Raw genomic sequence first — 230,686 nt, forward strand, 5'->3', positions numbered from 1 at the left:
GTGGGGCGTACGGGGAGTGCTTCGGCGGGTCACGCCTTCATGGATGCACCCGGAGGCGGAAAAACTCGGCGGCGCGCCGGAGCGGCCGGGGGTGGGGTGCCGAACGGGCTCGGCGATGCGCGGGAGGTGCCGGGGCGGGGTGCCGAACGGGCTCGGTGGCGTGCGGGACAGGCCCGGGCGAGGTGCCGAACCGGACTCAGCGGCGCGCCGGAGGGGCCTCGGACAGCTCCTCGTTGATCGCGGCGAGGAAGCGCAGGACGGTCGTGAGCTCCGCCTCGCTGAAACGTGCCCTCGCCCGGTCGGTGGCCTCGGCGAGCGGCATGAAGTAGTCGCGGGCGGCCATCCGGGCGCTCGCCTCGTAGTACACGTGTACCACCCGGCGGTCGGCGCTCTCCCGGGCCCGCCGGATGTGGCCGGCCCGCTCCAGGCGGTCCAGGCAGGCGGTCACCGCGCCCGAGGTCAGTCCCAGGTGCTCGCGCAGCGCGCCCGGGGTGAGGGGGGCGGGGGCGTCGAGGATCGCCGCGAGCGCGGTCACGTCCGTGGGGTGCAGCTGCTGGTTCGCCGCGAAGCCGTGGGTCATCCGGTTGATCTCGCCGTTCATCCGGCGCAGCTCCACCGCGAACGCCTGGAGACCGGCGGCGGACGCGGGGTCCGGGGCCGCCGCGGGGTCCGGGGCGCCGCCCCCGGTCTGTCGGCTGTCAGCGCTGGTCACGTACTCAGCGTATAGAACCGGCACCCGTGGCTCGTGCCCGGACCGAGCGGCGGTCCGGGCACGAGCCACGGGCGTGGGTGGCGTCACGAGGTAAGCGTGAACGCTGTCACGATGTCGGCATGAGCACCGTGTCGACCAGGTTCACCGTGGCGTTGGCCGTCGGCACATTGCCACAGACGATCTTCGAGGAGTCGTTCACGGTGAAGTCCGTACCGGACCCCTTCACCGTCAGGTCGCTGCCCTCCAGGGTCTTGTAGCTGCCGTCCTCGAGCTGCTGCGTGGTCAGCTTCTCGCCCACCACGTGGTACGTCAGCACCTTGGTGAGCTCGTCCTTGTCGTTGAGGAGCGCGTTCAGGTCCGCCTGCGGGATCTTCTCGAAGGCGTCGTTGGTCGGCGCGAACACCGTGATGTTCTCGGCGTTGTTGAGCGTGTCCACCAGGTCGGCCTTCTCTATGGCGCTGACCAGGGTGGAGAGCTCGGGGTTGTTGGAGGCCGCGGTGGCGACCGGGTCCTTCGCCATGCCCTCGAGGCTGCCCGCGCCCTCCTTCGGAACGGAGGCACAGGCCGGACCGAACGGTTCCGCCGGGGCCTGCGCCTGTGCCTGCGGGGCGAAGAACGCCAGCGAGGCGGGGAAGGCGAGAGCGGCGGCGGCCGCGGCGGTGCGCTGGAAGCGGGTGATGGTCATGATGACTCCTCCGGCGGGTGGGGTGAGATATTCACGCCGTACGGCCATGGGGTGCCGTAAAACCAGTAGCACACAGAGAGCGTTCCGGGTCAAATGCGGAGCCTCCGTAAAAGTAATTCGGCGGGTGATTCGGGGAGGTGGGAAGGTGAGGAGGAAAGTTTTTCCCGGGGCACTCGCGGCGGTCGCCCGGTGTCCGTCGGCAGCCTCCACGTGCAGGTGGGGCCCGTTTCGACGCAGAAACGACGCGGCAGGACCGGCGGAGCGGCATGCCGCACGGTGGGACTGCGGGGAGCCCCTGCCGTAAGGAGAAGGAATTCACCGACCGCTGTCGAAAGTTATTGGTCGATCGACGGGAAGTCGGCCGTCGGGAAATGGTCCGCGCATTTATGGAAAACCCGCGCGGGATATTTTCCCCTGCCCGGGTCGCATTCCATGAATTCGCCCGCAGGCACTGCCCGCGGGCCACGCTCCGTTGCCACGGTCCCACCACACCCCGCCGCCCCGTCCCCGTCGCGCCGCCCCGGACCGGCAGGAGTTGATCCGCCGGACCGGGGCAACCGGCATGTCATGAATACCCGTTCAGTAGCAGCTCAGGGGCGCGGCCAGGCCAGGCGGGCCGCCAACAGCACCGCGGTGGAGGCCGGGGCCCGTGCCGGGTTCGGGGCCCGTGGGGTGATCTACGTCCTCGTGGGCGCCCTCGCCCTTCAGATCGCGTTCTCCGGAGGCGGCGGACAGCAGGCGGACCGGGGCGGCGCGATCGCCGAGATAGCCGAGAAGCCGTTCGGCAGGATACTGCTGTGGCTGCTGGGCATCGGCCTGGTGGGCATGGCGCTGTGGCGGCTGTCCGAGGCCCTCTTCGGCCAGGCGGGGCCCGACGGCGGCAAGCCCACCAAGCGGGCCATGGCCGCGGGGCGCTTCGTCTTCTACGGCTTCGCCGCGTTCTCCGTCCTCTCCTTCGCCGCGGGCGACTCGGGCAGCGGCAGCGGTTCGTCCGACCAGCAGTCCCAGGACATCACCGCCAAGGCGCTGGGCTGGCCCGGGGGCCAGTGGATCGTTGCCATCGGGGGTGTCGCGGTCGCCGGGGCCGGCCTCTGGATCGCGGGCCGGGCCATCCTGCGGAAGTACCACAAGCACCTCAAGATGGCCGAGATGTCGCAGAAGGTGCGCCGCGCGGTCGACATCACCGGGGTGTTCGGCGGCTCGGCCCGCGGAGCCGTCTTCGCCACGGCGGGCGGGTTCGCCGTCGCCGCCGCCGTCAAGCACGAGCCCGACCGGTCCAAGGGGATGGACGACACCCTCCGCTCCTTCACGGAGACCCCCGTCGGCCCCTGGCTTCTGGTGGTCATCGCCCTGGGCCTGGTCGCCTTCGGGGTGTTCTCCTGGTTCAACGCCCGCTACCGCAAGGTCTGACCGACCCCGCCCCCGGTCACCCGGGGCGGCCCGCCGACCGCCGCGCCCCGGCGGGCCGCGTCCTCACGGGCGGCCTGTTCGGGGTGGCGGCGGCGCCAGTACGGGTTGTCGTGCGGCAGCCCGCCGGTGACCCGCCCGTACATCCCGAAGGTCAGGATCAGCAGCCCCATCACAAAGCTGAAGATCACGTTCGGCATGCCGAAGTCCAGGATGTTCGCGCCCTTGTCCAGGATGAAGATATGGACGAAGCCGCTGAGCAGGAAGAGCGAGCCGACCGTCATGTTCACCATCGACGCGACGTTCCCGCCGACCGCCGCCCCGGCGATCAGCACCAGACCGACGACGACGGAGATCAGGCTCAGGAGGCCGTTCGTCGACAGCCCGGCCACCTGCGAGCCGCTCGTGTCGAAGAAGGCCAGCCGGTTGGCGAAGCCGAGGATGCCGAAGACCAGCAGGATGGCTCCGCAGAGCCCCGCCCCGATCCGGTACACGGTCGCCAGCCGGTGGTCCACGGGGAGTTCGTCGCTCAGTTTCATGGCCGTCTCCTGTTCGGTGCCTGATCCGGTCGGTGTCGATCTGGCCGGTGTCTGATCCGCTCGATGTCCGATCGGTTCGGTTCGGTTCCGATCCGGTCGATGCCCGATCCGTTCGGTTCGATCCGTTCGGTTCCGATCGGTTCGGCGTCGAGGTCAAGGTCACTCCGCCGGGGCCGCGCTCTCCGCGACGGAGCGCCGGATGCGCAATATCGCGCGCCGGGCGTGACTTTTGACCGTGCCGAGCGGCAGTCCCGTCCGCTCGGCGATCTGGACGTGGGTGAGGTCGTCGAAGAACGCCAGGCAGAGGATGCGCCGCTGCACCGGGGGCAGCTTGCGCAGCTCCTGCGCCACCAGCACCCGGTCCAGCGCCGCCTCCGTCCGCTCGGCCGTCCCGGGAACGCCGGAACCCTCGCGCGCCGCATGGGCCAGAGCCAGCTCCGTACGCCGGGAACGGGCCGCGTGGGCGTCCGCGATCTTGCGGCGGGCGATGCCGACCAGCCAGCCGGGCAGCGGCCCACGTACCGCGTGGTAGCCCTGGCGGCCCCGCCACGCGGCGAGGAACGTCTGCTGCGCCACGTCCTCGGCCTCCCGGGCGTCCCCCAGGGACCGTGCCGCCAGCGAGTACACCAGCGTGCCCCACCGGCGGTACACCAGGGCGAAGCTGTCCTCGTCGCCGCGCACGAACCCCGCGGCCAGCCGTTCCGACTCGGCCCGGTCCTCGGCCCGGGCGGGCGGCACGGCCACCGGGCCTGCCTGGCTGACGAGCGCCGTCATGTCTGTCCGTCCTCTCCGTTCCGCCCCGGGCCGGTCCGCCCGGACCCGCGGCGGCCGATGGGGTCCTCCGCACGGGACGGGCCGCCCTCCGGGCAGGCCCGTCGCCCCGCTGATCTCCAGGCAACCGGGCGGCGGAGCACCGGGCAACATGCATCGTTTCTGCGTCGTATGGTGGAGGTATGGACGATGCGGTCTCCACGCTCACCAGAGGGGCGGACGTCGGTGGTCTGACCACCGGAGCGGTCGCCCGGCTGCTGGGTGTGGCGCCGACGACCCTGCGCTCGTGGGACCGCCGCTACGGGATCGGCCCGGCCTCCCGCGAGGGCGGCCGGCACCGCCGCTGGACGGCGGCCGACCTCCGGCTGCTGGAGCGCATGTGCGGCCTGACGAACGCGGGCATGCCCCCGGCCGAGGCCGCTCGCGCGGCCCTGGCGACCGTCTCCCCGGACACCCCTCCCCGGCCGGACGAGCGGGGGAGCCGTGGCGGGGAGCCGTCCTCCCACGCGCCCGGGGCGCTCCCGGTGGGCCGGGCGCGCCGTGAGTGCCGGGGGCTGGCCCGGGCGGCCGTCCGGCTGGACGCGCAGGCCATGGACGAGCTGCTTGCCGCGTCGATCGACCGGTACGGGCTGCTCGCCGCCTGGGAGTCGGTCATCATGCCGACGCTGCACGCCGTCGGCCGCAAGTGGGAGACGGCGGGGGAGCGGTACATCGAGGTCGAGCACCTGCTGTCCTGGCACGTCTCCAGCGCGCTGCGCCGGGCCGCCGCCCAGCGCCGCCCGGCGGCCGGTTCCGGTGTCTCCCTGCTGGCCTGCACCCCGGGCGAGAGCCATACGCTGGCCCTGGAGGCGCTCGCCGCCGGACTCGCCCAACAGGGCCTGCCCGTCAGGATGTTCGGCGCCGCCCTGCCGGTGGAGGCGATGGAGGAGGCGGTACGGCGCACGGGGCCCGCCGCCGTCGTGCTCTGGGCCCAGTCCCGGTCCACCGCGAGCCGTGCGCTGGTGGCGCGCGTGGAGTCCATCGAGTGGGGAGTACGGGGCGCCCGCCGACGCCCTGCTGTCCTCGTCGCCGGGCCGGGCTGGGCCGGGCAGTTGCCGCCCGGGGCCCGCCATCCGTCCGGCCTGGCCGAGGCGTTGGACGCGCTCGCGGCCATCAGCCAACGGTGACCCCTTGTTTGAGGGGGAGTTGACGCACACCGCGGCGTGCGTCACCCGTTCATGCCGTCGGCCGGGGCTCGATGAGCGGCTCGCAGGGCTGGCCCTCCGGCGTGAGGACGAGCACGAACTCCCTGCCCGCCCCGCTACCGGCGCAGGAACTCCGCGAGCCCGGTCAGGAGGCGCTCGACGTCGTCGGTGTCGTTGTACGGGGACAGCCCCACGCGCAGGCCGCCGTCGTCGCCCAGGCCCAGGTGGCGGGAGGCTTCGAGGGCGTAGAAGGAACCGGCCGGGGCGTGGACGCCGGAGCGGGCGAGGAAGCGGTACGCGTCCGAGGCGGCCCGGTTCTCGAAGCTGAGCAGCAGCGTGGGCGTCCGCTCGGCCGCCCGGGAGCGCACCGTCACCCCGTCCAGCCCGGCCAGCCCCTTCTCGATCGTCTCCCGCAGGGCGCCCTCGTGCTCGCCGATCGCCGCGAACGCGGACCGCAGCCGCTCCCGCCGCCCGGCCGCCGCGCCGCCGGTGCCCAGCTCCGCGATGAAGTCGACGGCGGCGCGGGTGGCCGCCAGCATCTCGTAGGGGAGGGTGCCGAGTTCGAAGCGCTCGGGTACGGAGTCGCCGGAGGGCACCAGCTTGTCGGGCCGGAGGGTTTCGAGCAGCTCCGGACGGGCGCTGAGCACCCCGTGGTGGGGGCCGAAGAACTTGTACGGCGAGCAGACGAAGAAGTCCGCGCCGAGCCGCTCCACATCCACGAACTCGTGTGCCGTCAGGTGCACCCCGTCCACGTGGAGCAGCGCACCGGCCCGGTGGACCAGCTCCGCGATCGCGGGGAGGTCGGGCCGGGTGCCGATCAGGTTGGACGCCCCGGTCACCGCGACCAGCCGGGTCCGCTCCGTCAGCAGCGCGCCGACGGCCTCCGGGGGCAGCTCCCCGGTGGCCGGGTCGAACTCCGCCCACCGCACCACCGCCCCGGCCCGCCCGGCCGCCTGCACCCAGGGGCGGATGTTCGCGTCATGGTCCAGCCTGCTGACGATCACCTCGTCCCCGGGCGCCCAACTCCCGGACAGGACACGTGAGATGTCGTACGTGAGCTGGGTCGCGCTGCGTCCGAGGACGATCCCGGCCGGGTCCGCGCCCAGCAGGTCCGCCATCGCCCGCCGGAACTCGGCGACGAGGGTCTCCGCGTGGATCTCCCCGGGCAGCGTGGTGCCCCGGTTCGACAGCGGCCGGCTCAGGGCCTCGGTGAAGGCGGCGATGACGGGCGCCGGGGTCTGGGTGCCGCCGGGCCCGTCGAAGTGCGCCGTACCGGCCCGGAGGGCGGGAAACCGCGCGCGCAGTGTGCCGACGTCGTAGGTCAAGAGGAGACTCCTCGCTTCTGGGCGCCCGGCCGGTCCACGGTTGTGGCGACCGGCAGTCCGCCCAGGGGTTGTGCCCCGGGGCGGATGCGCGGTTCGGCGCCGATCATCGCAGGGCGCCCCCGCCTGGGGAAGGGGCGTCCCGCGCCGTCCGGTACGCGGGCGCACCTCCCCGGCCGGCCGTGCGCCGCGGCGTACGTACACACGTCACAGCGCATTCGTATACGCCGTCACACAACACCAGGATGATCCTACGAGGAAATTATTCCTACAAATTTACCCGACCGGTCGCGGTGAAAGATTTCCTGTATTCCCTCGCGCCGGAAATTCCCTTCCTGGGGGCGTGCGGCGGGCGCCCGTGAAGCGCCCCTGATTTCGGTGGCGGGCGGTGGTTAAAAGCCGTGGGAATCGGAAATGAATGATCTGGGCCGATGGAGCTGGGGGGCATCGGTTCACGCCACGGCCCGTTCTCATCGGAGCCGGGTGTCCGGAATTGATCGGTGCATGGGCAACTGCTCACGCCCCGGGGTGCCCATCGCCCCCTCGGGCGCCCTTGAACTGCTCCGATGCGATGTTCTCTCCTGGATCACAGCTGCTGCGGAGGGTCACGGATGGACGAGTGCGAGCGGTCCGCCGATGGCGAGAACGACAGGAATGGCGAGATCGATTCGGTTACCTATTCGGATGGCGGGAAGAGGGCGGGCGGAATCTCTCCGGCCTCCCTCCTCCGTGCGGCCGCCTATCCGGTTCTTTTGCTGGCTGTCGTCCTCGTGGGCGCCGCCGCATTGGTTCTGCGTTGGGACCCGGCCGTCGTGAGCCCGCTTTTTCTCGTCGGGACCCTGGTGTATCTGGCCGTTCTCGAACAACTGATTCCCTATGACCGGAGCTGGCACCCGGGAAAGGACGAGTGGCGCTGGTACGGCGTCTACTTCCTGCTCACCATGGCGGGGAGCGGGCTCGCGCAGCTTCTGGTCACGGCCGCCGTGGGGCGGATCGCGCCCGGCGAACCGGCCCACTCCCTGTGGGCCGAGATCCCGGGCGCCCTGCTGGCCGGATCGCTCGTCAGCTATCTGGTGCACCGGCTGGGCCACACCAGCGCCCTGCTGTGGCGGCTGCACGGGGTCCACCACGTACCGCAGAAGGTCAACGTCGCCAACAACGGGGTCAACCACGTCCTGGACATCGTCCTGGCCCAGAGCCTCGTCCAGCTGACCCTGGCCCTGCTCGGGTTCTCCCGCCCCGCCGTCCTGGTCACCGGGCTCTTCGTCGTCGCCCAGGGCTATTTCGTCCACGCCAACATCGACGTCCGCATCGGGCGGCTCAACCATGTGCTGGCCAGCCCCGAACAGCACCGCCTCCACCACAGCACCGACCTGTCCGAAGCAGGCCACTACGGCTCCGACCTCTCCTGCTGGGACCACCTCTTCGGCAGCTTCACCTGGCGGCCCGGCCGCGAACCCGCCGCCGTCGGCCTCCACGACCCGGCCTCCTTCCCCGGCACCGGGGAGATCCTCGCCAGCCTTCTGCACCCCTGGCGGCGGCGGCCGGAACCGGAGCCTCCGGCCGGAACCGGGACCCCGGCCGGACCGGACGCCACCCCCTGATCCATCACCACGACCTGAGGAGTTCGACATGGCCGACGCTGACAACCGGGCGTTACGGAACAAGGTGGCGATCATCGGCATGGGCTGCCGCCTGCCCGGCGGGGCCTCGGACCACCGGACGTTCTGGCGCAACCTGATGGCGGGCAAGGACTGCATCACGCCCACCCCGCCCGACCGGTACGACGTCACCACGCTCGGCAGCCGGTTCCGGGAGAAACCCGGGCGCCTGGTGGGCGGTCGCGGTGGATACATCGACGGCTTCGACGAGTTCGACCCCGCCTTCTTCGGTATCAGCCCCCGCGAGGCCGACCACATGGACCCGCAGCAGCGCAAGCTGCTGGAGGTCGCCTGGGAGACCCTGGAGGACGGTGGGCAGCGCCCCGCCGACCTGGCCGGGCGGAACGTCGCCGTCTATGTCGGCGCGTTCACCCTCGACTACAAGATCCTCCAGTTCGCGGACCTGGGCTTCACCTCACTGGCCGCGCACACCGCGACCGGGACCATGATGACGATGGTGTCGAACCGGATCTCGTACTGCTTCGACTTCCGGGGCCCCAGCCTCTCCGTCGACACCGCGTGCAGCTCCTCCCTGGTCGCCGTCCACCTCGCCTGCCGGGCCCTGGACAGCGGCGAGTCCGATCTCGCACTCGCCGGGGGCACCCTGCTGAACCTTGCCCCGCAGTACACCATCGCCGAGACGAAGGGCGGCTTCCTGTCGCCCGGGGGCCGCTCCCGTACGTTCGACGCCGACGCCGACGGCTACGTACGGGCCGAGGGCGTCGGCCTGGTCGCGCTGAAGCGGCTGGAGGACGCCGTACGGGACGGGGACCGCGTCCACGCGGTGATCCTCGGCAGCGGGGTCAACCAGGACGGCCACACCAACGGCATCACCGTGCCCAACCCCGACGCGCAGGTCGCCCTCATCCGCCGGGTCTGCGCCGAGGCCGGGATCACGCCCGGCGAGCTCCAGTACATGGAGGCGCACGGCACCTCCACCCCGGTCGGCGACCCGATCGAGGCGGGAGCCCTGGCCCGCGCCCTCGCCGTCGGCCGCAGGCCGGGCGCCCGCGCGTACGTCGGCTCCGTGAAGACCAACATCGGGCACACCGAGTCCGCCGCCGGGATCGCCGGGCTGATCAAGACCGTCCTGTGCCTCAAGCACCGGCACATCCCGCCCCACATCAACCTGGAACGCCTCAACCCCGCCATCGACCAGGCCACCCTGCCGTACGAGATCCCCACCCGGCCCACCCCCTGGCCCGAACACGACGGGCCCGCCCGGGCGGGCGTCAACTCCTTCGGATTCGGCGGCACCAACGCCCATGTCGTCCTGGAGGAGGCCCCGGCACCCGCCCGGGAAGCCGAGGCTTCCGAGGAACGGGCCTGGAGCATCCTGCCGCTGAGCGCCCGCCACCCGGACGCCCTCCCGGAGCTGGCGGCCGGCATCCGCGGCGAGCTGGCCGGGGAGAACGGCCCGGCCGTGGCCCTGCCCGACCTCGGCCACACCCTCGCCCACCGCCGCCAGCACCTCCCGCACCGGCTCTCCGTCGTCTACTCCTCACGCGCCTCCCTCGACGAGGCACTCGCCGCCCACCAGCGGGGCGAACCCCACCCCCGGGTCGTCCAGGAGCGCAGCCGGGACGCCGAAGCCCGGCGCCTGGTCTGGGTCTTCACCGGCATGGGCCCCCAGTGGTGGGGCATGGGCCGCCAACTCCTGGACAGCGAACCGGTATTTCGCGAGGCCGTCACCCAGTGCGACCGCGCGCTGCGGGAGTTCGCCGACTGGTCCCTGATCGAGGAGCTGTCCGCCGGGGAAGCCACCTCGCGCATGGGCGAGACCTGGCTCGCACAGCCCGCCAACTTCGCGCTCCAGGTCGGTCTCGCGGCCCTCTGGCGGGCGTACGGCGTGCGCCCGGACGCCGTCGTCGGACACAGCACCGGGGAGATCGCCGCCTTCTACGAGGCGGGCGTCTACTCCCTGAGGGACGCGGCCCGGATCGCGGTGCACCGCAGCCGCCTCCAGCAGACCCTGGCGGGCACCGGCACCATGCTGGCGGTGGCGCTCACGGAGGACGAGGCGGAGCGGCGCGTACGCCCCTACCGCGACCGGGTATCGGTCGCCGCCGTCAACAGCCCGACCTCCATCACGCTGGCCGGGGACGCGGACGCGCTCGCCCTGCTGGCCGAGGAGCTGCGGGCCGAGCGGCTGTTCGCCAAGTTCCTCACCGTACAAGTGCCGTACCACAGCGTCGGCATGGAGCGGATCAAGGACCAACTGCTCACCTCACTGGCCCCCTTGGCGCCGCGCCCGGCCAGGCTCCCGCTCTACCTGACCGGGGCCGAGGGCAGGGCCCGGGGGCCCGAACTGGACGCCGCCTACTGGTGGAAGAACGTACGCGACCGGGTACGGTTCCGGGCCGCCGTCGACCGCCTCGCCCACGACGGCCACCAGCTGTTCCTGGAGATCGGCCCGCACCCGGTCCTCGGCCACGCCGTCCGCGAGTGTCTGGAGACCACCGGGGCGCCCGGGCTGACCCTGCCCTCGATCCGCCGCCAGGAGCCCGAGAGCGAACGGTTCGCGCTCTCCCTCGCCTCCCTCCACAACCTGGGCGCCGACATCGCCTGGGACGCCCTCCAGCCCACCGGCCGGCCGGTCACCCTGCCCCGTCACCCCTTCCGCCGCGACCGGCACTGGACCGAACCCCGGGCGGTCGCCCAGGTCCGCCTGGGCCACCTCGACCATCCCCTCCTCGGCCGCCGCACCGACCGGGCGGAACCGGCCTGGCAGGCCCGCCTGGACACCGAATCCCTGCCCTACCTGGCCGACCACCGCATCCAGGACACCGTGGTGTTCCCCGCCGCCGGGTACATCGAGATGGCGACCCAGGCCGCCCTGCGGCTCACCGGCGCCACCACCGCCGTCCTCGCCGGTATCGACCTGCGCAGGGCGCTCTTCCTCCCCGACGGCGAGGACCGGACCGTCGAGGTGTCGCTCTCTCTGGAGGACGCGGCCTTCACCATCGCCTCGCCCGCCACCGGGGACGACGGCGAACCGACCGTCCACGCGAGCGGGATCGTCCGCACTGGGCAGCGCCGCAGGACCGCCGCCCCGCTCGACGCCGCCGCGATCCGCGCCCGTACCGTCCGCCGCCTCGACGGCCCCGCGTGCTACACCGCGCTGGCCGCGCTCGGCTACCACTACGGGCCCGCCTTCCGGGCCATCGAGGAGGCGTGGATCGGCACCGGGGAGGTCCTCGCCCGCATCCGCCCGCCCGGGACCGTCGACGCCTCCGGCCACCACCTCCACCCCGTCCTGCTCGACGCCTGCTTCCAGGCGCTGCTGACCCCTCAGCTCCTCCAGGACCCGGCACCGGGCACCGGGATCAGGCTGCCGCTCTCCCTGGACGAGGTCGCCCTCGAACCCATCGGCGACCGGCCGCTCTGGGTCCACGCCACGGTCCGCACTGCCGACGCCGACACCACGCTCGGGGACATCGCCCTGTACGGGGACGACGGTGCGCCGCTCGGCCGCATCGAGGGGTTCCGGGCCGCCGACGTGGAGAAGGCGGCCACCGCCGTCGCCCGGACCACGATCGACTCCTGGCTCGCCGAGACCGTCTGGACGGAGTGCCCGGAGCCGGGGGAGGAGGACCCGCTCGCGCCCGGCCCCATAGCAGCCCGGGACCACGGCTGGCTGGTCCTCGCCGACACCCAGGGCGTCGCCGACGCCTTCGCCGCGCTCGCCGCCGCCCGGGGCGAACGCTGCCACCTGGTGCGCCGGGGGCAGGCGTACGCCGGAGCGGGACCCGACGGCTCGTTCACCGTGGACCCCGGCTCCACCGCCGACCTCGAGCGCCTCCTCACCGACCTGGACCGGGACGGTGAGCCGTTCCGCGGAGCCGTCCTGCACCTGTGGAACCTCGACCGGCCCTCCCTCGCCGCCTGCGGCCGGCAGGCCGTCCTGGACCACACGGGCCCGGGGGCGTACTCCCTGATCGCCCTCGCCCGGACCCTGCTCGCCCGGGGCGGAGACGGACGGCTGCACATCGTCACCCGGGGCGCCCAGCCCGTCCTGCCCGGCGAGCCCGTCGAACCCCTCGGCGCCCCCGCCTGGGGCGTCGGCCGGGTCCTGCGCCACCAGGAACTCAGCGGCCACCCCGGCAAGCTGATCGACCTCGACCCCGAACGGCGGCCGGGCCCCGAAGGCGCGCGGGCCGAGGCCGAGGCGCTCCTGCGCGAGGCGCTGACCGACGACGAGGAGGAGATCGCCCTGCGCGCGGGAGTCCGCCGCACCAGCCGCCTCCGCCCGGCCGAGGGGCTCACCCGGCCGCTGCCGCTGCGGCTGCGGGCCGACGGGAGCTACCTGGTGACCGGCGCCTTCGGCGCACTCGGCCGGCTGCTGTGCCGCACGCTCGTCCGACGCGGGGCCCGCAGGCTCGTCCTGGTGGGGCGCACGCCGGTGCCCGCCCGGGAGAAGTGGGGCTCCACCGACCCCGCCACCGCCGAGGGCCGGGCCGTCGCCCTCCTCCGCGAGCTGGAGGCGCTCGGCGCCCAGGCCCACTTGGCCCCCCTCGACATCACCGACGAGGACGCCCTGACCGGCTGGCTCGACGCCTACCGGCGCGGCGGCCACCCGCCCGTGCGCGGGGTGTTCCACCTCGCCGGACAGGTCCGCGACACCCTCGTCACCGACCTGGACCGGCCCGCCTTCGACGCCGTCCACGACCCCAAGACCGTCGGCGCCCACCTCCTCCACCGGCATCTGCGGGACGAACCCCTCGAGCACTTCGTCCTCTTCGCCTCGATCGCCTCCCTCCTGACCACCGCGGGACAGACCAACTACGCGGCCGGGAACGCCTTCCTGGACGCGCTCGCCCACCACCGCCGCGCCCAGGGCCTGCCCGCGCTCAGCCTGGACTGGGGCCCCTGGGCCACCGGGATGATCGAGGAACTCGGCCTGGTCGACCACTATCTGCACAGCCGGGGCATGAGCTCCCTGGCCCCCGACGCGGGCATGGCCGTCCTGGAACGCGTCATCGGCCAGGAGCACGCCCAGCTGGTCGTCGCCACCGTCACCGACTGGACCGCCTTCCTGGCCTGGTACCCGTCCCCGCCCCCGCTCGTCACCGACCTGGCAGCGGCCGCCGCCCCGCCCCCGGCCGCACAGGGCAACGGCTTCCTCGACACCTTCCGCACCGCCGACGAGGAGACCCGCCGCACCCTGGTCGCGACGCGTTTCGCCGCGCTCGCCGCCACCGTCCTGCGCACCGGAACGGACCGCATCGACCCCGCCGAGGGCCTCGGCGGGCTCGGCCTGGACTCCCTGCTGGCGATGGAGCTGCGCGCCCGCGTCCACGCCGAACTGGGCGTCGCCCTGCCCGTGGTCGCCCTGCTCAGCGGTACCCCGGCCGGAGAGCTGGCCGCCCAGCTCCACGACGGACTGGCCGAACTCGCCTCGGCCGGGGAGGCGGGCTCCGCCGAGGGGGCCGTCGAACTCCACGACGACCCCGCGCGCTACCCGCTGACCCAGAACCAGAAGGCGCTCTGGTTCCTCAAGCACCTCAACCCCGACGGTTACGCGTACAACATCGGCGGAGCCGTCGAGGTGAACGTCGCCCTCGAACCGGACCTGATGTTCGAGGCCGTCCGCCGCCTCATCGCCCGCCACCCCGCCCTGCGCACCAACTTCCTGCTGGAGGACGGCCGGGCCGTCCAGCGGGTCTCCGAGGACACCGAGCCCGACCTCGCCCTCTTCGACGTCCAGGGCGAGGAGTGGGAGACCATCCACGCCACCATCGTCGCCGAGTACCGCAAGCCCTACGACCTCGCCCACGACCCCCTGGTCCGCTTCCGCCTCTTCAAGCGCGGACACGACCGCTGGATCATCATGAAGGCCGTCCACCACATCGTCTCGGACGCCATCTCCACGTTCACCTTCATCGAGGAACTCTTCCAGGTGTACGAGGCCCTGCGGCAGGGCCGGGAGCCCCAACTGCCGCCCGTGGAAGCCCGCTACCTCGACTTCCTCAACCAGCAGAACACCTTCCTCGCCGGACGCGAGGCCGCCGGGATGCTCGACTACTGGCGCTCCCACCTCCCCGCCGAGGTCCCGCTCCTCGACCTCCCCACCGACAGACCCCGCCCGGCCGTCCAGACCCACAACGGGGCCTCCGAATTCTTCGTGCTCGACGCCGCACTCAGCGCCCGCGTCCACGCCCTGGCCCGCACCCATCACGTCACCCCGTTCATGGTGCTGCTCAGCGCCTACTACCTGCTGCTCCACCGCTACTCCGGGCAGGACCACATCGTCGTCGGCTCCCCGGTGACCGGCCGCACCCGGCAGGACTTCGCCTCCGTCTACGGCTACTTCGTCAACCCGCTCCCGCTCCACGCCGACCTCACCGGCGACCCGAGCGTCGCGGAACTCCTGGAGCAGGTCCGCCGGACCGTCCTCGGCGGCCTGGACAACCAGGAGTACCCGTTCGTCCTCCTCGTCGACGAACTCGGCCTCCAGCACGACCCCAGCCGCTCGGCCGTCTTCCAGGCGATGTTCATCCTCCTCACCCACAAGGTCGCCACCGAGCAGTACGGCTACCGGCTGGAGTACATCGAACTGCCCGAGGAGGAAGGCCAGTTCGACATCACACTCTCCGCGTACGAGGACGAGGCGGAGCACCGCTTCCACTGCGTCCTCAAGTACAACACCGACCTCTTCCTCCCACAGACCATGCGCCGCATGGCCGCCCACTACACGCACCTGCTCGACCACATGACCCGGGCGCCCGGCGAACACCCCGTCTCCCGGCTGGAGATGCTCGAGGAACGCGAGCGCGAACAGCTGGTGGGGGAGTGGAGCCGACCGGCCCTGCCCCCGGCCGCCGCGGACGCGCCGTTCATCCCGGTCCATGAACTGATCGGCCGGGCCGCCACCGCCCACCCCGCGTCCGTCGCCGTGACCGTGCCGCTCCCCGGCGGCGGCGCACGGACACTGACCTACGGGGAGCTGGAGCGCCGGGCCACCGAAACCGCCGCCCGGCTGCGCGCCCTGGGCGTCGGATGCGGCTCGGTGGTCGTCGTCCGCCTGGACAAGTCGCCGGAGCTCATCACCACCCTGCTCGCCGTGCTCAAGGCAGGCGGCGCCTATCTGCCGCTCCGCCCCGACCAGCCCGCCGACCGCGTCGCCCACCTCGTCCGGGCCACCGGAGCGGCCCTGGTCGTCGTCGCCGACGAGGCCGGGCGCGAGGGCACCGCGGCGCTGCCCGTCATCACCCTGACCCTGGACGCCCTGCACGCCACCGAGCCGCACCCGGACGGCCCCCGGCCGGACACGGACCCGGACTCGACGGCGTACGTCATCACCACCTCCGGCTCCACCGGCCGCCCCAAGGCCGTCCGGGTCAGCCACCGCAACCTCGCCTCCGCGTACGGGGCGTGGCGCCACGCGTACCGGCTGGAGACGGACGTCCGGACGCACCTCCAGATGGCCGAGCCGTCGTTCGACGTGTTCACCGGCGACCTGGTCCGGGCGCTCTGCTCGGGCGGCACCCTCGTCCTGGCCGACCGGGATCTGCTCTTCGACACCACCCGCCTGTACCGGACGATGCGTCAGGAACGGGTCGAATGCGCAGAGTTCGTACCCGCCGTCGTGCGCGGGCTGATGGACCACTGCACCCGGGAAGGGCTCCGGCTGGACTTCCTGCGGCTGCTGGTGGTGGGCTCGGATGCCTGGAAGGTGGCAGAGTACCGGCGGCTGGGCGAGCTGTGCGGCCCCGCCACCCGGCTCGTCAACTCCTACGGCCTCACCGAGGCGACCATCGACAGCGCCTACTTCGAAGGCCCCGTCGACGACCTGGAACCGGGCCTGATGGTCCCGATCGGCCGCCCCCTGCCCAACAGCACCCTCCACATCCTCGACACCCACGGCGAACCCGTCCCGCCGGGAGTCCCCGGCGAACTCTGGATCGGCGGCGACGGCGTCGCGCTCGGCTACGCCGGAGACCCCGGGCAGACGGCGGACCGCTTCGTCACCCGTACGCTCGGCAGAGGACCGGACGCCCGGCCCGAACGGCTGTACCGCACCGGCGACTTCGCCCGCTGGGACGCCCACGGCCGGGTCCACCTGCTGGGCCGCGCCGACGGCCAGGTCAAACTGCGCGGCCACCGCATCGAGCTCGGCGAGATCGAGGCCCGGCTCGCCCAGTGGCCCCCGCTCGCCCGCGCCGTCGTCACCGTCACCGAGGGCGCCGGGGGAGAGGCCGCGCTCTGCGCCTACTGCGTACCGGCACCCGGCGCCGCGCTCGACCGGCGGGCCCTGCGCCGCCATCTGGCCGCCGCGCTGCCCTCGTACATGATCCCCTCGTACGTCGTCGAACTGCCCGCCCTGCCGCTCACCGCCAACGGCAAGGTCGACACCGCCGCCCTCCCCGCACCCCGGGCCGAGACCGGCGAACGCCCCCACGAGGAGCCGGTGACGCTCTACGAGATCAGCGTGGCCCGGCACTGGAAAACGCTGCTCGGCCTCGAACAGGTCGGCCTGGCGGACGACTTCTTCGAGATCGGCGGCTCCTCCATCAAGCTCATCGAGCTCCTCCACCACCTGCGGACCGAGTTCGGCGTCAGCGTTCCCGTCAGCCGCCTCTACCAGGTCACCACCCTCCATGGCATGGCCGCCACCGTGGCGGACGTCCTGCACAGCACCGGCACCGACGAACTGCCCTACCTGACCTTCAACTCCGGCCAGACCCCGCCCCTCTTCTGCTTCCCGCCCGCGGGCGGTCACGGGCTCGTCTACCGGGGCCTCGCCGCCCAGCTCCCGGAGTACACCGTCATCGGCTTCAACTACCTGCCGGGCGACGACAAGGTGACCCGGTACGCCGACCTCGTCGAGGCCGCCCGGCCCGAAGGGGCATGCCTGCTCCTCGGCTACTCCCTCGGCGGCAACCTCGCCTTCGAGACGGCGAAGGAGCTGGAGCGGCGCGGACGGCGGGTGGGCCACATCGTCGTCCTCGACTCCCGCCGCATCATGGAGCGTTACGAGCCCGGGGACGAGGGAATCCGCGCCTTCGAGGCCGAACTCGCCGACCACCTGCGCAAACACACCGGGTCCGAGGCCGTCACCCGCGAAACCCTCGCCCACGCCGCCGAGTACCTCACCTTCTGCGGCCGCACCCCCAACACCGGAACGGTCGCCGCACCGGTCACGGTCATCACCGACGAGGAGAAGACCGCCCTGTACGCCGTCGGCGAGCACGGCGCCTGGCACGGCGCCTCCACCGGCACCACCGTCGTCCTGCGCGGCTCCGGAATCCACGCCGACATGCTCGACCCCAAGCATCTGGCCCGCAACGCTGCCCTGGTCCGCACCGCGCTGACAGGAGGCACGGCCCATGGCGGCTGACACCACCCTCCAGAAGGACACGGCCGACGACTGGGGCAGCCGCGAGCGCACCCCCGGCACCCCGCCCCGCGTCATCGTCATCGGCGCGGGCGTGGCCGGCCTCTCCACCGGCTGCTACGCGCAGATGAGCGGAGCCAGGACCCGCGTCTTCGAGAAGCACGTGCTGCCCGGCGGCTGCTGCACCGCCTGGTCCCGCGACGGCTACCTCTTCGACTACTGCATCGAATGGCTCATCGGCACCGCGCCCGGCAACAACGCCCACCAGGTCTGGCGCGAACTGGGCGCGCTCGACGGCAAGACCGTCACCAACTTCGAGCTGTTCAACAAGGTCGAGGACGAGAGCGGCCGTTCGGTCACCTTCTACAACGACCCCGACCGGCTGGAGGCGCACCTGCTGGCCCTCTCACCCGCCGACGCCCCCCTGATCCGGGCCTTCACCCGCGATCTGCGGCGGTTCATCGCCATCGAGCTGTACCCGTTCCTGACCGCGCCCGCCCTGCGGACCGTACGGGAACGGGCGGCGACCCTGCGCACGGTGCTGCCGGCCTTCCGGCTGTTCTGGCGGACGGCCGCCACCCCGATGGCGGCCTTCGCCGACAGGTTCCAGGACCCGCTGCTGCGCCGGGCCTTCCGCAACATCTTCTTCCAGGACCCGGAGGGCTTCCCGCTCCTGCCCTACCTCTTCAACATGGCGGCGGCCCACCACCTCAACGCCGGTTTCCCGCAAGGCGGTTCGCTCGGTCTCTCGCGCTCGATCGAGGACCGCTACCTCGGCCTGGGCGGGACCGTCACCTACCGGGCCCGCACCGAGCAGATCCTGGTGGAGAACGACCGCGCGATCGGTATCGAACTCCGCAACGGCAGAAGGTACTTCGCCGAGCACATCGTCTCCGCCTGCGACGGCCGCACCACCGTGTACGGGCTGCTCGGCGGCCGGTACACCGGACCCCGGATCGACAAGCTCTACACCGACCTCCTCCAGCGCCCCGGCACCCTCTTCCCGGCCGTCGTCTCCGCCTTCGTCGGCCTGCGCGGCGACTTCGACCCGGCGGAAGCCCACAGCACCACCCACCTCCTGACCGACGAGGACGGGAAACGGCTCCCCGGCGCCCTCCAGAACAGCCTGGTCGTCCAGGACCGCTCCCGCTACTCCGAGGGCTTCGCACCCCCGGGCCGCTCCGTCCTGCACTGCACCTACTTCAGCGACTACGCCTCCTGGAAGGAGCTGCGCACCAGGAACCGCAAGGAGTACCGGGCGCGCAAGCAGGAGGTCGCCGACTTCGTCCGCACCTTCCTGGAACGCCGGTTCCCGGGCATCACCGACCGCATCGACCTCGTCGACGTGGCCACGCCCGCCACCACGCACCGCTACACCGGCAACCACAACGGCTCCATCCTCGCCTGGAAGGCGTTCTCCGACGCCGACGACATCTCCGCCCGACTGGTCGGCAAGGACCGGATGCGGCTGCCAGGACTGAGCGGCTTCTCCATGGCCGGGCAGTGGGCCGGCATGGGGGGACTGATCCGCGCCGCCTCCACCGGCCGCTTCGCGACCCAGTACCTCTGCCGTGAACTCGGCCTGGAATTCCGGGCGTGGGAGAGCCCGGGCAGCGATCCCTGGCACCCCGGAAAGCTGGGCGAGCTGCCCCGGCTCGACCGGTGGTCGGCACGGGAGGACACCCGTTGATGAACGGCAGGACCCGTAACGCCCCCCGCGGGCCCAGGGAATCGATGATCATCATCGGCGCCGGTCTCGGCGGCCTCTCCACCGGCTGCTACGCGCGGATGAACGGCTACCGCACCCACATCCTGGAGATGCACGAACTGCCCGGCGGCTGCTGCACCGCCTGGGACCGCGGCGGCTTCACCCTGGACGCCTGCGTCAGCTGGCTCCTCGGCAGCGGCCCCGGCAACGAGATGCACCAGATCTGGCTGGAGCTGGGCGCGTTGCAGGGCAAGGAGATCCGCCACTTCGACGTGTTCAACATCGTGCGCGGACAGGACGGGCGGGCCGTCCACTTCTACTCCGACCCGGACCGGCTGGAGGCCCACCTCATCGGGATCTCGCCCGCCGACGCCCGTACCGTACGCAGGTTCTGCGCCCAACTCCGCAGCTTCCGCAGGGCCCTTGCCGTCTACCCCTTCCTCAAGCCCGTGGGTCTGATGGGCCGGGTGGAGCGCTGGCGGATGCTCGCCTCGTTCCTCCCGTACGTCAACGCCGTACGCACCACGATCACGGTCCTGATGACCGAGTACTCCGCGAAGTTCAAGGACCCGCTCCTGCGGGAGGCGTTCAACTTCATCCTGTACGAGAAGCACCCCAACTTCCCCGTCCTCCCCTTCCACTTCCAGCTCGCCTCGCACGCCAACCTCTCCGCGGGCGTCCCCGAGGGCGGCTCCCTCGGCCTCGCCCGGTCGATCGAGGCCCGCTACCGCAGGCTCGGCGGAGAGGTCTCGTACAACACGAAGGTCGAGACGGTGATCGTCGAGGACGACCACGCGGTGGGCGTCCGGCTCAGCGACGGACGGGAACTGCGCGCCGACATCGTCGTGTCGGCCTGCGACGGTTACACCACGGCCATGAAGTTCCTCGGGGGGAAATACCTCGGCGAGGAGTACCGCAAGCTCTACACCGAGACCATCCACGAACCCGGCATGGTCTTCCCCGGCTACTTCACCCTCTTCCTCGGCCTCTCCCGCCCCTTCCCCGAAGGGGACCCCTGCACGACGTACCTGCTCGACGACGCGACGGCCGCCGAGCTCACCGGCATCCGCCACGCCAGCGTCAACGTCCAGTTCCGCAGCCGCCATTACCCCGAACTCTCCCCGGACGGCACCACCGTCGTCTACGCCACCTACTTCTGCGACATCGCCCCCTGGCGGGCCCTGGACGAAGGCCCCGAACAGATCACCCGCACCCGGGGCGGCCAGGAGCTGCACACCCTGCCCGTCCGGCACGGGCGCGGCTACTACGCGGCCAAACGGCGGGCCCGCGAGGCGCTTGTCGGCTTCCTGGAGCAGCGCTTCCCGGGCCTGCGCGACGCCATCGTCGTACGGGACGTCTCCAGCCCCCTCACCCAGGTCCGCTACACCGGCAACCACGACGGTACGGTGCTGGGCTGGCAGCCGTTCGTGGAGAGCGGCGAGACCCTCGAAGAGCTGGTCAAGAAGCACGGCCCCGGGCTGCCCGGTCTCGCCGACTTCTACCAGTCCGGTGTCTGGGCCACCACCGGCGGGCTGATCCGGGCCGCCGCCGCCGGACGCCACGTCATGCAGTTCATCTGCCGTGACGACGGCAGGGAGTTCACCGCGTCGGTCGACCGCACCGCGCCCCCGCCGACCCACCGCGTCATCCCCGTACCGGCCGGGCGCGGGGCCACCCCCGCAACGACGACAGGGAAGAGTTCATGAAGATCGAGAAGTGGGTGGTCCGCGAGCATGTCGAGGGCGTGCCCGACGTGGACCGCGTCTACGAGAAGGTCGTCGAGAACGTCGATGTGGCCCTGGCCCCCGACGAGATGCTCCTGCGCACGCTGTACGTCTCCGTCGACCCCTACCTCCAGGGCATCGCCCTCGACACCCCGATCGGCTCCCACATGGGCGCCGACTCGATCATGGAAGTGGTGGCGGCGGGACCGCACGCCGCCCACCGCGTCGGCGACCTCGTGCAGGGCTTCGGCGGCTGGCGCTCCCATGTCGTCTCCACCGGAGCCGCCGAACTCTGGCAGACCGGCACCTTCCCCATGGTCTTCCCGGCCTACCGCAGGCTCGACCCCGACTGGTACGACGACGTGCTGCCGCTGCCGACCGCGCTGAGCGTGATGGGCGGCCCCGGGATGACCGCCTGGGGCACCCTCGCCAAGTACATGACGGTCACCCCCGGGGACACCTTCGTCATCAGCGGCGCCTCCGGCGCGGTCGGCGCGCTCGTCGGCCAGCTCGCCGCGCTCGCGGGCGCCCGGGTCATCGGGACCACCTCCTCCCCGCAGAAGGCGGAGTACCTCCTCGGCCTCGGCTTCGACACGGTCCTCGTCTACCGGCACACCGACAGCGCGGGCACCGTGCGCGAGGCGCTGAGCCGGGCAGCCCCCGACGGCGTCGACCGCTACTTCGACAACCTCGGCGGCACCGTCACCGACGTGGTGTTCTCCATGCTCAACGTCGACAGCCAGGTGGCGGTGTGCTGGCAGTGGGCGACCCAGGTCGGCAACGAGGACACCGGCCCGCGGCTGCTGCCCTACCTGATGTTCCCGCGCGCCACGGTCCGGGGGATCTTCTCGCTGGAGTGGTTCACCGAACAGAACTGGAAGGACCTCCACGCCGACCTCGGCAGCCGGGTCCGGCGCGGCGAGGTCGTCTGCGACCACACCCTCCACCACGGCTTCGACGCCATCCCCGCCGCATACGGAAGCCTCTACCGCGACCGGGCGGAGAACCGGGGCAAGGTGCTGGTCGCGCTGTGAGGGCGGCGGCCCCTCTCCTCCGTACGCACCCCTCACCCCGGGAGACACGATGACCACCACCGAACCCGCGCCCCTGGTCCCCCTGCACCGGCTGCACTTCGACGAACCGGGCCCGCCCCGCCCCGGGGAGCTGCCCGGTGGTGCCCCCGCCTGGCTGGTCAGCCGGTACGCCGACGTCCGCCAGGTGCTCTCCGACCCCCGGTTCGGCAGGGCCCAGCTGTACGCCGACGACGCACCCGCCCTCTCCGACGTACCGGACCTCGTGAACAACCCCGACCTGATGTTCAACCAGGACGGCCCCGGCCATCTGCGGCTGCGCCGGACCCTGCGCCGCGCCTTCACCCCGAGGGCCGTCGCCCGCTGGCAGCCGTGGATCGCCGCGATCGTGGAAGAGCTCCTGGACCGGCTGGCGGAACGGCCCCGGCCCGTGGACGTGGTCGAGGAGTTCACCCTCCCCCTCCCCGTGGCGGTGATCAGCCGGCTGATGGGGCTGGACGGGTCCGCCCGCGACCGGATGCGCCACTGGAGCGAGCACGCCTTCTCCGACGGCTCCCATGCGGGGGAGGAGGTGGCGGCCGTACTGGAGGAGTTCGGCGCGTTCGGGGCGGAGCTCCTCGCGGAGCGGCGGCGCGCCCCCGGCGACGACCTGATCAGCGGTCTGGTGCGCGGAGCCGACGAGGAGGGCGGGCTCCCCGAGGCGCAGTTGGTGAGCCTGGTGTGCGGGCTCGTCGTCGGCGGCCACGACAGCACGATGACCATGCTGGGCAACGCGCTGCTCTACCTCCTCGGCGAACGCCCGGAGAGCTGGCCCCGCATCGGCGCCGACGAGGAGGCGGCCGGCCGGGTGGCGGACCGGCTCATCCACCTCGTCCCGCTGGGCGACGACCGGGGAACGACCCGCCGCGCCTCCGTGGCCGTCGAGGTCGGCGGGGTGACGATCCCGGCCGGTGCGGTCGTGCTGGCAGACTGCGGCGCCGCCAACCGGGACCCGGACGTCTTCCCCCGCCGTACGCTCGACGACCTGTTCGCCCCGCTGGAGGCCCCCACCCTCTCCCTCGGGGCGGGCGCCCACTACTGCCTGGGCGCCTGGCTGGCCCGTACGGAACTCCAGGTCGCCCTGCACCGCCTGGCCGCCCGCTTCCCCGGCCTGCGCCTGGCGGAGCCGGTGGAGCGGGTCACCTGGCGGACCGGGACGACGTCCCGCAGCCCGCGGAGGCTGGAGGTGAGCTGGTAGCCCCTTTACGGGACTCGGCCGACGGCTCCGTTACGGGACCGGCGTCAGCGGACCTGCTCGAAGCTCGGCCCGTAGGTGCCGGCCTTCACGCGCAGCGTCTCGTAGCCGCCGTCGCCCTTGTTGCCGTACTTGCTCCAGTACTGGCAGGTCAGACCGGAGTCGCCGTCGAGGTCGACGGCCTTGGCGGCGGGGAACTCCTCGCAGGCCAGCTTGGTGGCGTCGGAGCGGCTGCCGTACTGCTCGAACAGCTGGTTGTAGACGACCTTCGCGACCACCAGGCCCTTGAGGGGCTTGGCGTTGTAGAAGGTCATGAAGCCGCCCTCCTTGTACGAGTCGCTGATCTTGACCTCGTAAGGAACGACGGCACCTTCGTAGGTGACGTTGCAGGTGCTGACGGCACCGGCCTTCTGCGTCACGCCGCCGGGGCACTCGGCGCTGGTCTTGCCGGGCACCTTGATCCGGCCGAGCAGCTGCTCCTGGAGCCGGTGCTCCACCTGCTCCGTGAAGGGGGCGCCGCTCTCCGGCTTGGGCAGGACCTTGAGCTGTCCGTCGGTGGAACGGTCCAGCACGTCCTTCTGCGGGCCGTCCACGACGACGGGCAGCGTCGGCTCCTGCGGGGCGGCGGTCGTCTCCTGGACGGCGTCGGGCTTGGAGTCGGCGGTGGGCTTGGACTCGGCGGCGGGGGCGGAGATCGGAGCGGCGGAATCGCCGGAGCCGCAGCCGACCGCGAGGATGCCGACGGCGGCCAGTCCGATGAGCTTCTTGGTGTAGTGCATAAGCGCAGCCTAAAAGTCGCCGCGGAGTGCTCCGGGGCTCATCGGAGCGGGCGGGGAGGGCTCGGAGGCGTACAGAAAGAGGACAATACGGAGGGAACCATGCCGCTTCGCTCCGCCTCACCCCCCTCAGGGGCATCTGACGGTGGCCCAGACGAGAAGGGGTCGTAGCGCGACTGTGACGCCGGACGGTGCCGTTCCGGCTCCCCGCCCCGGTCCTTCGCCCGCTCGGCCGTGCTGCCGCCGAGCAGGCGGAGCGCGGCTTCGGAGGGGGTCCGGGGCTCGGCGCTGTAGGCGATGACGCGTCGGCCGGAGCCGCCGGGGATGAGGAGGTTCTCGAAGGAGAGCTCCATCGCGCCCACGCGCGGATGCCGGAAGTGCTTGACGCCCGAGGTGCAGGTGCTGACAGGGTGCCGGGCCCACAGCGAGGCGAACTCCCGGCTCTGGATGACCAGCTGCCCGACGAGTTCGGCGAGCCGGCGGTCGTGGGGGTGGCGTCCGGCGGTCAGACGGAGGGAGGCGACGGCACGCCGCGCCTCCTCGCTCCAGTCCGCGTAGAGCGTGCGGAAGCGGTCGTCCAGGAAGAGCAGACGGGTCAGATTGGGCCTGACGTCCGGCCGGTCGGGGCCGTGCCGGTCCAGATGCCCGGCGAGGAGCGCGTGGCCCAGCCGGTTCCAGGCCAGGACGTCGTTGCGGCGGTCCAGGACGAGGGCCGGGACCTCCGTCATCGCGGCCAGCAGCTGTCTGACCGACCGGTCGGCGTACTCGGGGCGCTCCGCGGGCGGCTGCCGGACCGGACCGGGCCTGGCCAGGTCCTTGAGGTGGGCGGTCTCGTCGTCGGTGAGCCGCAGCGCGCGGGCGATGGCGTCCAGGACGGAGTCGGAGGCGCTGGATGCCCGGCCCTGTTCGAGCCGCGTGTAGTAGGTCACGCTGACCCCGGCGAGCAGGGCCAGCTCCTCGCGGCGCAGACCGGTGACACGGCGGCGCGGTGAGTGGGCCGTGAGGCCGGCGTCCTGGGGGCGCACCTCACCGCGACGGTTACGGAGGAAGTCACCGAGCTCGGACGTGGTCCCCATCATGGCTCCCCGGATCGACGGCTGCGCCCTCCATGATGGCCCCCTCACCGGGCGGACGGGCTCCGCGAGAGGGGCCCTGCGAGTACCACCCTCCGCGGTGCTGGTGCCGGGCGGGCGATGGCTACGCCCGCCGCTCCGGACGAGGCTCTCTTCCGTCACAACGCGTGCACGAGAGAGGGACTTCACCCATGACGGCCACCGACACCGCACAGACCGCCCCCGGCGGGGACGCTCCTGGTGGGGCCACCCCCGGCGGAGACGCCTCTGGCGGGACCACCTCTGGCGGGACCACCTCCGGCGGGGACGCCCCGCCCGCCCGTCTGACGCCGCGCCTGAAACTGGTGCTGGTGATCCTGCTGGCGGCGCAGTTCATGCTCGCCGTGGACTTCTCCATCCTCAACGTGGCCCTGCCGGTCATCGGTGAGGGGCTCGGCTTCGACCTGGCGAACCTCCAGTGGATCGCGACGTCCTTCGCGCTGTGCGCGGCGGGCTTCACGCTGCTGTTCGGCCGCATCGCCGACCTCTTCGGCCGCCGCCGCCTCTTCCTGGGCGGCCTGGTCGTCCTGGGCGCCGCCTCCCTGCTGGGCGGAGTGGCGACCTCTCCCGAACTCCTCATCGTGGCCCGGGTGTTCCAGGGTCTCGCGACGGCCGCCGTCACCCCGGCGGGCCTCTCCCTGCTGACGACGTCGTTCCCCGAGGGCCCGCTCCGGGAGAAGGCCCTCGGCCTGAACGGGGCGCTGATGTCGGCGGGGTTCACCACCGGCGCCGTCCTGGGCGGAGTGCTCACCGACCTGCTCTCCTGGCGCTGGGCCTTCTTCATCAACGTACCCGTCGCGCTGCTCGTGCTCGTGGCGGCGGTCGTGGTGATCAAGGAGTCGCGGCCCGACGAGCGCCCGAAGCCGGACCTGCCGGGCGCGGTGAGCGTGACCCTGGGCCTGCTGGCCGTCGTCTTCGGCCTCACCCAGGCCGGTGAGCACGGCTGGGGCTCGCCGACGGCCCTGATCTCCCTCGCCGCGGGCGTACTGCTGCTGCTCGTCTTCTACGCCGTCGAGCGCAGGGCCGAGGCCCCGCTCGTACCGCTCGGGGTGCTGGGACGGCGGACGGTGGCCTGGGGCAACATCGCCGGTCTGATCGCCTTCCTGACCGAGACGTCACTCGTCTTCCTCATGACGCTCTACCTTCAGAAGGTCCTGGGCTTCTCCCCGCTGGCCGCGGGGCTGTCCTTCGGCGTCCTCGGCATCGGCACCGTCGTCGGCGGCACCCTCGCACCCCGGGTGATCGGGAGGATCGGCACCCGCTCCACGCTGATCGTCGGCGGCACCGTACAGACCGTGGCGACGGCCGCGCTGATCGGACTGGGCGACGACCGCTCCTGGATGTGGCTGCTGCTCACGGGAACGTTCGTGGGCGGTGTCGGCAACATGCTGGTCATCGTCGGCTTCATGGTCACCGCGACCACGGGGCTCCCGGACCGGGAGCAGGGCCTCGCCACCGGCCTCGCGACGATGACGCAGCAGATCGGCATCACGATGGGTACGCCGGTCATGAGCGCCGTCGCCACGGCGGCGGTCACCGGAGCCGGTGCGGCGGGCATCCTGGGCGGGCTGAAGGTGGCCATCGCGGTGAACGCGGCCATCGTCCTGGCGGGCACCCTCGCCGCCGCGCTGTTCCTCCGCAGGGCCGCGCCCGCTTCGAGGTGACGGCCCGGGCTCTCCTCCCGGCCTGGCCCCGCCCCGGCACCGGTCCCGCAGGGCGTGTCACCCCTCGCCGGTACGGTCTTCCGCGGCGGGCAGGCCACCCCTGAAGGCGCTGACCCTTTGGCCCGAGGAGACGAACAACTCGTCGTCCGCGGTGATGTCCAGGGCGCGGACGGGGCCGTCCAGGAGCACGACGCGTTCACCGCGGTCCCTTCCCGGCCGCCACGACCACACGCTCCCGTCCTCCCCGCCCGAGAGCACGCTCAGGCCCGAGGCGTCGTACCGGGCGACCAGCGCGGTCACCGGACCGTCATGGGCCCCTTCCCGGCCGACGATCCGGTGGCCGTCGAGGGCGTCCTCGACGATCACGGAGCCGTCCCTCGTACCGACGCAGACGACCAGCCGGCCGTCGAACAGAGCACGGGCCGAGGGACCGGCCGGACCCGCGCCGGAAAGGCGGGAGGAGGCGGAGGGCCAGCCCGCATCGATCAGCCGGGGCGTACCGGGCTGATGAATCCACTGATGCCCCGCCCCGTCCGTCACCAGCGCGACCGCCCGCCCCGCCAGCGAGATCCGCTCCGCGTCCACGAGGTCCGGGAGATCCGGACCCTCCGTCTCGGCCATCCGCCCTGTGTGCCCTTCCAGCGCCCCGTAGCGGCCGCTGCCGGTGTCCAGGACGAACAGCTCCGTCCGGTGGCCCGACGGCAACGCGACGATCCGGTCGGGCGGAGGACTGAAGGGGGTCGTCCACCACGGAATCCAGGGCAGGGGCGCGCCGTGGACGGGCGAGGCCAAGCGGTGGGCCAGCTCCGGGTCCCCGGCCCTCAGCGCCGCGAGGCTCGCGGCCATGCGCCGCTCGTGCAGGGGGGCCCGGCGGTCCAGCAGCCGTTCCAGCACCGGGGGCGGCAGGCCGGGGGAGCCGGAGCGGGCGGACCGGAGACCGTCCAGCGACCCGGGATCGGCCCGGATGAGGAACTCGGGGTCGTCGAACAGCTCCTGTTCGCGTCCGGCCTCCCGCGCGAGGGCCATCACGTGCCGGAGGACGTAGGGTTCGGCCGCGTCCCAGTTCCGGGTGGGCGGGGAGCCCAGCGGAGCGAACAGCCGGTCCAGCAGGACCTGTCGCCAGCTCGGGAATCTCCCCGACTGTTCGAAGTCGTCGACGAGATGGTTGGCGATCGACTGGTGGAAGAGACGGTAGAGCAGGGTCCCGTTGGTGTCGGTGACGGTCCGCAGATAGAACCGTGCCGCCCCGAGCGTCTCCTTGACGGTGGCGGACGACGGAGCGGACGGCAGGGGGCCGCCGTCGCCCGCGAAGAGCGGGGCGATACGCCGGAGCACGGAGGTCGGCATGCCCTGGCCGTGCGCGGTGCCCAGGGCTGTAAGGACGGGCCGGAGCCAGAACAGCTCCGGCTGGGACCGCAGTTCCAGTTCGAGGAGCTCGGTCAGGCTCCGCGGTACGCGGTGGGCGGCCTCCGCCGCCTCATCCGCGGTCATCGCCGTGTCGAAGCCGGAGTTGACCAGGGTGCGCGCCCACAGCCCGGCGACGAGGAACGCCCCCCAGACCGACTGCGGAGAACCCCGGTCGACCAGGGTGGCGGCCAGCACCCGGGCGAAGGTGTGGACGACGGACCCGCGGTGACGGAACCCGCGGGTCGTCCGCAGGATCTCGGTGACGTACTCCGCCACGTCGTCGGCCAGTTCATCCGGCGGTATGCGATCGAGGTCGACGAGAAGGCCGCCCCCGGCCGCGGCGTCGATCAGAGGACCGAACTCCGGGTAGTGCCGGGTGGCGACCAGGACCCGTGCCAGAGGACGGCCGTCGTCCCGGCCCTCGAGGGAGAGCGGCAGCAGCAGCCGGTTCATCACGTCGGTGCCCTTGGCCATCTCGTCCAGGGCATCGACCACGATAACCGGCGGCACCCTCATGCCCTTGGCGGCCTTGAGGAACTGGCGGGGGTCCTGCGCGGTGACGCCCAGCTGGCGGGCCAGGGAGGCGCAGATCTCGGAGAGGCCGCGCTGACGGGCGTGGACGGCGGCGAAGCCCGTACGGACGGGGCGGGGCGTTCGGTACGCCCTCTGCCAGAGATCTCTGCTCGCCTCGCGCAGTTCGGGGTGGGCCGCGCAGACGAGCACGCCGAGCAGGGCCGACTTCCCGGCGCCCGGCGCACCCGTGACGACGGCCGGGCCCCGGGCACCCGGATCGTCCAGCCAGTCGGACAGGGCTGCCAGCTCCCGTCGGCGGCCGGTGAAGCGCCCGAGTACGCCCCGCCCGTGCTCGGCCACCGCCGAGGTGCCTGAGGCCCGCTCCATGAAGTGCTGGTGGTCCAGGCCGCCGTCGGCGTCCTCCAGGAAGGGCAGCACACCGGGGGCGGTGGTCCGGGAGAGGCGGCTGTGTCTGCGCCCGCCCAGGTAGGCGGGGTTGGGGAAGAAGGGCGGGGTGTCGTCCTCCGGGCTCCCTCTGTCGGAGGGGCCCAGGACGATCACCTTCTCCCCGGTGTCGTACACCGTTTCCCGCCGGACCTCCGAGGCGAGCATGTGCAGCGGAACGGCGGGCAGAGCCGGGTCGACGTCGAGGGCTCCGTCGCCCAGTCGCCGCAGGGTGGAGGCGATCCTGCGGCTCAACGTCCCGACGGGGCCGGGATCGTGCCGTCCGCCGGTTCCGAGGATCAGCCAGGTGTGCGGCGGGAGATGGTGCGGGTGCCACCGGGAGGTGCTTCCAGGGGCGTGGCAGGTGTCGATGACGAGGAGGACCGGGGGCCGGAACGCGTCGGGGGAGTCGAGGGGAGCGGCGCTCAGGACGTGGTCCAGCCAGCCGCCCTCCGGGGCGTCGTGGGCATCCGGCCGCAGGCTGCCGGGGCCGGGGGTCCCGTGGCCGGTCACATAGATGACGCAGAGGTCGTCGGACCGGCGGCGCTCCAGGAAGTCGAGCACCTCGTCGGCCACCCACCGGCCCGGTACATCGAGCCTGGTGGCGCATCCGTACCCCGCTCCGGTGAGCGCGTCGGCGAGGTCCCTGACACGTTCGGCCGTGAGGTGCCGGGAGACGCCGCGCGGGTCCGGAGAGCCGGACTCGTGGTCGTTCGTTTCGAGCCCGATGCACAGAGCCCTGCGCCCGCGTGCCGGCGAGTCCAACGGATGACCTCCTGCTTGCCCTTGGGCCCCAGCCTAGGGCACATTCCGTGACGGGCACTCCGCTCCCGGGCGGTCTCCAGTAACGTGAGCCCGCAGCGTGACCGTCGGACGAATGACGAATACCGAGGATGACCGGATGCCCGAGGCTTCCGACGAAGCCGGGGGCTTCCAGGGCGTGGCCATGAGTCTGGCCGTCCATGATTTCGCAGGGGGCTACCGCACCCTTCCGTTCACGCGGGAGGCCCTGGCCCTGCGTGAGGCGCTGACCGCCTCCGGGTACGCGGTGGAGAGCCACGACGGGCTGACGGCCGAGGCGCTGGGGGCGAAGGCCCGCGCGTTCCTGAAGGCGCCGGGGACCGCGCCTCGGCTGCTGCACGTCCTCAGCCACGGTGTCTGCCCGCTGCCAGCCGGGCGGCTCCATGTCGTGGGCTCTTGCGGGCAGTTCGACGAGGCCACCGACGTACAGGCATGGCTCGACCTCGTCGACCTCTACCACAGGGACCGGCCGTACACGCTGCTGGTGCTCGACCTGTGCAACGCCGGTCAGGCCGCCTGGCCGGACTGGACGCAGAACGCCGTCGGCTTCGAGCGCCGGGCCTGGGTGATCGGAGCCTGCGACGAGCTCGACAACGCCTACAACGCCCGTCTCACCCAGGGCCTCGCCGGGTTCCTGACCCACCTGGGCACCGACCCGGCGTCGCTGGGGCTCGACACCGTATCGCCCCACCTCCCCTTCGCCACGCTGGTCGAGGAGGCCCGGGCGCGGGTCGACGAACTGGCCTCGGCACCCGGTGCCCACGGGCAGCGCGTCACGGCCACCCCCTACGACGGGGCCTACCCCGACCTCCCCTTCTTCCGTAACCCCCTGGCGGTCTCCACCGCCGTCCAGCTGGACGAGATACTCGACTTCGGCCACTGGCAGCGGGCCTCGACCGGGAAGATGACCGCCCGGCCGCACCGGCCGGGCGTCGGCTTCGTCGGACGGTCGGCACAACTGGGCCGGATCGCGAGATGGCTGGACTCCACCGTGGACGGCGACGCGGACCTCGCCCGGCTCTGCCTGGTCACCGGACGGCGCGGTTCCGGCAAATCGGCACTGCTCGGAGTGCTCGTCTGCGCGACGCACGACGACTTCGACAAAGTCGACGACCGCGTCTGGCTCACCGCGTTCGGTGGGAACGCCCCCTCGCGGCACGGCCCCGGACACATGGCCGCCGTGCACGCGCGCCGACGCGGTCTCGGCGCGATCCTCGGCTCGGTCACACGGCAGTTACGGGTGGGGGACCGGGTACGGGAATGGAGCCACGAGACCTCCCCGGCACGCGCCCTGTGCGAAGCGATCAGGGAACTGCCCTATCCGCCGGTGCTGGTCATGGACGCCGTGGACGAGGCCGAGGTCCCGTCGGAGGTGATGGGGGAGCTGATTCAGCCACTGTCGGAGCGCCGCCCCGACGGGACCCCGCTCGCCTACTGCCTGGTGGGAATCCGCGACGAGGGGACCGCCCACCCGCTGTGCGCGACGGCGCGGGAGTCGGGGCTGTTCATCGACCTCGAGGAGGTCGACCCGCACACACTGCGCGAGGACCTCCACACGTATGTGTCCATGCTGGTGCGTACGGAACCGGCCTATGCCGACGTACGGTTCAGCGCCGCCCGGCCACGGCTGGCCGAGGGCATGGCGGTGTCCCTGACCGGCCGGCCGGTCGAGAGCCGGGGCGGCGAGTTCCTGATCTCGGGGCTCTACACCCACCACCTCCTCTCCCGCACCTGGCCGGCGTTCGACGCCGGCTCCGCGGAGGCGCTCGGCCGGGCAGTACCGCTCGACCTGGCCGGTGTGCTGGAGCTGGACCTGAAGTCCGGCGCCGCCGGGCAGCCGTTGCGGCTCCCGCTGCTCACCGCGCTCGCCCACACTCACGGGGCGGGCATGCCCGCTTCCGTCGCGCTCTCCGTGGCGTGGCTGTTCCTGCCCGGTGGGGTGCCCCCGGACCCGTACGAGGCCCAGGAGATCCTGGACGGCGAGAGCCACTACCTCCGCGTCTCCGTGGACACCGACGGAACACCGCTGTACCGGCTCTACAACCAGGCCCTGGACGACCACCTCCGGACAGCGCGGGGCGGTACGGGCGACGGGAGCCCGCCGTCGGCGATCCTGGAAGCCGTCCTGGCCGCGGACACCGTACGGTCCACCCCCGGCCGCACCGCGTGGTCCACGCCGTACGTGCGCCGGCACGCCGCACAGCACGCGGCCGACGAGGGGCGGCTGCTCGAACTCCTGGCCACCCCGGGGTTCCTGATCCACGCGGACGTGGAAGTGCTCGGCCCGCTGCTCGCGCGCCTGCTGCCCCGCCCGACCGAGCCGCACGCCCTCCTGCTGCGCACCCCGGCCGCCCGGCTCCGGGGCCTGCCCTTCGGAACGCGGCGGCAGCTGTTCGCCCTGGAGGCGATGCGCTGGGGCACGCCCGCCCTTTCGCACGAGCTGCTGTCCGCCGCCGCCCACGGGGCCGCGCCCGCGCGCACGGTTCCGCTGTGGTCCACGGGGACCAACCTGGACGCCCGGCAGCTCAACGTGTTCGCCGACCACACGGACGCCGTGGACGCGGTGGTGGTGCTCGACCTCGACGGGCGGCCCGTCACGGTCTCGGCGGGCGCGGACGGCACGATACGTATCGCCGATCTCGGCGACGGCAGCCCGGTGGGCGAGCCCCTCACCGGACTGGCCGCACAGATCACCTCCCTCACGGCCGCCACCCTGGAGGGCCACGACCGCCCCGTCCTGATCACCGGATCGGCCAACGGGCCGGTGCACGTGTGGGACCTGACGACGGGGAAGCAGCTCGGCGGTCCGTTGCTGGGCCATACCGGCCGGGTCATGGCGATGACGACGTGGGGGGCTTCGGGGGAGACGCTTTTGGTGACGGGGTCTGCTGATGCGACGGTTCGGTTGTGGCGGTTGCCTGGTGGGGAGCCGGTCGGGGAGCCGTTGGTGGGGCATACGGATGAGGTGACGGCGCTTTCGACGTGGGGGGCTTCGGGGGAGACGCTTTTGGTGACGGGGTCTGCTGATGCGACGGTTCGGTTGTGGCGGTTGCCTGGTGGGGAGCCGGTCGGGGAGCCGTTGGTGGGGCATACGGATGAGGTGACGGCGCTTTCGACGTGGGGGGCTTCGGGGGAGACGCTTTTGGTGACGGGGTCTGCTGACGCGACGGTTCGGTTGTGGCGACTCCCGGTGAGGCATGACCCCGACGGCCGGGCTTTGGACAGTCAGGCCCCCGATGGTCAAGTCCTGGCCGGCCAGGCCCTGGACGGCCAGGTCCCGGACGGCCAGGTCCCGGACGGCCAGGTCCCGGACGGTCTGGTCCCCGTCGGGGAGCCCAGGGCAGGCCACACGAGTGCCGTCACCGCTCTCACGGTGCTGCCCTCGGACATGGGAGGGACCGTTCTCTCCGGCGACGCGACCGGCCGCATCCGTCAGTGGCCCTTCCGGTGGCCCGCCGGAGGCAGCCCGGCGGAGGGCACCGTCCTGCGCGGTCACACCGGCGCTGTCACCGCTCTGTGCACGAGCGGTGGGCCGGGGGCGCGGGTGCTGGTCTCCGCCGGTGACGATGGCACCGTACGCAGCTGGGATCTGACCGGAGAACCCTCGCTTCCGGCTCCGGCGCCCGGCCACGACGGCGCGATCCGCGGCCTCGGCCGTCTGACGTCGGGCGGGCGGGACATCGCCGTCAGCGCGGGCGCGGACAGCACCGTCCGGTTCTGGCGGGCGGACGGCGGCGGCCCGGCCGAGGACCTGCCGCCGATCGCCCTCCCCGCCGGACCGGCGGCCCTGGACTGTTCTCCCGAAGCACGGCTCCTGGTGACCGGGACGACGACCGGTGCCGTACTGCTGCACAGCGCCGACGACGGCACCCGCCTCGCCCGGGAGGTGGGACATCGATCGGGTGTCACCGCGGTCACCTGCCTCATGATCGGCGGTACGCCGTGCGCGGTCGTCGCCCATCAGGACGGCCTCGCCCAGGTGTGGGACCTCCGGGAGAAGAAACCGGTCGGCACGCTGTCGGGCCACCGGGCAGCCATCGCCTCGGTCTCCTTCTTCGGCTCCGCCCCCGTACCCGCCGCCGTGACCGCGGGCTACGACCGGACCGTACGGCTGTGGGACATGGCCACGTGCAGCGAGTACGGGCAGCTCACCGGACACCCCGAGGCCGTGACGGCGGTGGCGTGCACGGTGCTCGGCACCGTCCCCACCGCCGTGACCGCCTGCGCCGACGGGAGCGTACGGCTGTACGAGCTGGAGAACCACGGCCAGTCCGGCGAACTCGCCGGACACACCGAGTTCGTCACCTCTGTGGCGTGTGCCGGGGTGGACGGGGTGCCCACCGCCGTCACCACGTGCCGGGACGGCACGGTCAGGCTGTGGAACCTCACCAGTGGCCGCCAGGCGGAGGAACTGCTGTTCCCCGACCCCGTCCACCGGGCGCTGTGGCTTCCGGGCGACCGCCTCCTCGTGGGGTACGGCATGGATGTCGCGGTGTTCCAGGCGAGCGGTCTGCACGACACCGATACCGACGCCGACGAGGACTGAGGTCTTCCCCGGTGGGAGGCTCCCGGGGCCTCTCAGCCCAGGTGCCTCCCGAGGACATCGGCCAGCTCACGGCACATCAGGTAGTTCTTCACCCCATGGGGGTTGAGGACGTTGAGCGATACGGTGATGTCCTCGTCCAGCCCCTCGAACCTCTCGCCCAGACGGCCCGGCGGCAGGGCCACGGGATCGCCGACATCGGCGATGTTGACCCATCGCTTCACCCGCGGCGGCCTGATTCCCTTGACGCCCGGCGCCGGATCGAGGCGGTCGAAGACGACACGGGGCACACCGAGCGGACTCCCGAGCGTCACGAGGAGGTCGATCCCCTCTCCCAGGTCCGGGTCCGCGCACAGGGTCTCGTACGTCACGACGCTGCCGAGGGAGTGGGCCAGGACGACCCGGGGCCGGTGCTCCCGGAGCGCGTCGGCCACACGCTGCCGCACCTTCTCCCGCCGGCCTGTGTCCAGCGGATCGAAGTAGCAGGCGAGGGAGTCGGAGGCGCGCGCCAGCAGATCGCGGACCTGCTCCCCGAAGTGCTTCACCAGCGCCTCGGCGGGCTTGCGCACCAGCCACTTGTGGGCTCCGTTCTGACTGATCTGATCGGCCCACTGCTCCCCGAGGCTCGCGCGGCCGAACTCCTCGGCCCAGGTGACGAACAGCTCGCGGCCCAGCGGACCGAGGCTCTCCACATCGGCCGTGCCCATCGGAATGTCCTGGTCGAGGCAGTCGGCGTAGTAGACGACGGGCAGCGCCTCCAGGGGCGGCCGGGTCGGGGCGTACTTCGCCCCGCCCTGCCCGATCCACCGCAGCCAGTCGGCACCGATGGCCCGGTTCGCGAGCGCGAGGTCGTCGCCTGCCCGGGTGAAGTACTTGCGATTACCGATTCCGTGCACCCCGAGAACTGACATCCGGCCCCCGCCTCCGCGCCCGCCGAGCGTCGCCGTGACGCTCCTGAGGACACCCATCGTCGCAGGACGGACCCCGATCGGCAGGGCGATGGGGCAAGTTCACGCGGGGTCGCCTTCCGTGTGCACGCGCGGCTGCCTTCCGCGTGCACACGGGGCCGTCTCCCCCTGGATCATGCCGAGTTCGTGTCCCCTGTCCGATCGCCGCCCTCGGGGCTCGCGGCTTCCCAGCTCATGCGGGTCACCACGTACGTCTCACCGTCCTCGGGAGGCCGACTCCAGGAGCGGGTGGTGAACGTCTGCAACCGCCCGTTCACGAGGGCGTGGCGCGGCAGCCGGACACCGAACTCCTCGGCCACCGCTGCCAGCAGGGACCGTTCCGTGTCGGCACCGTGCTCACCGCCGCCGAAGAACCGGCTCGGGTCCAGGGCCCGGGGTATCTCCCCGCCGCTCCTCCGGATCTCTCCGCCCGCGTAGGTGAAGGCGTACTCCTCGGTACCGTCCCGTGCCACCGAGAGGTGGAAGAACGGCTCCCCGCGCCGCGACCTCAGGCCGCCCCACACGACCACCGCGCGACTGCCCGCGCCGACGGACGCGGCCGGGGCCGGGGAGACGAGCCGGGGCTCATGGAACGGGGCCGGGTCGCCGTCGAAGGCGAAGCTCCAGCCGGTGCCGGCCCGGCCGACCGCCATCAGAGCCCTGTCGTCGTAGGTCGAGGACTCGGTCCGGGCCTCCCACGACCTGTGGCGCGCCTCGTGGAAGGTCATGGGTGCGGAGAGTGCGGCGCCGTTCCCGTTCCCGTCCCCGTCCGTGAGGCGTGTGTGCAGTTCCTCCGGCTCCACCCCCGCCACCAGGACGAACCGGTAGGAGGTGAACTTATGGCCCGGATCGGGGTCGGCGAGCCACACCAGGCCGTCCGGGTCGAGCCCCTCCGTCGGAGCCGGTGCCTCACCCGCCTGTCCGCCCCTGGGAGTGGACAGCAGCTCGTGGCCCCGCTTCGGGGTCAGCAGCGGCCCGAGCACGGGGTCGGCCACCCATCCCAGCGGCGCCAGGTGGTCCGGCCCCAGCGGTTCCCACCGGGGCAGGGCGTCCATCAGCGTCCGCCACGCCCCGTCGGTGTCGCCCCACCACGCCAGCTCCCGCGCCCGTTCGACCGCCTCCCCGAACGGCCCGGCCGCCGTGTACCGGTACGTGCCGTTCCGCACCTGGTCCAGCGTCGCGTACGCCTGCGCCACCAGGCTGTCGTCGGCGCCCCGCAGATGGAAGGTCAGCGTGGAATCGTCCCGGTACGAGTGCGCCGCGTGCTCGGCGACCAGCGGCGGCAGCAGCTCGGATGCGTAGCGCGGGTCCGTCACCAGGCCGTCGAAATAGACCATGGAGGTCTGTCCGAGCAGACGGCGTATCTGGTCACCGAGCCCGGCCGCCCGCGGCCTGCCGTACTCCTTGGCTTCGTCCAGCGCCTTCAGCGCCTGCTCCCAGCCACCGCCCAGCGCCTCCAGCCGGGCCGCCTCCACCAAGGCGTCCAGTGTGCGCGTCGTATCGTTGGCGAACTCCGGCCCCCCGTCGCTCCGGCTCACCCCCAGGCTGTGGAACTCCCGGAACATCTCCCGCATAAACTCGCGGAAGTTCGCATGCCGTTCAGGCGGCGCCGCCCGCCAGCTCGACCAGGTGTAGACGGCCCACTCGCCGTCCTCGTCCACATCCTCGGGGTCCATGAGGACATGGGTGATGTCGGACGCGACAGCGAGCTGAAGCCCGCGCTGCCAGAGGCCCGCCTCCCGCCACTCCTCGGGCTCGGAGTCCTCGTCCAGATACTCCTCGAACATGTCCGCGAGCCCGGACTCGTTGTTGTGCCGGTGCGCGTCCCGGGTCCCCGCCAGCAGCCACACGAACCCGCCCGCATGCCGCCACCCGTCGCTGACCTTCAGGAACTCCCGGTACGACGGGGGCATCCGCCGGCCGAGGCGCTCCTCCATCGCGGCGATCCGCTCCTCGGACGCGGGCGGGAACCCCAGCCACCGGGTCCGCCGCGCGGTCCCGTCGTCCTCGCCGTGTACCTCGCCGTCCGGCAGCGAATCCGCCCACTCCCCGCTCCACTTGAGAAGGAAGGACCGCCAGTCGAAAGCCATGGTCTCCGTCATGGGTCCGATGCTGTCACCCACCACTGACAGTGCTCGCTCCGCCGACGGCGCCCCACCTCTGGGATCATGGTGGGCACCCCGTGGGAAATCCGTGCCGTTGTAAAGTGAAAGGCGCCCTTGACCTGCACGATCAGGCAGGGAGCCAACCCTCTAGGAGTCCGCATGCTGCGCACGATGTTCAAGTCCAAGATCCACCGGGCCACCGTCACCCAGGCCGACCTGCACTACGTCGGTTCCGTGACGATCGACGCCGACCTGATGGACGCCGCCGACCTGCTGCCCGGCGAGCTGGTCCATATCGTCGACATAGACAACGGTGCCCGCCTGGAGACGTACGTCATCGAGGGCGAGCGAGGCTCCGGCGTCATCGGGATCAACGGCGCCGCCGCACACCTCGTGCACCCCGGTGACCTGGTCATCCTGATCAGCTACGCCCAGGTGGAGGACGCGGAGGCCCGCGCGCTCACCCCGAAGGTCGTCCACGTCGACACGGACAACCGGATCGTGGCACTCGGCAGCGACGCGTCGGAGCCGGTGCCCGGAAGTCGTACGGAGCGGAGCCCGCAGGCGGTCGCCGCGCACGGCTGAACCGGCGGGGTCCGGTGATAAGGCTCAACGGAACGAGGAGAGAGCAGAGGCCCATGGCGGAGAACGCGGCAGCAGAGATCAGCGACGACCGGGAACGCGGCACGCTCACGGCGTACGAGGGCGGGAAGGCCGCCGGGACGATCGCGTACTTCGTCATGGAGCCCGCCCAGGGCGCCCTCGTGGCCGTCCACACCGTGGTCCGGCCCGAGCACGAGGGCAAGGGCATCGCCGGGGCGCTCGTCCGGAAGTTCTACGCCCTCGCCGCCGAGGAGGGGGTGCCCGTCGTGCCCCTCTGCCCGTACGCGGCCAGGTGGGCGCAGCGCCATCCGGACGAGGCGCCCGCGGCTCCGGAGGAACTTGTACGGGAGGCGGAACGGCAGCTCAAGGACCACCCCGAGCTGTTCTGAGGCGGGTATGGGGCCGCCCACAGACCCGCCCACAGGCCCGCCCGTCTCAGGCCCTCAGCCTCAGGTCCTCAGCGCGGTGTCCGCCGCGCCCCGGGAGGCCAGCTCCTGGCGGATGTACCACTCGGTGCTCAGCGCCCGGTGCTGGTCGTCCGGTGACAGCGCGGCGATCCGGCCGGGCGCGGCGCCCCGTACCACCTCGCTGCGGTGGGCCAGGATCGCCGCCAGCTTCCGGGGCAGCCAGGGGGCGACGTCGACCGTCGTGGTGATCCACGCGTCATCGGAGACGTAGAGCGCCTCCACGGGCGTGCCCCGTCGGCCCATGCGTCCGCCCACCGCCTCGGCGGCCGAGCGCGGGTGGGTGGCCAGGTAGAGGGCGCTCGGCTGCCAGGGCTCACCGGCCTCGGGGTAGAGCCGGGCGAGGCCCGAGGCGCGGACGGCCAGGGCGGTGACCCGGTGGGCGTGTACGTGGTCGGGGTGGCCCGTCATGCCGCCGTAGGGGTCCGGGGCGATCACCACCTGCGGCCGGACGGCGCGGATGTGGGCCACCACGGCGCCCACGGCCTCGTCCAGCGGCGCGTCGAGGAACCGGGGGCGGCCGGGCGCCGACTCCGGAACCTTGGCGTCCGCGTAGCCGAGCGGCCGGGGCGGACCCGCGCCGAGGATCTCCAGCGCCCGCGCCAGCTCGGCGACCCGGTGGGTCTCTTCCGCCCAGGTCGCGGTGACCACCGCCGTCCGTGCGCCGGCCGCCGCGTGCTGGGCGAGGACGCCGCCCGAGAAGAGGGACTCGTCGTCCGGGTGCGCGTGGACGGCGAGCACGCTCGGGAGGGGAGGCGGCGCCTCCGGGGTCGCCGGGGCCGCTGTGGAGTTTGCCGCCGGGCGGGTGCCGGAGGCGCCCCGTACGTCCGCCGCGTGGCGCAGCATCAGGTCGAGCGTCGAGCGGCTCAGCCGGAGGCGGGGGAGGACCTCCGGGGCGAACCAGTGCAGCATCACCCCCTCCGTCAGCGTGAGCCGCGCGGGGTCCCCGTTCCACCGGCCGGAGTAGACGGCCACCGGAACCGGCGTACCGTCCATGCCGGTCGCGGTCTCGACGGCGTACGGCTCCAGCACGGGCAGGTCGAGGCCCGCCTCCTCCCGTAACTCCCGCCGGACGGTCTCCTCCAGCGACCGGTCCTGCGGTTCCCGGCCGCCGCCCAGGAGCGACCAGGCGCCCGGCTCCCAGATCCGGCCCGGGAGGTGGTCGCGCAGGTGCATCAGGTACTGCCCGGCGTCGTTGCGGATGAGCGCCGAGGCGTTCACCGGCTCGGCCGCCGTGGAGCCGGGGACGGGTACGGGGGCCTCGGTCGGGCGAGGCGGCTGGTCGGTCACGGGGTGACCGTAGCGCCGGGCGGGAGGCGGGGTGGTGGGTTCGGGTGCGGGGTCAGTCCGGCGGGTGACGGGTGGGGTGGGCCGCGGTCCGTACGTGTGGACTCGGCAGGCGCGGGCAGCCGCACCGGGAGACGGTGGAGGAAAGCTCCATCTGTCCGTTTCCTGTCGTTGTGGAGGATCGTAATGACCCACCCGTACCCCGACCCCGTACCGCCGTCGCCGACGCCTCCGCCCGTGCCGGGACCGCCCACCCCCGTGCCGAGCCCGCCGCCCGTGCCGCCGGGCCCCGCCCCGGTGCCTCCCGGCCCGTCCCCGGACCCGGTTCCGCAGCCGCCCGGCCCCGACCCCGTACCGGACCCGGAGCCGCAGCCCGAGCCCGCCGGGTCGTAGAGGAGTCAGGGCAGGTGGAGCGGGGTCTCCATACGTACGGAGACCCCGCTCAGCCCAGCACCGTCAGCGCGTCCGCGTACGCCAGACCGCTCTCCGCGGCGATCGCGTCCAGCGTCTGCGCCTCCCGTACCGTCGCGAACACCATCTCGCCCTCCGGCGCCGACGAGCGGAAGCCGTACACCGCCGGGCGCGGCAGGCTGTTGTACGCCCACGGAGTGGAGAAGTAGTACGCCCCCGTGTCGTACAGCACCACGAAGTCGCCCTCGGCCAGCTCCGGCAGCTTCCGGCCGTGCGCCACCACATCGCCCGCGAAGCAGCACGGGCCCGCGATGTCCTGCGCCAGGGGTGGGCCGTCCTTCGGGGTGCCGTCCGCCGCGAACGCGCCGATCCGCAGCGGCCAGGAGCCGGGCATGAAGACCGTACGGGTGGCGGTCTGCGCCCCCGCGTGGGTGAGCGCGATCCGGCGCCCGCCCGCGTCCTTCGTGTACTCCACCCGCGCCCCGATGAAGCCGTTCTTCGCCAGCAGCGACCGGCCGAACTCGGTGACCAGCGTGTACCGCCCGGAGAACAGCCCGGGGGCGGCGGCCGTGAGCGCGTTCACGTATGCCGCGTACGTGGGGTGCGTGGTGTCGTCCGTGAAGTTGACCGGGAGCCCGCCGCCGATGTCCAGGCTGGTGATCTGCCGGGTGCCGAGGTGTTCGTTGATCTCCTCGGCCAGTTCGTACGTCCGCGCCACGCCTGCCGCGATCAGCTCCAACGGGCAGCCCTGGGAGCCGACATGGGCGTGCAGACGGGTGAGCCAGGGGCGGGCGGCGAAGGCCCGTACGACCGCCTCGCGGGCCCCCGGGTCGCGCAGCGCCACCCCGAACTTCGAGGTGTCCGTCGCCGTGCTCATCGGGCCGATCGCGCCACCGCCCACCTGGGGATTGACCCGCAGCCCGAGGACGGAGGGGGAGTCCCGGTTCCGTAAGGCGTCGATGCGGAGCAGCTCGTCGGTGCTGTCGGCGTTGACCGCCACCCCGAGCGCGAGCGCCAGCCGGATCTCCTCGCGGGTCTTGGCGGGGGAGTCCAGGACGATCGTCCCCGGCGCGAACCCGGCCTCGACCGCGAGCCGCAGCTCACCCGGGCTCGCCACCTCGCATCCCATCCCGCAGTCGGCGAGCAGCCGCAGGACCGGGACGAGCGAGGACGCCTTGGCCGCGAAGGTGTGCAGGACGCCGGGGCTGTGGGCGAACGCCTCCCGCAGCGCGGCGACGGAGGAGCGGACCCCGTCGGTGTCGACGAATCCGGCCACCGGGCGGGACTCGCCCAGCAGCCCCTGCCGGACGGCCGCCCGGACGGCGGCGTCGAAACGGACGGCGGGGCGTCGAGGGGCGATGGAAGTCGACGGTGTCGTACGGCCGGAGTCGGTGATGGCTGCCCCCACAGGTCTTCGGCTCTTCGGCGGATGGCGTTCGAGCGGCCGCCGCTCAGGCGATGAGCCCGACCACCGCCTCCGGTGTCAGCATCCGGAAGGTGAACGCCTGCTGGAAGTAGAGGTGGACGCTGGTGGCGTCGTGGTCCGCGTACCCGATCGACAGATCCTGGCCCAGGCAGAGTTCGAAGTCGCCGCCCCGGGTGGAGAGCAGCACCCCGCCCCTCACGGCGGGCGCCCACAGGATCTCGTCGTCCACGATACGGCTCAGATGCGTCTTCACCGGATACCCGTGGTCGGACGTCTCGGCGGCCTCGGTGAACGCGTCCGCGCCGAGCAGCAGCCGGTACGGTCCGTCGACCCCGGCCAGCCGCAGCCGCGTCACCGCCTGGCTCACCGCCACCGGGTAGTCCCGCGCGTCGGCGGGCAGCGGCAGCGGGTCGTGCGAGGAGCCGTCCCGCAGACCGGTGATCCCGGCCGCCGCGTACCCGTCGATGATCGCCATGTCCTCCGCGAACGCACAGGTGCGCGCCGCGTCCTTGACGGGCTGCCAGTCGCTGTCGGCGGAGCCACGCTCCACGTCGTCCACGGCCTGCCGGGTCACGGTGAACGGCACCCGCCACTCGATGACCGGCATCGACGTACGGGCCCGGGCCAGGACGTCCGGAGCGGGCGGGTCGATGTCGCGCAGATGGCCGTCACCGACCGCTGCCAGCGTCGGGCCGTCCGGATCGGAGACGTCGACGACACGGCGGCCGGCCACATGGCGGCGGAACGTACGCCGGGCCTCCTCCTCGATCTCGTCCCAGGCGGCGGGGGTGACCGGTGCGAGTTCGCGGTGCAGATTGTTCATCACTGGGCGCTTTCTTGCAGGCTGCCGATGCGCAGCGAACCGTGGTCCGATCCGGTCGCGAGGGGCTTCTGCCGGACCGGTACGGGCACCGGTTCCGGCCGGTCACCCGGGCGGGCGCGGGCGGGCGGGGGCGGTGGGGCGTCGAGGAAGTCGGCGCGGGGCGCGAAGAAGAGGCCCCCGGTGACCGCCGTGGAGAAGTCGAGGATGCGGTCGTGCGTGCCGGGCGGATCGCCGAGGAACATATTGCGGAGCATGCGCTCGGTGACGTCGGGGTCGGCCGCGTACCCGATGAAGTACGTGCCGAACTCGCCCTGCCCGAAGTTCCCGAACGGCATGTTCGCCCGCAGGATGTCGCGTTCGGTGCCGTCCGGGTCGGTGATCGTGTTGAGCGCGAGGTGGGAGTCGGCGGGCTTCTCCTCGTCCGGGAACTCCACGTCGTCGAGCTTGGTGCGGCCGATGACCCGCTCCTGCTCCTCCACGGAGAGCGCGTTCCACGAGGTCAGGTCGTGCAGGTACTTCTGTACGACGACATAGCTGCCGCCCTCGAACTCCGGGTCGTCGTCCGCCCCGACGAGCGCGGCCGCACGGGCGTCGTCGCCCACCGGGTTCTCCGTACCGTCCACGAAACCGAGCAGGTCCCGGTGGTCGAGATAGCGGAAGCCGTGTGTCTCGTCCACGATCCGCAGCGCCCCGCCGAGCTTGTCGAGCAGCTGCGCCGCCCACGCGAAGCAGACGTCCATCCGCTCGGCCCGGATGTGCAGCAGCACGTCGCCCGGGGTCGCCGGGGCGTGGTGGAGCGGGCCGCGCAGCTCCGGGAACGGGTGGAGGCGGGCGGGGCGCGGCCCGCCGAACAGCCGGTCCCAGGCGGTGGAGCCGAACCCCGTCACACAGGCCAGACCGGCGTCCGGGTAGCGGAAACCGAGAGAACGGGCCACGGCCGCCAGATCCGGCAGCACCTCCCGTACGGCTTCCTCCCCGCCCGGCTCGATCGTGCCGACGAGGAAGAGCGCCGCGTTCGTCAGCGGAGCCACGACGGGCTGGACCGAGACGGGGTCGGGGACGGCGTCGGGCATGCGCGCACTCCAGGCATCGGGGCGATCGGGTGGACAGGGCCCGCCGTTCATGGTGATGCGGCAGGGCCCGCTGCCCGCATCGGGTGAACAGGGCTCGCCGACCACTAAGCCATGTCCCGTCGGCGGCCGCATCCGGGGTGGACCGGGCGGGGGAGGGGCGGCGGGGGCGGTGCCGTCCGGGTGCGCGTGTGTGCGTACGCCTCAGGTGTCTGCTCCGGCCCCGGGGCCGGAGCCCTCGACTCTGCTCGCGCGCCCTCACCCCAGCCCGAGGTGGTGGGCGATGACCATCTGCTGTACCTCGGTGGTGCCTTCGCCGACCTCGAGCACTTTGGCGTCCCGGTAGAAGCGGGCCACCGGGTAGTCGTTCATCAGCCCGTAGCCGCCGAACACCTGGGTGGCCTCCCGGGCGTTCTCCATGGCGGCCCGCGAGGAGACCAGCTTCGCCATGGCCGCCTCCTTCGAGAACCCCGCGCCACGGTCCAGCGCCGCCGCGGCGGTGTACCAGGCCAGCCGGGCGGTGTGGGCGCGCACCTCCATGTCGGCGATTCCGAACCGTACCGACTGGTGGGCGGCGAGCGGGCGGCCGAACGTCTCCCGCTGCCGGGCGTGGCGTACGCACTCGTCGACACAGCCCTGCGCGAGCCCCGTCCCCACGGCGGCGATGGCGATCCGGCTCTCGTCGAGCACGGCCATCGACTGGGCGAGGCCGAGGCCGCGGGTGCCGAGCAGGTTCTCCGCGGGCACCCGGCAGTCGGCGAAGGACAGCGCGCGGGTGTCGGACGCGCACCACCCCACCTTGGAGTAGGGCGGCGACACCGTGAAACCGGGGGTGCCGGAGGGCACCACGATCGTGGAGATCTCCCTGCCGCCGTCCGGCAGGGTGCCCGTGACGGCGGTGACCGTCACCAGGCTGGTGATGTCGGTGCCCGCGTTGGTGATGAAGCACTTCTCGCCGTTCAGTACCCAGGTGTCGCCGTCGAGGACGGCGGTGGTGCGGAGCGCCCCGGCGTCGGTGCCCCCGCTCGGCTCGGTCAGCCCGAGTGCCGCGAGCGCCCCGCCCGTGGACAGGGGCGGCAGCCAGCGGCGCTTCTGCTCCGGCGAACCGAACCGGTGAAGGGGCAGGGCGCCCAGGGAGACGCCCGCGGAGAGTGCGACGGCGACCGAGGAGTCGACCCGCGCGAGTTCCTCCAGCGCCAGGCACAGGCTCAGGAAGTCGCCTCCCGCGCCACCGTGCTCCTCGTCGAGAATGAGCCCGAACAGGCCCATCCGGCCCAGGGACGCGACGAGCCGGTAGGGGAAGTCGCCCCGCTCGTAGAGTTCACCGATGACGGGTGCCACCTCGTCGCGGGCGAAGGCCCGGACGGTCTTCCGCAGCAGTTCCTGCTCGTCCGTCAGCCGGAGGTCGATCATGGTGCTCCTTTCAGGGAGCCGGTGGCGGCCATGCAGCCGGCCGGGCCACCGGGCCGGTACAGGGCTTCCGCGCAGGCGGTCGCCAGCGCCGCCACACTGGACACCTCGTTGTCGGGGGGCAGTCCGGCCGCCGCGTAGGCGATCGGCAGTTCGGTGCAGGCAGTGACGACCGGAATGCGTTCGCGGCGGCGCAGTTCGAGCACGGCGGAACGGAACGCCTCCGCGGCCTCCGGTACGCGGTTCGCCTTCACCAGCGTCGCCGCCGCGTGGATGCGCCGTTGCAGCGCGTCGTCCGGTACGGCCAGCCGGTAGCCGCCGGCCCGCGCGCAGCGCTGGTAGATGCCGCTGGCCACGGTTCCGGTGGTGGCCGCGAGCCAGGCCCCGCCCGGGCTGGCCGCACCGGTCGCGCGCAGGGTCGCCTCGACGATGTGCACCAGGGGGACGGGCAGCTCCGCACGTATCCGGTCGAGCCATACGTGGGCCGTGTTGCAGGGGACGGCCAGGACTTCGGCGCCCCACCCGGCCAGGGTCAGGAGGCCGTCGTGGAGCAGGGCCAGGGGAGCGTCGTCACCGCTGAGCAGGGCCTCCGTCCGGTCGGGTATCGACGGGTCGGAGAGCAGCAGGATTCTGGGGTGCTCCTGGTCGGTGGCGGCCGGGGCGCGGGCCGCCAGGAGCCGCAGGAACTCCGCCGTCGCGGCGGGCCCCATGCCACCGAGGACGCCGAGTGACAGGGGGCGGCCGGTCATGCCCCGTCGCCCTGGGTCCGCCCCGCCGCCAGCCGCGCGGCGACCCGCTCCGGGACGCCCGCCGCCCGCAGCCCGGTACGCAGCGGCTCCGCGGCCCACCAGTCGAGCACCAGCCGTCCGCCACGGACGCTGCCGGTGACGACGACCCCCTCGGGCAGGCCGCCGAGGGGCCGGGTGAAGGTGTCCTCGGCCCCCGGCGCGAGGGCCCACAGCGTCCCGGGCGCCAGCAACTCGGCGGAGAGGTCACCGAAGTGCTCGTAGCGGTGCGGGGGGTGCGACCGCCGGTCATGGGCTGCGGGCGGCGGTGGCGGTACGGGCTCCGGGGCGGTTGGTGCGGTTTCCGAGCCGGCCGGTGTGGTCTCCGGGGCGGTGGGTGCGGTCTCCCGGTCCGTCGGTACGGGCTCCGGATCGGTCGTTACGGGCCCCGAGCCCGCCGCCCCGGTCTCCCGGTCCGTCGGTACGGGCTCCGGACCGGTCGTTACGGGCTCCGGGCCCGCCGCCCCGGCCCCCGAGCCGCCCCGTACCGTCTCCGGCGCGGTGAGCGGGCCCACCGTCCGGTCCTCGCCGCTTCGGGCGGTGTGGTCCAGCAGTTCCAGCGGCTGCCCCGCCCCGTCGAACAGGCGGGTCAGTTCCCGCTGGATCGCCGTCGCGGCGGCCCGGGCCGGGACCGTGGCGTCGCAGTGCACCCGGAGGGGCTCGCCCAGCGGTTCGCGGCTGGTGCGCGGCTCTCCGGGACTGGTGGCCGCCGCTTCCTGAGAGGCGGAGGCCGGGGCCGGATCGTGCGGGGGGAGCCGGTCCAGGAAGGACCCGGCAGGGGGCAGGGCGACCGCTTCGCCCGCCTGGAGCTGCCGTACCGCCTCGGACAGGTCCTCCAGCAGCACTCTCCAGGACCGGGTGTCGGCGACCAGTCCGTGCACCACGACCAGCAGGCCCGAGGGCCGGGGGCGGCGGTCGAGCACGGCGATCCGCAAGGGGCGTCCGCCGACGGGGTCCGTACCGGCGCGCATCCGGTCCACGGCCTTCCCCAGCAGCCGCGCTTCGTCCGCCGGGTCCCGGCCGGTGAGGTCCAGCACGCCGACCGGGACGGCACCGGCGATTCCGCCCCTGCGCTGGGACCACCGGCCCTCGCTCTCCGCGAAGCGGAGGCGCAGCGCGTCGTGGTGCTGGAGCAGCCGCAGCACCGCTCTGCGGACGGCGGCGGGGTCGAGGACGCCGGGTGCCACCAGCGGCAGGGCGCGGGCGTGGCCCTTCAACTCCTCGGTGTGCTGCCGGAGAAGGCGCTGCTGGACGGCGAGCAGCGGGCCGTCGGCCGGTGGCACCCCACCCGCCTCGGGCGCGCGGGACGCCGACGGCCCGACGGTGCGCAGGGCGAGCAGCGCGCGCCGGTCCACCCGGCCCGCGGTGCGCGGGATACGGGGCACCGGGACCCAGGTCGCGGGCAGCAGGGATTCCGGGAGCACCCCGGCGACGGCCCCGGGCAGCTCCTGTGCGGCCGTGCCGGGTGCGGGGACGTAGTAGGCCGTCATACGGGCGCCGAGCCTGCGCAGGTCGGCCGGGTCCGGGTAGCCGATCCTGGCGAGCATCCGCCTGACCCGCTCGGTGTCCACCGGAACCCGTAACTCCTCGTCCGCCTCGGCCCGGTCGAGATGCCCGAGCCTGACCTCCCACCGCGTGGGCGCCTCGTAGTTGTGGTAGCCCCGCTCGGCGGCGTGCACATAGACGCCCACGTCGTTGATCATGCAGTTGGAGCTGCAGAAACCGGTGTCGGTCGGCTGCGCCCACAGGGACGAGCGCTGCCGCAGATAGGCGCGGATGCCCTCCTTGGTCACCTCCGAGTAGCGGAAGAAGTCCACGACGTCCACGGAGTCCACGGCGGCGCCGAGGTCACCGGACGCCTGGTGGTAGACGCGGCGGCCGACCCGTAACTTCTCCTCGATCTCCGCCACGTCGTAGACGCCGTGCTCATGGAACCAGGACAGCCGCTCGTCCATGATCTGGCCCCGGGAGAGACCGGTGACGATGCTCGGGATGCCGCGCTCGTGCGCCAGCGTCGTGCTCAGGTCGAGCAGGGAGCGGAAGCAGCCGTTGCAGACGCTCTTGTGCTCCTGGAGCGAGCGGAGGAACACCGTGCGCTGGTCGGCCCGGGTGGCGGTGACGTGCTCGATGCCCAGCTCCGACGTGACGTCCTCGACGTTGCGCAGGGCCGTGCGGGAGATGAAGCCGTTGTCGAAGGTGAAGGTCATCACCCGCAGCCCCAGTTCCACCAGCCGGTACAGCACATAGGTGCTGTCCTTGCCGCCGCTGAACAGCAGCAGGCAGTCGATGTCCGACCCGCGGGCCCGGGCCGCCCCGCGCAGCCGGGGAGCCAGCTCCTCCGGCTGCCGGAAGTACACCTGTATCTCCTCCCGGTGGGCGTCGAGACGGGCGCACAGCGAGCAGACGCCCCCGGTGTCGAAGGCCAGCCCGGGGAACGCGTCGCCGATGCCGCAGTTCACGCAGCGGAGCTCCGCCGGGGCCGGGCCGTCCGGGTCCTCGGCGCCGTGGAGCACCACCGCGCAGTCGGTGGCGTGCGGCTGCTGGCGTACGGCTTCCTCCACCTGCCGCGTGACCAGGCGGGCCCGGTCGGCGTCGAGGGCGCTGTCGCGTGTGTCGGAGCCCATGTCAGTCCTTCAGCAGGTCGTCGGATGCGGTGTCGAGCAGTGCTTCCTCGACGACGCCGGCCAGCGCCTCGATGGTCGGGTTGCGCAGGAACGTCAGGAGCGGGAGTGAGACGCCGAACTCCTCCTCGATGCGGGAGAGCACGCTGATGACGGCGAGGGAACCACCGCCCGACTGCTGGAAGGTGCGGCGCACATCGACGGCGGGGGCCGGGAGGACCGCGGACCAGATGTCGGCGACGGCCCGCTCGGTGGCGTTGCGCGGGCCGACGGTGTGCTCGTCCGGTGCCGCCGCCGGGGCGGGCGGCCGGAGCGCCGCCCGGTCGATCTTGCCGCTGATGGTGCGGGGGATGCCGTCCGTGGCCACGATCCCCACCGGGACGGCCGCCGCCGGGAGCCGCTCGGCCAGACGGGCGCGTACGGCGTCGGTGTCGACGCCCACGGCGGGCTCGACGAACGCGTGCAGCAGGGGCGGGCCGTCCCCCGGCTCGCCGAGCACCACCGCGGCCTCGGTGACACCGGGGCACTCGCGCAGGGCGCTCTCCACCTCCTCCAGCTCCACGCGGACCCCGCCGACCTTCACCTGGTGGTCCCTGCGCCCCAGGAACTCCAGGGCCCCGTCGGGCAGGAGCCGCCCGAAGTCCCCGGTGCGGTACAGGAGTCCGTCCGCGCCCTCCCGCAGCCGGTCGGGTACGAAGGCGCGTGCCGTGGCCTCCGGCTGCCGGTGGTACCTGAGGGCGAGGTGCGGGGTCCGCAGGTGGATCTCCCCGACGTGGCCGTCGGGGACCGGGGCGCCGCCCTCGTCGAGGAGCAGCACCTCGGTCTCCGGCAGGGGGCGTCCGACGGGGACCGAGGCACGGTCGGTGTCGGACCGGGTGACGACGTGGAAGGTCTTCGTCATCGTCGCCTCCGTGGGTCCGTACAGGTTGAGCAGGGTGACGCGGTCCCCGAAGCGGTCGAACCAGCGGGCGGCGTCCGCCGGGGGCAGCCGCTCGCCGGAGAGCGCCACGCACCGCAGCGACGCGAAGCCGAGCCCGCCGGTGACGGCGGCCGTGAGCAGCGGCCGGAAGACGGAGGGCACGCAGTGGATCAGCGTGATCCGCTCCCGGTCGATCCACCGTGCCAGCGCGGACGGGTCGGAGCGGATGCCGGCCGGGGGCGCGCACAGGGTGCCGCCCACGCTCAGCGGGAGGAGGACATCGCGCAGTACGGCGTCGAAGCCGGGGGAGACGAGCTGGCCCACGCGCCAGTCGGGACCGGCGCCGAGCAGTCCGGCCTGCCAGCGGATGTAGTGGTCGAGGCTGCTGAGCCGCCCGAGTATGCCCTTGGGGCGGCCGGTGGAGCCGGAGGTGTGGAACAGGTGGCTGGGGTCGTCGGGCGCGGCGGTGCGGGCCGGGTAGCTGTCCCGGGCGGCGCTCTTGGCGGCGCCGAGGCCGACCCGTACGGTGTCCGGCGCGGCGTCGAGCGGCCCGTCAGCCCGGCGGTCGCCGTCGGCACCGACGAGGGCGTGGGTGGGCCGGGCGTCCGCGAGCACCGCCGCCAGCCGCAGGGGCGGCGCGGACAGGTCCAGCGGTGCCAGGACGGCACCGAGACGCAGTACGCCCACCATCGCGGCGGCGAGTTCCGCCCGGTCGTCGGTGAGCACCGCGACGACCGAACCGGCCCCGGCGCCCGCCCGGTGCAGTGCGGCGGCGACACCGTCGGCCAGGCCGTCCAGTTCGGCGTAGCTGAGGCGGGAGTCCGGGGTCTCCACCGCGACGCGGTCGGGGAAGAGCTCGATCGTGCGCCCCACGATCGAGGGGATCGCTTCGAAAGCCATGGCTGGTCCTAGTCTGCGGGGGAGGGGGCGGGGGCGGGGGAGGGGGCCGGGGGTCACACGTGCCCGGGAAGGGAGAACGTGTCGAGGAGGATGCCGAAGGTGAGGACGACGAGCAGGAGGTCGTCGTCGAGGTGCGGGTGGAGGTCGAACCCGTCGCCCAGGTAGCGCGCTCTGAGGTGTTCCACCACGGCCGGGTCGAAGTAGCCCTGCCGGGCGATCCGCGCGGGTGACAGCAGGTCGTTGACCCACTCGGTGTTCTGCCGGAGCAGGCCGGGGCTGCCCGGGGCGCGGAAGCCGTACTTCTCCCGGTGGGCGATCTCCGGCGGTACGAGCCCCTGGGCGGCCTGCCGGACGATCAGCTTCTCGCCCCCGGGACCGACCTTGAGCCGGGTGGGCACGGTGAGGGCGAAGTCGAGCACCCGGCGGTCGAGGAAGGGGTACCGGGCCTCCACCGAGTGCGCGAGGGCCATCCGGTCCCCGTGGTCGGTCAGCAGATGGTCGGAGAGCCGCAGGGTGAAGTCCAGGTAGGAGCGCTGGTGCAGCCGCGGCCTGCCGATGATCCGCGCCCTGTCCACCACCGGGTGCGCCAGACAGTCGAACTCGTGGTGCGCCGACCGGAGTCCGGGCGCGTACAGCTCGCGGACCCGGCCGCGCCAGGCGTGGTGGCGGCGCTCGTAGAACAGGTCGCGGTCGCCCCAGAGCCGGGCGCGCAGATCCTCCTCCAGGGCGTCGAGCAGCGGGTCCCCGGAACGGTCCCGTCCGCGTCCGCCCGCGTCGAACCGGTACCCGAGGTAGCCGCCGAACAGCTCGTCGGCGCCCTCACCGCTCAGGACCGCCTTGACGCCGTGGGCGCGGGCGAGCGCGGACAGCGCCATGGAGCAGGTGTTGTAGGTCTCCTTCACGGGGCACTCGCTGTGCGCGACCATGCGCTCCAGCCCGTCCATGAGGTCGCGTTCGGTGAAGGGCGCCTCGTGGTGCCGGGAGCCGATCTTCGCCGCCGCCAGGCGCTGGTACCGCGACTCGTCCACCGGGCTCCCGGGGAAGGTGACCGAGAAGGAGTGCGGACGCGGCGCCGACCTGGCCGCGAGCGCGCCGATCAGGGACGAGTCGAGCCCGCCGCTGAGGTAGAAGCCCACGTCGACATCGGCCTGCATCCGGCGGTGCACGGCGTCGGCGAGCAACTCCCGCAGGCGTTCGGCGTAGTACTGGTCCGGTTCGTGCTGTTCGTCGGTACGGGGGTAGTCCAGGTCCCAGTAGCGGCTCTCCCGGACGCCGTCCTCGTCCACCACCAGACAGCACCCGTTCCGCAGGCTGCTGACGCCCCGGAACATCGTGCGCGGGCTGACCAGGCCGGGAAAGGTGAGGACCTGGTCGAGCCCGGTCAGATCCACCTCTCTCGGCACCCCGGGGTGGTGGAGCAGGGCCTTGATCTCCGAGCCGAAGACGAGATGCCGGCCGGTGTCCGCGTAGTAGAGCGGGGCGATCCCGGCATGGTCGCGGGCGAGCAGGAGCCGACGCGCCCCCCGGTCGTGGATGGCGAGGGCGAACTGTCCGTTGACCCGGTCCAGCAGCCCCGCCCCCTCGTCCTCGTAGAGGTGGACCAGCACTTCCACATCGCAGGACGTACGGAAACGGTGTCCGCGCGACTCCAGTTCGGCGCGCAGTTCCCGGTGGTTGAAGATCTCCCCGTTGCACACCATGGCGACATCGCCGTCCTCGCTGTACATCGGCTGCGCGCCGCCGTCGAGGTCGACGATGCTCAGCCTGCGGAAACCCAGCGCCGCACCGTCGCGGATCACGCTGCCCGCCGCGTCGGGGCCCCGGTGCACCAGGGCCGCCGTCATACGGTCGAGCACCGCGGCGTCCGTGGCCGGTCCGTTCCCCAGGGCCATCGACCCGGCGATTCCGCACATCGGGGCTTCTCCTCTTCAGACGGCGGGTTCGAGGGGCAGGGAGCGCAGGGCGTCCCGCAGGGCGGGCCCGATCACGGCGAGCGCGTCGGGGCGCATCATGCGCAGATGCTCACCGGCCACCGGGACGGTCCGGATCTCCCCGGTGACGTACGGGCGCCACAGCTCCGCCGCCCCCGCGCCCCGGCCGTCGGGCGAGGACTCGAAGAGCAGCAGCGAACCGTCGAACACCCCTGTCCCCGCGCCGGGTCCGTCGAGCAGACGCATCGTGTTCTCCGTGACGGCCAGCAGCGCGTCGATCAGCTCCCCCGCCAGCCCGGCGGGCGGGTCCCCGCCGTCGAAGGCCACGGCGCGCACGTCCGGCGGCGGTCCGGCGGCGGCCTCCCGGGGCCCGTCGGCGGGCCAGGCGTCGATGGCGGCCAGCAGCGCCACCTCGTGCCCCGCCTCACGCAGCCGTACGGCGACGGCGTGCGCGGCGGTGCCGCCGAAGGACCAGCCGGTCAGCAGGTACGGCCCCTTCGGCTGGCCGTCGGTGATGAGGGCGCAGTAGTCGGACACGAGCGCGTCGAAGCTCTCCGCGAGCCCGCCCCGCCCGTCGAGACCACGGGCCTGGACGGCGTACACCGGATGCTCCGCCGGTACGTGGGGGAGCAGCCCGGTGTAGCTCCACCCCAGCCCGCTGCCGGGGTGGAGGCACCACAGCGGGCTGCCGCCGCCCCCGGCGCGCAGCCGTACCAGCGGGTCGAGCGGTCCGCGCGCACTCGGCTGCTCCCGCAGGAGTCCGGCCACCGTCGGCTCCAGGAAGACCTGCTGCATCGATACGTCGACACCGGCGGCCTGCCGGGCCGCGCCGATCAGCCGGGGCACCAGGAGGGAGTGGCCGCCCAGTTCGAAGAAGTTGTCCTCGACGCCGACCTCCCGCACCCCCAGCACCTCGGCGAAGACCCCGCACAGCGCCGTCTCGGCGGGAGTGCGCGGGGCGCGGCGGTGCCCGGCGGGCGGGGCGCCGGACTCCGGCAGCGGGAGCGCGGCCCGGTCGAGTTTGCCGTTGCCGGTGAGCGGCAGCCGGCCGACCGCCAGGACGGCGGAGGGCACCATGGCCGAGGGCAGGCGCCGGGCCAGGGACGTACGCAGACCGGCGAGGTCCAGTTCCTCGGGCGGGCCCTCCTCGGGGACGACGTACCCGATGATCCGGCGGTCGCCGGGGGCGGCCTCGTGCACCAGCGCCGCACTCCGCGCGACCCGGGGGTGGGCCAGCAACGCGGCCTCGACCTCGCCGAGTTCGATCCGGTGCCCCCTGATCTTGACCTGGCCGTCCGCCCGCCCGGTGAACTCCAGCCCGCCCGTCGGCAGCAGCCGCACCAGATCGCCCGTCCGGTACATACGCGACCCGGCCGGCCCGTACGGGTCCGCCACGAAGCGCTCCGACGTCGGGCCGGGCCGCCCCAGATACCCGCGGGCGACCCCGGTGCCCGCGACGTACAGCTCACCCACCACCCCCCGGGGAACGGGACCGAGCGCGGAGTCCAGCACATACAGCCGGGCACCGGGACACGGCCCGCCGATCGGCACGGGCCCGGCGGGGACCGGCACCCCGAGGGGAAGCCGGGCCTCGGCGCAGTTGACGGTCGCCTCGGTCGGTCCGTAACTGTTGAAGATCACCGCGTCCGGGTGCCGCTCCCGCCAGCGCTCCATGGCCTCGCCCCGCAGGGGCTCCCCGCCGACGAGGAGGCACGCGGTGGGGGAGAGGTCGTACGGCAGTGACTCCAGCAGATCCAGATGGCTGGGGGTGATCTCCAGCAGCGCGGGGCGGGGCGTCCTGCTGTGGTCCGGGGCGGTCAGGTCGGTGAGGTGCAGACAGCCACCGCTGACCAGGGGGAGGTAGACGGCGGAGACGGTCAGGTCGAAGGAGACCGAGGAATGGATCAGGCTGATGCCCGACACCCCCGGGTAGGTGACCCGGCCCCGGCGCAGATAGGCGCCGAGCGCACCGTGCTCCACGACGACCCCCTTGGGGCGGCCGGTGGAGCCGGAGGTGTGGATCACGTAGGCGGGGTGGCCGGGGAGCAGCGGCCGGACACGGTCGGCGTCGGTCAGGTTCGCGGCGTCCGGGTCGGGGTCGGTCATGGCTGTGGCTGTGGCTGTGGGGTCGGTGGCGGTCGGGACGGTGCCGTTCGGGGCGGTCGGGACCGCGCCAGTCGGGTCGGCTTGGGCCGTGTCAGGAGCGGTCGTTCGCGAAGTGGCTGTTCCCGGAGCGGCCGGGTCCGGTACGGCAGCGTCCGGTGAGGCCGGGGCCGTACCCGGGGCGCCGAGCCGGTGGAGGTCGGCCGGGGTGAGCAGGGGGACACCCGTCATGCCGATCCGCCCGGCGAGTCCGGCGTCCCCGATCAGCAGCCGGGGTGCGGCCTCCTCCAGCACCGAGGCGATCCGCGCGGGCGGCAGATCGGTGTCCACCGGGACGTAGGCGGCACCGGCCTTGAGCACCGCGAGCATCGCCGCGAAGGCGTCCACGGACCGTGGCAGCACGACGGCGACCAGATCCTCCGGCCCGACCCCCCGCCCGGCCAGCGCACGGGCCAGCCGGTTCGTCCGCCGGTTCAGCTCCCCGTAGTCCAGGGCCGTACTGCCCTCCACCACGGCGGGCGCGTCCGGCGTGCGGGCGGCCTGCTCCTCGAAGAGGCCGGGCATCATGGCGGCGCCGTCCCCCGGCGGCACCGGGGCGCCGGTACCCCAGGCGAGCAGCTCCGCCCGCTCGTCCGGCGTGAGCAGGGGGAGGCGGCTGATCCGCAGGTCGGGGTCGGCCGCCGCGGCCTCCAGCAGCCGGGTCCACCAGGTGACAAACCCGGCGGCGGCCGGGGCGTCGAACAGGTCGAGGGCGTAGTCCAGGCTGCCGTACAGGCCCGCCGGGGCGGACTCCGTGCCCGGTGCCCGCTCCCGCAGGTGCAGGGACAGGTCGAACTTGGCGCTGCCGCTGTCCACCGGCTCCTCGACGGCGGTCAGACCGGGCAGCCGCAGGGTCTGCTCGGGCCCGTCCTCCAGGACCAGCATCACCTGGAACAGCGGGTTCCAGGCGGCGGACCGCTCGGGGCGGAGCACCTCCACGAGCCGTTCGAACGGCAGGTCCTGGTGGGCGTAGGCGTCCAGGTCCACTTCGCGTACGCGCCCGAGGAGTTCGCGGAAGGTCGGATCGCCGCCCGCGTCGGTACGGAGCACCAGCGTGTTGACGCACATGCCGATGAGGCCGTCCAGCGCCTCGTCGGTCCGTCCGGCGACCGCCGTGCCGACGGGGATGTCACCGCCCGCGCCCAGCCGGGTCAGCAGGGCGACCACCCCGGCCTGGAGGACCATGAACAGGCTCGCCTTCTCCTGCCGGGCCAGCGCCAGCAGGCGGCGGTGGGCGTCCGGAGGGAGCGAGACCGGTGCCGTACCGCCCCGATGGGAGGCCACGGGCGGCCGGGGCCGGTCGGCGGGGAGGGCCAGACAGTCCGGGAGACCGTCCAACTGGCGCTTCCAGTAGGCGAGTTGCTCTCCGGCCAGACTGTTCGGGTCGTCCTCCGCGGCCAGGAGCTCGTTCTGCCACAGCGTGTAGTCGGCGTACTGCACCGGCAGCGGGTCCCAGTGCGGTGCGCGGCCCGCCCGCCGGGCCGTGTAGGCGGCGGCCAGCTCGTCCAGCAACGGAGCGAGCGACCAGCCGTCCGCGGCGATGTGGTGCAGCAGGACGAGCAGCACGTGCTCCCGTTCGCCCAGCCGGAACAGGTGCGCGCGCAACGGGAGTTCCGCGGTGAGATCGAAGACGTGCCCGGCCGCCGCGCGCAGCGCCTCGCGGAGCTCCGCCTCGCCGGTCACGGCCACCGGCAGCGGCGGCCGGGCGGATTCCGCGTCGAGCACCACCTGATGGGGCGTGCCGTCGGCCTCGGGGAAGACGGTACGGAGGCTCTCGTGGCGCTCCACCACATCGGCGACCGCCTCGCGGAGCGCCCGGCCGTCCAGCTCCCCGTGCAGGCGGTACGCCAGCGGAATACGGTAACCGGCGCCGCCGTCCAGCTGGTTGAGGAACCAGATGCGGGACTGCGCGAACGACAAGGGGATCACGGGTTCTCCCTGGGGTGGTCGGGCCGTTGCTCCCCGGGGAGATCAGGCCGTACGGGAGCGGGGGCGCGGTGCGCGGCCCGGCCGCCGGTCACCGGTCACCGCCCGGCCGGGGCATGCGGCGCAGCGCGGGCCGCCGGGGCCGGGGCGCCTTCTCCAGCCGCTCCGCCAGCGCCGCGACCGTCGGAGCCTCGAACAGGGCGCGCACCTCCATCTCCACGGCCAGGGCCGCCCGGACCCGGCCCGCCAGCCGGGTCGCCAGCAGGGAGTGGCCGCCGAGGTCGAAGAAGGAGTCGTCGACGCCGACCCGGTCGAGGCCCAGCACCTCGGCGAAGAGGCCGCAGAGGGCCTTCTCGCGCTCCGTCCGGGGCGCCCGCCCGGAGACCGGCCGGGAGAAGTCCGGCGCCGGGAGCCTGCTGTGGTGCACCTTGCCGCTCACGGTCAGCGGCAGGGCTTCCATCATCACCACGGCGGACGGCACCATGAAGTCCGGCAGCACCCGGGCGGCGTGGGCCCGCAGCGCGGCCCCGTCGGTACGGGCGCCCGGTGCCGGGACGACGTAGGCGGCCAGCCGCTTCCCGCCGGTCGCGTCCTCCCGTACGGCGACGGCCACCTGGGCCACGTCGTCGTGCCGCCCGAGCACCGACTCGATCTCGGCCGGTTCGATCCGGTAGCCGCGCACCTTGACCTGCGCGTCCGTACGGCCCGCGTAGGCGAGCAGGCCGTCGCGGGTCCACTTCACCAGGTCTCCGGTGCGGTACATGCGCCGTCCCGTCCCGTCGAACGGGTCGGCGACGAAACGCTGGGCGGTCAGCCCCGGCCGGGCCCAGTAGCCGCGCGCGAGCACGTCCCCGGCGATGTACAGCTCCCCGGTCACCCCGGGCGGCACCGGCCGCAGCCGCCGGTCCAGGACGTACATCCGGGCGTTGGCGATGGGCGCGCCGACCGGCGCGGTGAAGGACCGCCACCGCTCCAGCGCCGGGGGCAGGGTGAACGTGGTGACGAGGTGGGTCTCGGTGGGGCCGTAGAGGTTGTGCAGCCGGCGCCCGGGCCGGGCCGCGACGAACTCCCGCACCCCCGGCGTCAGCCGCAGCACCTCACCGCCCTGGCTGAGGTCCCGGAGCGCGGGCAGCTCCAGCCCCTGTTCCAGGGCCGCCTCGCAGATCGCCTCCACCATCACGTTGGGCGCGCACACGTCCTCCACCCGGTGCTCGTCGAGCCAGCGGACGAACGCCGCCGCGTCCCGCCGTACCTCGTCGTCCGGCACCACCAGCGTTCTGCCGGAGGTCAGCGTCTCGATGATCTCCCAGGCGGACACGTCGAAGCTGAACGCGGAGAACTGGGCGACGGGACCCCGACGGCCTCCCGTCTCCCCGGCGGCGAGCCACTCGGCGTGGCACAGCACCAGGTTGACCAGCGGCCCGGCCGTCATCACCACGCCCTTGGGTGTGCCGGTGGAGCCCGAGGTGTGGATCACGTACACCGGACTGTCCCGGACCAGCGGCGCGGTGCGCTCCCCGTCGGACAGGTTCTCCGCAGGCTGCGCGGCCAGCGCCGAGGCCACGGCCGGATCGTCCAGGAGGAGGCGCTCGGGTCCGCCCGGCGGCAGCCCCGCGGCCGTCGCGGCGGTGCCCACCACGACGGCCGGGCGTACGTCGTCGAGGAGGAAGGCGATCCGTTCGGCCGGGTACTGCGGGTCCAGCGGCATGTAGGCGGCGCCCGCCTTGAGCGTCGCCCACACCGCGACGGGCAGGTCGACCGAGCGCGGGACCGCCAGGGCCACCACCGACTCCGGGCCGATGCCGCGCGCCGTCAGCAGCCGGGCCAGCCGGTTGGCCCGGCGGTTCAGCCCGGCGTAGGACAGCGTGCCGTCGGGGGCGGTCACGGCGGGGTGCTCCGGTGTCCGGGCCGCCCGTGCCTCGAACAGATCGGGCAGCGACACGTCGGGGACGGGCCTGCGGGTGTCGTTCCAGTGCCGGAGGACCTGCTCCTGTTCGCCCGGAGCCCACAGCCCGTACCGGCTCACCGGCAGGGCCGGGTCGTGCGCCACCCCCTCCAGCAGCCGCAGCAGACGGCCGGCCAGCCGCTCGACGGTGTCGCGGTCGAACAGGTCCGCGTTGTACTGCACCGTCCCGGAGATCCCCCCGGCGGTGCGGCCGTCCCGGTCCCGGTCGTCGAACTCGAAGGCCAGGTCGAACGGGGAGGTGTGCGTCTCCACCGGTTCCGCGCGGACCTCGACGCCCGGCAGGGCCAGTTCGCCTGCGCGGGTGTTCCGCAGCGCCAGCACCACCTGGAAGAGCGGGTGCCAGGCCGGGGAACGGCCGGGGGCGAGCTCCTCCACCAGCAGTTCGAACGGCACGTCCTGGTGCGCGTAGGCACGCAGGCACATCTCCCGCACCCGGCCGAGGAGTTCGGTGAACGGGGGGTCGCCGGAGAGATCGGTACGGAGCACGAGGGTGTTCGCGAAGAAGCCGACCAGATCCTCCAGCGCGTCGTCGGTGCGCCCGGCCACCGGGGCGCCGACGGGCACGTCGTCCCCCGCACCGAGCCGGGAGAGCAGGACGGCCAGCGCCGCCTGGAGGACCATGAAGGTGCTCGCGCCGTGGGCGCGGGCGAGCTTGTCCAGCGCCCCGCGCAGCTCCTCCGGCACGTTCAGGGGCACCGACCCGCCCCGGTGGGAGGGGGTGGCAGGGCGGGGCCGGTCCGTCGGCAGCGGTGTCTCCTGCGGCAGGCCGTCCAGGGCGTTCCGCCAGTGGCCGAGCTGCGCCGCCAGGGCGCTGTCCGGGTCGTCCCGCCTGCCCAGCGCCGCGCGTTGCCACAGGGCGAAGTCGGCGTACTGCAACGGCAGCGGCTCCCACCGGGGAGCCCCGCCCGCATGCCGCGCGGCGTACGCGGTGGACAGATCGCGCAGCAGCAGCCGTTCCGACCAGGCGTCGCCCGCGATGTGGTGGGCCACCAGCAGCAGTACGTGCTCGTCGGCGGCGGACGTGAACAGCCGGGCGCGCAGCGGGATGTCCGACACCAGGTCGAAGGGCTCGCGGGCCGCGCGCTCCAGCACACCGGGCAGCTCCCCGGCCGCTACGGCTTCCGCGGGCAGCGCCGGAGCCACGGAGCCGACGGGCAGCACCTGCTGGTACGGCTGCCCGTCCACGGTGGGGAAGACCGTGCGCAGCGCCTCGTGCCGGTCGAGCACGTCCGTGAGCGCCGCCCGCAGCGCCGGGATGTCCGGACGCCCCGTCAGGCGCAGGGCGACCGGATGGTTGTAGGTGGCGCCCGGTCCCTCCAGCTGCCGCAGGAACCACAGCCGCGTCTGGGCGTACGACAGGGGAATCCGGCCGGGCCGCACCCCCGGGGCCGGTTCGCTCCGGGCCCGCCCCGTCCCGTTAAGCAGCTTCGCCAGTCCGGCGGCCGTCGGCGCCTCGTAGACCGCGCGGATGCCCAGCTCCCGGCCGAGGACGGTCCGGATGCGGTTGAGCAGCCGGGTCGCCGCCAGGGAGTGGCCGCCCAGCGCGAAGAAGCTGTCGTCCACGCCCACTTCGGGCAGTCCGAGCACCTCCGCGAAGACGGCGCACAGGCTCTCCTCGACGGGGGTGGCGGGCGGCCTCCCCCCGTCGGCCGGGACGAACGAGGGCTCCGGCAGCTCCGCCCGTACGTCGACCTTCCCCTCCGCCGTGACGGGCAGCGACTCCAAAGGGACCACGGCGGCGGGCACCAGATGCGCGGGCAGGAACCCGGCCGCCTGCCGCCGCACCGCCGCCGGGTCCACGGCCGCGCCGGGCGAGGCAACGACGTACGCGGCCAGATACCGCTCGCCGCGCCCGTCCTCACACATCCGCACCAGAGCCTGTCCGACACCGTCGCAGCGGGCCAGCGCCGCCTGCACCTCGCCCGGTTCGATGCGCACCCCCCGCACCTTGACCTGGTCGTCCGCCCGTCCGGCGAACAGCAGGTCGCCCTCCGGTGACCAGCGGGCCAGGTCTCCCGTCCGGTACATCCGCGCCCCCGGCGGACCGAAGGGGTCCGCGACGAACCGTGCCGCCGTCTGACCGGGGCGGCCGAGATAGCCGCGCGCCAGCGAGGCGCCGGAGACGTACAGTTCGCCGACCGCTCCGGCGGGCAGCAGCCGCAGCGCACGGTCCAGCACATACGCCCTGCTGCCCGGCACCGGGCGCCCGATCGGCGGTGCTTCCCCCGGCTGCCCGGGCAGGCACACCTTCCGGGTCACCTCGACCGTGGTCTCGGTCGGACCGTACGCGTTGTGCAACGGGATGCCCGCGGCGGCGCAGCGGTCCACGAGATCACCGGCGAGCGCGTCACCGCCGGCCGTCACCAGGCGCAGGTCCGGCAGCTCCTCCGGCCGCAGGGCGCGCAGGGTCGTGGGGGCGAGGTGCGCCACCGTCACCCGGTGCCGAGCCAGGAGGCGCTGGATCGACTCGGTGTCCAGGCGTTCGTCGTCGTCTGCCAGCACCACCGCCGACCCGGCGGCGAGCGAGACGAGCAGCTCCAGGACGGAAGCGTCGAAGGTGAGCGAGGCGGCGGCCAGCACCCGGTCGTGCGGCGTCAGCCCGTAGGCGGGGACGGAGTGCCGTACGAAGGCGGCGACGGCGCGGTGTTCGACGACCACGCCCTTGGGGCGCCCCGTCGAGCCCGATGTGTGCAGGATGTACGCCGGGTGGGCGGGCAGCAGGGGCGACAGCCGGTCCGCGTCGGTCACCTCCGTGTCCGGCCTCCCGGCCGTGTCCGCCACCACCGCGGGGTCGTCCAGGGCGAGCAGGGCCCCCTCGGGCCGGGCGGCCGACAGCCGTCCGGTGAACTCGGCCGTGGTGAGGGTCAGTACGGGCCGGGTGTCGCGCAGCAGGCGGGCGATGCGGTCGTCGGGGTGGGCCGGGTCGACCGGCATGTAGGCGGCACCCGTCCTGAGCACGGCCAGGACGGCCACCACGGTCTGCGGCGACCGGGGGAGCAGCAGCGCCACATGGCTGCCCGGTCCGGCGCCGTGGCTGATCAGGACCCGGGCCAGCCGGTTCACCCGCGCCGCCAGCTCCCCGTAGGACATCTGCCCGTCGCCGGCGATCACCGCGGGGGCGTCCGGAGCGCGCGCCGCGCCGACCGCGGGCAGCGGGGGCAGCGCCGTCTCCGGAACGGGCCGCACGGGCTCGTTCCAGGTACGCAGGACCCGGTCCCCGACGCTGCGGTCCAGCAGACCGGCGCGCCCGACGGGCGTGTCGGGCGACGCGCCGACGACCCATTCCAGCGCCTCGTGCAGCAGCGACACACAGGACGCGTGCCCCTGCTCGTCGTACAGCTCGGGGTCCGCGTCGACCGCGAACTGGATACTGCGGTCGGAAGAGACGTCCCACACCGCGACGGACAGATCCTCGAACGGACCGGTGGACAGATTGCGGGCGGTCACGGGCGCCCCGGCGAAGCCGATACGGTAGTCGAACGGCATGACGTTGACGGAGACCGACCACGGGGACTCGCCGGGCCGCAGCCCGGCGTCGCTCAGCAGGTCCTCGTACCGGTAGCGCTGGTGGCGTACGGCCTCCAGGGCGCGCACCGCGCACTGCTCCACCAGGCTCCGTACCGGCATGCCCGGGTCCACGCGGACGCGCAGCGGCACGACGTTGGCCGTCACCCCGGGTACGTACAGCTCCGCGCCGGGCGCACGCCCCGGTACGGCGAACCCGAGCAGCACGTCCGTCTCCCCGGTGGCGCGGCTCACGCCCAGGGCCGTCGCCGCCACGACGAGCCCCGCCAGCCCGGAGCCGAGGGCGCTCGCGGCGGTGCGGAGCCGGTCCGCCTCACCGGACGGCAGGTTGCGCAGATCGCGGCGGACGTCCCGGGCGGGACCGCGCGGCGGCCGTCCGCTGAGGCTGACCCCCCGGGGGCGGTCGGCGAGCACACTCCGCCAGTGCTCGCGGTCCGCCCGGAACGCCGCCGAACCCCGGTAGGCGGCATCGGCGTCGAGGAGGACCCGGATCGGCTCGAACGGGCGGCCGAGGCCGTCGGCGCCCTCGGCGAGCCTTGTGTAGAGGTCCGCGACCCGGCCCGCTACCAGGGGGAAGCTGAAGCCGTCGCTGACGAGGTGATGGCATCCCTGGTACCAGTGGTAGCGGTCGTCGGCCACCCGGAAGAGGGCGTAGCGGGCGAGCGGGCCGGTCAGCGGGTCGCGCGGGGCGCGGAGGTCGGCCCGCATCCACTCCAGGGCGGCGCCCCGCGGGTCCTTCTCGCCCCGGACGTCGAGGTGGAGCGGGATGTGCCGGACGGCCGGGTCGACGGCCGGGGCCGGCACCCCGTCGTCCTCCGAGAAGCGCAGCCGCAGCGTCTGCGCCTCCTGGACGGTCCGCCGCAGCGCCTCGTCGAACAGCGCGGCATCGAGCGGACCGGCGATGTCCAGGTACTCACCCACGTTGAGGATCGGGCTGCCCGGGTCGAAGCGCTGGGCGAACCACAGGCCCCGCTGGCCCGGCATCAGGCCGACGGGCTCCGGACGGCGTTCTGACATCTCACACCCCAAATCAGGCGGCGTCGGCGGCCGTGGTCGACGGCCGTGACGGTGCGGGGGCCGGTGCGGCTTCCGTGCGGCGGCGGTCACCGGTGCACAGGCCGTGGGCCCGCCGGGGCGGGCGTTCGGCCCGCCCCGGTTCACAAGGGCTCTTCACCCCAGGTAGGAGTCGAGTCCGCCCCGGCGGCGGACGTCCAGCGTGGCGCAGTGGAAGGAGCCCCCGAAGCTGTTGAAGTGGCGGAAGCTGCACAGCACGGGCGTGAAGCCCCAGTTCTTCAGCGCGGTGATCATCGGCTCGTCCTGGCGTTCCACCACCACGCGCTGTTCGTCCAGCATGAGGACGTTCATGTTGATCCACTTGCTGGTCAGATAGAGCGGGTGGGAGTCGGGGATCACCGGCTCCGGTGCGCGCAGCACGTCCCAGCCCCGGAAGAGGTCCGGTACCCGCCGCACCCGGCCGGGGTGGACGAGCAGTTTCCCGGGGGCCAGCGGCATCAGGGTCGCGTCGATGTGCATGGGGTGCGCGTCGTCGAACTCCAGGACGTGGACCCGGTAGCGGTCGCCGAGGTGGCGGCGCAGCCACTCGATGCCGAAGGCGTTGGTGACGTTGCTCCGCTGCGCGATGATGTCCCGGCCGCAGCGGATGAAGTCGGCCGCGTCGAAGGTCGGTTCGAACTCGGTGACGACCAGACGGGCCGGTTCGCCGTCGCCCGGATCGGTCCACTCGTGGTCGTAGAGCTCGTCACGCAGCTCCGGCTTCGGCCCGGAGCTCCACTTCGCGCCGCCGTGGAAGTACTCCTTGAGCAGGGGCCGGTAGGCGAGCGTCTCGTGGTGGCGCGAGCGCCAGGCCATGGGGCACTCGATGATCTCGTCGCCCACCACGAGCAGCGCGTCCCGGGGCATGGCCGCGTACATTCCGGTGCTGGCCCACTCACCGGTGGAGTAGGGGCGGTGCTGCGGTATCGGCTCCGGACGGCGTACGGTCACGCCTTCCGCTTCGAGTATCCGGGTGAACTCCTCCAGTTCCGCCCGGGCGGCCCGGATCAGTTCCGCAGGGAACGGGCGGCCGGCGTTGCGGCGGAACGTCTCGTGCTGTCCGGCGGGAAGAACGGGTTCCATCGAGAAGTGCCAGGCCGGGAAAGCCGCGCCGTCGACGATGCCGACGATGACTTCCTCGAGCGGGTCCCACTCCGTGTAGGAGGAGACCGGGCCCGCATCGCGCTGAACTTCCTGGGTCTGCCGGTGCTGGGTGGCTAATCGGTCTTTCGCCGGTGCAGGATCGTCCCATTCCACTTGATGTCCCTCGTCCAGGAGGTGCACGGAATTCATCGACCTGAAGCGGAAGTCCGGCGGGGAGGCGGGAACGGCAGGCTGAGCCACTGCCGAAAAGGGGCTGGTCAACCCCTGGATGCCCACAGTCTCCCCGTCTGACCACTGCGGATACGTGACAGTTGACGACGATGCCCTGCCCCTGACATCTTCGTCAACCCTGCGACCGTTGTCGTGTACAGCGCTTGCTGTGACGGCCCGGAACGGGGAGCATTGCGCCGTAGCGGGAATCCTGTGCCTCGGGACAATGGGCCCGAGCCCCGCCCGAAAGATCACGCGCCACCGGCCCGGTTCACGATCTTTTCCACCGGCCGGGCGAACCACCGAAAAACGATCAACAACTCTCAAGATCCTATTGGCTCGTGGACCTGCGCGACTCAAAACATGGGGGGAAGTCGGTATGACTACCGGTGACGCCGAAACGTCGGTGGCCCGTATCTTCAATTCGGCGGTGGCCGCCTCGGCGGTGGGCGCGGCGTGGGAGATCGGGGCGTTGGACGAGTTATCCGACCACGGCATTCTCGACGTCAACAAGTTCGCATCCGAAAAACAGCTCGACTTCACGGCGGCTCTCGCTCTGTTCAGGGCGTTGGCCGCCGTCGGCATAGTGGAACGCGATGACGCGAAGGTCGTTCCGGCGGCCCTTTTCGCCGAGACCTACCGCACCCGCTCCTTCTTCCACTGGCTCTCCCGGGGCAGCGCCGACCTGTTCCGGCGCATGCCGGAGGTCCTGGCCACCGAGAACCGGGCGGGGGACTTCCACCGGCGGGACAGCGCGGCCATCGCATACGCCTGCCGGGAGATCAGCACCTTCTGCTACGACCCCTGGTTCCGGGAGGCGGTCGACGGGCTCGACTTCGAGGTCACCGCCGTCGCGGACCTGGGATGCGGCAGCGGAACACGCGTCCTGGAGCTCCTCCGCCGCTTCCCCGGGGCCAGCGGCCTGGGCGTCGACATCGCCCGCCCCGCCCTGGCGGCGGCGGCCGAAGCGGCCACCGAGGCGGAACTGGCCGACCGCGTCCTCTTCGTGGAGGCGGACGTGCTCGCGATGGAGCCCCGCGCGGAGTTCCAGGAGGTGGAGCTCCTCACGTCCTTCATGATGGGACACGACTTCTGGCCCCGGCAGAACTGCGTCACCACCCTGCGGCGGCTGCGCGGACTGTTCCCGGCCACCCGCCGGTTCCTGCTCGGTGACGCCACCCGCACGGTGGGCCTTCCCGACGGCGAACTCCCGGTGTTCACCCTGGGCTTCGAGGTCGCCCACGACCTCATGGGCACCTTCATCCCCACCGTCGCCGACTGGGAATCCGTCTTCGAGGAGGGCGGCTGGCGCCTGCGCCGCAAGCACGCGATCGACCTGGCGGTCGGAGAAGTGATCTTCGAACTGGAACAGCTCTGACCGGAGCGGTGCTCACCACGGCCATCCCCCCTGGAACGGTGCCACCACGGCCACCCCCCCCCGGAACGGTGCCACCACGGCCCCCCCCTGGAACGGTGCTCACCCGGCCACCCGCACCGGACCGCCGAAGGAGAATCATGAAGGCTCAGCCGACTCCGCCCGCTCCCGCTCTCCCGCACACGTACCTGCACCACATCGCGGTGCAGACGACCGACCTCGACAACTGCGCCACCTGGTACCGCGACTTCCTCGGCTGCCGCCGCACCTGGGCGACGGACCGGTTCTCCGCCCTGACGGTGAGCCGCCTCCCGGGCATCGTGCGCATGGCCGAACTGGCCCGCGGGGACACCCGTTTCCACCTCTTCGAACGTACGGCCACCGGCGAGGGCCGGCCCCGCCCGCACGAGACGCAGTTCCAGCATGTCTGCATGGCCGTCGACTCCCCGGACGCCCTGCGCCGCTGGCGCGACCACTGGTGGGAACTGGCCCGGTCCGGCCGGTACGTGTTCGCCCTGCCGGACCCGCCCACCGACGTCGTCATGGACGACGACGGGGTGGAGAGCTTCTACTGCCTCGACGTCAACGGCCTGGAGTTCGAGTTCACCCACGTCCCGGCGGCCACCCCGTGACCCCCGGCGCCGCCGCGGCCCTCGCCCTCCCCACCACCGGGAGCTGGGACTTCAGCGACTACCCCTACGGCCTGGAACCGCTGACCCTCCCGCACCCGGGGGAGCCGTACGCCACCGGCGGATGCGTGGGGCCCGCCGATGTGACCCGGGTGTGCCAGGCCCTCCACACCCGCGCGGACGAGGGGTTCGAGATCACCCGGCCCGCCGTCGGGCATACGCCGGAGCGGCTGTTCTGGTTCCGCTGGATCACCGGCCACCAGATCTCCTTCGTCATCTGGCGGCTGCTCGCCGACGCCCTGGCCCGGCTCTCCGCCGGAGAGGGCGACCGGGAGGAGCTGTCGGCGGAGATCACCCAGCACGTCCGCGGGTACTGCGGCATGCTGCTCTACACCGGTTCCTGCGACCGTGCCGTCTACAACGGCACCATCCGGCCGAGCATGTACCGCCTGCACAGTACCTTCACCGGCACCTGGGCCCCCGACTACCCGCCCGTACGCAGCCTGTTCCGGGGGCGGAAGGTGCCGCCCGTCGCGGCCTCGCAGGCGGACGCGCTGGTGCGGGAGGTGCGGCTCAGCAGCCAGATCCACCTCGGCGTGGCCTCGAAACTCGTCACCGGAGGGCGCTCCCTGCTCCAGCGGACCGTCGCCGAACGGGACACCGCCCAGCCACGCATGTGGGGCGCCGTCTTCGACTGCTACTTCCTGACCCTGCGCGCCCCGGTCTCCTCCTCCGAGGTCGCCTCCCAGCTCCTGCGCCGGCAGAAGGCCGTCGCCATGGACCTGGCCGCCAACGGCCTCTACCCCGCCGCAGGCGCCGACGAGATCCCCGAGGAACTGCGGCAGCCGGACGTCCTCGCCTGCGAGGAGGACCTGACCGACGCCCTCTTCCGGATCGCCCGCCTGGCCGCCGGACTGCCCCTCGACCGCGCCCGGGCGGCGGCCCGGTGAGCGGGCTGCGGCACGGCGTGGTCCTGCTGCCCGAGCACCCATGGGCCCGGGCCCGCGAACTCTGGTCCCGGGCCGAGGAGTTCGGCTTCGACCACGCGTGGACCTACGACCACCTCTCCTGGCGCACCCTGCGCGGCGGACCGTGGTTCGGGACGGTGCCCACCCTCACGGCGGCGGCGACGGCGACCTCCCGCATCCGCCTGGGCACCCTGGTGACCGGCCCGGCCTTCCGGCATCCGGTGACGTTCGCGAAGGAGCTGACGACGCTCGACGACATCTCGCGCGGCCGGATCGTCTGCGGGCTGGGCGCCGGAGCGGGCGGCCACGACGAGGAGGTGCTCGGCGCCAAGCCGCCGTCACCCGTACAACGCGCCGAACGGTTCGAGGAGTTCGTCGAGCTGACCGACCTGCTGCTGCGGTCCCCGGTGACGGACTACCCGGGCAGGTACTTCACCGCCGTCGACGCGCACACCGTTCCCGGGTGCGTGCAGCGGCCCCGCGTCCCGTTCGCCGTCGCCGCCACCGGCCCCCGGGGCCTGCGGCTGGCGGCCCGGTACGCCGACATCTGGGTGACGGCCGGACGGCCCGGCTGGGGCGAACCCGCCCGCTACGACCGTGCCGTCCCCCGCCTGGCCGGGCAGCTGCGTGCCCTGGAGGAGGCGTGCGCCGCCGCCGGACGCGACCCGGCCACGGTGCGCCGCCTGGTGGTGACCGGGGCCATGATCCGCGGCGTCTCCGACTCGGCCTCCGCCTACCAGGACGCCTGCGGACTGTTCGAGGCCGCGGGCTTCACCGACGTCGTCAGCCACTGGCCGAGGGACGGCTTCCCTTACCAGGGCCGGATCGAGGTCCTGGAGGACATCGCCCGCACCGTGCTCACCCCCGGAGGCGCCCCGTGATCCGCTACGAGGTGGTCGACATGTTCACCGACCGCCCCTTCGCAGGCAGCACCCTGGCGGTCGTCCCGGACGCCGACGGCCTGTCCACCGAGGCCATGGGCGCGATCGCCGCCGAGCTCAACGCCGCGGAGACGGCGTTCGTCCTCCCGGCCACGGCACCGGACGCCACCTACCGGGTCCGGGTGTTCACCCCCACCGCGGAATCCCCCGGAGGAGGCCACTCCTGCGTCGGTACGGCGGCGACCCTCGTACGGACCGGTGCCGTACCGGCCGGGCGCGTCGTCCAGGAGTGCGGACCCGCCCGGCACGTCCTGACCGCACAGGCCGACCGCGCGACGCTCACCCTCACCGGACCCGCTCCGGGCTCCGGCCTTGACCCGGCACCGCTGCTCGCGGCGGTCGGACTCGCCGCCGGGGACGCGTACGGCGGAAGCCCCCGCACCGAGGGCTTCGGAACCCCCTTCGCCTTCCTGCCGGTACGGGAGACGGCCCTCGCCCGCGCGGAGCCCGACCCGGCCCGGATGGCCGCCGCCGCACTCCCCGCCCTCTGCCTCCTCACCTGGGACGGCCCCCGGCGCACCGCCCGCACCCGCCTCTTCGCCCCCGGCTTCGGCATCACCGAGGACCCCGCGTGCGCCCCGGTGGCCGCCGCCCTCGGGCTGTGGCTGGCCCGGACCGGCCGGCTGCCCGCCGAACCGGGCAGCCACGCCTACACCCTCCGGCAGGGCGCCGAGGCGGGCAGGCCCGCCCTGCTGACGTGCACGCTCACCGTGCCGGACGGCTCCCCTCCGCACGCCGCCGTGACCGGCCGCGTGACGGCGGTCGCCCACGGCCGGATCACCACCCCGCACCCCGTCCGCTGACTCTCCCGACTCCCCTGACTCCCCCGGGAAGGACCCCCTGTGCTGCTCCGCCCCGAACTGCACGGCACACACGGCGCCGTCTCCTCCACCCACTGGCTCGCCTCGGCGGCGGGAATGGCGATGCTCGACCGGGGCGGCAACGCCTTCGACGCCGCGACGGCCGCCGCCTTCGTCATCCAGGTCGTCGAACCCCACCTCAACGGCCCCGGCGGGGACGCCCCGATCCTCGTCCACGACGCGGCGGACGGCCGGGTGGAGGTCATCTGCGGACAGGGCCCGATGCCCGCCGCCGCCACCCTTGACGCCTTCCGGCAGCGCGGGCTGGACACCGTCCCCGGCTCGGGACTGCTGGCGGCGTGCGTGCCGGGCGCGTTCGGCGCGTGGATGACGCTTCTGCGCGACCGGGGGCGCCTCCGGGTCGAGGACGTACTCCTGCCCGCCATCGGGTACGCCGAGGACGGGTATCCGCTGCTGCCCAGGGCCGCCGAGATGATCGGCGTGATGGCTCCGCTGTTCCGCGACGAGTGGACTGAGTCCGGCCGCACCTATCTGGACCACGGCACCGCACCCGCCGCCGGGTCCCGGATGCGCAACCCCGCCCTGGGGCGGACGTTCCGGCGCATCCTCGCCGAGGCCCGGGCCGCCGGACCCGGCCGCGAGGCCCAGGCCGAGGCCGCGCGGGCGGCCTTCTACCAGGGGTTCGTCGCCGAGGCCGTGGACCGGTACCTGGCCACCGGTGAGGCCGTCGACGCCACGGGCCGCAGGAACGGCGGCCTGCTCACCGGGGAGGACCTGGCCGGGTGGCGGCCGCCCGTGGAGACACCCGCGTCGTTCGACTACCGGGGCCACCTGGTGCACAAGGCCGGACCGTGGTCGCAGGGCCCGGTCTTCCTCCAGCAACTGGCGCTCCTGGAGGGCTTCGACCTGACGGCCATGGGGTACGGCAGCGCCGACCATCTGCACACCGTCGTCGAGGCGGCGAAGCTCGCCTACGCCGACCGGGAAGCCTGGTACGGCGACCCGGCCCACGCCGACGTACCCCTGGCCGCCCTGCTCGACCGGGACTACGCGGCGAAGCGCCGCGAGCTCATCGGGCCCGCCGCGTCCGGGGCGCTGCGTCCGGGATCGCCCGACGGCCGCCGCCCGTACGTCCCCGAATGCCTCGACCGCTCCGGAGCGCCCACCGGCCCGGACTGGCTCTCCCAGCTGCACAACGGCATCCCCACCGTGCTGCTGCGGACCGCGGCCAAGGGGGACACCACCTGTGTCACCGCCACCGACCGGGAGGGCAACATGGTCGTCTCGACGCCCAGCGGCGGCTGGCTGAAAAGCTCCCCCGTGGTGCCGGGTCTCGGCTTCCCGCTCGGCACCCGGGGACAGATGGCCTGGCTGGCCGAGGGGCACCCCAACGTCCTCGCGCCCGGCAAGCGCCCGCGCACCACGCTCAGCCCCACCCTCGTACTGAAGGAGGGCCGCCCCTACCTCGCCTTCGGCACCCCGGGCGGGGACCAGCAGGACCAGTGGACGCTGCACTTCCTCCTCAACCACATCGACTTCGGCATGGCACCGCAGCGGGCCACGGAGGCGACCACGTTCCACACCGACCACGTCCCCACCTCGTTCACGCCACGCCAGTCGCGCCCGCTCACCCTGGTGGCCGAGCAGGGTTTCGACCGGGCCGTGCTGGAGGAGCTGGGCCACCGGGGCCACGAGGTCCGCGAGGTCCCGGCGCAGACCCTCGGCAAGGTGTGCGCGACGGGCGTGGACGGCGACGGAGGCGTGGTCGCCGCGGCCAGTCCGCGCGGGGGCCAGGCGTACGCCGTCGTCCGGTGAGCGGCGGAGGGGGTCGGCCCTCTGCACCCCGCCGCCCGTGCCCCCGTAACTCCGTACGCCGTATCCCCTACGAAGCGACAGACCACCGAAAGCAGGTAGACGATGCGACTGCCCCCGGCACGCGGGCCCGTCAGCGACCGGCTGATCGGCACGCTGCCCACTCCGCCCTCCCGCGCCCACCCCGCCCCCGGCCCCCTGCCGGACCGGGACGCGAGCGGCGCGGCGGCCGACGAGGACCTGCAACTGGCGCTCCACGTCTGCTACGAGCTCCACTACCGGGGCTGGGAGGGCGTGCCCGATGAGTGGGAGTGGGACCCCGGGCTGCTGGCCTTCCGGGCGTCCCTGGAGCGGTGGTTCGAGGCGGACCTGCGTACCGGCGTCGCCGCACCCCTGCTCAACGGCGCGGACACCGGCCCCGGCACCATCGGCATCGCCGAGGCGCTGAAGCGGCTCACCGAGCAGGAGTACGGGCCGCCCCTCGCCGCTCACCTGCAACGCGACGCCGACGCCGAGGAGTTCCGGGAGTTCGTCATCCACCGGTCGGTGTACCAGCTCAAGGAGGGCGACCCGCACGTCTGGGCCGTCCCCCGGATCGCCGGGCCCGCCAAGGCGGCCCTGGTGGAGATCCTGGCCGACGAGTACGGCGGCGGCAGAGCGGAGCGCATGCACGCGGAGCTGTTCCGCCGGACCATGCGCGGACTGGGCCTGGCGGACACCTACGGCCACTACCTCGCCCGCGTGCCCGCCGTCACCCTGGCCACCTCCAACGCCATCTCGCTGTTCGGGCTGCACCGTCGGCTCAGGGGCGCGCTCGTCGGCCACCTGGCGGCCTTCGAGATGACCTCGTCCCTGCCCAACCGCCGCTACGGCAACGGGCTCCGGCGGATCGGCGGCACCCCCGCCGACACCGACTTCTACGACGAGCACGTCACCGCGGACGCGGTGCACGAGCAGATCGCCGCCCACGACGTGTGCGGGGCCCTGGTACGGGCCGAGCCCGCGCTCACCGAGGACGTCCTGTTCGGTGCCGCCTGCGCGCTGGCCCTGGACGCGCGGATGGCCGAGCATCTGCTGGGCCATTGGCGGCAGGGCGTCTCCTCCCTGCTCACCGGGGGCCGGCCCCGTATGTCGGAGGTCTGAGGCCATGACGTGCCGGAGGTCCGAGGCCATGCCCCCGTTCCGCTCCCGCCCTACGACGCCTGCTGACGTCCCCTGCCGCAGTCCGGACCCTGGCCCGGGTCCGGGTCCGGGCCCTGCCCTCGACTCCGGCCCGAGCCTCGACCTGGCCCCTGGCCCCGACTCTGGCCCGAGCCCCGGCCTTGACCCTGGCCCCGACCCCGGCCTTGACCCCGACTCCGGCCTCGACCCTGCTTCCGACCCCGCCCCCGACCCTGGCCCGAGCCCCGCCCCCGGCCCTGGCCCCGGCCCTGGCCCGAGCCTCGGCCCCGCGGAGGCCCTGCCCGCCGCCACCGTGACCGTCTACCCCGACGGGCCTCTGCTGGTGCGCGGTGACGCCGAGATCCGCCTGCCCGGCGGGGAGGTGCTCGCCGCACCGGGGCGTACGGTGGCGCTCTGCCGCTGCGGGCAGTCCGCCCTTCTCCCGTTCTGCGACGGGACACACAAGGCGGGTGGTTTCCGGGCCCCGACGCCGACGCCCCGGTCTCCGGCAGACCCCGCGTGAACCTCCGCCGCTGTGCGAGGATTGCCCGCATGACGTTGCTGCCAGGGCGTCGCGAGACGCGTCAACCAAGCCGTCTGGGACGGAAGTTCACGTTACTGTGGTCGGCGTCGTGGGTGTCCTCCGTCGGTGACGGGATGCGGGAGGCGGCCCTTCCCCTCCTCGCGGTCTCGGTCTCCGCCTCACCCAGCGCCGTCGCGGTGGTCGCAGCCGCCGGAACTCTCCCGTGGCTGCTGGTGTCGCCCTTCAGCGGAGCCCTCGCGGACCGGCTCAACCCCCGGTGGCTGATGATGTCCACCGACACGCTGCGGGCGGTGGTGGTGGCCGGGTTCGCCGCGTGGACGCTCGTCGGAAGCCCCCCGCTCCTCGCCCTCGCACTGGTCGCGTTCGCGCTCGGCTGCGGTGAGACCCTCTTCGACAACGCGGCGATGTCGATGATGCGGGACGTGGTCCCCGCCGACCGGCTCGACCTCGCCAACGGCCGTCTCCAGGGCAGCCAGATCGTGGGCGGCCACTTCGTGGGACCGCTGCTCGGTTCGGCGCTGTTCGCGGTGGCCGCCGGACTGCCCTTTGTCGTGGACGGGCTCACCTTCGTCCTCGCCGCGGTGCTCCTCGCCGCCATGGGCCGCTCCGGCCGCCCGGCGCCCGCGGAGGGCAGGCAGCCGATACTGACCGAGATCGGGGACGGCGCCCGCTGGCTCTGGAACCACCGGGGGCTCCGTCTGCTCGCCGTGGTCTGCACGGTCGCCACCCTGGCCTTCTACCTCGGTGTGACGCTGCTCGTCCTGCTGGTCACCCGGCATCTGGATGCGCCCCCGCTCCTGTACGGCGTGGTGCTCGCGGCCGGTGCCGTCGGCGGTCTCCTGGCCGGTTTCGGAGCCGGGCGGATCAGCGCCCGGCTGGGGCTGCGTTCCTGTATCGGCCTGGCCCTGGGCTCCATGGCGGTGGCGCTGTTCGTGATGGGCCTGAGCACCTCGGTGGTCCTGGTGGCGGCGATGTACGCGGTCGCCAGCTTCGGTGTTGTCACCTGGAACGTGCAGGTGGTGACGCTCCGGCAACGGGTCGTGCCCCGGGAGCTCTTCGGCCGCGTCAACAGCAGCTATCTGCTGGTCAGCCGACTGGGCATGCTGGTCGGGGTCACCCTCGCCGGATGGATCGGGACCGCCCTCGACGTCCGGGCCCCCCTCTTCCTCGGCGGCGCCCTCCTGCTGCTCAGCCTCGCCGCCGTTCCCCGTCTGGCCGGTCTCGAACCGGCCCCGCCCTCACCGGACGGCACGCCCGGCGACCGCTCCCGGGAGAAGACCGGCCACTGACCCCGCCGCCCCGCATCACCCTTTACGGGCGGGCGGATGCCCCGTCAGCTCTCCACCTCGTTCTTCTCGCCGCCCCAGAGGGTGTGGAAGGTCCCGTCGCGGTCGGTGCGGTGGTAGGTGTGCGCGCCGAAGTAGTCGCGCTGGCCCTGGGTGAGGGCGGCGGGGAGGCGTTCGGCGCGCAGGGAGTCGTAGTAGGCGAGGGTGGCCGCGAAGGCGGGGGTGGGAACGCCCTGGGTGACGGCGGTGGCGATGACGGTGCGCCAGTCGTCCTGCGCGGCGGCGATCTCCTCGGCGAAGCTCTTTCGGAGAGCAGGACCGGCAACCCGGGCCGGGCCTCGTAGGCGCTGGTGATCCTGTCGAGGAACGCGGCCCGGATGATGCACCCGCCGCGCCAGATCGAGGCGACCCTGCCGAGGTCGATGTCCCAGTCGTACCGCTCGCTGCCGGCCGAGATCTGGTGGAAGCCCTGGGTGTAGGCGACGATCTTCGAGGCGTACAGCGCCTGCTCGACCCGGTCGGAGAAGGCCGCCGCCTCGTCCTCACCGAGCCTGTGGGCGGTCGGTCCGGCCAGGTGGCGTGAGGCTTCGCGGAGGTCGGCGTGGCCGGAGACGGAGCGGGCGAAGACGGCCTCGGCGATGCCGGAGACGGGAACGCCCAGGTCGAGGGCGATCTGCACGGTCCAGCGGCCGGTGCCCTTCTGCTCCGCCCGGTCGAGCACGACATCCACGAAGGGCTCGCCGGTCGCCGCGTCGACGTGCGAGAGCACTTCCGCGGTGATCTCGATCAGGTAGGAGTCCAGGCGCCCGGAGTTCCAGGACCGGAAGACGTCCGCGATCCGCGCGGGGGAGTACCCGGCCACATCGCGGAGCAGCTGGTACGCCTCGGCGATGAGCTGCATGTCCGCGTACTCGATGCCGTTGTGCACCATCTTCACGAAGTGCCCGGCGCCGTCCGGCCCGATGTGTGTGACGCACGGGGCGCCGTCCTCGGCCTTCGCGGCGATCCTCTCCAGCATCGGGCCCAGGGAGGCGTAGGACTCCGCCGAGCCGCCCGGCATGATGCTCGGGCCGTGCAGCGCGCCCTCCTCGCCGCCGGAGATGCCCGCACCGACGAAGTGGATACCGCGTTCGCGCAGCTCCTTCTCCCGGCGGCGGGTGTCCTCGAAGTGGGCGTTCCCGCCGTCGATGATGACGTCCCCGTCCTCCAGCAGCGGAGCGAACTCCTGGATCACCGCGTCCGTGGGGTCACCGGCCTTCACCATGATCACCAGACGCCGGGGCCGCTCCAGGGCCGCGACGAACTCCTCGGGGGTGTGCGCCGCGACGAAGGTGCCCTCGTCACCGAACTCCTTCACCAGCGCGTCGGTCCGCGAGGCGGTGCGGTTGTGCACGGCGACGGTGAAGCCGTTGCGGGCGAAGTTACGGGCCAGGTTGCGGCCCATCACCGCGAGCCCGGTGACGCCGATCTGGGCAGTGCCGCTCATCTGTGTGCTCCTGCGGTTCCGGGGGCGGTCGTGGGGTGTCGCTGTGGGGTACGGGACCGCGGGCGGCGGCGTTCACGCACCTGCGCGCGGACGGTCCGCTCAGGGGGAGGACCGGGAATCGCGCCCGGCGGGCGAACCCTTCGACGGCGAACCGTCACCGGAGGAACCAGGTGAGGGAGAACCAGGGGAGGGAGAGCCAGGGGAGGGCGAACCGTCAGCGAGTGAACCATCAGTGAACGAACCATCCGGCAGCGAACCGTCGAGGAGCGACTCGTCGTCCCCGTCCTCGGGGATCACATGCATGGCGGCCTCCTCCGCCGACGCCGCCGCGCCGTCGATCCCCACGTCACTGGCGGTGAGCGTGGCCGGAACGCGGCCGTCCGCCTGCTGGGTCAACCGTCCGGCCCGGGCGACGCCGACCTCGCCGTTCCAGAGCTCGCCGTCCCCGCCCGCCAGATCGCCCACCCCGTCCCCGGTGAATCCGGGGCTCTCGGGAACCTCCCTGCTCAGCCGGGTGTCGAGGGATTCACCCGTGACGGTCTCGGGAGCCGTCGTGCCGAGGCCCTCCACCACCCAGGGCCGGTCCGGCGGCGAGTAGCCCTCGTCGAGGGGATCGCCGGTGCCGGAGGGGTCCAGCAGCGTGTCCTCGGCGCCGAGCTGTTCCCCGGGGTCGGAAGCCTCCGGCTCCTGGGGCTGGTAGACGTCGTCCCCCCACTCGGTGTCGCTCATGAGCGCGTCCTTTCCTCGGGAGAACCACTGTCCCCTGTACGCAATTCCACTCCGGTCCTGCTCCGGCCGCAAAGGGAAGATCGGATTCCGGGCGTCTGCCCACGGTGCGCCGGGCGCCTCCGTACGAGGTCGCGGCCCGTGCCGTACGGGCTCCGGAAGCCGGAAACACAGGGTGCTCGCACCGTCCAGCGGGCCCGTGCACAGGACCGTACGGAAGGCACTCCCGACGGTCCGCCTCATCCCGCGCGGCCCGGGGCCTCCCGCTCCCTTCCGTACGCGACCCTCCACTTACCGTCACACGCGACTGATCGCATCGCGCGCCACACGGCCTGCGCCATGAGGCCATGCGAGGGCCCGGAGCCCCGGCGGCTTCCCGCCCCGTCCCGTCAGAGCTGCGGCAGCCGGTCCGCCGCCGTGGGGGAGCGCCGCTCGTGGAGCCAGAAGAGGTAGACGCGCAGGTGGGCGGCCAACTCCCCGTCGATATAGGCCGCGTAGTCGTCCGCCGCAGCGGCCGTACCCTGCCCCGACTGCGCGTCGTCGGCCTCCCACGCGGAGCGCCGAGCGGTCAGGTACTCCTTGACCCGGGCGCGGTCGCGCCACCACTCCCGTACGGTCTCCGGCGTCCAGTGGTCGTCGCCGTCGCAGGCATAGGCCCTGAACACCTCGGCCTCCGCCGCGTCGACCAGTTGTCCCAGCTCCTGTGCCGTACGCGGCTGCCGGTACACGTACTCGGTGAAGTGCTCGCCCTCGTAGAGAACCGACTCCGGAGCGTGTATCCGGCCCGTCCCGCAATTGTCCGTACCGGCTCCGCAGAACGGACCGGGCACGTTGAGCCACAGCCGGTCCGCCCACTTGCCCCCGAACAGTGTGCGCTCCTCACCGAGCAGAGGCAGCGGATCGAAGTAGGTTTCCATGGGCAGAGGTGAGCCGCCTGCCGGGAGCGTCGCGGTGCTGTGCCGGGCACGTCAGTACGGCGGGAGCCGCAGCGTCCCCGTGCCGTCGCGTACGTCGTGCACGATGCGGATCTCCCCCACCGGGTTGCCGCGCCCGTCCGTGGTCACCAGGACCGCGTCGTCACTGTTGACACAGCGGCCCCGCTCGTCCGGCTCCGGGCAGAAGAGCAGATAGCCGGTCTGCCGGTCGACCCGGCCCGGCTCCAGGCGCCACACCCACTGGTAGGTGCTCACCACCACGTCCGGGTAGGTGGCGCGCAACTCGTCCGCCACCGCCTTCTGGACCGTCCTGCCGAACTCCTGGCTCTGCTTGAACGGACGGACGACCCGGGCGCGGCCCGCCGTGTCGACCTGCCCGGCCTCGATCTCGTACGCGGCCGAGTGGTGGGTGCGCCGGGTGAGCGAGGCGATCAGATCGCCCCGGGTCAGGCGCATCAGGGTGGGCCAGGAGTCCTTGCCCCGGCTGCGCTCGGCGGCGAGGGCGGGGGAGACCACGTTCACGTGCGCGGCCTTCGCCTCCGCCAACGGGCTGCCGGGCCCGCTCGCCGCGACCCAGCGCTGGACGCAGCCCCCGATCTCGGCGAGCACCTTCTCCACGGTGGCGTTGGTCAGTTCGGCCACCACGTAGGGCGACGACGTCCCGGAGGGGCCGAGGGCGATGACCTCGTAGCCGCACCCGGCGAAGGCGTCCCGCAGCGTGCGGAACGCCGCCGCGTCCGCCCGGCCGCGCGCCACCGCCTCCTTCAGCACCCCGGCGCACTCCTTGCCGTCGCAGGTGTTCTTCTCCGCGTCGATGCGCAGCCGGACCACCGCGTCCCGGTCGTCCGCCACCGCGAAGGTGATCTCGGAGCCTCCCGTGCCGGGGAAGAGCGTGCGGGCCCCGACCGCCTTGATCTGCCCGAGGAGGTGCTTCTCGGCCAGTTCCTCCGCCGCCCGGCGGTCGTCCTCGGTGCTGAGCACCCCGCAGGCCCCGAGGAGTACGGCCAGCGAACCCGCCAGTACGCAGGTGACGGCGGCTCTCAACCGCCTGCGACGCGATCCGGCCATGGCCTGCTCCTCCGGGTGGTCCTGCCCTGTGTTCCTGTGACAGTAGGACCGGACCCCCGGGGGCCGGATGAGTACGCCTACTCAATCCCGGTACGGGGTTCCTCCGCATCCGGTGCGGAACGGCCGCCGCCCACCTCCTTCCGTTCCTTCCGTCATTGGCATGGACCTGCCTATCGAACTCCGCTACAGTCCGGGACGACACATCTGAGAGCGCTCTCAACGGCACGATCCGGATGCGCTCCCGGACACCTCCCGTTCCACCCCCACATCGCTGGAACAACAGGAAGGGTCACTCCCTTGAGACACGCAACCGTGCTGCGGACCGGTCTGTCCGCACTCCTGGTCCTCGGTGCCTGGGCCGCCGTCGGCCCGTCGTCCGCCACCGCCGCCCCGGCCTCCGGTTCCGCCTCCGCCGAACTCCCCGCCTCCCCGGCCCTGCTCTCCGCCATGCAGCGCGACCTCGGTCTGACCGAGAGCCAGGCCCGTACACGGCTGGCCGAGGAGAAGGCGGCCACCGCCCTGGAGCCGAAGGCCCAGCGCGCCGCCGGCTCCGCCTACGGCGGGTCGTGGTTCGACGCGTCGACCGGCAGGCTGACCGTGGCGGTCACGGACGCGGGCAAGGCCGCCGCCGTACGGGCCGCGGGCGCCGACACCCGGATCGTCGAGCACTCGGCGGCCCGGCTCGACGCCACCATGAAGCGCATCGACGCCCTGACCGCACCGGCCGGTGTGGCCAGTTGGCGCGTCGACCCCGCGAGCAGCCGCGTCGTCGTGAACGTCGTCGACTCCGCTCAGGGTGACAACGATGTCCGCGCCTTCGTCGCCAAGGCGCGCAAGGCGGGCCCCGTCACGGTCGAGCGGACGGCCGAGGCCCCGCAGACCTTCGCGGCGGGCACCGTCGGCGGCGACCCGTACTACACGGGCAACGTCCGCTGCTCGATCGGCTTCTCGGTGCACGGCGGCTTCGTCACCGCCGGGCACTGCGGGCGCGCCGGACAGCAGGTCCGCGGCTGGGACAACACCTACATCGGCAACTTCCAGGGCTCGTCCTTCCCCGGAGACGACTACGCCTGGGTGAACGTCGGCAGCGGCTGGTGGACCGTCCCGGTCGTCCTCGGCTGGGGCACTGTCCCGGACCAGCTGGTCCGGGGCTCGAACGAGGCCCCGATCGGCGCCTCCATCTGCCGTTCCGGCTCCACCACCCGCTGGCACTGCGGGCGGGTCCTCGCCAAGAACGAGACCGTCAACTACAGCCAGGGCGCCGTGCACCAGATGACCAAGACCAGCGTCTGCGCCCAGGGCGGCGACTCCGGCGGCTCGTTCATCAGCGGCGACCAGGCCCAGGGCGTCACCTCGGGCGGCTGGGGCAACTGCTCCAGCGGCGGTGAGACCTGGTACCAGCCGGTCAACGAGATCCTCAACCGGTACGGGCTGAGGCTCCACACCGCCTGAGCCGGGGTGGCCGCCCGCCCGGCGGGGCGGGCGGCCACCGCCGACGGACGGTGAAGCGCATGTGCCGAGCGGCCCTGCCTGCGAGCGGGGCCGCTTTCGCGTGTCGACGCCGCCGACCGTCCTTCCCGCTCTCCCCTCCCGGGCGATCCGGCACCCGTCGCGCATCCGGCCGTTCCCCCAACGCCCTTTGCGTGGCGCATCGTTCACAAGCTATTGACACCCTCTCAGCCTCGGCGCAACACTGACACCGCCTTGGAGAGCGCTCTCCCGTCCAGTTTCCGTGCCTTCCGGCCTCGCGGACGAGCTTCGTGCGCGCAGGGGGAGCGGTGTCTCTTCGCGGCTGTACCGACCCGGCTCAACTCTCCCCCCACCGTGCACCGATGTGCATGGACGCAGAGCGGCATGGAGGTCCGCATGGCGACAAGATTCAGCAGAACGACCCTGGTGTCCGCGCTGATCGTGGCCACCGCCCTGGCCCTGGTGGCCCTGGGGCTGACCGCGATCACGAACGCCGGGGCCACCGCCCCCGGCGCCACCGCCCGGTCCACGGCCGACGGGCCCGCCGCGGCGTCCCACGTCACGCAGGGGCACCGGATGGCGGCGGCCGAGCCCGTCGCCTTCGGGGACGACCCCGACGGTGACGGGTACATCCCGGCGAATCCGCCGGTCACCGGTGTGGAACCGTCCCAGGAGATACCGCCGCACCGCTACTTCCACGAGTTCCAGGCGAACTGTTCGGTCACCCACACCGCCCCCGACGACCCGATCGTCTACCCCGGCCGGGCCGGGGCGTCGCACGACCACACGTTCATGGGGAACGACACCACGAACGCGAGCAGCACCACTGCGTCGCTGAGTGCGGGCGGGACCGCCTGCCTGGCGCCGGGCGACCTGTCCGCGTACTGGATGCCGACCCTCTACAGCGGGAACGAGGAGATCCGCCCGATCGGACCGCAGGTCATCTACTACAAGGCCGGAGTCACCGACTACCGCACGGTCCGGCCCTTCCCCAAGGGGCTGCGGTTCGTCGTCGGCAGTCCGACCCAGACGGCCGGGGAGTTCCGCGACCACCCCGGCATGGTCGAGGGGTACGAGTGCGGTGAGAGCTACCACAACTACGACTTCCCGGCCGTCTGCCCCACCAGCCCGGACACTCAGCTCAACCTCCGTATGCAGGCGCCCAGTTGCTGGGACGGGAAGTATCTGGACACCCCCGACCACAAGGCCCACATGGCCTATCCGGTCGTGATGGGGGCCAACCAGGACGTCTGCCCGGCGAGCCACCCGGTCGCCCTGCCGATGATCGAGTTCAAGATGGCGTGGCCGGTCAACGGGGACATGTCGCAGGTGAGGCTGGCCAGCGGGACCGGCTACTCCTTCCACTACGACTTCTTCAACGCCTGGGACGACGCCACGCTCAAGGCCCTGGTCGACCACTGCGTCGTCGGCGGTCTCCAGTGCAACGCCCGGGGCTACGACGAGAACAACCCGGGCAGGGGCGCCGCCCTGGACGAGAACTACGAACTGCCCTGACCCGGCTGGCCGGTTGATCGACCGGCTGACCGACAGGAGTGGAAGTGCTCTCCCCTCAGGGGTGAACCCTGCCCTGAAGGGAGAGCGCTCTCCCACTCCATCGGAACCCCGGCCCCCACCGAACCCCTCCCCACCGAACCCCTCCCCACTGAATCCCCCACCCGCACACACCCCCGAGGAGCCCTTCCCCCATGAACCTCCCCCCTCTCCGCCGGCCACCCCGCGCCCGGCGCCGCGCCGCCACCGCACGCCTCGCCACCGCCGCGCTCCTGGCGGGTGCCGTGGTCGCCCTCCCGGCGCCTGCCGCCCACGCGGCGGGCAGCGTCGTGAAGGTGACCGGCTCGCAGGGCGCCTGGCAGCTGACCGTGGACGGCGCGCCGTACACCGTGAAGGGCCTGACCTGGGGCCCGTCCGTCGCGGACGCGGGCCGGTACATGCCCGATGTGAAGTCGATGGGTGTCAACACGATCCGTACGTGGGGCACGGACGCCACCACGAAGCCCCTCCTGGACAGTGCGGCGGCCCACGGCATCAAGGTGATCGCCGGGTTCTGGCTCCAGCCCGGCGGCGGCCCCGGCAGCGGCGGGTGCGTCGACTATCTGACGGACACCGCCTACAAGAACGACATGCTTGCCGAGTTCCCCCGGTGGGTGGCGGAGTACAAGGACCATGAGGGCGTCCTCATGTGGAACGTCGGCAACGAGTCCGTGCTCGGCCTCCAGAACTGCTACAGCGGCGAGGCCCTGGAGCGGCAGCGCGACGCGTACACCGCGTTCGTCAACGAGATCGCCAAGAAGATCAAGGCCGTCGACCCCGACCACCCGGTCACCTCGTCCGACGCCTGGACCGGGGCGTGGCCGTACTACAAGAAGAACGCTCCCGATCTCGACCTGTACGCCATCAACTCCTACGACGCCGTCTGCGACATCCGCTCCACCTGGGAGCAGGGCGGCTACGACAAGCCCTACATCGTCACCGAGGGCGGGCCCGCCGGTGAGTGGGAGGTGCCGGACGACGTCAACGGCGTACCGGAGGAGCCCACCGACGTGGCGAAGGCGGCGGGGTACAAGAGCGCCTGGGGCTGCGTCAACGGTCACCCGGGGGTCTCGCTCGGGGCGACGCTCTTCCACTACGGCACCGAGTACGACTTCGGGGGCGTCTGGTTCAACCTGCTCCCGGCGGGCCAGAAGAGGCTGTCGTACTACGCGGTGAAGGAGGCGTACGGCGCGTCCACCTCCGGCGACAACACGCCGCCCGTCATCAGCGGGTTCCGCGTCGGCAACGCCACCGCCGTCCCGGCCGGGCGGACGTTCCGGGTGAGCGCCTCCGTCACCGACCCGGACGGCGACGCGCTCAGCCACCAGGTGCTGTTCAGCTCCAAGTACGTGGACGACAGCGGCCACTTGACGGAGGCGGCCTTCACCGATCGCGGCGACGGCACCTTCGACGTGACCGCCCCGGACCGGCTCGGCGTCTGGAAGGTCTACCTCAAGTCGACCGACGGGCGTGGCAACGTCGGCATCGAGACCGCGTCCTTCAAGGTGGTGCCGCCGCCGGTCGGCGGGACCAACCTGGCGCTCGGCAGGCCCGCCACGGCCTCGTCCTTCCAGCCGGGCAGCACCGGCTGCCCCTGCCCGGCGGCCAACGCCGTCGACGGGTCCTTCGACACCCGCTGGGCCAGTGACTGGTCCGACCAGCAGTGGATTCAGGTCGACCTGGGCGCCACCACCTCCTTCGACCACGTACAGCTGGCCTGGGAGGCCGCCTACGCCAAGCGCTACACCGTCCAGACCTCACAGAACGGCCAGGACTGGACCACCGTCCACACCGAGACCGCGGGCAACGGCGGCATCGACGACATCCAGGTCGCCGCGAGCGGGCGCTATGTCCGCGTGAACACCTCCGAACGCGGCACGCCGTGGGGCAATTCGCTCTACGAGTTCGGCGTCTACCGCAACTGACCCCGCTGCCGCCCCGGTTGGCGACGGCGAGACCTGCCGCACCGTTCTCTCCCCGCTGCCGGTGCGGCGGGACGGTCCTCGGCGGCCACGGACACCGAATGTCCGTGGCCGCCGAGGACTTCCTCCGCCTGAGGTTTTCGTCATTTCAGGGTGACGAGGTAACCGGGCTCGGCTCCGTCGATGGTGTCGATGGCTGTACCGGAGGTGAACCAGGCGGTGCTGGGCTTGTCCCCGACGGGGATCTGGAAGACGCCGTGGGTCGGGCCCTTGCTGCCCGGGTTGACACCGAAAGTGGCCACCGTGCTGGTCTTGTCGTTCCAGAACTGGGCGTAGTCGAGCGCGTACTCGTCGTCGGTCTGCGTCTGGGTGTAGCGGGTGTCGCCGACATTCAGGCTGACGTTGCCGCTCGTGTTCCAGGAGTCCTGCTTCTTGCCGATGTTCTCGACGTCGATGGCCATGACGCAGAACTGCTTGCCAGGCTCCGGAGCCGGGGCCGACGCAGAAGCGCCGACCGAGTCGGCGGCCTTCGCCATCACCGCGGGGTCAAGGGGCTTTCCGCAGGTCACATCGGTGACGGTGAACCGCCATCGGCTCGGGTCGTCCGTGGTGTTCGAGGCGATCACGGTCACGTCGAAAGCCTCGCCCTGGGCAGGGGAGCCGAGGATCTCGGCTCCGGGAGGCGCCCCTTGAGTGGCGTCGGAGGACGGTTCCGCGGCAACGGGGGTGACGTCGCCCACCGAGGATGTCGCGGCCGATGGGGCGCCGGTGGAACAGGCGGCGGCCGCGAGAAGACCGGCGGTGAGTACGCCGCAGGAGAGACTGCGCGAGCGGTACATATGTCCATGGTGCCCGCCGACCCGGCCTGCCGCCTGTCAAGCGGCGGCCCGGCCCGAAGCACGCGGTTCCGGCCCCGGTGCCGACCGCTGCGGATTCCCCGTGCCGGCCGCCGCCCCGGGGCCCACCCGGGTCCGCGAACGCCTCCGGCCGCGGTGGCGAACCACCACGGCCGGGGGCCTGCGGGCGGGGGAGCGGGGGGCTCAGGCGACCAGCCCCGCGTGGTGCTCCGCGTGTTCCCGGATCAGCTCCGCGTACCGCCGCCCGCTGCTTTTGACCGTACGGCGCTGGGTCGCGTAGTCCACGTGCACCAGGCCGAACCGTTTGTCGTAGCCGTACGCCCACTCGAAGTTGTCCAGCAGCGACCAGGCGAAGTACCCGGCCAGCGGTGCCCCCTTGGCCACCGCGCGGGCGCAGGCGGCGAGGTGCTCCTCCAGGTACCGGACGCGCTCCGGGTCGTGGACCGAGCCGTCGGCCGCGACGGTGTCCCGGTAGGCCGAGCCGTTCTCGGTGACGTAGACGCGCTCGACGCCGTACTCCTCGGTCAGCCGCAGCAGCAGCTGCTCCAGCCCGTCCGCGTACACCTCCCAGTCCATGTACGTGTGGCGTCCGCCGGTCGCCGGGACCTGTGTGAACCCCGGAGCGGGGTCCGTCGGGTCGGCGGTGACGAACTGCCGGAAGTAGTAGTTCAGTCCCAGCCAGTCCAGCGGGGCCGCGATCGTCTCCAGGTCGCCGGGGCGGACCGGCAGCTCGACCCCGTACAGCTCGACCATGTCCTGCGGGTAGCCGCGTCCCAGGACCGGGTCCAGCCACCAGCGGTTGATGTGGCCGTCGGCGCGGCGGGCGGCGGCGAGGTCGGCCTCGCTCGTGGTCGCCGGTTCGATCGGGCTGAGGTTGTTCACGATGCCGATCCGGGCGTCCGAGGAGGCGGCCCGGATGGCCTGCACGGCGAGGCCGTGGCCCAGGTGCAGGTGGTACGAGGCGCGGACGGCGGCCGTGAGGTCGGTGAGGCCCGGGGCCATCCGGCCCTCCAGATGTCCGATCCACGCCGAGCAGAGCGGCTCGTTGAGCGTCGCCCAGTCCTTGACCCGGTCGCCCAGGCGCTCGACGACATGAGAGGCGTACGCGGCGAAGTGCTCGGAGGTCTCCCGTACGGTCCAGCCGCCCCGGTCCTGGAGCACCTGCGGCAGGTCCCAGTGGTAGAGCGTGGCGAACGGGGTGATCCCGGCCTCCAGGAGCCCGTCCACCAGCCGGTCGTAGAAGTCCAGGCCCGCCTTGTTGACCGGCCCGTCGCCGCCCGGCACGACCCGGGGCCAGGCGATCGAGAACCGGTAGGCGTCCGCGCCGACCTGCTTGATCAGGCCGATGTCCTCGCCGGTCCGGTGGTAGTGGTCGCAGGCGGTGTCACCGGTGTCGCCGCCGTCCACCTTGCCGGGGGTGTGCGAGAACGTGTCCCAGATGGACGGCGAGCGGCCGTCCTCGGTGACGGCTCCCTCGATCTGGTACGCGGCGGTGGCGACGCCCCAGGTGAAGTCGGCCGGGAAGGCGTTGAGCTCGGTCACGTGCAGCCTTTCTGCGGGGGGCACTCGACGTACGGAAGTCACTTGACGTGCGGAGGTCACTTGACGGCTCCCGCGGTGAGTCCGGCGACCAGGTAGCGCTGGAGGAGCAGGAAGCCGACGACGATGGGGATGCTGACGACGAGCGAGGCGGCCATGACCTGGTTCCAGTAGACGTCGTTCTGCGTGGCGTATCCCTGGAGGCCGACGGAGAGGGTGCGGGTCGCGTCGTTGGTCATGACGGAGGCGAAGAGGACTTCTCCCCAGGCCGTCATGAACGAGTAGACGGAGACGGCGACGATCCCCGGCACGGCGGCCGGTACGACGACCCGGAAGAGGGCACCCACCGGTCCGCAGCCGTCCACCAGGGCGGCCTCGTCGAGATCCCTGGGGATGGAGTCGAAGTACCCGATCAGCATCCAGATGGAGAACGGCAGCGAGAACGTCAGATAGGTGAGGATGAGGCCGCCGCGTGAACCATAGAGGGCGACGCCGGTGGAGCTGCCGATGTTGACGAAGATGAGGAACAGGGGGAGCAGGAAGAGGATGCCCGGGAACATCTGTGTGGAGAGCACCGTGACGGTGAAGACCCGCTTGCCCCGGAACCGGTAGCGGCTCACTGCGTAGGCGGAGAACACCGCGATCGTCACCGAGAGCACGGTCGCCGAACTCGCCACGATCAGCGAGTTGACGAAGTACTTGGCGAGCGGAACGGTCTTCCAGATGTCGAAGTAGGGCTGGACCGTCAGCGTGGACGGAATCCACTGGAACTTCCCCGACACGTCCTGGAGCGGCTTCAGCGAGCTGCTGACCATCACATAGACCGGCAGCAGGACGAAGCAGGCGAGCAGCGTGAGGACGATGCGGCGGGTCCAGAGGAAGGACTGCGGCGCGGCCATGGGGGAGCGGGGCCGGGACCCGGAGCGGGCGGCGCCCGGGGTCCGCGTGAGGCTAGACATCGGCGCCCTTCCTTCCGCGCGAGGTGAGGATCAGATAGACGGCCGTCACCAGCAGCAGGAAGAGCAGCAGCAGGACGGACATCGCCGAGCCGGTGCCGAAGTTCCAGGTGACGAACGAGGACTGGTAGATGTGGATCGAGATGAGGTCCGCGTTCTCCGGCGCCGATCTGCCGAACAGGACGTACGGCGTGTTGAAGTCGTTGAACGTCCAGAGGAAGAGCACCAGGACCAGCACCTGGTTGACCGGGCGCAGCGAGGGCAGGGTGATCCGGCGGATCTGCTGCCAGATCCCGGCGCCGTCGATCGAGGCGGCTTCGTACAGTTCACGCGGGATGTTCTGAAGGCCCGCCATCAGCATGAGGAAGGCGAACGGCCAGCCCTTCCACACCGAGACGATGATCAGCGTGTAGATGCTGTTGTCGCCGATCAGCCAGAACGACGGCTCGTCGATGATGCCGAGCTGTTCGTGCAGCACGTGGTTGATCAGGCCGTTGTCCCGCTGGAACATGAACGCCCAGGTGATGACGGCGGCGTAGACCGGCAGGGCGTACGGCACGAGGAAGACCGCCCGCAGGATGCCCCGGCCCCGGAAGCTCTCCTGGAGGAGGATCGCCGCCGTCGTCCCCAGCAGCCAGGCGAACCCGACCGAGAAGAACGTGAAGACGCAGGTCACGAAGAAGGAGTGGAGCAGGGCCTCACCGATCGGCGCGTCGAAGTCGACGGCGATGCGGTAGTTGTCGAGGCCGGTCCAGGGCGCCGCGCCCCAGTTGTTGATGAAGAACTGTGTGAGCTGACGGAAGCTCATCACGATCCCGATGATCATCGGAATGATGTGGATGAGGAGTTCCAGCAGGACGGCGGGCAGGAGCAGAAGGTAGGGCAGTCCGCCTCGGCGGACCCGGTCGGGGATGCGCGGCAGTCTCCTGCGCGCACCCCCGGTGCCCCGGCTCGTACCCTTGGCGGCCGACGTGTCGGCCCGGGGTTCGGTGACGGTGGCGGTCATGGGTCAGGGCCTCACTGCTGCATCGTCTGCTGGGCCTTTTCGAGGCGTGCCCGGACGGACTCCTCCGTCACCGGGCGCCCGGCGGCGGCGTCCGCCCACAGCTCCTTGACCGCGGTGCCCACGGCCGTCTCGAACTGCGACTCGTTGGGGACCTGGGGGAGCGGGGCGGCGCTGGTGGCGAGGGTGTCGCGCAGCACCTTCAGGTCGGGGGCGCCGAACGCCGCGTCCGCCTGGGCGGCCTTGACCGGCGGGATCGACCCGTAGGTCTTGTTGAGGTGCTTCTGCTGCTCGTCGCCGGTCATGAACTTCACGAACTTCTTCGCGCCGTCGATGTTCTTGGTGTTCTTGAACACCGCGATGTTGATGCCCGCGGCCATGGAGTTGACCTGCTTGCCCGTACCCGGGGTGCCGGAGGGGACCGGCACCGGGGCCGCGCCCCAGTCCTCCGGCTTCATGCCCTGGGCGGCGAAGGTGGAGGCCGCCGCCTGCCACAGCACCATCGCCGTCTTCCCCTTGGCGAAGTCGGTGAGCGACTGGTTCTGGGCGTACTCCGCGTTGCCCGGAGCGATGATCTTGTCCTTGGCCATGAAGTCGATGTACTGCTTCACGGCGGCGACGGCACCGTCCGAAGTGAAGGTCGCCCTGCCGTCCTTGTCGAAGAAGTCGGCGCCGTGCTGCTGGCCGAGGACGAAGGTCTGGTGGATGTTGTTGGAGACGTTGCCGCCCTCGGCGCCCAGCCCCCACTTGCCGCCCTTGGATATCTTCTGTCCGGCCGCGACGAGTTCGTCCCAGGTGGCCGGGGGCTTCTCGATGCCCGCGTCGGCGAACATCTTCTTGTTGTAGTAGAGGGCGTACGCCAGCGAGTACAGCGGTACGGCGGCGGGCGGCTCGCCCTCCTTGCCGGCCGAGGCGACCGCCGAGTCGACGAAGCGGTCCCGGCCGCCGATCTCCTCGAAGTTCTTCTCGTCCCACGGCAGGAGCGCGCCGGTCGCCTGGAGCGAGGCCGACCAGGTGTTGCCGATGTTGAGCACGTCCGGGCCCTGACCGGACGCGGTGGCGGCGAGGATGCGGTTCAGCAGGTCGGCCCACGGCACGACCTCCAGCTTCACCTTGATCCCGGTCTCCTTCTCGAACTTCTTCAGCTCAGGGGTGAGGATCTCCTTGTCGGCCTCGATGCTGGGGCCCTGGTTGGAGGCCCAGTACGTGAGGGTCTTCGGGGACTCGTTGGACCCCGTGCCGGTCGATCCGCCGCCGCATCCGGTGGCGGCCGCGGCGATGGCGAGGGCGAGGGTGACGGCGCTTGCGGCTCTGACGTGACGCATGTGAGGTGGCCCCTTTCCGGGGGTGGCTGCGTTCGGGAACCGAACGGCCTCCATGACTTAATTTATGCCGTGATTTAAGAGGTGAGGGAAGGTCGCGTCAAGGTCTGGGACCGGGTATGTTCCTGAACGGGAAGGAGCACCATGGCCGAGCGCAACAGACGAACCGTGCGTGACCTGCGGCGGGGCAACCGGGCGAGGGTATTGCAACGGTTGTATTTCGACGGTCCGCTGAGCCGTCAGGAGCTCGGACCGGCCACCGGGCTGAGTTCGGGTTCCATCAGCAACGTCGTCGCGGAGCTCTCCGCCGAGGGCCTCCTCCAGGAGGCGGGCATCGTCGACTCCGACGGCGGCCGCCCCCGCACCCTGCTGAGGGTCGCCCCGGACGGCGGGCTGCTGGTCGGCATCGACATCGGGGAGACCCGGGTCCGCGTCGAGCTGTTCGACCTCTCCCTCACCGAACTGGCCCGCACCGAAAGGCTGCTGGCCCAGCACGGCTACGACGTCGACCGCATCGTCGCCCACGTCCGTACGGGCGTCGCCGATGTCCTGCGCGACGCCGGGGCCGACCCGCACCGGCTGCTCGGCATCGGCATCGGGGTCCCCGGCATCATCGAGCGCGAAGGGCCGGAAGGGCCCGACGGACGGCGCACCGCGGTCGTCCACGGCCAGACCATCGGCTGGCACGCGGTCCCCTTCGAGCAACTGCTCCGCGAGGCCGTCGACGTGCCCCCCGAGGTGCCCCTCTTCATCGACAACGGCGCCAAGACACTCGGCCGGGCCGAGATGTGGTTCGGCGGCGGGCGGGGCGCGGGCACCGCCGCCGTCGCGCTCATCGGCTCCGGGGTGGGCGCCTGCGTCGACCACGGCGACATCCTCGCCGAGGACCGTACGAGCCTCGCCCTCGAATGGGGCCACACCACCGTCCAGTTGCGCGGCCGCCGGTGCCGCTGCGGCTCCATCGGCTGTCTGGAGGCGTACGCCGGCGCGGAGGCGCTGCGCGAACGCTGGCGCGAGGCGGGCGGCCCGCTCCCCGAGGACGCCGACGACGAGACCGCCCTCGCCGCCCTCCTCGCCGCCGCCTACCCCCCGCCCGGCGGCCCCGCCCCCGACGGGACCGCGCTCTCCCTCCTCGACGAGACCGCCGAATGCCTCGGCGCGGCCCTCGCGGACCTGGTCAACCTCTTCCTGCCCGAACGCGTCCTGCTGGGCGGCTGGGCGGGCCTACTGCTCGGCCCCCACCTGCTTCCCGAGATCCGCCGGTACGCGGACGAGTACGCCCTGCGCCACGCGGCGGCCCGCACCACCATCGAGATGGGCCGCCTCGGCCCGGACGCGGTCACGGTCGGCGCCGCCACGCTCCCGCTGGCCGACTTCCTCACCCGGGGCGGCAGCCGCCCGGCCCCCGGCACCCGCCCGGAGAGCCATGGCGCGCCCGCGCGGACGGCGACGGAGACGGTACGCAACCGGAGCCGTACGACGGCGAGTTGACGGCTCCACCCCGGGCAGGGAGCGGAAGGGGGCTCCTACGCCGACGCCCGTACCACCAGTTCCGGTTCGAAGATGACCGAGGTGGCGGGGGAGCCGGGGCGGGCCAGCCGGTCCAGGAGGAGGCGGGTCATCTCGGCGGCCATCGCTTCCACCGGCTGGCGGACCGTGGTCAGCGGCGGCCGGCACGCCAGGGCCGCGCTGCTGTCGTCGAAGCCGACCACCGCCACGTCCTCCGGCACCCGGCGCCCGTGCTCCCGCAGCACATGGCAGGCCCCCATCGCCATGAGGTCGTTGGCGGCGAAGACCCCGTCCAGATCCGGATGCTCCGCCAGCAGCCGCCCCATCGCCGCCTCGCCGCTCTCCTGGGTGAACCGCCCCTCGGCGATGGGGACGTACGGGTGCCCGTGGCGCTCCATCGTGTCCCGGAAACCGGCCAGCCGGGCCTGGCCCGCCGGTACGTCCAGCGGCCCGCTGATCGTCGCGATCCGGCGGCGGCCTACCGCCAGCAGGTGCTCCGCCGCGAGCCGGGCGCCGTCCTGGTGGGCGAGGTCGACGTAACTGATCCGGACGGGGCGCGCGGGGCGCGCGTAGAGCACCGCCGCGAGTCCCGCCTCCGTGAGCAGGCCGGGCAGCGGGTCCTCGGCGTGCGTGGAGACGATGAGCGCCCCGTCCGCACTGCCCTGCCGCAGATACGCCACCACCTCGTCGCGGGCCCGCGCGGTCTCCGCGAACATCAGCACCGGATGCATCCCGCGCGGCCTCAGGTAGTCGACCACTCCGGTGACCACCCGGCCGAAGAACGGGTCGGCGAACACCTGCGCGGTGAAGGAGGAGCCCGGGCCCCCGGGCGCGCCCCCGAACCTTTGAGGGACGGAGTCCTCCTGGCCCGCCTCCGCCTCGGTGCCCGCCCCCGACACCACCAGGGCCACGGCGTCGGCGCGCCGGGTCACCAGGGAGCGGGCCGCCCGGTTCGGCGCGTAGCCCGTGACGGAGACCGCCTGCCGTACGACCTCCTGGATGGCCGGATCGACGTTCCGTACGCCGTTGACGACCCGGGAGACGGTGGCGCGCGAGACTCCGGCCGCGCGCGCCACGTCCTCCAGGGTGGGTGTGCCTGCCGACCGCCGGTCATCCGTCATGAGCGCCTTTATAGCACCGGTGGAGAGCGCTCTCCATGGGTCGGCGGGAGTTCGGGGTGATCGTGACCGCCGGCGGACTGCCGAGCCGCCTGCCGCCTGTGATCTGATGGCTCCATGCGACCCGAACACTGTGTGACCAGGAATCACATCGAGGTGTTCCACAAGGGTCTGCTGCCGTCGGGAGCCGACCGGATCAGGCTCTGGATGGTGCTGTGCGGCTCGTTCCTGCCGATCCTCGTGTGGACCGGCATCGCGTGCTTCGCGTACTTCGTCTACAACCCGGTCGTGGCGATGGTCATCGGTGGGCTTTTCGCGTTGTTCCTCACCGTGGGGTTCGGCCTGCGCCGCAGGGCGAGGCACTCGGTCCGCTGCAGCGCGTACGGGGCATTGGGCGGTGTGTTCGACAAGTCCCTGGACGCGTTCTGAGCCGTCGCGGACGGATCTGCCGCCGGGGGCCCGAACCGCCCTGGGGCAAGGCCCGTTGACCGCCCCGGCGCAAGGCCCGTTCGGGCGGTACCGAATCGGGCCACAGGGGCGGAATCCAGCCACAGAACCGGTGTCGGCGGCCGACTATCGCCTTTCCCTTGTGATCACTCTCCGCGCCGCCCTACGTTGCCGCTTGCGACGTGTCCCAACGCCAGTGGGGGAGCCCAGCTATGGCCGCAACCGGTCGGCACCGCAGATATCAGCCCAGCCGGATCAACCGTGCCTCGCTCACGGTCACGGCGGGCGGCGCGGGCCTGGCGCTCCCGCTCATCGCCGCCTCCCCGGCGGGAGCCGCATCCGGGGAGGTCTGGGAGAAGGTCGCCGCCTGCGAATCCAGCGGGAATTGGGCCATCAACACGGGCAACGGCTATTACGGCGGGCTCCAGTTCAGCGGTTCGACCTGGGCGGCCTTCGGCGGTACGCAGTACGCGCCGCGCGCCGATCTCGCCACCCGGGACCAGCAGATCGCCATCGCCGAGCGGGTGCTCGACGGCCAGGGCCCGAAAGCCTGGCCGACCTGCTCCGTGCGGGCCGGGCTCACCCGGGGCGGCGACGCGCCCGGCACCGCCCCGCAGAGCGCGGGCAACCGGCCCGTCCAGGCCGCCGCGCCGCAGAGCGCCCCGCCCCGGCAGCCGAAGGTCGCGCCCGCCGCCACACCGACGCATGTACCGGGAAAGCGTGACGCGTACACCGTCGCGAACGGCGACTCCCTCTCCGGGATCGCGGACGCCCAGCGGGTCCGGGGCGGCTGGCAGCGCCTCTACGAGGCCAACCGTACGGTCGTCGGCGACGACCCCGACCTGATCTTCCCCGGCCAGCGGCTGAGCCTCACGCCGCGCGGCGGCGACGGGCCGAGCTCCCGCAAGCCCGCACCGCGGCAGGGGACGCAGACAGCCCCGAAGACCTCCAAGGCTCCCGAGGCCCCCGAACGGCGGACGGCGGCCAAGCCCAAGGCCGCGGAGCCCAGGAAGGCCGAGCCGCGCACGGTCGAGCAGCGGGCCGCCGCACCCGAGGCGGAAGCGAAGAAGACGGAGCCGAAGAAGGCCGCGCCCGAGCAGCCGAAGCAGGCCCCCGCCCAGCCCGCCGCGCAGCGCTCCGGCCTCAGCGCCCCCGTCACCGCCGCCACCGGAACCGCGTACCGGCAGGCCGGTTCCTGGTCCAGCGGCTACCACACGGGCGTCGACTTCCCTGTACCGACCGGCACATCGGTGAAGGCCGTGGCCCCCGGCCGGGTCGTCTCGGCGGGCTGGGCCGGGGCGTACGGCTACGAGGTCGTCATCCGCCACGAGGACGGCAAGTTCAGTCAGTACGCCCACCTCTCCGCGCTCAATGTGCGCGAGGGGCAGTCGGTCTCCGGCGGACAGCGCATCGCCCGTTCCGGGTCCACGGGCAACAGCACCGGTCCGCACCTGCACTTCGAGGTCCGCCTCGGCCCCGGCTACGGCTCCGACATCGACCCGCTCGCCTACCTGCGGGCAGGCGGCGTCAGGGTCTGAACCGTCCGCTCCGGCCCGGGGGCGGCGGCCGGCTCACCCCGGCGGCCCCGCCCCGCCCGGCGCGGGCCGCCGAACCGCACACGCGGAACCGCGCTGCCCGGCCGCAGGGGCGCGGACAGCGGCGGAACGTACGTGGACCCGGTGGACCCGGTGGCGGCCGACCCGCCGCCGGACCGCGCCCACGTACCTGCACCCGCACCCTCTACGGTCCCTGCGGCGCCCTCCGCCCCTGAGACCCCGGCCCCTGAGGCCCCCGCCGCCCGGGCGACCGCCTCGGCCGTACGCTCCAGCCGCAGCCTCGCGGCGGTCTGCTCCGCGCTCAGCCGCTCCTTCGTCAGCAGCACCAGACCGCCCGCCGCCAGCGCCCCGCAGGCGAGCGCGAGGACCGTGCCCGTCCAGCCGTGGCGGAAGTGCTCGCCGAACAGGGTGATCCCGATCGCGGCGGCCACCACCGGGTTGACCACTGTCACCGTCGCCAGCGGAGCGGCGAGCCCCGCACCCCGGTAGGCGGCCTGGGCGAGCAGCAGGCCCGCCGCCGCGAGCACGGCGATCACCAGCAGCGTCGGCAGCCCCGAGCGCACCGAACCGGACGTCCACTCCATGGCCACGGTCTTGGTGAACACCGAGGCCATCCCGAACGCCACCCCCGCGCCCGTGGCCAGCACCGCGCTCCGCAGCACCGGCCGGCTCACCGCCCGGGCGAACAGGGTGAGCACCGCGAGGGCCCCGAAGGTCCCCGCGGCCAGCGCCAGCTGCTCGGGGCCCCGCAGCGTGTGCGGCTCGGCGTTGCCCGTGAGCGCCAGCAGCCCGACGAGACCGGCCGTCGCCATGAGCGCCCCGCGCCAGGCCGTCGCCCCGGCCCGCCGTCCGACGAACAGGGCGGCCATCGGCAGGGCGAAGACGATCGTCAGCCCGCCGAGCGGCTGCACGAGGCTGAGCGGCCCGTAGGCGAGGGCCACCACGTGCAGGACCGCGCCGACCCCGTTGAGCAGCACGGCCACCCACCAGACCGCGTTGCGCACCAGGGCGTGCGGGGAGTTGTCACCGCGCGCGGCCACCCGCTCCTGGACGATCGCCCCGGCCGCGTACGCGACCGCGGAGACCAGTGACAGCAGCACGGACAGCGCGAGGGAGCTCATGTACACCACGATGTCCCGTCCGGGGCCCCACGTCGTCGTCCTTGAGACGTCAATGTCGCGTACTGCCCCAGTAGTACGGACGGAGGATCAAGGTCCTCCCCTCGACGGTAGCCCCCCTGCACCCGGCCGTCAGAAGTTGTGCGCCGGCGGATACGGTGAGCCGCGGAGCCGGTACACCCGGTCGCCGGACGACCGCCGCACTCCGGCGCCGCTCAGGCGGCCGCGGCGGGTCTCCGGTGACAGCGGCGAGTGAGGAGCGGGTGCATGGACCTGGCGCAGACGGCGTCGGTGGGCGGTTTCTTCGCGCTGCGGACCGCTCCGGTGCCCGGCGGCGCCCACCGGCCGCTGGCGGAGCTGTACGCGGGCGGGACCGCGCCCCTGACTGCCCGGGTCGACAGGGTCGCGGCGCGGCTGGCCGCCCCCGAGCGCCGTGTCGCCGCCTCCATCGCCCACCTCGGCCTCGCCGCCCGCCTCTGGTCGATCGCGCTGGGCCCGGCCGCGCTCTTCGGGCGCATCCCCGTCCTCGTACCGGACGCCCTGCACTGGGACCCGCTCCACACCTCGCCGGACGATCTGTGGCTCGCGGACCCCGGCGAGCTGCCCGGGACGGCCGGGGCCATCCGGGAGCAGGTCCAGTACGGCCACCTGGTGCCGCTGGCCGAGGCCGTCCGCCGCGACGGGAACATCTCCCCGCAGCTGCTCCGGGGCAACGCCGGGTCCGCGCTCGCCGGGGCCGTACGCGAGCTGGTCGCCTGGTCGCGCGGGAACGGGCGGCCGGATGTGGCGCGGCGGGCCCGCGCGCTGGCGGCCGAGCTGTTCGACCACCCCGACCTGCGCTCCACCGGCTCCCCGCACGGCCCGGAGTTCCGGCGGCGCAGCTGCTGTCTGTACTGGCGCTGTCCGGGCGGCGGGCTCTGCGGCGACTGCGTCTTCGACCGCGCCCCGGGACCGGCCGCCGGGTAGTCGGCAGCCGCGCCCGGCCACGGACCACCCGGCTGGGAGGACGCGGGGAGGGTCAGGACGGCAGCGGCGCGTCTATGGCCTCGTCGACGTTCTGGAGGACGGGGATCGCGCTGTCGAGGCCGATCATCCCGATCAGCCGCCGGACGAACGAGGAGGGCGCGGCGAGCCGCAGCCGGCCGCCCAGCGCGGTCTGCCCCTGGAGCAGCACGTTGACCGTGGTGGAGTCGGCGAAGCCCACGCCCGAGAGGTCCACGACCACGGGACCGGTGCCCTCCCCGGCCGCTGCTTCCAGAGCCCGGCCGAGCGGCGGGACGCTGTCGATATCGAGGTCACCCGAGACGGTGAGGACCAGAGCGCCCCGTTCCTGACGGGTGATGACGCTGACTGCTCTGTCTTCGCTGGGCGGTGGTTGCACGGAAGGCACCTCGGGCGGTTCGGTCGGACGACGGACGCCGATGTGCCGGACGGGTCGGCATCTTCCGTCCCTGCTCACGGCGGGGTACGACCGTAACGATAGAAGGAACAGTTGCCATTTGACAACATTCTCCATTGGGTAACAATCTGATCCGCAACGGTTGGAGGACCAGCCGTCGGCGGTGACCCGCCCGGGACAAGCGGAAGCAGGGGCTGGATGAGGCTAGGCGCTGTCGGCGACATCATCGCGGAGCAGGGGGCCCGCCGCACCCGATTCCGGCGAGAGCCGCTCCGAAGCCGCCGCGTGGAAGGCCGCCAGGCCCTCCGCGAGCGCGGCCACGGCGGCCGGTTCCATCCGTTCCAGTACGGCACTCACCTCGCGGGCCCGCAGTGCCCGGTACTCTTCGAGGAGGGCCCGGCCACGCAGACTCAGCCGCAGCTCCACCTCGCGTCGGCTCGTCGGGCTCGGCGCCCGCTGGACGAGACCCATCGCCTCCATGCGGTCGCACAGCCGGCTCACCGACGGCGGCCGCGAGCCCAGCGCCTCGCCGAGCGAGCGCAGATTGGTGCCCTCCTGCTTCTCGATCACGAGCAGGGCCCGGAGCTGGGAGGGCGATACGGTTCCCGAAGCGGCTGCTTCCTGGCCACGGCCCCAGAGCACTTCCAGCAGCTCCGAGGCCGCGGAGGCGTCGGCGGACACCTCTGCCCGGGTGCGCGGGCGGCGTGCGGTGTGGGGCATCTGTCCACTGTGTCATCCGCCGACCCCGCTTGTCAGCCCGCCTCCGCCCCCTACCACGTCGCAGGACGAAGAATGCACGAGAGACCGTGAACAGAAGACCGGACATCGAGACGGCCGTCAGGGCCGCCGCTCCGCACGCGCTGCTGGAAACGCTGCGCACCCTGCTCGCCGACGCCTACGGAGCGCTGGCGGTGGAGCTGCATCTGGCCGACTACGGTCTGCGAGTCCTCAAGCGCCTCGGGCCGCCCGACGGCGAGGAGGAGCCGCTCTCCCTGCACAACAGCGCGGAGGGCCGGGCCTTCGGCAGCCAGGAGCCCCGTGAGCAGCAGGTCAGGCACGGCGACGCGGTCGACCACTACCTCCCGGTGACCGTACGCGGTGAACGCCTCGGCATCCTCACCGTACGGCTGCCCGCCGAGCGGTCGGCCCCGGACCTGGTGGGCGAGCTGACGCATGTGGCCGACCTGCTGGGCCACGAGATCCTGGTCGCCGAACGGGACACCGACGTCTACCAGCGCGCCCGGCGCACCACCCGGCTCACCCTGGCCGCCGAGATGCAGTGGCAGCTGCTGCCCGCCCGGGCCTGCACCGCCGCCGAGTTCGCCATCGGCGCCCAGCTGGAGCCCGCGTACTCCATACACGGCGACAACTTCGACTGGGCGGCGGACGCCGACGAGCTGACCCTCGCGGTGACCAACGGCATGGGCGAGGGCATACAGGCGTCCCTGCTCACCAATCTCGCGGTGAACGCCCTGCGCAACGCCCGCCGGGCCGGTATCGGCATCGCGGACCAGGCGGCCCTGGCCGACCAGGCGCTGTACGACCAGCACCGGGGTGCCTCCCATGTCTCGACCCTGCTGCTCCGCTTCGAGCTGGCGACCGGCCGGGTCGGCGTCGTCGACGCCGGATCGCCCCAGCTGTGGATTCAGCGGGGCCGCACCGTCCGGCGCATGGAGCTGGAGGCCCAGCTTCCGCTCGGCATGTTCGAGGAGTCGCACTACACGGTCCAGGAGTTCCACGTGGAGCCCGGCGACCGGCTGCTGCTGCTCAGCGACGGCGTCTACGAGGCGGTGTCCCCGGCGGGGGAGGCGTACGGGGACCGGGCGCTGGCCCGGGCCATCCAGTCGACGCGGCTGCTCCCGGCGGCCACCGTCCCGCGCGCGATCCTCGGCGAACTGGCCGAATACCGCGTCACGGAGACGCTCGACGACGCGCTGGTGGTCTGCCTGGACTGGTTCGGCCGCCAGGACGACGACGGCGGCAGCTGATCCGGGCACGCCGATGGCCCCGCGCACACGTGCACGGGGCCATCGCCGTATCCACGTCAGGTGGAGAGCTGGAACTCCGCGCGGATGCGCTTGCCCACCGGCACCCGCTCAGCCGTCAGCCGGTCGCACAGGGCCACGACGATCTCCATGCCGTGCCCGCCCAGCCGGGAGGGGTCGGGGCCGTACAGCACGGGCATCGCCGTACTGCTGTCATACACCGTGACGCTGATGAGCTGCGCGTTCCCCTCCAGCTCCAGGAGGTACGGGCCGTGGCTGTAGCGGTCGGCGTTGGTGACCAGCTCGCTCACGGCCAGCATCAGATCGCTGCGCGTGTGCTCACCGATCGGCGCCAGGCACTCCACCGCGAGCCGGGTGAGGAAACGGTCCGCCAGGGCACGCGCGAGCGCGATGCAGCCCGGTTCGCCGTCGAAGACCTCGGCGCTGAGCAGCACCTCGGTGGACCGCGGGCCCTGACTGGGGTCCACCGGCGGCGAACCGGGGTCTTCCGGTGGTGAGGTGACCTCTTTGTTCATGTGCTCCAGCCAGGCGCCGCAGTGAGGTCGGAGACCCTGTTTCCGCCATTCGTCTACCCGCGTCGAAGGTTCCCACTCCAGGCAGTCCGGACCGATCCTACGCACGTCCGGGCAGCCGCACCACGGTCACGAAGAATTCATCGATCTGGCGCACCGCCGCGATGAACTGGTCCAGGTCCACCGGCTTGGTCACATACGCGTTGGCGTGCAGCTTGTAGCTGCGCAGGATGTCCTCCTCGGCCGAGGAGGTGGTGAGCACGACCACGGGGATGAGCGACAGCTCGGGGTCGCCCTTGATCTGCTCCAGCACCTGCCGGCCGTCGTACTTGGGCAGGTTCAGGTCGAGGAGCACCAGGTCGGGGCGGGGGGCGTCGGCGTACTCGCCGCGCCGGTAGAGGAAGTCCAGCGCCTCCTGGCCGTCGCGCACGACGTGCAGGGTGTTGCGGATCTTGTTGTCCTCGAACGCCTCACGGGTCATGAGCTCGTCGCCGGGATCATCCTCGACCAGGAGGACCTCGATGGGCTGTACGGGGCTGTTCACGAAGGGTCTCCCGGCTGGCTGGCGGTCAGGGCCGGAGCGAGGAGCTCCGCCGTGGTGTGCTGAGGCGCCTCGGGCGCGGCAGGCAGGGTGAAGTGTATGCGGGTGCCCTCGCCCGGATCGGCGTCCAGCCAGATCCGGCCACCGTGGAACTCGATGATCTTCCGGCAGAGGGCCAGGCCGATGCCCGTCCCCTCGTACTCGTCGCGCGCGTGCAGCCGCTGGAAGATCACGAACACCTTGTCCTTGAACTCGGGCGCGATCCCGATCCCGTTGTCCGAGACGGTCAGATGCCAGCTCTCGTCCTCGCGTACGCACGCGACGGTGATCCGGCACTCCACGTCCGCGCGGCGGAACTTGACCGCGTTGCCGATGAGGTTCTGCCAGACCATCGTGAGCGCCGTGCCGTCCCCGACGAGCTCGGGCAGTGTGTCCGGCCGCTCGACCACGGCCCCGGACTCCTCGACCGCCAGCGTCAGATTGCCGAGCGCACGGTCCAGCGACCGGCCCAGATCGACCGGTTTCCAGCCCTCGTGGACCCGGCCCACCCGCGAGAAGGTCAGCAGGTCGTTGATGAGCACCTGCATCCGCTTGGCCCCGTCCACCGCGAAGGCGATGTACTGCTTGCCCCGGTCGTCCAGCTCGTTGCCGTACCGCTTCTCCAGGAGCTGGCAGAAGGAGGCGACCTTGCGCAGCGGCTCCTGGAGGTCGTGGGAGGCGACGTACGCGAACTGTTCCAGCTCGGAGTTGGAGCGGCGCAGCTCCTCCGTCTGCTCGGCGAGCAGGGTCTCACGGCCCTGCGCCCCGTCCAGCTCGTCGACCAGCCGCCGCCGCATGTCCTCGACCGCCCCGGCCACCGCCTGGACGTCGGAGGGCCCCTTGACCTCGATCCGCTGGCCGAAGGCCCCCGACCGTACGCGCTCCGAGGCCACCCGCAGCCGGTTCAGCGGAACGCCCACCACCCGGTGGAGCAGCGTGCTGAGCGCCACCACGGTCAGGACGAAGACGACCACCAGCGCGACGAGCACCTGGTCGCGGGTGGTGCGGGCGTCGTTCAGCTCGGCCCGTGCGGTGTCCCGGGCCTCGGCGAGACGGTCCTGCTGGGTGCCGTAGGCCCGCCGCAGCTCGTCGAAGTCCGCCTTGCTGCTCTGGAGCTGTGCCGCCGTACCGGACTCGTTCGGCCCCTGCTCGCGGACGATCCGCAGCAGCGGCTCCGCTTTGTTCTTCCGCCACTGCCGGGCGGCCGTCTCGATGGCGTCGAGGTCCTCGGCGAACTGCTTCTGCCCGCCGACCAGCTGCCGGGCCCGGGCCAGCCGTTCCCGTTCGGCCACCTTGCCCGCCTCATAGGGTTCGAGGAACGAGTCGTCGCCCGTCAGGGCGAAACCGCGGACCCCGGTCTCCTGGTCCAGCAGCGCGTTCTGGAGCTGGAAGGAGGCCGACCGGGCGGGCTGTATTCGGTCGACCAGCTCGGTGGTGCGGTCGGACATCCGGGCCAGCACGAGCCCGCCGATCACCAGGCAGGCGCAGACGACCACGACGAAACCGCCGAGGATCAGATGCACCCAGTTCTGCACCGAGAGCCGGGCGGCCAGGCCGGCGCGCCGGGCGCCCGCCGTCGCTCCCGTACCCGTGGACTGTCGCGTGTTCATGAAAGTTCCGATCCCCAGCCCAGATGCAGGACGGCCACATCGTCCGCAAGGCCGCCGTAGGGGGCGGCTCCCTCGGCGGCTCCCGCCACCAGCGCGTCGACGAACCGGCGGCCCGGCAGCTGCCCGTGGGCCCGCGCCATCTCCAGCAGCCCGTCCTCGCCGAGACGGCTCTCCGGGCCGTTGCGCCCCTCGAAGAGGCCGTCGGTGAAGAGGACGAGACCGTCCCCGGGCTCCAGCGGCAGGTCGACCGTCTGCCACCGGCCCATTCCGGGCAGCAGCCCGAGCGCCATACCGCCCTCCGGCTCCACCCAGTGCACCTTCTCGCCCCGGCGCAGCAGCAGGCCGGGGTGGCCCGCCCGCACGATCTGCGCGCTGCGCCCGTCGGGCGCGAAGGCCAGGGAGGTGACGGTGGCGAAGACATGCGAGTCCGAGCGCTCGGCGACCAGGATCTCCTCCAGCAGCTCGATCTGCTCCAGGTGGGAGGTCCCGCACAGCACGGCGGTACGCCACGCCACCCGCAGGCAGACCCCGAGCGCGGCCTCCGCCGCACCGTGCCCCGAGACATCGCCGATCACCGCGTGGACCGTGCCGTCGGAGGTCTGCACGACATCGTAGAAGTCACCGCTCAGCAGCCCGTGGACGCGCCCCGGCTCGTACCGGGCGCGAGCCCGGAACCGGTCGTCGCGCAGCAGCGGGACGGGGAGCAGACCGCGCTCCAGGCGGGCGTTCTCCTGGGCGATCAGCTGATTGGAGCGCAGCGCCGCCGCCGCCCGTTCCACTTCCTTGCGCTGGAGGGCGTAGCGGATCGCCCGCGAGAGCACCTCGGGGTCCAGCCTGCCCTTGACCAGGTAGTCCTGGGCGCCCTGGGCGACCGCCCGCAGCCCCGTGCCCGACTCCTCCAGGCCGGTGAGGACGACGATCGCGGCGTCGCTGTCGGACTCCAGGATCTGGCGTACGGCGTCCAGGCCGTGGACGTCCGGGAGGTGCAGGTCCAGCAGGACACAGACCGGGGTGGCGCAGGTGTTGAGGAAGGCGCGGGCCTCGGCGAGCGTCTTGCGCCAGGTGAGGGCGGAGTCCAGCTCGCTGTCGGTGAGCATCTCCTCGACCAGCAGCGCGTCACCCGCGTCGTCCTCCACCAGGAGGATCGTGGCGTCGACGTTCCACAGCAGGGCGCTGGGGGAGGAGTCCCCGGTGGCCTCCTGCTGTGCGGGGATGCCGGCGGTGCCCACAGGTTTCAGAGACATGCCCATGGGTGTCTCGGCCAACCCCTCCACCCCCTCGGACGACCGGGTTCGGACCATCCGGCCGATCGTCGGGAAGCATATGTGATCGGCGGCCCCGGCAGATGCCGCAGGGCGCCGCCCGGACAGGAGCGGCCGGGCACCCTCCCGGGTGCCCGACCGGACGAACGGCGGGGCGCGGAGCCCTTGGTTCGGTTCAGGGGGTGCGGGGGCTCACGCCTCCACGCTCATCCCCTTGCGCAACTGCTTCACGATCCGGGTCAGCAGCCGCGACACATGCATCTGGGAGACGCCCAGCTCCGCACCGATCTGCGCCTGCGTCATCTCGGCCCCGAACCGCATCTGCACGATCCGGCGCTCCCGGTCGTCCAGCTGCTCCAGCAGCGGTGCCAGGGTGTGCAGGTTCTCGACGGTCTCCATGGCCGGGTCGTTCTCGCCGAGCACATCGGCGTACGCGCGCTGCTCCTTGCCCGACTCGCTGTCGGCCGAGGGGGTGTCGAGGGAGCCAGCGGAGTAGCCGTTGGCGGCCACGAGCCCCTCGATGATCTCCTCCTCGGGCAGGTCGAGGTGGGCGGCGAGCTCCTTGACCGTGGGGTCGCGGTCCAGCTCGGCGGAGAGCTGCTCCTTCGCCTTGGCGAGGTCGACCCGCAGCTCCTGGAGGCGGCGCGGTACGTGCACGGACCAGGTGGTGTCGCGGAAGAAGCGCTTGATCTCGCCCACGATGTAGGGGACGGCGAAGGTGGCGAACTCGACCTCGCGGGAGAGGTCGAAGCGGTCGATCGCCTTGATCAGCCCGATCGTGCCGACCTGGATGATGTCCTCGGTGTCGTCGCCGCCCCGGTTGCGGAACCGGGACGCGGCGAAACGGACCAGCGAGAGGTTCATCTCGATCAGGGTGTTGCGCGCGTACTGGTACTCGTGGGTGCCCTCCTCCAGAACCTGGAGGCGGTCGAAGAAGACCTTGGACAGGGCCCGCGCGTCCTTGGGGGCGACCTTCCCGGCGTCCTCGACCCAGGGCAGTTCCTCGGCGCCGACGTCGGTCCGCGCGCCTGTGAGCTCGTCGCCCATCGGCGCCGTCGCTCCGGTGGCTCGCACAGACATCGCCGTCATGGTGTCACCCTCCCTGTCACCCAATGTGTCGGACGGTCGCCTTCCCGGTCATTCCGAAGTCATGCCTGCCTTCCGCAAAACTTCTTGAGATTCCCCCGGAACTTCTTGAGGCCCCCCGGACCCGGGCCCCGCGCCCGCCCGAAAGGACCCCGGGCGGACCCCGGGACGGACCTGGACGGACCCCGGGACGGACCCGAGCGGAGCAGCCTCGCGCGCATGGCAAACTTGAGCGGGGTGTTTCGGCCTGCGGTGATCCACGATCCGCGGCGAGAAGACGCGAGAAGATGGATGACAGAGGAACGGCCATGACGGTGACAGAGGACAGCCCGGAGCTCGCTCCCGGAACCGACGAGTTCGGTCCCGGTATCGACCCGGAGCGGCTGGCCGTCTGCCTGAGCGTGCTCGACGAGCTCGACCGGATCGAGGTCGACCACCCGGACGCCATCGCCGTCCGCCGCGCCACCGCCGGGATCTACCGGACCGTGAAGCAGCGCCGCCGCCAGGAGCGCCGGGCCGCCAAGACCGCCCATGACCGCGCCGTCACCGAGGCGACCGCGACCGGCTCGGCCGAGCGCATCGACGACGAGACCCAGGGCGTCCTGCCCTCCTCCTCCACCGTCGGCGAGATCGCCGGGATACTCCAGCGCCCCCGGTCCTGCTACATCTGCAAGACCCGGTACGTCGAGGTGGACGCGTTCTACCACCAGCTCTGCCAGCCCTGCGCCGCGGAGAACCGCGCCCGCCGCGACGCCCGCACCGACCTCACCGGGCGCCGGGCGCTGCTCACCGGCGGCCGGGCGAAGATCGGCATGTACATCGCGCTGCGGCTGCTGCGCGACGGCGCCCACACCACCATCACCACCCGCTTCCCCAACGACGCGATCCGCCGCTTCAAGGCGATGGAGGACAGCGCCGACTGGATTCACCGGCTGAAGATCGTCGGCATCGACCTCCGCGACCCGGCCCAGGTCGTCGCGCTGGCCGACTCCGTCGCCGCCGAGGGCCCGCTCGACATCCTGATCAACAACGCGGCCCAGACGGTACGCCGGTCCCCGCAGGCGTACAGCGAGCTCGTGGCCGCCGAGTCCGCCCCGCTGCCCCCGGGCGCGCTGCCCGCCGCCGAGGTCATCGGCACCTTCAACAGCGGTACGGTCGACCGCGTCGCCGCCCTGCCCGCCGCCCGCAAGGAGGGCCTCAGCGCCCAGGAGGTCACGGACCTGGCGCTGGTCACCGGCTCCGCATCCCCGGCCCGGATCGCCGCGGGCACCGCGATCGACGCGGGCGGCCTCGTCCCGGACCTGCACGACACCAACAGCTGGGTCCAGACGGTGGAGGACGTCGAGCCGATCGAGCTCCTCGAGGTCCAGCTCTGCAACTCCACCGCCCCCTTCATCCTGATCAGCCGGCTCCGCCCGGCCATGGCCGCGACGGCCGCCAAGCACTCCTATGTCGTCAACGTCTCCGCGATGGAGGGCGTCTTCAGCCGGGGCTACAAGGGAGCGGGTCACCCGCACACCAACATGGCCAAGGCCGCGCTCAACATGCTCACGCGCACCAGCGCCCAGGAGATGTTCGAGAAGGACGGCATCCTGATGACGGCCGTGGACACCGGCTGGATCACCGACGAGCGCCCGCACCCGGACAAGATGCGCCTCGCCGAGGAGGGCTTCCACGCCCCGCTCGACCTCGTCGACGGCGCGGCCCGGGTCTATGACCCGATCGTGCGCGGCGAGGGCGGCGAAGCGCTCTACGGCTGCTTCCTCAAGGACTACGCCCCCGCGAACTGGTAGACGGAGCGAACGGGCCCCGGCCGGCCCAACCGGAACCGCACCTTCCGTGCGGTGGCCGCAGACCCGGCCCAGGATGGTTCCTGGGCCGGGTTTTCGCTGTCCGAAGTGGCCGAAAGTGACCCACTGCACACGTTCTATCGAGCGTGGAGCCGCTCATTTGGTTACTCTGAGGCGAACGGACGCCATCGAGGAGCCCACGAAGGTTCCCCGACCGTCCCGGGACAGGTCTGCAACCCGACCGCCGTCCCGCCCCGACACGGCGCCACCGCGACCGACATATCCCCATCCCTGCCCCGCCCGGGGTGGTCGGTCTCCGGCACCGAAGCCGGAGCGCCGGCGACGCCCTGGGCGACGCGACACAGAGGAGTGCGCGGTGACGACACCAGAACTGACGATGCGAGAGAAGCGCCCCGCCGAACGGTACGGGGAGCGGACCGCCCGGCCCCAGAAGCTCCGGAACATCGAGGTGTGGGCCAGGTCCGCACCGATCCGGCTGGCCGGTTACGAGGACGACCTCGCCGAGCCGCACATCCTGCCCGGCATCGACTGACCGCTTCCGCGGGCCCCTTCCGCAGGCCGCTTCAGCGCTGTTCACGGCCCGTGTCCCGGCCCTCCCGCCCCGGTGGGAGCGGCCGGGACACGGGCCGCATGAATTCCCGGACACAGGTGCGGTCCCACCAGTTGCCGGTGGCCCGCAGCTCCCGCAGATCCGTGAACCGGTAGTGGAACACCCGGGCGCGCACGTGGACGGGAGGGCCGTCCGGGAACGGGTTGTGCGCCAGCAGCCGGAGCGTGTCCCGGTCGCCGCGCAGCAGCCGCTCGGTGAACGGGCCGAACCAGGAGCGCGCGTACGCGGGGGAGAGCGCCGCGAACCACATCATCCAGTCGAGCCGCAGGTGGTACGGGGCGAAGAGGCGCGGCAGCCGCCGCACATCGCCCGGTTTGCCGCGGAAACCGTACTCCCGCCACTCCGCGCCCTCGTCCGCGACCGGATCGGCCGTGCCCTCCACCACCACTTCCAGCCGCATTCTGCTGATGGAGCCGAAGGCACCGTAGGTGTTGACGAGGTGCAAGGGGTCGAAGGAGCGGTTCATCACCTGACGGCGGGAGAGCAGATTGCGCGCCGGGCGGTAGCTGAGGACCAGCACCAGGGCCGTCACCGCGATGACGGCCACCTCGTACCAGAGCGGCGGTGCCGCCAGGTCGGGCGGCCGCCCGGCGAGCGGGGTCCAGTCGATCACCGAGAGCGCCAGTGCGATGGTCAGCCAGTTCAGCCAGGCGAAGTTCCCCGACGCGACGAGCCAGAGCTGGGTGAGGACCATCAGGCCCGCCGCGCAGCTCGCCACCGGCTGCGGGGTGAACAGCAGGAACGGGACCAGCAGCTGGGTGACGTGGTTGGCGGCCGCCTCGGCCCGGTGCACCGGCCGGGGCAGCCGGTGGAAGAACCAGCTCAGCGGCCCCGGCATCGGCTGGGTCTCGTGGTGGAAGTCCAGACAGGTCAGCCGCCGCCAGCAGGCGTCCCCGCGCAGCTTGATGAGCCCGGCGCCGAACTCCACCCGGAACAGCAGCCACCGCAGCAGCCAGAGCACGAGCACGGGCGGCGCGGTGTCCCCCGTACCGAGGAAGACGGCGAGGAACCCCGTCTCCAGCAGGAGCGACTCCCAGCCGAACCCGTACCAGACCTGCCCGACCTGGACGATCGACAGGTACAGCACCCAGGGCAGCGCCCACAGCAGCATCCCGCCCCAGAGCGGAAGGAGGCCGTCCAGCCCGGCGATCAGGGCCACCGAGACCGCGCAGCCGCTCCAGGCGACGGCGGCGAAGAGCCGGTCGGAGTAGTGCAGCCGGAACAGCCCCGGCGCCGCCCTCCAGGGGGTGCGCCGGAGCAGTTCCGGTACGGGCAGGATGCCGCGCTCGCCGATCAGCGCCCGGAACTGGAGCGCGGCGGAGAGGAAGGCGACCAGGTAGATCACGGCCAGCGTCCGCTGGAAGACCAGCCTGCTCAGCCAGTAGCCGTCTGCGGAGAACCACTCCATCTCTGCCAGTATCGGCCCGTGGGCGGGGTTCAGCCCGCCGCGACGAGCCGGCGCAGCGTCCGCCCCAGCCGACGCGCGTACCAGAGCTGCACGGGCGGTACGAGCGGTCCCGCGAGCCGGGCGTACCAGGCGGCGGGGCGGGAGAACGCCATGACGGTGAACCAGACCGTGCCGTCGTCCGCCAGCTCCACCACGAAGCACTCCTCGCCGTTCTCCGGGTGCCCGGTCAGGGTGCCGTAGCCGAACCCGGTGCGGCCCTCCTCCCCGTACGCCGTCCAGATCACCTCGCACGGCGCGGTCAGCCGTACCGGTCCCGCGCCGAGCGACACCCGGACGCTCGCCCCGGGCTCCGCGCGCGGGGCCGAGGCGTCGATCCGGGCTCCCGAGGCCCGGTGCATCCGCCACTCGGTCACGGCCGCCCCCGCCACCGCGAAGTCGTCGGCGCCCCGGCCCACCCGGGTGCGGTGGTGCAGGTGGTGGTAGCCCCGGGGGAGCGGGCCGAGCCGGGTGGCGCCGGTCTCGGGGTAGGTGAGCGTGCTCATGCGGTCCTGCTTTCCGAAGGGTGGCGGTCACGGATGCGCTGCCAGGCGAGGAGCGAGCAGAGGGCGAAGCCCAGCGCGTTGCCCAGGCCATGGGTGGCGGCCATCCAGGTCAGGGTGGGGTGGGGCAGTCCGGTGGCCTCGCCGATCGCCCAGCTCAGGGCGAGGAGCATGGTGGCCACCAGGACGGCGGCGGAGGTGAGCAGCAGCAGTCGGGTCGTCCTGTCCCGGCCCCGCTCGCGCCCCAGGCGCCAGGTGAGCAGGCCGACGGTCCACATGCCCGCCGTCAGGACCGCGGCCCCGGCCAGTTCGGCCCAGTCGCCGATGAAGTAGCCGACGAGGACGAGCAGGGTGCCCAGTGGCACGCTGAGTGCGGCGAACCGGCCCGCGCGGCTTTCGGAGACCCGGCAGACGAGCCCGGCGACCAGGGCGGCGGCGAAACCGGCGAAATGGAAGTGCGGCACGGTCAGGGCGAGGATCTCCAGGTCGAAGCCGAACAGCTCGTGGCCCGCGCGCTCCGCGACCAGGGCGAGCGCCGCGACGGCCGGGGTGACGAGCGCGGTGAGCAGCGCGACCTGGCCGGGGGAGAGGTCCCGGCTCCGGATCAGGCGGCGCGGGGCGTGCAGGGCGAGAAGGACGGTGCCCAGCGCGTAGCAGAGGGCGAACGCGGTGGCGGCGGGGGAGCGCGGCAGCCAGAGGGCGACCGCGCCGGGCACCGCGAAGAGGGGCCAGAGCCTGCCGATACGGTCCAGCTCCGGCAGCCCGGTCAGCCGCAGCCCCGCCGGGACGACGACGAGCATGCCCACCATCACGATCACGTTGACCAGTACGGTCATGGCCCCACCCCCGGCTTTGAACGCGTTCAACTCCTGGGGTGAGCGTAGAGGTTTTCTTGAACGTGTTCAAGACGGGTGCTCGTGGCCCCCGTGTCCGCTTGCGGCTCGGCGTCCGGTGCGGCACAGATGGTGACGATCCATCCGTTCGTCATGGACAGTCAGGAGAGCTCCGTGCGCTCACCCAGACGTTTCCGGCGCGCCGCGCTCGCCGCACTCTCCGCCGGGGTCCTGCTCGCCGCCGCCGGGTGCGACAGCCCCGCCGACCGCACCACCAAGGGCACGACGGGCACCGCGGAGGCCGAGGACGTCCTCCTTCAGCCGCTCGCCGCCCCGGGCCCCGGACCGTTCACCAAGTCGACGGTCCGGGAGGCGCCCTCGCCGTCCCCCACCCCTTCACCGGAGGGGTCGGAGAGTCCGGAGGAGGGCGGCGCGTCCGCCACCCGTACGGTCCATCGGGTCTCGGGCGCCGTCCCCGGGCTCTACGGCGGCACCCGGTCCGAGGCGTCCTGCGACGTCGAGCAGCAGATCCGGCTGCTGACCGCCGACCGGGACAAGGCCCGCGCCTTCGCCGGGGAGGCGGACATCGAGGCCGTACAGATCCCGGGCTACCTGAAGGCGCTCACCCCGGTGGTCCTGCGCGCCGACACTCAGGTCACCAGCCACGGCTACAGCGCCGGAAAGGCCACCGCCTTCCAGGCCGTGCTCCAGGCGGGCACCGCCGTCCTCGCCGACAGCCGGGGGCTGCCGAGGGTCCGCTGCGCCTGCGGCAATCCGCTGGACCCGCCGGTGGTCGCGAAGGGGCAGGTGGCCCACCGGGGCGAGCGCTGGCCCGGTTACGACCCCGCCCGCATCCTGGCGGTCGGGCCGAGCGTCCAGCCGGTCACCGGTCTGGTCATCGTGGACGCCGCCGACAACACCTGGATCGAGCGGACCGTCGGCGACGGCGGCGGACGCGACCGGACCCCGGACGACCCGCCGCCGTACGAACCGAGCGACGACCTGCTCTTCCCGTCACCGGCCCGTCCCTCCGAGGAGGCGTCCCCCGAATCCACCCCGTCGGCCTCCGCCCCCTCCGAACCGGAGGAGCCCCGGTGCCCGGAGTCCCCGGACGACCCGGCCGGGCTGCCGCCCGGCTGCCCGCCGCCCATGGACCCCGACCCCGGCACCGAGGCGCCGGACGACTTCGACGGCATGCCGACCGACGAGCCCTGGGAGCTGGAGGAGGACGGGCCCGACCCGGTCCCCGAGCCGACCCAGATCTTCCCCGGCGAGCCCGACGAGCCGATGGACTCCGAGATCCCCGAGCCGTTCGCGGGCTGACCGGCCCACCCCCCTCAGCCCGTGCGGCGACCGCTCCGGCCGCCGCACGGATCACTCGAAGAATCGGACAAATGGTGGCAGAGTGGCCCACATGGATGATCGGGTAGCGGGTGCCCTGTCACTCCCGGACGACTGGCCCGCCCACCCGGACCTCAGCCTCGCCCTGAACCGTATGGGCAGCTTCGACTGGGATCTGGACACCGGCCTCATGCACATGGACCAGCCCGCCCTCGACGTGTTCGACCTGACCGCCGAGGAGTACGACGACCGGCCTGCCTCGCTCGCGCAGCGCGTACCGACCGACGAGGCCGTACGCCTGGACGGGATGGTCTCGCAGGCGCTCAAGAGCGGGCGCGCCAACTACGGCGCCTACTTCCGCATCCAGCGCCGCGACGGAACCCTGCGCTGGACCCACACCCAGGGCTTCGTCCGCCGCGACGAGACCGGCCGGCCCCGCCGCATCATCGGGATCGTCCGCGACGCCACCCAGGAGCTCGCCGACTCCTCCGCCCGCCAGGAGCTGGACCTCGACCGCCGCCAGCGCACCAGCCTGGTGGAGGGCACCACGGCGGCCCTGGCCCACGCCCGTACGGTCAAGGACGTCATCGCCGTCCTCAAGAACTCCCAGGGCCTCGCCCACCTGGGCGCCACCAGCCTCGTCATGGGCCTGCTGGAGTCCGGCCGCATCCACCTGGTGGCCGACGGACCCGAGGGCGCGTACGTCCCCGGCACCCGGTTCACCCGGGTGGACGAGCAGTACCCGATGAGCGAGGTCGTCCGCACGCTCACCCCGCGCTTCATCGAGTCCGCCGAGGACTTCGCCGACTCCTACCCGATCCTCTGGCCCAGCATCAGCCACCTCGGGATCACCTCGGCCGCCTACATGCCGCTGATCGCCCAGGCCCGCCCGATCGGCGCGCTGGGCCTGCTCTACCGCGACAAGGCGGGCTTCACCCCCGACGAGCGCAACCTGCTCATGGCGCTCGGCACCTCCATCGCCCAGAGCCTCCAGCGGGCCATGCTCTACGAGCAGGAGCACGACCTCGCCGAGGGGCTCCAGCAGGCGATGCTGCCCCGCCGGATTCCCGCCGTCCCCGGCGCCCAGGTCGCCGTCCGCTACCGCTCGGCCCGGCTCGGCCGGGACATCGGCGGCGACTGGTACGACCTGATCCCGCTGCCCGGCGGCCGGGTCGGCGCCGTCATCGGGGACGTACAGGGGCACGACACCCACGCCGCCGCCGTCATGGGACAGCTGCGGATCGTGCTGCGCGCCTACGCCGCCGAGGGCCACAGCCCCGCCACCGTCATGGCCCGCGCCTCCGTCTTCCTCCACGAGCTGGACACCGACCGCTTCGCCACCTGCACCTACGCCGAGGTCGACCTGACCACCGGGGTCGTCCAGTTCGTCCGGGCGGGCCATGTCGACCCGCTGGTCCGGGACGTGGACGGGAGCTGCCGCCGGATGCCCGCCGAGGGCGGGCTGCCGCTCGGCCTCTCCGCCGAGTTCGGGCGGCTGGAGTACCCGGTGGGCACGGCGGAGCTGGACCCGGGCCAGACGATGATCCTGTTCACCGACGGGCTGGTGGAGCTGCCCGGCTCCGACCTCGACGAGGGCATGCAGCTGCTGACCACGCTCGTCTCCAACGGCCCGCAGAACCTCCAGAAACTGGCCGACGAACTCTGCGACGCCGTCGACGTGCGCGGCGGCCAGGACGACGTGGCGCTCCTGCTGCTCCGCCGCCGGGCCGCCCAGGCCCCCCAGCCCGGCGGACGGCTCCGCCAGCACGTCGCCCAGAACGACCCCGAGGCGCTCAGCTCGGCCCGGCACATGATCCGGGCGGCGGTACGCGCCTGGGGGGCCAAGGAGCGGGCCGACGAGATCGAACTGGCCGCCGACGAGCTGATCACCAACGCCCTGATGCACACCGACGGCGGGGCCGTCGTGACGATCCGGGTGATGGCCGGCTCCGAGCGGCGGCTGCGCGTCGACGTGGAGGACCGCTCCAGCGCCCTGCCCCGGCGCCGGGACGCGGGGGAGTCGGGGGTCTCGGGGCGCGGGCTGATGCTCGTCGACCGGCTGGCCGACGTCTGGGGCGTGGAGTCCCGGGGCAGCGGCAAGTGCGTGTGGTGCGAGTTCCTGATCCCCGAGCGGTCGTGATGCGCGGAGACCCGTGCTGTAACAGTACGTAACATGTCCGTACTTGACCGTAACCGACCGCAAAGGATTGACTGCGGGGGTACGGCCGTTCCGCCCCCGACGACATGAGGCCCCCTGTTGGGAACCGAACTCCTGGCCCCGCTCGACCTGGCCTTCTGGCACCTCGAATCCGACGCCCACCCCATGCACCTGGGCGCGCTCGCCGTCTTCGCCCCGGTGCCGGGTGCCACCCCGCCCCACGTCCTGGAGCTGCTCCGCACCCGGGCCGCCGCGATCCCCCGGCTGCGGATGTGCGTACGGGACGTCCTGCTGCCGGTCGGCGGCGCCGCCTGGGCCGTGGACAAGGACTTCGACGTGCACCGGCACGTGCGCCGCGTCACCGTGGCCGACGGCGACTTCATGGCGGGCGCCACCCGGCTGGCCGGGGAGCTGATGGAACAGCCGCTGGGCCGGGGGCTGCCGCCCTGGCAGATGTACCTGATCGGCGGCGCCGCCGACGGGCCCTTCGCCGTGCTGGTCAAGCTGCACCACGCGCTGGCCGACGGGATGCGGGCGGTCGCCATCGGGGCCGGGATCTTCGACGAGATCGCCGCCACCACCGCCCGGTCCGCCGCGCGCGGCCGTCCCGCCGTCCCGCCCCGCTCCTGGCTCCCCGACCCCCGCGAGATGGCGGGCATGGCCCTCGGCCGGATCGGCGAGGTCGGCCGGGCGCTGGGCGTGGGCGCCTCCGTCGTCCGCGCGGGCCGCCTGGACCTGCGCTCCACCGCCCTCACCGCACCCTCCAGCGGCACCCGGCGGCTGGCCACCGCCGACCTGGACGCCACGGCCCTCCAGCGCGTCCGCCGGGCCGAGGGCGGCACCGCCAACGACATCCTGCTCGCCGTGGTCGCCGGGGCCCTGCGCCGCTGGATGGCGGAGCGCGGCGAGGCGCTGCCCGGCACCGACCCGCGCGCCCTGGTCCCCGTCTCCCGGCGCAGGCCCGGCGGTACGGTGACGGGGAACCGCCTCTCCGCCTACCTCCTCGACCTGCCCGTCGGCGCGGCCGACCCCCGCGAACGGCTCCGGGCGGTCCGGGCGGCGATGGACCGCAACAAGGCGGCCGGGCCCCTCAAGGGCGCCGGAGCCGTCGCCGTACTCGCCGACCAACTGCACCCGCTGGCCCACCGGTTCGGCGCACCCCTGGCCGCGAACGCCGCCCGGATGCTCTTCGACCTGCTCGTCACCAGCGTGCCCCTGCCCCGCTCCGCGCTCTCGCTCGGCGGCTGCCCGCTGAGCGCGCTCTACCCGATGGCACCGCTGGCCCGGGGCCAGTCGCTGGCCGTCGCCCTGTCGACGTACGGCGGCCGGGTGCATGTGGGCCTGGTGGCGGACGGCAAGGCGCTGCCCGACCTGGACCGGCTGGCCGGGGCGGTGGCGGAGGAGTTCGGGGAGCTGGAGGCGCTGGTGACCGGCTCGGACGCCCGCGTGCCCGAGCCGGTCGTCTGACAGGCAGCCGTACGCCGCCTGCGGCAGGCTGGACGCATGCCCGAGCTGCCCGAAGTCGAAGCCCTGCGGGTCTTCCTCGGCGACCACCTGGTCGGCAAGGAGATCGCCCGCGTCCTCCCGCTGGCGATCAGCGTCCTGAAGACGTACGACCCGCCGCTGACCGCCCTCGAAGGCACCACCGTCACCTCGGTCGCCCGCCACGGCAAGTTCCTCGACATCGGGGCGGGCGGGCTGCACCTCTGCACCCACCTGGCCCGGGCGGGGTGGCTGCGCTGGAAGGACTCCTTCCCGGCCGCCCCGCCGCGCCCCGGCAAGGGACCGCTCGCCCTGCGGCTGGTGACCGCGGACGGCGACGGCTTCGACCTCACGGAGATGGGCACCAAGAAGCGCCTCTCCGTCCACCTGGTGCGCGACCCCATGGAGGTCCCCGGCATCGCCCGCCTCGGCCCCGACCCCCTCGCCGACGCCTTCGACCGGGACGCGTTCGCCGCGGTCGTCGGCGGGGCGCGCCGCCAGATCAAGGGCGCGCTCCGCGACCAGTCGCTCATCGCGGGCATCGGCAACGCCTACAGCGACGAGATCCTGCATGTGGCGAAGATGTCCCCGTTCAAACGGACCGCCGACCTCGACGAGGACGACATCACCCGCCTGTACACCGCGCTGCGCACCACCCTGAAGGACGCCGTGGCGCGCTCCGCCGGGGTGGAGGCCGGAAAGCTCAAGTCCGAGAAGAGGAGCGGGATGCGCGTCCACGGCCGCACGGGGGAGCCCTGCCCGGTCTGCGGCGACACCATCCTGGAGGTCTCCTTCAGCGACTCCTCGCTCCAGTACTGCCCCACCTGCCAGACGGGCGGCAAACCGCTGGCCGACCGGAGGATGTCCAAGTTCCTCAAGTGACCCGCCGCCCGCCGGGCCGCCCGGCCGCTCACCGCGTCACCGTCACCAGCCGCCGCCCCTCCGCCGTCCGCACCTCGAAGCGGTCGATGCCCTCCGGTGGCAGCGCCGCCCCGCCCGCCACCTCCACCAGCCCGCCCCCCGCGCCCCCGGCCGACCAGCTGCCCACCGTCTCCTCGCTGCCGTCCCGGCCCACCGCGACCAGCGCGCACACCCCCTCGGCCGGCATCCGTACGGCCTCCAGCGCCACCGCCGTCCCCCACTCGTGACCCGCCGCCGTCACCACCGCCGCCGCCCCCGACCCCGGGTCCGCCCCCACCCACCGCTCCACCCGCACCCCGCCCGGCCGGTCGCCCGCCGGACCGTCCGACGACCCCGCCACCGCCCACGGGCCGCCCACCGCCAGCACCACCGCCGCGACCAGCGCGAGCCGCCGCCGCCCCGCCCGGCGCCGCCCGTCCGCCACCGCCGCCACCAGCCGGTCCGCGAACCCGGGGCCCGGCCGCACCACCGGCCCGGCCACCGCCAGCCGGGCCGCCACCCCGGCCAGCTCGCGCGCCCGGACACGGCACAGCGGACACTCCTCCAGATGCTCCTCGAACCGGAAGGCGTCGGCCCTCCCGAGCACGCCCAGCGCATAGGCCCCCACCCGGATGTGGGGCTCGGTCGTCTGCATGTACTGCGGTACGGGAACAAGCCGGGATTCACTCAAGCCAGGAGGCCCCGGAGCCCCTAAACTCCGGCCTCATGCTGCGCGTACTCGCCGTCGACGACGAACCACCCGCCCTGGAGGAACTCCTCTACCTCCTGCGCGCCGACCCCCGTGTCCGCAGCGCCGAGGGCGCCACCGGGGCGACCGAGGCGCTGCGCCGCATCGGCGGCGCCGTGGACGCGGGCCCCGACGACCCGTCCGCGATCGACGTCGTCTTCCTCGACATCCACATGGCGGGCCTCACCGGCCTCGACGTCGCCCAGCTGCTCGCCGGGTTCGCCTCGCCCCCGCTCATCGTCTTCGTCACCGCGCACGAGGGCTTCGCCGTGCACGCCTTCGACCTCAAGGCCGTCGACTACGTCCTCAAACCGGTCCGCCGCGAACGCCTCGCCGAGGCCGTGCGCCGGGTCGCCGAGCAGGTCGGGGACCGGTCGGCCCCGGTCAACGACACCGCCGCCGACCAGATCCCGGTCGAGCTGGGCGGCGTCATCCGCTTCGTCCCGGTCGACGAGATCGCGTACGCCGAGGCGCAGGGCGACTACGCCCGGCTGCACACCGCGACCGGCAGCCACCTCGTCCGCATCCCGCTCACCACCCTGGAGGAGCGCTGGCGCTCGCGCGGCTTCGTCCGCATCCACCGCCGCCACCTCGTGGCCCTCGACCGGATCGACGAGCTGCGGCTCGACGCGGGAAGCATGAGCGTGCGCATCGGGGAGGCCGAGCTCGCCGTCAGCCGCCGCCACACCCGGGCCCTGCGCGACCTGCTGATGCGCCAGGGCGGACGCTGACCGCGAAGCCGTCGATACGCTCGTGACCTGGGGTGACCTCCGCCGAAGCCGCTCCGTGCAAGCCTTCCCAGCACGGCCTGCCGCCGCCTAGACTCCGAGCCCATGTCACCGGAGACCGCACCCCGGCGCGAAGTCGTCACGGGAGAGCCCCGCCGGGTGCGTCCGCTGCCCCGCTACCGCACCCAGGCGGAGATCGAGGAGCAGACCGCCCTCGGCGGCGCCTACGTCCGCTCGCTGATGCGCAGCCAGCTCCGCGCCGGACTCACCGTCTTCGCCGTGCTCGCCCTCGTCGCGGGCACCCTGCCGCTCCTCTTCGCCGCCCTGAACAGCTCCGCCCTCGTCTGGGCGGTCCTCGGCTTCGCCACCTACCCGCCGCTCACCCTGGCCGCCTGGTGGTACGTGCGCCGGGCCGAGCGCAACGAACGCGACTTCGCCCGGCTGGTGGAGGGCCGCCCCGCACCGTGAGCACCCCCGACCACACGGCGTCCTGGGTGGCGGTCGCCCTCGTCGTCCTCGCCACCGTCCTCGTCGGCGGCTTCGGCCTGCGCATCTCCCGTACGACCTCCGACTTCTACGTGGCGTCCCGGACCGTGCGGCCCCGGCTGAACGCCGCCGCGATCAGCGGGGAGTACCTCTCCGCCGCCTCCTTCCTCGGCGTCGCGGGGCTCGTCCTGCTGCACGGCCCCGACATGCTCTGGTACCCGGTCGGCTACACCGCCGGATACCTCGTGCTGCTGGTCTTCGTCGCCGCACCCTTGCGCCGCTCGGGGGCGTACACCCTGCCGGACTTCGCCGAGGGGCGGCTCGAATCGCTCCATGTCCGGCGGGTGGTGAGCATTCTCGTGGTCGGCGCGGGGTGGCTCTACCTCGTCCCGCAGCTCCAGGGCGCCGGGCTGACGCTGAAGATCCTCACCGGGGCGCCCGGCTGGCTCGGCGATGTGCTCGTCGCCACCGTGGTGATGGTCGCGGTGGCGGCGGGCGGGATGCGCTCCATCACCTTCGTCCAGGTCTTCCAGTACTGGCTGAAACTGACCGCGCTGCTGGTCCCCGCCCTCTTCCTCGTCCTCGCCTGGCAAGGCGACGGCCGCCCCCGGGTCAGCTTCGACGACCAGTTCGCCGTCTTCCGCGCCGACCACCCGCTCTACGCCACGTACGGACTCATCGTGGCGACCTTCCTCGGCACCATGGGCCTGCCGCACGTCGTCGTCCGCTTCTACACCAGCCCCAACGGCCGCGACGCCCGCCGCACCACCGTCGCCGTCCTCGCCCTGGTCGGCCTCTTCTACCTGCTGCCGCCCATCTACGGGGCACTGGGCCGGTTGTACGCCCCCGAGCTGCGGTACGGGGGCGACGCCGACGCGGCCGTCCTGCTGCTGCCCGCCCGGGTCATCGGCGGGCTCGGCGGCGATCTGCTCGGCGCGCTGATCGCGGGCGGGGCGTTCGCCGCGTTCCTCTCCACCGCGTCCGGGCTCACCATGGCGGTCGCCGGGGTCATCACCCAGGACGTGCTGCCCTCACGCGGGGTGCGCCACTTCCGGCTCGCCACCGTCCTCGCCGTCGCCGTGCCGCTCGCCGGTTCGCTGCTGGTCAGCCGGGTGCCGGTGGCCGACGCGGTGGGCATGGCCTTCGCCGTCTCCGCCTCCTCCTTCTGCCCGCTGCTCGTCCTCGGCATCTGGTGGCGCCGCCTCACCCCGCCGGGCGCGGTCGCGGGGCTCCTGCTCGGCGGCGGCTCGGCCCTCCTCGCCGTCGCCATCACCGTGAGCGGGGCCGTCACCCCGCCCGGCTGGCCGCACGCCCTGCTCGCCTGGCCCGCCGTCTGGTCCGTCCCCGTGGGGTTTCTCGCCATGATCCTCGTCTCGCTCGCCACACCGGGGCGGATACCGCCGGGCACCAACGCGGCCATGACCCGCTTCCACCTCCCCGAGGCCCTGACCTCGGGGCGCGCCGCCGGGCGGGAGCGGTGACCGGGGCCTCGGTCGCCGTCCTCGCCGTCCTGGCGGCGCTGCTCCTCGGCGCCGGGTTCCTGCTGGGCCGCCGCACCGCCCGCCCGCTGCGGCCCAGCGATGTCGGCACCCCCGTCGAGCACGCCACCTTCGAGACCCTGCACACCGCCTCCCTCGCCGCGCCCCCGCTCCGCGCCGGGCTCACCGAGGAGAGCGCCCGGCGCTCGGCCCGGCGGCTGCGCTCCCTGCTCGGCACCGACGCCCTCTGCCTCACCGACCGGGAACGTGTCCTGGTCTGGGACGGCGCCGGGCACCATCACGGCAAGGACGTGATGGGCCAGGTCGGGGAGTTGCTGGAGGGCGGCCGCGGCACCGCCTTCGACAGCGGCTGCGCCGACCTCGACTGCCCCCTGCGCTGGGCGGTCGCCGTCCCGCTCACCGTCGAGAACCGGGTGCTCGGCGCGCTCGTCGCCTACGCCCCGCGCGAGTCGGCGGTGCTGGCCCGGGCGGCGGGGGAGGTCGCGCGCTGGGTCTGCGTACAGCTGGAACTGGCCGAGCTGGACCGCTCCCGTACGCAGCTGATCGAGGCCGAGATCAAGGCGCTGCGGGCCCAGATCTCCCCGCACTTCATCTTCAACTCCCTCGCCGCCATCGCCTCGTTCGTCCGCACCGACCCCGAGCAGGCCCGCGAACTGCTCCTGGAGTTCGCCGACTTCACCCGCTACTCCTTCCGGCGGCACGGCGAGTTCACCACCCTGGCCGACGAACTCCATTCCATCGACCAGTACTTGGCGCTCGTCCGGGCCCGCTTCGGCAAACGGCTCTCCGTCACCCTCCAGGTCGCCCCCGAGGTGCTGCCGGTCGCCCTGCCCTTCCTCTGCCTCCAGCCGCTGGTGGAGAACGCCGTCAAGCACGGCCTGGAGGGGACCGGCACCCCGGCGCGCGAGCGGCCCGCCGACACCCCGTTCCGGATCACCATCAGCGCGCTCGACGCCGGATCGGAGGCCGAGGTGGTGATCGAGGACAACGGCGGCGGCATGGACCCCGAACGGCTGCGCCGCATCCTGCGCGGCGAGGCCACCGCCCCCTCCACCGGTATCGGCCTGCTCAACGTGGACGAGCGGCTGCGCCAGGTGTACGGGGACGGGTACGGGCTCGTCATCGAGACCGGGATCGGCGCGGGCATGAAGATCACGCTCCGGCTGCCCAAGTACCGCGCGGGCGTGCACGGTTCATGAGCCCCGGGCCGCGCCCGGCCTTCTCAGCACAGATGGACGGCCAAGTGCCCCAGCGGCAGCCCCAGTTGCCAGGCGGGGGTCCACACCTGGACCTCCCCCTCGGTGCCGTGCGCGCCGCCCGCCGCCTCCCGGGGCGCGGGCACGATCGCGTCCAGGTCCGCGGCGAGCAGCTCGGTCTCCTCCAGCCACCGCCAGGCCGCCCGGGCCAGCGCCAGATCGGGGTCACCGGGCCGGGCCCGCAGCTCCGACTCCGCGAGCTGCTCGCAGACCCAGCTCCGCCAGGCGGTCCCGTACGCCGTGAGCAGCCGCAGCTCGTCGACGCGCGCCTCGGACAGCGCGCGGGAGACCGCGGGCTCCCGGAGGAGGCCGGAGAGGAATATCGTGAGGGCGAGCGCGTCGCGCCCGGCCCGGAACTCCAGCGTCGTCGGTTCCATCAGGTCGCCGGTGCGCAACAGCTCGTCCGCGATGTACTCGGTGCACAGCCAGGCCATCGGTACCGGCAGCCCGTCCCCACCGGTCCCATCCGTATCCTCGGGACGCATCCCGTCTCGCCTCTTTCCTTGCTCGGTACCGGGCTCCACGCAGCATTGAACCGGGGGCGGCCGCCCCGCGTGGGCAGAAGCGGAGGATCGCCCAGGAGATGCGAGGCTGCGAATGACCACCGACCCCGGCGATGACCCGCATGTGCGCCTGCTGCTGGGCGCGTACGTCCTGGACGCGCTGGACGCCGAGGAGACCTGCCGGGTCGCCCGCCACCTGCGGCGCTGCGACGGCTGCGCCCGGGACTACGCGGCGGTGGCGGAGGCGTCGGCCCTGCTCGCGCTGTTGCGGGCGGAGGACCTCCGGGAGTAGCCGGGCAGATTGCGCGAGAGCAGCCGCAGGGCGTAGTACGAACGGGACTTGACGGTACCGGCGGGGATGCCCAGCGCCTCGGCGGTCTCGGTGACGCTCAGCCCGTGGAAGTAGAGCTCCACCAGCACCGCCCGGTGCTCGGGGCTCAGCGTGCGGACCGCCTCGCGGACGTCCAGGGCATGGACGGCCGATTCGGCGGTGTCCTGGACCGCCGGGGCGCTCTCCAGCAGCAGATCGCTCACCTCGGCGGGGCGCGCCAGGCGGGAGCGCCGGGCGTCGATGGCGAGGCGGCGGCCGACGGTGAACAGCCAGGGCCGCATCGAGTCGTAGGGCGCGTCGAACGCCTCCGGGTGCTGCCAGGCGCGTACCAGGGTCTCCTGCACCAGGTCCTCGGCCCGCTGCCGGTCCCCGAAGGTGAGGCCGAGCAGGAAGTGGAAGAGGGCGGGGCCGTGGTCCCGCTGCAACTCCGCGATGGCCCGCTCATCGGTCGTCGTCGTGGTGTTCATGAACGTCCTTTCCCGCGGGAGGCCCCTGGCGGCCTCGCTGCCGCCTGGCGTATACGAACGCATTCGGCGCCGCGGGAACAGGCGGTGCACCGAGGCGTGCGACGAGCGGTCGCTCAGTGCGGCGAATGGTGCGGCGAACGGTCAAGGGGCCGTCGGGGTCGGACGGTACGACCAGTTCAGCTAGATATGCGGCAATGCTCCTTGATTCGGCGGTATGACGATCTGTTGAGTCGGACGGTCGTAACCATCCGGACATGGAGTCGAGCAGATGACGCAGCGCATCCGACCGGGCACCGTCGCCGCCCTCGCCCTCCTGCTCGCCGCGGCCACCGGCTGCACCGCGCAGCAGCCGCCCCGGGAGCCCGCCCCGATCACACCGACGGGCACACCGACGGGCGCACCGCCCTCCGCCGCCCGGGGCGCGGGCGGCCAGGACGCCGACGTACCGCGCCCCTTCACCCTCGTCGCCTCCGGTGACGTCCTGCCGCACTCCTCCGTCATCGACCGGGCGGCGGCCGACGCGGGCGGCCGGGGCTACGACTTCACGCCGATGCTCAAGGGCGTCGCCCCGGTCGTCTCCGGCGCCGACCTCGCCCTCTGCCACATGGAGACGGTGTACGGGAAGGACGGCGGCCCCTACACCGGCTACCCGGCCTTCAAGTCACCGCCCGAGGTCGCCACCGCCCTCGCCGCCACCGGCTACGACTCCTGCTCCACCGCCTCCAACCACACCCTGGACGACGGCGCCGACGGGGTCGCCCGCACCCTCGGGGCCCTGGACGGGGCAGGCGTCCGGCACGCCGGATCGGCCCGCTCCGCCGCCGAGGCGGCGAAGCCCACGATCCTGTCCGCGGGTCCCGGCAAACGGGCGGCGAAGGTCGCCCATCTCGCGTACACCTACGGCACCAACGACATCCCGCTGCCCGCCGGGAAGCCGTGGACGGTCAACCTGATCGACGAGGGGAAGATCGTGGCGGAGGCCAGGGCCGCCCGGCGGGCGGGCGCCGATGTCGTCGTGCTCTCCGCGCACTGGGGCACCGAGTGGCAGGACGAACCGGACGCCCGCCAGCTGGAGCTGGCCGACCGCCTCACCGCCTCCCAAGACGCGGGCCGCCCCGACATCGACCTGATCATCGGCACCCACGCGCACGTCCCGCAGGCGTACGAGAAGGTCAACGGCACCTGGGTCGTCTACGGCATGGGCGACCAGATCGCGGGTGCGATGATCAACTACCAGGGCGTCCAGGACCCGCGCGGCAACCAGGGCACCCTGGGCCGCTTCACCTTCGCCCCGCCCGCACGGCCCGGCGAGCGGTGGACGGTCGCGAAGGCCGAGTTCGTTCCCCAGTGGTACGACACCGGCACCGGGCGGGCCGTCAACCTCAACGCCGCCATCAAGGCAGGGGCCGGCCACCACCGCGAGGTCCGCGACCGCATCCGGGACGTGACCCTCGGCCGGGGCGCGGGGAAGGACGGCCTGGTGATGGGGGAGTAGCCGGGAGGTGCCGAGGGGCTACGGCACCACCGTCACCGGCCAGCGCCCCGCCTTCACCAGCCGCACGGCCACCGAGCCGATGAACCGGTGCCCCGCCGACTCCGACGCCCCCACCACCACGGCGTCGGCGGTGAGTTCCTCGGCCGCCGTCACCAGCCCGTTGTACGGGTCGCCGCGGAACGTGTGGAACTCCCAGCGCACGTCCCAGGTGTCCTTCAGCCGCTCCGCCGACTCCCGGATCTCCTCGGCCAGCTCCTGGGCGACCTCCCCCGTCGTGTCACCGATGGGCACGCCCAGCGCCGCGCCCGAGGAGATCACGGGCTGGACGTAGACCAGGGCCAGCCGGGCGTTCTGCCGCCGGGCGAGCCCGGCGGCATAGGCGGCGGCGCGCATGGACGAGTCGGACCCGTCGAGCCCCGCGACGATCACCTTGGGCCCGTCCGTACCGCGTTCGAACTGATGGTGCTGCTGCTCTGTCACGGTTCCGAGGCTAGGGCCTCTCGTCCGGATCGAGCCGGGCACTGCATCGAATGGGTACAAAACGGTCGGCCTCCGGTGTCGGCGGCCAGCGAGGGCGCCCGGCCGTGCGAGCAGTTGGCCATGAGAAGTGATCACCTCCGGCCCGACCGCCGCACCTTGCTGAAGGTCGCCCTCGGCCTCGGGGCCGCCGCCACCGTGCATCTGATCGCCGCCGACCCCGCCTCGACCCCCACCCGCCCCGCACGCGCCGCGGGCACCCCACCCGCGGCGGCCCCGGGGCCGCCCTCCGGCCTACCGGGCCGCCCGCCCGCGTACCGCCTGCAACCCATGACGGCGGCCACCCCGCCCCGCTTCCGGCCCGCCGCACCCCCCGTGCGCACCCGGCCCTTCGAGGAGCTCCCCGACCTCGGCCGCTCGATGGTGCTCACCTTCGACGACGGCCCCCACCCGCGCTACACCCCCGACATCCTGGCCACCCTGCGCAAGCACCGGGTCCGCGCGATGTTCTTCGTCTGCGGCGAGATGGCCGAGGGCAACCGGGACCTGCTGCGCGAGATGGCGGACGACGGCCATGTGGTGGGCAACCACTCCTGGTCGCACCCGCTGATCCCGGGGCTTTCCCGCGCCGCGATCCGCGACGAGCTGGGACGTACCAGCGACATCGTGGACGCGACGCTCGGCACCCCGCCGCTCTGGTACCGGGCCCCGTACGGCGCGTGGAACCGCAACTCCTTCGAGATCGGCGCCGATCTCGGCATGGAGCCGCTGGCCTGGACGGTCGACACGCTCGACTGGACCACCCCGGGGACGAGCACCATCGTCCGCCGGGTGCTGGGCGGAGCGGCGCCCGGTGCCGTCGTCCTCTCGCACGACGCGGGCGGCAACCGGTCCCAGAGCGTCGCGGCCCTGCGCCGCTACCTCCCCCGGCTGCTCGACGACGGCTACCGCGTCACGGTGCCGCAGCGGGTCTGAGCGGCCGGTCCGCCGGGGCCGGACCCCGGAGGATACGGTGCCTCCCGTACGCGCCCGGGGTGCCGCCCCGGGCGCGTGGACGCATCACCGGTGACGCGCCACCTGCGGGGGGAACCATGGCAGAGCGGTACGGGGCCTACGCCCTGGCGGGCAATCCGGCGGCTCCGGCCGGGGTGCTGCTGAGGCTGCTGGCGCTGAACGACCGGGGGATCACCCATCGGCTCTCGTACCGCGCCGTGCTGCCCGACGAGGTCGCCGAGGCCATGCTCGCCCACCCCGACCGCTGGGTGCGGACCCTGCTGGCCCAGAGCTGGACCGCCGGTCCCGGACTGCGGGCCCGGCTCCTGGACGGACCGGCGTCCGACGCGCTCGCGGTCGCGATGGGACCCCACCCGTACCGCGTCCAGGTGCCGCCGCTGCCGGACCGGGCGTACGAACGGCTCCTGAACCACGAGCGGGGCATGGTCCGGTACGAGACGGTCAACGCCCCGTCCGCGCCGGACCACGTCCTCGTTCCGCTCGCCGGGCACGCGGACCCGTTGTTCCGGCTGGCCGCCTGCCGACGTGTGTGGCATCTGCTCAGCGGTGACGCGCGCTCGGCGCTGCTCACGGACCCCGACGGAGACGTGCGCACCGCGGCCTCGCTCCAGGTCATGGACGAGGACGAGGAGCGCACCGAGGAGCTCGTCCGGACACTGGCGGACGACTGGCGCCTGGGGGAGGTGGCGGAGCGGGGCAGACTCGGGCGGGCCCTCGCCGAACGCCTGGTGGCCGATGAGGTGCTGCTCGCCCGGCTCGCGCTCAACCCGGCCCTCCCCGCCGACCTGGCGGCCGGGCTCGCGGACCACGGGAACCCGGCCGTCCGGCTGGCCGTGTCGGCGCGTCCGGAGCTCTCGGAGGACGAGCGGGCCGCGATCGACTGGCGGGTCGGGCCCGAGGACCGGCTGGACCCCCTGCGGTGGGTGGGGGAGGCGCGGCACGACCCGGAGACCCTCCGGCGGTGCGCGAGATCCGCGCACACCTGGCTGCGGCGCAGCGCCGCGGTCTGCCCCGGGCTGCCGCAGGACTGCGTCGAACTCCTGGCCGGGGACGCGGACTTCGCCGTACGGCTGCTGCTCGCCGAATGCCATCCCGGGGCCCCGGCGGAGCTGCTGCTCGACCTGTACCTCCACGGCGGACACCGGGCCGTGGGGATGCTGACCGCCCGGCCGGGGTTCCCGGCGGCCGGTCTCGCCCGGCGATGCGCCGACGCGCCGGACTCCAGGGCCCGCGCCCTGTCCCTGCGCGACCCGGCAGCCACGGCGGAGCTCGTCGAACGGCTGAGCCGGGACCCGGACGAGGGGGTGCGGCGGGCGGCCGCTCGCGACCCGCGGCTTCCGCTGCCCAGGCTGCTGGAACTGCTGGCGGACCCCGGTACGGCACCGGCCGCGGCCGTCAACCCCGCGCTGCCGCCCGGGGAGATGGCCGCGCTCCTGGACCGGGAGGGCGTTCCCGGCTGAAACCGGTGCGGTGCGGCGCGGTGTGGTGCTGGAGGTGCCGGGAACGGCGTCGGGGGTACCGGGAGCGGCGTCGGGGGTACCGGGAGCGGCGTCGGGTGCGGCGCCGCGTCAGCGGGTCTCGACTAGCCGGGCGAAGACCACCACGTTCCCGTCGTAGCCGCCCGCCTTCGAGTACGCCCCGCCGCAGGTGATCACCCGCAGCTCCGCGTGGCCCGTGTCGCCGTAGACCCGGGCGCCGGGAAAGTCGTTCTTGGAGAAGACCTCGACCCCGTAGACCTCGAAGACCCCGACCCGGCCGTCGTAGCGTTCCACCTCGACGCGGTGGCCCTTCTGGAGCGAGCCGAGCCCGTAGAAGACGGCGGGCCCCGACATATTGTCGACATGGCCGACGACCACGGCGGTGCCGCGCTGGCCGGGCGCGATGCCGTTCTGGTACCAGCCGGCCAGGTTGGGGTCCTCGGCGGGCGGGGCGTCGATCCAGCCGTTCGCGTCCAGGTTCACGTCGATGACGGGGGCGTCCACGTTGATGGACGAGATCTTCACCCGGGATGCGGGGGCGTACGGCAGCGGCCGCACCTGCTCGCCCTCCACCTCCGGCCCTGGGGCGTCGCCGCTCAGGTCCAGCGAGGCGGCGGCCGCCGGCTGCGGCGGGCCCTCCTCCCCGAACTCCGCCCCGTTGCGCATGAGGGCGAGGCCCGTGAGCATGACCAGGGCGACGGCCCCCCACGGCACGCGTCTGGTCCGCTCGGCGCCAGCGTAGTCCCGGCCCATGGTGCTCCCTTCGTCGCGACGTTTGGAACGTTAGGGGCGGCGGCGCCGGGCGGCGATCAGAGAGCGGCGAACGGGTGGCGGGCGGAATCCGGCCCACCGGGGTGACTGCCCTTCGGAGTAATGAGCAGATAAAAATTCTGATGCCCTGTGACCTGCGACTCCGTCAGATTCAGGGGTTTCCGTACGGCGTGTCGCGTCACCGGGGTGGAGCAGTGCCGAAGTGCGACCCGACGGTCGACTGGTGAGTGTTCGTCATGGGAGGCGTTCACGTCGATCCATTCCCGGAGGACAGGACTCCGGGGCGTTTCCCGCTGGAGGTCCACACGATGCGTGCTTCACGCGCTCTCGCGGTCACCGTGACCGCTTTCGCAGCTGTCGGGCTCGCCGCCCCCATGGCCGCCGCCACCAACGGCCCGGTCAACGTCGCCGTCAACCCTCAGTCGGTCCACCAGGGCGGCACGCTGAAGGTCACCGCACAGGGCTGCGGCCACGGCGGCAAGGTCTGGTCGAACGCGTTCCCGACGACCAGCCTGTCGGCGGGTGACGGCACCAACTACGCCCACGCCCGCGTCCGGAACAACACCACGCCGGGTCACTACCACCTCTCCGTGAAGTGCAGTGACAACGACCGCATCGCGACGCACAAGTTCACCGTGCTCGCGGGCAACGGCGCGCAGGGCGGCCTCGGCGGCTCGATGGGGCCGAACTCCACCGAGATGCAGGTCGGCGGCGGACTGGTGGCCGCGGCGGCCGTCGGTGGCGCGGTCTTCCTCGTCCGGCGTCGGCGGACGAGCCATGCGGCCTTCTAGGACGTCGGACCTCCCGCCCGGCCCGATACGCCCGTCGCCCCGAGTCCTGGACCAGGACCCGGGGCGACTGTCGTGTGCACCGTACCTCGTGCCGTCGGTGCCGTCAGTGCCGGCGGTCGGCACTGCGGCGGCGGGCGAAGTAGAGGGTGCCGGCGGCGGCCGTGAGCACGAGGGCCGCGCCCGCCGCGAGCTGCGCGGTGTCCGGGGTGCCGGAGCTGCCGCCGAGTCCGCCGCGTACGCCGCTCGGTGCGATCGGCGCGATGGCCGTGGAGCTCACGGTCGGGGCCGTGGTCGGCGCGGTCGTGGGCGTCGGGGTGGCGGTGGCCCCGGCGGTGATCGTCAGGTTGACGTTCCGGGTGGTGCCGGTGGAGCCGCAGGAGAACGTCACCGCGTAGACCGCGCCCCGCCGGGCGTCCGTGTCGACGGTGGCGGTGGCCGTGGTGCTGCCGCTCGGGATGACGGTCGTGTCGAAGATGCCCGAGGTGACGGTCGTCTCCCCGGTGCACCCGCCGCCCCCGAGGGTGACCCGGCCGCCCGGCGCGACGACCGAGGGGCTGATCGTCGGGTTGAACGTGTTGATGGCCCCGTCCGGCGTGGCGTGGGCGGCGGACGGAGCCAGCAGGGTCAGGGCGGTGGCGCCCAGTAGGGCGAAGGGTGCGACACGTATCGCGCGCATGGTGGTTCCTCCGGTTCCCCGAGGGGCAGCTGCGGAATGAATTTCCACATAGCAGGAAAAATGCACCTCGATGCCCGACACGCTAGGAGCGGGTCCTGCCTACCGCTATCGGGGTCCGGCGAACGGGTCATTCTCTCCCCCGACCGGCGCACCGCGGGTTCGCCGACGGGGGCGCCCGCGAGTTCACCGGCGGGTCACCGGCCGGGGGAGCGGAGATCAGCGGACGGCGTCCGGGAACAGATCGAGGAACGGGGCGGCGGTGGCCGTGACGCCCCGGCCGAACGGTGAGTCGAAGGACCAGATCAGGAAGAGCAGGAACGCGATCAGCGCGCTGAAGAGCCCCGCCAGCAGCAGTTCCCGGAAGGTTCTGCGGATCTGGAGGGTGAAGATCAGCCCGACCGTCACCAGCGCCCCGATGATCAGCCCGAACCACACCACCCCGGGCATCGTCTCGCCCGCGTTCTCCCCCCGTGAGCTGCGGGCGTCGTCCGCCGCCGCCACCTGGTCCACCAGCGGCTGGTACGCCTGCCCCTCGTGCTCGGTCCGCGGCTCGTAGTCGGTGACGCCCGCCCGCACCCGGGCCAGCAGTTCCGTGCCGCGTTCGGTGAGGGTGCCCTGTTCGGCCATCACCCGCCACTCCTCGTCGACGACATGGGCGACGTACGCGTCCACGTCCGCGCGGATGCGGTCGCGGACCTCCACCGGGTAGACCGAGGAGCGCTCCCGCACCTCGTGCAGCGCCTGCGCCTCCAGCCGTACGGACTCCTGGGCGGCGCTGCGGCCCTCCCAGACCCCGGCGATGGCCAGACCCAGCACGATCGCGTAGACCACGCCGATCATCATCGTCATGTACTCGATGACGTCGGGTGTCTGGGACGGGTCGTCGTCATCGGCGATCCGCCGGTTGTTGAGGACTGCGATGGTGAGCACGACCGCGCAGGCCGAGGCCATGGCAATGCTCAGGACGAGCCATTCGGACATGGACATCTCCTCGTCAGCGGGACGATCGGGGCCGCAGTACGGCGACGGCGAACACCGCCGGGGCGGTGATCAGCAGGGTCGTGGACACCAGCGAGGGCCCGCTCCGCGGCTCCCTGCCGGTGGTTTTGCGGTACGTCGGAAGCGCCACGGCCCGGGGCTCCGGCGGCTCCGGACGCACCGAGGGGACCGGCGACGGCTTCGGCGACGGCTTGGGCGAAGGCTTCGGTGCCGGTGCCGGTTTCGGCGCGGGCACGGGTGCGACCTCCGGCGCGGGAGGCGGCGGAGGTGGCGGCGGTTCCGGAGCCGGAGCCGGGGGTGGTGGCGGAGGCGGCGGTGGAGGGGGAGGCGGTGGTGGCGGCTCCGGTGATGGAGGTGGGGGCGGCGGAGGAGGGGGTGGAGGCGGCGGTGGCGGTGGGGGCGGTGGTGGCTCCGGGGACGGAGATGGAGGCGGCGGTTCCGGTGTGGTGACCGCCCCGCAGCCCCCGCTCCCCGCCACGGCGACCGAGGTACTGCCGTCGCCCTCCCCGATGGTGGCCACCGCGCAGCTGTCGGCGTTCGCGGGCAGCGGTACGGCTATCAGCCAGACGAGTGCGGCGGCTGTCGAGAGCCGCCCGATGCGGGTTCCGTACACGACGGGGAGCATGATCCACGTTCTCGGGCGACACGCCTGTACTCGGCGTTGATTCGCCTGATGGTGGGACAATGCGTCGTTCGGGTTTGCGCCCGGTTGACTTCCCCAACTGCCCCTTGCCGCCCCCGTGATGCGCCACCCGCCGCATTCATCCCGGCATTCTTCTCGGTTCCGCGTTGAACGCGACCCCCGTGACGCCCCGTACCTAGGGCCATGAACGGCGCGGGCTCGCGCCGCATCGGAGCGGATACGACGACGTACTACGGGAGTCGACATGAACACCTGGCGCAACGCCTCGCTCGCGGTCACCGCCGCGGCCCTTTTGACGCTGACGACGGCGTGCGGTCAGGAGCAGGGCCCGGCCTCTCCCAACGGCCAGTCGGTGGGCAACGCGGCCCCGGCGCAGCAGCCGGCGGAGGGCGGATACGGCTCGGGCGGCGGTTACGGCTCCGGCAAGGACGCCGCCGCCCCGAAGGCGGCGGGCCAACTCGGCGTACAGGAGAGCAAGAAGCTCGGAAAGGTGCTCACCGACAGCGAGGGGTTCACGCTCTACCGCTTCGACAAGGACACCGCGAACCCGCCGAAGTCGAACTGCGACGGCGACTGCGCCAATATCTGGCCGGTGGTGGCCGCGGGCGATGCCACCGCGGCCGCCGGGACCGACGCCTCGCTGCTCGGCGAGGTCACCCGGACCGACGGCTCCAGGCAGCTCACCGTCGACGGCTGGCCGATGTACCGGTACGCGAAGGACACCGCGCCGGGGCAGACCAACGGCCAGGGCGTCGGCGGCACCTGGTTCGCCGCTGCCCCCGACGGGAAGAAGGCAGCGGCGGCCGATACCGGCGGCGCGGACACCGGCGGCCCCGACACCGGCGGTGCGGACGCCGCCGAACCGGCCGACGCGGCGGGACTTTCCGTGCGCAAGGACCCGGAACTCGGTGACATCGTGGTGGACAAGCGGGGGATGACGGTTTACCGGTTCACCAAGGACACCGCATGGCCGATGAAGACAGCCTGCACCGGCGACTGCCTCAAGAAGTGGCCGGTGGTCGCCCCCGTCTCCAAGAACTCGGTGGAAGGCGTGACCAAGAAGGGATTTGTCACTTTCGACCGCCCCGACGGCATCAAGCAGCAGACCATCGACTGCTGGCCCATCTATACCTTCGCCGGGGACGAGAAGCCGGGTGATGTCAACGGCCAGGGAGTCGGCGGCACGTGGTTCGCGGTCTCACCCGATTCCAAGCTCGTCGGTGGAGCGAAGTAACCGCCCAGTAGCCCCCAAGTGGCCCCGAACCACCGGGAATCGGCGGCCGACGTGCCGGTCCGTCGCTGCCTGTTCACACGCAGCGACGGACCGGCCGTTCCGGCCACCTGAGTGTGACCAATAACGGATCGCTAATTTCCGTTTCCGCTCGCTCTCCTGGCGGTCGATCAGTAGCCTCTGGTCAACACTGACCATGAACATGGCCGGATCGCCGTGGCGACTTGTTGGAGACATCGATGGAGCGTCCCGCCTGGGCACCGCAAGGCATAGATATTTCGGTGCCGAGCGTGTCCCGCATGTACGACTTCTATCTGGGCGGATCGCACAATTTCGAGGTGGACCGGGAAGCCGCGCGGAAGGCCATGGAGTTCCTTCCGGGCCTTCCCAAGATCATGCAGGCCAATCGGGCCTTTATGCGCCGGGCCGTGCGGTACGCCGTCGAGCAGGGGATCGACCAGTTCCTGGACATCGGCTCCGGCATCCCGACCTTCGGCAACGTCCACGAAGTGGCCCAGGCCGCCGACCCGCTGGCCAAGGTGGCGTACGTCGACCACGACCCGGTCGCCGTCGCGCACAGCCAGGCCGTGCTGGAGGGCGACGACCGCGCGGTCATCGCCGCCGCCGACCTGCGCCGGCCCAAGGAGATCCTGGCCCACCCCGAGGTCACCGGACTGCTCGACCTGGACCGGCCGGTGGCCCTGCTGCTGGTCGCGGTGCTCCACTTCATCGAGGACGCCGACGACCCGCGCGCGGCGGTCGCCGAACTGCGCGAGGCACTGGCCCCCGGCAGCCTCCTGGTGCTGACCCACGCCTCGTACGAGGGCATCCCGCTCTCCCGCGAGGAGGCGGACGGCACGGTCGGCGTCTACCGGAACATCCGCAACCCGCTCGTCATGCGCACCCGCGAGGAGATCGGCGCGTTCTTCGACGGGTACGAGATGGTCGAGCCGGGCCTCGTGTCGATGCCCGACTGGCGGCCCGACACCCCCCTCGCGCCCGGGCAGGAAGACCCGTACGCCTTCTCGGGGTTCGCAGGGGTCGGGCGTAAGGCGTGAGTATCCCCGCCCAGGCGTCCGGCGAGCAGGACGCGGAACCGGACGGTCCGGAAGGCCGGCTCCGGAGATTCGCCACGATCTGGAGCCGGGCCATCTTCCCCCTGACGGCCACCTCCCTGACCCGCCCGGAGTTCGAGCGGCACCTGCTGCCCCTGGCCCGCGAGCTGAACGGCATCCTGCACGCCCACCCGTTCGACGCCTCGCCCGCCGCCCGGATCGGCTCGGCGCTCGTCGACGCGCACTGCACCGACCCGGACGCCCTCAGCTCCACGCTCGGCGTCGTCGACTCCTACCTCGTCCTGTACTGCGGCGGCAACGGCCCCGGCGAACTGTCCACCGAGGACGCCCGCGCCCGCTGCGCCCGCATCCAGCACACCCTGGCCTCCGGCTTCTCCCAGGCGCTGCGCGAGCGCACCCTCGCCGAGCAGGAGGCCATCGCCCGCTCGGCGCTCGCCGCCCGCTCCCACGCGGAGGAGGCCCTGCACGCCACGGAGGCCCGCTTCCGGGCGGTCTTCAAGGACGCCGCCGTCGGCATCGGCATCGCCGACCTGGACGGCAACATCCTGGAGATCAACGACACCCTCACCAGGATGTTCGGCGGCCTGGAGCACCACGTCCGCAGCCACAAGGTGAACGAGTGGGTCCACCCCGAGGACTCGCCGCAGGTGTGGAAGTACTACAACGAGCTGGTACGGGGGGAGCGCGACCACTACCGGGTCGAGAAGGCGTACTACCGGAACGACGGCACGGTCCTGTGGACCAACCTCACCGTCTCCCTGCTGCGCGACCCCGAGGGCCGCCCCCAGTACCAGCTGGCGCTCATGGAGGACACCACCGAGCGCCGCCTGCTCAACCTGCGGCTGCGCTACGAGGCCACCCACGACGCGCTCACCGGACTGCCCAACCGCACCCTGTTCTTCGAGCGGCTGGAGAAGGTGCTCGCCGCGAAGGACGGCAGCCGTTTCGGGCTCTGCTACCTCGACCTCGACGGCTTCAAGGCCATCAACGACAGCCTCGGCCACGCGGCGGGCGACCGGCTCCTGGTGGAGGTGGCCGACCGGCTCCAGAGCTGTGCGACCGCGCCCTGCGAGATGGTCGCCCGGCTCGGCGGGGACGAGTTCGTCGCCCTGACCACTGGCCAGGACTCCGCCGACGCGGTGGACGAGCTGGCCGGCCGCATCCTCAACGTGCTCTCCACGCCGATCCGGCTGGACGGCCGCGAGCTCACCGTGCGCGGCTCGATCGGCGTCGTCGAGGGCCCCTCGGGGGAGCGCGGTGCGGCGGAGGTGCTGCGCAGCGCCGACATCACGATGTACCGGGCCAAGGCGGCGGGCGGCAACCGCTTCGAACTCGCCGACGCGGAGGCCGACGCCCGCGCCATCACCCGCCACGGGCTGACCACCGCGCTGCCCGCCGCGCTGGACCGGGGCGAGTTCTTCATCGAGTACCAGCCGCTCGTGCATATGGGCGACGGCACCGTCCACGGCGCCGAGGCGCTCGTACGGTGGTGCCATCCGCAGCACGGGGTGCTCGGCCCCGACCGGTTCATCCCGCTCGCCGAGCACACCGGGCTGATCGTGCCGCTCGGGCGCTGGGTGCTGGAGGAGTCCGTCCGGCAGGCGAACTTCTGGAAGGAGCGGCACAGCGACGGCGGTCCGCTGCGGATCAACGTCAACCTCTCGCCGACCCAGCTGCACCACCCCCGGCTGGTGGCCGAGACGGTCGACGTGCTGGAACGTTCCGGTCTGGAGCCGGGGGCGCTCTGCCTGGAGGTGACCGAGTCCGCGCTGATCGGCGCCGACGACGATCTCCTCAAGCCGCTGCGGCAGCTGGCGGAGATGGGCGTCGACATCGCGCTCGACGACTTCGGCACGGGCTACTCGAACCTGGCGAACCTGCGGCGGCTGCCGGTGAGCGTCCTCAAGCTGGACCGCTCCTTCACCCGGGGCATGCAGCAGCACCCGGCCGACCCGGTCGACCTGAAGATCGTCGAGGGGATCGTGTCGCTGGCCCACAGCCTGGAGCTGGCCGTCACGGTGGAGGGCGTGGAGACCGGCGCCCAGGCCGAGCAGCTGCGCCGCCTGGGCTGTGACACCGCCCAGGGCTGGTACTACGCCCGCCCCGGTGCCCCGGACCGCATCCACGCGCTGCTGCTGGCCGACGCGGTGTGAGACGTACGGGGCCGGTCCCGACTCCCGGTCCGCCGCCGACCGGTGCGGGCCCCGGCCGCGCGTCGGTCCGGGGCCCGGGCCGACAGGCCACGCCCCCCGGTCACCCGTCCTGCGGCCCGTGCTCCAGCAGCATCCGCTGGAGCTCCCGGGCCGCCCGGGGCGGGGCCACGTCGCTGCGGTGCGCCAGGGCGATGGTGCGCCGCAGCCCCGGCCGGGCCAGCGGGGTGCACCGCAGGTCGGGGCCCGCCCGGTGCGCCGCCATGCTCGGCACCACCGCGATCCCGAGCCCCGCCCGTACGAAACCGAGCACGGCGTCCATCTCGCCGCCCTCCACCGTGAACGTGGGCTCGAACCCCTCCGCCCGGCAGGCGGCGAGCGTCAGCTCCCGCAGGTTGTAGCCGTGCCGGAACATCACCAGCGGCGCCCCTTCGAGATCCGCGATCCGCACCCGGCCACCCCGCCCCGGCGCGGGCTCCGCGGCGGACGACACCACCACCAGGTCCTCGCGCAGCAGCTCCACCGTGGTCAGCGCGGGTGAGGCGGCGGGCAGCGGGAGCACCACCAGGGCGAGGTCGAGCGCCCCGCGCGCCAGCTGCCGTACGAGATCGTGCGAGCCGCCCTCCTCCAGCAGCAGCCGCACCCCCGGATGCCGGTCGTGGAAGGCGCGCAGCACATCGGGCAGCAGCCCCGTACAGAGGCTCGGCGTCGCCCCGAGCCGCACCCGGCCGCTGCGCAGCTGCACCAGCTCCTGCACCTCCTGGCGCGCGGTCTCCGCGTCCGCGAGGATGCGCCGGGCCAGCGGCAGCAGCGCCTCGCCCGCGTCGGTGAGGGCGATATTGCCCCGGGCCCGGCTGAACAGCTCGGCGCCCAGCTCCGTCTCCAGTGCCCGGATCTGCTGGGAGAGCGAGGGCTGCGAGACGTGCACGGCCTCGGCGGCCCGGGTGAAGTGCAGGGTCTCGGCCACGGCCACGAAATAGGTGAGCTGCTGGAAGTGCATACCCCGACGCTACTCCCATCAATAGGCACAGGCTATGAAGATCAGCCACTCCATGTCTTGGACTGATCGGCCCCGGACCCCTACCGTCGGGTTCATGGCATTGGCAACGCGGACGGACCGACGGCCGTCGATGACGCGTACGCTCTGGGACTCGACCGTCGGCAAGAAAACGATCATGGCCGTGTCCGGTCTGATCATGCTCGGGTACCTCGTCGCCCACATGGTCGGAAATCTGAAGATCTTCTTCGGACCCGGTGAGTTCGACGGCTACGCCCACTGGCTGCGCACCATGGGCGAACCGATCCTGCACTACGAGTGGGCGCTGTGGATCGTCCGCGTGGGGCTGGTCGCCGCCGTGGTGCTGCACGGCGTCTGCGCGTACCAGCTGAGCAGGCGCGACATCAGGGCGCGCCCGGCGAAGTACGTCCACAAGAGGCCGCGCGCCAGCTACGCGACCCGGACCATGCGCTGGGGCGGGATCATCCTCGCCCTCTTCATCGTCTGGCACATCCTCGACCTGACGACCGGCACCGTCCACACCAGCTTCGAGGCCGGACACCCGTACCAGAACGTCATCGACACCTTCTCCACCTGGTACGGCAACGTCATCTACATCGTCGCCGTGCTCGCCATGGGCCTCCATGTCCAGCACGGATTCTGGAGCGCCGCCCAGACGCTCGGCGTCGGCAACGCGACCCGCGACCGCATCCTGAAGACCCTCGCCAACGTCCTCGCGGCGGTGCTGACCCTGGGCTTCATCTCCGTACCCGTCGCCGTCATGACCGGAGTGGTGAGCTGACATGCCCGACTACTACACGCAGTACGCCACGGGCGAGCCCGTCGTCGACACCAAGGCCCCCGAGGGCCCCGTCGCCGAGCGCTGGGACACCCGCCGCTTCCAAGCCAAGCTCGTGAACCCCGCGAACCGGCGCAAACATACGGTCATCGTCGTCGGCACCGGACTGGCCGGCGGATCGGCCGGCGCCACCCTCGCCGAACAGGGTTACCACGTCGTCCAGTTCTGCTTCCAGGACTCGCCCCGGCGCGCCCACTCGGTCGCCGCCCAGGGCGGGATCAACGCGGCGAAGAACTACCGCAACGACGGCGACTCCATCCACCGCCTCTTCTACGACACCGTCAAGGGCGGCGACTTCCGCGCCCGCGAGTCCAACGTCCACCGGCTCGCCCAGATCTCGGTCGAGATCATCGACCAGTGCGTCGCCCAGGGCGTCCCCTTCGCCCGCGAGTACGGCGGCCTCCTCGACAACCGCTCCTTCGGAGGCGTCCAGGTCTCCCGTACGTTCTACGCGCGCGGCCAGACCGGGCAGCAGCTCCTCCTCGGCGCCTACCAGGCGCTCTCCCGGCAGATCGCCACGGGCGGTGTCGAACTCCACGCCCGTACCGAGATGCTGGACCTCATCGTGGTCGACGGCAAGGCGCGCGGGATCGTCGCCCGCGACCTCGTCACCGGGAAGATCGACACCTACTTCGCCGACGCGGTCGTCCTGGCCACCGGCGGTTACGGCAACGTCTTCTACCTGTCGACCAACGCCATGAACTCCAACGCCACCGCCATCTGGCGGGCCCACCGGCGCGGCGCCTACATGGCCAACCCCTGCTTCACCCAGATCCACCCCACCTGCATCCCGCGCACCGGAGACCACCAGTCCAAGCTCACCCTGATGAGCGAGTCGCTGCGCAACGACGGCCGGATCTGGGTCCCCAAGGCCAAGGGCGACGACCGCCCGGCCGACCAGATCCCCGAGGACGAGCGCGACTACTACCTGGAGCGCATCTACCCGGCCTTCGGCAACCTGGTGCCCCGCGACATCGCCTCCCGCGCCGCCAAGAACGTCTGCGACGAGGGACGCGGTGTCGGCCCCGGCGGACAGGGCGTCTACCTGGACTTCGCGGAGGCCATCCAGCGGATGGGCCGCAAGGCCGTCGAGGCGAAGTACGGCAACCTCTTCGACATGTACCAGCGGATCACGGATGAGGACCCCTACACGGTCCCGATGCGGATCTACCCCGCCGTGCACTACACGATGGGCGGCCTCTGGGTCGACTACGACCTCCAGACCACCATCCCCGGCCTCTTCGCCATCGGCGAGGCGAACTTCTCCGACCACGGGGCCAACCGGCTCGGCGCCTCCGCGCTGATGCAGGGCCTCGCCGACGGCTACTTCGTCCTGCCCTCCACGATCAACGACTACCTCGCCCGCAACCCGCACACCGAGAAGGTCGACGCCGAACACCCGGCCGTGGCCGAGGTGGTGGCGGAGACCGAGGACCGGATCAACCTGCTGCTCTCCGTCGACGGCGACCGCACCCCCGACTCCTTCCACCGCGAGATCGGTGAACTCATGTGGGAGTACTGCGGAATGGCCCGCACCGAGGACGGACTGCGCAAGGCCCTCGCCCGCATCCCCGAGATCCGCGAGGAGTTCTGGCGCCGCATCAAGGTCCCCGGTACCGGCGAACAGTTCAACCAGTCGCTGGAGAAGGCGAATCGCATCGTCGACTACCTGGAGCTCGCCGAGCTGATGTGCCTCGACGCCCTGCACCGCGCCGAGTCCTGCGGCGGCCACTTCCGCGAGGAGTCCCAGACCCCGGACGGCGAGGCCGAGCGGCGCGACGAGGAGTTCTCGTACGCCGCCGCCTGGGAGTTCACCGTCACCGGCGGCGCCCCCGTCCTGCACAAGGAAGACCTCGTCTTCGAGTACGTCCACCCCACTCAGCGGAGCTACGCATGAAGCTCACCCTGCGCGTCTGGCGCCAGCAGAATGCCGAGACGCCCGGCGCCATGGCCACCTACGAAGTCGACGGAATCTCCGAGGACATGTCGTTCCTGGAGATGCTCGACACCCTCAACGAGGAGCTCATCCTCGCCGGGGACGAGCCCGTCGCCTTCGACCACGACTGCCGCGAGGGCATCTGCGGCGCGTGCAGCCTCGTCATCAACGGCGACGCCCACGGCCCGGAGCGCACCACCACCTGCCAGCTCCACATGCGGTCCTTCGCCGACGGCGACACGATCGACATCGAACCGTGGCGGGCCTCCGCCTTCCCGGTCGTCAAGGACCTGGTCGTGGACCGCTCGTCCTTCGACCGGATCATCCAGTCCGGCGGCTACATCTCCGCCCCCACCGGCACCGCCCCGGACGCCCACGCCACCCCGGTGCCCAAGCCGGACGCCGAACTCGCCTTCGAGAACGCCGAATGCATCGGCTGCGGCGCCTGCGTCGCGGCCTGCCCCAACGGTTCGGCGATGCTGTTCACGGCCGCCAAGGTCAACCACCTCAACGTCCTGCCGCAGGGCGCCCCGGAGCGCGAGACACGGGTGCTGGACATGGTGGCCCAGATGGACGAGGAGGGGTTCGGCGGCTGCACCCTGACCGGCGAGTGCGCCACCGCCTGCCCGAAGGGCATCCCGCTGCCGTCGATCGCGGCGATGAACAAGGAGTGGCTGCGGGCGACGCGCAAAGTCCGCCGCTGACAAGGGGGTCGGTCCCGTACGGCTCCGATCACGTCCGGAGCCGTACGGGACCGGCGGTGTCAACTGCCCAGCGCCCGCGCCAGATACGGGGCCGTACGGCTGCCCGCCGCCCGCGCCACCTCCTGGGGCGTCCCGGCGGCCACGATCCGCCCGCCCCGGTCGCCGCCTCCGGGCCCCAGGTCGATGACATGGTCGGCGCCCGCCACCACGGTCATGTCGTGCTCCACGACCACCACCGTGCTCCCCGCGTCGACGAGCCCGTGCAACTGCCGCATCAGCACCTCCACATCGGCCGGATGCAGACCGGTCGTCGGCTCGTCCAGCAGATACAGGGTGTGCCCGCGCCGGGTGCGCTGGAGCTCGGCGGCGAGCTTGATGCGCTGCGCCTCGCCGCCGGACAGCTCGGTGGCGGGCTGCCCGAGCCGCAGATAGCCGAGCCCGACGTCCAGGAGGGTGGTCAGGGCGCGTTCGGCGGCCGGGGTCCCGGCAAAGAAGGATGCGGCCGACTCCACGGTCAGGTCCAGGACCTGAGCGATCGTCAGCCCGTTCAGGGTGACGTCCAGGGTCTCCGGGCTGTAGCGCGCGCCGTGGCAGTCCGGGCAAGGCGCGTACGTGCTCGGCAGGAAGAGCAGCTCCACCGAGACGAACCCCTCGCCCTGGCAGGTCTCGCACCGCCCGCCGCGCACGTTGAACGAGAACCGCCCCGCCGTGTACCCCCGCTCCCGCGCCGTCTCTGTCCGCGCGAACAGCTTCCGTACGGTGTCGAACAGCCCGGTGTACGTGGCCAGGTTGGACCGGGGCGTCCGCCCGATCGGCTTCTGGTCGACCTGGACCAGCCGGTCAACGGCCGCCACCCCGGTCACGGAGGCGCAGTACTGCTCCGCCGCCCCGGCCTCCTCACCGGCCTGCCGGTCCGCGAGCACCCCGGCGAGCACCTGGCCGACGAGGGTCGACTTCCCGGACCCCGACACCCCGGTCACCGCCGTGAACACCCCGAGCGGGAAGGCCGCGTCGACCCCGCGCACATTGTGCCGCTCCACCCCGGAGAGCCGAATCCACCCGGAAGGGGCGCGGGTTTCCCGTACCGGCGAAGGACCCTCCGCGAACAGGAACCGCCGCGTCGCCGACTCCGGCACATTCGCCAGCCCCTCGGGCGGCCCGCTGTGCAGCACCCGCCCGCCGTGCTCCCCGGCCAGCGGCCCCACGTCCACCAGCCAGTCCGCCCGCCGCACCACATCCATCTGGTGCTCCACCACGAACACCGAGTTCCCGGCCTCCTTCAGCCGGCCGAGCACCCCGAGCAGCGACTCCGTATCGGCGGGGTGCAGCCCGGCCGACGGTTCGTCCAGGACGTAGACCACCCCGAAGAGCCCCGAACGCAGCTGGGTCGCCAGCCGCAGCCGCTGCAACTCGCCCGAGGAGAGCGTCGGGGCCGTACGGTCCAGGCTCAGATAGCCGAGCCCCAGCTCCGTCACCGTCCCGATCCGGGCCAGCAGATCACCGGTCAGCACCCGGGCCGTCTCCTCACCGCCCGCCCCCGCGCTCGAGAGCACCTCGGCCAGGGCGGAGAGCGGCAGGGCGGCCAGCTCGGCGATGGTCCGCCCGGCGAAGGTCACCGCCATCGCCTCCGGCCGCAGCCTGCTCCCGCCGCACACCGGGCACGGCACACTCGTCAGGAAGCGCTCGGCCTTCGCCCGGAGCGTGCGGCTCCTGGTGTCGGCGAAGGTGTGCAGCACATAGCGCCGGGCGCTCATGTACGTTCCCTGGTACGGGCGTTGGATGCGGCCCGCGTCCCGTACCGGATGCACCGTCACCACCGGCTGCTCGTCGGTGAAGAGAATCCACTCGCGGTCCTTCGCCTCCAGCTCGCGCCACGGCCGGTCGACGTCGTACCCGAGCGCGTCCAGCACATCCCGCAGATTCTTCCCCTGCCAGGCCCCCGGCCACGCGGCGATCGCCCCCTCCCGGATCGACAGCGAGGGGTCGGGGACGAGCAGCTCCTCGTCCGTCCGGTGGATACGCCCGAGACCGTGGCACTCGGGACAGGCCCCGGCCGCCGTGTTGGGGGAGAACGCGTCGGAGTCCAGCCGCTCGGCGCCCGCCGGGTACTCCCCGGCCCGGGAGTACAGCATCCGCAGCGAGTTGGAGAGCGTGGTCACCGTCCCCACGGACGACCGGGCCCCGGGCGCGGAGCGCCGCTGCTCCAGCGAGACGGCGGGCGGCAGCCCGGTGACCTCCCCGACGGAGGGGGCGCCCACCTGGTGGATGAGCCGGCGCGCGTAGGGGGCGACCGACTCGAAGTAGCGGCGCTGGGCCTCGGCGTAGATCGTGCCGAACGCCAGCGAGGACTTGCCGGACCCGGAGACCCCGGTGAAGACCGTGAGCGTGTCGCGCGGGATGTCGACGTTCACGTCCTGGAGGTTGTGCTCGCGCGCGCCGCGCACCCGGACATACGGATCGTGGGGGGAGGGCATGAGGCTCGGCTCCGTACGTGAGGGGACAAACAGTTCGATTCTAGGCGCGGGCGGTTGCGCGGGCCGGTCGGCCACCTGGGCGCAGGGCGAACCAGGCCGGTACGGCGAGGGCCGCCGTACCCGCCGCCACCAGGAGCGCACCGGACAGGGACCGGTCCGCCAGGGGCCCGGCGACGGCGGCCCCCACGGCGAACCCGGTGATCTTCAGGCTGGCGCCCGTCGTGAAGACCTGGGTGCGCAGCCCCTCCGGCGCCTCCCGGTGGCGTACCGCGAACAGGGCGGTGAGCTGGGGCCCCTCCGCGAGCCCCACGGCGGCCACCGCCACGACGAGCGTCATCACCGGCCCTCCCGTGGCGGCCAGACCGAGGGCGGCGGCCTGGAGGAGCGGGGCGGCCCACAGGACCGTGTCGGGGGCGACCGCATGCGGGTACCGGGCGAGAACGGCGTTGGCCAGGAGCGCGGAGAGCGCCGCGCAGGAGAGCAGCGCCGCCCCGAAACCGGCCCCGCCCACGGCACGTTCGCCCAGCAGCGGGAGGCAGGCGACCATCATGCCCTGGGCCGCGCAGGAGAGCACCGAGGTGAACGTCGCCCGGGCCAGGGACCGGCTCCCGGCGATGGCCCGGACGCCCGAGGCGACGACGCCGGTCAGCGGTGCGGCCCATGACCTCGCGGTCCGCCCGGAAACCGGCGCCGGAACCGGCCCGGCGGCCTGAGGCAGACGCCAGGCGACGGGCGCGGCCGCCGCGATGAGCACCGCCGAGACCACCACGGCCGTCGGCGCCCCCAGCGCCTCCGCCACCCCGCCCGCGAGGGCCGGACCGGCGAGGCCCGCCACACCGAAGGTCATCGCGTCGAGCGCGTTCGCCCGGGGCAGTCGGCCGGCCGGGACGGTCCGGGGCAGTTGGGCCGTCCAGCCGCCCGAGAGCGCGGGCCCCAGCAGCCCGGTCACCACCGCGACCAGAAGGGTGACGGCGACCGGGACCCGGCCCAGCCCGCCGAGGACGGCTGCCAGCCCCGTCGCGTACAGGACGAGCGCCCCGGCCAGCAGCCGCCCCGGCCGGGCCGAACGGTCGAGCAGCACCCCGAGCACCGGCCCGCCGATCGCGGCGGAGACGGTGACGGCCGCGAGCAGCGAGGACGCCCCCGTGGCCGAGCCGGTGAGGGCGAGCACGGCCAGCAGGAGCGCGGGCCCCGCCATGTCGTCCCCGGTACGGGCCACGAGTGCGCCCACCAGGTAGGAGCGGGAGGAGGTGTGACGGTCTGCCATGGGCGGGACGGTACGGAGGTAACGTAAAACTCCACAATATGCGTTACATTCGGCGGATGCCCTCCACCGCCGACGACTGGTCCACCCGGCACTCCGTGCTGACCAACGCCCGACGCGCCGCCGCCCTGGTGAACGCCCTCACCGGCGAACACCCGGACCCCGGCGAGGTCGCCGAGGTCCTGTACGCGTACGGGGAGAGCGGCACCATCGACCTCACCCCGCGGGACCTCGCGGAGATGCGCACGGCCGCCGCCCGGCTGCGCGAGGTCTTCGCCGCCACCGACGCCGACGGCGCGGCCACCGCCCTCAACCGCCTCCTGCGGGAGCACACCGGCCCGCTCCGGCTGACCTCCCACGGCGGCGACAGCCCCTGGCACCCCCACATCGACCACGACGACGAAGCGCCCTGGGGCGCCTGGCTGCTGGCCTCGTCCTGCCTGGCGCTGACCGTGCTCGTCTGGGACCGTCAGCGTCCGCCCGGGCGGATCTGCGCCTCGCCCAGCTGCCCCGACGTCTTCATCAACCAGGGCAGCGGCCCGGACCGCCGTTACTGCTCACGCCGGTGCGCGACCCGCGAACGCGTCGCGGCCCACCGGCGCCAGCAGACGGAAGCGGCCCCGCGCTAGGGTCTTTCGTTTGGTTCATGCCGGACCCCGCGAGCCCGGCATGATCCAAACGAGAGGCCCTAGCTCAGCGTCCCTGCCCCGCGATGCCGGCCAGCCGCCGCAGTGAGTCCACCAGCGCCTCACGGTCGTACGTACTCGTCGTCACGAGCACCTCGTCCGCCCCGGTCTCCTTGATGGCCTGCTCCAGTTGCTCGGTGACCTGGTCCTCCGTGCCGTGGATATGGCCGTCGAGCCCGCGCTCGTACAACTCCCGCTCCTTCGCCGTCATCGTGCGGCTCTCGATCTCCTCGGCGGGCGCGAGCGGCGGGAAGCTGCCGCGGGTGCGGGAGTACGCCATGGCCCAGGCTTCCGGGACCAGCAGGCGCCGGGCCGCCTCCTCCGAGCCCGCGACGGCCACCGTCCCGGAGACGATCACCTCGGGGCGCTCGGCGCGGGCCGAGGGCCGGAAGTCCCTGCGGTACACCTCGATGGCGCGGAGCACCTTCTCCCGGCCGCGCAGATCGCCGATGACCAGGGGAAGACCGGCCGCCGCCGCGACCGCGGCGCCCTCGCCGACCGCGAGGACGTACGCGGGGATGCGCAGCCCCTCCGCCGGGCGGGCGTGCACCTGGGGGTGGGCCCGCTGGGTGCCGTCGATCCAGCCGAGCAGTTCGGTGAGGCGCCCGGGGAAGTCCTCGGCGTCGCGCAGATCGTGGCCCAGCGCCCGGCGGATGCCGTCGGTGAAGCCCACGGACCGGCCGAGCCCCATGTCGATCCGGCCGGGGAAGAGGGAGGCGAGCACGCCGAACTGCTCGGCGACGACGAGCGGCCGGTGGTTGGGGAGCATCACCCCGCCGGTCCCGACCCGGATGGCGGAGGTCGCGGCGGCGACGGCGGCGGCCAGCACGGTCGGCGCCGACCCCGCGACGCCCGGCACGCTGTGGTGCTCGGAGACCCAGAAGCGGTGGTAGCCGAGGGACTCCACCTCCCTCGCCAGCGCCACGGTGTCGCGCAGCGCCTGGGGGCCGTCGTGCCCCTCGCGGGTGCGGGAGCGGTCCAGGAACGAGAACCGGGTCGAGGCGATCACAGAGCTCACACCCTGTTCAACGCCCCGGCCCGGTGAGGATTCCCGCGCGTCGGGGCTTCTCTAGGCTGGCCCGGTGAATGATGATCCCCGGCCGCTGGCCGTATTCGACCTCGACGGCACGCTCGCCGACACCGCCCACCGGCAGCACTTCCTGGAGGGGGCGAAGCGCGACTGGAACGGCTTCTTCGCCGCCGCCCCCGACGATCCGCCGCTCGCCGAAGGGGTGGCGCTCGTGCTCGGCAGTGCCGAGGAGTGCGAGGTCGTCTATCTGACCGGGCGGCCCGAGCGCTGCCGCCGGGACACCGTGGAGTGGCTGAGCCGTCAGGGACTCCCCGAGGGACAGCTGTTCATGCGGCGCAACGACGACCGGCGCCCGGCCCGCCGGACGAAGCTCGACATCCTCCGGCGGCTCGGCCGGTCGCGTGAGGTGCGCATGCTGGTCGATGACGACGAGCTGGTCTGCGATGCGGCCGAATTGGCTGGATTCACCGTGGTGCGGGCCCGCTGGGCCGACCCCTCGGAGGCGCTGAAGGCCGCACAGGAGCGGGACGGGCGTACGTGATCAGGTGTTTTCGTCGAGGCGGAAGCCCACCTTCAGGCCGACTTGATAGTGCGCGATTCGGCCATCCTCGATATGACCGCGAACTTGGTTAATCTCGAACCAGTCGAGATTGTGCAACGTTTCTGCGGCTCTTGCGACGCCGTTCCGGATCGCCGCGTCAACGCCTTCGTCGGAGGTTCCTACGATTTCGGTGACCCGATAGGTGTGGTTCGACATGGTATGTCTCCTCTCTGGTGACCACGTTGCCTCAATCCCGGGGGGAGCGCGAGGGGGCGAGTGGGGCGAATCGGGACGAGGGCACGCCTTGACCTACTGAATGGTCCATACCAAAATTCAGCCAAACACCCGTGCGAGCGTCGCCCGCAATCCCCCCACACCGGGTCCAGATTTCGTCGTGCCGTTTCGCAGAAGGTGACCACGTGAAGAACCGCATACTCGCCGGAGCCATCGCGCTCGTTTCGTCCGTCACGCTGAGCGGATGTGGCTACTTCTCCGGTGGGGGTGGCGGTGACCGCACTGTGACGGTCTGGCTGATGAAGGACAGCGTCTCGCAGGGCTTCCTGGAGAAGTTCACCGAGTCGTACGAGAAGGACAATCCCTCGATCACGCTGGATTTCAAGATCCAGGAGTGGAGCGGCATCGGCCCCAAGGTCCTCTCCGCCCTGGAGAGCGACGACGCCCCCGATGTGATCGAGGTCGGCAACACGCAGGTGGCGCAGTACGCGGAGAGCGGCGGCCTGCGCGACCTCACCCTCGAATCCATGCGTGACCTGGGCAGCGAGGACTGGCTGCCCGGCCTCGCCCAGCCCGGCCAGATCAGCGGCGTGCAGTACGGCATCCCCTGGTACGCGGCCAACCGCGTGGTGATCTACAACAAGGACATCTTCAAGAGCGCGGGCATCGACGACACCCCGAAGACGCGCGCCGAATGGATCGAGGACACCGAGAAGCTCAACACCCAGGGCAACCAGGGTATTTATCTGGCCGGTCAGAACTGGTACGTGCTGGCCGGATTCATCTGGGACGAGGGCGGCGAACTCGCCGAGGGCGGCGGCGGTGACTGGCGGGGCACGCTGGACACCCCCGAGGCGCTCGCCGGAATGAACTTCTACAAGGAGCTCCAGGCGCTCGGCGACGGGCCCATGGACTCCGACGAGGAGAAGCCCCCGCAGAACGACGTATTCGCCGAGGGGGACGTCGCCCAGATCATCTCGCTGCCCGGCAGCGCCGCGCTCATCGAGCAGAAGAACCCCGAACTCAAGGGGAAGCTCGGCTACTTCCCGATTCCCGGCAAGACCGCCAAGGCCCCCGGCTCCGTCTTCACCGGCGGCTCGGACCTCATCGTGCCGAAGAAGGCCGACCAGCGCAGCGCCGGTATCGCCGTCGTCAAGGCGCTGGCGAGCGAGAAGTGGCAGACCGAGCTCGCCCGCTCCATGAGCTACGTCCCCAACAAGCCCAGCCTCGCCCATGTCGTCGAGGGTGAGGAGGGCACCGCCGCGATGGCCGAGGGCGCGAGCCAGGGCCGCGCCACGCCCAACTCCGCCCAGTGGGCCAAGGTCGAGGCGGAGAACCCGATCAAGCCGTACATGACGGCGGTGCTCCAGGGCGGCGACCCGGCCCGCGAGGCGAAGAAGGCGTCGGAGCGCATCACGGCGATGCTCTCCGGCAGCTGACCCGGTAGCCGGTCCGGCGGCGGCCTGTTCCCGGCCGGTACGGCGGCCTCTTCTCCGGCCGGTCCCGGCAGCCGCCCGGGCAGGGCAGCCGGTCCGGCGGCCGCCGGGGCCTGTGCGGCAGCTGATCCCGGTGGGGCGTCGTCCCTGGGGATTCAGCCTTCGCACATCCGCGCGCTCCACAGCGGTCACGTCGAATCCAGCCGGTGACGGGAGAAGTGAGGGGGCCGGGCCGTCGCACCCCGCGACGGCCCGGCAGCCACCCCAGCCGATCCGTCATCGGAGACCGCCATGACCGTGCTGCCCGCCGCCCCGCTCCCCGCCGCCCCGCCCGCCCCGCTCTCCACCGTTCCGCCCGCCCCGCTTCCCGCGGTCCCGCCCACTCCGCTCCCCACCGCCCCGGCCCCGACCGCCACCCGTTCCCCCGAACCGGCCTACCGGGTCTCCCTCGCCACCGGCCAGGAGGACGTGCGCGCCGCCCAGCGCCTGCGCCACCAGGTGTTCGCCGGGGAGCTCGGCGCCCGCCTCGACGGGCCCGAACCCGGCCTCGACAGCGACGCGTTCGACGCGTACTGCGACCACCTGCTGGTCCGCGAGACCGCCACGGACGAGGTCGTCGCCACCTACCGCCTCCTCCCGCCCGACCGCGCCCGGACAGCCGGACGGCTCTACGCCGAGAGCGAGTTCGACCTCACCCGCCTCGCCCCCATCCGCCACGACCTCGTCGAGGTCGGCCGCTCCTGCGTCCACCCCGCCCACCGCGACGGCGCCGTCATCGCCCTCGTCTGGGCCGGACTCGCCCGCTACATGCAGCGCTCGGGCCACACCTGGCTGGCGGGCTGCTGCTCCCTGCCGCTGTCCGACGGCGGCACGCTCGCCGCCCGCAGCTGGAACACCGTCCGCACCGCGCACCTCGCCCCCGAGGAGTACTGGGTCACCCCGCACCACCTCTGGGACGCCTCCGCGCACCCCGGCGCGGGCCCCGGCTCCCGAGCCGACCTGCCGCCCCTGCTCCGCGGCTATCTGCGGCTCGGCGCCTGGGTCTGCGGAGCACCGGCGTACGACCCCGAGTTCAACGTGGCCGACCTCTACGTCCTGCTCTCGCTGCGCCGGACCGACCCGCGCTACCTGCGCCACTTCCTCTCCCTCGTACCGCAGGCATGAGCGCCCCCCGTCCGGCGGGCGTCAGCGCCTGGCTGCCCGTCGCCCCCTGCACCCCGGCATCCTGCGCCCGGCACACCGGAGCGGCCCGGCCCCCGCTCCGCGCCGCGCTGCGGCTGCTCGCCGGGTGTGCGTGGACGCTGCTGGGAGCGGTCTGCGCCGCGCCGGTCCGGCTGCTGCCCAGGGGGCCGCGGATGCGGCTGCTGCGGTACTGGGCGCGGGGCATACCGAGGGCCTTCGGCGTACGGGTGACGGTCCGCGTGCCTCCGTACGCCCGGGGCACCGGCGGCGAACTGGTCGTCGCCAACCACATCTCCTGGCTCGACATTCCCCTCGTCGCCGCCGTGCTGCCCGGCCGGATGCTCGCCAAGACCGAGGTCCGCGACTGGCCGCTGCTCGGCCCGCTCGCCCGGTTCGGCTCCACGCTCTTCATCGACCGGGACCGCCTGCGCGCGCTGCCGGGGGCGGTGGACACGGTCGCCGCCGCCCTGCGTTCCGGCTCCCGGGTCGTGGTCTTCCCCGAAGGCAGCACCTGGTGCGGGCGGGGGCGGGGCGGGGCGTTCCGGCCGGCCGTGTTCCAGGCGGCGATCGACGCGGAGGTCCCCGTACGACCGGTCCGTATCTCGTACGGCACCGGGGGCGCGGGCGCGGTCGCGTTCGTCGGGGACGACCCGCTCGCCGCCTCCCTCTGGCGGGTGGTGCGGGCGGCCGGGCTCACCGCCGAGGTCCGCGTCCTCGCCCCCGTCCCGGCACGCGCCTACGCCTCCGTCCCCGCGCCCGGGGAGCCCGGCCGCCGTGAACTGGCCCGCGCCGCCCGGGCCGCCGTCCTCGGCAGCGACCGTACGGCGACGGCGCGGACGGCGGCGACGGCCCGGGGAGCCGCGACGGCCCGGGGGCCGGCGAAGGCACCGGCCCGGACCCCCGCCGAAGCACCGCCCCCGACCCCGGCCCCGGCCGAGGCACCGGCCCCGGCAGCCCTCCCCGTACCGGCTTCGGCAGGCGCGACCGCTCCACCCGTACCGGCCCCCGCAGCCGCGACCGCCGCCCGGCCGTCGATCCCTCAGACCGCCGTGGCCAGCGACAGGGCGAACCGCCCCTCCGCATCCGTCCACCACTGAGCGAGCCGGAGCCCGGCGCCCGCCAGCTCCTCGCGCACGTCCTCCTGGCGGAACTTCGAGGACACCTCCGTACGCAGCTCCTCACCGGCCTCGAACGGCACCACCAGGTCCAGCTCCCGGATCTTCACGTTCAGCGCCCGGCGGGCGCGCAGCCGCATCTCGATCCACCGCTGTTCCGGGTTCCACACCGCGACATGCTCGAAGTCCTCCAGCGGGAAGTCCGCGCCCAGCTCCCGGTTGACCACGCTGAGCACGTTCTTGTTGAACGCCGCCGTCACGCCGGAGGTGTCGTCGTACGCGGCGACCAGCGTCCTCTCGTCCTTCACCAGGTCCGTGCCGAGCAGCAGCGCGTCACCCGGCGTCAGGAGCGAGCGCACCGAGTGCAGGAAGCCTGCCCGCTCCTCGGGGAGCAGGTTCCCGATGGTGCCGCCCAGGAAGGCGACGAGCCGGGGGCCCGGGGTGCCCGGCAGCGCGAGACCGCCGGTGAAGTCCGCGACGATGGCGTGCACGGAGAGCCCGGGATGCTCGGCGAGCAGCGACTCGGCCGCGCCCGTCAGCGCGCTCTCGCTCACGTCCACCGGCACATAACTCTCCAGCCCCGGCAAGGCGTCCAGCAGATGGCGGGTCTTCTCCGACGAGCCCGAGCCCAGCTCGATCACGGTCCGGGCCCCCGAGGCGGCGGCGATCTCCTCGGCGCGCTCCTCCAGGATCTCCCGCTCCGCGCGGGTCGGGTAGTACTCGGGCAGCCGGGTGATCTCCTCGAACAGCTCGCTGCCGCGCGCGTCGTAGAACCACTTGGGCGGCAGCGTCTTCGGGTGCCGGGTCAGCCCGCTCAGGACATCGGCGCGCAGCGCCGCGTCCGTGGCGTCCTCCGGCAGGGTGCGGGTCAGCAGGAAAGGGCTCACGCGGCGGGCTCCTTGAGCGGTGTGGGGGTGACGTCCGAGGAGGTCGCGACCAGCAGGGTGCGGTCCGGGACCTCGCGCCAGAGCGGATCGTCGTCGTACGGTTCCGAGGCCACCGCGGTCGAGCGGCCCGGTTCATGCAGGTACCAGAGGGTATCGCCCCAGGCGGTGGCCACGACGGTCGTGCCGTCCGTGACCAGCAGGTTCAGCCGGGCGCCGGGCGCCGCCTCCGCGACCTCCCGGACGGTCTCCGCGACCGCCGTCGGTACGTCGTCCCCGGCCGCCGCACGGTGCAGGACCAGCGCCCAGAGCAGCGCCGAGTCGTTGCGGGCGGCCAGCGACAGCAGCTCCCGCGCGGGCAGCGCTCCGGCCGGTCCCGCGAGGGACGCGGGCCAGCCCGGCACCGCGCCGTTGTGGCTGAACAGCAGCCGCCCGGCGCTGTACGGCGCTGCCGCGGCCTCCCCGTCCGCGCCCGCCTCGGTGGCGTCCCGTACGGCGGCGAGCAGCGCGGTCGTCCGCACCACCCGGGCCAGATCGGTGAAGGTCTCGTCGTGCCAGATCGGCCCCTGGCGCCGGTAGCGGCCGGGGACCGGGTCGCCGTCCGCGTACCAGCCGACGCCGAAGCCGTCCGCGTTGACCGTCCCGTACCGCTGGCGGCGCGGCGCCCAGGACTGGCGCACCAGGGAGTGCTCAGGCGCGGACAATATGGTCCCGAGGGCCACCGGGTCGCCCACATAGGCGATATGACGGCACATCAGGCGTCCCTCGCGGTGCGGAATCCGGAGAAGATCTGCCGCCGCACCGGCAGGTCCCAGTTGCGGAACGTGCCCCGGCAGGCGACCTGGTCCACGGCGAACGAACCGCCGCGCAGCACCTTGTGGCCCGGACCGAAGAACACCTCCGAGTACTCCCGGTAGGGGAACGCCACGAACCCCGGATAGGGCAGGAAGTCGCTCGACGTCCACTCCCACACATCGCCGATCAGCTGGCCCGCGCCGGACGGCGCCCGGCCCGCCGGATACGCCCCGGCCCGCGCCGGACGCAGATGGCGCTGGCCCAGATTGGCCTGCTCCGGTGTCGGGTCCGTGTCGCCCCAGGGGTAGCGCAGCGAACGCCCGGTGACCGGATCGTGCCGGGCGGCCTTCTCCCACTCGGCCTCGGTGGGCAGCCGCCGCCCCGCCCAGCGGGCGTACGCGTCCGCCTCGTACCAGCTGACGTGCAGCACCGGCTCGTCCTCCGGCACCGGCTCGGTCACCCCGAACCTGCGGCGCAGCCACTGCCCGGCGTCCTGGTGCCAGAACAGGGGTGCGGTCAGGCCGTGTTCGCGGACCATGTCCCAGCCCTCGGGCGCCCACCAGCGGGGGTCGGTATACCCGCCGTCGGCCATGAACCGCTGGTACGCGCCGCAGGTGACCGGCGCGGTGTCCAGGCGGAACGCGGCCACCTCCCGCTGGTGCGCGGGCCGTTCGTTGTCCAGGGCCCACGGCTCGGCGGAGGTGCCCATGGTGAACGGGCCGCCGGGGACGAGGACTTCACCGGGCAGCGCGTCGGCGTCGGTGGGCGCGGGCGGCGCGGGAGCGGTCAGCACGGCCGGACCGGACCGCAGCTGATGGGTGATCAGCATCGTCTCGTCGTGCTGCTGTTCGTGCTGGGCGATCATCCCGAAGGCGAACCCGGCCCGCTCCAGCGGCCGTCCCCCTTCGTGCAGCGGGGCACCCTCCAGGATGTCCAGGGCCCTGCCCCGTACATCGGAGGCGTACGTCCGCGCCTCGGCGGGCGCCAGCAGCGGCAGCGAGGGCCGCGCGGCGCGGGGGTGCTCGAACGCGTCGTACAGCCCGTCGATCTCGGGGCGCAGGGCCTGCCGGCCGCCCACGGCACGGAGCAGCCACTGCTCCTCCTGGTTGCCGATGTGGGCCAGGTCCCAGACGAGCGGGGACATCAAGGGGGAGTGCTGGGCGGTGAGTTCACCGTCCTCGACACTGTCGGTCAGGATCGCGGTGCGCGCGCGGGCGGTCAGCAGCGCGTCGAGGGCGCGGCGGCGCAGCGCCTCGGGATCGTGGACTCCGGGGGCCGGGGGGAAGCCGTCCGCGGAGAGGGCGGAGGGAGCGGAGGGGGTACGGTCGTCGGTCATGCCGAGGTCACCCTTCCCGGGTGCGGCGGCGCGGGCGGCGCGTCCGCGGAGCCGGTCAGCAGGGACAGGTCGGTGAGGGCGCCCGGTCCGGGCAGGTCGTCGGCCGGACATCGGCCCCGGGCCACGTACCGGTCGTTGAAGGCCGCCACCGTCTCCCGTACGGCATCGCTCGCCCCCATCCGTTCCAGCGAGGTCAGCGCCGTGTCGAAGCAGACGGTGGCCGCCGCCCGCAGCTCCGGATCGGCCAGGCCCTCGCGGGCGGCCGTCGTCCACAGCGGGTTGCGCGGCGCGGCGGCGGAGCCCGCCGACTCGGCCAGGGGCTTCACGGTGCGGTACACGGTCTCGGCGGCCTCCGGGTCGTCGAACAGGGCGGTGGCGACGGCGAGCGGCACCAGCCAGCCGTCCGCGCCGCTCTGCGCGTCGATCATGCGCAGTTCGAGGTGCCCGCGCGGGCGGACCGGCGGGAAGAGGGTGGTGATGTGGTAGTCGAGATCGGCCCGGACCGGCGGCCGGGGCGCACCCGTTCGCATCCACTCCCGGAAGGTGAGGTCCTCGGGCACGTCCCAGGGGCCCTCCTCGCGGCGCACGCACATCACGGGCGTGTCCAGGACATGCGCGGCCCACGCCTCGCGCGGGGGGAGCGTGCCGCCCGGCGCCAGTGTCCGTACGGGGTCGAGATCTGCCCACAGCGCCTGCCGGGTGGACTTCCAGCCGGTCCTGCGCCCCTGCTGGTACGGGGAGTTGGCGAAGGCGGCCACCAGGACGGCACCGAGCAGATGGGTGAGCTGCCACCGCCTTCCGTAGCCGAGCGGCCCGGGCTCCTCCTCGCCCGCGTCCAGGCAGACCTGGACGGAGGCGGAGGTGCACATCATCGCCCGCCCGGCCGGCCCCGCACGGTCGAGCGCCGCCTCCATCGCGTCGTAACGCGGCTCGCGCAGCCTGCGGTGCGGTGTCTGCCAGGGGTCGACGCCGAGCCCGACCGGCGCGAGCCCGGCGAGGCCGAGCGAACCCCGCACGGCCGCCAGGTCCGCCGCGGTGGTCTCGACGCACTCCATCAGGGAACCGGCCGGCTGCGAGCTGAGCTCCAGCTGCCCACCCGGCTCGAACGTCAGTGCGGCGCTCAGGGGCAGCTCGCGGAGGGCCGCGACCGCGCCGTCCAGCCGCTCCTGGGCGACCGGCGCGGCGGGATGTTCCCGGTCATGGATGAGCCATTCGAGTTCCACCCCCACGGTGCGAGGGGGACCCGTCTTGAAACATATACCGCGCAGTAAATCCTGCGCCGCACCCTCGTCCAGAGGATCGGATTCCGGGCGGGGGCCGGGGCCGCCGGGTGCGTCCGAGGACATGGGGCGCCTCCTTCTCAGTCGCGTACCTACCACCCAAACCCGTACCCCGGGATCGCACAAGAGTGCCCCCGAGCCACCGGAAAAGCGGTCGTCGCGTACCGCTCCACGACCAGCATGCGACGGACGCGGCGCCCCGGCGAGCCGCGCTCAGCTCCAGCCGTACCGTTCCCGCAGCCGCCCGGTGACGGCGTCGAACCGGTCCCGGTCCAGCGCGCACGCCTCCCGCCGCATCCCGTCCTCGTGGACCCGCAGCACCCGGTCCAGATCGACCCACGACGGCCGCCCGGAGCTGTCCCACGGACCGGCCCCCAGCGCCACCCACTCGTGGTCCATGTCGTGCTGCTTGCTGGAGAGCTGGACGGCGAGCACGGTGCCCGTCGCCTCCCGGGCGACGACGAGGACCGGCCGGTCCTTGCCGCGCCCGTCGTTCTCCTCGAACGGCACCCAGGTCCAGACGATCTCGCCCGGATCGGGGTCGCCGTCGCGGTCGGGGGCGTAGGAGGTGCGGACCGGGCCCACCTCGTGCGGGTCGGCCTGGACGGTGGCGGTCGGCCCGGTGCTGCCGGGGGCCACGGGCGTGCTGTCGAAGCGCTGTGCGCTCTGGTGGAACGTCATCGCAACACCGTAGGACCTGCCCGCCCCGATCCCAGGAGCGGGTCCGCCGAACGAGGGGCGCGGCGGGGCGCTTCGGCCCGCCTGCCCGGCCGGGTGACGGAGCGGTGCCCCCGGGTCGAGGCCCCGCCCGGGGGATCTGGAAGACTGCCGGACGCCATGAGCCAGTTACCCAAGCAGCGCACCGAGGTCTCCGTCCCGACCAGCGCCGATGTCGCGCGCCTCGCCGGAGTGTCCCGGGCCACCGTGTCGTACGTCCTCAACAACAACGCCACCGTCCGGATCAGCGAACCCACCCGGCACCGCGTCAGGGAGGCCGCGACGCAACTCGGTTACGTCCCGCACGCCGCCGCCCGCAGCCTGCGCGCCGGACACAGCCGCATGGTCCTGCTGCCCTCCGGCCACATACCGGCGGGCCCGCTGCACCAGCGCTTCTTCCAGGAACTCCAGGCGGGACTGCGCCGTCTGGACTACACCGTCGTCCAGTACGGCAGCGCCGGCCTCGACGCCGACGAGGCGGCCAGGGCCTGGGCCGAACTGCGGCCCGTCGCCGTCGTCGTACCACCGGGCATCACCCTCACCCGGCACGGCACGGGCGTCCTCACCCGCTCCGGCGCCAAAGCGGTGATCACGCTCGGCCCGGAGCCGGTGGAGGGCGCCCACGGGCTGGTCATGGACCAGCGGCGGGTCGGCGCCGGCGCGGTCGGACACCTGCTGGCGCGGGGCCGCCGCCGCATCGGGGTGGTCATGCCCCGCGAACCGGGACTCGCCCCGTTCTCCGAACCCCGCCTCGCCGGGGCACGGCAGGCCGCCGGGACGGCCGGGGCCCACATCCTGCCGCTCCCGCTCCGGTACGAGGAGGAGTCGGCGGCGGAGCTGGCGGGCGGCTGGCGGGAACTGGGACTGGACGCCGTGTTCGCGTACAACGACGAGTACGCCATGCTGCTGATGCGGGCCCTCCAGGACGCGGGCGTGGCGATACCCGGTGACACGGCGGTCGTCGGAGCGGACGACCTGCTGCTCGGCAGACTGCTGCGGCCCCGCCTCAGCACGGTCCGCATGGAGCTCGCGATGGAGCACCCGCTGGCCGAGACGATCGACCGGCTCGTCCACCACCCGGGCACCGCCCCCGTCCACCACGACCTGCTGCGCACCAGCGCCGTGCACCGCGAGTCCAGCTGACCGCCCCCGGCGCGACGACATGCGCGGCGCGCGGCGGATGTCTAGCGTCGGGACCATGAGTCATCCGCAGAATTACGAGCTCCTCCTGATCCCCGACCACAGCAGGACGCGGACGGGAGCCCCCGGACGGCCGATCCGCTCGGCGGTCGTGGCCGCCACCGGCGAGACGGGGGCCTCCGGCTACCCCCGGTACGCGGGGGAGGGCATGGAGGCGGACATCGACCCGGAGACCCGCACCGTGGAGGCGGTGCTGATCGACGGCGAGGAACTGGACCCGGGGATGTCCGTGCAGGTCGCACGGGGGGACGGGAGCAACCCCCGGGCATGACGAAGAGGCCCCGGGCTGCACATGCGAAGAGGCCCGGGCCGCGCATGAAGAAGAGGCCCCGGGCCGCCAGGCGCCGCTGTTCTCGGCGCCACGCGGCCCGGGCCCTCGGCGCCCTCGGCGCGCTCACGCCGGGTGCCGCCGGAACAGGGCGCCTACTGGGGCTCCTGCTGCCCCGGCCCGGCCTCCGCCGCCCGCTTCTGCTCCTCGACGGACCTGCGGACCTCGTCCATGTCCAGGTTCCGGGCCTGGCCGATGACGTCCTCGAGAGCCGCCTCGGGCAGGGCACCGGGCTGCGAGAACACCGCCACGTTGTCCCGGACGATCATCAGCGTCGGAATGGACCGGATGTCGAAGGCGGCCGCCAGCTCCTGCTGCGCCTCCGTGTCGACCTTCGCGAAGACCAGGTCGGGGTGGCGCTCGGACGCCGAGTCGTAGACCGGGGCGAACTGTCGGCAGGGGCCGCACCAGGAAGCCCAGAAGTCGATCAGGACGAAGCCGTTGTCACTGACGACCTGATCGAAGTTTTCCTTGGTGAGCTCTACGGTGCTCATACGTCAGATACCTCTTCCTGTGCCCGTTCGGACCTGTCCGGCACAACGGTGCGTGCACGTGCGCTATTCCGCCTGCCCATGTGGCCGGGGCGCACACGCGCGACGACACTGTTTCCATGACTTCCATGACAGACGCAGTGGATGCTTCCGAGTACGACGTCGTGGTCATCGGTGCGGGTCCGGTGGGGGAGAACGTGGCCGACCGGGCGCGTGCCGCCGGGCTCAGCGCCGCCGTGGTGGAGTCCGAGCTGATCGGCGGCGAATGCTCGTACTGGGCCTGCATGCCGAGCAAGGCCCTCCTGCGCCCCGTGGTCGCCCGCGCCGACGCCCGCCGCGTACCGGGCCTGAGCTCCGCCGTGCGGGGCCCCCTCGACGTACCGGCCGTCCTCGCCCACCGGGACGGGATGACGAGCCACTGGAAGGACGACGGGCAGGCCGGCTGGCTGGAGGGCATCGGAGCCGACATCCACCGGGGTACGGGCCGCCTCACCGGCCCCCGCGAGGTCACCGTCACCGCCCCCGACGGCACCGTGCACCGGCTCACCGCCCGGCACGCCGTGGCCGTGTGCACCGGCACCAGGGCCGTCGTCCCCGACCTCCCGGGCATCGCCGAGGCCCGCCCCTGGACCAGCCGCGAGGCCACCAGCGCCAAGGAGGTGCCCGGCCGGCTCGTGGTCGTCGGCGGGGGAGTGGTCGGCGTGGAGATGGCGACCGTCTGGCAGGCGCTGGGCGCCGAGGTGACGCTGCTGATCCGGGGCGGGGGCCTGCTCCCGAAGATGGAGCCCTTCGCGGGCGAGCTGGTGGCCGAGGCGCTGACGGAGGCCGGAGCCACCATCCGTACGGGAGTCTCCGTCACCGCCGTGCACCGCCCCGCACCGGACGGCCCGGTCACGGCCGTCCTGGACGACGGCACCCGGATCGAGGCCGACGAGATCCTCTTCGCCACCGGCCGGGCCCCGCGCACCGACGACCTGGGCCTGGAGACGGTCGGCCTGGAGCCCGGCTCCTGGCTCACGGTGGACGACAGCTGCCGCGTCGAGGGCACGGACTGGCTGTACGCGGTCGGGGACGTCAACCACCGTGCCCTCCTCACCCACCAGGGCAAGTACCAGGCCCGTATCGCGGGCGCGGCGATCGCCGCCCGGGCCCGGCAGACCCCGCCCCTGGACACGGCCCCCTGGGGCCCCCACGCGGCCACCGCCGACCACGCGGCCGTTCCCCAGGTCGTCTTCACCGACCCCGAGGCCGCCTCCGTCGGCCTCACCCTCGCCGAGGCCGAACGCACGGGCAGGCGGGTCCGCGCCCTTGACTACGACCTCGCCTCGGTCGCCGGCTCCGGCCTGTACGCCGACGGCTACAAGGGCCGCGCCCGCATGATCGTGGACCTGGACCGCGAGATCCTCCTCGGCGTGACCTTCGTCGGCCCCGGCATCGGCGAACTCCTGCACTCCGCGACGGTCGCGGTGGCGGGGGAGGTGCCCATCGACCGGCTGTGGCACGCGGTTCCGGCGTACCCGACGATCAGCGAGGTGTGGCTGCGGCTGCTGGAGACGTACCGGGGGTGAGTACGGACGGAGCCGGGGGCGGAGGCGGTGAGAGGCCGGACCGCCCCTACTCCGCGGCGCGCCGCCGCCGACGCGCGCGCTCGAACTCGGCGGCATCCGGAATCCAGGAGCCGTACGGTCCGAGTGCGGCGCAGCCGCCGCCGACGAAGGCGCTCACCAGCTTCCGGTACCCGTCCATCCCGTCGACCAGGCTGTACTCGACCCGGTACTCCGGGTCCGACCCGCCCTCACCCTTGCGTACCGTCGTGACCCGGGCGATGGAGTCCGCGTAGAAGTGGAGCTGGACGCCCTCGCCCATCTCCTCGTCCTCGATGGTGAACACCTCGTTGTCCCCGGCGGAGCGCTCGCCGACGAACTCCCAGAACTCCGCGGTGGCGGTACGGGGATGGCCCCGGCGCCACTTCCTCTCGACGCCCTTGTCGTCGGTGAAGGACAGGGCCGTCTTCCGCGCACTCCCGCCGACAGCCTCTTCATCGTCGTCCAGGGATGAGTTCCTGGCGCGCTCCGCGGCCTCCGAGCACATCAGGAAGCTCACGGTACGCACTGCGTCCTCGGCGAGCCCGGGCCGTGCGCGGCGGACGGCGGTTTCGACGGCCTTCGCCATCCGGTCCCAGTCGCGCTTGTCCGTGGCGCGCTTCCCCCGCCGTGGATCGCGGCCGATCCGCATCCCGGCGCACGCCTGCTCCGCGGTGGCGATGACCCGTACGACCTCGGGCAGCAGCGCGGGATCGACGGCACCGGGTATCCGTTTCGGAACCGCCGCGCCGTGCAGGTACTGGCCCGTGTACTTCAGAAGCGCGGTGTCGAGCGGGCCGAGCACCACTCCGCGCTCGGCACGACGGCGGTGCGCGTGGTCCTCCTGGGCCCGCTTCCCGTCGGACGTCTCGGTCGCCGCGCGCAGCGCCGCGCAGACCTGACCGCGTTCGAGCAGACGGGTGTCGGCCCCGTGGGCGACGAGTCGGGCCCTGTCCCACGGGATGCGCCGGAAGAGCGCGTCGACGTCCTCGGGCGCGGAGAGGAGCACCGGGTCCAGGAGCGCGACGGCGGCTTCCTCGTCGAGCCTGCCCCGGGTTCCGGCGGCGTCGCACAGCGGGAGGACCGCGCTCCACAGCAGCAGGTGCCGGGCCAGATCCTCCTGGATCACCGTGAGGTGGGCTTCCCCGATCGGGAACGTGAACGTGCGGGGCTCGTGGTTGGCGTCGGCCCCGGCACCCAGCATCAGCTTCAGTTCACCGTCCTCACGGATCACGTTCGGAATCCAGCCGCTCCGGCGCGCGAAAACGATGTCTCTCATGGGCCCAGTCTTCCCCATAGGACGAGGCCGGGGCCCGGCCCGCGATGTCGGGCAGGACCACGGCGATGAGGGCCGGACCGCGGAGAACCCGCGGTCCGGCCCTCATCGCCGTCATCCGTGCCGCCCGGCGCTCCCACCGGGCCTACATCAGCGAGACGATCGCCGGCCCGAAGGCCGCGCCGAGCAGATAGCAGAGGTTGAACAGGCCGATGGCCGCCGGGCGCTCCTCGTCCGGCACGGCCTTGGTGGAATGCACCGCGAAGACGCCCTGCCCGGAGGCCGCCGCGATCGAGGCGAGGGCCTGGGCCAACAGCAGCAGCACCGCGACGGTGCTCACCGAGGCCAGCACCACCCCGGCGGCGCTCAGGGCGACCAGGACGATGATCACCGGTTGGCGGCCCACCTTCGCCGACAGGGAGACCACCGCCCACGACAGCGCACCGCCCAGCAGCATCGGCCAGACCATGGCCGCCCCGATCCGGCCGCTCGACCAGGACGTGTGGTCGGACAGGGCGTCGGCGACCGCGAACATCATGCCGAAGTTGGCCACCGCGAGCAGGAGCGCCAGCACCGAGGAGATCAGGAAGACGGGGCTGCGTACCACCACCGCCGGGACGAACCCCTGCGGCCTGCGCCGCAGATGCCACACCAGTGCGGCGATCGTCAGCACCGAGACGACCCCGGCGACCGCCGGGTAGTGCGGGACGAAGACCAGCGCCGTGACCACCGCGGTCAGCAGCACCGCGCCGAGCCCGTCGAAGGCGGCGGTCGAGGTCGGCCTGGTGGGGACCCGCCGGATGACCACCAGCAGACCGATCAGGCTGATCGCGGGCAGGGCGAGGGTCGCCTGCCAGTTCAGCGCGTCGTTGACGAGCGAGCCGACCAGCGGCGAGGTGGAGCCGACCACCGCCAGTGAGGCGGTGACGAAGCCCATCGAGCGGGCGGAGTCCGTCAGGCTCATGGCGATGGAGGTCAGTCCGGCGGTGCCGAGAGCCTGGAGCGCGCAGCCGATGATGACGGCCGGCAGCAGCGGCACGGTGAGCACCAGGAGAGCGCCGAGCAGCACCAGCAGCCCGCTGGCGCCCAGTGCGGCCCGTGCTCCGCGGTGCCGCAGCAGACCCGCCATCAGGGGCGTGCCCACCGCGATGCCCCAGCCGAAGGCAGTCACGCCCCAGGTGACGGTGGAGACGCTGGTGGACAGGTCCCAGGCGATGTCGTCCAGGACCAGGGCGGGCCCGGCGATGCCGAACGAGAGCGGGCCGGCCATCAGCCCCAGCCAGAGGGTGGGGATACGGGCGGTGCCGGGTTCCGGGGCAGCGGCGTCCTGGGGGCGCGCGGTGCCCGGACCCGTGAGGGAGTCACTCATCAGTAGTTCTCCAGTCGTGAGGGAGGGGCCGGGCGGGCTTCGTCTGTACGGTCCCGGCACACCGGGCACCGCCCGGTGTGCCGGGCCGTCACGAGGTCAGGCGGACAGCGTGGGGTAGTCGGTGTAGCCCCGGTGGTCGCCGCCGTAGAAGGTGCTCGGGTCCGGCGTGTTGTACGGGCCACCGGCCTGGATGCGCCGGTCCAGGTCCGGGTTGGCGAGCCAGAGCGAGCCGATGCTGACCGCGTCGGCGAGACCGTCCCGCACCACCTGGAGCGCGACCTCGGGGGTCACCGACGGCTCCGCGCCGGTCCGGTGCGGGTTGAGGATCAGCGTGCCCGGCCACTCGGCGCGGATCAGCTCGGTGACCTCGCGGTGGCCGAACTCCATGATGTGCACGTAAGCGAGGTTGTACGGCGCCAGCGTGCGGATCAGCGTGCGGTACAGCCCGGCCGGGTCGCTCTCGCTGACGCCCTCGCTGGTCGACCCGGGGGAGAGGCGGATGCCCACGCGCTCGGGCCCGATGGCGTCGCTGACGGCCCGCGCCACCTCGTCCGCGAACCGCACCCGGTTCTCCACCGAGCCGCCGTAGACATCGGTGCGGTGGTTGGAGCCGTCGGCGAGGAACTGCTGGATCAGGTAGCCGTTGGCCCCGTGCAGCTCCACCCCGTCGAACCCGGCCTCCACCGCGTACTGGGCGGCCGATACGAAGTCCTCCACCGTCCGCGCTATGTCCTCCAGGGTCATCTCGCGCGGAACGGGGTGGTCGACCTTGCCCTCGGGGGTGTACATCTGCCCGCCGGTGGCGATGGCCGAGGGAGCCAGCGGAAGAGCACCGTCCGGGTAGAGGCTGGGGTGGCCCACCCGGCCGGAGTGCATGAGCTGGACGAAGATCCGGCCGCCCGCCGCGTGCACGGCGTCGGTCACCCCGCGCCAGGCAGCGGCCTGCTCCGCCGAGTGCAGACCGGGGGTGTCGATGTAGCCCTGGCCGATCACGCTCGGCTGGGTGCCCTCGGTGATGATCAGCCCGGCCCCGGCCCGCTGGGCGTAGTACTCGGCGGTCAGCGCGTTCACCGAGCGGTCGACGGAGCGGCTGCGGGTCATCGGCGCCATCACCAGGCGGTTCGGCAGGGTCGTCTTGCCCACGCGCAGGGGTGCGAACAGCTCGTACATGGTCTCCTCCATCAGGTTGTGATCATCAGCGGTTGTCCTGATCACGACGGTAGGAGCGCAGCTCGCACGGCGAATCCGTAGTCTCTACTGCTCCGGATACGTAGGTACGGATACGTAGGTCCGGATCAGTAGCATGGGACCGTATACCCAGGGCATGCGGGCGGATCTTCGAACGGGTGGAGGGGGACGTCGGTGCTGTACGGGCGAACCACCGAGCAGGAGCGGCTGGAGCGGCTGGTGGCCGGGGCACGTGCCGGGCGCAGCGGCGCTCTCCTGGTGCGTGGCGAGGCGGGCATCGGCAAGACGGCCCTGCTCGACTGGCTCGCCGGGACGGCGGTGCGGGACGACGGGGAGGACGGCCGCCCGCTGCGCGTCCTGCGGGTCACCGGTATCGAGCCGGAAGCCGATCTGGCCTTCGGCGGCCTGGTCCAGCTGCTGTGGCCGGTGCAGGACCGCCTGGACGCCCTGCCCGGACCCCAGGCCGCCGCGCTGCGGGCGGTCCTCGGCACCGGACAGGAGCGCGGGCCGGACCGCTTCCTCACCGGGCTCGCGGTGCTCACCGTCCTCGCCGATCTCGCCGACGACGGCCCCGTCCTGTGCCTGGTCGACGACGCCCAGTGGCTGGACCAGGCCACGGCCGAGGCCCTGCTGTTCGCCGCCCGCCGACTGGCCGCCGAGGGGGTGGCCATGGTGCTGGCGGGCCGGGACGACGGCTTCACCGCCCCGGGCATCCCGGAGCTGCGGCTGAACCGGCTGGACTTCGAGGACTCCTCGCGGCTGCTGGCCGAACGCGGCGCCGCGCCCGCGCTGCGCTCCCAGATCATCGCCGCGTCCGCGGGGAACCCCCTCGCGCTCATCGAGTTCGACTCCGCGCGGCGCGAGCAGCAGTACCAGCACGACCCGCTGCCGGTCGCGGACCGGGTGCTCTCGGGCTTCCGTTCGCAGATCGGCAGGCTGCCGGAGCGCACCCGGCTGATGATGCTCATCGCGGCGGCCGAGGCACGCGGCGATCTGCCCATGCTGCTGCGGGCGTCGGAGCTGCTGGGCGTGGACCTCGGCGACCTGGAGGAGGCCGAGCGGAACGGTCTGCTGTACGTCATGGACGGCATCGTCACGTTCCGGCATCCGCTGATCGCCTCGGCGACGTACCAGGGTGCGGTGCTCGCCCGCCGGATCGCCGTGCACCGGGCGCTGGCCGATGCCGCCGAGGACCCCGACTGCCGTGCCCGGCACCTGCTGGCGGTGGCCAACGGGCCCGACCAGGAGATCGCCCTGGAGCTGGCCGCAGCGGCCGGGCGGGCCCGGGACCGTACCGCGTACGCGGCGGCCTCCGGCCTGTACCGGCACGCCGCCCGGATCGCCGCCGACCACCGGCAGCGCGCCGCCTGGCTGACCGAAGCGGCCACGCTGGCCCTCGCGGCGGGCCACACCTCGCAGGCGGACCGGCTCGCCGGGGAGGCCGACGAGCTGACCGACGAACCGGCCGTCGGAGCCCGGGTCGCCTCGGTCCGCGCGGCGGTCGCCTTCGAGCTGGGCGACCGGAGGGAAGCCGCCCGCGGCCTGCTGGCCCGCGCCGGGGACACCGCCACCGCGGAGACGGCCGGCCTGCTCCGTACCGCCGCCGCCTACGGCTGGCTGGCCGGAGACGGGGAGACGGTGCGCGCCGCCGCCGGTCGGCTCGCGGCGGGCGACTGCGCCGATCCGCTGGTCGAGGGGCTGGAGCGGCTCTGCGAGGACGACGCCGAGCACGGACTGCCGCTGCTCGCCCGGTTCCTGGAGGGAGGGCTCGACGCATCCGCCGGACCCGGGGCCGACGGCCAGGCCGTCCGGATGCTCGCGCTCACCTGCGGCCTGGTCCTCGGCGACGACGCGGCGGCGCTCGAGCTCGCCTCGGCGGAGGTGCGACGGTGCCGCTCCGAGGCCCTGATCGGCGAACTCCCGTACGCCCTCGACATCCTGACGCGCGTTCAGCTGCTGACGGGACACCACCGGGACGCCGAGGCGGGGGTCGCGGAGGCGGAGGAGATCGCCCGGGGCACCGGGATGCGCAGGCGCCTGGCCCGCCTCGGCGGGGTGCGCGCGCGGATCGCGGCCATCGAGGGGGACGCGCGGCGCGTCCGGGAGATCGCGGAGGCCACGCCCGAGGCCCTGCGCACCGGAGTGGACTGCGCACACGTCCTGCTCGACCTGGGGCTGGGCGACTTCGAGGCGGCCCTCACCCGGCTGGACCCGCCGCCGCCCGGCCCGGACCGGTACACCTGGCTGTCCCTGTCCACCGCCGCCGACCAGATCGAGGCCGCGGTGCGGCTCGGCCGGCCGGAGCGCGCCGAGGAGGCGATGCGCCACTTCGAGAACTGGGCCCGGGCCGGAGCGGCCGCCGCGCCCTGGGCGCAGGCGGTGGTACTCAGATGCCGGGCGCTCCTCGGCGACCGGCCGGAGGACTACACACAGGCGTTGCGCCTGCACGAGAAGGGGGGCCGCCCCTTCGAACGCGCCCGCACCGAACTCCTGTACGGGGAGTGGCTGCGCCGGGCCCGGCGGCGCAACGAGGCACGGGGCGTGCTGCGTTCCGCCCTGGCCACCTTCGAGAGCCTGCGCGCGGAGCCCTGGATGCGCCGGGCCGCGGCCGAGCTCCAGGCCACAGGAGAACACCGGGTGTCGGCCCGGATGCCCGCGGACAACCCGATCGACCGGCTGACCCCGCAGGAGCTCCAGGTGGTGCGGCTGGCCAAGGACGGCAGCAGCAGCCGGGAGATCGCCGCGCAGCTCTTCCTCAGCCCGCGCACGGTCGAGCACCACCTCTACAAGGCGTATCCGAAGCTCGGCGTGGGGTCGCGCCAGGAGCTCGTGCTCCTCGACCTGACCTGACGGCGGCGCCCGGGGCCCGCCGTCCCGGGCCCCGCGCGCGGCCTGGTGGGCCGGCACATCCCACCCTTACGTGGGACAGCCCTGTTCGAATTCCTCCCGCTAGCATTTCTCTCGCGCCGGTCCATGAAATTGCATGACGGGATTTCATGGATCTTCGTCCGTGCGGTCCCATGGCCGCGACGGGCAGGGCGACGGACAGGGAAGAGAAAATGGGATTATCGAACAGAGAGGGCGTATTGACGATGCAGGAGTTCACGAACGGCATGGCTGCTAACCTCATCCCGGGCCAGTGGGTGAAGAGCCGCAAGTCCGAAGCAAACGGCATGTGCATCGAACTCGCCGCGCTGCCCCAGGGCGGCATCGCGATCCGCAACTCGACCGACCCCGACGGTGCCGCGTTGATCGTCAGGAACGCGGAGCTGGAAGCATTCGTCGACGGTGCCAAGAAGGGCGAGTTCGACTCCCTCTGCTCCCTCAACTAGTCAGCGGAGCACACAGGTTCGGGCGACACCTTCGCTTCCGGCATGCCATCATGTGATGACTGCCCGCTGAAGGAGAAGGCGTGTCCCCGGAACCCGTTCCCATCATCCGTCTGGCCCGGCACGCCGCCGGGCCAGACGCCACAAAGACAGCGGCCAACATCATGCTGGGGCTCGCCGTCAAGGAATTCCGTGACGCGGCCGGCCTGACGCAGACGGCGCTGGCGAAAACCGTCCCCGTTTCCAATTCAACGATCAGTCGTCTGGAAAACGCCGAGACCACGCCCGAGCGGCGCACGGTCGAAGCGGTGATGGAACATCTGGATCTCGACGAACCCGCGCGCGAGAAGCTGACGATGCTGCTCTCCCGCGCTCTGGAACCCGAATGGTTCCAGAGCCGGTTCGCCGACTGCACCGCCGAGTACCTGCGTCGGCTGCTCGGTCTCGAGTCCATGGCCGTCGGGCTCACCACGTACGACGTGCGCCTGGTGTCGGGGCTGTTGCAGACAGCGGAGTACGCGCGCTGCATCGTCCGCACCGGACTCCACATCAGCGAGTGGGACAGCCCGGAGATGGAGATGCGCGTCGCCCTGCGCCAGGAGCGTCAGGACCGCGTCTTCCAGCAGGCCGAACCGCCGCGCTGTGTGTTCCTGATGGACGAGTCCGTCCTGCTGCGCCGGGTCGGCCCGGACGAGGTGATGCTCGGGCAGATGCGCCATCTGCTGGAGATAGCCGACGATCCGAACGTCACCATCCGGTTCGTCCTCCTCGACCGCATGATCGCCGGCAACGAGGCGTCGATGGCGGGCGGTATGGCCCACCTCCAGTTCGGCCGCGGCGGACTGCCCGACCTCGTCTACGTCGAGAGCTACGGCAAGGCCGACTACTACACCAAGCCCGCGCGCAGCGCCGAGGAGCGCGCGAAGCCGTGGCCGACCAAGGACAACGAGTTCGAGCGGCACCTCCAGCTGCTCCTGCGCATCCAGGGTGAGGCGTGTGCCTCACCGGCGGCCAGTCGGCGCATGCTGGAGGAGGCCGTCGAACGGTACTCCTGAGGGGTTACTCCCGAGGGCTTTCGTCCGGCAGCCCCCGGCCGCCGTCGCCCGGTGTCCGTTCCCGGGACCGCACCTTCCCCAGCCCGCCGAACTCCGTCCACTCGACGCTCCGCTGGCGCTGCTGGAGCTCGGAGTCGGGCCGCCAGTCGGTCACATCGACGAGGCCCGGCTCCTCCACGAGAAGCCGCTCGAACGTTTCCTCCACGTCCGCCTTCTCGCGGACCCTGCCCCAATGGCCCCCGGTCTGCGTCTGCATGAGTTCGGTGACGTCGTCGCGGACCTTCCGGTCGTCGCTCACGAGCTGGCACACGACGACGAAGCTGCCCGGTACGAGCTTGTCGATCACCCGGTCCACCAGGGCCTTGGGTCCGGCGCTGTCGGGCAGGCAGTGCAGTACGGAGACGAACAGGGCGGCCACCGGCCGGGTGAGGTCGATGAGCCGGGTGAAGTCCGGGTGCCCGAAGATGGTGTCGGTGTCCGTCATGTCGACCGGCAGGATCGTGGTGTTGTCGTTCTCGTCCAGCAGGGACTGCCCCAGCGCCAGGACGACAGGGTCGTTGTCGACATAGACGACACGGGAGGCGGGATCGGCCTCCTGGGCGATCTGGTGCACGTTCCGCTGGGTCGGCAGGCCGGAGCCGAAGTCGATGAACTGCTTTATCCCGTGCTCCTCGGCCAGCACCCGGACCACCCGTTGGAGGAACCACCGGTTGTTCAGCGCGAGCTCGCGCGATGTCGGGGCCACCTCCAGCAATAACTCACAGGCGGCTCGGTCCACTTCGTAGTTGTTGCTGCCGCCCAGCAGCCAGTCGTACATCCGCGCCGCACTGGGCAACGACAGATCGACATGTTTTCTCTCCAGCAACGGCCCGTCCCCTCGCCGATTCCGCCCCGATCGGAGTGAAGTCGCCCATCTTAGGAGGGCAGCGCGCAGCAGCACCACTACCGGTAAGAGTGAAGGGTGGCGCAGGCTGGCGAAAAGTGGCGCACCCCGGCGTACCGGGCCGGAGAGTGAATATGCCGGAGGAATTCACGGGTGGGTCAGGGGCGCCTCCCTTCCATGAGATTCGGCAGCGCGCGCCGCACGACGGTCAGGGCGGTTGCGACGGCGGGCGGTTCGGTGCCCATCAGTTCGGCTGCCTCGTCGATGCCGAAGCCGAGCCGGCAGTACAGCACCACGCTGTCGGCGTGCCCGTCCGGGAGCCGCCGGTACAACTCGGCCAGGGCGGGGTTCCGTTGCGTGGTGCGATCGGCCTCCCGGCCCACCCGGATACGCAGTTCCTGCCAGACCTCGGCCGCGGGGCAGGGCTGGCTCAATATGAAGCCCCAGCGCTTCCGGGCCGAGACCAGTGTGGTGCTCACGACGGCGGCGGCCGACGTGGTGCCCGCGACGCCCTGCGGGGCCTCCTCGGGAGACAGGCGGGCCTCGGCATAGCGCAGATAACGCGGCCTGTTCCGTTCGACGAAGGCCGCGAACCCGAGGTCGAATGCCGGGCCGCCGATCCCGGCTCCGGTGGACACGGGAACCCGCATGTCAGACGAGACCGGGCAGGCGGAGGGCGGCGGACTCGCCCGCGTCGAGCGCGGTGCCGGAGAACACGGTCCGCATGAGGGCGAAGGCGCTGAGAAAGGTGTTCGGCCGCATCGCCGTACGACCTCGTGGGTCATCGGGAATCCCCACGGGAACGATATTGAAACTGGTACCGTGAAATTGCCCGGAGGGCAGCTGTGAGCGCCCTCGGCGAATCGGCTCGATCACTTGTTTGTTCCCTGTCGATCTGTTTCGTTCCCGGGAGTGTGACTGGACATCACTTCCCGGGCGGGCCCTCATGCGGGCCTGAGAGGAAACTACCGCGTCGAACAGGAGGGGCGGGCTCTCAAGCCCCTCCATGCAAAGTCATTCTTGCGCACACGGCATGGTGATCGATAGGGATCGATTTCTGTCACGATTCGACCGTGACCGGCGACGAAAAAGGCCGTTCCTATCCCCCTCGATCGCATTCGATCAGTGCATAGTCCAGCGAACCGCCCTGCGCCCGGTGAGAGCACAAATAAGTCGACAGGCCCTCCGGTACACGGCACAGTGGCCGACCATGACCAGCAGCGAACTGTGGACCCGTGCGACAGCCGAGCGCTACGACGCCGAGGAGGCCGAAAGGTCCTCCGCCGCCGCTCTCGGACCGGCTCTCGCCTTCCTCACCGAGCTCGCCGGAGACGGCCGCGCACTGGAGTTCGCCATCGGGACCGGACGCGTCGGCGTCCCCCTCCGGGAACGCGGCGTACCGGTCGTGGGCATCGAACTGTCCGAGCCCATGGCGGCGGTGCTCCGGCGCAAGGTGGACGAGGAGACGCTCCCCGTGGTCATCGGCGACATGGCCACCACCGTCGTCCCCGGCGGATTCACCCTCGTCTACCTCGTCTACAACACGATCACGAACCTGCTCACCCAGGACGAGCAGGTCGAGTGCTTCCGCAACGCCGCACGCCATCTGGAGCCCGGCGGCCGGTTCGTCATCGAGCTGGGCGTCCCGCCGCTGCGGCTGCTGCCGCCCGGTCAGGTCGCGGTGCCGTTCGACGTCTCCGAGCGGCACCTCGGCTTCGACACCTTCGACCTGGCCGAGCAGATTCTCGTCTCGCACCACTTCACCCGCGACGACGACGGCCGCTACCGCCGGGGCAACTCCCGGCACCGCTACGCCTGGCCGGCCGAGCTCGACCTGATGGCACGGATCGCCGGACTCGAACATGAACGCCGTGTCGCGGACTGGGACGGGACACCGTTCACCCAGGACTCCGCCAAGCACATCTCCGTATGGCGCAAACCGGCCTGAGGCCGGTCACGAGGCGATCGGACCCCCCATGGCCACAGCGGCTTCTCCTTCCGCGCACGCGTGAAGCAGGCCGGGACCCTGGCCGTCATCGCCGTCATCGCCGTCATCGCCGTCCGTCCGGACCGTCGGCTGCCGGGCCCGGGCCGTGAGGGCCCCTCAGACCTGGGCCAGGGCGTTGCGGACCGCGAGGCGGCCCGCCGCTCTGAACGAGCGGGGGGAGGAGTCGACCTCGTGCACGGTGAGCTCGCGGACCACGACCGCCGCCGCCACCGTCGTACCGGGTCCGAGGGCGGCGAGCTCCTCGTGGATGCCGGTGCGGAGCGCCTCGCAGAGCTCGGCGACGTCCTGCGCCGACCAGCCCGGGACCCGGGCCGCCATGTCGTCGACCTCGAAGGCGAGCCCCGGCTCCCAGGGTTCGAAGTCCACGACCACCCGGGCGAAGTCGGAGGGACAGCTCGTCTGCCGCGCGTATGTGGCCCTCACTCCGCGCAGGGGCCGGGGCGGGAACGCCGGGGGTCGCGTGGTCATGGCATCACCGTAACGCCCGGGCCCCACCGTGCCCTTGTGCGCGTCCGGACGCGCACAAGGGCACGGTGGGGGGAGACGACGTACGGTCAGGGCGCCGGGCGCAGCTCCAGCGTGCAGCACTTCACGCTGCCGCCCGCCTTGAGCAGCTCGGAGAGGTCCACGCCGATCGGGTGGAAGCCCCGGTCGCGGAGTTGTCCGGCGAGTGCGGTGGCGTTCTGGGGGAGGACCACATTGTACCCGTCCGACGTGGCGTTGAGGCCGAACACCGCCGCGTCCTCGGCCGAGGCGATCACGGCGTCCGGGAAGAGCCGTCGCAGGACGGCGAGGCTGCCGGGGGAGAAGGCCCCCGGGTAGTAGGCGACCGTCCTCTCGTCGAGCACCGTGAGGGCGGTGTCCAGGTGGTAGTAGTCCGGGTCCACCAGGGTCAGGCCGATCACCGGGCGGCCGAAGAACTCCTGGGCCTCGTCGTGCGAGCGGGGGTCGCTGCGGAAGCCGGTCCCGGCGAGCAGCAGGTCGCCCACGAGCAGATAGTCGCCCTCCCCCTCGTTGACGACGCTCGCGGTCCGCAGGTCCGCGAAGCCGTTGGCGCGCAGCCAGGCGTGGTACGCCGGACCCTCGGCGATGCGCTCGGCGTCGCGGAAACGCGCCACGAGCGCCCGCCCGTCGACGACCGTGGCGCCGTTGGCGGCGAAGACCATGTCGGGGAGGGAAGGGACGGGATCGATGGTGTCGACGGTGTGCCCGAGGCTCAGGTAGACCTCGCGCAGCCGCTCCCACTGGGCGATGGCCAGCGGAGTGTCGACAGGCTTCTTCGGGTCCATCCACGGGTTGATGGAGTAGACCACGTCGAAGTAGGTGGGCCGGCACATGAGGTAGTGCCGGGCACGTGCGGTACGCATGGGTGGGTTCCCGATCGTCAGGGGCGGCCGGTGAGATAGCCGCCCATCGAGGTGAAGTACTCGGTCGCGGGAAGTTCGCGGCCGTCCTCGGTCCGTACGCGGGTGATGGCCAGACCGTGGTTGCGGCCGGTCCGTGCATCGGCTCCGGCGACGATCACGACGCCGTCGCCCTCGCGGTAGAAGATCCGGCCCGGGGTTCCGCCGTAACGGCCCTCGGACACGACAGCGGAGACGACCTCCAGCCGCTGCCCCTTGTGGAAGGTGAAGGCGCTCGGATACGGAGCGGACTGGGCGCGGATCAGGCGCTCCAGGTCCTCGGCGGGCCAGGCCCAGTCGATACGGATGTCCTCCTCGGCCCGCTTGTGGAAGAAGCTGGCCCGGGACCGGTCCTGCGGGGTGAACTCGGTCTGCCCCGAGGCGATCAGGGCCAGAGCCTCGGTGGTGACCGGGGCGATGAGGTCGACCGTCCGGTGGAAGAGGTCGGTGGCCGTGTCCGTCGGTCCGACGGCGACCGAGCGCTGGATAACGATGTCACCGGCGTCGAGGACCTCGTCCATCAGATGGGCGGTGACGCCGACCTCCGGCTCGCCGTTGATGAGTGCCCAGATCAGCGGCGAGAAACCCGCGTAGGCGGGCAGCAGGGAGTCGTGGATGTTCAGCGTGCCGTGGACCGGCAGGTTGTAGATCTCCGGCGGAATCCAGGTGCGCCAGTTGTTGGCGACGATGATGTCCGGGGCCACCTCCTTCAGGCGGTCCAGCAGTCCGGCGTCCGGCCGGTTGCGGATGATCACGGGAATCCCGTGCTTCTCCGCCAGATCGGCCACCGAGTCGCTCCAGATCTTCTCGTAGGCGTGCTCGCTTCTCGGGTGCGTCACGACCGCCACCACGTCGTGCTCGGAGTCCAGCAGCGCTTGCAGGGTGCGGTGCCCCCAGGTCTGGTAACCGAACATGACGACCCGCATGGAGGTGCCTCCTTGGAAGGGGGTGGACCGGCGCTTCAGTAAAGCAAGGCTTACCTAAGAGCACAACGGCCCATGATTCACAGGGGCGTTGACGGCTGAGGGGCGGCTTGAATCGCACCGTGCCGTCGACAGGGAGGGGCGGGCGGGTTAGCTTGTCCCGGCCCGCTCTCCGGCCGTGCGCCGTGGGTCCGACCGCGACGGGGAGGGACCTCCCATGCTCTGTACGAGGCTGACGAACGCCCGCGTCCTCACGATGGACCCCCACCGCCCCATCGCCCGGGACCTGGGCATCTGGCGGGGCCGGATCGTGGGCCTGGACGAGGCGGTGACCGCCCTTCCCGCCCGTGAGGTGGTCGACCTCGACGGCGCCACCGTGCTGCCCGGCTTCATCGACAGCCATGTCCACCTGACCTGGGCCGGGTTGAAGGCCCGTACGCCGAGCATCGCCCCGTGCGAACGGATCGAGGACATCCTCGCCGTCGTGGACGCCGCCGCCCGCCGCCCCGCGCCTCCCGGGGCCTGGCTGGATGTCGCCGGGTACGACCAGCGGGCGCTGGGCCGCCATCTGACCGCCGCCGAACTGGACCGGGTCAGCCACGGCCGCAAGATCCTCCTGATGCACGACTCCGGACACGCCTGCGTCGTCAACACCGCCGTCCTGGAGCTGCTCCCGGACGGGGTGGAGCACGAGGAGGGCTTCCTCGCCGAGAGCGCCATGACGGCCGCCCGCAGGCTGCGGCTGCCGTACTCCCAGGAGGAGCTCGCCGACGCGATCGGGCACGCCGCCCGCGCCTGCCTCGCCGAGGGGATCACGGCCTGCGCCGAGGCAGGCATCGGCGGCGGGCTGCTCGGCCACAGCCCCGTCGAGCTCGGCGCCTACCAACTGCTCCGCGACCGGGGCGGGCTGCCCGTACGGGTCCAGCTCATGGCGGCCGGGGACACCCTGCGCCCCCGCGCGGCCCACCCCGACGACGGCTTCACCCGGGCCCTGGACCTCGGCCTGCGCACTGGATTCGGCGACGACCGGCTCTCCCTGGGCGCCCTGAAGATCTACACCGACGGCGGCATGATGGCACGCACGGCCGCGCTCACCTCCCCGTACGAGGGAACGGACGGCAACACCGGACGGTTCCAGGACGACCCCGGGCGGATCGCCCGCCTCATCGTCGACGGCCACCTCGCCGGCTGGCAGCTCGCCGTCCACGCCATCGGGGACCGCGCCGCCGACCTCGCGCTGGACGCCCTGGAGCAGGCCCAGAAGCTGAAGCCCCGGCCGGAGGCCCGCCACCGCATCGAACACGCCGGACTGATCCGCCCCGACCAGCTGCCCCGCTTCGCCGCGCTCGGCGTGAGCGCGGTGGTCCAGCCCAACTTCCTGCGGTACTTCGGGGACGACTACGCGACGGTGATGGGGGAGCGGCGGGCCGGCTGGATGTACCGGGGCCGGGGCTTCCTGGACCACGGCGTCACCCTCGTCGGCTCCTCCGACCGGCCCGTCACGGACGGTTCGCCGCTCCGGGCGATCCAGTTCATGGTCGAACGCGCCTCCGTATCGGGCCGGATCATCGGCGGGGAGGAGGCGATCGGCGTCGACGAGGCCCTGCGCGCGTACACGGTCGCCGGTGCCCACGCCTGCCACTGGGACGGTACGGCGGGCAGCCTCTCCCCGGGCAAGCGCGCCGACTTGGTGGTCCTCGGCGACGACCCGCACCGGGTGGACCCCTCGCGGATCGGCGACATCGAGATCGTGACGACGTACGTGGACGGCCGGGACACGCGGGACGCGTAGGGGGCCATGGGCCGTACGTGCCCGGCGTCGACAGCCCTCTCGTACGTGCCCGGCGTCGGCGGTCCTGCCGTACGCGCCCCGGTGCCGTGCGGCCCGAACCCGCACCGGTCGGGGTGCGGCCCGCCCAGAACAATACGGCGTCTTTTTCGTGTTATTCAGGGCGAATAGGGACATTGGCCCCGTAGGTTGGGGAGATCGCCAGGTGACCGGCGTCGTACGTCACCCCGACACCGCAACCGGACGCGCGCGCCGGGCCGCCGCTGTTCGAACGAGGAAAGGCAGGGCAGGTGAACGTGGTTGGGATCATCGCCTCCGCTGTGGCCGCGCTGTTCAGCACGGTCGTACTCGCCAAGGGCGTCCGCCGCGCGGCGCTCCGCTGCGGAGCCGGGCGCGAGCCGGGCGGGCGTCCGTCGCGGGCCGGGGCGGTACGCAGACTGGGCGGCGCCACGGTCGTCCTCGGCGTCGGCGCCGCTGTCGCCGCGGGCTGGGGGCTCGGCGCGGCGGGCGGCTCCGGCCGTGCCGTCGGAGGGCTGCTGGCGGGGGCCGGAGCCGTCGCCGCCCTGGGGCTCGTCCATGAACTGCGGCCGCTCCCCGTCCCTCTGCGGCTGGCCGTCCAGACGGGAGCCGCCACCCTCACCGTCTGCCTCGCCGGGCTCTCGCTCGCGGCGGGCGTCCCGGCCGTGATCGGGATCGTCCTCCTCACCAACGCCTTCGCCCTGCTCGACACCGCCGACGGGGCGCTGGCGACCGTCGGGGCCGTCACCGCCGCCGGGCTGCTCGCCTGCGCCGCCGTCGAGGGCCTGTCCGGGCCCGCCCTGCTGCCGGCCGCCCTCCTCGCCGGTCTCCTCGGCTTCCTGCTCCACAACTGGCACCCCGCGCGCATCCGCCCCGGCGCGTCCTGCTCCCTGTTCACCGGATTCGCCCTGGCCTCCTCCGGCGCGCTGCTCCTCGCGGCGGCACCGCCGGAGCGCGCCGCGTGGGCGGCGCTGCCCGTCCTGGCGACCGTGGCCCTCGCCGACACCGCTCTCGTCCTGGCGTCCCGCCGCCGCGCGTCCCGCCCCCTCCTCCGGAACGCGGGCGACCACATCACGCACCGCCTGCGCCGGGTCCGCGTCACCGTGCCCGGCACGGCCGTCGTCCTCGGCCTGTGGGCGGTGGTGCCGGTGGTGACCGGGACGCTGGTGTACGGGGGGCTGCTGCACCCCGCGCTCGTTCTCGTACCGCTGGCGGGCAGCGCGGCGGCCGTCCTCGCCCTGCTGAGGGTTCCGGTGTACGTGGCCCCGCCCAGGACCGGCACCCGCCGCCCGGCCACCGGAACCGCGCACCCGCCGGTCCCGTCGGCCCCGCCCGTCCCTTCCGTCCCGGCAGGCGGTACGCCGACGGGCACCGCCCCCGCCCGGACCGCCACGGGACGCCCCACCGTGCCGCCGCCCCCCGCCGCCCGCCCCACCGTCGGCCTCACCGCCGACCGGGGCTGAGGCGGGGGCCGTCCGCAGGCGCGGCCGGGTCAGGCCCGCCACCGGCCGAGCGTGGCGCGGGCCGCCGTGCGCGCGTACGGGGACACCATCAGGACCGGCGCCCACGGCCAGGTGTGGCGCAGGCAGTACACCCACCACTGGCGCGGCGGCAGCTCCGTCCCGGAGGTGACCCGGCGCAGCGCCTCCCGCACCCCGATCCCCGGCTCCAGGGAACCGGGGACGTCCGGCCCTCCCGCGCACACGCCCACGGGCGACGGGGCGACGAAGGCGGGGACCCCGGCCCGCCGGGCGCGGAAGCCGTGGTCGTAGTCGCCCATCCGGTGGCGGAACACCTTGTCGGGGTCGCCGACCAGGTCGTGCACGGCACGGGAGAGCAGCACCACCCGGCCGTCGTACGTGTCGCAGGGCTCGGGGCCCTCCCCGCCGGGCTCGACGAGCGTGAGGGACCGGCCGCGCCGCCCCGAGTACACCGTGGCCCCGTCCGGGTCCCGGACCGCGCCGACGACGACCGCCCCGGCCCCGACCGCGTCCGCCGCACCGAGGAGCACGGCGAGGGCGTCCGGGAACAGCTCCACCCCGTCGTCCAGCCACAGCTGGTGCGTCCAGCGGTGGCTCGGCCCGCCCGGCCTGCCGCTGAGCGAGCCGCCCCCGCCTCCGCCGCTGCGGCTGTTGCGGCTCGCGATGCGCAGCGCCTGGTTGCGCGGGACGTCCGGGCCCACCGACATGACCTCCACGGCCGGATGGAGCAGGCGAACGGCTTCCGGAGTACCGTCGGTGCTGCCCGTGTCGACCAGGTGCACACCCAGCGTGGCGTGGGCCGGGAGCCCGCGCCGGTCCTCCAGGGCACGCAGCGCCGCCAGGGTCCGCGCGCGCCGGTTGTGACTCGTCATCAACACGGCCAGGTGGATGGAGTGCACGGCGGGCTCCTCAGTGCTCGAATCTCATCATTCATGCATAAAAGCCGATAATCCGCATAGGCTGAGTGGGTGAGCGCCGCACCGATGGAGACCCCGTTCCCGCCCGAGCCCGGCCCCCTCGCCCCGAGCGGTACCCGCCGGACGGTGCGCGGGGTGGCGTTCGTCCTCGCCGCGCTCTCGGTGCTGACGGTCGCGCTCACCTCGACGGTCCGCGCCACCGTCCTCTCGCCGGGCTTCTACCAGTCCGTCCTGGACGAGGAGTCGGCGTACGACCGCCTCTACAGCGAGGTGCTCGTCGACCCGCAGACCGCCCCCGTCACCCGCGACCTCCTGGCCCACCTGCCCGTCCCCGAGGCGCTGGTGACGTCCAACGTCAAGGTCGTCCTGCCGCCCGCGACGGTCCGCTCGCTCACCGACCAGCAGATCCACGCGCTCACCGACTACCTGCGCGGCGACACCCGTGAACTGCGGCTGAACGTGGACATCGAACCGGTGCTGGCGAATCTGGCCGAGCTCGCGCGCATCTACTTCGGCGACCTGGTCGCCAACCTCCAGGACCAGGACGAACCCGACTTCGCCCGCTTCACCGCCGACCTCACCGCGGCCCTCGAAGCCCTCCGGGAGGGCCGGGCGCCCGCCCTGCCCGTCCTGCCGCTCACCGAGGACCAGGCGGCCCGCGCCGCCGACGTCCTGCTGTCCCTCGTGCCCGCGCGCGAACGGGAGGCCCTGCGCCCGGAGGTGGAGGTGGCCCTGGGGCGGGGTGACGTGGCGTCCGCGCTGGCGACGACGGCCGCCGCCGCGCTCGCCGACGGATCGCGGACGGCGGTGGCCGATCTGCGCACCACGCTCCAGGGCGGTACGTGGGACCTCACCGCGACCCTGGCGGCGGCGGGCAACGACCTCGAGGTCCTGGAGCGGGCGCGGGAGCGCGTACAGCGTCTGACGCAGCTCCAGATCCTCGCCACCGTCCTGGCCCTGGCCTCCCTCGCGGTGCTCTGGACCACCGGCTCCGGCGGCTCGGCCCGGCGGCTGATGGCGCTGGGCCAGGCGATGGCCTGCGGCGGGATGCTCGCCGCGGTGGCCGTCCTGCTGACCCGGCCGGTCACCGGGGGCCGGTTCCTCGCCACCGAGCCCTCCTGGCCGCCGAGCGTCACCGCCCTCGTCGAGGACCTCCAGCGCAACGCCGTGGACCAGCTGGTGGCCACCGGGCTGACCGCCGCCCTCACGGCCCTCGTCGGCGGGGTGCTCCTCACCGCCACCGGCTGGGCCTTCCTGGTGCGCCCGCGCACGCTGCCCGCGCCCACCGCCGTACGGGGCGTCGCCGCGGGCGTGACCTGCGCCGCGCTGGCGGGCGCCCTGCTCGTCCCGCCGGTCCTCGGCCCGTCCGCGCCCCGCCGCTGCCAGGGCAGCGCCGAACTCTGCGACCTGCGCTACGACGAGGTCGCCCACCTCACCGCCCACAACGCCATGTCCACCACCGCCGACCGCTTCATCGGTCCCCTCCAGGACCCCGACATCACCACCCAGCTCGACAGCGGGGTCCGCGCGCTCCAGCTGGACACGTACCACTGGGAGAGCCCGCAGGACATCGCCACCCGGCTCGACAACCCCGAGTTCACGCCCGAGCAGCGCCGGCTGATCTCCGCCGCGATCGACCGGGCCAACCCGCCGCGCGAGGGCCTCTGGCTCTGCCACAGCGTCTGCCGGGCCGGGGCGGTCGAACTGGTCCCGACGCTGGAGGACATCGGCGCCTGGCTGCGCGCCAACCCCACCGAGATCGTGACGCTGATCGTCCAGGACGACATCGGGGCAGAGGAGACCGAGGAGGCGTTCCACCGGGCGGGGCTCGGGGAACTGCTCCACACCCCGCACGAGGACCCCGAGGAGCCGTGGCCCACGCTGAAGGAGATGATCGACAGCGGCCGACGGCTCGTGGTGTTCGCCGAGAAGGCGGACGGCCCCGCCCCCTGGTACCGCAACTTCTACCGCTACGGGATGGAGACCCCGTTCGCCTTCCGCAGCCCCGACGAGATGAGCTGCGAGCCGAACCGGGGCGGTACGGACAAACGCCTCTTCCTGCTCAACCACTTCGTCACCAACGGCGGCGGCAGCCGACTGGACGCGGGCCGGATCAACGCCCGTGACTGGCTGCTGGAGCGGGCCCGGGCCTGCGAGGCCGAACGCGGCAGCCCGGTCAACTTCGTCGCCGTCGACTACACGACCGTGGGCGACGCACTCGGAGCGGTGGAGGAACTGAACAACCACCGTGCGGAGGAAGGCCGCTGACCCTGCGTCAACTGTCCTGCCGGGGCCGTGGGGTGAGCGCCGGACCGGGGCCGGGCGCTCATGAGAAGCTACGTGCTGGAGACCTCGCGGTCGTACGGACCACGGACCGGGCCGCACGATCGCGAGCGGACCAGACGGACAGGCAGAGCCGACAGGCAAGCAGAGCAGAGAGAACGGGGAACCAGCGCACATGACCGCTCCGAGCGACCCCGCACCGCCCAGCGGCGCCCCCGCCCCGCACGGCGCCGGACGCCTGCTGGCCGTGAGCGACCTCCACGTGGCGGTCACCGACAACCGGCCCATCGTGGAATCCCTCCACCCCACCTCCGAGGCGGACTGGCTCATCGTCGCGGGCGATGTGGCGGAGCGACCCGAGGACATCCGGTGGGCGCTGGGCCTCCTCGCGGAACGGTTCGCCCAGGTGATCTGGACCCCCGGCAACCACGAGCTGTGGACCCTGGACAAGGACCCGGTCCGGCTGCGCGGACAGGCCCGGTACGACCACCTCGTCGAACTCTGCCGCGAACTCGGCGTGCTGACCCCCGAGGACCCGTTCCCGCTCTGGCCCGGCCCCGACGGACCGGTGGCGATCGCCCCGCTCTTCCTCCTGTACGACTACACCTTCCGCGCCCCCGGAACGCACACGAAGGAGGAGTCGCTGGCCGTCGCCCACCAGTCCGGCATCGTCTGCAACGACGAGTACCTCCTCCACCCCGACCCGTACCCGACCCGGGACGACTGGTGCCGGGCCCGGGTCGCGGAGACCGAGCGCAGGCTCGCCGCCCACGACCCGGAGATCCCGCTCGTCCTCGCCGGGCACTGGCCGCTGGTCCGGGAACCCACGTCGATCATGTGGTACCCGGAGTTCGCCCAGTGGTGCGGCACCGAACTGACCGCCGACTGGCACCGCCGCTTCAACGTCTCGGCCGTCGTCTACGGGCACCTCCACATCCCCCGTACGACCTGGTACGACGGAGTGCGCTTCGAGGAGGTCTCGATCGGCTACCCGAGGGAGTGGCGCGAGCGGGGCCACCCGCGCGGCCTGCTGCGCCAGATCCTCCCGTACGAGCCGGAGTCCGCACCCCCGGCCCGTACCGGCACCGGTACCGCCACCTCCGGAGGTTCCCTGTGATCGAGCGGCTGCTGCCCGCGTACGTCGTCTGCGCCGCCACACGCGAGGTGACCGTGCCGGACGGAACCCTCTTCCCCGAGGAGGAGGCGATCGTCGCCAAGGCCCTGGCCAAACGCCGGAACGACTTCACGACGGCCCGGGCCTGCGCACGGCGGGCCATGCGCGGGCTGGGGCTGGAACCCGTCGCCGTACTCCACGGCAAGCGCGGTATGCCCCTGTGGCCCGACGGGATCGTCGGCAGCCTCACGCACTGCGACGGATACCGGGCGGCGGCGCTCGCCCGCGCGGCGGACGTCCTGTCGCTGGGGGTCGACGCCGAACCGCACGCCCCGCTGCCCGACGGTGTGGGGGCGCTGGTGGTGCGCCCGGAGGAACAGGAACGGTTCACCGGACCGCCCGCCGGGGAGGAGGGCGGCATCCACTGGGACCGGGTGCTGTTCAGCGCGAAGGAGAGCGTCTTCAAGACCTGGTACCCGCTCACGCTGACCGAGCTCGACTTCGACGAGGCGGACCTGACGTTCCACCGGGAGGGGGACCGCGCGGCCGAAGGGACCTTCACGGCACGGCTGTTGCGCACCGACCCGGCCCTGCCGCCCACGCTGGAGGGGCGGTGGCGGGTGGAGGGCGGCATCGTCACCACGGCGGTGCTGCTGCGGCCGGACTGGCGGGAGACCGGTGGCGCGGTCGGCTGAGCGGCTGGTCGACGGAGAGCGGGCCCCGGCGGCCGGTCGCCTTCGGTGGTCCGGGGACCTGTCCGGGAGTCCCCGGGGCCTGTTCAGGAGTCCCGGGAGGCGGTGAGCGGCCGTCCCAGCCGGACGTTCCACCGGCCCGCCCGCCCGCTGAGCTCCGTGAGGGCCAACGGGGCGACATCCAGCCGCCAGAACGCCTCCAGCGGCAGCGCCAGGGCGTGCACGACCGCCGACCGTACGACGGCGGGCTCGGCGACCGCGAGGAGGCTCCCGCCCCCGGGTCCGAGGACCCCGCCGAGTCTCTCCGTGCTGTCCGGTGTCTCCCGGCCGCCGGGAACCTGTGCGCCGCCGGAGGTCTCCGTACCGCCGGGAACCTGTGCGTCGCTGGAGGTCTCCGTACCGCCGGGAACCTGTGCGTCGCTGGACGTCTCCGTACGGCTGGGAACTTTTGTGCTGCCGGACGCCCCTCCACCGCCGGGTACCTCCGTACTACCGCCCGGCGCCTCCCCGCCGACGGTCCCGTCCAGCCAGCGGCCCACCCGCTCCACCAGTTCCCGCAGCGACTCGCCCCCGTGCGGAGCGGCCGAGGGGTCGCCGAGCCAGGCGGCCACGGCCGACGGTTCGGCCGCGCCCACCTCGTCGAGGCGCCGCCCGCTCCACCGCCCGAGGTCCCAGCCGGTGAGCGCCGGTTCGGGGGTCGCGGTCAGACCGAGCGCGGCGGCGGTCCCGAGGCACCGCTCGGAGGGGCCGCTCAGCACCGGGCCCGCCTTCGGCAGGGCGGAGGCCGCCGCCCGCGCGCTCCGCTCCCCGGCGCGGTCGAGCGGGGCGTCGCCGTCGAAGCGGGCCTCCCGGAGCGCCGCGTTCATCGCCGGTGAGACCAACATCACCCGTACTGTCATGTTCCTGCCTCAAGTCTTTCCGTGACGGCTCCAACGCCCTTGAACGGCGGGCGATTCGGGGCCCGAAGCTCAGCAGATTGCACCATGGCGGCGCCTGCGTACAGGCGGTATGGTCACGTCGACCATGACGACGGTGTGACGGAAGTCCGGTGGAAATCCGGCACGGTCGCGCCACTGTGAACCCGTATCTCCGCGGGAAGTCAGACCCGGCACCTTCGTCCGACGCACCACGACAGGGACGCGTGTTCCCACAGGAGGTTCCGCCATGGCTCAGTCCGCCGCTCCCGCGACGGGGGCACCCGCCATCACCCCGATCTCGGCCAAGGCCCTTGCCCCCTGGGCGGTCTTCGTCGGCATCCTGGCGCTCGTACTGCTGTACTTCGTCGGCGCCGAACAGGGCGCCACCGCGCTCATCTCGGGCGAGGGCGTCCACGAATGGGTCCACGACGGCCGCCACCTCCTCGGTTTCCCCTGCCACTGAGCCGCCTGCCGTACCCGGGCACACAGGGCCGACACGGCACACAGGACACACAAGGCACACAGGGCACACAAGGTGAACAGGCCCGGCCGACCGCGCCGGGGCACCGAACCAGGGAAACCAGAGAAACAGGGAACGTCTCGTGAACTCCATATCTGTCAGAGCGCTGCTCGTACGCGGCATGATCGCCGGTCTGATCGCGGGCGTGCTCGCCTTCGCCGTCGCCTACTTCCTCGGTGAGGCCCAGGTCGACGCCGCCATCGCGGTGGAAGAGGCGGGCAGCCACGACCACGGCGACGGCGAGGAGGACCTGGTCAGCCGCACCATGCAGGCCACCGGCGGACTCGCCACCGCGCTCCTGGTCTTCGGCGTCGCGGCGGGCGGGATCGCCTCCCTCGTGACCGCCTACGCACTGGGCCGCATCGGCAACTTCGGCGCGCGGGCCACGGCCGCGCTGATCGCCGGGGCGGCTCTGCTCACCGTCTACGTCGTGCCGTTCCTGAAGTACCCGGCGAACCCGCCGGCCGTCGGTGACCCCGACACCATCGGGAAGCGCACCGCCCTGTTCTTCCTGATGGTCGCCCTCAGCGTGCTGCTGGCCGTCGCCGCCGTGATCCTCGGCAAGCGGCTGGCTCCCGGCCTGGGCAACTGGAACGCGACCATCGCGGCCGCCGCCGCCTTCCTCCTGGCGGTCGGCCTCGCCTACACCTTCCTGCCTTCGTTCGACGAGGTCGGCGAGGATTTCCCGGCCAGCCTGCTGTGGAAGTTCCGGCTCTCGACGCTCGCCGTCCAGGCGGCGTTCTGGACCGGCTTCGGGCTGGTCTTCGGCTACCTCACCGAACGGCTGCTGGCCCCCGCGAACAGTGCGGGCTCGCCCCGTGTCGAGACTCCGGTGGGCTGACCCGGCCGGTCGCCTCGCCGCATCGCAGATCCACGGGAGAACCCGCCGGAGCGTGTCCGGCGGGTTCTCCCGTTTCTCCCGTTCCGGTGTGGCATCGCCTCAGGAGGGTGCGGGGGAGGGGGCGTCGCGTTCACGCAGTCCGTCCTCCATGAGCCGGGCGGTGTTCCCGACGATGGTCCCGAGGTCGTCGCGCACCTCGTGCTCCTCGCTTCCGTACGGGCCGTACGCGGTCACCGAGAGCAGAAGGTCGCCGTTCCGGAGGAGGAGGGTGCGGCCGGGGCGGCCCCGGTCGTCGGCCGGTCTCCCGTACGCGCTCTCATGGACCGGCTCCGGCACGCGCCCGTGCACCCGGTCCAGGTTCTGCTTGACGCGGTACGCGCGACGGGCGGGCTCGGCGTCCTCGTACACGGCGGCGGTGGCGCCGAGCTTCCAGAACTTCCCGTCCGGGCCCGTCAGATCGGCCAGACAGCCCATCTGCCGGTAGCGGGGCCGTGCGCCCTTCTCGCCGATGTCCTCCCGGGGTTCCGGGTCGGCGGAATCGGTGGTGGAACCGAGGGTGAACCCCTTGGCGAGCGGTGTGTCCGCCAGCAGTCCGCAGGGGCTGCCGGTCCAGCGGTGCACCCCCGGTGCGCGGGCGGTGAGCTTCTCCCCGGTCCCGGGCCCGTCCTCACCGCCGCCGGAACAGCCGGCCACGGCCACCGCCGCCGCGATCAGCGCGGCCATCCGTGCCCGGCGTAACGCGGTGTCCCTGGATTTGCGCATGCCCCCGCCCCCTTGTCCCGAAAAGCTCATTATCGGGTGCCCGTACCGGTGGGTAAAGGAGATCGGGGCCTGTACGGAGGCCGACGCGGCCTCGGCCTCCGTACGGCCCCGGCCCCGACCCCCGTACGGCCCCGGCCCCGGACCCCGTACGGACCGGCTCCGGTTCAGAGTCCGCCGTCCCCCGGCCCGAAGTCGCCTTCGAGCGCGGCGGCCATGCGCAGCTGCGTGGCCGCCTCGGTCCGCCGTCCCTGGCGCTCCAGGGTGCGCCCCAGCATGAGGCGCGCGTAGCTCTCCACCGGGTCGATCTCCAGCACCGCCCGCAGCGCCTCCTCGGCGGGGCCGAGCCGGGCGGAGTGGTAGTAGGCGCGGGCCAGCAGCAGCCGCGGCGCGACCTGCTCCGGCGCCTCCTCGACGAGCCCGCCGAGAATCCGGGCGGCCGTGACGTACTCCTTGGCCTCGAAGAACATCTGCGCCCGGTCCCACCGGTCGGCGGCCGTACCGAACTCGTAGTAGGTCTCGTTCACGTGTCCTCCTCGTCATCGCGGGGACCGCCCCTCGGTACGGGGCCGCCGGGGTCCCGCCCCGCCCTGCGTCCAACCGTGACAACACTCCATAATGGTTGAACATTCCACTAAAGCTTTGGCGTGGGGACCCGGCGCTCCACGCCCGTACGGGAATAGGTTGAGCGCCATGAGCAATCTCGATCGCCAGGCCACTCCCTCCGTCTGCGGAGGGCGCGGCTTCGTCGTCGCCGAGCCGGTCCGCGAACTCCTCACCCCCCGCCGCGTCCCGCTCGGCGAGTCCACCGAGGTGCGCCGTCTGCTGCCCAATCTGGGCCGCCGCATGGTGGGCGCGTGGGCCTTCGTCGACCACTACGGGCCGGACGACATCGCGGACGAGCCCGGTATGCAGGTGCCGCCGCACCCGCACATGGGGCTCCAGACCGTCAGCTGGCTCCATGACGGGGAGGTCCTGCACCGCGACAGCCTGGGCAGTCTCCAGACGGTGCGCCCCCGCGAACTCGGCCTGATGACCTCGGGCCGGGCCATCAGCCACTCCGAGGAGAGCCCGAAGCCGCACGCCAGGCTTCTGCACGGTGCCCAGCTCTGGGTCGCCCTCCCCGACGAACACCGCAACGTGGAGCCCCACTTCCAGCACCACACGGACCTCCCCACCGTGACCGCCCCGGGCCTCACCGCCACCGTGATCCTGGGCGAACTCGACGGAGCGGCCTCGCCCGGCACCGCCTACACCCCGATCGTCGGCGCCGACCTCACCCTGACCGCGGGCGCCGAGACCCGCCTCCCGCTGGACCCGGACTTCGAGTACGCGGTCCTGTCGATGTCCGGAGAGGCCGAGGTCGACGGCGTGCCCGTCCTGCCCGGCTCGATGCTCTACCTCGGCTGCGGCCGTACGGAACTACCGCTGCGGGCCCTGTCCGACGCGGGCCTGATGCTCCTGGGCGGCGAGCCGTTCGAGGAGGAGATCGTGATGTTCTGGAACTGGATCGGACGCTCCCAGGCGGACATCGAACGAGCCCGCGAGGACTGGATGAACGGGACCAGGTTCGGCGAGGTGAAGGGGTACGACGGCGACCGGCTCCCCGCTCCCGCCCTGCCTCCGGTGCCGCTGAAGTCCCGGGGCCGCGTGCGCTGAGCCGGTGCGTTCCCTCACGCGGACCCCGCCGCATGCGGCCCGGGGCGCCCGTCGGGGCGCGGTGCGCTGCTCGTGACATCCGCCGTGTGGGGCTCGGGATGTCCGTCCGGGCCCGGTTCGGCGCCCCGGGCGAACTCGGCCTCGTACGCCGCCCGGCCGAGGGCCTCCGCGGCCCCGGCCGCGATGCGGTCGATGTCGTGCCGTTCCCCCTCCGGCAGCGGCGCGCGGACCGCAGCCCTGGCCGCCGTCGCGGCGCCCAGGAGGCGGGCGGCCGGTTCGGGCCGGCCGGCCAGCAGCTCCGCTCCGGCCAGCCCCTCCAGCGCCAGCGCGACCGCCAGCGGGTCACCGGTGGCCCGTGCCACCGCCAGAGCCTCCCGTTGCAGGCGCAGCGCTCCGTCGGCGTCGCCCCGCAGTTCGGCGGTGAACCCCAGCTCGACGAGGATCAGCGGGGGTGTCCGCGGTTCGTACCCCATCCGCCGGTGCAGGGCGAGGACGCGGCGCATATGGGCCTCGGCCGCGTCGAGCCGACCGGCCCTGCGCGCCCCCAGGCCGAGGCCGATCTCGGCGTACTGCTCCCCGAACGCGTCCGACTGCTCGGCCGCGAGGCGCCGCGCCCGCTCGTGCAGCTCCCGGGCATGCGCCAGGTCCCCGGTCAGCAGCGCCAGTCGGCCGAGGCCGGAGAGCTGGAGGGTGACGTCCCGCCGGAGGCCCAGGGCCTCCGCCGTCAGCAGACCCTCCCGGTACAGCCGTCCGGCGTACGCGTAGTCGCCGACGGCCTCCGCCAGGGTCCGCAGCGGCACCATCGCCTGGAGCTGCCCCCACTGGTCGCCCAGTTCCCGGAAGAGTGCGAGGCTCTCCTCGCCGTACCGCCGCACGGCGTCCAGGTCCCCCCGCAGCTTCACGTGGTACGTGAGGCTGCCCAGGGCCGCCGCCGTGCCCCACCTGTCACCGAGCGAACGGAAGGTCTCCAGGGCGCGGGTGGCCAGCTCCTCGCTCGGCGCCAGGTCCCCGATGCCGTACAGGGTGGACGCCAGGAACCACTGGGACCTGGCCCGCCCGCCCGGGTCGTCCACCGTCGCGTACGGCCGGAGCGCCGCCTCGTACGCCGCCCGCGGATCGGTGCTGCCATGGAGCGCCAGCCGGACACCGCCCAGCCAGGCGGTGGCCCTGGCCACCGACAGGGCGCGGGCGGCGGCCTCCTCGGGCGTTGCCGGAGGGGCGCCGTCGGCGGTGGACAGGGCGAGGGACAGGGACCGCTCGGCCTCATGGCCGCGACCGCGCAGCCGCCAGTACCAGGCCAGCGCGTTGACCAGGCGCAGCGCTCCGTCCGCCTCCCCTTCCTGTACGGCGTCGGCGAGCGCCGCCCGCAGGTTGGCGGTCTCGGCGTCCAGGCGGCGCAGCCACTGCCGCTGCCCGTGGCCCCGCAGATGCGGGTCGGCGCGCTCGGCGAGCTCTGTGTAGTAGGCCCGGTGGAGCCGCCTCGCCCTGTCGGACTCGCCGCTCTCCCGCAGGCGTTCGGTGCCGTACGCCGCCACCGATTCGAGCAGCCGGTAGCGGGGGCCGTCCGCCGTTTCGGTCATCACGACCAGCGAGCAGTCCACCAGCCGGGCCAGCAGGTCCAGCACCGGAGTGCGGCCGGGTTCTTCGGCTGCGCAGACCGCCTCGGCCGCGTCCAGGGTGGCTCCGTCGGCGTGCACGGACAGGCGCCGCAGTACCGCGCGCTCCTCGTCGTCAAGGAGACCCCAGCTCCAGTCGATCACCGCCCACAGGGTCCGCTGCCGTTCCGGAGCGCCGCGTGAGCCCACCGAGAGCAGCGGGAACCGGTCGTCCAGACGTGCCGCCAACTCGGTCACCCCCAGGGCCCGGACCCGGGTCGCGGCCATCTCCAGGGCCAGCGGGATACCGTCGAGGCGGCGGCAGATCGAGACGACCGCCTCCACGTTGCCCCGGTCGAGGACGAAGCGGGGAGCCGCCGCCGTGGCACGCGCCACGAACAACTCCACCGCACCGAAACGGAGTACGGCCGCGGGGGTGAGGCCGGCCGCGGAGTCGGGGTGCCGCAGCGGCTCCACCTCCTGGAGGTGTTCCCCGGTGATGCCCAGCGGTTTCCGACTGGTCGCCAGGATGCGCAACCCGGGTGCCGCTGTGAGGAGTTGGCCTGCCAGCTCGGCCACCTCCTCGACCACATGCTCGCAGTTGTCGAACACCAGCAGCGCCGGTTCGTCGCCCAGCGCGTGCGCGAGCCGGTCGGCGGGCACGAGCGGTGCGCCCCCGGCCGGGTTCGGGCCGGAGTCGTCGCGTACGCCGAGAACCGCGCCGACCACCTCGTGCACCCCGGCGGGAGAGACGCCCGCCCGGTCCCCGGCCGCCCCCGCCGGGCCCCGGGGCGGGGCGAGCGCGGCGAACTCGGCGAGGCGCACCCCGCCCGGGAAGCGGTCGGCGACCCGGGCGGCCGTCTCCAGGGCGAGCCGGGTCTTGCCGACACCGCCCGCACCCGTGAGCGTCACCAGCCGGTGGGCGGCCAGCAGCGCGCGGAGCTCGCCGGTCGCCCCGGACCGGCCGACGAGTTCGGTCAGCGGGACCGGCAGGCCGGGGGCCGGGTGTACGGACGGGGGCGCGGGGGAGCGGGAGGGGGCGGTAGGTGGAGTCGTGGCCGTGGTCAGGGCGGGGTCCTGGGCGAGGATCGCCCGGTGCAGTGCGGTGAGTTCAGGGCCCGGGTCCACGCCCAGCTCCTCGGCCAGCCGCCCGCGCAGATCCGCGTAACTGCTCAGCGCCGCCCCTTGTCGGCCCGCGAGATACAGGGCCCTGATCTGCGCGGTGCGCAGCCGCTCGCGCAGCGGGTGCAGTGCGACCAGCTCGATCAGCTCATCGGCGACCCGGGCGTGCTCCCCCAACTCCAGCCGCACCTCCGCCTGTTCCTCCAGCGCGGTCAGCCGCTCCTCCTCCAGCCGGTCCCGTGCGGCGCGGGCGAACCCGGCGTCGGGGAAATCGGCGAACGCGGGACCGCGCCACACAGCCAGTGCGTCCGCGAGCAGCGCCGCCCGCTCCCGCAGGCCGTCGGTGGACCGTGCCCGGGCCGTCAGCCGGTGGAACCGGCCGGAGTCCACCTCGTCCCCCTCCGCACGCAGCCGGTACCCCGAGGCGAGGGAGACCACGAGCCCGCGCCCTCCGGGCTCGGCCTCCTCCAACGTGCGGCGCAGCTGCCACACCTTGGTCTGAAGAACCCCTGCGGGATTGCGGGGCGGCTTGGAGCCCCACAGCTCGTCGACGAGCCGGTCCGCCGACACAGGGTGTCCCTGCTGGGCGAGGAGGAGGGCCAGCAGCGCGCGGACCTTGAGCTCCGGCACCCGGACCGTCCGCCCGTCCGCCGTCCACACCGCCAATGGCCCGAGCACCCCGAAACGCATGTGATCACGCTAACCCAGGGCAGGAGCGGGACCGGCACGCCGGTCCCGCTCCTGCCCCCCCGGCCGCTGCGACCGTCCCCTTCTCCTGTTCCGCCGCCACCCGCACTGTTCACCGGCTTGTCGGGACCGGTCGCCGGTCACCTACCGCCGGTGGCCCGCCACCGGCCACCGCCGCCCGGCCGGGAACTGGCCGGGACCGGCCGGGAGAGACCGAGGAGAGGACCCGGGAGGGGCCCGGGAGAAGTCCAGGAGAAGTCCGGGAGCGCTCAGGCGCACAGTCGGCGCAGGACGAGCCGAGAGGCCCAGAGCCCCAAGGGGCCCGAGTCCTCCTCGGGCGACCGGTCGTTCCGGCTGTCCCGGTCGTCCCGGCTGTCCCGGCTGTCCCGGTCGTTCCGGCTGTCCTGGTCGTCCTGGTCCCGGTCGTCCCGACGGGACACCTGCGCCCAGGACGTCCCGCGCCGAGCGCACCGGCCCCGGCCGGGCCGTCAGCAGGAACGCCGGCCATCGGCGGGACCCGATCCGGCGCGCCCCGTACGGCCGCCGCTCCCCACCCACGTACGACGGAAGGAATCCCCATGTCCTCGAAGGCCGCCGCAGCCTCCGTGCCGAAGGCGGGCGCCCGGGAATGGGCCGGGCTGGCCGTGCTGGCCCTGCCCACGCTGCTGATCTCCCTCGACCAGAGCGTCCTCTTCCTGGCCCTGCCGCACCTGGCCGAGGCCCTGCGGCCCACCGGCACCCAGACGCTGTGGATGATGGACATCTACGGCTTCATGATCGCCGGCTTCCTCATCACCATGGGCACCCTCGGCGACCGGGTGGGCCGCCGCAGGCTTCTGATGATCGGGGCGGTCTGCGTCGGTCTCACCTCCCTGCTCGCCGCCTACTCCACGAGCGCCGAGGCACTGATCGCCACCCGGGCGCTGCTGGGCATCTCCGCGGCGACGCTGATGCCGTCCACCCTGGCCCTGATCAGCAACATGTTCCACGACCCGCAGGAGCGCGGCCGGGCCATCGCGGTGTGGGCCAGCTGCTTCATGGCGGGCACCGCGCTCGGCCCCGTCGTCGGCGGCGTACTCCTGGAGTACTTCTGGTGGGGGTCCGTCTTTCTGCTGGGCGTGCCGATCATGGTGATCCTGCTGGTCCTGGCGCCGGTTTTGCTGCCCGAGTACCGGGATTCCGGAGCGGGGAAGGTGGACCTGCTCAGCGTGGTCCTCTCGCTGGGCGCGATCCTGCCCGTCGTCTACGGGCTCAAGGAGCTCGCCAAGTACGGCTGGTCGCCCGGGTCGGCCGCGGCGGTCCTGGTGGGGCTCGCGGTGGGCGCGGCGTTCGTGGCGCGGCAGCGCGGGCTGGAGAGCCCGCTGCTCGATCTGCGTCTGTTCCGCAGCGCCTCGTTCAGCTTCGCGCTGGTGGTCCTGCTGGTCTCGATGGTCGCCATGGGCGGGTTCTACCTCTTCGTCACCGGCTACTTCCAGATGGTCGAAGGTCTCTCCCCGATGGAGGCGGGCCTGTGGATGGTGCCCTCCGCCCTCGCCTCCATCGTCTCCGCGCAGCTTGCCCCGACCCTCCTGAAGCGGCTGCCGCTCGGCGTCGTCATCGGCCTGGGCCTGGGCATCGGCGCGGTCGGCTATGTGCTGATCGCCTTCGTCGGCCCGGTCGGCGGACTGCCGCTGCTGGTGGCCGGGTTCATCGTCGTGTTCTTCGGCAGCGGTCCGGCCGGGGCGCTCGGCACCAACTTGGTGGTCAGCTCCGCGCCGCCGGAGAGGGGCGGATCGGCCGCGGCGCTCTCCTCGATCAGCGGTGACCTGGGGGTGGCCCTGGGCATCGCCGCCCTGGGCAGTCTCGGCAGTGCCGTCTACCGCAGCGGGGTGCAGGTTCCTGACGGGCTGCCGGCGGAAGCCGCCCGGGCCACCGGGGACAGCCTGGAGAGCACCGTCGCCGCTGCCCAGCACCTCTCGCCGGAGCTGGGCGGACAGGCGCTGGCCGCGGCCCGTGACGCGTACACCGGTGGGCTGAACGCCGTCGCCGTCGTCTGCGCCCTGGTCGCCGCCACCACCGCCGTCATCGCGATGACCGCCCTGCGCGGCGTCGGCGCCCCACGGGGCGGGCCCGGACCGGACGCCCCCGATGAGGTGTCGGCCCGTACCGCCGATGCCGACGCCGACGCGGAGGGGACGGGAGTGCGGGTCGTGCCGGAGCGGTGAACGGGGGCGGGACGGGACGGGGCGGGGCGGGGTTCTGCGTACCCCTACAACTCGGGTATCACGCACGTCTTTTGCCTCATCCCCAAGGGGGAGAAAAGTGCGGCCGGGGGAGGGTTTCGTACATACAGCCGGTTCCTGAATGATCCTCCCTGTCCCAACCTGCCACCGGAAGGACCGATAACGTGCGCAGACGACGTCTCGCGCCCCTGCTGGCCGTGGCTCTTACGGCAACGCTGGCTCCGGCAGTCGCCACCTCGACGGCCACGGCCGCCCCGGCCACCCCCTCCGCTCCGGCCGCCTCCTCCGCCGCCGCTTCCGCCGCCTCCCTCGCCGGTACGGGCGCGCTGCAGCGGTACGTGAAGCAGAAGCCGAAGTGGAAGCGGTGCGAAGCCTCCGCCCCGGCGGCGTTCCAGTGCGCCACCATCAAGGTCCCGCTGGACTACCGGGCTCCCGGGGGCAAGCGGATCGACCTCGCGATATCCCGGATCAAGAGCACCGCGCCCGGCAAACGGCACGGCGTCCTGCTCTCCAACCCCGGCGGCCCCGGGGGCCAGGGCATCTACCTGCCGCTGGCGTTGCAGGAGGAACTCCCCGCGTCCGCGCGGCAGAAGTACGACCTCATCGGCTTCGACCCGCGCGGTGTCGGCCGGAGCAGCCCGGTCACCTGCGGCCTGACACCGGACGAGGAGGAGTGGCTGCGCCCGTACAAGGCGGAGACGTTCGCCAAGGACGTCGCCTGGGCGCGCAAGGTCGCCGAGAAGTGCCGCAAGAAGGCGGGCGCCACGCTCCCGCACATCACCACGCGCAACACCGCCCGCGACATGGACCTGCTCCGGGCGGTCCTCGGCGAGAAGAAGATCTCGTACGTGGGGTACTCGTACGGCACCTATCTGGGCGCCGTCTACACCCAGCTCTTCCCGGGCCGGGCCGACCGGTTCGTGCTGGACAGCGCGGTCGATCCGGCGCGCGCCTGGCGGGGCATGGTCCAGTGGTGGGCGGAGGGCGCCGAGCCCGCGTTCGACCGGTGGACCGGGTGGGCCGCCGCGCGCTCGAAGACGTACGGACTCGGCGACACGCCGAAGAAGGTCGACCGGACCTTCTGGGAACTGGTCGCGCAGGCCGACGAGAAGCCCATCGAGCTGGACGGCTGGCTTCTCACCGGTGACGACATCCGCATGGGGATGCGGGCGGCCTTCTTCAGCCCGAAGGCCGCCTCCGAGACGCTCGTCGAGCTGAAGAAGGCCGCGGAGGGCCGGCCCGCCTCCGCGAAGAAGCTCACGGCCTTCACCGGGCCCGCCGGGACCGGGGCGGCGCGCAAGGCCGCCGCCGAGGTGCCGGCCGACAACATGACGGCGAGCTTCTGGACCGTGGTGTGCGGCGACAACTCGGCCGCCTGGCCCCGCGATCCGGAGCGCTACCGGCAGGACGCCATCGCGGACAAGGGCCGTTACCCGATCTTCGGCGACTTCGCGTCCAGCATCAAGCCGTGTGCGTTCTGGGGCACGTCCGTGGAGCCGGTGACCAAGGTGAAGAACAAGGTCGGTTCCCTGATCGTCCAGAACGAGTGGGACTCGCAGACCCCGCTGCCCAGCGGCCAGGCCCTGCACGCCTCCCTGAAGGGCTCGAAGATGGTCACCGTCCTCGGCGGCGAGGGCCATGGCATCTACCCGAGCGGCAACCCGTGCACGGACGGCACGGTCAACCGCTACCTGCTCACCGGCAAGCTCCCGTCGAAGGACGTCAACTGCCGGGCGACCGAAGCCTCGAACGCGGAGGCACGGCAGAACCAGCAGCGGGGAGAGGTTCCCGGATCTCCGCTCCCGGAGCGTGGCCCGGACCGGTTCGGAGTCCCGTCGCACCACTGACGGCCGCTTGACCCACCGATAGAGACCCACCGATAGAGGGGGCGGGGCCTCGCGCCGAGGCCCCGCCCCCTCGCGCGTCGGAGCCGACGTCGTGGTGGAGACCGGTCTCAGTCCAGCAGATCGCGCGGGCCCACCGGGTACGCCTCCAGGCCGGGCGCCGCCAGCAGATCGGCGATCAGCTCCGGGGACCCGCCGACATACGTGCTCACCAGGTCCACGTCCCCGCCGACGCACCACGCACGGTCCTCGGGCCACCACAGGTCGGGCAGCTCCGCGAACTCGTCCAGCTCCACCGGGGACACGGCGTCCTCCAGCGCCCCCGAGAGCAGCACCTCCTCGCGGCCCGGCGTGGAGAAGACGGGGAAGCGGCCGAAGTCCCACCGCCCGTAGCCGTGCCACAGGCCGAACCAGCAGCTTCCGGCGGTGGCGGTGTGCCGGGCCAGGACGGGGATCAGCGCGCGGGCGACCTCCGGCGGGGTCGGGCCCTCCGCGGCGGGCTCGTCCCAGACACCGGGCAGCCCGCCGTCCGGGCCGCTCCGGTGGTCCATGTCCGTGCCGATCAGCTCGTGCCAGCGGGTGCGCGGGCCCACCGGGCGCCCGTACGCCGCGCCCAGGTCCGCCCAGCGCACCGGCCGTCCGTCCAGCGCCGCCGGGTGCGGGAGGCGCGCGTAGGCCGCGAAGCCGGGGCCCGAGACCCCCGCCACCCTGCCGAAACCGCCCTTGGCCTCGGTGCGTTCGGTCAGCCACCGCGCCGGGCCGAGCCCGTCGGCGCGCACGCGCAGTCGGCCGTAGTGGTCGGGGGCCGCGTCACGGTCCACCCGGGGAGCGTCGTCCATGGCTGAGGTCCACCCGTCCGGTCGGGCCGCCCGGCCGGTGGCGGCACCCTTGCAGTCGATCAGTCGATCAGTATCGTAGCCAGCCCGGTTCCGGAAGACCGCGGGCCGCCGAGCCGCACCGGCCGCCGCAGTCGTCGCTGTCGCCGCCACCGCCGTTCCCCACTCGATCGAGTGGATCTTGCTGTCCCGCCATGCGATTCGGGCGGGCAAGTGCCTTCGCCGACGCGATCATTCGGCGGTGATCTCATCGATTCGGACGGCACACCGTCCCAAGTCCCTGGTCCCGGCAGGGATCGGCGCACTCGCTTTACTCGCTCTCCTCCCCGCCCTCCCCGCGACCGCCGCACCCGCGCGGCAGGACCCGTCCGCCCGGGCGGCGGCGCAGGCGGCCCCGGCGTCGCACCGCGTCACCACACCGGCCGAGCGCCGGACCTCCGCCCGGCTCGACGCCCTGGCGGGCAACCCGCAACGGCTGGGGGCGTTCTTCGCCGCGCTGCCCAAGGGCGGTGACCTCCACAACCACCTGTCGGGCGCGGTCGCCACCGAGTACCTGATCCAGCTCGCGGGCGAGAACGGGCTGTGCATCGACGCGACGGACACCGCCGTGCGCCCGCCCTGCGGACCGGGTACGCGCCCTGCCGCCGACGCCCGTACGGACGCCGCGTTCCACCAGCGCATCGTCCGCGCCTGGTCGATGCAGGACTTCCCGGCCGACCAGTCCGGCCACGACCACTTCTTCGACACCTTCGGCAAGTTCGGGGAGGCGACCCGCGACCGCGGGAAGCTGCTCGCCAACGTCGCCAACAGCGTGGTGGAGCAGAACCAGTTCTATCTGGAGACCCTGGTCACCCCCGCGTCGGACAGCGCGCGGAAGCTCGCCGAGACGGTCGGTTACGACGCCGACCTCGCCGCCTTCCACCGGAAGCTGGTCGCCGGAGGGAAGCTCGACCGGGTCGTCGACGAGGCCGTCCGCGAGGCCGACGCCGCCGATGCCCAGTTCCGGGAGACCGCGCACTGCGACACCGGCCGCCCCGACCCGGGCTGCAGGCTCTCCGTACGGTGGATCTCCCAGGTCTCCCGGGGCAGTTCACCGGAGCGGGTCTTCACACAGATGGCCGTCGGCATGCGGCTCGCCGAGCGTGACCAGCGGTTCGTCGCGGTCAACCTCGTCCAGCCGGAGGACGGCGAGAGCGCCCTGCGCAACTACAGCCTCCAGATGCGGATGCTCCAGTACCTGCGCACCCAGTACCCGGACGCCCGGCTCACCCTGCACGCGGGGGAGTTGACGCCCGGACTGGTCAAGCCCGAGGACCTCACCTTCCACATCCGCGAGGCGGTGTTCGTCGCCGGGGCCGAACGCATCGGACACGGCGTCGACCTGGTCCACGAGGACGACTGGCGGCAGCTCGCCCGCACGATGGCCCGGCGCGGCATCGCCGTCGAGGTCCCGTTCAGCAGCAACAAGCAGATCCTGGGAGTGGCGGGCGACGACCACCCGTTCACCACCTACCGCGACTACGGCGTCCCGGTGGTCCTCGCCACCGACGACCCGGGCGTCTCGCGGATCGACATCAGCCACGAGTACCAGTACGCCCGCGCTACCTACGGGCTGAGCTACACCGAGCTGAAGGACCTGGCGCGCGCCTCGCTGGAGTACGCGTTCCTCGACGGCTCCAGCTTGTGGGCCACCGGCTCCGCCCGTACCGGCTACCGCCCGGTGCGCGCCTGCGCCGGAGCCCGGCCGGGCATCGCTCCGCCCGCCCCGGCCTGCGCCCGCCACCTGGCGGACAACCCGAAGGCGGCGGTCCAGTGGCGTCAGGAGGAGGCGTACGCGGCCTTCGAGCACCGGTACGGCGGATCGCGCTGACCCGGCGCCGCCGATGACCTCGGGGGCCGCAGTCCACTCCCGCGGCCCCCCGGGGCCCCGGGAACCGGACGGCCCCGGGGCCCCGGCCATGAACTGCGGCCCGCCCGGCGCCCGGTTACGCTCGGAAAATGGGAGACAGCGGAGACCGGGCCGGGCCGCCCCCGGAAGGCCCCGACAGCACGGCGGACACCGCGCTGCTCGCCGCCGCCGTGGACGCGTGGGCCGCCGCGATCGTCGCGAACGACGCCGAGCGGATCGCCGCCTTCATGGCCGACGAGTGGGTGATCGTCTCCGAGTCCGGCATCACGGACCGCGACACCTTCCTGGCTTTCGTCACCTCCGGCGAACTGACCCACTCGGCGATGCGGGCCGTCACCCCGCCGAGGATTCGCGTCCACGGGGACACGGCCGTCGTCACCGCACGGATCACGAACACCGCCCACTACGGCGGCCGCCGCTTCGACGCCGACGAATGGACCACGGACGTCTTCGTACGGCGGGACGGCCACTGGCGGTGCGTGCTGAGCCACATCACGCCCGCCGCCCCTCCCGAAGGTTCATGAACCCCCGACAAAGCCCCCTGAGCCTCCCCTTCACCCCTCGCTCCGGGACCGCCAGAGCAGCCAGATGAAGTACGGGGCGCCGATCACCGCCGTCAGCAGCCCCACCGGGATCTGCGCCGGGGCGATGACCGTCCGGCCGACCGTGTCGGAGACGACCACCAGCAGCGCACCGAGCAGCGCGCTCACCGGAAGCACCCGCACATGCCGCCGCCCCACCAGGGCGCGCGCCGCGTGCGGTGCGACGAGGCCGACGAAACCGATCACGCCGACCGCCGCGACGGCGCCCGCCGTCAGGACGACGGCGATGCTCAGCAGACCGAGCCGGGTGGCCCCGATCCGGACGCCGAGCAGGGCGGGCGTCTCGTTGTCCAGCCCGATCAGATCCAGATCCCGGCGCAGCACGGCCAGTACCGGCAGGGCGAGGGCGAGCGCCACCAGGACCGGGATCAGCTCCGGGAACGTACGTCCGTAGGTCGAGCCGCCGAGCCAGGCCAGCGCCTTCGTCGCGTTGTACGGGTCGGTCAGCACGATCAGCAGGCTCACGAACGCGCCCGCGCCCGCGTGGACCCCGATACCGATCAGCACCAGGCGGTTCTGCTCCATCCCCCGGTGTGCGGCGAGACCGAAGACCAGCGCGGCGGCCGCCGCCGCACCGGCCAGCGCGGAGCCGCCGATCAGCCAGAAGCTCGCCAGCGGTACGACGGTGAGGACGGTGACCGCCCCGACCCCCGCCCCGCTGACGACCCCGAGGACCCCCGGCTCCGCCAGCGGGTTGCGGGACACCGCCTGGACGACGGCACCCGCCACGGCGAGCGCCGCACCGGCCAGCAGGGCGGCGGCGACCCGGGGGACGCGGGTGTCGAGAACGTACGTCGTGAACTGCCCGGACCGCCCGGCGAGCCAGTTCACCACATCGCCCAGGAGCAGCGTGGCATCGCCCAGCAGCGTCGCCGCCACCACCGCACCGAGCAGCCCCACGGCCGCGACCACCACGGTCAGGACGAACGCGCGGCGACCGCGCAGCCGGGCGAACGCCGTGGAGCCGCTGTCCGTGCCCATGTCCCGCGACCGGTACGCCAGGAAGACCAGGACCAGCGCGCCGAAGCAGGTCGTCACGATTCCCGTCGGCACCTCGGCCCCCGCCTGCGCGCCGAACACCGCCCGCAGCGCCACATCCGCGCCGAGCACCACGATCACGCCCGCCAGCGCCGACGCCGGGATGAACGCGCGGTGGCGGACCAGCGCCGGGACCCAGGCGCTCAGCAGCCGGACGGCGGCCGGTGCGCACAGGCCGACGAAGCCGACCGGCCCCGCCACCGTCACGGCCACTGCCGCCAGCAGCACGGCGAGGACCACCGCGAGGGAGCGCGTCAGCCGGGGGCTCACCCCCACGACCGCCGCACCGTCGTCCCCGAGGGCGAGGATGTCCAGCCTCCGGCCCATCAGCATCAGCCCGAGGAACGCCACGAGCGCGACGGGGGCGAGCCGGTCGATGGACTGCATGCCGATCTGGGCGAGCGAACCGTTGCCCCAGGCGAACAGCCCCGTCGTCTGCTGGGAGCGCAGGAGCAGCAGCATCCCGCTGAGCCCGGTCAGCGCCAGGGTGAGCGCGGAGCCCGCCAGCACCAGCCGGATCGGACCGGACCCCGCCCGCGAGAGACCGAGGACGACACCCGCCGCCAGCAGTCCGCCGAGGAACGCCGTACCGCCCGCCGGGAGCGCGGGCAGCGTGATCCCGAACGCGGCCACGGCGACGACCGCGAGGTACGCGCCCGCGTTCACCGCGAGCGTGTCGGGCGAGGCCAGCATGTTGCGCGAGACCGACTGGAGGGCGGCGCCCGCCGCGCCGAGCGCGCAGCCGACGAGGAGCCCGGCCGCGAGCCGGGGCAGCCGGGAGTCCAGCACCACGGCCGCCGTCTGCTCGTCGGCACTCCGGTCGGACGCGGCGCCCGTGAGCAGCTGCCAGAGCGTGTGCAGGTCGACGGCTGCGGTGCCCTGGCCCACATGGACGACCGCGAGGGCGCCGAGGGCCAGGAGCGCGGCGAGCGCGAGGAGGAAGGTCCGGCCCCGGCGGGCCGGACGGCCGGGCGCGGCCGGGGACGGCGCCCCGGCCGGACCGGCCGCGCCCGCCGCCGTCTGCACGGGGGCGGGCGCGGCGGGCGGGGCGGATGGGGTGCGGGTGCTCATCGTCAGGCGGTCAGCGCGCCGACGAGCGCCTCGATGTAGTCGCGCATGGCCGCCGTGCCGCCGAACATCCAGATGCCGTCGGGCAGCCGGTGGACCTGGTCGTTCTTCACGAACGGCAGCGACTTCCACACCGCGTTGTCCTTGAGCCCGTCCTTGAACGGGTCGCCGCCGTCGGCGTCGTTGGCGATGTACGCGAACCGCGCGTCACCGATCTTCGTCAGCCCCTCGACATCGGTGGCCGCGAGCCCGTACGCCTTGTCGCCCTCCAGCTTCCACGGGCTGACCAGGCCGAGTTCGGTGTTCACGTCGGTGATCAGCGAGCCCTTGACGTACGGGCGCACCGAGACCTGGTTGCCCTCCTGCCAGCCGTCGGCGAAGGCGACTTCCTTGCCCCCGAGACCGGCCGCCGCGAGCTTCTTCTTCCCGTCCTCGACCGCCTTGCGGAAGGAGGCGATCTCGGTCTTCGCCTTCTCCTCGGTGCCGGTGGCCTCGGCGATGAGGTTGACGTTGTCGACCATCTGGTCGATCTGCCGGCTCGCGTCGGCCGAGCGCACCACGACGACCGGCGCGGCCTTGGAGAGCTGTGCGATGGCGGAGTCCGAGAGGTCGGTGGTCGCCACGATCAGGTCGGGCTTGAGACCGGCCACGGTGGCGACGCTGGGCTCGCCCCGGGTGCCTATGTCCTTCACGCCCTTGGTGAGCGGCGCGGAGGTGTCGTACGCCGTGTAGCCCTTGACGTCGGCCACGCCGACCGGCTGCACACCCAGCGTGACGAGCGTCTCGACGACGTTCCACTCGGTGCCGACGACCCGCTTGGCCGGGCCGTCGAGCGTGACCTTCTTGCCCCGGGAGTCGGTGACCGTGACGGCGGTCTCCTTGGCGGCCTCGTCCTTCGGGGCCTCGGTGGTGCCGCAGCCGGAGAGTGCGAGCGCGGCCGTGGCGGCGAGGGCGGGCCAGGCCAGGTGCTGGTTCTTCATGAGGGGGTTCAGGGCCTTTCGGTACGGAGGTGGTGGCGGCCGACCGCGCGGGTGCGCGGGATGCCGGTGGAGGGGTCCGGTTCGACGTCGATCCGGATGCCGTAGGTCCGGGTCAGCCGCTCGGAGTCGTAGACCTCGGCGGGGGTGCCGGAGGCGGCGATCCGCCCCGAGGAGAGGAGAACGACCCGGTCCGCGACGGCGGCGGCCTGGTCCAGGTCGTGCAGGACGACCCCGACGGTCACGCCGTGGGTGTCGGCGAGATCGCGTACGAGATCGAGGACCTCCACCTGGTAGCGGAGGTCGAGGTAGGTCGTGGGTTCGTCGAGCAGCAGGACATCGGTGTCCTGCGCGAGGCAGCAGGCGAACCAGACGCGCTGCAACTGGCCTCCGGAGAGGCTCTCGACGCCGCGCTCGGCGAAGTCGGTGAGGTGGGTGACGGCGAGCGCGTGGTCGATCCTCCGGGCGCCGTCGGGGTCGCCCCCGCGCAGCCGCCCCCGGTAGGGGTGGCGGCCGAACCCCACGACGTCCCGCACGCTGAGCCCGGCCGGGGCGGTGCGGCTCTGGGCGAGCAGGGTGACGCGGCGGGCGAAGTCGTTGCGGGACAGGGCGAGGGCGTCGACCGGCTCGGTGCCGTCCGGGGCGGAGACCGTCACCGTGCCGGTGCGGGCCCTGTGCAGCCGGGCGACGGCGCGCAGCAGGGTGGACTTCCCGCTGCCGTTCGGCCCGATCAGGGCGGTGACCCGACCGCGCTCCAGCCGGAGGTCGGCCCCGTGGACGACATCGGCCCGGTCGTACGCGACGGTCAGGCCGCGGGCGTCGAGGCCGATGCGGCCGGTGGGGCCCATGGGGCCCTCGTGGCTGTCGGTGCCCGCGGCCGGTGCGGGCGCGGTGTCCCGGAGCGGCGGGCTGTCTTCTCGGTCGTGGGCAGGAGCGATCACGACGGTGAGGTTAGCCTAACCTTAATTCTTGCTGTCATCCGGTATACGGAAGTCCCGGTTCCGGGCGCTGGGAGTGGCGATCGCCGCCCCGCCGCTGGCCCCTCTCCGAACCTCTCGCGCCGCTCGCATGGGCACCGATCCGCCCGAATGACGTTGTTTTCCAGTCGAAGCGGCCTCCGGAGGTTTCCGACCGCTTCGGAATCACCGCAGGTCAGGCGGTCGTTTTCCATTGAACCGCCGATGGCTGTCCATATGCTGGACGAGTCGCGAGGGGCGTGTGAGCTGCCCGAACGACCATCCGGTCGGTTCGAACGAACGTCTGCGGCTGGAAGCGGACTGTCGATGTGCGCCTACTTTCCGCATGCGTAAGACTCCTGACCGCAATCAGCACCCGACCGAGGAGTTTTCACTCATGCGACACAACCGTCACGCAATCTTCGCAACCATCGCCGCGAGCGCCCTGGCCTTCGGCGGTCTCACCGCCACCTCCGCCCACGCGGCCCCGGCCAAGGCGGAGAGCCTGTACGCGCCCTCCGCGCTCGTCCTCACCCTGGCCCAGGGCGAGGACCCGCTCACGGCGACGGTCCAGCGGGCGGTCACCCTCACATGCGCCCCGAGCGCCGGGGGCACCCATCCCGACCCCGGGGCCGCGTGCGCGGAACTGGACGCGGTCGGCGGCCAGTTCACCCAGCTCGCCCGGACCTCGCCCGACCGGATGTGTACCCGGCAGTGGAACCCCGTGGTGATCACCGCCCACGGCGTCTGGCACGGCAAGCGCGTCACGTTCTCGAACACCTACGGCAACGCCTGCGAGCTGGCGGGCAGCATGAACGACAGCGCGGTCTACTCCTTCTGAGCCTGTTCGGCGCCCTCGGCGGAATCCTGCGTCACCCGGGTCCCCGGGTGACGCAGGGCGAACAGGAAGGCGATGGCCAGGGCGATGGCCATCCCGTAGAACACCCACTGATTGGCCTGGGCGAAGTCCATCCGGATCGCCTGCATCGAGTCCTTCACCGCGTCGGCCACCGGACCGGTCCCGGAAGGACCCCGGGTGTCCGCCTGGCCGGTCACCGCCTGCGCGACCGACTGAGCGGCATCGCCCGCCGCACCCTCCGGAACGCCCCGGTCCCGCAGCGTGGTCTCCACGTTGGTGACCGTCCGGTGCGTCAGCACCGTGCCGAACACGGCGAGTCCGATGGAGGCCGCGAAATTGCGTACGGTCTGGGTGATCCCGGTGACCTCCCCGTACGAAGCGCCGATCGCCCGGTTCACGGCGTCGGTGGAGGCCGGTGCCAGCAGGAAGCCGATGCCCGCGCCCGCCATCGCCGCGTACAGCCACTGGTCGTGCATGGAGAGCGTCGTCAGCTTCCCGGCCCACAGGGCGAATCCGGCCGCACCGAGCGCCGTACCGATCTTCAGCGCCGGACGGGCGCCGCGCTTGTCCAGGATGCGCCCGCCCCACTGGGAGGCGATGCCGAACCCGATGAAGAAGTAGAGGAGGTAGAGCGCCGCCTGGTTCGGCGAGGCGCTCAGCGAGACCTGCGCGTACACCGAGGCGAAGAAGAACACCGGCACGAACGCCATCATCGAGAAGAACAGCACCGCCGTGTCGATCTGGAACGCCCGGTCCCGGAACACCCGGAGCTTGATCAGGGGGACCCGGGCGCGCAGCTCGAACCAGCAGAAGTACGCCAGCACCAGCAGGCCCACCACGATGCACGCCCAGGTGGCGACGGAGCTCCAGCCCCAGGTGGACGCCTGCTGGAGGCCCAGCACCGTCAGCCCCATCCCGACCGCCACCAGTACCGCCCCCGGCAGATCCAGGGGTTCGCGCTTCGACCGGTCCGGGATGCGCGCCAGCAGCGTCAGCACGATCGCGATGACGGCGATGGGCACGTTGACCCAGAAGATCGCGCGCCACGTCCACGCGGTGAGCCAGCCGCCGAGCAGCGGACCCACGGCGGTGAGGGCCCCGGAGAGCCCGAAGAACAGCGCCAGCGCCCGCCCGCGCCGCTCCACCGGGAACACCGCGATGACCACGGCCAGCGCGGCCGGGAACATCAGGGCCGCGCCGATGCCCTGCACGGCACGGAAACCGATCAGCCACGCCTGCGCGAAGTCCCCGGCCGGCACGGCACCGCACATCGCGGAGGCGATGACGAACACGAGGGTGCCGATCAGCATCACCCGGCGGTGCCCGTAGATGTCGGACAACCGCCCGCCCAGCGCGAAGAACGCGGCCAGGGTGAGCAGATAGGCGTTGACGACCCACTGCATCTGCGTGGAGGTGAGGCCCAGCTCGTGAATGATCTCCGGAGCGGCGATCGCCACGATCGTCTGGTCGATGAACGTCATCGACACGGCGAACAGCATGGCCGCGAGAGCGAGGCTCTGGTTCGGGGAACCGCCCCGGCGCCCGCTCGCCGCCGGACGTGACGGCACCGGCTCCGGGCCGTCCCCCTCGGAGGTGTCTCTGCCCATGGGTTCATGGTGCTCGGCCTCTCGCGGTGCTGCATCCCGAGCGGCCCCGCCCCCGCCGCAGCGCCCGGAGAACGGGGCTACTTACCCGAACCGGAGTACGGCAGCAGCGCCATCTCGCGGGCGTTCTTGATGGCCGCGGCGAGCTGCCGCTGCTGCTGGGCGCTCACCCGGCTCACCCGGCGGCTGCGGATCTTGCCCCGGTCGGAGATGAATTTCCGCAGCAGATCGGTGTCCTTGTAGTCGATGTACGTGATCCCCGCCGCGTCCAGCGGGTTGGGGCGGGCCTTGAGCGGCTTACGGGGGTCCTGCTTGCGTGCCATCGTGCTTCCTTGTACGGGTAGTCGGGGGTACGGGGGTGCTTCCCGGTTCAGACCGGGTCGAGGAGCGCGTCGAAGGCGGCGGGCAGGCTCTTCCACGCCTCCCGGCCCGCCCGGTACTCCTCGTCGGTGAGCAGGCACGACTCCAGCAGCCCGGTCAGCCCGTCGCGGTCGAGGCCGGGGGAGACGAAGACCAGGTGCTGGCAGCAGTCGCCGTGCTCGGGGTGCCAGTCCAGCGCGGCGGCGGCCCGCCGGTAGGGCGGCACCATGGCCCAGGCCGCGTCCGGGAGGGAGGCGAGCCAGGGGCCGGTGTTCTCCACGCAGAGGGCGCCGCCCGCCGCGTCCCAGGAGAGCAGGGTGTCGGGCCGGTCCGCGAGCCAGAACCGGCCCCGGCTGCGGGCGGCGGCACAGCTCAGGTCCTCCAGCGCGTGGTAGAGGCGCTCGGGGTGGAACGGGCGGTGGCGCCGCCAGACTAGCGTGGAGACCCCGGCCTCGTCCGCCTCCTGGGGCAGCAGCGCACAGGCGGGATGCTGGCCCGCCGCGGCCGCCTCCACATCGAAACCGGCGACCGCGATACGCGCCAACTCCACTGAATCGGAAGCAACTTGATAGGCTGTCGGGTTCATCTGCCCGATCAGCGCGCGGTCCTCGTCGTCGGCCGCCGGGCTGTCGGCCAGGGCCAGGATGGGGGCGTACTCCACCTGCCGGGCCCAGGTGTCGCCGATGGTCCGCTGATCGGCCGGGGCCGCCGCGAGACCGGCCTCCGCCAGGTCGTCGCCGTTGGTGAGACAGGGCAGGACCAGCGTGGGATCGATCGCGCTGATCACATTGGTCACCTCGAAGCTGTCGGCCCCGTGCACCGCGATGACCTCGGCCATCGACTTCGGCTCGACGGAGTCCCAGAGCTCCAGGACCGCGAGCCGGGTCGGCCCGCCGTCCGCCAGCCGCCGCAGCTCGGGCACCAGGTCCTCCCGCAGCGCACAGCACGCGCAGTCGTTGACCAGGGGAGTCTCGCCCGCGGACAGCTCCCCGGTGGCGTCCCGCAGGGTGCGGCGTACGGTCCCGTCGGTCGCCGTGGACAGGTCGTGGTGGAGCGCGACGCTGTGCGGAACCTGGGAGAGCAGCGCCTCCACCACCTCGTGCCGCACCTCCGCGTGCAGCCCGCAGACGATGACGACGGGCAGTTTCCGCCGCTGTTCCTCCGTCACCGGGCCTCACCGCGCCCGTAACGGCGCTCGAAGCGCTCGACGCGGCCCGCGGTGTCCAGGACGCGTGCGGTGCCGGTGTAGAAGGGGTGGCTCGCGGAGGAGATCTCCACGTCCACGACCGGATAGGTGTGGCCGTCCTCCCACTCGACGGTCTTCTCGCTGGTCAGGGTGGAGCGGGTGAGGAAGGCGAAGTCGGCGGCCTTGTCGCGGAAGACGACGGGGCCGTAGGCGGGGTGGATTCCGGGCTTCATGAGCGGGTCCTAGCGGGTTGGGGATTGCCGTGGTGAGGGCGGGGCGAGGGGCCGGGGCCTCAGCGCTCCTCGCGGAAGTCGACATGCCGACGGGCGACCGGGTCGTACTTGCGCAGCACCATGCGGTCGGGATCGTTACGGCGGTTCTTGCGGGTGACATAGGTGTAGCCGGTCCCCGCGGTGGAGCGGAGCTTGATGACCGGGCGTACGTCGTTGCGAGCCATGGGCGCTACTATATGGCAATGGTTTCCATTTTCAATAATGGATGCATCGAGCGCATCGCATGAGAGGCAGGTAACGTCCATGTCCGCCCACTGCCAACTGACCGGCTCACGGCCGGGATTCGGCAACGCCATCTCCCACTCGCACCGCCGTACGTCACGCCGGTTCGACCCGAACGTCCAGCGCAAGCGGTACTGGCTCCCCGGTGAGGGCCGCCATGTGCGGCTGACCCTCAGCGCCCGGGCGATCAAGACGATCGACGTGATCGGCATCGAGGCCGCCGTCGCGCGCATCCGCGCCCGGGGAGGGAAGGTCTGATGGCGAAGAAGAGCAAGATCGCGCAGAACGAGAAGCGCAAGGCGACCGTCGAGCGGTACGCCGCCCGCCGGGCCGAACTGAAGGAGATCCTCCGCCGCCCCGGCACCCCGGAGGCCGAACGTGCCGCCGCTGTGGCGGAGTTGCGGCGCCAGCCGCGCGATGCCAGCGCCACGCGGGTGCGCAACCGGGACAGTGTGGACGGCAGGCCCCGGGGGTACCTGCGCACCTTCGGCCTCTCCCGGGTCCGGATGCGCGAGCAGGCGCACGCGGGGTTCCTGCCCGGAGTGACCAAGTCCTCCTGGTGACGCGGGCCTGAGTGCGTGAAGGGCGGGTGGTGGCGCGGCGATCGAGCCGCGCCACCACCCGCCCCTTGTTTCTCGGTGAGCGGGTTCAGCTCTCCGGTCGCAGCAGGCCGCGCTCGTACGCCTTTACCAGCCGCTGCGGCACCTGGTGGACGGTGCCCTCGATCGTCACCGCGACGAGCTGCGGCGTCGTGGCCTTCCACTGGGCGCGGCGGTGGCGGGTGTTGCTGCGGGACATCTTCCGCTTCGGGACTGCCATGGGTCTCTCCTGGAGGTGGGGGCCGGTCGGTGGCGCCGACCGTATATGAAAATGGGAGTCGTTTCCAAGTTGTGATACGGGGAGTGGCCGGTCACCTCCCCACCGGGTCCCCGTGCGCCCCGTCGTCCGGGGTGATGAGCGCCAGATGGCCGCCGTCGTCGAGCGGGGTGGGGAGGGTGAGGGTGGTGACCGGTGCCGCCCGGTCGGCGTTGAAGAGGTGGACCTCGCCGTGGCCGCCCCGGCTGACCGCGACCAGGCCGGCGCCGGGGGAGGCGGCGACCGCCCGCCGCTGCACGCCGTCCCAGGGTGTGCCGCCGCGCCGGGGTGCACCGGCCATCGCGGGCAGCGGGAGGCGGGCGGCGATGTGCGGCCGGGCGCCGGGGGCGGTGGGCGCGGCGAGCAGGATCAGCTCGTCGCCGTCCGGGTGGACGCGGGTGTACGCGATGTGGCGGGCGGTCACCGCGAGCCGGAACACCAGCCCGGGGCCCAGCTCCAGCCTCCCCGTGGCGCCCGTGTCGAGCCGGTGCCACCAGGCGTCGTTGGTCCACTCCGGCCACCGCCCCGGCGCGGACGGCCCGCCGCGTACGCAGGACCAGAGGGTGCGCCGTACGGGGTCGAGCCGCAGGTAGTAGCCCCGGCCTCCCGCCCGTCCGTCGGCGGCCCAGGGGAGGGGGGCCTCCGGCGCGACCCCCTCGCCGTCGTGCCGGACGCGGTGCACGCCCGAGCCCGCGGCGGCGAACACCCGCCCGGTGACCGGGTCGTAGGCATCCCCGTGCCCGTCCGCGTCCGGCAGTCCGACGCGCTGGACGGGCTCCAGCGGCGGGCACGAAGGGGGTGCGGCCATCAGGTCCTCGTGCCGGTGGACCAGGAGTTCGCCGGGCTCCCGGTGGCGCAGCACCACGAGCGGCGACGGCCCGCCGGTGACCGTGACGCCCGGCTCGCCGACGCGCCCCCGTACGCGTACGGCGACGGCCCCGTCCGGTGCTTCGAGGTCGACGGCGGTCAGGAGTCCGGTCCAGGGCTCCTCGTTGCGGCCGAGCCCGGTGGTCACCGCGAGGCGCCGCCCGCCCGGTGCGGCCGCCAGGTGTTCGGCGGGCACGGCGACCGGTATCCGCCGCCGGACCAGGGGGCGGCCCGCGTCGGGACCGTACGGATCGAGGAGCAGCAGCTCGCCCGCCCGGTCGTCCACGCAGGCCACCAGGCCGTCCGGGAGCGCGAGGAACCCCGCGTGCTCGGCGAGGTGCCGGTGGTCGAGCGCCGCCACCTCGCCACCGTCCGGGAGGTCCAACAGGCTGATGCGTCCGGCGACTTGGTCGGCGACCAGCAGGCGGGGCGGCGGCTGGGAAGGGTGGGGCACGGCGTTCTCCTGGGGCTGGTCGGTGGGGCCGGGCTGCGCGGTGGGCGACCCCGGCCACTTTATTGGAAATGATAATCATGTGTAAGGTTCCGGTCTGTGGTGGGGACGGCTCCCGGGGCCCCGCCGTCACACCTGCTTCCCCCCGGGAGCGCACAGAACGTGAGGGACAGCCGATGCCACGCACCGCACTGAGAGTCCGCCGCTGGGCCGCGATCGCCGTACTGGGAGGGCTGCTGGCCGGCTGCGGCACCGGCTCCTCCGACACCGGGTCCGAGGCGGTCGAACCGGCGGCCGGACCCCGTACGAGCACCGAGGTGCGGCCCATCGAGGCCGCCACCCGGATCACCGACGCCAAGGGCGTCACGGTCTCCCTGAAGAAGCCCCCGCAGAAGATCGTCTGCCTGGTCGCCCTCTGCGACGACATCCTCGTCGAGCTGGGCCTGACCCCCACCGCCACCAACTCCGCGGTGCTCGCGCACCCCGAGTTCCTGGGCAAGGAGAAGGCGGCGAAGGTCCCCGTCGTGCCCGGGGGCTTCCTCAGCCCCGAGGTCGAGGCGATCCTCTCCCACCGCCCCGACCTGGTGATCGGCCTGGCGGACACCCACGGCAAGCTCGCCCCCGCGCTGAAGGGCGCCACCACCTTCTGGCCCGTACAGCCCGGTTCCTGGCAGGACAGTGTCGGCTACCTGCGGGATCTGGCCGCGCTCACCGGGCGCACGGAGGAGGGCGAGAAGGCCGAGAAGACGTTCCGCGCCCGGCTGGCCGAGGCGGAGGGGGCCAGGAGCGACAAGACATCGCTCATCATCTTCGGCAGCGACGAGAACTTCGGCGTGGCCACCCCGGAGACCGATGTGGCGGCCGGACTCTTCCCGAAGATCTCCCACTACCCCTGGAAGAGCAGGGGCATCGACGGCTCGTACAGCCTGGAGGAGATCCTCGCCCGGGACGTCGACGTCCTGTTCGTGGAGACGCTTTCCTTCGGCGCACCGGACGGCAAGCTCTCCGACAAGCTCGCCAAGAACCCGCTCTGGTCGCGGATTCCGGCGGTGAAGAACGGCAAGGTCATCGAGGTCGACTCCGAGGTCTGGGCCAAGGGCCGCGGCACCCGCTCCCTGGGCCTCGTCCTCGACGAGGCGACGGCCGCGCTGCGGTGACCGGCCGCACGGTGAAAGGCGGCGGGGACGACGGCCGTGTGGTGGACAGCGGCGCGGTCGGTGATCGTACGGTGGACGGCGGCGCGGCGACCGGCCGTACGGCCAACGACCTGATAGGCAACGGCCTTGCGGTCAGCAGCCTTGTGGCGAAAGGCGGCCAGGCCGACGGCCTTACGGTGGATGGCGACGCGGTTGACGGTACGGCGGAGGGCTGCGCGGTTGACAGCCGTACGGCGAAGAGCGGCTCGCTCAACGGTCGTACGGCGGAGGGCGGCGTGCTCAACCGCCGTGCCGTGCCACGGCGGTTGCCCGTGGTGCCGGTCTGTCTGACGGTGGCGGCGGTGGTGAGCGCGGTGTGCGCCCTCAGCCTCGGTACGCCGTACGTCCCGCCCGCCCGGCTCCTCGCCACCCTGGGGTCCGACGGCCTCGCCGGGCTCGTCGTCACCGAACTGCGGCTTCCCCGCATGGTGTTGGCGCTGGTCGCCGGTGCCTGCCTGGGCGCCGCCGGACTGGTGCTCCAGGAGGCGCTGCGCAATCCGCTCGCCGTTCCGGAGATGCTCGGCGTCTCCTCCGGGGCCGCGCTGGGCGTGGCGGCACCGCTGGTGCTCGCCCTCTCCGTACCGCTCGGGCTCCAGCCCTTCCTGGCCCTGGCCGGGGCCGCGTTCGGCGGGCTGCTCACCCTCGTCGCCGCCGGGTTCGGGCGCAGCCCGTCGTCCGTGCTGCTGACCGGAGCCGCCGTCGCCGCCGCGCTCCAGGCCGGACTGCTGGTGCTCATGGTGATGGCCGACCAGCTCGACCTCCAGCTCATCTACCGCTATCTGCTGGGCAGTCTCTCCGCCCGGACCTGGGACGACGTCACCGGGCTGCTGCCCTGGCTGGCCGTCGCCGTACCGGCGCTCGTGCTCTGTGTACCGGTGCTCGGCGTGCTGCGGCTCGGTGACGACGACGCCCGCGCGCTCGGCGTACGCGTCGAACGCGCGCGGGTCGCCGCGCTGGGCATCGCGGTCGTGCTGATCGCCCCCGTGGTGGCGGTCTGCGGCCCGGTGGCCTGGGTCGGCTTCCTCGCGCCCCACCTCGCCCGGCGGCTGAAGCCGGACGGCGGGGCGGCGGGCTGGCTCGTCCGGTCCGCGCTGTGCGGGGCGGTCGTGGTGCTCTGCGCGGACCAGCCCGCACGGCTGGCGCTCGCACCGGTCGAGACGCCCGTCGGCGCGTGGACGGCCCTGGTCGGGGTGCCGGTCGGGGTGGTGCTGCTGAAGCGGGGGCGGCGGCTCGCGGCGGGCCGGGGGCCGGTCCGGGGCGACCTGCCGGTCCAGGGCGGTCCGGACGGCCGGGGTGCCGGGGGCCGTGCAGCGGACGCGTCCGTGCCCCTCCTGCGGAAGGCGGAGCGATGAGCGTCCTGGAGACCGCGCCCGGACCGGCCCGGCGGGCGTGGCACAGCTCCCCGGCCGTCCGGCTGGGTGCCCTGGGGGTGCTCGTGTGTGCCGTCGCCTGCGCGGACCTGTTCGCCGGGCGGGGGGTCACGGGCGACGGCGTACGGGCCGTCCTCCTCGGCGGCGGCGATCCCATGGCCGAACACATCGTCCTCCAACTCCGGCTGCCCCGGCTGCTGGTGGCACTGGTCGCCGGGGCGAGCCTGGGCGTCGCCGGGCTCGTACTCCAGTCGGCCCTGCGCAATCCGCTGGCCGGGCCCGAGGTCACCGGGGTCACCCCCGGCGCGGTCCTCGGTGCGGTCGCCGCCACCGGCCTCGGCCTGGCCGGCTGGGACTCCCCGGCAGCGGTCGTCGTGGCGGCCTGCCTCGGCGGGTTCGCGGGCGCCGGTCTGCTGTGGCTGCTCGCGGGGCGGGAGAAGGGCGACCCGGAGCAGACCGCCGTCTACGGAGTGCTGGTCTCGGCGGTCCTCGCCGGTCTCACCGCCGTCGTCCTCCTGGTGGCCCCGGGCGAACTCGGCAGCGTCGTCCAGTGGTTGATCGGCTCCACCGAGGGGCGGGTCTGGCAGCACTGGCACCTGCTGTGGCCATGGGCGGCGGTGTGGGGAGCCGCCGCCTGGCTGCTGGCCGCGCCGCTGACCCTGCTGCGCTGCGGTGACGAACAGGCGTCCGCCGCCGGTCTGGACCCGGGACGGGGCCGCGCCGCCGCGCTCGTGTGCGCGGTGGCCCTGACGGCTGGTGCGGTCTCGGCCGTGGGTGCCCTGGGGTTCGTCGGCCTGCTGGTGCCGCATCTGGCGCTGGCCGTCTTCGGCGCCGACCTGCGCATCACCCTGCCCGGCGCCGCGCTGCTGGGCGCCGCGGTGGTCTGCGGGGCGGACGCGGCGGCCCAACTGCTCTCCCGGCTGCTGGCCACGGCGCTCGACGCCGACCGGCTGACCCTGCCGGTCGGGGCGCTCACCACCTTCGTCGGGGCGGGGCTGCTGCTCGTCGTGGCGCGGCGAAGGGCGGACGAACGATGACAGAGAGGGGGCCGGACATGGCCGCACGTACGGGAGACACCACGACGGACGGGAGGAGCGGTACGGCGGCTCCACCGGACGGGAGCGCCCGGACCGCAGGAGCACCCGCCGCGGTCCGGGCGGAACGGCTCGGCTTCGGCTATCCGGGGCGCGAGGTGCTGCGCGGCATCGACCTGAGCATCGGCGCGGGCGAACTCGTCGCCCTCATCGGACTGAACGGCTGCGGCAAGAGCACCTTCCTCAAGCTCGCCGCCGGACTGCTCGCGCCGAGCGGGGGCCGGGTGCTGCTCGACGGGGACGACGCGGCCCGCCTGCCCAGACGCGCCGCCGCCCGCCGCGTCGCGCTGCTCCACCAGTCGGCGCCCGCCGTACCGGCCCTGACCGTACGGCAGTTGGTGCGGCAGGGCCGGTACGCCACCCGGGGCCCGCTCGGGATGCTGCGGGACGGCGACGACGAGGTGGTGGCCCGGGCGCTCGCGGACGTCGGCGTCACCGGCTGGGCGGACCGCCCGGTGGACGCGCTGTCGGGCGGTGAGCGCCAACGGGTGCGCCTCGCGATGGCGTTGGCGCAGGACGCCCCGCTCCTCTTCCTGGACGAGCCCACCACCTATCTCGATCTGCGGCACCAGCTGGAGGTGCTCCAGACCGTCGTACGGCTGCGCGCCGAGCGGCGGCTCACGGTGGTGATGGTGCTCCACGACCTCAACCACGCGGCGCGGTTCGCCGACCGGATCGTCGCGCTGCGCGAGGGCCGCATCGCCGCCGACGGGCCTCCCGGGGAGGTGGTCACCGAGCGGCTGCTCGCCGAAGTCCTCGGCGTACGGGGGCGGGTGGGGGCCGACGCCGAGGGCGGCTGGCCCGTCTGTTACCCAGATCACCCTCTCGACCCGCTCCAGCTCTTGCGGAATGAAAATCATATTCATTAGTGTCTGTAGTGCGGCACCGAACGGCGCCGCACCCACCCATCCGATCCGAATGGAGGCTTCAACTCATGGAGCACAACAAGGTGTTCAGCCCGATCGCCGACCAGGGCCAGCTCGCCCACCTCTCCGCCACCCACTCGAACGCCCTCGTCGAGAACCCCTTCGACGACGCCGTCGAGGCCGACACCGCGGACGAGAAGTAAGCGGCACCTGCCGCTGAGGCAGGCTCCCGCTCCTCGCGCGGCGGGCCCGTCCGGGTGAACCCCCGGGCGGGCCCGTCCCGTTCGCACCGCACGACCCCTCCCGTACCGAGCCCCTCGGAGGCCCCTGTGAACCGCAGCCGACTCGCCCCCGGCGCCGGGATCGTCACCGTCCCCGGTGACCGGCCCGTACTCCGCACCTCCGAAGGGGAGTTCCTGCGGATCGACACCGGCCGCGCCGACCCCGGGGAACTGGTGGACCGGCTGACAGCGGGGGAGGGGGAGCGGCCGCACTCCGATGAACTCGACCGTCTGATAGCGGCGTTCGAGGAGGCCGGACACGCGGTGACCGGTCCCCGCCGCCCGCCGCTCACCGGGCGGGCGGTCCACCTCCTGGGCGACCCCGTGCTCACCGGACCGCTGTCCCGGTCCGCCGCGGCGGAAGGAGCCGAGGTCCACCCCGCCACCGCCGATGACGTGGCCCGGCTCGCGGGGAAGCGGAACACCGCCGTGGTCTGGTGCCTCGACTCGCCCGTCCCCGAAGGGCTGTGGACCGCCGCCGACCGGTTGCCCGCACGGCACACCGCCTGGCTGCGCTGCCACCGCGAAGGCGCCCACACCTGGATCGAACCCCTCGCCTCGGCCCCGGGCGACATCACCTCCGCCCACGTACGCCTCCGCAGACTCGCGGCGACCGCCGCCCACCGCGAACTCGCCGCCTACTGGGCCGGCCACCGCACCCCCGACACCGGCCCGCACCCCACCGAGGCATCCGCCGCCCTGATCGCCGCGCTGCTCACCGCCGACCTGATCGCCTGGGCGAACGGCGAACCGCCCCGGGGCGCCACCGCCCTCCCCGCCCGCCGCCGACTGCGCCGGGTCGACCTGCGCGACCTGACCGTCACCGAACACCCCGTCCTCCCCGTACCGGAGGTCGCCCCGCTGCCCCTCCCCGTAACCCGGGCGAAGGCATGAACGCCGCTCCGCGCGAGGACGAGCGCGTCACCGCCGCTTCCCGCGAGGGTGAGCGCGTTACGGCTGCTCCTCGTGACGGTGAGCGCGTCACCACCGTTCCCCTTGACGGCAAGCGCGTGACCACCGCCGAGCGTACGCCCGACGGCACGAGCACCGCCCGGCGAGCAGATGGGCGCGGTGCGACCGGTGCCCCGGACGCATCCGCGCACCCCGCACCCACCCACCACACGGCCCGAGGCATGAACACCGCCCTCCGGGCCGGTACGCCAGCGAGCCCCGCCACCGTGCGCATCCCCGCCCCCGACGGCACCCCGCTCGCCACCGACCTCTGCCTCCCGGACACGCCGGGCCCCCATCCCGCCGTGGTGATCCGGACCCCCTACGGCCGCACCGCCCACCGCGCCGAGCTGCGCGGCTGGGCGGCCCACGGGTTCGCCGCCCTGGCCCAGGACGTACGCGGACGGCACGGCTCACCCGGCCTCTGGCACCCCTACCTGGACCACGAGGAGGGCGATGGCGCCGCGACCGTCGCCTGGGTGCGCGCGCAGGCGTGGAGCGTCGGCCGGGTCGTCGCCGTCGGCTCCTCCTACGCTGCCCACTGCGCCCTCGTCACCGCGCTCGGCGCCCCCGGCGACGGTCGGCCGGACGCCGTCATCGCCGCCGTCCCCGCCCTCGGCCTCGCCGAGACCGCACGGGAACCGGCAGGGCCCGAACGGCTGTGGGCCCGGGCCGGCTGGTGGGCCGCGCACGGCGACCGCCCCGACTCCGCGCCGGACGCGCTGGACCGTGCCCTCGCCGACGACCCCGGACTCCTGGAGCACCTCCCGGTCACCCGGCTGGCCGACCGCCTGGGCCGTGAACTGCCCTCCTGGCCCGGCCTCTGGGACGACTGCCGACGCGGCCGGACCGTTCTGCGGGGCTCCGCCGCCCGCCTGCCGCTCCTCGCCGTCGGCGGCACCCGCGACCCCTTCGCCGAGGACACCGTGGCGCTCTGGCGCGGCTGGGGCGGCCCCGCCCGTCTGCTGCTCGGCCCGTGGGGCCACCGCCTCACCGCCGACCGGCCGCTGCTCCCGCCCGATCGTGTCAACCTGGGTGCGCTGTACGTACGGTGGGCCCGCGCCGCCCTCGCCGGACGCCTGGAGCCCGAGCGGCGCGGGGTCATCACCCTGGGTGGCAGCGGCCGTTGGCACCGCGTCCAGGCGGACGGCACCCGCCGGGCGGAGGGCGCTTCGGCCCGGACCGCCACCTGGGCCTTCGACGCCCCCAACGGTCTGCGGCTGCTGCACGGCGGGGAGTTCACCGCCGACCCGGCCCGTCCGGTCCGCTCCGACGACCTGACCGTCCCGGCCCCGGCCGACGGCACCCCCGCCGACCGCTGCCTCCTCCTCTCCCCGCCCCTGCCCCGCCCGCTCGACCTGGCCGGACCCGCCACCGCCCGGTTCCACGCCACCGCCGACACTCCCGCCGCCGACTGGGCCGTCCGCCTCACCGCGCTCGACCCGGCCGGCCGCGCGGAGCCCCTCGCGTTCGGCATCGTCCGGCGTTCCGGCCCGCCGGGGGAGGCCGCGGAGATCACCGTGCCGCTCGGCACCCTGGGCCGCCGCCTGCCCGCCGGAACCCGGCTGCGCACGGAGATCGCCGGACACCACTTCCCCGCCCACGCCCGCAACCCGCACACCGGGGAGAACCCGGTGACCGCCACCCGCCTCGCCCCGTCCCGCCGCGCCGTCACGGCCCGCGGCGGCGCCCTGCACCTGACCGCCGTCGCCCGGCGTCGCTACGTCGAGCCCGTACCGGAGATATGCCGTTGACCAGCCCCCTGCCCATCGAAGCCCTGGTCGACCCCGTCTGCGGGGTGATCCGAGGAGTCGCCCCCGTCGAGCACCCCGCCGGGGCGCCGCCCCGCTACACCGCGATGACCGCCGAGGTCGCCGACGCCCGCCGCCTCGGCGCCTGGCCCGCCGACCGGGTCTCGCTCGGCACCACCTTCGGCGACCCCGCGGGCGCCTGGATCGCCGCCGTCGCCGAGGCCGTGGAGCGCTACTGCGGCAACCGCGTCCCCCCGCCGGGCCACCCGGGCGCACCCCGGCACGCCACGGCCGCCGAACTGGAGGCCGAGGGACTGCGGTTGTACGGGCCCGGGGCGCTGCCCTCGTACGCCTCCTGGCAGCACGAGCGCCCCCGCTTCCCGTACACCGGACTCGCTCCCGACACCCCGGCCCTGTGGACACCGGGCACCGAGAACGGGGAGCCCTGCTGGGCTCCCGTATCCCTCACCCACCTCAACTGGCGCCAGGGCGAACTGCGTTCGCTGCCGCGCACCCACCACCTCAACTACGCGGGCATAGCCACCGGCCAGGGCTTCGACGACGCCGTGGAGCGGGGGCTGCTCGAAGTCGTGGAGCGCGACGCCCTGGAGCTCTGGTGGCACCTGGACGGCCCCACCCGGGGCATCGACCCGGCGAGCGTTCCCGGCCTCACCGAGGACCTGGCCGGAGCCGAACTCGACGTCCACATCGTGGAGATGCCCTCCGAGTTCGCCCCCTGCATGGCCGCCCTGGTCCACGACTCCCGGCGCGGCATCCATGCCGCCGGGTTCGCCTGCCGCTACGACCCGGCGGAGGCGGCCCGCAAGGCGGTCCTGGAGGCCGTGCACACCTGGGTGTTCACCCAGGGCGCGGTGGACGCCGACGGCTGGGTCCACCGCTCCGTCGAGGCCGGTCTCTTCGCCCGGGGCCTCTACCTGGACCACCGGGCCGACCGGCGCTATCTCGACGACTGCGGACCGCAGTTCGCGGCCGTGCGGGACCTCGGCGCCCATGTGCAGGTCTGGCTCGACGACCGGATGGCACCGCTGGCCCGCCGCTTCACCGAACCGGCCGCCGGTGTCGTCCCCGTCACCGAGGCCGCCCCCGGCAGCCGGTCCGCCCTCGACGCGGCGCTCGCCGCCGGGGGCCACCGCGTGATCACCGTGGACCTGACGACCGAGGACATCGCCGAGACCTCCCTGCGCGTCGCCCGCGTCCTGGTCTCCGGCCTCATCCCCAACGCCCCCGCCGCCTTCGCCTACTTCGGCTGCCCGCGCTTCGCCGAAGCCGCGCTCGAACGGGGCTGGCGCACCCAACCCCCCACCGGACCGGCGGACTTCACCCTCGCACCGCCGCCGCACATGTGAAGGAGCGCGCCCGTATGACCCAGGCTCCTCCGTCGGCTTCCGGCCTCCCGGCCCGCGCTCTCGCCGCTGCCCGATCACCCCGCGTGCCGCGCACGGTTCCGTATGTGCCGGAGCGCGCCTTCCCCTGGGGCGGCCCGGGGCTGCCCCTGGAAGGGGCCGGGGGAGCGGTGGACCTGGACCGTGCCCTGCGGCTCTCCCTCGCCGCGCCCCGGAAGGCGGGCGACCGGCTGCGGCCCGTCCCCTCCGCCGGTGCCCTCCACCCCGTACGGGCGCACCTTCTCCTCGGCCCCGGCTGTCCGTTGCCGCCCGGGCGGTACGCGTACGACCCCCGCGCCCACCGCGCCCACCGCCGTGGACCGGCGCCCGCCGACGCGCCCCCGGGTGCCGTGGTCGTCCTCACGGTGACCGCCACCCGTACGGTCGCGCACTACGGACACCGCGCCTGGCCGCTGCTCCTCCTGGACGCGGGCCATGCCGCAGCCGCCCTCGCGCTCGCCGCCGCCCCGGGTGAAGTGAGGGTCTGCCTCGACGCGGACGGCGCCGGGCTCGCGGCCGCGGCGGGACTGCCCCGAGCCGCCGAGTGGCGGCACGAGTGGCCGGGTGCCGAGCCCGAACTCCCGCTCGCCGCAGCCTGGTTGGTGCCCGAAGGGACACCCGTCACTCCCTGTCGCCCGCTGGCCGCCTGGGCCGCCCAACCGCCCGGAGCCGCCCCGGTTCCGCGACCGGGCGCCGAGACCGCCCCGCCCCGCGAACCCGCCCCCGTACGCCGTCTGCGTGAACCCGCCTCCGTACGAAACCTGCGCGAACTCGCCTCCGTACGCCATCTGTTGGACCACCTGGCGGCGGCACCCGGCCGGGCCGATGGCACCTGGTACCCGGCCCGCCGTCCCGTTCCCCTGACGGACGACGACCTCCGTACGCGAAGGAGCGCGCCCCCCTCCGACCTGACCCACCCGCCCGCCCCGGACCTGCTCGCCCGGGTCCTGGCCACCGCCGGGGAAGCCCGGCCGGACGGTCCCGCCTGGGCCGCGGCGGTCGGCGGCGACACCCCGGGGCTCCTCACGGCGGCCGGTACCCTCGCCTCCGGCGACGCGCGCCCCACCCTCGCCCGCTGGGCGGCGGGCCAGCGGTGGATCGCCACGGCCGGTGCGGTACTGGTCGCCCACGGCTGCCCCGCCGACGCCCCACCGGCCGTGATCCGCGGCAGCCACCTCGCCGCCGGTTACGCGGCCGGTGCCGCCCAGGCCCACGCCACCGCGCTCGGGCTCCGCTCGCGCCCCATCGGCTCCTGGCAGCAGGCCGACCTCGGCGCCGCGCTCGGCGAGACCCCCGGACACGACTGGATCGTCCACGGCCTGGCCCTCGCCGGACCACCCACGCCGACCTCACGCACCACAGCTGCCCCCACCCCCTCCGCACGACCGGACCACCGCCAGGCCCCACCGGCCCCGCCGGGCAAGGAAGAACGCCCATGATGCTCCACCCCGAACTCCTGCGCGCCGCCCGGACCGCCCGCCGCCCCCTCGGCCTGGCCACCGCGCTGCTCGCCCTGGTCACCCTCACCCATCTCGCCCAGGCCGTCCTGCTCGCGGTCGTCCTCTCCCGGATCGCCCACGGCGACACAGCCGACCTCGCACCGCTCCTCCTCTCCGTGCTCGCCGTCGTCCTCGTCCGCGCCGCGCTCGGCCGCGCCCAGCGCCTGACCGCCGTCAGCGCCGGGGCCGCCGTCCGCATCCGGCTCCGCGACACCCTGCTGAGCCGCCTCGGCGAACTCGGGCCCACCGCTGTCACCGGCGCGCGGGCCGGAGCCGTACGCGCCACGCTCGTCGACGGCGTCGAAGGGGTGGACGCGTACGTCTCCCGCTACCTCCCCCAGGCCCTCATCACCTGCGCCGCCCCGCCCCTGCTGCTCGTCGCCGTCGCGCTCGTCGAGCCGTACGCGGCCCTTGTCCTGGGCCTCGCCCTGCTGCTCGCGATCTTCGGACCGCGCTGGTGGGACCGGCTGCTCGACCGGCGCGGCAAGGAGCACTGGGACTCCTACGAAGCCCTCGCCGCCGACTACCTGGAAGCTCTCCAGGGCATGGCCACCCTGCGCGCCGCCGGGGCGGTGGGCCGCGTACGGGAACGGCTGGAGAGGCGTTCGGCGGCGCTCCACCGCGCGACCGTCGCCAAGCTCCGGGTCTCCCTGGTCGACACCGGCCTCACCGACCTCGCCGTCCAGGGCGGCACCGTGGCCGCCGTCCTGGTGGCGTGCTCCTCGGCGGCCACCGGACGCACCGCCACCACCGGGACGTACCTCCTGCTCCTGCTCGCCTCCGAGTGCTTCCGCCCCGTCCGCGATCTCTCCCGCGAATGGCACGCGGGCTATCTCGGGGTCTCGGCCGCCGACGGCATCGCCGCCCTGCGCACCGCCGAACCCGCCGTCGCCGACCGGGGGAGTGCGCTCGCCCACTGGGACACCGCCCCCGAAGTCCGCTTCGAGGACGTGCACTTCACCCACCCCGGGGCGGATCGCCCGGCCCTGGACGGCGTCACCTTCACCGCACCCGCCGGGCGCACCACCGCGATCGTCGGCCCCTCCGGCGCCGGGAAGTCGACCCTGCTGAGCCTCCTGCTGCGCGGGCGCGACCCCGACACCGGCCGCGTCACGATCGCGGGGACCGAGACCGCCGCGTACACGCTCGCCTCGCTGCGCCGGGGCATCGCCGTCGTCTCGCAGGAGACGTACCTCTTCCACGCCACGATCGCCGAGAACCTGCGCATCGCCCGCCCCGCCGCCACCGACGCCCACCTGCGCGCCGCCGCCCGGGCGGCGGGCATCGACCAGGAGATCACCGCGTTCCCGCAGGGGTACGCCACCCTCGTCGGCGAACGCGGCGCCACGCTCTCCGGCGGCCAGCGCCAACGGCTCGCCCTCGCCCGCGCCCTCCTCGCCGACGCCCCCGTCCTGATCCTGGACGAGGCCACGAGCGCGGTGGACGAGCGCGGCGAGGCACGGATCGTACGGGAGCTGACGGCGGCGAGCCGGGGACGCACCTGCCTCGTCGTCGCCCACCGGCTCGACGCCGTACGCCACGCCGACCACATCGTCGTCCTCGACGGCGGCCGGGTCGAGGCGTCCGGCGACCACAGCGGACTGCTCGCGGGCGGCGGCGTCTACGCCGCGCTCGTCGCGGCAGGCCGCACCGCCCATGAGGAGCCCGCCGCATGACACCGCCCGAGCCCACCGGGGCCCGTACGACCCCGTCCGACCTCGACCCCGGCGGGGACGGCAGGACACCGCCCGGCCTCGGCCTCGCCGGGGACGGTACGACCCCGCCCGACCCCGGCCCCGTCCGGGACCGTACGGCTTCGGCGGAGGCCGAGCCCGCCCCCGACCGCCACCGCCCGGCCCTGCCGGAGGTCCGCCCCGCCCGGGACCGTACGCATGCGCCCGCAAGCGGCCCCGCCCCCGCCCCCGACCGGCACCGTGCTGCCTCCCCGGAGGCCGCCCCCGCCCAGAACCGTCCGCTCTTGTCCGCGCGTGGGCCCGAGCCCGTTCCGGTACCGGTGGCACCGGCCTCTCCCCGGACGTCCGCACCCGAGAACACCCCCGCCCCCGCCCCCCACCACACCGGCGCCCTCCGCTCCCTCCTTCCCGTCCTCGGCGCCCACCGCCTCACCGTCCTGCGCACCTGCCTGGCCGCCCTCGTCGATCAGGCGGCCCTCGTCGCCCTGGTCACGCTCGCCGCGCACACCGTGGGGACGGCGGTGATCGCGCACCGGCCCCCGTCGGCCGGGACCGTCGCCGTCCTCATCGGGCTCGTCCTGCTCCGGGCGCTCGCGACCTGGCGGGAGATGGACCTCTCGCACGACCTCGCCTACCGGGTCCTGGCCGTGCTCCGGGTCCGGGTCTTCGACGGGCTCGCCCGTTCCGCCCCCGCCCGGATCGCGGGGCGCCGCAGCGGTGACCTCGCCTCGACCGCGCTCGCCGACGTGGAGGCGCTGGAGTTCTTCTACGCCCACGCCATCGCCCAGCTCCTCGCCTCGGGCCTCGTCTTCGCGGTGGCCGCCGCCGTCCTGGGCGTCCTCGGCCCCTGGCTGCTCCTCGCCGTCGTGCCCGCCGCCCTGCTGCTCCTGTGGTCACCCCTCCTGGAGGCGCGGGGCCGGGCCGTGCGCGGGGCGCGGACCCGGGCCGCTCTCGCCGAACTCTCCGCGCAGAGCGTGGAGACCGTCGACGGCCTCCGCGAGCTGCTGGCGGCGGGCGCCCTGGACCGTACGCGGGCCCGGCTGCGGTCCGGCGGCCGGCGGCTGGCCCGTGCCCAGCGCGCCGAACAGTCCTGGGAGACGGGGGCGGGCGCGGCCCGTGACCTGCTCGTCGTCGCCGCCGTCATCGGGGTGGTCGCGGCAGCCGCCCACGCGGCGAGCGGCGGGCGGCTCGACGGCGCCTGGGCCCCGGCGGCGATGGCCCTCGCCCTCGGCGCCCTGGCCCCGGTGGCCGAATCGGCGGCCGCGCTGGGCCGGGCGGGCACCCTGCGCGCCGCCGCCGCCCGGGTCCGCGCGGCCCTCGACGCCCCGGCCGGGGCCCCCGCCCCCGCCGCCCCGCTGCCCGCCCCGGCGGGCCCGCTCGGCCTGCGGCTGCGCGGCGTACGGTTCGGGTACGGGGCCGACCCCGTCCTGGACGGCTTCGACCTGACTGTACGGCCGGGTGAGACGGTGGCCCTCGTCGGCGCCTCGGGGGCGGGCAAGTCGAGCTGCGCCCACCTCGTGGCCCGCTACTGGGACCCGCAGGAGGGAACGGTCGAGCTGCTTCCGGAGGGCCCGGCCCGCCCCGTCGACCTGCGGGATCTCGCGGAGGAGGATCTGCGGGCCGCCGTGTGCGTGGTCGGCCAGGAGGCCCCGCTCTTCCACGGGACCCTGGCCGAGAACCTCCGCCTCGCGGCTCCCGCCGCCACCGACCGGGAGCTCGCCGCCGTCGTCCGCCTGTGCGGCCTCACCCCCGTCACCGACGCCCTGCCCCACGGGCTGGACACCCCGGTCGGCGAACGCGGCGCGACCCTCTCCGGAGGCCAGCGGGCCCGGGTCGCCCTGGCCCGGGGGCTGCTCGGCCGCCCCCGGGTGCTCGTCCTGGACGAGACGACGGCCCACCTGGACCACCGGGGCGACGCGGAGCTCGCGCAGGCGCTCGCGGCCGGCTCCGAGACCCGTACGACACTGATCATCGCCCACCGCCCCGCCACCGTCCGCAGGGCCGACCGCATCGCGGTCCTGGAGGGGGGACGCATCGTGGAGGAAGGCACCTGGGACGAGCTGATCCGGGCGGGCGGCGCGCTGACCCGGCTGCTCAACCGGGAGGGGGAGTCCCGGGAGGAGCCCCGGGAACAGCCCCGGACGGGGAGTCGGACGGAGGACCGGGCGGAGACACCGGCCCCGGCCCCGGCGTCGGCAGATTCTGCTCCGCCCAGATGATCTTCCCCCGGTGCGTGTACCGGGTGCCCCAGCGCCGGGCCAGCTGGGCGACGAGGAACAGGCCGCGCCCTCCCTCGTCCGTCGTACGGGCGTGCCGCAGCCTCGGGGTGGTGCTGCTGGCGTCGGACACCTCGCAGGTCAGCACGGACTGGAGCAGCAGCCGCAGCCGTACGGGGCCGGACGCGTACCGGATCGCGTTGGTCACCAGCTCGCTGACGATCAGCTCGGTCGTCATCGTCAGCTCGTCCAGCCCCCACGCCTCCAGTCGGCGCGCCACCTGGTTCCGGGTCACGCCGACGGCCGCCGGGTCCAGGGGCACGTCCCAGGAGGCCAGCCGGTCCGGGCTCAGCGCGTGGGTCCGGGCGAGCAGGAGGGCGATGTCGTCCGGCTGCGGAACGGGCAGCAGCTCCTTGACCACTGCCGAGCACAGCTCGTCCAGCGGCAGCCCCTCCCGCGATACGGCCCGCCCCAGCCGGGCCATGCCCTGCTCGACGTCCTTGTCGGTGCCCTCGATGAGGCCGTCGGTGTAGAGCCCGAGCAGGCTCCCCTCGGGCAGCTCGACCTCCAGGGCCTCGAAGGGGAGACCGCCGAGGCCCAGCGGCGGACCGGAGGGGAGGTCGGGGAAGCTGACCGCGCCGTCCGGGGTGACGACGACCGGCGGCGGGTGCCCGGCCCGGGCCATCGTGCAGCACCGGCTCGCCGGATCGTAGACGGCGTAGAGGCAGGTGGCGCCCAGCACCGTCGCGCCGCCCCGGTCGGCCTTCCCGCCCGCCGTCTCCTCCTCGCTCAGCCGCAGCACGAGATCGTCCAGCCGGGCCAGCAGCTCGTCCGGCGCGAGGTCCATGTCGGCCAGCGTCTGCACGGCGGTGCGCAGCCGACCCATCGTCGCGGCGGCGCTGATCCCATGGCCCACCACATCACCGATGACCAGGCCGACCCGCGCCCCGGACAGCGGGATCACATCGAACCAGTCGCCCCCGACCCCGTCCTTCGCGTCTGCCGGGAGGTACGAGGAGGCCACGTCCAGCGCCGTCCCGCCGCGCAGCGTGTGCGGCAGCAGGCTTTCCTGGAGCACCAGCGCCGCCGTGTGCTCCCGGGTGTAGCGGCGGGCGTTGTCCACGCACACCGCCGCCCGGGCCACCAGCTCCCGGGCCGGTGCCACATCGTCCTCGTCGAACGGGACCGGGTTCTGCGACCGCATGAACGTGGTGAGCCCGAGGACGGTGTCCCGCGCCCGCATCGGTACGGAGATGAGCGAGTGCAGCCCGAACTCACGGATGCGGGCGGCCCGCGCGGGCTGCTCCACGGTCCACCCGTGGCTGTCCGGGTCGAGCAGCGGCAGGAGGACCGGGTCACCGTCGAGCAGGAAGTGCGCGTCGTGCGGCGGCGGTACGAAGTCGACGCTCTCCCCGACCCGTACGACCGCCTCCGGACATCCCTCGCGCACCGAGCTCATCCCCATGCGGATCATCCGCGGTTTTCCGCCCCGCACCTCCGTACCGAGCAGCGGGACGCCCGGCCGCTCCCGGCCCAGCGGGGTCTCCAGCAGGTCGACGAAGACGAAGTCGGCGAACCGGGGCACCGCGAAATCGGCCAGTTCCTGGGCCGTGCGCTGCACGTCCAGGGTGGAGCCGATGCTGGCCCCCGCCTCGTTCACGAGCGCCAGCAGCCTGCGCGCGTTCCACCGGTCGGTCACGTCCAGCACCATGTAGCCGATGCCGATCCGGTTCTCCTCGGCGTCCGCCAGCGGGAAGAACGAGCTGGAATAGGCCCGTCTGCGGTTCGGGTCGGCCCAGCTCCAGCCCAGGTACTCGTAGTCGGTGACCGGTACACCGGTCGCCAGGACCTGCCGCATCAGCCGCTCGATGGGCGCCGCGAGCAGTCCGGGCAGCACGTCCGCGGGCCGCCGCCCCAGCCGCTGTTCCCGGGGCACCCCGCCGAACCGCTCCAGGGTGTCGTTGAGCCAGAGGTAGCGCAGCTCCGGGTCCATCACCGCCATGCCGACCGGCGACCGGGTCAGGAACCCCTCCAGCACCGATCCGTCCACCGTCCAGTGCGGGGTGTGCTCCCGCCCGGAGAGCAGGAAGCTCTCGCGCCCGGCGATCAGGAACGAGGCGGAGACCCGTACATCGACGTCGATCTCCCGCGCGTCCCGGCCGCGCAGGGCGATCTGCCCGCTCCACCCCGACCCGGCGCGGCTGCGGGCGGCCACCGCGGCCGTACGCCGGGGGTCGGGGGACCCGGCCAGCAGCAGGGCGGCGGACCGGCCGACCATCTCGGCGGCCGTGTACCCGAGCAGGGCCTGAGCCCCGAGGGTCCAGCCGATGACCGTGCCGTCCCCGGCGACCACCGCCACCGCGTCGTCGCTCAGCCGCACGGGGCCCCGCGGGTCCGCGGAGGGCAGCGGGCCGGGCCGCGCCGGGGGGCCCTCGTCGGCGGACGCCATGCACCTCACCACCATCTCTAGGTTTCCATGGTCGCGCGTCACCCCCGAGTACGCACCGGACCGCTTCCCGGCCGCCCACCGGACCGTTCGTTCCGGCGGTGCGCCGGACCGCTGCCAGGCCGCCGCCTGCCGGGCCGCTTCCCGGGTGTGCCCCGGGACCGCTTCCCGGCCGCCTGCCGCAGCACCGGCTTTCGCCCGTTCGGCGGCGTGACGCGCCGGGCCGTGTCCCCGTTGGGGGAGTGACGAGCGGCCGCTCGTCCCCCTGCCCCCGCGCTGGACCCGTGTGGGTGGACGGCTCCGGCTCCCGAGAGGAGAGCCGGAGCCGTTTCCATGCGCGCGGTCAGTAGCGGACGCAGATCTCGCGCTCTCCCAGCCACTGGCCCAGCCAGTCCCCGAACGGCACCGTGATGCACCACTGGCGGGTGGCGGGCGGCTCGGGAGCGGTGGGCGCGGGCGGCGCCGACGGGGACGGCGACGGCTGGACGACCGGGGGAACGGTCGGTGCCGGGGGCGGGGTCGGAGCCGACGGGGTCGGCACCGGGGGCGGCGGCGGGCTCGGGGCGGGCGGCGGGCTCGGCGCGGGCCTCACCGGTGCGGCCATCTCGGCGAGCTTCGTCCGGTACACCCGCGAGGAGCGGGGATTGCTCCTGCACTGCCACACCCCGTGCGGGCAGTAGTCCGTGATCGTCTGGTACAGCGGCTGGTGCCGGTCGATCCAGTCGAGCATCCGCCGCATGTACTCGGGGTTGTCCCCGTTGTGGAACAGCCCCCACTCCGGGAACGAGATGGGCTTGCCGCGCTCCGCCGCGAAGTCGACGTGCGCCTGGAGCCCGTACGGCTCGTCGACCTGGTCGTCGAAGGACCCGCCCCGAGGCTGGTCGTAGGAGTCCATGCCGATGATGTCGACGACGTCGTCACCCGGGTAGCACGCGGTCCACGGCACCGCGTCCAGGCCCCGGCTGGGCGTGAAGTCGAAACGGAACTCCTGGCCGGGCACATCGCGCATCGCCTTCACGATCCGCTGCCAGTACGTCTGCCAGGACGCCGGATCGGGCCCGCAGCGGTGGGTGTACGTGGTGCCGTTCATCTCCCAGCCGAGCACGATCACCGTGTCCGGCAGACCCAGCGCCACCAGGCGCTCCGCCAGCCTGGTGAAGTGGTGGTCGAAGTCGCCCATCGCCCCCGACCGCAGCAGGCGGCGGACCTCGGCGTCCGGGACGCGCCCCTCGTTCCGCTCCAGCATGGGGACGTTGAGGACGAACATCCGCCTCTCGTCCGCCCTGCGCCAGTCGGCCCAGGAATCCAGGAAGTCGGGGGTGCCCTCGATGTTCACCCACAGGTCGCCCGGCAGGTAGGTGTGCCCCACCCGCAGCTCCGCGCCGCCCAGCCAGCGGGAGAGCTGGTCCATCCTCCGTACCCCGGCCGGACCGTAGTCCAGATAGGCGCCGTGGGCGGTGGTGCCGCCGCCCCTGCTGCTCTGCGGCCCCGGGGCGGCACCGTCCATGGAATCGGCGCCCGGACTCCCCTGGCCCGCGATACCGGCGCCGGCCAGGAGACTGAGGACAGCCGCGGCGATGCATGTGGCGATGAGTCGGCGCTTGGCCGGCATGACTCCTCCTGGCTGCAATGAATTCCGGCCGGTTCGGCCCGATGGGAAGAGAGTTTCATCATCCTGCACCGCACGCGAACAGACGCGGTCCATTTATCCTTTTCGGCGTTGCGAACGGGCCGTTCAGGTGATGGTGTGGCCGAGGGTGAACGGCAGGGAACCGACCCGGTTGTCGAAATTCGAATCGACCAGCAGTGGATCTCCGGTCTGCCGGATGACGGGGCGTCGGGTGAGCAGTTCCCGGAACAGGGCCGTCATTTCGAGCCTGGCCAGATGGGCGCCGAGGCAGTGGTGCGGGCCGCCGCCCCCGTAACCCAGGTGCGGATTCGGCGACCGGGTGATGTCGAAGAGATCCGGACGGGTGAAAACCGATTCATCGCGATTGGCGGACGCGTAGAGCAGGGCGACTTTCTCCCCGGGAAGAAAGAGACGGCCGCCCAGTTCGTATTCCGATACGACGGTCCTGCGGAACTGGATGATGGGCGTCGAATGGCGGACGATTTCCTCGACGGCACCGCCGATGTACCGGTCGAAGTCCGACCGGAGGAGCTCCCGCTGCTCCGGATGGCGGTCCAGCAGGGACAGCCCGTGCGCGATCGCGTTCCGGGTGGTCTCCACCCCGGCCACGAGCAGCAGCGAGAAGAAGGCGCCGAGCTCCCGCGACGACAGCCCCTCGCCGTCGATGTCCGCCCGGACCAGGGCCGAGACGAGGTCGTCCTGCGGACGGCGGCGGCGCTCGTGCGCCAGGCGGGCCATCACGAACTGCATCCGGGCCAGGGACGCCGTCCCGCGCCCCGGAATCCGCAGCCTGGCCCGGCCCCGGCGCTCGACACCGACATGTTCCGACGCGTGGTCGATCTGCTCCGCGATCCGCGGCCGGTGAAGCGCCGGAATGCCCATCAGGTCGCAGATCACCTCCAGCGGCAGCCGCGAGGCCGCCGACGGCATGAAGTCGCCGGCGCGCTCCGCGATCATCTCCTCCACCAGCCGCCCGGCCAGCCGGCCGATGTTCTCCTCGGTGGCGGCCAGCAGCCTCGGCGTGAAGCGCCGGGAGATGATCCGGCGCAGCGCCGCGTGCTCGGGCCCGTCCATGTTGACCATCGAGTTCCCGAACAGGGCCTTCGCCCAGCCCGCCGGTTCCGGGGTGGTGGCCCCCGGAGCGCTCGCGAAGACCTTCGGGGTGCGGCTCGCGGTCATCACGTCCGCGTGGCGCACCAGGGCGTAGAACGGTCTGCCGGACGTACGGGCGGTGCCCGGCCGGGGCGTGAACAGCACGGGCGCCTCCAGCTCCCGCAGCCGGGCGAAGGCGGCGAGCCTCTCCGGGCGCGGCAGCCGCCAGAAGGCCGGGTCGGCGAGGTCGCAGTGCGCCGCACGGCCACCGGACACCTGATTCGGAACGGTCATGTCCATCCACCTCCACGAGTTCGCGGGGCCATCGTCCGGTGCGGCGCCCGCGGCACCCCGTGCGACGCGGGCCTCCGGCGCGGATGGCCGCGTACGGTCACGCGTTTGACGGAACGGGAGGAACACCGCGCCCACAAGAACCGTTTCGCCGCCCCCTCGTTGCCACCATCACGAGCAGCAGCACCTCGGACGAGTCGACGAGTCAACGAGAGGCAGTCACCCATGAGCCGAACCACGGACCCGGGCGGCGCACCGCGTGGAGCACGCGGTGCGTCCCGCCGGATCGTCCTGCGCACCGCCTTCACCGCGGCGGTGGCCGGGGGCACCGCCGCGGTCCTCCTGCCGCTGCGCGACCGCGAGCCGGACACCGCCGCCGCACCCGCGAAAGGCCCCGGACAGCCCGGGCAGCCAGGACAGCCCGGACAGGCCGAGGCCGGGACGGAGGAGTTCGCCGAGATGTACCGGGGCCGGGAGATCCGCGGCAGCGTACGCGTCCTGGTACCGGCCGGTGGCGCGGGCGCCGCACAGGGGGAGGCCGCCGAACCGGTCACCGAGATCCGCATCGACGGCCGCCCGCTGCACGTCATGCGGCGCGCGGACGGCACCTATCTGAGTGAGGTCACGCACTACGAGTCGTTCCCCACGCTGCGCGAGACGGCCCGCGCCGCCGTGGACGAGCTCGGCACCGCCCGGCTGAGGCTCCCCGCCTCGCACCACGGGCGGACCGGGTCGTCCCACCCGTGACCGGCGGGTCGCCCCGCCGGTGGACCATCAGGCCGCACGATCAGCGGACCAGCAGGCCGTACCACCAGTGACCACCAGTGACTCAGCAGGTCGTACCACCAGCGAACCAGGAGGACCAGAACCGGTGTACACCCGCAAGAACCAGCGCGACCTGACGCGCACCGAGAAGCGGCGCCTCGTCGACGCGATCCTGAGGATCAAGCGGTCGGGCCGCTACGACGACTTCGTCGTCATGCACCGCGAGTACTACGTCATGGACACCGAGAACCGGTCGCGCCCGGCCCATATGACGCCTTCGTTCTTCCCCTGGCACCGCCGCTATCTGCTGGAGTTCGAGCGCGCCCTCCAGGCCGTGGACCCCGGGGTGAGCGTCCCGTACTGGGACTGGACCCAGGACCGCTCGCCCACCTCCTCCCTCTGGGCGGAGGACTTCCTCGGCGGCAACGGCAGGCCCGGCGACCGCCGCGTCACCACCGGCCCGTTCGCCTACGACGCGGGCAACTGGCGAGTCGGCCGCGGGGTCACCGACCAGAACTGGCTCACCCGCAACTTCGGCAGGCCCGGCAACAACCCGGTCTCCCTCCCCACCGCCGACGACGTGGCGCGGGCGTTGAAGGACCCGGTCTACGACACCGAGCCCTGGAACAGCATCAGCACCGAGGGGTTCCGCAACCGCATCGAGGGCTGGGGCATCCACCGCGTACGTGCGGTCGGCAACCACAACCGGGTCCACCAGTGGGTCGGCGGCCCGATGGCCGGGGCGGCCTCCCCCGAGGACCCGGTGTTCTGGCTCCACCACTCGTTCATCGACCTGCTCTGGGACCGCTGGCGGACGGCGCACCCGAAGTCGGCCTATCTCCCGGGCCGCAAGCCCGACGCGCCCGGCCGGGAGCGCCGCCACGTCTTCGGGCTGGACGACCCGATGCCCCCCTGGAACGTGGCCCCCCGCGCGCTCCTCGACCACAGCAAGGTCTACCGCTACGCCTGAGCGCGCACAGCGCGACGGCCGGCCCCCTCCGGGAGGAGGGGGCCGGCCGTCGCGCTGTGGCGCGGGGGATCAGTGGCCGTAGCCGTAGTCCCCGTTGTCGTCGTGGCCCTCGGAGACGTTGACGCAGGTGTTGCCGAAGGCCGGGTTCAGCACGCCGACCAGGTTGACCGTGTTGCCGCAGACGTTGACCGGCACGTGGATCGGGAGCTGGAGGATGTTGCCGGAGGCGACACCCGGGGACCCGATGGCCGCCGCCTGCGCACCCGAGTCCGCGACGGCCAGGCCGGCGCCGCCGGCGACCAGGGCACCGGTGCCCGCCATCACAGCGGCAACCTTCGTAATACGCGACATCAGAACTCCTTGTAAGGAAGGGGGGTTGCTGCGGAGCACGAGGCCCGCATGCCCTGACAACGCGACAGACGCCGGACGGTAACGGATCAATGCGCAGTCGATATCTCCCGTGTTGTCCTGCGGCCTGTCGCGGCCCGCCTCACCGGCCGATGACGGGAAGCGTGGTAAGCCGCCCGTGCCAGTCCCGCGCGGCGGGGAACCTGGCCTTCACGGTCTCCACCGCCCGCTCCCGTACCGCCACCTGCGACTCGCGCAGCCGCAGCAGCGGTTCGAGACCCGGGCGGGCCAGCAGCAGCCGCTGGTTGACCACCGTGACCGGCTGCCAGTGGTTCTTGTACTGCTCCGCGCCGCGCAGCAGGCTCAGCACCTCACGGCCGGTGTCCGACGCCTGCTGGGCCACCTCGCGCAGCAGTATGGTCGACACATCGACCTTCCGCTCCCGCAGCCCCGGATCGGCCCCGTACATGTAGCCGCCCGCCAGCTGCGCGGACTGGAGGGAGAGGTTGGCCGCCACGACCCTGCCGCCCAGCCGGAACTCCGTGACGGCGGCCGAGCCGTCCGCCACCATCCGCCCCACGGAACGGACCAGATGGTCCGAGAACCGCGCCCGCAGGTGCTCGGGGTTGACCCCCCGGTCACGCCACTGGAGCTCATGGAGCCGCAGCAGCGTGCCGATGGCCGCGGGCACCCCGTCCTGCGGGACCGTGCGGGCCTCGACGTCCAGGGCATCGATCCTGCGCAGCTTCGCCCGCAGCCGCTGGCCCCGCGAACCGGTGAGCCGCGCCACGAGATCGCCCAGCGGCCGCGCGGGCAGCTCCATGCACGTGGAGTCGGTCAGCCTGCTCCGGGCCCCGGGCCACCGGCCGAACAGCAGCTGCGCCGAGGCGTCCGGCCGGACCTCCCGCAGATCGATCACGGCGTGCCGGGCGGCCCGGTCCAGACCGCGCTGGAGTGCCCCGACCGCGTACCCGGCCTCCTCCTCGTCCAGCAGGATGTCGAAGAAGTCGGAGATCGCCCCGCCCATCGGCACCAGCAGCGGCATCGGACGGTGCGCCAGCATCAGCGGCGCGGCGCCGATCAGACGCCCCGAACGGCGGACCAGCAGGACCCGCAGCCGCCCCTCCTGACCGTAGGAGATCCACCACGAATGGAGCCACGCGTGGCTCTGGAACGGGGTGGCGGTGGCGCAGCGGCGGTGCAGCGCGTCCCACTCCCCGGCGAGCGCGCCGAACTCCCGGAAGTCCCGGCAGAGCGTCACGGAGAGGCTGCCCCGGCCGGCCGTCATCGCACGAGCTCCCGTCCCTCGGCGGTGCTGCCGTCCTCGGTGGCGCTCGGCCCGGGGACCTCGGCCGCGGTGGGCCCGGGCACCTGGGCGGAGACGCTCCAGTCCGTGCGCCGGGGGCGTACGAGCAGCACGAGGCCGCCCAGCAGACCGCCTGCCGCCGTCCCCACGGCGGTGCCCAGCGGCACCGACGGCGAGACGGGCTGGTCCGGCTTCATGGCGTGGGTGAACTTGATGAGCTTCACCCCGGTGTCCTTGGAGACATGGCCGCTGCTGACGATGACGGCCTCGATCACCGCGTTGGCGATGTCGGCCGCCTTGCCCGGCTGGTCCGACGTGCCCGTCACCGCGATCATCGGCGAGTCGGGGGAGGTCTCGGACCGCACCTGGCCGCGCAGCGCGTGCAGCGGCTCACCGGCCGCGCCCTGGGCGTAGGAGAGGGTCGCGTCGCTGGTGACGAGGCGCCCGTAGGACTGCGCGAACCCCAGCGCGGCGGCGGGGTTCGTCTCCTCCTCGGCGACCGCCATGGCGTAGCTGGTGGCCTCGTACTGGGGGGACGCGAGCAGGCCGTACGAGAGCCCGGACACCGTGCCCAGCAGCACACAGGCGGGCAGGGGCCACCACTGGGGCAGCCGGGTGAGGGCGGTGCGGAGCCGACGGCGCGGGACGACGGGGCGCTGCTGCTCGGGGGACTCGGTCATGAGAGGGCTCTCCGGTTCGGTGGGGCGGTGTCGAGGGCGTACGCGTACACATCCATCAGGCGCTCGCTGCTGCGCCGGATGTCGTAGTGGCCGACGGCCCGGGGCGGCGGCCGGCGGTCGGGGCGGGCCTGTATCCGCTGCCGCAGCACGGCGGTCAGCTCGTCGGGGCTCCCCGCGATCCGGGTGGCGCCCGGGGCGTGGGCGGCGGACAGGTCGTCGATGGCCGGGCAGGCGTCGTGCAGGACGGGCAGCCCGGCGGCGAGCGCCTCCACGGCGGCCAGCCCGAACGACTCCTCACGGGAGGTCGACACGAACGTGTCGACGGCGCTCAGCAGCGCCGGGACCCCGGGGACCGGGCCCGCCCCGCCCGCGCCGCACTCCCCGAGGAGCGTGATCCGGTCCGCAGCCCCGAGCCGGGCCGCCAGGGCCCGCAGCGCCCCGGCCTCCGGACCGTCACCGGCCAGCAGCAGCCGGGCCCCCGGCAGCGCGGCGACGGCCCGTACCGCCACGTCGAAACGCTTGCCGGGCACCAGCCGGCCCACCCCGCCGACCACGAACGCGTCCTCGGGGATGGCCAGCGCCGCGCGCACCGCGAGCCGCCGGTCCGGGTCGAAGCGGTAGCGGTCGGCGTCGATGCCGTTGGGCACCAGCCGGATGCGGTCGGCGGGCACCCCCCAGTCCCGCAGTCGGCCGGCCACGGTGGACGACACGGCCACGGTGGCCGAGCCGAGCCGTTCCGTCGCGAGGTAGAGCGCGCGGATGCCCCGGGTCAGCGGGCGGCCCTCGATCTCGGCGCGCCCCAGGGAGTGTTCGGTCGCCACGGCCGCCCGGACGCCCGCGAGACGGGCCGCGGTCCTGCCGTACACACAGGCCCGGTAGAGATGGGTGTGGACCAGGTCGTAGCGGCCGTCGCGGATCAGCCGGGCCAGCCGCCCGACCGCAGGCAGGTCCCGGTTGCCGCGCATCCCCAGGTGGACGACGCGTACACCGTCGGCCCGCAGCCCGTCCGCCACCGGGCCCGGGTTGGTGAGCGTGACCACGTCGCACTCCACCGGCAGATGGCGCAGCAGCAGCCGCAGCTGCTGCTCGGCGCCGCCGACCCCGAGCCCGGTGATGACGTGCAGCGCCCTCACCGGGAACCGCCCGCCCACACCGGGGTCACGGTCCGGGCGCCCGCGCCGGGGACCGCCCCGTGCCGCAGCCCGTGCCGCAGGTCCTTCGCCCAGAGCCGGACGCCCCGGTCCGCCTGGCTGATGTGGGTGCGGGGGAGCGCGAACCGGCTGAGCAGCGGCCCGGGCACCAGTGCGCAGCCGTAGCCGTAACCGGCGGAGCCGACGGCCGCGCTCACCCGCCGGTCGAGCGCCCCGTACGGATAGCAGAAGCCCTCCGGGACCGTGCCGGTCAGCTCACCGATCACCTCCCGGCTGTGGCGCGTCTCGTGGCGCAGCTCCTCGTCCGTGAGCGTGGTGAGGTCCTGGTGGAGCAGACCGTGCGAGCCGACCTCCATGCCCTCCGCTGCGATCCGGCGGATCTCGTCATGGGTGAGCAGCGGCTTGCGCGGGCCCAGCGGGTCCCACTCGTTGACACCCCCCGGCCGCCCCGGCAGCACGAAGACCGTCGCGGTGCAGCCGTGCACGTGCAGCACCGGCAGCGCCTGGTGGAGGAAGTCCGCGTACCCGTCGTCGAAGGTCAGCCCGACCAGCCCGCGCCGCCCCGCCGCGTGGGCCCGCATCAGCTCGGAGACCCCCACCCCCCGCAGCCCCCGGCTGCGCAGCCACGACAACTGCTCGCCCAGGCGCTCGGGGGTGACGGTGATGCCGTACGGGTCGTCACGGACGTCCGTCACCGAGTGGTACGTGAGAATCCACGGCTGACGGCGGGTGTGCGGGCGGAGCCGGTGCGGGGGTGCGTCGGCGCAGGGCGCCGAGGGGTCAGCGGCCATCAGTGAACCTCCGTCGGATGAGTGCCAGCAGGGAGACGACCTCGGGCGAGCGCAGCGCCAGCCCGGTCAGGAAGAACACGGCGGGGACGAGGAGACACCCGGCGGCCAGGCTCAGCACGGCGTCGGGAAGCAGGGGGGCGGCCGCCCAGCCCACCGCCCCGGCCACCAGCGCGGCCCCCGTGAGGCGGCCGAGCGCGAGGGTGACCGCCCGGGCCCGGATCGGCACGACCCGGGTGCCCAGCCCCATCAGCAGGAGCAGCGCGGTGGTGCTGATGCCGAGGGCGTTGGCGGTGGCGATGCCGTCGACGCCGAAGCGGTACGTGAGCGCGTACCCGGCGCCCATCGTGACCAGGAGCCCGGTGCCCATCGCGAACGCCGGGAACCAGGTGGGCCGCCCGGACGAGAAGAACGGCCGGCTCAGGGCGCCGACGAGGCAGTGGCCGAGCAGTCCCGCCGCGTAGACCCGCATGACCTGCGCGGTGGCCTCGGTGTCGGCGGTGTCGAACGCACCGCGCTGGAAGAGGACCTCGATGATCTGGGGCGCGTAACCGAGCACGACCGCCGTGCCGAGCAGCACCACCATGCCCGCCAGCGCGAGATCCCGCTCGACCCGCTGCCGGGCCTTCTCCCGGTTCCCGTCGGCCATCGCCCGCGCCACGACGGGGAAGGTCACCGTGCAGATCATCAGGGAGAGCACCATCGGCATCTGCGCGACCTTCTGCGCGTAGTTCAGATGCGAGATCGCGCCCGCCGGGAGCGTCGAGGCCAGGAACCGTTCGACCAGCACCTGCGACTGACGGCTCACCACGAACAGCACGACCGGCGCGAGCACCGCCATCCCCAGCAGCGGGGAGGTGCGCACGGCCCGCCGCCCCAGCCGTCCGAAGCGCGGCGGGCGGGGGCGGGCCAGGGGCAGGAACCGCAGGAAGACGGGGAGCTGGGTGAGGATCATCAGCAGACTGCCGACGGCGACACCGGCGGCGGCGGCCCGCACCCCCCACACCGCGTGCAGCGCCAGCGTCATACCGATGATGCCGATGTTGTACGCGACATAGACCCCGGCCGGCGGCAGGAAGCTGCGGTGGGCGCGCAGGGCGGCGCTGAAGTAGCCGGTGATGCCGAAGGTGAGCACGGTGACGGCGGTCAGCCGGGTGCAGTCCACCGCGA

180 protein-coding genes and 4 pseudogenes (1 of these 184 running past the window's edge) are annotated in these 230,686 nt (G+C 73.1%); 90 read left to right on the forward strand and 94 right to left on the reverse strand.

Annotation, left to right across the window (positions count from 1 at the left end; all coding sequences use genetic code 11):
* Window positions 1-196 precede the first annotated feature (196 nt).
* Together B7C62_33215 and B7C62_33220 are read right to left on the reverse strand one after the other, a co-directional pair.
* The gene (locus B7C62_33215; GenBank protein ID ARF76603.1) at window positions 197-712 is read right to left on the reverse strand and encodes a MarR family transcriptional regulator; all 516 of its coding nucleotides are present in this window, start codon (window positions 710-712) and stop codon (window positions 197-199) included.
* 106 nt (window positions 713-818) lie between these two features.
* The gene (locus B7C62_33220; protein ID ARF76604.1) at window positions 819-1,397 is read right to left on the reverse strand and encodes a beta-Ig-H3/fasciclin; all 579 of its coding nucleotides are present in this window, start codon (window positions 1,395-1,397) and stop codon (window positions 819-821) included.
* A 567-nt stretch (window positions 1,398-1,964) separates the two neighbouring features.
* Between B7C62_33220 and B7C62_33225 the strand changes: the two genes are divergently transcribed.
* Entirely contained in the window at window positions 1,965-2,807 is an 843-nt protein-coding gene (locus tag B7C62_33225) for a hypothetical protein (GenBank protein ARF76605.1), read from the forward strand.
* On the opposite strand, the gene B7C62_33230 is transcribed toward B7C62_33225, so the two are convergent.
* Both B7C62_33230 and B7C62_33235 read right to left on the reverse strand, forming a co-directional pair.
* Entirely contained in the window at window positions 2,792-3,343 is a 552-nt protein-coding gene (locus B7C62_33230) for a DUF4383 domain-containing protein (GenBank protein ARF76606.1), read from the reverse strand. The two genes, B7C62_33225 and B7C62_33230, sit on opposite strands and share 16 nt — an antisense overlap.
* Before the next feature lie 159 nt (window positions 3,344-3,502).
* Window positions 3,503-4,117: a siderophore-interacting protein gene (locus B7C62_33235; GenBank protein ID ARF76607.1), complete on the reverse strand. Its 615-nt coding sequence runs from the start codon at window positions 4,115-4,117 to the stop codon at window positions 3,503-3,505.
* 179 nt (window positions 4,118-4,296) lie between these two features.
* Here B7C62_33235 and B7C62_33240 point away from each other — a divergent pair, with 179 nt between their 5' ends.
* Window positions 4,297-5,280, forward strand: coding sequence for a transcriptional regulator (locus tag B7C62_33240; protein ARF76608.1), 984 nt, complete (start codon window positions 4,297-4,299; stop codon window positions 5,278-5,280).
* A 134-nt stretch (window positions 5,281-5,414) separates the two neighbouring features.
* Here B7C62_33240 and B7C62_33245 read toward each other — a convergent pair whose 3' ends face one another.
* Window positions 5,415-6,623, reverse strand: a complete 1,209-nt coding sequence (locus B7C62_33245; protein ARF76609.1) for a cysteine desulfurase-like protein — start codon at window positions 6,621-6,623, stop codon at window positions 5,415-5,417.
* A gap of 608 nt (window positions 6,624-7,231) precedes the next feature.
* On the opposite strand from B7C62_33245, the gene B7C62_33250 reads away from it, so the two are divergent.
* The 6 genes from B7C62_33250 to B7C62_33275 are packed head-to-tail and all read left to right on the forward strand — an operon-like array spanning window position 7,232 to window position 23,318.
* Window positions 7,232-8,224: a C4-dicarboxylate ABC transporter gene (locus B7C62_33250; protein ID ARF76610.1), complete on the forward strand. Its 993-nt coding sequence runs from the start codon at window positions 7,232-7,234 to the stop codon at window positions 8,222-8,224.
* Between the two features lie 28 nt (window positions 8,225-8,252).
* Window positions 8,253-17,621, forward strand: a complete 9,369-nt coding sequence (locus B7C62_33255; protein ARF76611.1) for a non-ribosomal peptide synthetase — start codon at window positions 8,253-8,255, stop codon at window positions 17,619-17,621.
* Entirely contained in the window at window positions 17,611-19,308 is a 1,698-nt protein-coding gene (locus tag B7C62_33260) for an FAD-dependent oxidoreductase (GenBank protein ID ARF76612.1), read from the forward strand. Before B7C62_33255 ends, B7C62_33260 begins: the two co-directional genes overlap by 11 nt.
* The gene (locus tag B7C62_33265; GenBank protein ID ARF76613.1) at window positions 19,308-21,032 is read left to right on the forward strand and encodes a phytoene dehydrogenase; all 1,725 of its coding nucleotides are present in this window, start codon (window positions 19,308-19,310) and stop codon (window positions 21,030-21,032) included. The genes B7C62_33260 and B7C62_33265 overlap by 1 nt, the downstream gene beginning before the upstream one ends.
* The gene (locus B7C62_33270) at window positions 21,029-22,084 is read left to right on the forward strand and encodes an NADP-dependent oxidoreductase (GenBank protein ARF76614.1); all 1,056 of its coding nucleotides are present in this window, start codon (window positions 21,029-21,031) and stop codon (window positions 22,082-22,084) included. The genes B7C62_33265 and B7C62_33270 overlap by 4 nt, the downstream gene beginning before the upstream one ends.
* A gap of 49 nt (window positions 22,085-22,133) precedes the next feature.
* Window positions 22,134-23,318 carry a cytochrome gene (locus B7C62_33275; GenBank protein ID ARF76615.1) on the forward strand — a complete coding sequence of 395 codons (1,185 nt, stop codon included), beginning with the start codon at window positions 22,134-22,136 and terminating at the stop codon, window positions 23,316-23,318.
* Window positions 23,319-23,362: 44 nt separating this feature from the next.
* On the opposite strand, the gene B7C62_33280 is transcribed toward B7C62_33275, so the two are convergent.
* Together B7C62_33280 and B7C62_33285 are read right to left on the reverse strand one after the other, a co-directional pair.
* Complete coding sequence (locus B7C62_33280; GenBank protein ARF76616.1) at window positions 23,363-24,094, reverse strand: hypothetical protein; 732 nt, start codon at window positions 24,092-24,094, stop codon at window positions 23,363-23,365.
* A 38-nt stretch (window positions 24,095-24,132) separates the two neighbouring features.
* Window positions 24,133-25,167 (reverse strand): transcriptional regulator, encoded by a 1,035-nt coding sequence (locus B7C62_33285; protein ID ARF77493.1) that lies wholly within the window; start codon window positions 25,165-25,167, stop codon window positions 24,133-24,135.
* A gap of 188 nt (window positions 25,168-25,355) precedes the next feature.
* Here B7C62_33285 and B7C62_33290 point away from each other — a divergent pair, with 188 nt between their 5' ends.
* Window positions 25,356-26,867, forward strand: coding sequence for an MFS transporter (locus tag B7C62_33290; protein ID ARF76617.1), 1,512 nt, complete (start codon window positions 25,356-25,358; stop codon window positions 26,865-26,867).
* A gap of 57 nt (window positions 26,868-26,924) precedes the next feature.
* Here the strand turns inward: B7C62_33290 and B7C62_33295 are convergent, their stop codons facing one another.
* Complete coding sequence (locus B7C62_33295) at window positions 26,925-29,996, reverse strand: hypothetical protein (protein ARF76618.1); 3,072 nt, start codon at window positions 29,994-29,996, stop codon at window positions 26,925-26,927.
* A 112-nt stretch (window positions 29,997-30,108) separates the two neighbouring features.
* Between B7C62_33295 and B7C62_33300 the strand changes: the two genes are divergently transcribed.
* Window positions 30,109-34,578, forward strand: a complete 4,470-nt coding sequence (locus B7C62_33300; GenBank protein ID ARF76619.1) for a hypothetical protein — start codon at window positions 30,109-30,111, stop codon at window positions 34,576-34,578.
* Window positions 34,579-34,610: 32 nt separating this feature from the next.
* On the opposite strand, the gene B7C62_33305 is transcribed toward B7C62_33300, so the two are convergent.
* Together B7C62_33305 and B7C62_33310 are read right to left on the reverse strand one after the other, a co-directional pair.
* Entirely contained in the window at window positions 34,611-35,471 is an 861-nt protein-coding gene (locus B7C62_33305; protein ARF76620.1) for a hypothetical protein, read from the reverse strand.
* Window positions 35,472-35,656: 185 nt separating this feature from the next.
* Window positions 35,657-37,624 (reverse strand): cell wall assembly protein, encoded by a 1,968-nt coding sequence (locus B7C62_33310; GenBank protein ID ARF77494.1) that lies wholly within the window; start codon window positions 37,622-37,624, stop codon window positions 35,657-35,659.
* Between the two features lie 162 nt (window positions 37,625-37,786).
* On the opposite strand from B7C62_33310, the gene B7C62_33315 reads away from it, so the two are divergent.
* Together B7C62_33315 and B7C62_33320 are read left to right on the forward strand one after the other, a co-directional pair.
* A complete protein-coding gene (locus tag B7C62_33315; protein ID ARF76621.1) occupies window positions 37,787-38,212 on the forward strand; it encodes an aspartate 1-decarboxylase in 426 nt (141 codons plus the stop codon).
* A 53-nt stretch (window positions 38,213-38,265) separates the two neighbouring features.
* Complete coding sequence (locus B7C62_33320; GenBank protein ARF76622.1) at window positions 38,266-38,619, forward strand: GNAT family N-acetyltransferase; 354 nt, start codon at window positions 38,266-38,268, stop codon at window positions 38,617-38,619.
* Between the two features lie 60 nt (window positions 38,620-38,679).
* Here B7C62_33320 and B7C62_33325 read toward each other — a convergent pair whose 3' ends face one another.
* A complete protein-coding gene (locus tag B7C62_33325; protein ID ARF76623.1) occupies window positions 38,680-39,984 on the reverse strand; it encodes a hypothetical protein in 1,305 nt (434 codons plus the stop codon).
* A gap of 183 nt (window positions 39,985-40,167) precedes the next feature.
* On the opposite strand from B7C62_33325, the gene B7C62_33330 reads away from it, so the two are divergent.
* A complete protein-coding gene (locus B7C62_33330) occupies window positions 40,168-40,374 on the forward strand; it encodes a hypothetical protein (protein ARF76624.1) in 207 nt (68 codons plus the stop codon).
* A gap of 49 nt (window positions 40,375-40,423) precedes the next feature.
* Here B7C62_33330 and B7C62_33335 read toward each other — a convergent pair whose 3' ends face one another.
* From B7C62_33335 to B7C62_33385, 11 genes are all read right to left on the reverse strand, one after another.
* Window positions 40,424-41,800, reverse strand: a complete 1,377-nt coding sequence (locus tag B7C62_33335; GenBank protein ARF76625.1) for a diaminopimelate decarboxylase — start codon at window positions 41,798-41,800, stop codon at window positions 40,424-40,426.
* A gap of 43 nt (window positions 41,801-41,843) precedes the next feature.
* Window positions 41,844-42,641, reverse strand: coding sequence for a bacteriocin (locus tag B7C62_33340; protein ARF76626.1), 798 nt, complete (start codon window positions 42,639-42,641; stop codon window positions 41,844-41,846).
* Window positions 42,641-43,714, reverse strand: coding sequence for a peroxidase (locus B7C62_33345; protein ARF76627.1), 1,074 nt, complete (start codon window positions 43,712-43,714; stop codon window positions 42,641-42,643). Before B7C62_33345 ends, B7C62_33340 begins: the two co-directional genes overlap by 1 nt.
* Before the next feature lie 255 nt (window positions 43,715-43,969).
* A complete protein-coding gene (locus B7C62_33350; GenBank protein ARF76628.1) occupies window positions 43,970-45,124 on the reverse strand; it encodes an acyl-CoA dehydrogenase in 1,155 nt (384 codons plus the stop codon).
* Window positions 45,121-45,870, reverse strand: a complete 750-nt coding sequence (locus B7C62_33355; GenBank protein ARF76629.1) for an aspartate racemase — start codon at window positions 45,868-45,870, stop codon at window positions 45,121-45,123. Before B7C62_33355 ends, B7C62_33350 begins: the two co-directional genes overlap by 4 nt.
* On the reverse strand, window positions 45,867-48,530 hold the full coding sequence (locus B7C62_33360; protein ARF76630.1) for a hypothetical protein: 2,664 nt from the start codon (window positions 48,528-48,530) through the stop codon (window positions 45,867-45,869). Before B7C62_33360 ends, B7C62_33355 begins: the two co-directional genes overlap by 4 nt.
* 1 nt (window position 48,531) lies before the next feature.
* On the reverse strand, window positions 48,532-50,346 hold the full coding sequence (locus tag B7C62_33365; protein ID ARF76631.1) for a hypothetical protein: 1,815 nt from the start codon (window positions 50,344-50,346) through the stop codon (window positions 48,532-48,534).
* A gap of 53 nt (window positions 50,347-50,399) precedes the next feature.
* The gene (locus B7C62_33370; GenBank protein ARF76632.1) at window positions 50,400-52,259 is read right to left on the reverse strand and encodes an asparagine synthase (glutamine-hydrolyzing); all 1,860 of its coding nucleotides are present in this window, start codon (window positions 52,257-52,259) and stop codon (window positions 50,400-50,402) included.
* Between the two features lie 15 nt (window positions 52,260-52,274).
* On the reverse strand, window positions 52,275-56,348 hold the full coding sequence (locus tag B7C62_33375; GenBank protein ARF76633.1) for a hypothetical protein: 4,074 nt from the start codon (window positions 56,346-56,348) through the stop codon (window positions 52,275-52,277).
* Between the two features lie 88 nt (window positions 56,349-56,436).
* Window positions 56,437-62,853 carry a hypothetical protein gene (locus B7C62_33380; protein ID ARF76634.1) on the reverse strand — a complete coding sequence of 2,139 codons (6,417 nt, stop codon included), beginning with the start codon at window positions 62,851-62,853 and terminating at the stop codon, window positions 56,437-56,439.
* A 153-nt stretch (window positions 62,854-63,006) separates the two neighbouring features.
* Window positions 63,007-63,972: an amidinotransferase gene (locus tag B7C62_33385; protein ID ARF77495.1), complete on the reverse strand. Its 966-nt coding sequence runs from the start codon at window positions 63,970-63,972 to the stop codon at window positions 63,007-63,009.
* 610 nt (window positions 63,973-64,582) lie between these two features.
* Here B7C62_33385 and B7C62_33390 point away from each other — a divergent pair.
* From B7C62_33390 to B7C62_33430, 9 genes are all read left to right on the forward strand, one after another.
* Window positions 64,583-65,581, forward strand: a complete 999-nt coding sequence (locus B7C62_33390) for an SAM-dependent methyltransferase (GenBank protein ID ARF76635.1) — start codon at window positions 64,583-64,585, stop codon at window positions 65,579-65,581.
* A 137-nt stretch (window positions 65,582-65,718) separates the two neighbouring features.
* Window positions 65,719-66,210 carry a dioxygenase gene (locus B7C62_33395; GenBank protein ARF76636.1) on the forward strand — a complete coding sequence of 164 codons (492 nt, stop codon included), beginning with the start codon at window positions 65,719-65,721 and terminating at the stop codon, window positions 66,208-66,210.
* Entirely contained in the window at window positions 66,207-67,157 is a 951-nt protein-coding gene (locus B7C62_33400) for a hypothetical protein (GenBank protein ARF76637.1), read from the forward strand. Before B7C62_33395 ends, B7C62_33400 begins: the two co-directional genes overlap by 4 nt.
* Window positions 67,154-68,056 (forward strand): luciferase, encoded by a 903-nt coding sequence (locus B7C62_33405; protein ARF76638.1) that lies wholly within the window; start codon window positions 67,154-67,156, stop codon window positions 68,054-68,056. The genes B7C62_33400 and B7C62_33405 overlap by 4 nt, the downstream gene beginning before the upstream one ends.
* Before the next feature lie 20 nt (window positions 68,057-68,076).
* A complete protein-coding gene (locus B7C62_33410; protein ARF77496.1) occupies window positions 68,077-68,919 on the forward strand; it encodes a hypothetical protein in 843 nt (280 codons plus the stop codon).
* A gap of 39 nt (window positions 68,920-68,958) precedes the next feature.
* Entirely contained in the window at window positions 68,959-70,752 is a 1,794-nt protein-coding gene (locus tag B7C62_33415) for a gamma-glutamyltransferase (GenBank protein ARF76639.1), read from the forward strand.
* A 102-nt stretch (window positions 70,753-70,854) separates the two neighbouring features.
* Window positions 70,855-71,892, forward strand: coding sequence for a hypothetical protein (locus B7C62_33420; GenBank protein ID ARF76640.1), 1,038 nt, complete (start codon window positions 70,855-70,857; stop codon window positions 71,890-71,892).
* A gap of 28 nt (window positions 71,893-71,920) precedes the next feature.
* Window positions 71,921-72,433 carry a hypothetical protein gene (locus B7C62_33425; GenBank protein ID ARF77497.1) on the forward strand — a complete coding sequence of 171 codons (513 nt, stop codon included), beginning with the start codon at window positions 71,921-71,923 and terminating at the stop codon, window positions 72,431-72,433.
* A gap of 29 nt (window positions 72,434-72,462) precedes the next feature.
* Window positions 72,463-73,743, forward strand: a complete 1,281-nt coding sequence (locus B7C62_33430) for a hypothetical protein (protein ARF76641.1) — start codon at window positions 72,463-72,465, stop codon at window positions 73,741-73,743.
* 44 nt (window positions 73,744-73,787) lie between these two features.
* Here B7C62_33430 and B7C62_33435 read toward each other — a convergent pair.
* The 4 genes and pseudogenes from B7C62_33435 to B7C62_33450 all read right to left on the reverse strand — a co-directional run bounded on the left by B7C62_33435 (window position 73,788) and on the right by B7C62_33450 (window position 77,955).
* A pseudogene (locus B7C62_33435) lies at window positions 73,788-75,226 on the reverse strand (phosphogluconate dehydrogenase (NADP(+)-dependent, decarboxylating)).
* Window positions 75,227-75,484: 258 nt separating this feature from the next.
* Window positions 75,485-75,955: pseudogene (locus tag B7C62_33440) on the reverse strand (hypothetical protein).
* 386 nt (window positions 75,956-76,341) lie between these two features.
* Window positions 76,342-76,869, reverse strand: a complete 528-nt coding sequence (locus B7C62_33445; GenBank protein ID ARF76642.1) for a ferredoxin — start codon at window positions 76,867-76,869, stop codon at window positions 76,342-76,344.
* Between the two features lie 51 nt (window positions 76,870-76,920).
* Entirely contained in the window at window positions 76,921-77,955 is a 1,035-nt protein-coding gene (locus tag B7C62_33450) for a hypothetical protein (protein ID ARF76643.1), read from the reverse strand.
* A gap of 312 nt (window positions 77,956-78,267) precedes the next feature.
* Here B7C62_33450 and B7C62_33455 point away from each other — a divergent pair, with 312 nt between their 5' ends.
* From B7C62_33455 to B7C62_33465, 3 genes are all read left to right on the forward strand, one after another.
* Window positions 78,268-79,407: a serine protease gene (locus B7C62_33455; GenBank protein ARF76644.1), complete on the forward strand. Its 1,140-nt coding sequence runs from the start codon at window positions 78,268-78,270 to the stop codon at window positions 79,405-79,407.
* A 414-nt stretch (window positions 79,408-79,821) separates the two neighbouring features.
* On the forward strand, window positions 79,822-80,940 hold the full coding sequence (locus B7C62_33460; protein ID ARF77498.1) for a hypothetical protein: 1,119 nt from the start codon (window positions 79,822-79,824) through the stop codon (window positions 80,938-80,940).
* Between the two features lie 191 nt (window positions 80,941-81,131).
* Entirely contained in the window at window positions 81,132-82,901 is a 1,770-nt protein-coding gene (locus tag B7C62_33465) for a hypothetical protein (protein ID ARF76645.1), read from the forward strand.
* A 140-nt stretch (window positions 82,902-83,041) separates the two neighbouring features.
* Here B7C62_33465 and B7C62_33470 read toward each other — a convergent pair whose 3' ends face one another.
* The 5 genes from B7C62_33470 to B7C62_33490 form a co-directional block, all read right to left on the reverse strand.
* Complete coding sequence (locus B7C62_33470; GenBank protein ARF76646.1) at window positions 83,042-83,737, reverse strand: hypothetical protein; 696 nt, start codon at window positions 83,735-83,737, stop codon at window positions 83,042-83,044.
* 201 nt (window positions 83,738-83,938) lie between these two features.
* Window positions 83,939-85,297, reverse strand: coding sequence for a beta-glucosidase (locus tag B7C62_33475; GenBank protein ARF76647.1), 1,359 nt, complete (start codon window positions 85,295-85,297; stop codon window positions 83,939-83,941).
* Window positions 85,298-85,353: 56 nt separating this feature from the next.
* The gene (locus B7C62_33480; GenBank protein ARF77499.1) at window positions 85,354-86,193 is read right to left on the reverse strand and encodes an ABC transporter permease; all 840 of its coding nucleotides are present in this window, start codon (window positions 86,191-86,193) and stop codon (window positions 85,354-85,356) included.
* Window positions 86,194-86,245: 52 nt separating this feature from the next.
* On the reverse strand, window positions 86,246-87,256 hold the full coding sequence (locus B7C62_33485; protein ID ARF76648.1) for an ABC transporter permease: 1,011 nt from the start codon (window positions 87,254-87,256) through the stop codon (window positions 86,246-86,248).
* Between the two features lie 11 nt (window positions 87,257-87,267).
* Window positions 87,268-88,578 carry a sugar ABC transporter substrate-binding protein gene (locus B7C62_33490; GenBank protein ID ARF76649.1) on the reverse strand — a complete coding sequence of 437 codons (1,311 nt, stop codon included), beginning with the start codon at window positions 88,576-88,578 and terminating at the stop codon, window positions 87,268-87,270.
* 141 nt (window positions 88,579-88,719) lie between these two features.
* On the opposite strand from B7C62_33490, the gene B7C62_33495 reads away from it, so the two are divergent.
* Window positions 88,720-90,066 (forward strand): sugar kinase, encoded by a 1,347-nt coding sequence (locus tag B7C62_33495; protein ID ARF76650.1) that lies wholly within the window; start codon window positions 88,720-88,722, stop codon window positions 90,064-90,066.
* Between the two features lie 35 nt (window positions 90,067-90,101).
* On the opposite strand, the gene B7C62_33500 is transcribed toward B7C62_33495, so the two are convergent.
* A complete protein-coding gene (locus B7C62_33500) occupies window positions 90,102-91,205 on the reverse strand; it encodes a LacI family transcriptional regulator (protein ARF76651.1) in 1,104 nt (367 codons plus the stop codon).
* A gap of 114 nt (window positions 91,206-91,319) precedes the next feature.
* On the opposite strand from B7C62_33500, the gene B7C62_33505 reads away from it, so the two are divergent.
* Both B7C62_33505 and B7C62_33510 read left to right on the forward strand, forming a co-directional pair.
* Window positions 91,320-91,631: a hypothetical protein gene (locus tag B7C62_33505; GenBank protein ID ARF76652.1), complete on the forward strand. Its 312-nt coding sequence runs from the start codon at window positions 91,320-91,322 to the stop codon at window positions 91,629-91,631.
* A 230-nt stretch (window positions 91,632-91,861) separates the two neighbouring features.
* Complete coding sequence (locus tag B7C62_33510; GenBank protein ID ARF76653.1) at window positions 91,862-93,187, forward strand: peptidase; 1,326 nt, start codon at window positions 91,862-91,864, stop codon at window positions 93,185-93,187.
* Here the strand turns inward: B7C62_33510 and B7C62_33515 are convergent.
* Window positions 93,157-94,326 (reverse strand): hypothetical protein, encoded by a 1,170-nt coding sequence (locus B7C62_33515; GenBank protein ID ARF77500.1) that lies wholly within the window; start codon window positions 94,324-94,326, stop codon window positions 93,157-93,159. The two genes, B7C62_33510 and B7C62_33515, sit on opposite strands and share 31 nt — an antisense overlap.
* A gap of 264 nt (window positions 94,327-94,590) precedes the next feature.
* Here B7C62_33515 and B7C62_33520 point away from each other — a divergent pair, with 264 nt between their 5' ends.
* Entirely contained in the window at window positions 94,591-95,289 is a 699-nt protein-coding gene (locus B7C62_33520; protein ID ARF76654.1) for a ferric iron reductase, read from the forward strand.
* Between the two features lie 52 nt (window positions 95,290-95,341).
* On the opposite strand, the gene B7C62_33525 is transcribed toward B7C62_33520, so the two are convergent.
* Together B7C62_33525 and B7C62_33530 are read right to left on the reverse strand one after the other, a co-directional pair.
* Window positions 95,342-95,665 (reverse strand): anti-anti-sigma factor, encoded by a 324-nt coding sequence (locus B7C62_33525; GenBank protein ID ARF77501.1) that lies wholly within the window; start codon window positions 95,663-95,665, stop codon window positions 95,342-95,344.
* Between the two features lie 261 nt (window positions 95,666-95,926).
* On the reverse strand, window positions 95,927-96,442 hold the full coding sequence (locus B7C62_33530; protein ID ARF76655.1) for a MarR family transcriptional regulator: 516 nt from the start codon (window positions 96,440-96,442) through the stop codon (window positions 95,927-95,929).
* 86 nt (window positions 96,443-96,528) lie between these two features.
* Here B7C62_33530 and B7C62_33535 point away from each other — a divergent pair, with 86 nt between their 5' ends.
* Window positions 96,529-97,710, forward strand: a complete 1,182-nt coding sequence (locus tag B7C62_33535) for a phosphatase (GenBank protein ARF76656.1) — start codon at window positions 96,529-96,531, stop codon at window positions 97,708-97,710.
* Between the two features lie 56 nt (window positions 97,711-97,766).
* Here B7C62_33535 and B7C62_33540 read toward each other — a convergent pair whose 3' ends face one another.
* From B7C62_33540 to B7C62_33560, 5 genes are all read right to left on the reverse strand, one after another.
* The gene (locus B7C62_33540; GenBank protein ID ARF76657.1) at window positions 97,767-98,243 is read right to left on the reverse strand and encodes an ATP-binding protein; all 477 of its coding nucleotides are present in this window, start codon (window positions 98,241-98,243) and stop codon (window positions 97,767-97,769) included.
* Between the two features lie 97 nt (window positions 98,244-98,340).
* Window positions 98,341-98,784: a two-component system response regulator gene (locus B7C62_33545; GenBank protein ID ARF76658.1), complete on the reverse strand. Its 444-nt coding sequence runs from the start codon at window positions 98,782-98,784 to the stop codon at window positions 98,341-98,343.
* Window positions 98,781-100,430 carry a histidine kinase gene (locus B7C62_33550; protein ID ARF76659.1) on the reverse strand — a complete coding sequence of 550 codons (1,650 nt, stop codon included), beginning with the start codon at window positions 100,428-100,430 and terminating at the stop codon, window positions 98,781-98,783. Before B7C62_33550 ends, B7C62_33545 begins: the two co-directional genes overlap by 4 nt.
* On the reverse strand, window positions 100,427-101,659 hold the full coding sequence (locus B7C62_33555; protein ARF76660.1) for a fused response regulator/phosphatase: 1,233 nt from the start codon (window positions 101,657-101,659) through the stop codon (window positions 100,427-100,429). Before B7C62_33555 ends, B7C62_33550 begins: the two co-directional genes overlap by 4 nt.
* Window positions 101,660-101,884: 225 nt before the next feature.
* Window positions 101,885-102,781: a B/F/G family RNA polymerase sigma-70 factor gene (locus B7C62_33560; protein ID ARF76661.1), complete on the reverse strand. Its 897-nt coding sequence runs from the start codon at window positions 102,779-102,781 to the stop codon at window positions 101,885-101,887.
* Between the two features lie 305 nt (window positions 102,782-103,086).
* On the opposite strand from B7C62_33560, the gene B7C62_33565 reads away from it, so the two are divergent.
* Entirely contained in the window at window positions 103,087-104,571 is a 1,485-nt protein-coding gene (locus tag B7C62_33565) for a short-chain dehydrogenase (GenBank protein ARF76662.1), read from the forward strand.
* Between the two features lie 581 nt (window positions 104,572-105,152).
* Here the strand turns inward: B7C62_33565 and B7C62_33570 are convergent.
* The 3 genes from B7C62_33570 to B7C62_33580 are packed head-to-tail and all read right to left on the reverse strand — an operon-like array spanning window position 105,153 to window position 107,982.
* Window positions 105,153-106,607 carry a hypothetical protein gene (locus B7C62_33570; GenBank protein ARF76663.1) on the reverse strand — a complete coding sequence of 485 codons (1,455 nt, stop codon included), beginning with the start codon at window positions 106,605-106,607 and terminating at the stop codon, window positions 105,153-105,155.
* A 29-nt stretch (window positions 106,608-106,636) separates the two neighbouring features.
* On the reverse strand, window positions 106,637-107,149 hold the full coding sequence (locus B7C62_33575) for a hypothetical protein (GenBank protein ARF76664.1): 513 nt from the start codon (window positions 107,147-107,149) through the stop codon (window positions 106,637-106,639).
* Window positions 107,146-107,982, reverse strand: a complete 837-nt coding sequence (locus B7C62_33580; GenBank protein ID ARF76665.1) for a hypothetical protein — start codon at window positions 107,980-107,982, stop codon at window positions 107,146-107,148. Before B7C62_33580 ends, B7C62_33575 begins: the two co-directional genes overlap by 4 nt.
* A gap of 171 nt (window positions 107,983-108,153) precedes the next feature.
* On the opposite strand from B7C62_33580, the gene B7C62_33585 reads away from it, so the two are divergent.
* From B7C62_33585 to B7C62_33600, 4 genes are all read left to right on the forward strand, one after another.
* A complete protein-coding gene (locus B7C62_33585) occupies window positions 108,154-109,302 on the forward strand; it encodes a hypothetical protein (protein ARF77502.1) in 1,149 nt (382 codons plus the stop codon).
* 91 nt (window positions 109,303-109,393) lie between these two features.
* Window positions 109,394-111,460: a protein phosphatase gene (locus tag B7C62_33590; GenBank protein ID ARF76666.1), complete on the forward strand. Its 2,067-nt coding sequence runs from the start codon at window positions 109,394-109,396 to the stop codon at window positions 111,458-111,460.
* A 117-nt stretch (window positions 111,461-111,577) separates the two neighbouring features.
* On the forward strand, window positions 111,578-112,945 hold the full coding sequence (locus B7C62_33595) for a wax ester/triacylglycerol synthase family O-acyltransferase (GenBank protein ID ARF76667.1): 1,368 nt from the start codon (window positions 111,578-111,580) through the stop codon (window positions 112,943-112,945).
* Between the two features lie 36 nt (window positions 112,946-112,981).
* Entirely contained in the window at window positions 112,982-113,842 is an 861-nt protein-coding gene (locus B7C62_33600; GenBank protein ARF76668.1) for an endonuclease VIII, read from the forward strand.
* 28 nt (window positions 113,843-113,870) lie between these two features.
* On the opposite strand, the gene B7C62_33605 is transcribed toward B7C62_33600, so the two are convergent.
* The gene (locus B7C62_33605; GenBank protein ARF76669.1) at window positions 113,871-114,515 is read right to left on the reverse strand and encodes a hypothetical protein; all 645 of its coding nucleotides are present in this window, start codon (window positions 114,513-114,515) and stop codon (window positions 113,871-113,873) included.
* A 71-nt stretch (window positions 114,516-114,586) separates the two neighbouring features.
* Between B7C62_33605 and B7C62_33610 the strand changes: the two genes are divergently transcribed.
* The 4 genes from B7C62_33610 (at window position 114,587) to B7C62_33625 (ending at window position 118,520) form a co-directional block, all read left to right on the forward strand.
* Window positions 114,587-115,339 carry a DNA-binding response regulator gene (locus B7C62_33610; protein ID ARF76670.1) on the forward strand — a complete coding sequence of 251 codons (753 nt, stop codon included), beginning with the start codon at window positions 114,587-114,589 and terminating at the stop codon, window positions 115,337-115,339.
* A gap of 102 nt (window positions 115,340-115,441) precedes the next feature.
* A complete protein-coding gene (locus tag B7C62_33615) occupies window positions 115,442-115,804 on the forward strand; it encodes a hypothetical protein (GenBank protein ARF76671.1) in 363 nt (120 codons plus the stop codon).
* Window positions 115,801-117,303 (forward strand): cation acetate symporter, encoded by a 1,503-nt coding sequence (locus tag B7C62_33620; protein ID ARF76672.1) that lies wholly within the window; start codon window positions 115,801-115,803, stop codon window positions 117,301-117,303. Before B7C62_33615 ends, B7C62_33620 begins: the two co-directional genes overlap by 4 nt.
* Window positions 117,300-118,520: a sensor histidine kinase gene (locus B7C62_33625; GenBank protein ID ARF76673.1), complete on the forward strand. Its 1,221-nt coding sequence runs from the start codon at window positions 117,300-117,302 to the stop codon at window positions 118,518-118,520. Before B7C62_33620 ends, B7C62_33625 begins: the two co-directional genes overlap by 4 nt.
* Before the next feature lie 23 nt (window positions 118,521-118,543).
* Here B7C62_33625 and B7C62_33630 read toward each other — a convergent pair whose 3' ends face one another.
* Complete coding sequence (locus B7C62_33630; protein ARF76674.1) at window positions 118,544-119,062, reverse strand: hypothetical protein; 519 nt, start codon at window positions 119,060-119,062, stop codon at window positions 118,544-118,546.
* Between the two features lie 112 nt (window positions 119,063-119,174).
* Here B7C62_33630 and B7C62_33635 point away from each other — a divergent pair, with 112 nt between their 5' ends.
* Entirely contained in the window at window positions 119,175-119,372 is a 198-nt protein-coding gene (locus B7C62_33635) for a hypothetical protein (GenBank protein ID ARF76675.1), read from the forward strand.
* Here B7C62_33635 and B7C62_33640 read toward each other — a convergent pair.
* Window positions 119,306-119,878 (reverse strand): RNA polymerase subunit sigma, encoded by a 573-nt coding sequence (locus B7C62_33640; protein ID ARF76676.1) that lies wholly within the window; start codon window positions 119,876-119,878, stop codon window positions 119,306-119,308. The genes B7C62_33635 and B7C62_33640 overlap by 67 nt on opposite strands.
* 268 nt (window positions 119,879-120,146) lie before the next feature.
* On the opposite strand from B7C62_33640, the gene B7C62_33645 reads away from it, so the two are divergent.
* Entirely contained in the window at window positions 120,147-121,373 is a 1,227-nt protein-coding gene (locus B7C62_33645) for a hypothetical protein (GenBank protein ID ARF76677.1), read from the forward strand.
* An 18-nt stretch (window positions 121,374-121,391) separates the two neighbouring features.
* Here the strand turns inward: B7C62_33645 and B7C62_33650 are convergent, their stop codons facing one another.
* Entirely contained in the window at window positions 121,392-121,853 is a 462-nt protein-coding gene (locus tag B7C62_33650) for a universal stress protein UspA (protein ARF76678.1), read from the reverse strand.
* Window positions 121,854-121,973: 120 nt separating this feature from the next.
* On the opposite strand from B7C62_33650, the gene B7C62_33655 reads away from it, so the two are divergent.
* Window positions 121,974-122,825 carry an oligosaccharide deacetylase gene (locus B7C62_33655; GenBank protein ID ARF76679.1) on the forward strand — a complete coding sequence of 284 codons (852 nt, stop codon included), beginning with the start codon at window positions 121,974-121,976 and terminating at the stop codon, window positions 122,823-122,825.
* A 116-nt stretch (window positions 122,826-122,941) separates the two neighbouring features.
* On the forward strand, window positions 122,942-124,324 hold the full coding sequence (locus B7C62_33660; GenBank protein ARF76680.1) for a hypothetical protein: 1,383 nt from the start codon (window positions 122,942-122,944) through the stop codon (window positions 124,322-124,324).
* Between the two features lie 108 nt (window positions 124,325-124,432).
* On the opposite strand, the gene B7C62_33665 is transcribed toward B7C62_33660, so the two are convergent.
* A complete protein-coding gene (locus B7C62_33665; protein ID ARF76681.1) occupies window positions 124,433-125,095 on the reverse strand; it encodes a class F sortase in 663 nt (220 codons plus the stop codon).
* 326 nt (window positions 125,096-125,421) lie between these two features.
* Between B7C62_33665 and B7C62_33670 the strand changes: the two genes are divergently transcribed.
* Window positions 125,422-125,904 (forward strand): hypothetical protein, encoded by a 483-nt coding sequence (locus tag B7C62_33670; protein ARF76682.1) that lies wholly within the window; start codon window positions 125,422-125,424, stop codon window positions 125,902-125,904.
* A 103-nt stretch (window positions 125,905-126,007) separates the two neighbouring features.
* Here B7C62_33670 and B7C62_33675 read toward each other — a convergent pair whose 3' ends face one another.
* On the reverse strand, window positions 126,008-126,580 hold the full coding sequence (locus B7C62_33675) for a hypothetical protein (GenBank protein ARF76683.1): 573 nt from the start codon (window positions 126,578-126,580) through the stop codon (window positions 126,008-126,010).
* 216 nt (window positions 126,581-126,796) lie between these two features.
* Entirely contained in the window at window positions 126,797-127,561 is a 765-nt protein-coding gene (locus tag B7C62_33680; GenBank protein ARF76684.1) for a hypothetical protein, read from the reverse strand.
* Between the two features lie 125 nt (window positions 127,562-127,686).
* Between B7C62_33680 and B7C62_33685 the strand changes: the two are divergent.
* The 4 genes and pseudogenes from B7C62_33685 to B7C62_33700 all read left to right on the forward strand — a co-directional run bounded on the left by B7C62_33685 (window position 127,687) and on the right by B7C62_33700 (window position 132,682).
* A pseudogene (locus tag B7C62_33685) lies at window positions 127,687-128,022 on the forward strand (PE family protein).
* A gap of 444 nt (window positions 128,023-128,466) precedes the next feature.
* Window positions 128,467-129,456 carry a hypothetical protein gene (locus B7C62_33690; protein ID ARF76685.1) on the forward strand — a complete coding sequence of 330 codons (990 nt, stop codon included), beginning with the start codon at window positions 128,467-128,469 and terminating at the stop codon, window positions 129,454-129,456.
* A 236-nt stretch (window positions 129,457-129,692) separates the two neighbouring features.
* Window positions 129,693-130,511 (forward strand): hypothetical protein, encoded by an 819-nt coding sequence (locus tag B7C62_33695; protein ARF76686.1) that lies wholly within the window; start codon window positions 129,693-129,695, stop codon window positions 130,509-130,511.
* On the forward strand, window positions 130,508-132,682 hold the full coding sequence (locus B7C62_33700) for a GGDEF domain-containing protein (GenBank protein ID ARF76687.1): 2,175 nt from the start codon (window positions 130,508-130,510) through the stop codon (window positions 132,680-132,682). Before B7C62_33695 ends, B7C62_33700 begins: the two co-directional genes overlap by 4 nt.
* Window positions 132,683-132,782: 100 nt before the next feature.
* On the opposite strand, the gene B7C62_33705 is transcribed toward B7C62_33700, so the two are convergent.
* Window positions 132,783-133,679, reverse strand: coding sequence for a LysR family transcriptional regulator (locus B7C62_33705; GenBank protein ARF76688.1), 897 nt, complete (start codon window positions 133,677-133,679; stop codon window positions 132,783-132,785).
* A 94-nt stretch (window positions 133,680-133,773) separates the two neighbouring features.
* On the opposite strand from B7C62_33705, the gene B7C62_33710 reads away from it, so the two are divergent.
* From B7C62_33710 to B7C62_33720, 3 genes are read left to right on the forward strand one after another with little or no spacing between them, the layout of a single operon-like run.
* Window positions 133,774-134,478, forward strand: coding sequence for a succinate dehydrogenase (locus B7C62_33710; protein ARF76689.1), 705 nt, complete (start codon window positions 133,774-133,776; stop codon window positions 134,476-134,478).
* A 1-nt stretch (window position 134,479) separates the two neighbouring features.
* Complete coding sequence (gene sdhA / locus B7C62_33715; protein ARF76690.1) at window positions 134,480-136,432, forward strand: succinate dehydrogenase flavoprotein subunit; 1,953 nt, start codon at window positions 134,480-134,482, stop codon at window positions 136,430-136,432.
* Window positions 136,429-137,175, forward strand: coding sequence for a succinate dehydrogenase (locus B7C62_33720; GenBank protein ID ARF76691.1), 747 nt, complete (start codon window positions 136,429-136,431; stop codon window positions 137,173-137,175). The genes sdhA and B7C62_33720 overlap by 4 nt, the downstream gene beginning before the upstream one ends.
* 59 nt (window positions 137,176-137,234) lie before the next feature.
* Here the strand turns inward: B7C62_33720 and B7C62_33725 are convergent, their stop codons facing one another.
* Complete coding sequence (locus B7C62_33725) at window positions 137,235-139,649, reverse strand: excinuclease ABC subunit A (protein ID ARF76692.1); 2,415 nt, start codon at window positions 139,647-139,649, stop codon at window positions 137,235-137,237.
* A 40-nt stretch (window positions 139,650-139,689) separates the two neighbouring features.
* On the reverse strand, window positions 139,690-140,916 hold the full coding sequence (locus B7C62_33730; GenBank protein ID ARF76693.1) for a hypothetical protein: 1,227 nt from the start codon (window positions 140,914-140,916) through the stop codon (window positions 139,690-139,692).
* 38 nt (window positions 140,917-140,954) lie between these two features.
* On the opposite strand from B7C62_33730, the gene B7C62_33735 reads away from it, so the two are divergent.
* A complete protein-coding gene (locus B7C62_33735; GenBank protein ID ARF76694.1) occupies window positions 140,955-141,542 on the forward strand; it encodes a hypothetical protein in 588 nt (195 codons plus the stop codon).
* A gap of 64 nt (window positions 141,543-141,606) precedes the next feature.
* Here B7C62_33735 and B7C62_33740 read toward each other — a convergent pair whose 3' ends face one another.
* Entirely contained in the window at window positions 141,607-142,617 is a 1,011-nt protein-coding gene (locus B7C62_33740) for a luciferase family oxidoreductase (protein ID ARF76695.1), read from the reverse strand.
* Window positions 142,618-142,681: 64 nt separating this feature from the next.
* Between B7C62_33740 and B7C62_33745 the strand changes: the two genes are divergently transcribed.
* Entirely contained in the window at window positions 142,682-143,170 is a 489-nt protein-coding gene (locus B7C62_33745) for a hypothetical protein (GenBank protein ARF76696.1), read from the forward strand.
* Here B7C62_33745 and B7C62_33750 read toward each other — a convergent pair whose 3' ends face one another.
* A complete protein-coding gene (locus B7C62_33750; GenBank protein ARF76697.1) occupies window positions 143,171-143,386 on the reverse strand; it encodes a dodecin family protein in 216 nt (71 codons plus the stop codon). It abuts the gene before it with no gap.
* Between the two features lie 203 nt (window positions 143,387-143,589).
* Between B7C62_33750 and B7C62_33755 the strand changes: the two genes are divergently transcribed.
* From B7C62_33755 to B7C62_33765, 3 genes are all read left to right on the forward strand, one after another.
* Window positions 143,590-144,843, forward strand: a complete 1,254-nt coding sequence (locus B7C62_33755) for a sugar transporter (GenBank protein ARF76698.1) — start codon at window positions 143,590-143,592, stop codon at window positions 144,841-144,843.
* Between the two features lie 288 nt (window positions 144,844-145,131).
* Window positions 145,132-146,004, forward strand: coding sequence for a GNAT family N-acetyltransferase (locus B7C62_33760; protein ARF76699.1), 873 nt, complete (start codon window positions 145,132-145,134; stop codon window positions 146,002-146,004).
* Window positions 146,001-147,119: a 1-acyl-sn-glycerol-3-phosphate acyltransferase gene (locus B7C62_33765; protein ID ARF76700.1), complete on the forward strand. Its 1,119-nt coding sequence runs from the start codon at window positions 146,001-146,003 to the stop codon at window positions 147,117-147,119. Before B7C62_33760 ends, B7C62_33765 begins: the two co-directional genes overlap by 4 nt.
* On the opposite strand, the gene B7C62_33770 is transcribed toward B7C62_33765, so the two are convergent.
* The 5 genes from B7C62_33770 to B7C62_33790 form a co-directional block, all read right to left on the reverse strand.
* Entirely contained in the window at window positions 147,062-148,024 is a 963-nt protein-coding gene (locus B7C62_33770) for an L-histidine N(alpha)-methyltransferase (protein ID ARF76701.1), read from the reverse strand. The two genes, B7C62_33765 and B7C62_33770, sit on opposite strands and share 58 nt — an antisense overlap.
* Window positions 148,021-148,776 carry an ergothioneine biosynthesis protein EgtC gene (locus B7C62_33775; protein ARF76702.1) on the reverse strand — a complete coding sequence of 252 codons (756 nt, stop codon included), beginning with the start codon at window positions 148,774-148,776 and terminating at the stop codon, window positions 148,021-148,023. Before B7C62_33775 ends, B7C62_33770 begins: the two co-directional genes overlap by 4 nt.
* Window positions 148,776-150,152 (reverse strand): sulfatase-modifying factor 1, encoded by a 1,377-nt coding sequence (locus B7C62_33780; GenBank protein ARF76703.1) that lies wholly within the window; start codon window positions 150,150-150,152, stop codon window positions 148,776-148,778. The genes B7C62_33775 and B7C62_33780 overlap by 1 nt, the downstream gene beginning before the upstream one ends.
* A complete protein-coding gene (locus B7C62_33785) occupies window positions 150,149-151,498 on the reverse strand; it encodes an ergothioneine biosynthesis glutamate--cysteine ligase EgtA (protein ID ARF76704.1) in 1,350 nt (449 codons plus the stop codon). Before B7C62_33785 ends, B7C62_33780 begins: the two co-directional genes overlap by 4 nt.
* A gap of 147 nt (window positions 151,499-151,645) precedes the next feature.
* A complete protein-coding gene (locus B7C62_33790; protein ID ARF76705.1) occupies window positions 151,646-152,113 on the reverse strand; it encodes a growth inhibitor PemK in 468 nt (155 codons plus the stop codon).
* A 156-nt stretch (window positions 152,114-152,269) separates the two neighbouring features.
* Here B7C62_33790 and B7C62_33795 point away from each other — a divergent pair, with 156 nt between their 5' ends.
* Both B7C62_33795 and B7C62_33800 read left to right on the forward strand, forming a co-directional pair.
* Window positions 152,270-153,292 (forward strand): LacI family transcriptional regulator, encoded by a 1,023-nt coding sequence (locus B7C62_33795; protein ARF76706.1) that lies wholly within the window; start codon window positions 152,270-152,272, stop codon window positions 153,290-153,292.
* 55 nt (window positions 153,293-153,347) lie between these two features.
* Complete coding sequence (locus B7C62_33800) at window positions 153,348-153,620, forward strand: hypothetical protein (GenBank protein ID ARF76707.1); 273 nt, start codon at window positions 153,348-153,350, stop codon at window positions 153,618-153,620.
* Between the two features lie 152 nt (window positions 153,621-153,772).
* Here the strand turns inward: B7C62_33800 and B7C62_33805 are convergent, their stop codons facing one another.
* Entirely contained in the window at window positions 153,773-154,171 is a 399-nt protein-coding gene (locus B7C62_33805) for a thioredoxin (GenBank protein ARF76708.1), read from the reverse strand.
* A 125-nt stretch (window positions 154,172-154,296) separates the two neighbouring features.
* On the opposite strand from B7C62_33805, the gene B7C62_33810 reads away from it, so the two are divergent.
* Window positions 154,297-155,736, forward strand: coding sequence for a pyridine nucleotide-disulfide oxidoreductase (locus B7C62_33810; protein ID ARF76709.1), 1,440 nt, complete (start codon window positions 154,297-154,299; stop codon window positions 155,734-155,736).
* 46 nt (window positions 155,737-155,782) lie between these two features.
* Here B7C62_33810 and B7C62_33815 read toward each other — a convergent pair whose 3' ends face one another.
* From B7C62_33815 to B7C62_33825, 3 genes are all read right to left on the reverse strand, one after another.
* Window positions 155,783-157,030, reverse strand: a complete 1,248-nt coding sequence (locus B7C62_33815) for a CchlT (GenBank protein ID ARF76710.1) — start codon at window positions 157,028-157,030, stop codon at window positions 155,783-155,785.
* Window positions 157,031-157,172: 142 nt separating this feature from the next.
* Window positions 157,173-158,396 carry an MFS transporter gene (locus tag B7C62_33820; GenBank protein ID ARF76711.1) on the reverse strand — a complete coding sequence of 408 codons (1,224 nt, stop codon included), beginning with the start codon at window positions 158,394-158,396 and terminating at the stop codon, window positions 157,173-157,175.
* A gap of 96 nt (window positions 158,397-158,492) precedes the next feature.
* On the reverse strand, window positions 158,493-159,578 hold the full coding sequence (locus B7C62_33825) for an alkene reductase (GenBank protein ID ARF76712.1): 1,086 nt from the start codon (window positions 159,576-159,578) through the stop codon (window positions 158,493-158,495).
* 180 nt (window positions 159,579-159,758) lie between these two features.
* On the opposite strand from B7C62_33825, the gene B7C62_33830 reads away from it, so the two are divergent.
* From B7C62_33830 to B7C62_33840, 3 genes are all read left to right on the forward strand, one after another.
* Window positions 159,759-162,434, forward strand: coding sequence for a helix-turn-helix transcriptional regulator (locus tag B7C62_33830; protein ID ARF76713.1), 2,676 nt, complete (start codon window positions 159,759-159,761; stop codon window positions 162,432-162,434).
* Window positions 162,435-162,676: 242 nt separating this feature from the next.
* A complete protein-coding gene (locus B7C62_33835) occupies window positions 162,677-162,916 on the forward strand; it encodes a DUF397 domain-containing protein (GenBank protein ID ARF77503.1) in 240 nt (79 codons plus the stop codon).
* An 80-nt stretch (window positions 162,917-162,996) separates the two neighbouring features.
* Entirely contained in the window at window positions 162,997-163,968 is a 972-nt protein-coding gene (locus B7C62_33840; GenBank protein ID ARF76714.1) for a hypothetical protein, read from the forward strand.
* 4 nt (window positions 163,969-163,972) lie between these two features.
* On the opposite strand, the gene B7C62_33845 is transcribed toward B7C62_33840, so the two are convergent.
* Both B7C62_33845 and B7C62_33850 read right to left on the reverse strand, forming a co-directional pair.
* Window positions 163,973-164,830: a hypothetical protein gene (locus tag B7C62_33845; protein ID ARF77504.1), complete on the reverse strand. Its 858-nt coding sequence runs from the start codon at window positions 164,828-164,830 to the stop codon at window positions 163,973-163,975.
* A 179-nt stretch (window positions 164,831-165,009) separates the two neighbouring features.
* Entirely contained in the window at window positions 165,010-165,501 is a 492-nt protein-coding gene (locus B7C62_33850) for a hypothetical protein (GenBank protein ARF76715.1), read from the reverse strand.
* Between the two features lie 560 nt (window positions 165,502-166,061).
* Between B7C62_33850 and B7C62_33855 the strand changes: the two genes are divergently transcribed.
* Window positions 166,062-166,799, forward strand: coding sequence for an SAM-dependent methyltransferase (locus tag B7C62_33855; GenBank protein ID ARF76716.1), 738 nt, complete (start codon window positions 166,062-166,064; stop codon window positions 166,797-166,799).
* 156 nt (window positions 166,800-166,955) lie between these two features.
* Here the strand turns inward: B7C62_33855 and B7C62_33860 are convergent, their stop codons facing one another.
* The 3 genes from B7C62_33860 to B7C62_33870 form a co-directional block, all read right to left on the reverse strand.
* Window positions 166,956-167,327 (reverse strand): hypothetical protein, encoded by a 372-nt coding sequence (locus tag B7C62_33860; protein ARF76717.1) that lies wholly within the window; start codon window positions 167,325-167,327, stop codon window positions 166,956-166,958.
* An 86-nt stretch (window positions 167,328-167,413) separates the two neighbouring features.
* Entirely contained in the window at window positions 167,414-168,226 is an 813-nt protein-coding gene (locus B7C62_33865) for an amidinotransferase (GenBank protein ARF76718.1), read from the reverse strand.
* 17 nt (window positions 168,227-168,243) lie between these two features.
* On the reverse strand, window positions 168,244-169,188 hold the full coding sequence (locus tag B7C62_33870; protein ID ARF76719.1) for a methionyl-tRNA formyltransferase: 945 nt from the start codon (window positions 169,186-169,188) through the stop codon (window positions 168,244-168,246).
* A 214-nt stretch (window positions 169,189-169,402) separates the two neighbouring features.
* Here B7C62_33870 and B7C62_33875 point away from each other — a divergent pair, with 214 nt between their 5' ends.
* The gene (locus B7C62_33875) at window positions 169,403-170,977 is read left to right on the forward strand and encodes an amidohydrolase (GenBank protein ARF76720.1); all 1,575 of its coding nucleotides are present in this window, start codon (window positions 169,403-169,405) and stop codon (window positions 170,975-170,977) included.
* Between the two features lie 287 nt (window positions 170,978-171,264).
* On the forward strand, window positions 171,265-172,455 hold the full coding sequence (locus B7C62_33880) for an undecaprenyl-phosphate alpha-N-acetylglucosaminyl 1-phosphate transferase (protein ID ARF76721.1): 1,191 nt from the start codon (window positions 171,265-171,267) through the stop codon (window positions 172,453-172,455).
* 29 nt (window positions 172,456-172,484) lie between these two features.
* Here B7C62_33880 and B7C62_33885 read toward each other — a convergent pair whose 3' ends face one another.
* On the reverse strand, window positions 172,485-173,372 hold the full coding sequence (locus B7C62_33885; GenBank protein ID ARF76722.1) for a glucosyl transferase: 888 nt from the start codon (window positions 173,370-173,372) through the stop codon (window positions 172,485-172,487).
* 69 nt (window positions 173,373-173,441) lie between these two features.
* On the opposite strand from B7C62_33885, the gene B7C62_33890 reads away from it, so the two are divergent.
* The 3 genes from B7C62_33890 (at window position 173,442) to B7C62_33900 (ending at window position 177,482) form a co-directional block, all read left to right on the forward strand.
* Window positions 173,442-175,658 carry a hypothetical protein gene (locus B7C62_33890; GenBank protein ARF76723.1) on the forward strand — a complete coding sequence of 739 codons (2,217 nt, stop codon included), beginning with the start codon at window positions 173,442-173,444 and terminating at the stop codon, window positions 175,656-175,658.
* A gap of 190 nt (window positions 175,659-175,848) precedes the next feature.
* The gene (locus B7C62_33895; protein ARF76724.1) at window positions 175,849-176,790 is read left to right on the forward strand and encodes a metallophosphoesterase; all 942 of its coding nucleotides are present in this window, start codon (window positions 175,849-175,851) and stop codon (window positions 176,788-176,790) included.
* Entirely contained in the window at window positions 176,787-177,482 is a 696-nt protein-coding gene (locus B7C62_33900) for a phosphopantetheinyl transferase (protein ID ARF76725.1), read from the forward strand. Before B7C62_33895 ends, B7C62_33900 begins: the two co-directional genes overlap by 4 nt.
* 83 nt (window positions 177,483-177,565) lie before the next feature.
* Here B7C62_33900 and B7C62_33905 read toward each other — a convergent pair whose 3' ends face one another.
* Window positions 177,566-178,378, reverse strand: a complete 813-nt coding sequence (locus B7C62_33905) for a hypothetical protein (protein ID ARF76726.1) — start codon at window positions 178,376-178,378, stop codon at window positions 177,566-177,568.
* 265 nt (window positions 178,379-178,643) lie between these two features.
* On the opposite strand from B7C62_33905, the gene B7C62_33910 reads away from it, so the two are divergent.
* Complete coding sequence (locus B7C62_33910) at window positions 178,644-178,859, forward strand: cobalt transporter (protein ID ARF76727.1); 216 nt, start codon at window positions 178,644-178,646, stop codon at window positions 178,857-178,859.
* Between the two features lie 139 nt (window positions 178,860-178,998).
* On the forward strand, window positions 178,999-179,757 hold the full coding sequence (locus B7C62_33915; protein ARF76728.1) for a hypothetical protein: 759 nt from the start codon (window positions 178,999-179,001) through the stop codon (window positions 179,755-179,757).
* Between the two features lie 99 nt (window positions 179,758-179,856).
* Here the strand turns inward: B7C62_33915 and B7C62_33920 are convergent, their stop codons facing one another.
* Both B7C62_33920 and B7C62_33925 read right to left on the reverse strand, forming a co-directional pair.
* Entirely contained in the window at window positions 179,857-180,519 is a 663-nt protein-coding gene (locus tag B7C62_33920; protein ARF76729.1) for a hypothetical protein, read from the reverse strand.
* Window positions 180,520-180,683: 164 nt separating this feature from the next.
* Complete coding sequence (locus B7C62_33925) at window positions 180,684-181,043, reverse strand: hypothetical protein (GenBank protein ID ARF76730.1); 360 nt, start codon at window positions 181,041-181,043, stop codon at window positions 180,684-180,686.
* A 166-nt stretch (window positions 181,044-181,209) separates the two neighbouring features.
* On the opposite strand from B7C62_33925, the gene B7C62_33930 reads away from it, so the two are divergent.
* On the forward strand, window positions 181,210-182,175 hold the full coding sequence (locus B7C62_33930; protein ARF76731.1) for a pirin: 966 nt from the start codon (window positions 181,210-181,212) through the stop codon (window positions 182,173-182,175).
* 14 nt (window positions 182,176-182,189) lie between these two features.
* Here the strand turns inward: B7C62_33930 and B7C62_33935 are convergent, their stop codons facing one another.
* Window positions 182,190-185,582 carry an AfsR family transcriptional regulator gene (locus B7C62_33935; protein ARF76732.1) on the reverse strand — a complete coding sequence of 1,131 codons (3,393 nt, stop codon included), beginning with the start codon at window positions 185,580-185,582 and terminating at the stop codon, window positions 182,190-182,192.
* A gap of 575 nt (window positions 185,583-186,157) precedes the next feature.
* Between B7C62_33935 and B7C62_33940 the strand changes: the two genes are divergently transcribed.
* Together B7C62_33940 and B7C62_33945 are read left to right on the forward strand one after the other, a co-directional pair.
* Window positions 186,158-187,783 (forward strand): MFS transporter, encoded by a 1,626-nt coding sequence (locus B7C62_33940; GenBank protein ARF76733.1) that lies wholly within the window; start codon window positions 186,158-186,160, stop codon window positions 187,781-187,783.
* Window positions 187,784-187,965: 182 nt separating this feature from the next.
* A complete protein-coding gene (locus tag B7C62_33945) occupies window positions 187,966-189,648 on the forward strand; it encodes an alpha/beta hydrolase (protein ID ARF76734.1) in 1,683 nt (560 codons plus the stop codon).
* A gap of 107 nt (window positions 189,649-189,755) precedes the next feature.
* Here the strand turns inward: B7C62_33945 and B7C62_33950 are convergent, their stop codons facing one another.
* Window positions 189,756-190,484 carry a hypothetical protein gene (locus tag B7C62_33950; GenBank protein ARF76735.1) on the reverse strand — a complete coding sequence of 243 codons (729 nt, stop codon included), beginning with the start codon at window positions 190,482-190,484 and terminating at the stop codon, window positions 189,756-189,758.
* Window positions 190,485-190,722: 238 nt separating this feature from the next.
* Here B7C62_33950 and B7C62_33955 point away from each other — a divergent pair, with 238 nt between their 5' ends.
* Together B7C62_33955 and B7C62_33960 are read left to right on the forward strand one after the other, a co-directional pair.
* The gene (locus B7C62_33955) at window positions 190,723-192,351 is read left to right on the forward strand and encodes an adenosine deaminase (GenBank protein ARF76736.1); all 1,629 of its coding nucleotides are present in this window, start codon (window positions 190,723-190,725) and stop codon (window positions 192,349-192,351) included.
* A gap of 128 nt (window positions 192,352-192,479) precedes the next feature.
* The gene (locus tag B7C62_33960) at window positions 192,480-192,914 is read left to right on the forward strand and encodes a DUF4440 domain-containing protein (GenBank protein ID ARF76737.1); all 435 of its coding nucleotides are present in this window, start codon (window positions 192,480-192,482) and stop codon (window positions 192,912-192,914) included.
* Window positions 192,915-192,944: 30 nt separating this feature from the next.
* On the opposite strand, the gene B7C62_33965 is transcribed toward B7C62_33960, so the two are convergent.
* The 3 genes from B7C62_33965 to fecE are packed head-to-tail and all read right to left on the reverse strand — an operon-like array spanning window position 192,945 to window position 196,923.
* The gene (locus B7C62_33965; protein ARF76738.1) at window positions 192,945-195,101 is read right to left on the reverse strand and encodes an ABC transporter permease; all 2,157 of its coding nucleotides are present in this window, start codon (window positions 195,099-195,101) and stop codon (window positions 192,945-192,947) included.
* Window positions 195,102-195,103: 2 nt separating this feature from the next.
* On the reverse strand, window positions 195,104-196,078 hold the full coding sequence (locus B7C62_33970) for an ABC transporter substrate-binding protein (GenBank protein ID ARF76739.1): 975 nt from the start codon (window positions 196,076-196,078) through the stop codon (window positions 195,104-195,106).
* 8 nt (window positions 196,079-196,086) lie between these two features.
* Complete coding sequence (gene fecE / locus B7C62_33975; GenBank protein ID ARF76740.1) at window positions 196,087-196,923, reverse strand: iron-dicitrate transporter ATP-binding subunit; 837 nt, start codon at window positions 196,921-196,923, stop codon at window positions 196,087-196,089.
* Between the two features lie 505 nt (window positions 196,924-197,428).
* Between fecE and B7C62_33980 the strand changes: the two genes are divergently transcribed.
* Window positions 197,429-197,872 carry a protease inhibitor protein gene (locus tag B7C62_33980; protein ID ARF76741.1) on the forward strand — a complete coding sequence of 148 codons (444 nt, stop codon included), beginning with the start codon at window positions 197,429-197,431 and terminating at the stop codon, window positions 197,870-197,872.
* On the opposite strand, the gene B7C62_33985 is transcribed toward B7C62_33980, so the two are convergent.
* The 5 genes from B7C62_33985 to B7C62_34005 form a co-directional block, all read right to left on the reverse strand.
* On the reverse strand, window positions 197,860-199,497 hold the full coding sequence (locus B7C62_33985) for an MFS transporter (GenBank protein ARF76742.1): 1,638 nt from the start codon (window positions 199,495-199,497) through the stop codon (window positions 197,860-197,862). The genes B7C62_33980 and B7C62_33985 overlap by 13 nt on opposite strands.
* 77 nt (window positions 199,498-199,574) lie before the next feature.
* Window positions 199,575-199,817, reverse strand: coding sequence for a 30S ribosomal protein S18 (locus B7C62_33990; GenBank protein ARF76743.1), 243 nt, complete (start codon window positions 199,815-199,817; stop codon window positions 199,575-199,577).
* A 47-nt stretch (window positions 199,818-199,864) separates the two neighbouring features.
* Complete coding sequence (locus B7C62_33995) at window positions 199,865-201,022, reverse strand: cobalamin biosynthesis protein CobW (protein ID ARF76744.1); 1,158 nt, start codon at window positions 201,020-201,022, stop codon at window positions 199,865-199,867.
* Window positions 201,019-201,273, reverse strand: coding sequence for a 50S ribosomal protein L31 (locus tag B7C62_34000; protein ARF76745.1), 255 nt, complete (start codon window positions 201,271-201,273; stop codon window positions 201,019-201,021). The genes B7C62_33995 and B7C62_34000 overlap by 4 nt, the downstream gene beginning before the upstream one ends.
* Window positions 201,274-201,332: 59 nt before the next feature.
* Window positions 201,333-201,497, reverse strand: a complete 165-nt coding sequence (locus B7C62_34005; protein ARF76746.1) for a 50S ribosomal protein L33 — start codon at window positions 201,495-201,497, stop codon at window positions 201,333-201,335.
* A gap of 79 nt (window positions 201,498-201,576) precedes the next feature.
* On the opposite strand from B7C62_34005, the gene B7C62_34010 reads away from it, so the two are divergent.
* Window positions 201,577-201,813, forward strand: coding sequence for a 50S ribosomal protein L28 (locus tag B7C62_34010; GenBank protein ID ARF76747.1), 237 nt, complete (start codon window positions 201,577-201,579; stop codon window positions 201,811-201,813).
* Complete coding sequence (locus B7C62_34015; protein ARF76748.1) at window positions 201,813-202,118, forward strand: 30S ribosomal protein S14; 306 nt, start codon at window positions 201,813-201,815, stop codon at window positions 202,116-202,118. Before B7C62_34010 ends, B7C62_34015 begins: the two co-directional genes overlap by 1 nt.
* 85 nt (window positions 202,119-202,203) lie before the next feature.
* On the opposite strand, the gene B7C62_34020 is transcribed toward B7C62_34015, so the two are convergent.
* Both B7C62_34020 and B7C62_34025 read right to left on the reverse strand, forming a co-directional pair.
* Complete coding sequence (locus B7C62_34020; GenBank protein ARF76749.1) at window positions 202,204-202,374, reverse strand: 50S ribosomal protein L32; 171 nt, start codon at window positions 202,372-202,374, stop codon at window positions 202,204-202,206.
* Between the two features lie 91 nt (window positions 202,375-202,465).
* Window positions 202,466-203,731, reverse strand: a complete 1,266-nt coding sequence (locus tag B7C62_34025; protein ARF76750.1) for a hypothetical protein — start codon at window positions 203,729-203,731, stop codon at window positions 202,466-202,468.
* A 173-nt stretch (window positions 203,732-203,904) separates the two neighbouring features.
* Between B7C62_34025 and B7C62_34030 the strand changes: the two genes are divergently transcribed.
* The 10 genes and pseudogenes from B7C62_34030 (at window position 203,905) to B7C62_34075 (ending at window position 217,938) form a co-directional block, all read left to right on the forward strand.
* A complete protein-coding gene (locus B7C62_34030) occupies window positions 203,905-204,885 on the forward strand; it encodes an iron ABC transporter substrate-binding protein (GenBank protein ARF76751.1) in 981 nt (326 codons plus the stop codon).
* Window positions 204,886-205,196: 311 nt separating this feature from the next.
* Window positions 205,197-206,276, forward strand: a complete 1,080-nt coding sequence (locus tag B7C62_34035) for an iron ABC transporter (protein ID ARF77505.1) — start codon at window positions 205,197-205,199, stop codon at window positions 206,274-206,276.
* Complete coding sequence (locus B7C62_34040; protein ARF76752.1) at window positions 206,273-207,331, forward strand: iron ABC transporter; 1,059 nt, start codon at window positions 206,273-206,275, stop codon at window positions 207,329-207,331. Before B7C62_34035 ends, B7C62_34040 begins: the two co-directional genes overlap by 4 nt.
* Before the next feature lie 17 nt (window positions 207,332-207,348).
* Entirely contained in the window at window positions 207,349-208,257 is a 909-nt protein-coding gene (locus B7C62_34045) for an iron ABC transporter ATP-binding protein (GenBank protein ID ARF76753.1), read from the forward strand.
* 326 nt (window positions 208,258-208,583) lie between these two features.
* Complete coding sequence (locus B7C62_34050) at window positions 208,584-209,429, forward strand: hypothetical protein (protein ARF76754.1); 846 nt, start codon at window positions 208,584-208,586, stop codon at window positions 209,427-209,429.
* 239 nt (window positions 209,430-209,668) lie between these two features.
* Window positions 209,669-211,240, forward strand: coding sequence for a peptidase S15 (locus B7C62_34055; GenBank protein ID ARF76755.1), 1,572 nt, complete (start codon window positions 209,669-209,671; stop codon window positions 211,238-211,240).
* Window positions 211,231-212,604 carry a hypothetical protein gene (locus B7C62_34060; protein ID ARF76756.1) on the forward strand — a complete coding sequence of 458 codons (1,374 nt, stop codon included), beginning with the start codon at window positions 211,231-211,233 and terminating at the stop codon, window positions 212,602-212,604. Before B7C62_34055 ends, B7C62_34060 begins: the two co-directional genes overlap by 10 nt.
* Window positions 212,605-212,618: 14 nt before the next feature.
* A complete protein-coding gene (locus B7C62_34065; GenBank protein ARF76757.1) occupies window positions 212,619-214,079 on the forward strand; it encodes a nitroreductase in 1,461 nt (486 codons plus the stop codon).
* A complete protein-coding gene (locus B7C62_34070; GenBank protein ID ARF76758.1) occupies window positions 214,076-215,815 on the forward strand; it encodes a cytochrome bd biosynthesis ABC transporter ATP-binding protein in 1,740 nt (579 codons plus the stop codon). Before B7C62_34065 ends, B7C62_34070 begins: the two co-directional genes overlap by 4 nt.
* 338 nt (window positions 215,816-216,153) lie before the next feature.
* Window positions 216,154-217,938 (forward strand): annotated as a pseudogene (locus B7C62_34075) (multidrug ABC transporter ATP-binding protein).
* Here the strand turns inward: B7C62_34075 and B7C62_34080 are convergent.
* The 3 genes from B7C62_34080 to B7C62_34090 all read right to left on the reverse strand — a co-directional run bounded on the left by B7C62_34080 (window position 217,928) and on the right by B7C62_34090 (window position 223,511).
* Window positions 217,928-220,498: a protein phosphatase gene (locus tag B7C62_34080; protein ID ARF76759.1), complete on the reverse strand. Its 2,571-nt coding sequence runs from the start codon at window positions 220,496-220,498 to the stop codon at window positions 217,928-217,930. The pseudogene B7C62_34075 and the gene B7C62_34080 sit on opposite strands and share 11 nt — an antisense overlap.
* A gap of 340 nt (window positions 220,499-220,838) precedes the next feature.
* Entirely contained in the window at window positions 220,839-222,107 is a 1,269-nt protein-coding gene (locus B7C62_34085) for a glycosyl hydrolase family 26 (protein ARF76760.1), read from the reverse strand.
* A gap of 123 nt (window positions 222,108-222,230) precedes the next feature.
* A complete protein-coding gene (locus B7C62_34090) occupies window positions 222,231-223,511 on the reverse strand; it encodes a cytochrome (protein ARF77506.1) in 1,281 nt (426 codons plus the stop codon).
* A 222-nt stretch (window positions 223,512-223,733) separates the two neighbouring features.
* Here B7C62_34090 and B7C62_34095 point away from each other — a divergent pair, with 222 nt between their 5' ends.
* Both B7C62_34095 and B7C62_34100 read left to right on the forward strand, forming a co-directional pair.
* On the forward strand, window positions 223,734-224,255 hold the full coding sequence (locus tag B7C62_34095; GenBank protein ARF76761.1) for a tyrosinase: 522 nt from the start codon (window positions 223,734-223,736) through the stop codon (window positions 224,253-224,255).
* A gap of 124 nt (window positions 224,256-224,379) precedes the next feature.
* On the forward strand, window positions 224,380-225,243 hold the full coding sequence (locus B7C62_34100; protein ARF76762.1) for a tyrosinase: 864 nt from the start codon (window positions 224,380-224,382) through the stop codon (window positions 225,241-225,243).
* A gap of 69 nt (window positions 225,244-225,312) precedes the next feature.
* Here the strand turns inward: B7C62_34100 and B7C62_34105 are convergent, their stop codons facing one another.
* From B7C62_34105 to B7C62_34130, 6 genes are all read right to left on the reverse strand, one after another.
* The gene (locus B7C62_34105) at window positions 225,313-225,594 is read right to left on the reverse strand and encodes a hypothetical protein (protein ARF76763.1); all 282 of its coding nucleotides are present in this window, start codon (window positions 225,592-225,594) and stop codon (window positions 225,313-225,315) included.
* A 139-nt stretch (window positions 225,595-225,733) separates the two neighbouring features.
* The gene (locus B7C62_34110; GenBank protein ARF76764.1) at window positions 225,734-226,879 is read right to left on the reverse strand and encodes a glycosyl transferase family 1; all 1,146 of its coding nucleotides are present in this window, start codon (window positions 226,877-226,879) and stop codon (window positions 225,734-225,736) included.
* A complete protein-coding gene (locus B7C62_34115) occupies window positions 226,876-227,577 on the reverse strand; it encodes a lipopolysaccharide biosynthesis protein (protein ARF76765.1) in 702 nt (233 codons plus the stop codon). The genes B7C62_34110 and B7C62_34115 overlap by 4 nt, the downstream gene beginning before the upstream one ends.
* Window positions 227,574-228,710, reverse strand: a complete 1,137-nt coding sequence (locus tag B7C62_34120) for a glycosyl transferase (GenBank protein ID ARF77507.1) — start codon at window positions 228,708-228,710, stop codon at window positions 227,574-227,576. The genes B7C62_34115 and B7C62_34120 overlap by 4 nt, the downstream gene beginning before the upstream one ends.
* Complete coding sequence (locus B7C62_34125) at window positions 228,707-229,519, reverse strand: polysaccharide deacetylase (GenBank protein ID ARF76766.1); 813 nt, start codon at window positions 229,517-229,519, stop codon at window positions 228,707-228,709. Before B7C62_34125 ends, B7C62_34120 begins: the two co-directional genes overlap by 4 nt.
* Window positions 229,509-230,686 carry the 3' portion of a virulence factor MviN gene (locus tag B7C62_34130; GenBank protein ARF76767.1) on the reverse strand. The gene runs 562 nt beyond the window's last position, so only the last 1,178 of its 1,740 coding nucleotides appear in the window; its start codon lies beyond the right edge, outside the window — the gene reads right to left on this strand; its stop codon occupies window positions 229,509-229,511. The genes B7C62_34125 and B7C62_34130 overlap by 11 nt, the downstream gene beginning before the upstream one ends.

Source organism: Kitasatospora albolonga, assembly GCA_002082585.1.
Classification (GTDB): Bacteria; Actinomycetota; Actinomycetes; order Streptomycetales; family Streptomycetaceae; genus Streptomyces; species Streptomyces stephensoniae.

Coding starts and splice junctions, on each gene's coding strand:
- B7C62_33220 (ARF76604.1), bottom strand. CDS start 1,397: ATGACCATCACCCGCTTCCAGCGCACCGCCGCGGCCGCCGCCGCTCTC.
- B7C62_33225 (ARF76605.1), top strand. CDS start 1,965: ATGAATACCCGTTCAGTAGCAGCTCAGGGGCGCGGCCAGGCCAGGCGG.
- B7C62_33230 (ARF76606.1), bottom strand. CDS start 3,343: ATGAAACTGAGCGACGAACTCCCCGTGGACCACCGGCTGGCGACCGTG.
- B7C62_33235 (ARF76607.1), bottom strand. CDS start 4,117: ATGACGGCGCTCGTCAGCCAGGCAGGCCCGGTGGCCGTGCCGCCCGCC.
- B7C62_33240 (ARF76608.1), top strand. CDS start 4,297: ATGGACGATGCGGTCTCCACGCTCACCAGAGGGGCGGACGTCGGTGGT.
- B7C62_33250 (ARF76610.1), top strand. CDS start 7,232: ATGGACGAGTGCGAGCGGTCCGCCGATGGCGAGAACGACAGGAATGGC.
- B7C62_33255 (ARF76611.1), top strand. CDS start 8,253: ATGGCCGACGCTGACAACCGGGCGTTACGGAACAAGGTGGCGATCATC.
- B7C62_33260 (ARF76612.1), top strand. CDS start 17,611: ATGGCGGCTGACACCACCCTCCAGAAGGACACGGCCGACGACTGGGGC.
- B7C62_33265 (ARF76613.1), top strand. CDS start 19,308: ATGAACGGCAGGACCCGTAACGCCCCCCGCGGGCCCAGGGAATCGATG.
- B7C62_33270 (ARF76614.1), top strand. CDS start 21,029: ATGAAGATCGAGAAGTGGGTGGTCCGCGAGCATGTCGAGGGCGTGCCC.
- B7C62_33275 (ARF76615.1), top strand. CDS start 22,134: ATGACCACCACCGAACCCGCGCCCCTGGTCCCCCTGCACCGGCTGCAC.
- B7C62_33280 (ARF76616.1), bottom strand. CDS start 24,094: ATGCACTACACCAAGAAGCTCATCGGACTGGCCGCCGTCGGCATCCTC.
- B7C62_33285 (ARF77493.1), bottom strand. CDS start 25,167: ATGGGGACCACGTCCGAGCTCGGTGACTTCCTCCGTAACCGTCGCGGT.
- B7C62_33290 (ARF76617.1), top strand. CDS start 25,356: ATGACGGCCACCGACACCGCACAGACCGCCCCCGGCGGGGACGCTCCT.
- B7C62_33300 (ARF76619.1), top strand. CDS start 30,109: ATGACGAATACCGAGGATGACCGGATGCCCGAGGCTTCCGACGAAGCC.
- B7C62_33310 (ARF77494.1), bottom strand. CDS start 37,624: ATGACGGAGACCATGGCTTTCGACTGGCGGTCCTTCCTTCTCAAGTGG.
- B7C62_33315 (ARF76621.1), top strand. CDS start 37,787: ATGCTGCGCACGATGTTCAAGTCCAAGATCCACCGGGCCACCGTCACC.
- B7C62_33320 (ARF76622.1), top strand. CDS start 38,266: ATGGCGGAGAACGCGGCAGCAGAGATCAGCGACGACCGGGAACGCGGC.
- B7C62_33330 (ARF76624.1), top strand. CDS start 40,168: ATGACCCACCCGTACCCCGACCCCGTACCGCCGTCGCCGACGCCTCCG.
- B7C62_33340 (ARF76626.1), bottom strand. CDS start 42,641: ATGAACAATCTGCACCGCGAACTCGCACCGGTCACCCCCGCCGCCTGG.
- B7C62_33345 (ARF76627.1), bottom strand. CDS start 43,714: ATGCCCGACGCCGTCCCCGACCCCGTCTCGGTCCAGCCCGTCGTGGCT.
- B7C62_33350 (ARF76628.1), bottom strand. CDS start 45,124: ATGATCGACCTCCGGCTGACGGACGAGCAGGAACTGCTGCGGAAGACC.
- B7C62_33355 (ARF76629.1), bottom strand. CDS start 45,870: ATGACCGGCCGCCCCCTGTCACTCGGCGTCCTCGGTGGCATGGGGCCC.
- B7C62_33360 (ARF76630.1), bottom strand. CDS start 48,530: ATGGGCTCCGACACACGCGACAGCGCCCTCGACGCCGACCGGGCCCGC.
- B7C62_33365 (ARF76631.1), bottom strand. CDS start 50,346: ATGGCTTTCGAAGCGATCCCCTCGATCGTGGGGCGCACGATCGAGCTC.
- B7C62_33370 (ARF76632.1), bottom strand. CDS start 52,259: ATGTGCGGAATCGCCGGGTCGATGGCCCTGGGGAACGGACCGGCCACG.
- B7C62_33380 (ARF76634.1), bottom strand. CDS start 62,853: ATGTCAGAACGCCGTCCGGAGCCCGTCGGCCTGATGCCGGGCCAGCGG.
- B7C62_33385 (ARF77495.1), bottom strand. CDS start 63,972: ATGGAACCCGTTCTTCCCGCCGGACAGCACGAGACGTTCCGCCGCAAC.
- B7C62_33390 (ARF76635.1), top strand. CDS start 64,583: ATGACTACCGGTGACGCCGAAACGTCGGTGGCCCGTATCTTCAATTCG.
- B7C62_33395 (ARF76636.1), top strand. CDS start 65,719: ATGAAGGCTCAGCCGACTCCGCCCGCTCCCGCTCTCCCGCACACGTAC.
- B7C62_33410 (ARF77496.1), top strand. CDS start 68,077: ATGTTCACCGACCGCCCCTTCGCAGGCAGCACCCTGGCGGTCGTCCCG.
- B7C62_33420 (ARF76640.1), top strand. CDS start 70,855: ATGCGACTGCCCCCGGCACGCGGGCCCGTCAGCGACCGGCTGATCGGC.
- B7C62_33425 (ARF77497.1), top strand. CDS start 71,921: ATGCCCCCGTTCCGCTCCCGCCCTACGACGCCTGCTGACGTCCCCTGC.
- B7C62_33430 (ARF76641.1), top strand. CDS start 72,463: ATGACGTTGCTGCCAGGGCGTCGCGAGACGCGTCAACCAAGCCGTCTG.
- B7C62_33445 (ARF76642.1), bottom strand. CDS start 76,869: ATGGAAACCTACTTCGATCCGCTGCCTCTGCTCGGTGAGGAGCGCACA.
- B7C62_33450 (ARF76643.1), bottom strand. CDS start 77,955: ATGGCCGGATCGCGTCGCAGGCGGTTGAGAGCCGCCGTCACCTGCGTA.
- B7C62_33460 (ARF77498.1), top strand. CDS start 79,822: ATGGCGACAAGATTCAGCAGAACGACCCTGGTGTCCGCGCTGATCGTG.
- B7C62_33465 (ARF76645.1), top strand. CDS start 81,132: ATGAACCTCCCCCCTCTCCGCCGGCCACCCCGCGCCCGGCGCCGCGCC.
- B7C62_33470 (ARF76646.1), bottom strand. CDS start 83,737: ATGTACCGCTCGCGCAGTCTCTCCTGCGGCGTACTCACCGCCGGTCTT.
- B7C62_33480 (ARF77499.1), bottom strand. CDS start 86,193: ATGGCCGCGCCGCAGTCCTTCCTCTGGACCCGCCGCATCGTCCTCACG.
- B7C62_33485 (ARF76648.1), bottom strand. CDS start 87,256: ATGACCGCCACCGTCACCGAACCCCGGGCCGACACGTCGGCCGCCAAG.
- B7C62_33490 (ARF76649.1), bottom strand. CDS start 88,578: ATGCGTCACGTCAGAGCCGCAAGCGCCGTCACCCTCGCCCTCGCCATC.
- B7C62_33495 (ARF76650.1), top strand. CDS start 88,720: ATGGCCGAGCGCAACAGACGAACCGTGCGTGACCTGCGGCGGGGCAAC.
- B7C62_33500 (ARF76651.1), bottom strand. CDS start 91,205: ATGACGGATGACCGGCGGTCGGCAGGCACACCCACCCTGGAGGACGTG.
- B7C62_33505 (ARF76652.1), top strand. CDS start 91,320: ATGCGACCCGAACACTGTGTGACCAGGAATCACATCGAGGTGTTCCAC.
- B7C62_33510 (ARF76653.1), top strand. CDS start 91,862: ATGGCCGCAACCGGTCGGCACCGCAGATATCAGCCCAGCCGGATCAAC.
- B7C62_33515 (ARF77500.1), bottom strand. CDS start 94,326: ATGAGCTCCCTCGCGCTGTCCGTGCTGCTGTCACTGGTCTCCGCGGTC.
- B7C62_33520 (ARF76654.1), top strand. CDS start 94,591: ATGGACCTGGCGCAGACGGCGTCGGTGGGCGGTTTCTTCGCGCTGCGG.
- B7C62_33530 (ARF76655.1), bottom strand. CDS start 96,442: ATGCCCCACACCGCACGCCGCCCGCGCACCCGGGCAGAGGTGTCCGCC.
- B7C62_33540 (ARF76657.1), bottom strand. CDS start 98,243: ATGAACAAAGAGGTCACCTCACCACCGGAAGACCCCGGTTCGCCGCCG.
- B7C62_33550 (ARF76659.1), bottom strand. CDS start 100,430: ATGAACACGCGACAGTCCACGGGTACGGGAGCGACGGCGGGCGCCCGG.
- B7C62_33560 (ARF76661.1), bottom strand. CDS start 102,781: ATGACGGCGATGTCTGTGCGAGCCACCGGAGCGACGGCGCCGATGGGC.
- B7C62_33565 (ARF76662.1), top strand. CDS start 103,087: ATGACGGTGACAGAGGACAGCCCGGAGCTCGCTCCCGGAACCGACGAG.
- B7C62_33570 (ARF76663.1), bottom strand. CDS start 106,607: ATGGAGTGGTTCTCCGCAGACGGCTACTGGCTGAGCAGGCTGGTCTTC.
- B7C62_33575 (ARF76664.1), bottom strand. CDS start 107,149: ATGAGCACGCTCACCTACCCCGAGACCGGCGCCACCCGGCTCGGCCCG.
- B7C62_33580 (ARF76665.1), bottom strand. CDS start 107,982: ATGACCGTACTGGTCAACGTGATCGTGATGGTGGGCATGCTCGTCGTC.
- B7C62_33590 (ARF76666.1), top strand. CDS start 109,394: ATGGATGATCGGGTAGCGGGTGCCCTGTCACTCCCGGACGACTGGCCC.
- B7C62_33600 (ARF76668.1), top strand. CDS start 112,982: ATGCCCGAGCTGCCCGAAGTCGAAGCCCTGCGGGTCTTCCTCGGCGAC.
- B7C62_33605 (ARF76669.1), bottom strand. CDS start 114,515: ATGCAGACGACCGAGCCCCACATCCGGGTGGGGGCCTATGCGCTGGGC.
- B7C62_33610 (ARF76670.1), top strand. CDS start 114,587: ATGCTGCGCGTACTCGCCGTCGACGACGAACCACCCGCCCTGGAGGAA.
- B7C62_33615 (ARF76671.1), top strand. CDS start 115,442: ATGTCACCGGAGACCGCACCCCGGCGCGAAGTCGTCACGGGAGAGCCC.
- B7C62_33630 (ARF76674.1), bottom strand. CDS start 119,062: ATGCGTCCCGAGGATACGGATGGGACCGGTGGGGACGGGCTGCCGGTA.
- B7C62_33635 (ARF76675.1), top strand. CDS start 119,175: ATGACCACCGACCCCGGCGATGACCCGCATGTGCGCCTGCTGCTGGGC.
- B7C62_33640 (ARF76676.1), bottom strand. CDS start 119,878: ATGAACACCACGACGACGACCGATGAGCGGGCCATCGCGGAGTTGCAG.
- B7C62_33645 (ARF76677.1), top strand. CDS start 120,147: ATGACGCAGCGCATCCGACCGGGCACCGTCGCCGCCCTCGCCCTCCTG.
- B7C62_33655 (ARF76679.1), top strand. CDS start 121,974: ATGAGAAGTGATCACCTCCGGCCCGACCGCCGCACCTTGCTGAAGGTC.
- B7C62_33660 (ARF76680.1), top strand. CDS start 122,942: ATGGCAGAGCGGTACGGGGCCTACGCCCTGGCGGGCAATCCGGCGGCT.
- B7C62_33665 (ARF76681.1), bottom strand. CDS start 125,095: ATGGGCCGGGACTACGCTGGCGCCGAGCGGACCAGACGCGTGCCGTGG.
- B7C62_33670 (ARF76682.1), top strand. CDS start 125,422: ATGCGTGCTTCACGCGCTCTCGCGGTCACCGTGACCGCTTTCGCAGCT.
- B7C62_33675 (ARF76683.1), bottom strand. CDS start 126,580: ATGCGCGCGATACGTGTCGCACCCTTCGCCCTACTGGGCGCCACCGCC.
- B7C62_33680 (ARF76684.1), bottom strand. CDS start 127,561: ATGTCCGAATGGCTCGTCCTGAGCATTGCCATGGCCTCGGCCTGCGCG.
- B7C62_33690 (ARF76685.1), top strand. CDS start 128,467: ATGAACACCTGGCGCAACGCCTCGCTCGCGGTCACCGCCGCGGCCCTT.
- B7C62_33695 (ARF76686.1), top strand. CDS start 129,693: ATGGAGCGTCCCGCCTGGGCACCGCAAGGCATAGATATTTCGGTGCCG.
- B7C62_33705 (ARF76688.1), bottom strand. CDS start 133,679: ATGCACTTCCAGCAGCTCACCTATTTCGTGGCCGTGGCCGAGACCCTG.
- B7C62_33710 (ARF76689.1), top strand. CDS start 133,774: ATGGCATTGGCAACGCGGACGGACCGACGGCCGTCGATGACGCGTACG.
- sdhA (ARF76690.1), top strand. CDS start 134,480: ATGCCCGACTACTACACGCAGTACGCCACGGGCGAGCCCGTCGTCGAC.
- B7C62_33720 (ARF76691.1), top strand. CDS start 136,429: ATGAAGCTCACCCTGCGCGTCTGGCGCCAGCAGAATGCCGAGACGCCC.
- B7C62_33725 (ARF76692.1), bottom strand. CDS start 139,649: ATGCCCTCCCCCCACGATCCGTATGTCCGGGTGCGCGGCGCGCGCGAG.
- B7C62_33730 (ARF76693.1), bottom strand. CDS start 140,916: ATGGCAGACCGTCACACCTCCTCCCGCTCCTACCTGGTGGGCGCACTC.
- B7C62_33735 (ARF76694.1), top strand. CDS start 140,955: ATGCGTTACATTCGGCGGATGCCCTCCACCGCCGACGACTGGTCCACC.
- B7C62_33750 (ARF76697.1), bottom strand. CDS start 143,386: ATGTCGAACCACACCTATCGGGTCACCGAAATCGTAGGAACCTCCGAC.
- B7C62_33760 (ARF76699.1), top strand. CDS start 145,132: ATGACCGTGCTGCCCGCCGCCCCGCTCCCCGCCGCCCCGCCCGCCCCG.
- B7C62_33765 (ARF76700.1), top strand. CDS start 146,001: ATGAGCGCCCCCCGTCCGGCGGGCGTCAGCGCCTGGCTGCCCGTCGCC.
- B7C62_33775 (ARF76702.1), bottom strand. CDS start 148,776: ATGTGCCGTCATATCGCCTATGTGGGCGACCCGGTGGCCCTCGGGACC.
- B7C62_33780 (ARF76703.1), bottom strand. CDS start 150,152: ATGACCGACGACCGTACCCCCTCCGCTCCCTCCGCCCTCTCCGCGGAC.
- B7C62_33785 (ARF76704.1), bottom strand. CDS start 151,498: ATGTCCTCGGACGCACCCGGCGGCCCCGGCCCCCGCCCGGAATCCGAT.
- B7C62_33790 (ARF76705.1), bottom strand. CDS start 152,113: ATGACGTTCCACCAGAGCGCACAGCGCTTCGACAGCACGCCCGTGGCC.
- B7C62_33795 (ARF76706.1), top strand. CDS start 152,270: ATGAGCCAGTTACCCAAGCAGCGCACCGAGGTCTCCGTCCCGACCAGC.
- B7C62_33800 (ARF76707.1), top strand. CDS start 153,348: ATGAGTCATCCGCAGAATTACGAGCTCCTCCTGATCCCCGACCACAGC.
- B7C62_33805 (ARF76708.1), bottom strand. CDS start 154,171: ATGAGCACCGTAGAGCTCACCAAGGAAAACTTCGATCAGGTCGTCAGT.
- B7C62_33810 (ARF76709.1), top strand. CDS start 154,297: ATGACAGACGCAGTGGATGCTTCCGAGTACGACGTCGTGGTCATCGGT.
- B7C62_33815 (ARF76710.1), bottom strand. CDS start 157,030: ATGAGAGACATCGTTTTCGCGCGCCGGAGCGGCTGGATTCCGAACGTG.
- B7C62_33820 (ARF76711.1), bottom strand. CDS start 158,396: ATGAGTGACTCCCTCACGGGTCCGGGCACCGCGCGCCCCCAGGACGCC.
- B7C62_33825 (ARF76712.1), bottom strand. CDS start 159,578: ATGGAGGAGACCATGTACGAGCTGTTCGCACCCCTGCGCGTGGGCAAG.
- B7C62_33835 (ARF77503.1), top strand. CDS start 162,677: ATGCAGGAGTTCACGAACGGCATGGCTGCTAACCTCATCCCGGGCCAG.
- B7C62_33850 (ARF76715.1), bottom strand. CDS start 165,501: ATGCGGGTTCCCGTGTCCACCGGAGCCGGGATCGGCGGCCCGGCATTC.
- B7C62_33855 (ARF76716.1), top strand. CDS start 166,062: ATGACCAGCAGCGAACTGTGGACCCGTGCGACAGCCGAGCGCTACGAC.
- B7C62_33860 (ARF76717.1), bottom strand. CDS start 167,327: ATGACCACGCGACCCCCGGCGTTCCCGCCCCGGCCCCTGCGCGGAGTG.
- B7C62_33865 (ARF76718.1), bottom strand. CDS start 168,226: ATGCGTACCGCACGTGCCCGGCACTACCTCATGTGCCGGCCCACCTAC.
- B7C62_33870 (ARF76719.1), bottom strand. CDS start 169,188: ATGCGGGTCGTCATGTTCGGTTACCAGACCTGGGGGCACCGCACCCTG.
- B7C62_33875 (ARF76720.1), top strand. CDS start 169,403: ATGCTCTGTACGAGGCTGACGAACGCCCGCGTCCTCACGATGGACCCC.
- B7C62_33895 (ARF76724.1), top strand. CDS start 175,849: ATGACCGCTCCGAGCGACCCCGCACCGCCCAGCGGCGCCCCCGCCCCG.
- B7C62_33905 (ARF76726.1), bottom strand. CDS start 178,378: ATGACAGTACGGGTGATGTTGGTCTCACCGGCGATGAACGCGGCGCTC.
- B7C62_33910 (ARF76727.1), top strand. CDS start 178,644: ATGGCTCAGTCCGCCGCTCCCGCGACGGGGGCACCCGCCATCACCCCG.
- B7C62_33920 (ARF76729.1), bottom strand. CDS start 180,519: ATGCGCAAATCCAGGGACACCGCGTTACGCCGGGCACGGATGGCCGCG.
- B7C62_33930 (ARF76731.1), top strand. CDS start 181,210: ATGAGCAATCTCGATCGCCAGGCCACTCCCTCCGTCTGCGGAGGGCGC.
- B7C62_33935 (ARF76732.1), bottom strand. CDS start 185,582: ATGCGTTTCGGGGTGCTCGGGCCATTGGCGGTGTGGACGGCGGACGGG.
- B7C62_33940 (ARF76733.1), top strand. CDS start 186,158: ATGTCCTCGAAGGCCGCCGCAGCCTCCGTGCCGAAGGCGGGCGCCCGG.
- B7C62_33950 (ARF76735.1), bottom strand. CDS start 190,484: ATGGACGACGCTCCCCGGGTGGACCGTGACGCGGCCCCCGACCACTAC.
- B7C62_33960 (ARF76737.1), top strand. CDS start 192,480: ATGGGAGACAGCGGAGACCGGGCCGGGCCGCCCCCGGAAGGCCCCGAC.
- B7C62_33965 (ARF76738.1), bottom strand. CDS start 195,101: ATGAGCACCCGCACCCCATCCGCCCCGCCCGCCGCGCCCGCCCCCGTG.
- B7C62_33970 (ARF76739.1), bottom strand. CDS start 196,078: ATGAAGAACCAGCACCTGGCCTGGCCCGCCCTCGCCGCCACGGCCGCG.
- fecE (ARF76740.1), bottom strand. CDS start 196,923: ATGGGCCCCACCGGCCGCATCGGCCTCGACGCCCGCGGCCTGACCGTC.
- B7C62_33980 (ARF76741.1), top strand. CDS start 197,429: ATGCGACACAACCGTCACGCAATCTTCGCAACCATCGCCGCGAGCGCC.
- B7C62_33985 (ARF76742.1), bottom strand. CDS start 199,497: ATGGGCAGAGACACCTCCGAGGGGGACGGCCCGGAGCCGGTGCCGTCA.
- B7C62_33990 (ARF76743.1), bottom strand. CDS start 199,817: ATGGCACGCAAGCAGGACCCCCGTAAGCCGCTCAAGGCCCGCCCCAAC.
- B7C62_34000 (ARF76745.1), bottom strand. CDS start 201,273: ATGAAGCCCGGAATCCACCCCGCCTACGGCCCCGTCGTCTTCCGCGAC.
- B7C62_34005 (ARF76746.1), bottom strand. CDS start 201,497: ATGGCTCGCAACGACGTACGCCCGGTCATCAAGCTCCGCTCCACCGCG.
- B7C62_34010 (ARF76747.1), top strand. CDS start 201,577: ATGTCCGCCCACTGCCAACTGACCGGCTCACGGCCGGGATTCGGCAAC.
- B7C62_34015 (ARF76748.1), top strand. CDS start 201,813: ATGGCGAAGAAGAGCAAGATCGCGCAGAACGAGAAGCGCAAGGCGACC.
- B7C62_34020 (ARF76749.1), bottom strand. CDS start 202,374: ATGGCAGTCCCGAAGCGGAAGATGTCCCGCAGCAACACCCGCCACCGC.
- B7C62_34030 (ARF76751.1), top strand. CDS start 203,905: ATGCCACGCACCGCACTGAGAGTCCGCCGCTGGGCCGCGATCGCCGTA.
- B7C62_34040 (ARF76752.1), top strand. CDS start 206,273: ATGAGCGTCCTGGAGACCGCGCCCGGACCGGCCCGGCGGGCGTGGCAC.
- B7C62_34045 (ARF76753.1), top strand. CDS start 207,349: ATGGCCGCACGTACGGGAGACACCACGACGGACGGGAGGAGCGGTACG.
- B7C62_34055 (ARF76755.1), top strand. CDS start 209,669: ATGAACACCGCCCTCCGGGCCGGTACGCCAGCGAGCCCCGCCACCGTG.
- B7C62_34060 (ARF76756.1), top strand. CDS start 211,231: ATGCCGTTGACCAGCCCCCTGCCCATCGAAGCCCTGGTCGACCCCGTC.
- B7C62_34065 (ARF76757.1), top strand. CDS start 212,619: ATGACCCAGGCTCCTCCGTCGGCTTCCGGCCTCCCGGCCCGCGCTCTC.
- B7C62_34070 (ARF76758.1), top strand. CDS start 214,076: ATGATGCTCCACCCCGAACTCCTGCGCGCCGCCCGGACCGCCCGCCGC.
- B7C62_34080 (ARF76759.1), bottom strand. CDS start 220,498: ATGGCGTCCGCCGACGAGGGCCCCCCGGCGCGGCCCGGCCCGCTGCCC.
- B7C62_34085 (ARF76760.1), bottom strand. CDS start 222,107: ATGCCGGCCAAGCGCCGACTCATCGCCACATGCATCGCCGCGGCTGTC.
- B7C62_34090 (ARF77506.1), bottom strand. CDS start 223,511: ATGACCGTTCCGAATCAGGTGTCCGGTGGCCGTGCGGCGCACTGCGAC.
- B7C62_34095 (ARF76761.1), top strand. CDS start 223,734: ATGAGCCGAACCACGGACCCGGGCGGCGCACCGCGTGGAGCACGCGGT.
- B7C62_34105 (ARF76763.1), bottom strand. CDS start 225,594: ATGTCGCGTATTACGAAGGTTGCCGCTGTGATGGCGGGCACCGGTGCC.
- B7C62_34110 (ARF76764.1), bottom strand. CDS start 226,879: ATGACGGCCGGCCGGGGCAGCCTCTCCGTGACGCTCTGCCGGGACTTC.
- B7C62_34115 (ARF76765.1), bottom strand. CDS start 227,577: ATGACCGAGTCCCCCGAGCAGCAGCGCCCCGTCGTCCCGCGCCGTCGG.
- B7C62_34125 (ARF76766.1), bottom strand. CDS start 229,519: ATGGCCGCTGACCCCTCGGCGCCCTGCGCCGACGCACCCCCGCACCGG.